We start from the raw sequence: 230,686 nt of genomic DNA on the forward strand, positions 1-230,686 counted from the left end.
ATTTCAAAGAACGACTATGATTTTTTAGTGGACACTAATGACAAAGACTAACAAACGAATAATTATGAGAGTAATTCAAAGAATTTGTAGCATATTGTTGCTGCTGGTTACATTTGGGGCTTCGGCATTGTATGCGCAGACGTACGATAAGTTGTGGAAGCAGGTGGAGCAGGCTCAAAAGAAAAGCCTGCCTCAAACAGTGATAAAACTGGCTGATGAAATCTATCGGAAAGGTCGGCAAGAGCAGAATGCTCCGCAAATGTTGAAAGCCTACATTTGTAGGGAGACTTATCAAGAGGGGCTGACTCCGGACAGCCTTTACTCCAGTCTGAAATATATGGAATCTTGGGCACAATCGGAGAGGAATCCGGTGAACAAGGCTATTCTACATTCTTTGTTGGCATATGAATATGCTGACTTGATGCGGAAGAATCGCCGTGTCTTGCTGTCACGTACTTTACTGACTGTTGACGAGGTTCCAGAAGATATCCGTGAGTGGAGTATCAGCCAGTTTGTGGATAAAATAGATAGGTGTAACCGTGCATCCTTGCAGGATTCCATCCGCTTGCTCAATACATCTGCAGAACAATATGTGCCTTTTGTGGTGTTGGAAGACGGTAGCCGGTTCTATGGGCACGATATGTACCATCTATTGGTAAGCCGTGCTGTTGATGCTTATCGGCAGCTGGATGGTTTCAGCGTGGATTCTTTGGTACAGACCCGTATCGAAAGGATTTATCTGGATATGATGAATGCTTATCGCCATCGTGCCGGTTCGGAAGATGCTATGTTGCTCTGTTCTCTTGATTATTGGAACTGGAAGTTGACCGGTGGTATCAGCCAGCAGCCTTATCCTACTTTCCGAATGCGTCAGGAAAAGGCTAATCGGGAATATCTTGAGGTTTTGGATAAATTGATAAAGGAATACGGTTCACGAGAGGTTTGTGCCGAGGTTTACATTCATAAAGCCAACCACCTGCGCCGTTTGGAACCGAAACGCGCTGATGAGGCTCTAAAAGTCTGTGAAGAAGGCTTGAAGCGCTATCCTGCGTATAAGCGTATCAATGAGTTGAAAAATATCCGTGAACAGATTTTACAGCCTGAACTCATTCTGACTATGAATGAAAGCGGTTATCCCGGCGATTCGGTGAATATGAGGCTGCATTATCGTAATGTCGAGGGCTTCACTCTCAACTTATATACCACTACTTTAAGTGAAGTACCTTGGATGGACCATGGTATAAATAAAGATACTTATAGAAAGTATGCCCGGAAGTTTTCTTCCACGCATTTTGGCTTAAAGCCGTTGCCAGGCAAGGATAAATTGCCTGAAGATGTCCCTTATCTTGCCTCGGACACTGTATTTAAGTTCATGATTCCTCGGGAAACGGGAGTCTATATTCTTCAAATAGTACCTGATACTGAAACGGCCCGTACAGATGATAAATTTCTGGTATCTACCCGCTTCAAGGTGCTGACATTGGATTTGGGTGACAACCGTATGGAAGTGGCTACATTGGATGCCCGTAGTGGACAGCCGATTGCTGGTGCCAAGGTGAGTTTCTACTCTTCTTATGATGAGAAGAATAGAAAAGCGATGGCAGAGGTACTGACTGATGCCGGGGGGAAAGCTGTATTACCCTGGCAGAGTGAAATCCGAAGTTATGTGGCGCGTAAAGGCAGAGACACAGCCATGATGCCGCAGAACGTTTATATGAATCATCCTTATTACGGTATTAAGGATACAGATTGGAGGCAGATGGCATTGCTGACAGACCGTTCGCTTTATCGTCCCGGGCAGACCGTTCATGTAAAAGGGATAGCTTACAAGCAGAATAGTGATAGCGCCCAGGTACTACAAGGAGTTGATTATGAGCTTGTCTTGTTGGATGCCAACCGCAAGGAACTTGCCACCAGGAAGGGGCGGACCAATGATTTCGGCTCTTTTGCTACGGAGTTTGTACTTCCGGCAGCTTGCCTGAATGGCATGTTCAGCATACGAACCAAAGAGCCTCAATCTACCGTCACTTTTAGGGTAGAGGAGTACAAGCGACCTACGTTCGAGATTGCCTTCACTCCGGTTTCGGAAGCTTATCGGCTGGGTGACAAGGTTGTGTTGAAAGGAAATGTCAAGGCCTTCAATGGCATGATGGTGCAGGATGTGCCATTGGCATATACGGTGACTCGCCGGAATCCGAGACCTGGTTATTGGAGCAATGCTGATAAACCATTATTGTCTGACACCATACAATTGGATACCAACGGGGATTTTTCCATACCCTTGACTTTGGAAGCTCCGGCTGTAGATACAGACGGGTATGGGAGTGTGTATACTTATCATGTGGAGGCGGTGGTGACGGATGAGGCCGGTGAAACGCAATCCGCTTCGTATAACTTGTTGGCAGGTCCTAAAGCTTATTCCTTTGATATTCGCTTGCCTCAATATGTTTGTAAGGAAGACAGTATGCTTTTCACTTTTGGAGTGAATAATGTAATGAATATTCCTCAGCACATTGAAGGTTCCTATTGCCTTTATCCATTTGCAGAACAAAATGGGGCAAGGAATATTGCAGGTTCTGAACCCTTGGATGATGTTGTATTGGAGGGTACCTTCACAGCCAATCGGCTCCAGGATTTTTCGGCTTGGAACAAGCTTCCTTCAGGTAACTATCGCTTGAAACTTTCTGTACGTGATAGTTTGGGACGTGAAGAGAATAATGGGGCATATGGCAGTGACAGTTTCATGCTCTTTTCAAAGAGTGACAAGCGTCCGGCTGCGTTTACAGATTTCTTTTATTATAAAGAAAATGAGGAATTTGATGTACAGTACCCTGCCGCTTTTCTTTTGGGGACTTCTTATCGGGATGCATATGTGCTGATGGATGTCTTTTGTGACAGAAAACGCATTGAAAGCCGTGTGTTGCAGTTGAATGATACTATTATTCGTATGGAATTCCCTTATAAGGAAGCATATGGCAAGGGAATCACCATTCTTTTCAGTTTTGTGAAAGCTGGCGAGATGTACAGTCATCAGGTTGAACTGAAGAAGCGGGAGCCGGAACGTGCTCTCGACATGAAATGGGAAGTGTTCCGTGACCGTTTGCGTCCCGGACAGGAAGAAGAGTGGAAGCTCGTCATAAAGACGCCTCAAGGTATGCCTGCTGCGGCTGAGATGTTGGCTACGATGTACGACGCTTCACTGGATAAGATTTATAAGAGTAACCAGATACTACGGGTTTTCTATCCGGATAATCTGTATGGGGCATTCCGTGGTGCGAGCCGTTATAATAGCAATTACTTCTCCGTTTATTTCCCGTTGAAGGCTTGGAGGGTTCCGGTGTGGTCGTTTGACTACTTCTGTTCTCCTTATATGGATGGAAGGATGCGGATAGTGATGGTAGAAGACAATGCGCTTTTGGAAGAAGTAAGTGTTGTGGGGTATGGGACTACCCGGAATAGCTCTTTGACCGGTAATCTTAGAATACGTGGTGCCAACCAGCCGATGCTTGCTTCCAAAGCAGAATCCGGGAATGCCGTTGAAGTGAAATATGTTCCTGCACAAGTAGCGGAAGACGCGGTGGAAGATGTTGTTTTTGAATCGGAAACGATACCGGTTGGCGAGACCTTGCAACCTATTGAGGGGCTTCGCACCAACTTTGCCGAAACAGCCTTTTTTTATCCTCAACTTCGTACAAACGAACAAGGGGAGCTTGCGTTTTCTTTTACGATGCCGCAGAGCTTGACTCGTTGGAATTTCCGTGGTTACTCACATACTAAGGATATGCTGACTGGGATATTGGATGCTTCCGTTGTAACTGCCAAGGAGTTTATGCTGACTCCGAATATGCCTCGGTTTGTCCGCGTTGGAGATAAAACACAGATAGCCGGAACAATAGCCAATCTGACGGGTAAAGCGGTGAAAGGAACAGCAGTATTCACACTGTTCGACCCTATGACGGAGAAAGTTATTGCTACTCAACGTCAGAAATTCTTGGTAGAAGCAGGAAGAAATACTGCTGTCAACTTCCATTTCGAAGTGTCCGACCGCTATGATTTGCTTGGTATTCGTATGGTTGCCGATGGAGGTACGTTTAGCGATGGCGAGCAGCATCTGTTGCCCGTATTAAGTAATAAGGAGTATATTACGGAAACGCTTGCTATGCCTATCCGTGGCGAGGAGACCCGTACGTTCTCATTAGACAGCCTTTTCAACCGTAATAGCCGTACAGCGACAGACCGTCGTCTGACTGTAGAATTTACCGGGAATCCGGCTTGGTATGCTGTACAAGCGTTGCCGGCATTGAGCCTGCCTGCCAATGATAATGCCATTTCTTGGGCTACAGCTTGGTATGCCAATAGTCTGGCAGGCTTCATTGCCAACAGCCAGCCCCGCATTAAGACTGTATTTGACAGTTGGAAGGCTGCCGGTGGCACGAAAGAAACCTTCCTCAGCCAGTTGGAGAAGAATCAGGATGTGAAGAATATCCTGCTCAGCGAGTCTCCGTGGGTACTGGAAGCTACTACTGAAGCCGAACAGCAGGCACGTATTGCCACGCTGTTTGATATCAACCAACTGAATAACCGCAATCTTTCCGCTTTTACCAAATTGAAAGAATTGCAGGGTGAAGACGGTGGATGGAGCTGGTATAAGGGAATGTCCGGTAGCCGCTATATAACTGGCTATATTACAGAATTACTTGTTCGTCTTCCTCTGCTGACGAAAAATGAACAGCCTGAAGAAGTTGCCGCCATGCGGCAGAAAGCTTTCGGCTATTTGAATCGGCAGGCTTTGGAAGAGTATCGCAATATCCGTAAAGCCGAAAAAAATGGCGCCAGAATTACTGCCAACTCCGAATCGGCAATGACATATCTGTATCTGATAGCCCTTAGCGGCGAACAAGTGCCGGCAGACAATCAAGCGGCTTACCGCTATTTCCTATCAAAAGTAGGTGCCAATCTTAAAGATGGAACCATGAGCAGCAAGGCGCAGTCTGCCATCATCCTGAAAGCAGTAGGGCGTACAGCCGAGGCGAATGAATTCATCGCTTCCCTCAAGGAACATCTGGTACAGACGGATGAACTGGGTGCATACTTTGCTTTCCAAGCAAATCCGTATAACTGGGGTATGCTGCCCATCCCTGCCCATGTGGAAGTAATGGAAGCCCTGCGTATGGCAGGTGGCAACGATGCTTTGGTGGAGGAAATGAAACTCTGGCTGCTGAAACAGAAGCAGACTACCAGTTGGAATTCTCCGGTTGCAACGGCTGATGCTGTTTATGCATTGCTTTGTCAAGGTACTAATCTGCTGGAAAGTCGGGGAGACGTACGTATCACGTTAGGTAACAAAGTTTTGGAAACATTGTCGCCTACAAAGACCATAATCCCGGGTTTGGGTTATGTCAAGGAAACCTTCGCTCAAGGAAGTCCGGAGCTGAAAGCTAAAACCGTCACCGTAGAGAAACGGGATGCAGGCATTGCCTGGGGAGCTGTTTATGCCCAGTATCTGTCACCCATATCTGATGTAAAGCAGCAGGGGGGGGAATTGAATGTAGAGAAGAAACTTTATGTAGAGCGTATATCGGCCGGTGGTAGCAAGTCCTTGCAACCGGTTACGGAAGGGACCGTATTATCCGTCGGTGATAAAATAGTGGCCCGTTTGACTATCCGCTTGGACCGTACTATGGATTTTGTTCAGTTGAAAGACCAGCGGGGTGCCTGCTTTGAACCTATAGGCTCGCTTTCCGGTTATCGTTGGAGTAACGGCCTTGGTTATTATGCAGAAGTGGAAGATGCCGCAACCAATTTCTTCTTCGACCATTTGGGCAAAGGCGTTTATGTCTTAGAGCACAGTTATCGCATAGCCCGTGGCGGAACATACGAAACGGGGCTGGCCACGATACAGTGTGCGTATGCTCCGGAGTATGCTTCGCATTCGGCGGGAGGGATAATTGTAATAAAGTAACAATAGAGTATGGAGCGGAGCGCAATTTGTACAAATTGCGCTCCGCTATTTTAGGTACTCTCGCTAAAAACACCTATTTTTGTCCGACTAATATTGAATGAGAGTGGCAGAATTAGGAAATCTTGATATTAAGAAAAATAGATGAAGCGGATATTGATAACTTTATATGTGCTTGCAAGTGTGGTATTGACTGCTGTAGCGCAAGCTCGTTTTACCTCGAATACAGAGATGTACAGTTTCGGCCAGATAGAATGGAAGCATCCCGTGACTGTGCAATATACCATCACCAATACGGGTGACCAGCCTTTAGTGCTTACAGAAGTGGAGCCGGATTGTGCCTGCTCCGTGGCCCAGTGGACAAAAACGCCTATTGCACCGGGGGCAAAAGGAACGGTGAATGTGACTTTTGATGCCAAGGCATTGGGACATTTCCAGAAATCCGTGGCTATTTACAGCAATGCGCAACCCAATCTGGTCTATTTGAAGTTCAATGGTGAAGTAGTACAGGAAATCAAGGACTTTACCAAGACGCATCCCTATCTTATCGGTCAGATACGTATTGACAAGAACAGCCTCGACTTTCCCGATATTCAGCATGGTGAGCAGCCGGTGATTCATATCGGCGTGGTCAATCTTTCCGACCGTCCTTATGAACCGGTACTGATGCATCTGCCTCCTTATTTGCAGACAAAAGTAGAGCCCAATGTCTTGCAAAAGGGAGAAAAAGGAGTGATTACACTTACATTGAATTCGGAAAGACTGACTGGCCTCGGACTGACTCAAACGTCGGTCTATCTTTCTCGCTTCTCCGGTGACAAGGTGGGCGATGAAAACGAGATTCCCGTTTCTGCCATTCTTTTACCGGATTTCTCCGGAATGACGGAAGTGGAGAAGGCAAATGCTCCTGCCATCAGCCTTTCTACCAAAGAAGTTGATATGAGTGCGATATTGGCAAAGAAGTCAAAAGCACGTCAGGATATTACCATTACCAATACCGGGCGTTCTCCTTTACAGATAAACAAGCTCCAGGTATTCCACCCGGCAGTGGGAGTTAACCTCAAGAAGAGTGTATTGCAACCCGGTGAAAGCACTCGCCTGCGGGTAACGGTAGTGAAGAAGAATATAGGCAAGAAGCGCCGTCATCTGCGTCTGCTGATGATTACCAATGACCCGATGCAGCCGAAAGTTGAAATCAACATTAAAGCAAAACAATAAGAAGTCGTAAAGTCCTTCATAACTCATAACTTATAACTCACAAATAGCCATGGAACATCCCGAAAATAATGAAGCATATAAAGGCTTGGTTGTCAATGCAGGCATTGAGCAACCTTCATCGGTCAATCCTTACTTGAAGAACCGTCCCAGGCGGAAGAAACGCGAGCTTTCCGTATCAGACTATGTGGAGGGTATAGTGAAAGGTGATGTTACGGTACTCAGCCAGGCTGTAACACTGGTGGAAAGTGTGAAACCGGAGCACCAGGCTGTGGCGCAGGAGGTGATAGAGAAGTGTTTGCCCTATTCGGGCAACTCCGTCCGTGTGGGTATCAGTGGTGTGCCCGGTGCCGGTAAAAGTACCTCTATTGATGTATTTGGCTTGCATGTACTGGAGGAACACGGCGGCAAGTTGGCCGTTCTTGCCATTGACCCGAGCAGCGAACGCAGCAAAGGCAGTATTCTCGGTGATAAGACGCGTATGGAGAAGCTCTCCGTTCATCCCAAGTCCTTTATACGTCCCAGTCCCTCTGCCGGTTCGCTGGGTGGCGTGGCACGCAAGACGCGTGAAACGATTGTGCTTTGTGAGGCTGCCGGTTTCGACAAGATATTTGTAGAGACGGTAGGGGTGGGGCAGAGTGAGACTGCCGTACATTCTATGGTAGACTTCTTCCTGCTGATACAGCTGGCGGGTACGGGCGATGAGTTGCAAGGCATCAAACGCGGCATCATGGAAATGGCCGATGGCATTATTATTAATAAGGCTGATGGCGACAATCTGGAGCGGGCCAGACTGGCAGCAACGCAGTTCCGTAATGCGCTGCACCTCTTCCCGGCTCCGGAGAGCGGTTGGACACCCCAAGTGCTGACTTATTCCGGTTTCTATAATCTTGGTGTAAAAGAAGTGTGGGATATGGTCTACAAATACATTGACTTTGTGAAAGATAACGGCTATTTTGAATACCGCCGCAATGAGCAAAGCAAATACTGGATGTACGAGACCATTAACGAACAGCTGCGCGACAGCTTTTACCACAATCCGCAGATTGAAGCGATGCTGACTGGTAAGGAAAACCAAGTGCTGCAAGGTAACTTGACTTCTTTTGTGGCTGCCAAGAACTTGCTGGACACCTATTTTGCAGAACTGAAGAAATAAGGGCATATCCCTTTCCCTATATCGATGACTAAGGAAAACAACATGGAAGTGGCGCGGCGGTTTACCCGCCGCCTTCATGAACTCCCTTCTGAGGAGCTGGAGCTCATTGCCGGTTTGTTTGTACGCCGTGAGGTGCACAAAGGAGAACTGTTGATTAGTGAGAAAGATATAGCCAGGGATATTGTTTTCGTAGAGAAAGGACTGCTTCGCCAGTTCTATTTCAAAGAAGGCCGGGACATTACAGAGAACTTTGCCTGCGACGGTGACGGCGCTATGTGTATCGTCAGCCTTTTCACCGGACGCCGTAATTGCCTTCAGCTGGAATCCTTGGAGGAAGGCGTCATCTGGAGCATTTCGTATGCAGGACTGGTCGAACTCTCTGAGCGTTATCTGCATATAGCCCGTCTGCTTCGCCATTTATTGGAGGGGTCTTTAATGCTTTCCCAATATAAAGCAGACTCTTGGCGTTTCGAAACCTCACGCGAGCGGTATGCGCGCTTCGTCAGGGATTATCCGGAGATAGCCCGGCGTGCCTCAGTCAACCACATAGCATCTTATCTGTTAATGACTCCCGAGTCCCTGAGCCGGGTACGTGCCGGAGTACTGTGACGGTGGAACGGCTGTTTTATACGGCTTTCCCTTCTTTCTCGAAATCCTTGCGTGACTTGCTTTGTGTCACGATGTACACTCCCAGGAATACCAAGGCTATGGCTATTCCCTTTTCCAAATTGAACACTCCCAATCCTAAGATGATGGCAACGGTTGAGGCCACGATGGGCTGCATGTAGTTGTACATGCTCACCACAGTGGGGCGCAACAGCCTCTGCGCACTCATTATGAAGATATAGGCAAGGAAGCTTCCTCCCACAACCACATATCCCGCTTGCAGCAGGGCGGCTGTAGATATTTCGCTCCACTGTATGGCAGCCACGTCGTGGTAAGAGAACGGGATGTAGCACATGGAGGCATAGACAAACATCCATTTGTTCAGGGTGATGGGAGAGTATTTTTGCGACAACCCCTTGAATACGGTCAGATAAATGGAGAAGCTGATTTGGGCGAGCAGGCAGAGAAGGTCTCCGATGAGGCTGCCATTGCCGGCACCGGTGGTCTGGCTGCTCATGATGAGTATGAATGCGCCCATAGCCCCTACAAAGATGCCCAGCACTTTCTTGTTGGTGACCGGCTCTTTCAGATAGATTGCAGCCACTATCATGGTGACGATGGGCAGCGTGGTTGTAACGATGGAGGCGTCTATGGGCGAAGTCATGGAGAGTCCGAAGATATAGACACCCTGATTGAATACCAGCGCGAAGAGTGCGGCGAAGAATATCTTCAGCATGTCCCGGTGGTCCACCTGCTCGCGTTTGCAGAACAAGGAGAGGAGCCAGAAGCAGGCGGCTGCGCCTACCATGCGGAATGTGGTTACTGACAACGCGGAAAACTCCGCTAAGGCCGACTTGCCGATAGGTGCCATCAGCCCCCATAAGATATTTGCGGTAAGGGCGAACAGATGCCCTTGAATGTTCTTGTCCATACTCTTTTGTTCTTTGCGGGTGCAAAAGAACAACTATTTTCTGAAAAGAGAAAATCTTTCATTATATGATTTTTCTGGTTCATGGGCGTAGAAATAAGAGATTATCGTGTATATTTGCTTCTAATTAAAAGCAAGAAACCATGGAAGTACAAGCCAATTACATCAAGCGTATCGAAATACACGGATTGTGGCATCGGTACGATATTGCCTGGGACCTGCGTCCTGACGTCAATATACTTTCCGGCATCAACGGAGTGGGGAAGACCACTATCCTGAACCGTTCGGTCAACTATCTGGAACAGACATCGGGTGAAGTGAAGAGTGACGAGAAGAACGGCGTACACGTCTACTTCGACAACCCCGCAGCCACCTTTATCCCCTATGATGTAATCCGCAGCTACGACCGCCCCCTTATCATGGGCGACTTTACGGCACGCATGGCCGATGCCAACGTGAAGTCGGAACTGGACTGGCAGCTCTATCTGCTCCAGCGCCGTTATCTGGACTACCAGGTGAACATCGGCAACAAGATGATAGAGCTGCTCAGCGGTGACGAAGAGCAGCGCAGCCTGGCTCCCTCCCTTTCCCTCCCCAAGCGGAAGTTCCAGGATATGATTGACGAGCTTTTCAGCTATACCCATAAGACGATAGACCGCAAAAGCAACGACATCGTTTTCTATCAGAACGGCGAGCGCCTGCTGCCCTACAAACTGTCTTCGGGCGAGAAGCAGATGCTGGTCATCCTGCTGACCGTGCTGGTGCGTGACGATGACCACTGCGTACTCTTCATGGACGAGCCGGAAGCCTCCCTGCACATCGAATGGCAGCAGAAGCTCATCGGCATGATACGCAGCCTGAATCCCAATGTGCAGCTTATCCTCACCACCCATTCGCCCGCCGTCATCATGGAAGGCTGGCTGGATGCCGTCACCGAAGTCAGCGAAATCTCCTCCCTAATCCCTAATCCTTAATCCCTACCCAAGTGTCCACTTCTTTAAAACATAACCTTACTTCCGCCTATCTGGATGCCGCCCGCAAGTTGTCTCCCAAGAGAGCACGCAGGCGCATAGTGGCGTATGTGGAGAGCTATGACGACATCGCTTTCTGGCGGACGCTGCTGTCCGAGTTCGAGAATGAGGAGCGTTATTTCCAGGTGATGCTTCCGTCTGCCACCTCCCTGGCAAAGGGCAAGAAGATGGTGCTGATGAATACGTTGAACACATCGGAGCTGGGCCGCAGCCTGATAGCTTGTGTAGACAGCGACTACGACTTCCTGCTGCAAGGTGCCACCAAGGTGTCGCATAAGATAAACAAGAATCCCTATATCTTCCAGACTTATGGCTATGCCATCGAGAACTTCCACTGCTTTGCCGACAGTCTGCATGAAGTCTGTGTGCAGGCCACGCTGAACGACCGGCATATCCTGGACTTCCCCGCTTTTCTGAAGCGTTATTCTCAGATTGCCTATCCGCTGTTTCTGTGGAATGTCTGGTTCTACCGCCAGCACGACACACACACTTTCCCGATGTACGACTTCAACGCCTGCGTGCGTTTGCAAGAGATAAACCTGCGTCATCCTTACCGTAGTCTGGACGAGATGCAAAAGACGGTGTCGGCAAAGCTGTCCGAACTGCAAGCCCGTTTCCCCCGCTACATCGACCGGGTGGAGCAGCTGGGCACGGAGTTGGAACGTTTGGGACTGACTCCGGACAATACCTATCTTTATATCCAAGGACACCATATCATGGATTGTGTAGTGCTGAAAATTCTTATCCCGGTATGTACGGTGCTGCGTCGTGAACGCGAGCAGGAGATAAAGCGCCTGGCAGAGCATAACGAACAGTTCCGCAACGAACTGACGGGGTATGAGAACAGTCAGGTCAATGTATCCGTGATGCTGAAAAAAAACAGCGGCTACAAGAACCTTTATCTTTATCAGTGGTTGAAAGAAGACATTATGGAGTTCCTCGAGCGGGAGGAACAGTCGCGTAGATAAGATTGCCGTTATGATAAACATACGATTATGGAGATATTGAAGAAGATAGACGACCTTTTAATCGGGTGGGGCATATCCCCTTCCCGGGCTGATATGCTCGACCAATTCATTGCCTTCGCACTGATACTTGCCGTTGCTTTCCTGGCGGATGCCCTATGCCGGAAAATCCTGCTGAAGGTAGTGGCACAACTGGTGAAGAAGACCAAGGCTACGTGGGACGACATCGTATTCGACCGTAAAGTGATGGTGCACCTCAGCCGCATGGTGGCTCCCGTTATCATCTATCTGTTTGTTCCATTGGCATTTGTCGAAGTCGGTTCATCGGCAATGGATTTTATCCGGCGTATCTGCCTTATTTACATCATCATTACTTTCCTGAGTTTCGTCAACTCGTTCCTGAAGGCTGTTTACAGTGTATACAGTGAGAAGGAGCAATTTCGTGACCGCCCTTTAAAGGGGATGTTGCAAACTATGCAAGTCATCCTATGGCTGGTGGGCGGCATTGTGGTCGTGGGCGAACTGATAGGCCGCGACCCGCTTTCGCTGCTTGCCGGATTGGGTGCTTCGGCAGCCATCCTGATGCTGGTATTCAAGGATTCCATTATGGGCTTTGTCTCCGGTGTGCAGCTTTCGGCCAACGACATGCTGAAGGTGGGCGACTGGATTGAGATGCCCAAGTACGGTGCCAACGGTACGGTGATAGAGGTAACGTTGAACACCGTAAAAGTGCGCAACTGGGACAATACCATTACCACCATCCCTCCTTACCTGCTTGTCAGCGACTCCTTCCAGAACTGGCGCGGCATGCGCGAGAGCGGTGGGCGGCGAGTGAAGCGCAGTATCAATATCGACATGACCAGCGTCCGTTTCTGCACCCCGGAGATGCTGGCAAAATATCGCAAGATACAGCTACTGAAAGATTATGTGGAGCAGACGGAGGAAGTGATTGAAAAGTACAATGTGGAAAACGGCATCGATAACTCCATCCTCGTCAACGGACGCCGCCAGACCAATCTGGGGGTGTTCCGGGCGTATCTGACGGCTTATTTGAAAAGTCTTCCCGACGTAAATCAGGAACTGACCTGCATGGTGCGCCAACTCCAGCCTACCGACCGCGGTATCCCGATAGAACTTTATTTCTTCTGTGCGCTGAAGGATTGGGTGCCCTATGAAGGGGTGCAGGCGGATGTGTTCGACCATGTGCTGGCAATCATCCCCGAATTCGATTTGCAGGTATTCCAGTCTCCGTCCGGCAGAGATTTCCAGCGGGTACTGCCTGCTGCTTCCGAAGAAAAAGGAGCTTGATTCCGACCATCAAAAAGGCCTATATCTATTGTATTTCTCATAGGGAGTCATTACCTTTGAACCCTATACTGAAAGGTCAGAACATCCCCATCTTTTCTCCCAAAACATCCCCATGTTTTGGGGTATTACATCCGGGTGTTTTGGGTGAAAACATCCCCATGTTTTGGGGCAATACATCCGGGTGTTTTAGGTATTCAGTCATATAGTGAAAGGTATTCGGTCACGGAGTCTTTACCGTAAGGTATAGGCTTTGTGTATGCAAGTTGTAGGTGTGCCTCGCGTCGGGCGGGAATATCTTTCGTTTTTTACGAACCTAATTATAAAGAAAGATTGGTATGTCAATGAATTATGTGGTCCGCAAGAAGGTGGACAAGAGTGGAGACAAGGAAGTGGTGCGCTACTACGCGGCGTCAAAAGTGCTTCAGCCGGAACCGGTGAGCAATGACGAACTGGCCAAGAGGCTGGCTTTTGTCAGCTCCCTGCAGGTGGGCGATGCCCAGTCCGTGCTGGTGCAACTGCCGGATATTATAGCGGACTATCTGGCCAGTGGACGCACGGTGAACATCAAGGGACTTGGAAACTTTTTTCCCTCCATCACCAGCGAACCGGTGGAACGGATAGAGGACTGTACGGCAGATAAAGTGCGCATTTCGCGTATCTGCTTCAGGGCGGCAGGCAGTTTCATGCAGCGCGTTTGCCGTCATCTGGACTTGTTCAGCTTTCAGGTTCAGGAATTGAAGAAGGAGCTGAAGAAGAAGTAAACGGTACTTTTAGTTTCTTTCTTGAAACAGCGCGTACCCCTTGAAGCCGGAAGGCATTCGAGGGGTACGCTGTTGAAGAAGTTGTGTGTTTCTTTATAGTCTTGTGAGTGCTTCTTTTTTTTTACTTCACCCAGTTTCCGTTCATCCAGCTGCATTCTTTCTTGATGTCCTCGAAAGAACTATAGCTCAGGTTGGCGTCCACCTTGTTGCTTGTCACGGCGATAAAGTCGGCATGGGTGTAGATGCCTTCTTTGCAGCTCAGCTCGGCGGTGAGGGTGATGTTGGTCAGCTTGGAAGTGCCGTTCTTCAGGGCGTTTTCGGTAAGGGCGGTTTCCACGGTCAGGGGTTGGCCTTTGCCGCAGACCTTGGCGTTGTCTATTTCCACTTCCGTGCCGGCACGCAGACGGATGCCTTGCTTGCTGCCGCCGTTGCCGACGAGGATGAGGTTCTTCAATACGGGGTGGGCAACGGGAGTGGCGGCGTTGTTGCTGCCGTTGTTGTCGCACTCCATCAGGCAGTCGCAGTCGTAGCCCAGTGTGGATTCGGCTTCTTGGTAAGCCACGAGGTTGGTGCCTTTGCCGTTCCAGCCTTCGGTCCAGTCGAAGGAGTCGTCGCTACAGCTTACGGCTACGAGGTTGCTCACGTTTACCGAGCCGCCGAAGAACTCAAAGCCGTCGTCGGAACCTTTGTAGGCTTGGCAGTGGTCCACGATGGTACCGTTGCCTACGCCGTAGAAAGAGATACCGTTGGCTTCGTGCTCTTCATCGAAGGCAAAGCCGGTGTATTCCAGACGAATGTATTGCAGCGTGCCCGAGTTGTCGGCATCATCGTTGCCGCCGTAAACGGCGCCGCCTATTTCAGAACTTCCCTTGCCGCCTTCGGCATTGGTGTGGGCGCGTCCGCAGATGTGTATGCCTCCCCATGCGCCCGGCTCTTCTTTTTCGCTGGTCATTACGATGGGTTTGTCCGGCGTGCCTATGGCGTTGATTTTACCGCCCTGCTTCACGAGGATGTAGTCTGCGATGTCATCGTAGACGGCGATAATCTTCACGCCTTCCTCTATGTGGAGCGTGGCACCTTCTTCTACGATGTATTCGCCGCTCAGCTTGTAGGTGTTTCCGGCAGCCAGGGTCACGTCGGAGGTGACGGTACCTTTCAGTATCGTACCGTTTTCGATTTCATTGCCGTTTCCGTTGCCGCCGTTGCCGCCATTGTCGTTGTTGTCGTCGCTGCTGCAAGCGGTGAGGATAGACATGCCGGCTACAAAGGCCAGAGAGTGGAATTTCCATTTCATTGCTTTCATAATTCAATTGTTTTAGTTGTTATATTCAATTCATCTGTCTGTCATTCAGATAGATTCTCTTAAATCTGCTTGTTTGTCAAAGAGTGTTCTCCGTTCCCTTCAGGGGAGGGAGGGGACTTTATAGGTTGTAGCTTATTCCCACCTCAAAGTTCGTCCCCTTGCGGTAGCGCTCCACTTCCATCTCCTGCCCCGTGGTGGGTACATCTTGCTCGAAGATGACATCGCGGTTCAGCAGGTCGTTCACTTGCAGCTTCAGGTTGAAGTGCTTGTTCAGGCTATATCCGGCGCTGAAGTTCAACGTGTGCAGCGTCTGTTGCCTGACATCGCCCAGACCCGACACGCCTACTGCATGGATGCGGCTGCCTTGCAGGTTGTAGAGCAGGGCGAGGTTGAGCTGCCTGTCTTCGCCGAAGCGTGGCGAGTAGGTGAGGTCGGCATTGGCAAGTATGGGCGATGCGCCTTGCAGCGAACGTTCCTTGTTGGTGTAGGCACCGCCTTGGGGCAGCTTCACGTTGGTGTACATGTAGCTGATGTTGGCACTCAGGCGCAGGTCTTTGACGAGCCGTTTGCGCATCTCCAGTTCCACACCGGCAGCCATGCCGTTGTCGGCATTCTTGAAGCTGTGCAGCGTGGCACCGCCTTGCAGGTCTTGGATGCGTTCGATGGGGCTGTCGAGGTATTTGAAGTAGCCGGTCACGGAGAGCATGTCGCCGTCCTTGCCGAAGCGTTCGTAACGCAGGTCGAAGTTATAGTTGTAGCCGTTCTGCAACTCTTCGTTACCGCGGATTTGTGCCGAACCGTAGGACTCTTGGTAGAGGAAGGGTGCCATCTCGATGAACGAGGGGCGGGTGACGGTGCGCGAGGCAGAGAAGCGGATGCTGTTGGTGGGGTTCACCGCATATTTCAGGTTCAGGGCGGGGAAGAGGTCGTTCTTGTCTGAATTGCGCCGACGGGAGTACCAGTCGCCGCCGTCGCTGGCGTAGCGCACCCATTGCTTGCTCATTTCGTAGCGCAGGCCGAGGTTCACCAAGAGAGCTTCGGTGGGATAGAAATCGGTCAGCAGGTAGGCGGAGTAGATTTCGTTTCCGGCACGGTAGCTGTCTTTGGGCTGCATCACACGCTGTACCACGATTTGTCCGTCGGCAATGTTCTGCTGGTTGAGGAAGCCGTCGGTGTTGTAGATGTCGGTGATGACGGGGTTCAGTTTGTTCAGGTTGTAGTAGAAGCGGGTAGCGCTATAGTCGCGGTTCTTGTCCTTGTAGTTGAAGCCGAGCTTGAGGTGGCTGGTGTCGTTCCACTTCCAGCGCATGGCGAGGTTGGCATTCCACTCTTCTTCGTCCAGGCTGCCAAAGTAGCGCATAGTCTCTTGGCGGTTCAGCTTGAAGAGCCTGAGGCTGCCGTCGTTGTCCTTGACGTACATCACTTGGCGGCGGTCGGGCTCTTCACTACCGGTCTTGCTGTACGAGCCTCCCCAGGTCAGTTGCCACCTGTCGCCCTCGCCGAAGTTATGGATTCCGTTCAGCTGGTGGTTTTGCAGGGTATATATGTGCATGATGTTGTTGCTGCCGGTCAGCTCGTGCCCTTCTGCGTCAGTCCCTTCGCGGCGCTGGTAGGTGTCGATGGCATTGCGGGCGTAGAAGAAAGTGTAGCCTATGCGGTCGCTTCGGCGCAGGGTGTAGCCCAGGTAGCCGAGGGCGGCGAGCTTCAGTTCCTGCGCAAAGCTGTCGTAGGAGAAGTCGTCCTGCACGGTGCCGGTGGCTTCGAATGTCTTGTAGAAGGCATCTTCCATGTTCTGGTAGCCGTTGCTGGCGCTGAAGGAGGCAAGCAGGCTGAGTGTCTGGTTGCCCATACCGAAGTTCTTGCCGAAACCGAGGTTTCCGCCCAGTTCGGGCAACGAACTCTTCTTGCTGGCGCTGAAGGAGGTATCGAAGATATTGCGGGTCTTCACGTATTTGTCAAACTCCATCAAGGGCATGTCGAGGGCGGCCGCGTCTACGCCGGGTGTCTTCAAGAGCGAGCCGCTGCAGTCCATCTGATAGCGGTCTTTGCCCAAAGTGTTGAACTTCCCGCCCATGTTGAGGCTCAGTTGGAAGAAATCTTCCGGTATGTTTTCTTTGGTGCTGATGTTGATATGCGCACCACTGTAGTCGGCAAAGGCGGCGGCATCATACACCTTGCTGACGGTGATGTTCTGTACGGTGGATGAAGGGAAGAGGTCGAGCGGCACCAGCTTGTTGTCCGGGTTGGGCGAGGCGATAGGCAGACCGTTCAGCGTGGTGGTGCTGTAGCGGTCGCCCAGTCCGCGGACGATAAGTTGTCCGGCGCTGGCGATGGAGATACCCGTTATTTTCTTTACTCCTTCTTCCACATTGCCGATGCCTTTGAGGGACATCTCTTTGGAACCGAGGTTCTCGATGGCGAGGGTCGCTTTTTGCCGTTCCATTTGCAAGGCACGTTCGCCTTCGAGGTTCTTCTTGGCGGTGACCTGCACTTCGCCCAGGGTTTGCGTGTCCGGCTCCATGTCGAAGTTCAGCACGGTTTCACCCTTTATCTCTACGGCGTTCATCGTCATGTCTTTGTAGCCGATGTAACGGACGGTGAGGGTATAGGTCCCGTTCTTCAGCTCCAGTGTATAGTTACCATCCAAATCGGCGACGGCGCCTTGTGCTGTTCCGCTTACTTGCACGGTGGCTCCCGTCAGCGGCTCTTTGGTTTGTCGGTCGGTGATTGTCCCTTTGACGGTTCCCGCCGTGGCAGCCATGACGGAAAGTGTGAGGAATAAAATAAGGAAGAAAATCTTTCCCAAGTCTAATTTCATGCTCATCTCTTTTCTTTGTACGTTTTTTAATCCGCTGCAAAGATGAGGCAATGACATTACACCGGTGATACATGGAGCATACGTTTCATTTTCAAATCTATTACGATTTGGTTACCGCACATTCTTCCGGATTGTTTGTTATCCTTATATATAGGCTGCTTGGGACGAAAAAGGTTTCTAATGGTTGCTTATTAGAGTTTTATGGCTATTTTTGTATCTCAAACCAATATTGATAAATATATGGCTGTTCATCGTGACGATAGTGAACGTTTCCGGCGCCTTTCCATTCTTGGCCGGATAGGTTGGTGGGAGGCTGATTTTTCTTCAAGGCAGTATCTCTGCTCCGAATATGTCTGTAAGTTGTTAGGCTTGGAAGGGGAATACCTGAGCTTTGAGGATTTCGGTAAAATGATACGCGAAGACTATCGGACGCGTATCAGCCGGGAGTTCCTTGCCATTCAGAATATGGAGGTCTATGAACAGACGTTTCCTATCTATTCTACTGAAGGAGTGGTCTGGGTCTACTCGCGCGTGGGGTATAAGGAGCATTTGCCGGATGGTACATTGAAGGCTTTCGGAGTGTTGCAGCGCGTAGAGATGCCGAAGGAGGAGGCTGCGAAGCAGGCTTTGCAAAGAGTGAACGATTTACTTTATCGGCAGACCTCAATATCCCATTCCCTATTCCGCTTCCTGAAAGACGAGGATATAAGTGCGGGCATTTACGACATACTGAAAGATATTCTTGATTTCTTTCGCGGCGGACGTGTCTATATATTCCAATATGATGAGAAGTGCCGGTACCAGAGCTGCACATACGAGGTGGTGGCTCCGGGAGTGGCTCCTGAGAAAGAAATGCTTCAAGGAGTTCAGGCTGACAGCCTGCCGTGGTGGACGTCACAGATTATGGCACAAAAGCCCGTTCTGCTGGAAACGCTGAGGCAACTGCCGGAGCACGCTTACGCCGAATATGAAATTCTGGCGAGACAGAATATAAAGTCCTTGATGGTAACTCCGCTGGTTGCCAATGACCAGGTGTGGGGATATATGGGCATTGATTTGGTGGACCGTACCCGAATGTGGACTAACGAGGATTACCAATGGTTTAGTTCGTTGGCAAATGTCATCAGCATTTGCATAGAGTTGCGCAAAACGAAGGATGAGGCTGTGCGCGAACGTACTTTCCTCAGCAACTTGTTCCGCTATATGCCTTTGGGGTATGTGCGGATGTCCATTGTCTGTGATGAAAAGGACAACCCCTACGGGTATTATGTGACAGATGCGAATTCTATCTTTGCCGATTTTCTGGGAAAACCTGCGTCGACGTTTATCGGCAAGACAGCCTCGTCCTTTTCAAGGGAGGCGGCCCCCAGACTGGAATATCTGCTTGAGATAGTGAACACCGGGACACATAAGGAAATGGACATGTGTTTTGAGCTTACCAACAAGCACTGCCACGTGGTGATATACTCTCCGGAAAAGAATGAAGTGGTGGCGTTATTCCTCGATACGACAGACTCGGTACAGACTCATCTGGCTTTGGACCATAGCGAAAAACTGTTCAAGAATATCTTTGCCAATATACCGGCCGGGGTGGAAATCTATGACAAAGACGGATTCCTGGTAGACATCAACAATAAGGATATGGAGATATTCGGGGTCCGTGACAAACAGGATGTCATTGGAGTGAACTTATTCGAGAACCCGAATGTGTCCGCCCAATTGGCAGAACGTATACAGACTGAGGATATGGTCGACTTTCGCCTGAATTATGCTTTCGACCGGACTGAAGGGTATTACTCCACTTCCAAACAGCCGAAGGATGTGATACATCTTTATACGAAAGTGAGCAAGGTGTATGACAGTAAAGGTAACTTTACCGGCTATGCCATGATTAACATCGACAATACGGAACGGATTGATGCCATGAGCCGTATCTGTGATTTCGAGAATTTCTTCCTGCTTATATCGGATTATGCGAAGGTAGGTTATGCCAAGCTGAACCTGCTCGACCGGAAAGGCTATGCCATCAAGCAATGGTATAAGAATATGGGAGAGGACGAGAATACCCAATTGGCGGATGTCGTGGGAATATACAGCAAGATGTACCCCAGTGACCGCAGGAGGATGCTTGATTTCTTCAGTAAGGCCCGTGTGGGCGAAGCCAAACATTTCCAGGGAGAGATGCGCATTGAGCGTCCGGGCGAAAAGGGAAAATGGAACTGGGTACGTACCAATGTGGTTGTCAATCTGTTTGAACCGGAGAACGGACAAATAGAGCTGATAGGCGTCAACTATGACATTACGGAATTGAAGGAGACGGAGGCTATGCTGATTGAAGCCAAGGAGAAGGCAGAAACCGCCGACCGTCTGAAGAGTGCCTTCCTTGCCAATATGAGCCATGAGATACGTACGCCCCTGAATGCGATTGTCGGTTTCTCCAGTCTGATGGGAGAGACCGGGGACATGGAGGAAAAAAGGCAGTATATGGCGATTATTGAAGAAAACAATGACCTGCTGTTGCAGCTGATTTCCGACATACTGGATTTGTCCAAGATAGAGGCCGGGACATTTGACTTTGTGGAAAAAGAGCTGGACGTGAACATGCTGTGTGAGGACATCGTGCGCTTCATGAAGATGAAGGCTAAACCGGGTGTGGAAGTTCTCTTCGACCGTCATCTGCCGGAATGCCGGATTGTCAGTGACCGTAACCGTTTGAATCAGGTCATAGCCAACTTTGTCAACAATGCCATCAAGTTCACCACTGCGGGAAGTATACGTGTAGGATATAATAAGGTGGATGAAACTCATTTGCGTTTTTATGTGGCCGATACGGGCCTTGGCATTGAGCCGGAAATGCAGGCTCAGATATTCGACCGTTTTATAAAGCTGAATACGTTTGTGCATGGCACCGGCCTGGGGCTTTCTATCAGCAAGAGCATTATAGAGCAGTTGGGTGGCACAATCGGTGTGGACAGTGAACCGGGGAAAGGCTCATGCTTTTGGTTTGTGCTGCCGATTGTATAGTATGGAAATGTGCTAAAATACACACTCACCACAAATTATGCAGATTAACACAAGTCAAAGCTCTTGATTATCAGAACTTCTAAAGATAATTTGTGCCAATCTGTGTAATTTGTGGTAAGTGATGATACCCTCCGGTTATAATCCGAATGAGAACTTATCGATGGATTGATATACCACACTTGCAATACTCAGTACCACAATACCCAGCGTGCAAATGGCCAGGCTGGCACGTGTATAGTTGTCACTGCGGAATGCTGCAATCGGCTCGTCGCTCTTGTTGATGTACATTGCCTTTACAATCTTCAGATAGTAATAAAGCGAGATGATTGTATTGATAAGGGCAATGAATACCAGCAGATGGAAGCCGCCTTCGAAAGCTGCCGCAAAGATGAAGAACTTCGAGAAGAAGCCCGCAAACGGCGGGATGCCTGCCAGAGAGAACAAGGCTAAGGTCATCAGGAAAGCGAGCTTTGGATTGGTATTGTACAGCCCGTTGTAGTCGTCGAGCGTGAATTTATGGGCACGCAGGGCTACAATCGTGATGACTGTAAATACGCTGAGGTTGGCAAACATGTAAATCAATACATAAAAGACCAATGAAGTCATACCTTGTGAAGTGCCGCTGATAATACCCAGCATGATATAACCTGCCTGCGAGATACTGGAAAAAGCCATCAATCGTTTCAAGTTCTGCTGACGCAAGGCGAAGAGATTGGCAAGCGTGATAGAGGCGATGATGATCCAGTAGAGCACTTCTTGCCATTGAGCTACCATCGGGGCGAATACCTTGATGAGGATAGTCATCAGCACGAAAGCGGCAGAGCCTTTGGAGATAACGCTTAAATAAGCGGTTACCGTACTTGGAGCGCCTTCGTAAACGTCTGCTGTCCAAAGATGGAAAGGCACCAGTGATATTTTGAATCCCATGCCGGAGAAGAAGAATACGAATGCCATAATCTGCAACGGGTCGCCGGTGAGGCGTGCCGGTATGTCGGCAAAGTAGAGAGTGCCTACCGTACCGTAAATTAAAGATAATCCGTATAGCAGCAATCCGCTGGAGAACAATGCCGTGAGAATATATTTGGCACCTGCCTCGGCAGAGTGGTGGCGGTATTTGTCGAAGGCAACCAGGGCTGCCATCGGGATGCTTGCCGTCTCCAGTCCGATGAAGAACATCAGGAAGTGTCCGGCGGAAATCATGAAGTACATACCCAGCAGGGTGGAAAGTGTCAGAATGTAGAACTCACCTTGTTTGATGGCAGTGTCTGGACGGCGCATCCATTCGTGCGCCATCAGGAATACAATCAGTGTACCTATACTGAGGATGGATTTCACGATGCTCTGTATCGGCTGATTGTGATACATGCCGCCGAAAGCATCTGCCACAGGACCGGGAACGATGGTGATAAGTGTGTGTATGGTCAGCAGAGCAACGGGCAGCATTGTGTTCAGCACCGGTTTGCCGTCATTCTTGTGTGCATCCGGACTCATGAAGAGGTCGGCGACAAAAAGGATGACGATGACCAATATCAGCGAAAGCTCTTCTTTGAGCAGGAGGAATTGAGAATAATCCATATCTATTTACGATTTTACGATTTACGATTTACGATTGAAATTACTCTTGGGATTTACGATTTTACGATTTACGATTGAGGTTACTCTTGGGATTTACAAGTCATTTATCAATCGTAAATCGTCAAATCGTAAATAAATCAGTTATTGGCAGCACGCTGTCTCCAATCATGCCGCTAATCCACCATGGTGCCATACCGAGGGCGGCAACGCATGCGATGAGGATGATGACCGCTGTACGTTCGTCCCAGGTTGCATCGCTCAAGGTGAGGTGATGCTTGTTAGTGCAGGTGCCATAGAGAATCTTTCCTACCAGTCGCAGGATATAGACTGCCGTAATCACGATGGAGCTGCATGCAATGACCGTCCACACGCGGTGGAACGTATCGGGATGCTGGAACGAACCGGTGAAGATGGTCATTTCGGCAATGAAACCGCTGAGTCCGGGCAGTCCCAGATTGGCAAGACCGGCGATTACATAGCAGACAGCCAGAAAAGGCATAATCTTCATCAGACCGGAGAGTTCGCGGACGTCACGCGTATGGGTACGTCCGTATATCATACCGATAAGGGCGAAGAACAAGGCTGTCATCAGTCCGTGAGAGAGCATCTGCAGAACGGCACCCGTGCAAGCTGTCTGGTTCATCATCAGGATGGCGAACAACACCAGGCCGCAATGGCTGACGGAAGAGTAGGCATTGATATACTTCAAGTCGGTTTGTACACAAGCGGAGAATGCACCGTATACCACGGAGATTCCGGTAAGAATCAGGAATATCCATCCCAGTTCTTGTGCAGCTTCGGGCATCAGGTACATGGCTATGCGGAAACATCCGTAACCTCCCAGTTTCATCAATACACCGGCATGGAGCATGGATACGGCAGTCGGTGCGGAGGCGTGACCGTCGGGGCTCCATGTGTGGAACGGGAACAGAGCGCCCAGCACACCGAAACCGAGGAAGGTGAGCGGGAACCAGATACGTTGCTGTTCGATGGGAATATTGTGCATCTGTGCTATTTCCAATAGGTTCATAGAGGTGGCTCCGGCACCGTAGTAGATACCCAGGATACCGATAAGCAGGAAGGCGGAGCCGCCCATCAGCATCAGTGTCAGCTTCATGGCAGAGTACTCCTTGCGTCCCGACCCCCATACACCGATAAGCAGGTACATGGGAATGAGGGCAACTTCGTAGAACATGAACATGGTGAACAGGTCTATCGAGATGAAGAACCCGAACACACCGATGGAGAGGAAGGTGAACCAAAGGAAATATTCTTTAGTCAGCGGTTGCAGCCTCCAGGAGGCGAATGTTCCGGTAAAGACAATGATGGCCGAAAGCAGCAGCATGGCTACCGAAATACCGTCTACTCCTACCGAATAGTGGATGTTGAGTGCAGGATACCAGACCATGTCGGCACGGAACAGCATTTCATCCGTGGCACCAGCGTGGCGTGCATTGAGGTACATCACGGTCAATGCTGCAGAAAGAACCAGCAGAGCCGATGCACCGGTCACCATCACCGCGCGTATTTGTGCGATGTTGCGGCTGAGCCAAAGACCCAGCAACATCAGCAAGGGGATGAGTACGAATAATGATAAAAAGTTCATCTTTATATTTACGATTTAACGATTTACGATTTACGATTGAAAAATCTCGGGTTATAGCAATAGTAGCAGTATCAGTGCCAGCGTGCCCAGCAGGAATACAAATGTATATTGCTGGATGCGTCCGCTCTGCAGACCGCGTATCTCGTCACTGGTAGCCTCGGCACTCCAGGCAAGGAAGTTGAAGAAGCCGTCCACTACATGGCGGTCCCACCAGGCGATGGGGCGGCAGATGCAGCCGAAGATGATGCGGTGGGTGATGAACTGGTAGACCTCGTCCAGATAGAAGCGGTGGTAAGCTGCTGTCCACAAGCCTTTGAAACGGTGTGCCAATGTATCGGCAACGGGCTGTCGGCTACCTGCATAGATGTAGGTGGCAATGGCTATGGAAACCACCGCTACGGCGATACTTGTACCTGCCACACTCCAGTCCAGATGGATGTTATATGCTTCACCGTTGGAACTGATGAAGTGTCCGAAAGGAATGAAACCGGCAACTATCGTAACCACAGCAAGGAGCATCAGGGGCAGGGTCATCGCCAGAGGACTCTCGTGGGGGTGAGGCACGTGGCTGTCGCCCCCATCACTTGCCGACTTTTGTCCCGGCTCTGAGCCGGCCCAAAAGATACCATAATAAAGACGGAACATATAGAATGCTGTCATACCTGCAATCACTGTCATAATCCATCCCATAGTGGGGCTGAACAGGAAGCATGCCGTCAGGATTTCATCTTTGGAGAAGAATCCGGAGAACGGCGGGATACCAGCAATGGCGAGACATGCGATGAGGAACGTGATATGCGTAATGGGCATATACTTCCGCAGTCCGCCCATGGCAGACATCTCGTTACTGTGTACGGCATGGATGATGCTACCCGCTCCGAGGAACAGCAATGCCTTGAACATGGCATGTGTGAACAAGTGGAACATGCCTGCCATGTAGCCCAGTCCCCCTTCGTGCGGGTCGGCTGATGTACATACACCCAGCGCCACCATCATGAAACCGATTTGGGAGATGGTGGAGAATGCCAGTACACGTTTGATATCACTCTGCACACATGCCACACTGGCGGCATAGAATGCCGTGAAAGCTCCTACGTATGCCACGATGTGCAGCACGCTGGGAGCATACTCTATGAACAACGGGAACATGCGTGCCACCAGATAGACCCCTGCAACCACCATCGTGGCGGCATGAATCAGTGCACTGACTGGCGTAGGACCTTCCATGGCATCGGGCAGCCAGATGTGCAACGGGAACATGGCACTCTTTCCGGCGCCACCGATGAACATCAGTCCCAAGGCAAGCGGAATCATGGCCGCACCGCCCTTTGCCAGCGCCATCTCATTGGGGCTGAAGGTGTATGTGCCGGCATAATATCCATAGACAAGGATACCTATAAGGAAACCTAGGTCAGCAAAACGGGTAACGATAAATGCTTTCTTCGAAGCAGCAATAGCTGCGGGTTTCGTATAGTAGAAACCAATCAGCAGATAGGAGGACACGCCCACCAACTCCCAGAAAAGATACATCTGGAAGATATTCGTAGCCACTACCAGTCCGAGCATGGACATGGTGAAGAGCGACAAGAAGGCGTAGTAGCGCTGGAAACCGCGTTCGCCCTTCATGTAACCGAAAGAGTATATGTGTACTAGCAGCGAAACGGTGCTGATGACTACGAGCATCATGACCGAAATCGGGTCAAGCAGAATGCCCATGTCGATACTGAGGCTTTCTGTGAAGGGCAGCCATTTGAAGTTATAGGGCATCAGCGTCTCGTACGTACCGTCAGCAAGGCGGGGAGCGCTGAAGTACATTCCTGCGGTGAGATAGGAAAGCACTGCGACCAGGCCCAGTACTGCAGTTCCGATAAGGCCGGCAATGCGGTGCGACATCCATTTACCTCCAAGTCCCAGGGCGAGGAAAGAGAGGAAAGGGAGCAGAAGGATTAATATTGTATATTCCATATATACTATGTTTATCAATTATTACTATTCAAGAAACATCGTTTGGCGATTTTGGCTCTTACCATTTCATCTCATCCAGTTTGTTCACCTGGATGCTGCGGATGTTACGGTAGATGTTAATCATGATGGCAATGGCTACAGCCGTTTCGGCCGCCGAGATGGCGATGGAGAATAAAGAGAAGAAATATCCTTCCAGTCCTCCGGGGAATAGGAAACGGTTGAACACCGCAAAGTTGATGTCCGTGGCATTCAGAATCAGCTCGATGCTGATAAGTATCGCCAGCGTGTTGCGGCGGGTAAAGAACCCATAGATGCCTGCGAAAAACATGATAGCCGAAACTATCAGATAATATTCCATGTGTATCATAATTCTTATCTTTTACGTGCTATTAATAATCCACCTACGATACATGCCAATAACAAGATGCTGACAGCTTCGAAGGGAAGCAGATAACCATACTTGTCACCGCTCAGCATGTGGTGACCGATGGTCTTGATGTTGACCTCCAAAGGTTCCACGTCGGTGGTGGCAATGAACTTATGCTTCAAAGTGATGAATACTACGATGATGGCACCGCCCACGGTGGCACCCAGTCCGGCAAGGAACCTGCTACGCTTTAACTTCTCGATGACATCGCCTTCGCCACTGGTAAGCAGTATGGAGAAGACGTAGAGCACTACGATACCGCCGGCATAGACCATAATCTGCACGGAACCGAGGAAGGTGTAACCCAGCAGAAAGTAGATGCCTGCCGTACCGAAAAGTACGAACAGCAGGTAGGTGGCCGAGCGCACCATGCGGTGGGTCGTTACCGTCAAGATGGAAAATACGGTGATAAAGGCCGCAAGGAAGTAGAATACTACTGTTTCAAGAGTTATTTCCATGTTGTTTAATTACAAGTTACTATTAACGAATTACTTTGTTGTCTCTTCTTTGGGAGCAGCGGGTTTCTTTTTTTCTTCTACATGGCTGCCCGGACGGTTCAGCGTCATGACCAGTTTCGTGCGGTCGAACACTGCATGCTCAAAATCCTGGTTGAACGTGATGGCATCGTGAGGGCAGGCATTCACACAGAGTTGGCAGAACATGCACGAACCGAGGTCGTATTCGTACTTAACCAATATCTTCTTTTTCTTGCCGTCTTCCGTTTCAACCATCTCGCCGGTCACCTTGATAGTGTCGTTGGGACAAGCCATCTGGCACAAACCGCAAGCTACACACCGATGTTCATTTTTATCATTATGGGGCATGGTCAGCGTGCCACGGAAACGGTCGGAGAGTTTCAATGTCGAGCGGTTTTCCGGATATTGTTCGGTAGTCTTTCGTCGGCAGAATACGGTCATGGTTGTCTTCATACCTGTCAGCAGAGAAGTGACGCCGTGTATGAGTCCGCCGATATAAGAGTTCTTTTCTTTCATTACTTTTGCCTTTATTAAAATTATCCGCAAGGAAATCTTGCTCCGGCGCTACGCCGGTTAGAAATGCAATTTAAATACTACAATTAATACCATCAAAATCAAGTTCACCATAGAGATGGGTACCAGGTACTTCCACTCCAGATTCAGAATCTGGTCAATACGCAGGCGGGGGAAGGTCCACTTTATCCACATCAGCAGGAAGACTACGAAGAAGGCCTTTCCGAAGAACCATACAAATCCCGGAATGTAATCCATCACTGCGTTGAAGCCGTCCAGGCCTACGATGTGTAGCGGCATCCAGCCTCCCAGGAAGATGGTGGCTGCCACGGAGGCTACGATAAACAGATTCAAATATTCTGCCAGATAGAAGAATCCGAAGCCCATACCGCTGTATTCCGTATGGTATCCGGCAGTCAACTCGCTTTCGGCTTCGGGCAAGTCGAAGGGACCGCGGTTGGTTTCCGCATTTCCGGCAATGAGGTAGATGATGAAGGCTATCAATGCAGGGATATGTCCCTTGAAGATGAACCAGCCGTCAGCTTGTCCTTCTACTATTTCGGAGAACTGCATGGTTCCCATCAACACTACCATTGTCAGTATGCTCAATCCGCAGGACAACTCGTAGCTGATAATCTGCGCACCGCTTCGCATGGCTCCAATCAGCGAGAATTTATTGTTGGAACTCCAGCCTGCCAGCAGGATACCCACTACGCCGATACTCGATGCAGCCAGCAGGAAGAACACTCCTACATTGAAGTCCAATACCTCCAATCCCTTGTTGATGGGCAGGCAGGCAAATGTCAGGAAAGAAGCGATGATTACCATGAACGGTGCCAGATTGTAGAGGAACCGGTCAGAGAATTTCAAATCAATGATTTCCTTTGTCAACATCTTGATGACGTCGCAGGGCACTTGGAGCAATCCCCATTTCCCCACGCGCATCGGACCGAGGCGGCATTGGAAGAAGGCGCATATTTTACGCTCCATGTAAATCAGGATGATGGCAAGCACGGCATACATCAAGATGATGCATACGCCAATCACCACGCATTCGAGGAATATTGCCAGACCTTCCGGCATCAGGGAAGTCAGCATCTGGTGTATCCAGTTGGTTACTATACTAAAGTCAAACACGTTGTTCATTTACTATTTACAATTTACTATTTACAATTTACGAGGCGCTTTTTGATTTACAATTCACAATGTACAATTTACAATTTGGCTGCGCTGTAATTCCGCATGGTAAATTGTAAATTGTCAAATCGTAAATCCTTTTATCTGTCAATATCTGGTACTACATAATCCAATGTTCCGCCAATGGCAATAAGGTCGGCGATTTTAGCTCCGCGGCAAATCGTATTTACGGTCGATACCAATGGCAAGCCCGTACTGCGGAAATGCAGGCGGTAAGGCATCTTGTCGCCATGGCTTTCGAGGAAGACGCCGAACTCACCGCGGCTACCTTCTACGGCTGCATAATAAGTGCCTTCCGGTACGCGGATAATAGGTTTCATCTTTTCCTGGTAGGCTCCTTCCGGGATGTTGTCTATCAGTTGCTCGATAATCTTCAGGCTCTCCAGAATTTCATCCATACGGATAAGGTAGCGTGCCCATGAATCGCCTTCGGTGCGGATGATTTCTTTAAAGTCCACCTTGTCATATACGGCATATGGCATACGCTTACGCACGTCGCAGGCCCATCCGCTGGCGCGTCCGGTGCCTCCGGTAGCTCCAAAGGCGATGGCATCTTCCCGTGAGAGTATACCCACACCTTTCAGACGTTGCTGGGCAATGATGTTCCCGGTGAATACGTCGTGATATTCGTGTAGGATACCGCGGAGGTAGGGGATAAACTCCTTCACTTTCTTTACGAAGCCGGGAGCAATGTCTGCCTGCACGCCACCGATGGTGTTGTAGTTCATGATGAGGCGTCCGCCGCAAGTTTCCTCAAAGATGTCGAGTATCTTTTCGCGGTCGCGGAAACCGTAGAAGAAGGCCGTTAATGCACCCAGGTCCATAGCAAGACAAGAATAGAACAGCAGGTGAGAGTCTATTCGCTGCAACTCGTCCATGATGGTACGTATGTACTGCACGCGTTCGCTTACTTCCACGCCCATTGCCTTCTCGATACACATGCACAAGGCATGGCGGTTCTGGTGTGCGCCCAGGTAGTCCAGACGGTCGGTTAGAGCCAAGGTCTGCGGATAGGTCAGGCTTTCGCACATCTTCTCGATACCCCGGTGGATGTAGCCGCAGTTGGCATCAATCTTGTCGATGATTTCACCCTCCAATGATACACGGAAGCGCATTACGCCGTGGGTGGCCGGATGTTGGGGACCGATGTTCACCACATATTCCTCATCACCGAAAAGTTGCATCTCCTTATTCTTGATGCTACCGTCGGGATTCAGCTCCAATTCCATGGTGGTGTCCACCGTTTCTTCGTTGTCCATACGCAACGGATTATCTTTTTCCGGCTCATTGTCTTTACGCATGGGATAGCCTACCCAGTCATTGCGCAGATAGAGTCGGCGCATATCCGGATGACCGATGAAAACGATGCCGTAAAAGTCGTAGACTTCGCGCTCGTTGAAATCCGCAGCTTTCCAGATATCGCTGACGGAAGGAAGTTCGGGATGTTCCCGGTTTAGAGTGGCGGTGCGTACCGCTATCCGTTCGCCGGTAACAGTAGATTCCAACAGATAGACTACACCGAGTCCGCGGGGGGTGTCCGGTGCGTCTTTCTCGTCGGGTATTCCCCAATCCATACCGCTGAGGCATTCCAGGAAGTCCATTTGTTTCTCTTTCCGCAGACGCAGCATTTCGTCGTGCAGGACTGAGGGCTCTATGTATTTTATTTCCATATTTTTAAGTACTGATTAGTGGTTCTCTTCTTTTCTGTTTACTCCACCGAAGTATTTCTCTATTTTCACTTTACGCTGCAATTGCATCATGCCGTAGTAGAATGCTTCCGGACGCGGAGGGCAACCGGGAATGTAGACATCCACCGGCAGAATCTTGTCCACACCGTTCACCACGTGATAGGATTTCTTGAACGGGCCTCCGCTGACGGCACAGCCGCCTACGGCTACTACATATTTCGGATCGGCCATCTGGTCGTAAAGACGTTTCAGAACGGGAGCCATCTTGTTGGTTATTGTTCCGCAAACCATAATCATGTCTGCCTGGCGCGGACTGGCACGGGCTACCTCGAACCCGAAGCGCGCCATATCGTAGCGGGCTGCGCCGAGGGCCATGAATTCGATACCGCAACAGCTGGTTGCAAACGTAAGAGGCCACAGTGAGTTGCTGCGTCCCCAGTTGACGAAATCGTCCAGTACGCCAAGGGCGACATTGGCGCCTCCGGCATTAAGTTCCCGAACCAGTTTCTCCAACGTTTCGTTGTCTGTAAACTCCTCATAAGGGATAGATTTAATTTTCGGTTTCTTTGTTACTTCCATTCCAAAGCTCCTTTCCTCCAGGCATAAGCAAGGCCCAGAATCAATATAATCAGGAAAAATAAAACACTGAAAAGTCCTGCCACGCCAAGTTCGCGGGTGATGACTGTCCAAGGGAACAGAAATACCGTTTCCACTTCGAACATCAGGAACAAGATGGCAAACAGATAGTAACCTACCCGGAATTGCATCCACGATTTACCGCGGGTAGGGATACCACACTCGTACGGCTCCATCTTCTGTGCATTGTACGAACGGGGTGCTATCGCATTGGAGAGCGCGATGACGATACCCACGAAAGCGATTGCCGTCAATAAGACGACCACTAACAAAGTAAAGTTCATAAACCTGATAAGATTTTAGATATATAATAATAGATACATCGCACCGGAGGACAAAACCTCTGATTTGTTGTCCGGCGAGGTCAGGGGCAAGCGTCTGCGCTTGCAGGCCTTCTAAATGATAATCTTTCTTAGCCCGAACACGTAATAATTCGCGTCGGGTACGGGATGAGGAGACAGATTCAACAAACGGTCGCATTCCGGTGCATAGGCATGCTGCTGCATCTTGTAGATGTACATGCGCAGGAGTACGCTTTTGTTGGTTGGTACTTGCGTATGGTCCACATGTTCTATGCAGAGGGAGTTTGGTGAAAACAAGTCGTAGAACTTCTGGACTGCTTGTTGGGTGGTAGGAGCTTGTGACAGCGTACAGCATTCTGCTTGTCGGGTGGCAGGAACGCACAAAATATCTGCAGCTCCGGTTGCACTGTCGTGCAATAGGGCTGCAAAGATTATGATTAAACAGTATTTAATGCATTGCTTCATACCACAATTCTCTCTTTCAAGGACGCAAAGATATAATAAGTATTGTTCAATTTGCTATCCCCGCATAACAAAAAATGATTATTTTTACACTTTTTATCCTAAATCAATTCCGTTTCCAGAAATCCGGTGTGAAAAGCAGCAGTACGGTAAATAACTCAAGACGACCCAGAAGCATTAAAAAGGATAACAGCCATTTAGCTGCATCGGGCAGGGCATTCCACGAATAGGCAGGTCCGGTTTCACCCAATCCGGGTCCCATATTACCGATACTGGAAATGACGCAGCCCATTGATTCTTCAGCCCCGACACCCATAGCCATCATGAGCAGTGTGCCGATGACTATAATGGAGATATAAATAAAACAAAAAGCCAGTACGGTGGAGACAATGGAGGGAGAGATTACCTGCTTGTTTATCCGTACCGGAAGTATGGCATTGGGGTGTAGGATGTGTTTGAACTCGTTTCGTGAGACTTTGGTAAGAATTACCATACGTATACACTTCAAGCCTCCGGTGGTACTGCCTGCACACGCTCCCATCAGCATGATGATGGTAAGCAGCCCCCACAAGACGGGTGTCCATTGCATATAGTCATCTGTCGCAAAACCGGTGGAGGTCTGGAGGGAGATTACCTGGAACAAGGATTTGCGGAAGGATTCTTCCATCCCCATGGGACTGGTATAGTAAAGCACGATGGCTATGACGGCAGTGAAGAGCACAACTGAACCGAAATAGAATTTCAGCTCGGCATTGCCGATGAACTTCTTGAATTTCCGGTTGACGAACAATAATAGCAAGGTGAAGTTGATGCCGGAGATAAACATGAAAATGGAGATGACATATTCTATATAAGGAGAATTGTAGTAGGCAACGCTGGCCTGCTTGGTGGAGAAGCCACCGGTACCGGTAGTGGCAAATGCATGGCAGATACTGTCGAACCAGTCCATACCTCCAAGCATCAGCAGACCGACAAGCAGAGCGGTTATGCCGGCATAGATACTCCAAATCCATTTGGCGGTGATACCGATACGGGGATGAACCTTGTCATGTGTAGGGCCGCTTGCCTCGGCGGCGAACACCTGCAGGCCACTGACTCCGAAGATGGGAAGCACTGCAATGGTGAACATGATGATTCCCAAGCCGCCAATCCACTGTGTCATACTGCGCCAGAACAGTATTCCATGAGGAAGTGACTCGATGTCGTCCAAGATGGTGGCACCCGTACTGCTGAAACCGGACATGGTTTCGAAGAATGCATTGGCAATGTCGGGTATGTATCCGCCTATATAGAAAGGCAGCATTCCGAAAAGAGAGAATGCCACCCAGGCAAAGCTGACCAGTACATATCCGTCACGGCGCGTCAGTTGTCGTTCACCTCCCTTGCCGAGAGCCGCCAGCAATAAGCCTACCCCTGCTGTGATGCCTCCTGCTTTCCAGAAGTCGAGCATATCGCTTTCTCTGTAGTAGAAGGACACGCCCGAACAGACCAGAAACATGACTGTTTCCAGCAATAGCAGAATACCGATAATCCGTATGATTGTCTTGAAGTTAATCATTTACCAACTACTCATTCTCAATTAGTTAAAGTATTTTTCGATTTTCTTAATCATCATGTTCAGGCAGAATACCACTACATGGTCACCCGGCTGTATCAGGGTGTTACCCATAACCACAACGCCTTCCCCCTGGCGGATAAGTCCGCCGATGGTGGCTCCTTTCGGGAGGCCGAGGTCTTTTACCGGATGTTTGGTAATCTTCGAGCCGGCCTTAACGGTAAATTCTGCTACATCGGCATTGGCAAAGGTCAGGCATTTCACGTTGCTGACGTCCGCATCCAGCATCATCTGGTAGATGTGGCTGGCAGCAATCATCTTTTTGTTGATGACGGTGCCGATGTCAAGGCTTTCGGCCATGCCTATGTAGTCGATGTTCTCCACTTCCGCTACGGTTTTGCTGACTCCCATGCGTTTGGCGGCAAGGCAGGCCAGAATATTGGTTTCCGAGTTGCCGGTCAAGGCTACGAAGGCTTCCGTGTTCTTCAGTCCCTCTTCCACAAGTAAGTCCATATCCCGCCCGTCGCCATTGATAATCATGGTGCGGTCGTCAAGCAACTCGGTCAGGCGGTTGCAGCGGTTCAGGTCGTTGTCCACGATTTTCACCTGCATGTAGTCCGGGACGTATTGGGCGGTGCGTACGGCAATCCGGCTTCCACCCATAATCATCACGTTGCGCACATCGGCATAATCTTCTTTGCCGGCTATCTTGCGGATGTAGGGGACGTATTTTCGTGTGGTGGTGAAGTATACGATGTCATGTAGCTTGATGGTATCGTCACCACGGGGAATCAGTGTTTCGCTTCCCCGTTTGATGGCTACCACGTGATAGGGCAGCTCCGGTCCGCCCAACTCATGGAGGGGGATGTTCAGTATCTCGGCTTTTTCGCGCATCTTGGTGCCTATCAGTATCAAGGCTCCTCCGCAGAACTCCCACCATTGGCGTACCCAGCTCATGCGGATGGAGGACACGATTTCCTTGGCGGCAAGCATTTCCGGGTAGATGAGTGAATCGACGCCCAGCTTCTGGAAAAATTCCTTGTTTTTGGGCAGCAGGTATTCGTAGTTGTCAATACGGGCTACGGTCTTCTGTGCTCCCAGATTGTTGGCAAGCATGCATGCGGTCATGTTCCGGCTTTCATCGGGGGTGACGGCTATGAACAGGTCGGCTTCTCCCACTCCCACTTCTTTCAAGCCTTTTATGGAGGTAGGGGAGGCTGTAGCCGTCATCAAGTCGAAGTTAGAGTTCAGTGTGCTCAACTTCTCTTCGTTGTCGTCCATCAGAATGATGTCCTGCTTCTCGCGGGACAGCAACTTGGCCAAGTGTGTGCCTACTGCGCCGGCACCTGCAATAATTATTTTCACTTTTAGTTCGCTGATAGTTGGTAATTAATAGTTGACCTATGGGGTAAATGCTCAAACTGTCAATTTTCAACTATCAATTATCAATTGATTATAGATTCCTTCTTCGTCCATTCCGCAAAGATGGTGCAACTCTTGTATGGTGCCGTGTTCTATGAAGGCATCGGGTACACCGATACGTCTGAAATGGGGAATATAGTCATTGTCCGCCATGAACTCCAGTATGGCACTGCCCATTCCTCCTTTTTTGACACCGTCTTCTATGGTGACGACATGCTGGAAGTTGAGTCCCACCTCGTGCAGCAGGGCTTCGTCGAGCGGCTTGAGAAAACGCAGGTCGTAGTGGGCTATGGAGATTCCTTTGTCCTTCTCCGCACGCTCTATGGCACGTGCGGCCACGTTGCCTATGGGACCGAGGGTGATGACTGCCAGGTCTTTGCCTTCTTTCAGTCTGCGCCCTTTGCCTACGGGGATTTCTTCCAGCGGACATTTCCAATCCAGCAATACGCCGCGTCCGCGGGGATAGCGGATGACGAACGGACCTTGGTCCGGCAACTGTGCCGTGTACATCAGGCGGCGCAATTCATGTTCGTCCATCGGTGAAGATATGGTCAGGTTGGGAATCGGACGGAAATAGGCCAGGTCGAAAACTCCGTGGTGTGTCGGTCCGTCTTCTCCTACCAGTCCGGCGCGGTCCAGGCAAAGTACGACGGGGAGGCGGAGCAGGGCGATGTCATGGATGACATTATCGTATGCCCGCTGCATGAAGGAGGAGTAGATGTTGCAGAAAGGCTGCATTCCTTCTTTAGCCATACCGCCCGAGAAAGTGGCTGCATGCCCTTCGGCAATACCCACATCGAAGGCACGGTCGGGCATGGTGTCCATCAGCTTGTTCATAGAGCAGCCGGTGGGCATGGCGGGGGTTACTCCGACGATTTTCGGATTTTCCTTTGCCAGTTCTACCAGCGTTTCCCCAAACACGTCCTGGAAAAGCGGAGGCAAATTGCTGGTATCCGCCTTGAGGCGTTCTCCGGTTTCCGGATCGAACTTGCCCGGTGCATGCCAGATATCGGGATTCTTCTCGGCAGGTTCGAATCCTTTTCCTTTCACAGTGTGCAGATGCAGTATTTTCGGTCCCTGCATATCTTTGATGTCCCGCAGGACACGGGCTATGTTTTTCACATCGTGTCCATTGATAGGGCCGAAGTAGCGGATGTTCATCCCTTCAAAGATATTCTGCTGCTGGGCGGCCATTGATTTCAGGCTGTTGGCGAAGCGAATCAGCGCTTTGCGGCGGTCCTCGTTCAAAAGTCCCATTTTGAACAGCAGTCTGGATGTCTTGAAGCGCAGCTGGTTATAGCGGTTGCTGGTAGTCAAGTTGAAAAGGTACTGCTTCATGCCGCCTACACTTCTGTCTATCGACATATCATTGTCGTTGAGAATGATAAGAAGGTTGTTAGGGGTAGACGAAGCGTTGTTCAGTCCTTCGAAAGCCAGGCCGCCGCTCATGCTTCCATCACCGATGACGGCGACCACATGGCGGTCTTTCTCGCCTTTTTCGGCAGCGGCAACAGCCATGCCAAGAGCGGCGGAGATTGAATTTGACGCATGTCCGCAGGTGAATGTGTCATAATCGCTTTCCTCTGGTGAGGGAAAAGGACGAACTCCCTTGAATTTACGGTTGGTGGAGAATGCTTCACGGCGTCCGGTCAGTATCTTGTGCCCGTACGCCTGATGGCCTACATCCCAGACTATGCGGTCGTACGGAGTATTGAATACGTAGTGCAAGGCAACGGTCAGCTCTACCGTGCCCAGGCTGGCAGCGAAATGTCCGGGGTTACACGAAACCTCCTTTATAATGTCTTGCCTCAATTCTTTACAGACTTCAGGAAGCTCTTCTACGCTGAGTTGGCGTAAATCCTCGGGAAATGTAATGGTGTTAAGCAAGTTATATGTTGTTGGTTCTGTTCTCATTTCTAATCTGAAGATTACAAAATGCAAAAATAGCAAAAGAAAACGGATGGCGGGAAGTTTTAGAAGGAAAAAAAGCCTCTTTTGTTCACTTCTGTTTTTACTTTCTCTTTGCATACGCCATATTTCTCGTTCAGCCTGCCTATGGTTAAGGGAAAAGATGCCTGATAGTAAATCGTTCCTCCATGGAGAAAATATTGTTCCATCCTGGGGGAAAAATCGTTCCACCATGGTGGAACGATTTTTTCTCCATATAGGAATAATTTAATTTTGGTAGGCAAAGATATTAGTCCTTTCAAAAATTGACTTGTACTCTCGTATGTGTGCATCTATGATAAGAGATGCTTTAAATTTAATGTTTATTGAAAAATACAACTTAATAAATTATTTATTGCAACTTTTTGAGGTTTTGGTTGTTATTTAATATAGTATTATGTATATTTGCGAAGTAGAATATGTCCTATTTATCAATATGTTATACAATTTTGAGTTGTATATAATGATATTCTTGGTTGTAATATGTGTCGGAATGGGGTGTAATCACGAATTGTTAAATGAATAAACAATGAATGATATGAAGAAAAAGCTCAACTTTGGAATTTTGGCTATTGTGGGCGTAGTGGTATTTTCCGCTTGCGGTTCTGATAGCGATTTGTTCGACCCGGAAAAGGCGGCGGCTAAGAAAGAGGCACAGTATGCATCGGCTTTCGTGCAGAAGTATGGAGAAATTGCAGTTGATCAGGATTGGGGATTTGGGGCAACACCGACAACGCGTGTTGCTAACACTAATAGCAATCAATGGAAAGATTTTACGGAAGTACCCGAGGGTATTACGGCTACAGAAAAAGAAGTGGTTACGGAATGGTTTAAAACACATCAGAATCCACAATCCATTGGTGTGGATTGGACCGACTTTTTTGTTCAACATGTAAGTGGCTCACACTCTAATATGGATTTTTTGGTTGCAGCATCAGATGAGCATATCAATAATTTTAATGCTACTGAGGGGGCTATAATGCTAATGCAGAATAGTGGAACGTCTTCTTTTGGCTATAGGGTTTCTTTGGATGGTAAAATGCACTATAATTATACTATACAATATATTGGGGGTGCTTATTATGTGGGATTTGACTTTGAAGCTACCGGACAGAACCCAAATCAACAAGTGGCTGCAGATGGGTATTATAGTGATTGGATTGTGAAAATCTCTCCGGCCGTATATACGAATGCGTACAGAATCATAGCAGAAGACCTTGGAGACAGTGATGATTTTGACTTCAACGATGTCGTGTTTGATGTAGCGACCAATGGGGGAGCAACTATCATTACCCTGCAGGCTGCGGGTGGTACTTTGCCTTTGTATATTGAGGTAGGCGGTGATAGCCGTGAAGTTCATGAACTCTTTGGTGTTTCTAATACTACAATGGTAAATACGGATGCTGGGGCAACTAAGGCTCCGGTGATGTACAGAGTTAACGGTACCGGTGCCGTAAATATCAAAGTGGAAGGCCAAAATGCTGAAGTATATACACTGAAAGCGGAGATAGGCAAAGCTCCGCAGAAGATACGTGTAGAGACAAGATATGAATGGACTGCTGAACGTCAGGATATTAATGATAAATATCCAGGTTTTGCAGATTGGGTGGCTGATCCTACGGCTAATTGGTATTAATAGAATATATAGTATTTTTATTTAAGGCAGATGATATAATGAAAGGTTATATCACCTGCCTTTTTATGTTTCGACCGTTATATATTGAAATTTACTATCTTTGTGGCGTAGCAAGCAGTTGGTACATCATTTTTTTTCGAGAAAGTGAATGGTTTATTTATTCCGAGCTTATGAATCTTTATACACCTGTAGAAGTAGTTTCCAGTATGCCCCTTCTTTCGCAAGAGAATAATCTGTTGCTGATGGGTTCTTGTTTTGCGTCCGAGATGGGGCAAAGGCTGGTGGATGCCAAGTTCCGTTGTGACGTCAATCCTTATGGTGTACTTTATAATCCGTTTTCCATTTCTGCGGCATTGCGTGAAATCATTGCGGGCAGATGCTACAATGAAAACGATATTTTCCTCTTTCATGAACTTTGGCATAGTGCCATGCATCATGGTAGTTTTTCCTCAGTCTCTGCAGAGGAAACATTGGCAGGCATTAACGGGCGTTTGAAAAGCGCCCATGAAAGGCTGGACCGGTTGGATTGTCTGCTGCTGACTTTCGGCTCTGCCTGGGTTTATGAAAATAAAAAGACGGGAACTGTAGTTGCCAACTGTCATAAGCAACCTGAGTCCTGCTTTACCCGCCGTATGCTTTCTGTCTGTGAAATAGTATCTGACTACACCTCTTTGCTTTCTGGCTTGCTGGCGCGGATTCCCCGGCTGAAAGTATTGTTCACCGTCAGCCCCATCCGCCACGTGCGTGACGGAATGCATGCCAACCAGCTCAGTAAAGCTACCCTGCTACTTGCCGTGAACCAGTTGCAAGCCACTTTCCCGGAACATGTTTTCTATTTTCCGGCTTATGAGCTGCTGCTCGACGAGCTTCGTGACTATCGCTTCTATGCAGAAGACATGGTGCATCCTTCCGAAACAGCCATTCGCTATGTCTGGGAACGGTTTACCCGGTCGTGCATCTCTGCCGATGCGTTACGGATTATGGAAGAAAGTGAAAATATCCGTAAGATGTTGTCACATAAGCCATTTTATCCCGCTTCAGAAGAGTATAAGCGTTTTTTAGGACAAATTGTGTTAAAAATAGACCAACTTAACGGAAAATACCCGTACTTAGATTTCCAAAAAGAGAGAGAAATATGTCGTATTCGATTGAAAGCATAACCGAAAGTATTGGCGCACGGCGTATGGGAAACGCGCCGGCTACCATAGACTGGCTGCTCACTGACAGCCGTTCCCTGAATTTTCCTGAGGAAACATTATTCTTTGCCTTGACCACCAAGAGGAATGACGGTGCGCGCTATATTGCAGATTTATATGCCCGTGGAGTACGTAATTTTGTGCTTAGCGAAGAAAGCTTTAGATTAATGGACAATGGACAATTGACAATTGACAATGCTATGCAGCGTGATGATGCGCAGTCAATTGTCAATTATCTCATTGTTCCCAACCCGCTGAAAGCCTTGCAAAAACTGGCGGAACAGCATCGGAACCGGTTCCAGATACCGGTCATCGGTATTACGGGAAGCAACGGTAAGACTGTTGTGAAGGAATGGCTGCACCAGTTGCTCAGTCCGGAACGTGCCATTATCCGTTCTCCCCGCAGTTATAACTCCCAGATTGGAGTGCCTTTGTCTGTGTGGCAGATGAACGAACAGTCCGAACTTGCTATTTTTGAAGCCGGTATTTCCGAGCCGGGGGAAATGCGTGCTTTGCAGAACATTATCAAGCCTACCATAGGTATTCTGACCAATATAGGAGGGGCTCACCAGGAAAATTTCTTCTCGTTGCAGGAGAAATGCATGGAGAAGCTGACGCTTTTCAAGAATTGTGATGTAGTGATTTATAATGGTGACGATGAGTTCGTCAGCAACTGTGTGGCGAAGTCCATGCTGTCTGCACGTGAGATTGCGTGGAGCCGGAAAGATATGGAACGTCCTCTATATATAAGTAAGGTGGAGAAACGGGATGACTGTACTGTCATTTCCTATCGCTATCTGGATATGGATAATACGTTTACTCTACCGTTCATAGATGATGCTTCCATCGAGAATTCGCTGAACTGCCTGGCCGCATGCCTCTATCTGATGCTTCCTGCCGAACAGATTACAGAACGTATGGCAAGGCTAGAACCCATCGCCATGCGGCTGGAAGTCAAGGAGGGAAAAAACAACTGTCTGTTGATTAACGACAGTTATAATTCTGACCTTGGCTCATTGGATATTGCACTCGATTTTCTTTACCGCCGTTCGCAAAGTAAGGGATTGAGGCGGACTTTGGTTCTTTCGGATATATTGGAGACCGGTCAGAACACGCCGACACTTTACCGACAAGTGGCACAGCTGGTAAACAGCCGTGGCATTGAACGCATCATAGGTGTAGGAAATGAAATATCTTCCTGCGCTGCACGCTTTAATATAGAGAAGACCTTTTATCCGGATACAGCGGCCTTGATACGTGCCATTCAGCGTGGGGAACTTCGCCTTGAAAACGAAATAATTCTGATTAAGGGTGCACGTAAGTTCGGTTTTGACTCCTTGACGGAAGTATTGGAGAAGAAGGTGCACGAAACCATTCTGGAGGTTAATCTTGGAGCGATGATTGCCAATCTGAACTATTATCGTGGCAAGCTGAAGCCGGAAACAAAGATGGTCTGCATGGTGAAAGCCTCCGCTTACGGTGCAGGTTCTTACGAGATAGCCAAGACCTTGCAGGAACATCATGTCGATTATCTTGCCGTGGCGGTTGCCGACGAAGGCTCCGAACTCCGTAAAGCGGGCATCACTGCGAACATCATTATCATGAATCCTGAGATGACTGCTTTCAAGACCATGTTCGATTACAAGCTGGAACCCGAAGTATATAGCTTCCATCTGCTGGACGCTTTGATTAAAGAAGCGGAAAAGGAAGGTATCACAAACTTCCCCATCCACATAAAGCTGGATACCGGTATGCACCGCCTGGGGTTTGCTCCGGAGGACATGCCCCGGCTGATAGAGCGGCTGAAGGGACAGAATGCCGTGATTGCCCGTTCCGTCTTCTCGCATTTGGTAGGGAGCGATTCGCAACAATTCGACAGTTTTACACGCCGGCAGATAGAAATGTTCGAGAAAGCGTCCATGGAATTGCAGGAGGCTTTTCCGCATAAGATACTTCGCCATATCTGCAATTCCGCAGGTATCGAGCGTTTCCCCGGGGCGCAATTCGATATGGTGCGCCTGGGTATCGGCCTCTATGGTGTCAATCCCATAGACAATTCCATTATGAATAATGTGAGCACGTTGAAGACTACCATCCTCCAGATACGTGATGTTCCCGAAGAGGATACGGTGGGGTATAGCCGGAAAGGGCATCTCACCCGTCCGTCGCGTATAGCGGCTCTTCCCATCGGTTACGCCGACGGCCTGAACCGCCATCTTGGAAATGGACATGCTTATTGTCTTGTAAACGGCCAACGGGCAGCCTATGTAGGGAATATCTGCATGGATGTCTGTATGATTGACGTGACGGACATTGATTGCAAGGAGGGTGACAGTGTGGAAATTTTTGGTGACCATCTGCCTATAACCGTTCTTTCCGATGTACTCGAAACTATTCCTTATGAGGTGTTGACAAGCGTTTCTACGCGGGTAAAACGTATTTATTATCAAGACTGAAGATAGGGGGCAGGGATTAGGGATTAGGGATTGCGATAAAATTAATCCTTAATCCTTAATCCCTAATCCTTAATTTTCCTATCTTTGCACTATAATTAATCAGATATAACTATGACAAACTTACTTTTATTAGGCTTTCTGCCCAGCGGTTCCGAATGGATAATTATTGCATTGGTCATCTTACTGTTGTTTGGTGGTAAGAAAATTCCCGAACTGATGCGTGGTTTGGGCAAAGGGGTGAAGAGCTTCAAGGATGGTGTGAATGAAGCCAAAGAAGAGATAAACAAGGCTCAGGAAGATTTGGATAAACCGGCTGAAAAGAAATAAAAGGAACAAGGGTATTTACTATTTGACGATTTACTATTTACTATTTGATACTCTGAGAAGTTCAGGAGTATGGGTAGGCTTGTTGCCTTTTCCACAGCGCAGCCCAAATAGTAAATAGTAAATTGTCAAATAGTAAATCCCCACAGCGCAGCCCAAATAGTAAATTGTCAAATAGTAAATCCCTTTATGTCAGAAAAAGAACTAACCTTTTGGGACCACTTGGACGAGTTGCGCCGAGTGTTGTTTCGTGTACTCGGTGTGTGGTTTGTATTGGCTATCGGTTATTTTATTGCCATGCCTTATCTGTTTGACAATGTGATATTGGCTCCTTGCCATAACGACTTCATTTTCTATGACTTGCTGCGCTGGATAGGGCAGAGACTGGACTTGCAGGATGAATTCTTTACCCAGGAGTTTCATGTGAAGCTCGTCAATATCAATCTTGCTGCACCGTTCTTTGTCCACATGTCTACCGCTTTCTGGATGTCGGTGGTAACGGCTGCTCCTTATATTTTCTATGAAATCTGGCGCTTTGTAAGCCCTGCACTCTATCCAAACGAGCGTAAAGGGGTGAGGAAAGCGCTGGGTATAGGTACGGTGATGTTTTTCATCGGTGTGTTGCTGGGGTATTTTATGGTCTATCCGCTGACATTGCGTTTCCTTTCCACTTATCAATTGAGCGCAGCCATCGAGAATCAAATTTCCCTGAACTCGTACATCGACAATTTCATGATGCTGGTGCTTTGCATGGGACTGGCATTCGAACTGCCGCTGGTGACATGGCTGCTTTCCCTGCTGGGACTGGTGCACAAGACCTTTTTGCGGAAATACCGCCGTCATGCTGTTGTCATCATTGTTATTGCCTCGGCCATCATTACTCCGACCGGTGACCCGTTTACCTTGACAGTAGTGGCGGTGCCGCTTTATCTGCTCTATGAGTTGAGTATCCTGATGATAAAGGATAAAAAGACTGATGATGAAGCGGAAGAAGTGGAGACAGAGGAATGATGGATTGTGAAGTAAAGGAATATTTTAGTATATTGCTGGAAGCCTGCCACGTTGAGGAAATCTCCTTGGACGTGGCCTATCGGCAATTGCGCGAGTTGCTGGAGCGTTTGTGCCGTACACAGATGCCCGACGGCAGCTTGCAGATGACGGACCTTTCTGCACGTATCAGTTTCGTGGCTTCGAAGGCCGGACTTTCCACCGTGGAACAGAACCGTCTGCATACCTTCCGGCTGACCTCCAATGCTATTCTGAACCGCCAGGCGGAACCGCAACGTGAACAGTTGTTGCGTGATGCCAAGACACTGGCATTCTTTGTCAAGCGCTTGACGGGGGAGGAGATACCTGCCGAACTTTATCGCCTGCTACCTCGTGCGGATGCCACCTATATAGTGGCACCGCCCGCCAAAGAACGGATAAAGCGCATGCGCGTCTGTTTTCAGTATGCCGATGATACTTATTTATATGTACTGCCCGTAGACACTGTAGCCGATGAGCCGTTGCGTGTCCGTTATAATGTACCTCAGATTAATGAAGAGTTTGCAGAAACCTGCCGGATTCTGTGGCGGCATGCCCAGGTCAATCTGCTGGATGTTACGGTGGACGAAGTCGGCATACTCACCCCTTCCTTTATTATACTTGAGCCCGATTACTTGATAGACATCAGTTCGCTTGCCGAATGCTTCAAGGATTACGGGCATCATCCTGCCAATTATATCCTGGCACGGCTCCAGTCGCCAGACAATACCCGTCCGTTACTGTTGGGTAATATTGCTAACCTCTTTCTGGACGAATGGATTCATGCCAAGGAGGCACCCGATTATTTGGCATGCATGAAGAAGGCCTTCCGTTCTTATCCCATCGAGCTGGCAGCATGTGCCGACCTGCGCGACCGGGAGAAGGAAGCCGAATTCTTTTCCGATTGCAAGCGCCATTTCGACAATATCCACCGGACGGTGACAGAAACATTCCGTGCATCCGGCTATGAACTCGATAGGACTGATGCCGTGCTGGAACCCTCTTACATCTGTGAAGCATTGGGTTTGCAAGGGCGTCTGGACTACATGCAGCGGGATATGACCTCGTTCATTGAAATGAAGTCCGGTAAGGCGGACGAGTATTCCATCCGTGGTAAGGTGGAGCCTAAAGAAAACAATAAGGTGCAGATGTTGCTCTATCAGGCTGTGTTGGAGTATTCTATGGGAATGGACCATCGACGTGTAAAGGCTTATCTGCTCTATACCCGTTATCCGTTGCTTTATCCGGCGCGTCCTTCGTGGGCAATGGTGCGCCGTGTGATGGATGTGCGTAACCGGATTGTAGCCAATGAATATGGCATCCAGTTACGGAATAGCCCACAGTATACGGCAGAGCGCCTGAAAGACATCCATCCGGATACCTTGAATGAGCGCGGTTTGGACAATACCTTGTGGAAACGCTTCCTTTGCCCCTCCATCGATGCCGTAGCGCAACGCATCCGTTCGCTTTCGTCGTTGGAACAAAGCTATTTTTATACGCTCTATAACTTTATAACCAAGGAACTCTATACCTCCAAATCTGGAGATGTGGATTATGAAGGACGTACCGGTGCTGCCGCCCTCTGGCTTTCCACACTGGCTGAGAAATGTGAGGCAGGTGAAATTCTGTACGATTTGGCTATTTGCGAGAATCATGCGGCAGATGCGCATAAACCGTATTTGTCACTCAGAACGAAGCAAATGGTTGCTTCCCGGCAGGAGCGGGTTCTGCCCAATTTCCGTCAGGGTGATGCGGTGGTTCTTTACGAACGGAATACGGATACCGACAACGTTACCAACAAGATGGTGTTTAAAGGTAATATAGAGCGCATATCCGATAACGAGGTCTGTATCCGTCTTCGTGCCACCCAGCAGAATGCGGGTGTATTGCCTGCTGCTAGCCTTTATGCCATAGAGCACGACTATATGGACACCTCCTTTCGTAGCATGTATCTGGGACTTTCCGCTTTCCTTTCTGCCACTCAAAGACGGCGTGATTTGTTGTTGGGGCAGCGCCCTCCCGAGTTCGATGCTTCTTTGGATACTGGTATTGCGACCGCTCCGGATGATTTTTCGCGGATTATTCTGAAAGCGCAGGCTGCTCGCGACTATTTCCTTTTAATCGGTCCGCCGGGTACTGGCAAGACCTCTCGCGCGCTGCGGGGCATGGTAGAAGCCTTTTACCGGGAGGGGAAACAGATTCTACTGCTTTCGTATACCAATCGTGCTGTAGATGAAATCAGTAAGGCGCTGGCTTCCATTGAGCCTGAAATAGACTTTATCCGTTTAGGCAGTGAGTTGTCTTGCGATGACTCATTCCGCCCGTATCTGATTGAGAATGTGTTGGAACCTTGTGCCACTCGGCGGCAGGTGCAGGAGCGCATTGCCCGTTGCCGTGTTTTTGTCGGTACGGTTGCCACGCTTTCTTCCAAGACCGAACTTTTCCGGTTGAAGACTTTTGATGTAGCGATTGTGGATGAGGCTACCCAAATTTTGGAACCACAACTGCTGGGGTTACTCTGTACCCGCAATCCCGCAGGCGCGGATGCCATCGGCAAATTTATTTTGATAGGTGACCATAAGCAGCTACCCGCAGTGGTCTTGCAGTCGTCCGAGCAGTCGGAAGTGTGTGACGAAGCTTTGCAGGCTATCGGATTGTATAATTTGAAAGATTCCCTTTTCGAACGCCTTTATAGGAATCTCTCCAAGGAAAGTGCCAATCGCCAGGCATCAACCTCTCATTCTTCATCTTTTATCCCTCATCCCTCCTACGACATGCTCTGCCGTCAGGGTCGTATGAATATCGAGGTAGCTTTGTTTCCTAACCGGGCTTTTTACGGTGGTCTGTTGGAACCGGTTGGTCTGCCGCACCAGCAGGGAGAGCTGACTCTTGCTCCTGAGCTGTGTGATTGTGAGTTTGCCGGCTTGCTGACTCGTCGTGTCGCTTTTCTGCCTGCCGCAGTCGAACCGCCGGCACAGTCGGCCAAGATGAACCATTCGGAGGCGCGGATTGTGGCACGGTTGGCAGCGGCTATCTATCGGCAATATGCAGCTGTTTCCGGTTTCAACCCGGCTGTCACTTTAGGTGTCATCACTCCTTATCGCAGTCAGATAGCCTTGATTAAGAAAGAGATTGCCGCTTTGGGTATTGCTCCTTTGGAGGATATATTGGTAGACACCGTGGAACGCTTCCAAGGTAGCGAACGGGATGTCATTATCTACTCTTTCTGTGTGAACCGGGCTTATCAGTTGAAGTTTCTGGCAAATATGACGGAGGAAAACGGTACTCGGATTGACCGGAAATTGAATGTAGCCCTTACTCGTGCCCGCAAGCAGATGTTTATGACAGGAGTGCCGCAACTATTGAAACTTAATCCTATTTATGCCGAGCTCTTGTCTGTAGTTTGCCATTCGTAACCGTCTTATTTAGTAAATCTTAAATATTTTCTGCTTCTTTATAGAGTTTATTAATAACGCTGTGTGAGATAAACCATTATCTTTGCATCACGTTTTTTTCATAGAGATTTAGATTTAAGGTTAGAAGAATTGTGGAAGTCGTGAGACTTCCCTTTTTTTCATCTTAAATTGTGTTCCATTTACAGTTTTTTGTTTTTGACTGTAATTGAACGAAGAAAAGCCATTTCGTGAGAAAAGGCTTTTTTTGTGCGGAGTTTGCAAGGCATGTAATGCAGTTTGCAAACTCCGCATGATTCTGAATATCTATATAGAGACTTCTGATTAGTCCACTATAATCGGTTTGTACTTCGGAACCAGTGCCTTCATGATGCACCAGCCTATCAGGTAGGACACTGCACATACACAGAAGATGATGAAATATCCGGCAGGCTTGCCCTGGAATCCAAGAAATACCATTTGTGTCTTGTCGGCATAGTCGAACAGCAAACCGGAACTCATGTTGATAAGGAATGAGCTGATACCGCCCGCCATACCTCCGATTCCCACAATGGTGGCAATGGTGCTCTTGGGAAACATATCACCTACCACAGAATAGATGTTGGCCGACCAGGACTGATGGGCAGCGCCTGCAATACCTATGATGATAATCGGGAACCAATAGGCTTGTTCGCCAAATACTTCCTTGTTGCCCAATGGCTGTGCAAACAATGCCAATAGCGGGAACAGTGCAAAGATGAACATGGCCTGCATGCGTGCGGCGTAGGGGTTCTTACCGGTTTTGTTGATAATGATGGTGGGCAATTTCCCGCCATAGACGGACAACATCGTGATGGCATAGAGCACAAAGATAAGCATCTGTGCCGTGGGAGTATCTGAGGAGAATCCGTAAACGTCCGAAATGTATGCGGGTGCCCAGAAGAGGAAGAACCACCATACACCGTCAGTCATGAATTTGCCGAAAAATACAGCCCAGGTTTGCGGATATTTGAAACATTGCAGGAAAGAAATGCTCTTTTCATCCTTGGTTGTCGGAGTAGTCGCCTTTTTATCCTCCTCATTGTCTTTGTCTTGTTCTATATATGCCAGCTCAGCTGCGTTTACGTGTGGATTTTCATCAGGTTTCTTGTACATGAATATCCACAGTCCCATCCAGATGAAACCCAATCCGCCGATAACGATAAAAGCCATTTCCCAGCCGTTGCCCACGCCCATGCGTTGGAAGTAGCGGGCCAGGGTAGGGATACACAATGGGGCTATCAGTGCTCCGATGGTAGAGCCGGCATTGAATATGGAAGTGGAGAAGGCACGGTCTTTCTTTGGAAAATATTCGGCAGTCACCTTGATGGCGGCAGGAAAGTTTCCTGCTTCACCGATGCCCAGTATGATACGGGCGGCAATGAAGTAGTAAACGCTGGTGATGGCTATGGTAGAGGCCAATGCACCGGTAGCGCTAATCATGTTGGCGGCATTTTCAATGCCGAGGGTCATTTCTGTGGCAAGTCCGCAGAGGGCGTGCATACAAGCGCCGATAGACCATACGGCAATGGCCCATAAATACCCTTTTTTCGTTCCCATCCAGTCGATGAAACGTCCGGCAAACAGATTGCCTAAGGCATAGACAATGGAAAAGATAGCTGTGATGTAGCCGTAGTGTGTATCGGTCCAGTGGAATTCGGGGGAGATGAAATCTTTCCAGGTCAATGAAAGAACCTGGCGGTCGAGGTAGTTGACGGTTGTCGCGAAGAATAGCATGGCGCAGATAATCCAACGGTAATTGGTCATCCGCCCTGCGGTGTTTTGAAATGTACTCATGATAATAGATTTATATTTTGATGCAAATGTAGGGGTTTGTGTGTTGTTCGAGGTGTAATATTGAGTAAAAAGGATGTAGAAAATGACAAAAATAGGCATGGATTATTTAAGTCCATGCCTATCGGACGTTGCAGAGCAACTTTATTTCATATCGATGTATTTGATTTCGTCTTTGTCGCTGTATTTCAGGTTTTCACCGCCCATACCCCAGATGAAAGTATAGTTGCTGGTTCCGGCAGCAGCGTGGATGGACCATTCGGGAGAAGTGATGGCTTGTTCGTTGTGCAGCCATATCAAACGTTCTTCCTGCGGTTCGCCCATCAGGTGACAGATAGCGTTGCCGGGTTTCAGGTTGAAGTAGTAGTAAGCTTCCATGCGGCGAGTGTGCGTGTGGGCAGGCATGGTATTCCATACAGAGCCGGGAGCCAGTTCCGTGAGTCCCATCTGCAACTGGTTGGTACCGCCGTCTTTCACTCTTTCCAGTACATCTTTCACAATCAGCTGGTTTACGATACGGTCGTTGCTGTCTTCCATTTTTCCATAATGGTCGGAGATGCCCAGTGCATATTTCTTGGGGTTGGCTTTCTGAAGCTTGGCATCGGTAGTAATCAGCTGAGTAACATAGGGCTTGTAGGCCGGAGCCGAGTTGATGTAGAACTTGGCGGGATTGGTAGCGTCGTTGCTCTTGAAGGTTACTTCCTTATTTCCGCAGCCTACGTAAAGGGCTTCCTTATACTTCATGGGGTATTCCTTACCGTCTACAGTAACCACTCCGTCACCGCCGGTATTGATGACACCCAGTTCGCGGCGTTCGAGGAAGTAAGTGATTTCCGGACCCAGTTCACGGAACACTTCCAACTTCAATGTCTTGTTCACCGGCATGGCGCCACCGTAAATCAATCGGTCGTAGAGGGTGTAGGTTACGTTGATTTCATCCGGAGCCATGACTTTGTCCATCATGAATCTGCTGCGTAGAAGTTCCGTGTCATAATGCTTCACGTCCTGCGGATGGCAGGCGGTCTGCACTTTGTAATTCACTTGGGCATTGGCTGCCATAGCAGCTGCTCCCATCATAAATGCAAGTACTAACTTTTTCATAATTTGTTACTATTTAATTTTTAATTTTTAATTTTTGATTGATTTTTGGTATTTGATAATAGCACGACGGTTCATAATCATCAGGAACAATGTGCATAATACAAGGATACCGGAGCCTATCCATTTCAACGAGTAGGTCAGGTGGAAAATGACCCAAGCAAAGGGGCTGGATGCAAAGTCCAGTGCGCCGCCTTCAAATCCGGCAGGGATATTCACGGCAGCATCTTGTGTCTTCTCGTATACATCGTGGGCTGCTTGTGTGAAATAGGGGGCGAGGTCTGTTACGAAATAAAGACCGATGGTCAGTACAACGAGTCCGATGATGAACGTCTTTACTACATTTCCTTTCGTGATGGGCAGTACCAGTGGGAAGAGGTAGAACATTCCGGCCAGCGATGCCAGAGGCAGGAACTGGTTACCCGGCAGGATGACAGCCAGCAGTATGGTTACGGGAATCAGCAGCAGGGAAACCACCAGCGTTGCAGGATGGCCGATAACCAATGCGGGGCTCATACCGATGTTCAGGCCGACAGCACCTTTGAACTTCTTGGCAATCAGCTCGCGGGTAGCATCAGAAATAGGCTTCAAGCCTTCGATGAACAAAGCGGTGATACGCGGAATCAGCTCCATTACGGCGCCCATCTTGATACCCAAACCTAATATATAAGGTATCTTGTCTACCAGTTCCTGACCGTTCTTGCAAGACAAAGCACCGATACCGCAACCGACCAGAATACCCAGGAACAGAGGCTCACCCAGCAAACCGAATTTCTTCTTCATGCCTTCCGCATCAATGTTCAATTTGTCAAAACCGGGGATTTTGTCCAATGCTTTATTGATGACTACGGCAAATGGAACGAAACCTGCGCAGAAAGGCTGGGGAATGGAGATACCCTCCATCTTGTCGTAGAACCCCTGGAATTTGTCGGCGGTATAATCGGCCATAATCAGGGTAATGATGTAGCAGATGATAGCGGCGAAGAAGCCCCACCAGATATTGTCGCTGGCAAAATAAACGACTGCGCCGATAAATGCGAAATGCCAGTAGTTCCAAAGGTCGATATTGACTGTACGGGTCGTTTTCGTTAATAACATCAGAAGATTTACTCCCAAACATACCGGAATGATGAATGCACCCACCGATGTGTTATAGGCTACAGCCGCAGCTGCAGGCCATCCCATGTCGAATACTTTCAACTGCAGGCCGTAGATTTCAACGACTTGGCTCAGAGCAGGACCGAGGCTGCTGGTCAACAACGCAGTGACAACTGACAGACCTACGAAACCGACACCTACCAGCAGACCACTCTTTAGCGCCTTACTGAATTTGATGCCGATGCATACTCCCAAAATTGTAAAGATTATAGGCATCATCACTGCTGCTCCTAAGCCGATGATATAGCCGAAAACTTGTTCCATTCTCTTGTGATTTAATTAGGTAATTGAGTTTGTTTTTGCAATAGTATGAATTAAAAACCGGGTCAAAAATAAGACCTTTTCTCAATTAATCAAACTTGAAAAGCATAATTATTAGTAAATGGAACGATTTTGGACGAAATTAGTCGTTATCGTGCACAAAATTGCTCGTTTTCGTACACGAAAACCAAATAACACATCTTCTACGTTGAAAAGTACATATCCGTTTGGAAAGAAAGTATTACTTTTGTTCTTGGAAATAAAACTGTTCTAATACAAAAAATGAATGATTGCACGAAGAAGAATTCGATTTGTAAATTTATTGTATTTGCATGTATGTCGATTAAGAGAGTCAGGGGAGGAAACAGATCCTCGTGTACGTGCTTTTTTCTCCAAATTCGGATGGAGTGAACTTTAATACTGTTCGCTGTGTTATTATAAGACATTGAAACAAACTGGACTATAATGATATATTTGATTTTTTTATTGGCAATAGGACTATTGGTCGGATGGAGCTTATGGAAAGCTCCATCCGATATTGATTTATGGGGAAAAGATTTAGAGGATTGATAGTTATATTGGCTATATTCTGAAAATTTACGGGCATATCTTGTGGTGGGAGATAAAGGAGTAATGCAGGTGTTGTTCTGACCATATAAACCCTGGATGATAGCTGTTGTCATCGCTTCCTGCTCCTTGTCACCTCGGGAGGGAGTGCCCTCTCAAAGAGCGGCGATAACGGCAATGTCCGCAGCATTGTCTACGATATGTGCCGGATGAAACTCTTCCAGTTCTGTGCGGGGACGGAATCCCCAGGTGACTCCGCAGGCAGTGACTCCGGCATTGGCGGCCGTCTGCATATCCACTCCGGAGTCTCCCACATATAGCACGTCTTCACGGGATATCCGGGTGATGTCCAGAATGTCATGCACCACTGTCGGGTCGGGCTTCACGTTGACCCCTTCCCGTTGTCCGAAGACGGCGGTAAAACGTATGTGGGGGAAATAGTGTGAAATCAGTTTCACGGTAGCCGATTGATATTTGTTGGAAGCCACTGCCAATATCATCCCTTTCTCCTGCAACTGTTCCAGCAGTTCGGGGATGCCGGGGTAAGGGCGGCTTTTATCAGCATTGTGCACGTCATAATAAGGCACAAACTCCTTGCGGACGCGCAGGACGTTTTCTTCGCTCTTTTCCCCTTTCGGGAGGGCGCGCTCGAACAGTTTGTTGATTCCGTTGCCAACCATGAAGTTATAGTCCGATTCCGGGTGAGTGGGATAGCCGAGCGCTTGCAGGGCATGGTTTGTACTTTGTGCCAAATCGGCTATTGTATTCAGTAAAGTTCCGTCCAGGTCAAATATAATCAACTTCTTCATTGCTTTCTCTATTTTTTAGTTTGCTGCAAATATAGGGCTTTTTGCGCTCATGTTCAAATGCTGTCTCGGGTTTCATCAGGTATTTGCAGAATAGGAAGCCCTGGGCTGATAATCAGTGCATTATTACTGCATTCCTGCTGCATGCGTTTTGCAGTAGTACTGCAGATGGAGTGCAGCGTTACTGCAAATATGTTTGCAGTGATACTGCAACTGCTTTGCAGCGTGACTGCAACAGTATTGCAGTGGCACTGCACAAGCGTTGCAGTAGTTTTGCAGTGGGTGATCGGTGTATTTTTTGCCGTTCTTCCCTTTTCTTTGCACACTTTCGGGCTTTTTATGCAAAAACTTCCTATCTTTGCAGCCGAATTTTACTAAAAATAGGTATGAGTTACAATTTGTTGAAAGGAAAAAGAGGCATTATTTTCGGTGCTCTGAATGAGCAGTCCATTGCCTGGAAAGTAGCAGAAAAAGCAGTAGAAGAAGGTGCAACCATCACTTTGTCGAATACGCCGGTTGCCGTACGTATGGGCGAAGTGTCCGCTCTTTCGGAGAAACTGAACTGCGAGGTGATTCCTGCAGATGCTACAAGTGTAGAAGATTTGGAAAATGTATTCAAACGCTCTATGGAAGTATTGGGTGGCCCGGTCGACTTCGTGCTGCACTCCATTGGTATGTCTCCCAATGTGCGTAAGAAACGTACATATGACGATTTGGATTACGATATGTTGGAAAAGACGCTGGACATCTCCGCTGTCTCTTTCCACAAGATGATACAAGCTGCCAAGAAGCTCAACGCCATTGCCGACTACGGCTCAATCCTGGCTCTGAGTTATGTGGCTGCGCAACGTACGTTCTACGGTTACAACGATATGGCAGATGCCAAGGCACTGCTGGAATCCATCGCCCGCAGCTTCGGTTACATCTACGGACGCGAACACCATGTACGTGTCAACACTATCTCCCAGTCTCCTACGATGACCACTGCCGGTTCCGGTGTGAAGGGTATGGACAAGCTGTTCGACTTTGCCAACCGCATGTCTCCGCTTGGTAATGCTTCTGCCGATGAATGTGCCGATTACTGTATCGTCATGTTCTCCGACCTCACTCGCAAGGTTACTATGCAGAACTTGTTCCACGATGGAGGTTTCTCCAGCGTAGGTATGAGTCTTCGCGCCATGGCTACCTATGAGAAGGGTTTGGATGAGTATAAGGACGAAAACGGAAATATCATCTACGGCTAATGGAAATCGCACTTTATCTTTTGCCTGTCACCTTGGGCGATACGCCTATTGAAACGGTGTTGCCTCCTTATAACAAGGAGATAATACTGGGAATCCGCCATTTCATCGTGGAGGATGTGCGTTCGGCACGCCGGTTTCTGAAGAAGGTGGACAAGGGAATAGATATTGATGCGCTGACATTCTATACGTTGAACAAGCATACGTCGCCCGAAGACATCTCCGGCTATCTGAAGCCGCTGGTGGAGGGGCAGCCGATGGGCGTAATCTCCGAAGCCGGTTGTCCGGCTGTGGCCGACCCGGGAGCGGACGTAGTGGCTATTGCACAACGGAAAAACTTAAGAGTGGTCCCCTTGGTGGGACCCTCTTCCATTATCCTCTCTGTCATGGGTTCCGGCTTCAACGGACAGAGCTTTGCCTTCCACGGTTATCTTCCCATTGAACCGGCAGAGCGTGCCAAAAAGCTGAAAATGCTGGAACAACGCGTCTATAATGAACATCAGACTCAGCTTTTCATTGAAACGCCTTATCGCAATAATAAGATGATAGAGGATATTCTTCATAACTGCCGTCCGCAGACCAAGCTCTGCATTGCGGCGAACATTACTTGTGAAGGGGAGTATATCAAAACCAAGACCGTGAGGGAGTGGCAGGGCAAGACTCCCGACCTTTCTAAGATTCCTTGTATTTTTCTCTTGTATAAATAATAGCTTCCAGGTGCTCGAATTCATATTCCAGGCAACTGCTGAAGAAGTTCCGTCCCAGGTTGTGTTCCATTTGCTGGAACGTCCATAGTTTTCCGCCCTTGAAATTCTTATTGCATAAGATGGAGTCATCGTCCAGGTCTAGCGTGAAGAGATAGACCAGGCGGTTGGTGGCTTCATTCTCAAAATGATACATGAAGTTGAAGTGCAAATGGTCTAATGGGGCGGTGGGAAGCGTTTGTCGTAAAATTCTGTGTGCGCCTTGTTCCAATGTTTCTCCATATATCAGGTAACCCTCCATCAGCAAGTCGATTTTATCTTTCTCGAAAACGTTGCATTTGGGGCGGGGGAGGAGAAACAGCATGCCGTGTGAGGCAACGGCAATCCGGATGACCGGATTGATATAGTCGTTTTTCCGGTTGATGGCTTCTGAGGCGATGGCTTTCCCCATGACATCTCCTTTGGTATTGACTATCGGTACGAAAACCGTGTGGTTCATCACTATATTGAAATAGAAAATGCCGAACTGATTGAACAGAATGCCTGATATAAAGACGAGGGGAGGCGCCACATAAAACAGAATGTGGCGGGTAGTGTCTCCCAAAGGGTAACTGACCAGAACCGCCAAGAAGATAATCAGAAAATGCAGCAGGCTTATGATAAGGATTACGCGTGAGGATACGATGGCGGCTTCTGCCCCTTGTGCAAAAAGCTGCTTGCAGCATTTCTGTGTCTGAGACATGTGGTAGTCCAGAAATTTTCTCCTATTGAGGTAGATGACGAATGGGGGAATGATGGCACTGATTTCCAGCGTGAACGGAAGCATGAAACGGGGACAGTAGTTTACGAGGAATAGGGTTGTTACCGATAACAGCAGTAACATTCCGGTAGTACAGTAAAGTATGATTTGCGGAACATGCGTTCCTCTATGCCTCACCGAATAGATGCTAAACAAGAGTCCTACACCTGCACCGATGTAGATGGACATGTCCTGCGTTATAAACTCGCATAATATGATGGATATTATAACGGGGATGAATCCCAGCGACATATTGAATCTTGATGATAAAATTCTTTGATGGCTCATTATCCGTATTATGATTTTGTCGTTTACATCATAACAACTGGGAAATTTAAATGTTTCCTATTTTACTTCTTTTTTGTATAAAATGGATCTGTTTTTCCGCATGATAAGAGGAGCGTACCAATGGAGCGCTTTCCACTTGCTGAAACCCTTTTTTCAATCCTTTCTCTCTGTAGAGTGCAAATTGTTCGGGAGTAATATATGCTGCTACCGGATAATGCTTGTGTGTGGGTTGAAGGTATTGGCCTATAGTCAGTATGTGGCAGTCCACCCGGCGGAGGTCGTCCATCAGTTCTTCCACTTCTTCCGGAGTCTCGCCCAATCCCACCATAATGCCGGACTTGGTGGTAGTATTGCTTTCTGCAATTTGCCGCAACACTTCCAGGCTTGTTTCATACTTGGCGGCACTGCGTACGAGGGGGCTGATGCGACGGACAGTCTCCATGTTGTGCGAAATGATTTCCGGTTGTGCATCGATGACTTGTGCCACGAGTTCCTTTCTTCCCTGGAAGTCGGGAATCAGCACTTCGACGGTGGTGTCAGGGTTGAGCCGCTTGATTTCCCGGATGGTACGTACCCAGTGCGACGCGCCTAAGTCGGGCAGGTCGTCACGGTCTACGGAGGTGACGACTGCATGGGAGAGTTTCATCAAGGCAATGGACTCTGCCACATGTGTAGGCTCATCGGCATCCAGTGGCAAGGGCTTCCCGCTTGCCGTGTTGCAGAACTTACAGCACCGGGTGCAGATATTTCCCCCAATCATGAAGGTTGCGGTGCCTTTCCCCCAACATTCCCCCATATTGGGGCAACGGCCGCTGCTACAGATGGTATGTAGGCAATGCGATTCGACAATGCGTTTGGTCTCGGTATAGCGCTCGTTGGCACCGATGCTTATTTTGAGCCACTCAGGCTTACGTACTCTTTCGGGCATTATTTCAATTCTTTGTTGAAGAAGTTGGTCAACCGCGTGTATAGGTGTAACCGGGTATTTCCTCCGTAGATACTGTGGTTGCGGTTGGTGTAAACCTGCATATCGAACTGTTTGCCGAGTTGTACCAGTTGTTCGGCATATTCGGCACAGTTCTGGAAGTGTACATTGTCGTCTGCCATGCCGTGTACCAGCAGCAGGTTGCCGTGAAGCTTGTCGGCACGGGTAAAGGTGGAACTGGCCTTATAGCCTTCGGCGTTTTCTTTCGGTGTGCGCATAAAGCGTTCGCCATAAACGGTGTCGTAGTAGTTCCAGTCGGTAACGGCAGCTACGGCTACTCCGGCCTTGAATACCGGTGTTCCTTCACTCATACTCATAATGGTCATGTATCCACCGTAACTCCATCCCCAGATTCCGATGCGGTTTTTGTCCACATAAGGCTGGTTGCCCATGTAGAGGGCGGTTTCCACCTGGTCTTTGGCTTCCTTGATACCCAGGTTCAGATAGGTGCATTTGGCGAATTCGGCACCCCGTCCTCCGGTGCCACGCCCGTCTACGCAAACCACGATATAGCCTTGTGATGCCATGTAGGTTTCCCAGCTTACACTGAACTTGTCAAGCACTTGCTGTGAACCGGGGCCGCTGTACTGGTACATCAGTACCGGGTATTTCTTGCCGGCAGAGAAGTCGGCAGGTTTCATCATCCAGCCATTCAATGTGGTTCCGTCGGAAGTCTGGAAAGTGAAGAATTCCTTCCGTGGCATGTCATAGCCGCTGATTTCCTGCTTCAATGCCGCATTGTCCATCAGGGTGGCAAGAGTCTTGCCGGTATTGTCGTTCAGCGTAATGACGGTCGGAGTGTCCAGATTGGAATAACGGTTCATATAGTACTTCATGTTCGCACTGAACTGCGCACTGTTTGTTCCGGCTTGTGACGATAGTCTGGTCTTTTTACCTTTCCGGTCAATCTTGTAGATGGCACTGCGCATGGGGCTTTCCTCGTTGCTGCTGAAGTAGAAGCTTCCTTCTTCGGGGTCATAACCCAGGAACTCCTGCACTTCATATTGTCCGGCTGTCACTTGTTTCAGCAGATTGCCGCCTATGCTATACCAGTACAGATGGTTGTATCCGCTCTTTTCGCTGACAAAACTGAAATTTTCCGGATAGAAGATGATGTTGTCGAATACATTCTCGCGGATATAGGTATCGCTTTCATCACGCAGAGCCAGTTTGGCTACCGTGCTGCGAGGGTCGGCAAAGTATAGGTCGAACCGGTTCTGATGGCGGTTCAGTGTCATGACGGCAAGTTTGTTGGGGTCTTGGGTAAAGCGGATGCGGGGAATATAGCCGTCTGCATCTACCGGCACGTTTATCTTGCGGGTCACTTTCGACTTGATGTCGAAGGTGTGTACGGACACTTTGGAATTTACTTCTCCCGTTTTAGGATATTTGTAAGTATACTCTCCCGGATACTTCTCGAAAGGGGTGAAGTGGGGGGCTTGTCCGGCAAAAAGAGGGAAAGAGTAGGAGGGAACATCTTTCTCGTCGAAGCGGATGAAAGCCAGCATCTGGCTGTCGGCACTGAATTCCAGCGCACGGTTGAAGGAGAACTCCTCTTCGTAAACCCAGTCGGGGATGCCGTTCAGCACCTCGTTCTGTTTCCCGTCTTCCGTCACCTGGCTTTCGCTGTTGCCGTAGAGCAGTTTTACAAGGAAGATGTTGTTGTCGCGTACAAAAGCCACCTGGTTGCCGTCCGGTGAAAATACGGGCACCTGCTGCGGGCCGCCGTCCGAAAGCTTTTCCACGATATTGTTGATTTTACCGTCCAGGTTGCGCTTCAGGCTGTAGATGTAATGCACAGCCGTATAGGAATGACGGTAGATGGGAGTTGTTTCGGTGGCAATGAGCAGCTTGCTGCCGTCCGGAGCAAAGCTGTAGCTGTCGAATGTCTTGAACGTGCATTCGCGTGCGGTAGCGGCATCAAACAGCACTTCCACGGGTTTTCCCGTTTTGAAGGAGTACTTGATGATTTGTGTCCTGTCCGCATTCATCTGCGAATAATGTTCCCCGTCTCCCGGGATGGGGATAACGCCGGAAATATTCTTCGGAGTGAACTTGCCCGATACGATTTCTTTCAAATCGAGCGCCTTGCCACTTTGGGCGAAACCTGCCAGCGTACAGAGGCAGAGGAGAAGTGCGATACTTATCTGTTTCATATCTATCTTTTATGCTTATCTGTTTCCCTATTTTTTCTGGGGAACAAATATACAACAAAGGGAAGATTTATCGAAGCAGTGGGCCGATTTTATTCTTTTTGAACAGAAAAAGCCCGTCCTGCTTCTTGGGGGCGAAGCAGGGACGGGCCTCCGTCACTCATAGATGATGATTGGATGAGATGATGATTGGAATATCTTTCGTTACAAGCACTTGACTTTTCTTTGATATTCTGCAATGGCTGCATCCAGTCGTTCGTGGGCGGTTGTGTCACCCGGAACGTTGTGCGACGGATGGATGTACAAGTGTACGCCACGGTCGGCAAGGATTTCGGCAACGGTAGTGATGGTCATCCATACCATGGTGACGAAACTCAATGTAGACAACGGACCTACCTTGTCGAAGTGGTTCTTCAAAGGTACGGAGGCGTCTACCAGGGGAACGCAGGAATCCACTACGATATCTGCCAACTGGAAGAGGTTCTTTCCGCTGGAGTGACGGCTGGCCTTGTCGCCCGTTTCGCTGGCCGAACCGTATACGATAACTTTCATGCCGCGCTTCTTGGCTTCCAATGCCATGTCTATATTGACGGCATTGATACCGGTATGTGAGAAAATCCACATACAGTCTTTGGAATCAAAATCATAGTTCTTCATGATTTCCTGGCCGTAGCCTTCTGCCCGTTCCAGGAAGAGGAACTGGTGAATACCCATCTGGCCGATAATCTGCGTGAAGAATGTCAGAGGCAATTCGCAAAGCGGGTGGAATCCTACAAAGCTGCCGATACGCGGATACATTTCTTCTACGGGAATTGTTGCGTGGCCGCAACCAAACGTGTGGACCCAACGACCGGCTTCGATGGAATCTGCCATAACAGTGGCTGCTTTTTTGATGTTTTCCAACTGGGTAGCCTCCAGTTTTTCCATAATGCCATGGGCATTCTTTAACCATTCGAGTGCTAACATAACTTTTTTTGTTTTTTAAGAAGTTAATAAATTTATTTGAGTGAGCGTTTATACAAAAGGAGCATGACGGCAAGTGAGGCAATCATCAGATAAGGATAAAGTCCGATGCCATTGGTGTATTGGGAAACCATTCCCATCAGGCCGTTCATTGCAGTCTGGCCAATGAGGGCTATGGCAAGCGCCACGCTGAATGCTGTTCCCGATAAGGACGGGTACCGGCTTCCAAGAATGCTGAGTATCACGGGATACGTGGCCGACAGCCCCATACCTACCAGCACCATGCCGACTGCCGCACGTGCAAAACCCGGCGAGAACATAAGGAAACAGAATCCTATGGCAGTGAGCGTAAGGCTGTAGGGCAGCACGGTTTCCGGTTTTATCTTCTTGAATATCGCAACTTGCATCATACGTGCTACGGTCAGTCCCGCTACCATGCAGGTCAGTGCAATCAATGCCTGATTGGCCGGAATATCCGTCATCTGCCCAAAGTAACTCGTGGACCAGTTGTTGCAGACACCCTCGATGCCGCTTTGGAAAAAAAGAATGAAGCTGAGTAGCAGTAAGCTGCTTTCTTTCAGCAGTCCCAATCCCTCTTTTACCGGGAAACCTTGCGCCTGCTTAGGGGCGGGGAAGCGTACGGGGATACAGAATATAATGCCCGCAAGCATCACTACGCCAATTCCCAGCAAGATGGTTTCGAATGAATAATGCCTGGAAAGGGAGCCCAGCAACATCGGTATGCCCAATGCGCCCAGTCCGTAGAACATGCCCAGAAAACTGAGGCGTGAGCCTTTTTCGGATTCTCCTGAGATGTCGGATACCAATGCATTGGTTTCTCCGTTGAGGATGCCTCCGCCCAGGCCGATGCCGACGATGGAAGCTTGCAGCAGTGGCACGCTTTCAAAGAAGGCAAGCCCTTCCATCCCCAGCAGTACGATGATGCAGCTGGGCACCAGCAGGGCTTTATGTCCGAACCGGTCTACGATGGGACCGAAAATCAGGGAACCGGCCAGCATGCCCAGAGGCAGGAAAGTGACCAGTGAGGTTGTCTGCAACCCGCTCAGATTCAGCTTGGCTATGAGGGATGGCAGCACTGCTCCCAATGTAATCATGGAGACTCCGAAGAAACACATCCCGATGCACGCTGCCGTGAATACGAGATTCTTGTGATAACTGTTACTCATACAAGTGATTTTTGATGGCAAGAAACGCTGCTCCTATCAGTCCGGCATTACCGGACAACTGAGAAGGTACAAATTCCACCTGCTTGATGCTGAGCGGTTGCGCCCATTTGCAGGCTTCCTTGTAAATGTCATCTATAAAGATACCGGCAGGGCCGAATACGCCTCCGCCCCAAATTATCTTCTGCGGGTTGAGCAGGCTGACCAGATTTGCGGAAGCCATGCCCCACATCTCGACGGCTTTGTGCAATACGGAGATTGCGATAGGGTCTTTTTCATTATAGGCACTGAACACATCATAGGCCGATATGCGGCAGATGGGTTTCTGGCGCAGTTTTCCTTTGTATGCCTTGTTGGCGCGTACGGCATCGCGTACCCGTGCCCCGATACCATTGCCGGAAGCGTAATATTCGAAACATCCGCATGCGTCATACTCTTCCCGGTAGGGAGGTTGCAGGGCCATCCAGCCGGTGGCGCCGATAATGTCGTTGGCTCCGTGCAACACGTGCCCGTCGATGATGATGCCGGCACCGATACCGGTTCCCACGGCAATGAATATGGCACTGTGACATTCTTTGGCGGCACCTTGCCACATCTCTCCATACATATAGCAGGTACGGTCGCTGTCGATGTATATCTCGATGCCCGGAGGCGTTACACTGCGCAGCTCCTCATAGAGGGGGTAGTTGTCCCAGCCCGGTATGTTGGGGGCCCATACCCGGTTGGTTTGGGAGTAAACGATACCGGGGATGCAGACACCTATTCCGTCGACGTGTATACGGCTTCTGCGTGCTACGGTAAGAAGTTTGGCGAGGATATCCGCGGCGAGCTTGCCCACTTCGTGTCCGGTTCTTCCTTTCAGGAGCCGTTTGCGGTTAAACATCATGCTTCCGTCCGGAAAGAAAATGGCGCTGGCTATTTTTGTGCCGCCTATGTCCAATGCGATTGTTGCCATGGTGTTATAGTATTTATAGGTTGATTCATTAAGGTTGTATGCAAAGCTATGAATTTATTTCATTCTTGAGGTGTATAAACTGAGGAAATTGTGTGTAAAAAGAGTGTCTAATCACTAAATTGTGTTTAATGTAATTGCGCTTGGATGTACTCTTTCTCAATTAATTAGTTATATATCAGTGGATGAAACATTTTTTAGTGCAGGTGGAAATTCTTTGTTTTATGTTCGTTAACAAATCGGGTGGAAAGTATTCTTGTTTTTGCAGGTTCATCCCACGGAAAAATCCTATATTTGCCACTTACATAAGGAATATGTATGGAAACCAAATCTACGCTCTATAATGAGTTCCCTCTTTTTCTGAAGCGATATTTTTCCTATAAGGTACAGAAAATATCGCTGAATGCCGGTTTTACGTGCCCCAACCGGGATGGAAACAAAGGAGTCGGCGGTTGCACCTATTGCAACAACCAGACCTTCAACCCCGATTATTGCCGTACGGAGAAATCCATTACCCGCCAGCTGGAAGAAGGCAAGCAGTTCTTTGCACACAAATATCCGGAGATGAAGTATCTCGCCTATTTCCAGGCCTATACCAATACGTATGGCGAACTGGAAGACCTGAAGCGGAAATACGAGGAAGCCTTGTCGGCAGACGGGGTGGTGGGCCTGGTCATCGGCACCCGTCCTGACTGTATGCCCGACAGCCTGCTGGACTATTTGGAGGAGATGAACCGGCATACATTCCTTTTAGTGGAGTACGGCATAGAGAGTGCCGACGACAAGACACTTTGCCGCATCAACCGCGGGCATACTTTCCATGCCGCCGCCGATACGGTGGAAAGAACCGCTTCACGCGGAATCCTGACCGGTGGGCATGTCATCCTCGGACTGCCGGGCGAGACGCACGAAAGTATCGTGGCACAAGCCGGCGTACTGTCCCGTCTGCCACTCACTACCTTGAAGATGCACCAGCTGCAACTGATAAAGGGCACCCGCATGGCTCTGGAGTACCGGCAGCATCCCGAAGATTTCCATCTGTTCGGTGTGGAGGAATATATAGACCTCGTGATAGACTATATCGAGCATCTGCGGCCGGACTTGGTACTGGAGCGTTTCGTCTCCCAGTCTCCCAAGGAACTGCTCATTGCACCCGACTGGGGACTAAAAAATTATGAATTTAATCACCGGGTTCAAAAAAGAATGAAAGAACTCGGTGCATATCAGGGAAAGAAGTATGAAATGTGAGAAAAAAGAATTATTTTTGCCGCAACTTTAAATGTGGAATCAATCTAAATAAAGATACAGTTATGAACCCAAAAACAGTGATAAAAGGAAAAATCCACTACGTGGGAGTGAATGACCGCAATAAGCATTTGTTTGAAGGCATGTGGCCGTTGCCGTACGGGGTTTCCTACAACTCTTACCTGATAGATGATGAGACGGTCGCTTTGGTCGATACGGTAGACATCTGCTATTTCGAGGTGTATCTGCGCAAGATAAAGAGCATTATCGGCGAGCGCCCCATCCAGTATCTCATCATCAACCATATGGAGCCGGACCATTCGGGCTCTATCCGCCTGATAAAGCAGCATTATCCCGACATCATCATCGTGGGCAACAAGCAGACCTTCGGCATGATAGAGGGCTTTTATGGCGTGACGGGCGAACAGTACATGGTGAAGGACGAGGATTTTCTGGCTTTGGGGCATCATAAGCTCCGCTTCTATATGACCCCGATGGTGCACTGGCCCGAGACGATGATGACTTTTGACGAAACGGAAGGAGTTCTTTTCGCCGGTGACGGTTTCGGCTGTTTCGGTACGTTGGACGGAGGGTTCCTGGATACGCGCATCAATCTGGACAGATACTGGGACGAGATGGTGCGTTACTATTCCAACATCGTGGGCAAGTACGGCTCTCCGGTGCAGAAGGCGCTTGCCAAGCTGGGCGGTCTGCCCATTTCCACCATCTGCTCCACGCACGGGCCGGTGTGGACGGAAAACATAGCCAAGGTTATCGGCATCTACGACAAGTTGAGCCGCTACGCCGCTGACGAAGGTGTGGTCATTGCCTATGGTTCCATGTACGGCAACACGGAGCAGATGGCGGAAGCCATTGCGGCGGAACTTTCTGCACAAGGCATCAAGAACATCGTGATGCACAATGTGAGCAAGAGCAATCCTTCTTATATCATTGCCGACATATTCAAGTATCGCGGACTTATCATCGGCAGCCCCACCTACAGCAACCAGATTTATCCTGAGATAGAATCCTTGCTCTCCAAGATTCTGGTACGCGAAGTGAAGGGACGCTATCTGGGATACTTCGGCTCCTTCTGCTGGGCGGGTGCCGCCGTGAAGCGCATGGGCGAGTTTGCCGAAAAGAGCAAGTTCGAGATTGTGGGCGACCCGGTAGAGATGAAGCAGGCCATGAAGGACATTACTTACGAACAATGCGAAAACCTGGCACGTGCCATGGCAGAGCGTTTGAAGAAGGATAGGAAGTAGTTGAAAATTAAGAATTAAAGAATTAAGAATTGAAGTTGAAAATTACCCCTAATTTATTAACCTAATAAAACAATCACAATGAGACTAATCATTCAACCGGATTATCAATCCGTATCAAAGTGGGCGGCACATTATGTGGCTGCCAAGATCAAGGCCGCTCATCCGACACCTGAAAAACCGTTTGTATTGGGATGCCCCACCGGTTCTTCTCCGTTGGGCATGTACAAGGAACTTATCGACCTGAACAAGAAAGGCATCGTGTCTTTTCAGAACGTAGTGACTTTCAATATGGACGAGTATGTAGGTTTGCCCAAGGAACATCCCGAAAGCTACTATTCCTTTATGTGGAACAACTTCTTCAGCCATATAGACATCAAGCCGGAGAACACCAATATCCTGAACGGCAACGCTGCCGACCTGGATGCCGAGTGTGCACGCTATGAAGAAAAAATCAAGTCCTACGGCGGCATCGACCTCTTCATGGGCGGTATCGGTCCCGACGGACATATCGCTTTCAACGAGCCGGGTTCTTCCCTTTCGTCACGCACCCGCCAGAAGACATTGACTACCGATACCATCATTGCCAACTCCCGTTTCTTTGACAACGACGTGAACAAGGTGCCCAAGACTGCCCTGACCGTCGGTGTCGGTACTGTGCTTAGCGCCCGCGAGGTAATGATTATCGTAAACGGACACAACAAGGCACGTGCCCTCTATCATGCAGTCGAGGGTCCCGTGATGCAGATGTGGACTATCAGCGCCTTGCAGATGCACGAAAAGGGTATCATCGTTTGTGACGATGCGGCCACCGAAGAATTGAAGGTGGGTACTTACCGCTACTTCAAGGATATTGAGGCAGAGCACCTGGATGCGGAAAGCTTGCTGAAATAAGCAAACTAATAAAAGTTTTGCAATTCCACCCTCACCACCCTCACCGCTTGTCTGCATCTGCTTGTTCATCGGTGTTTCAGGGGTGAGTGAGAGCAATTTAAAAGGGTGAGGGCAAATTTTGCCCTCACCCTTTTTGTTCTCCTGATTTTGGTTGACTGTTTTCAGGACAGGGCGTTATGTGATGAAAACGGGCTCTGCTCCGCTGTAAGGCTTTGGGTGCCAATGTTAAAGATACCAAATACTCACTGCAAAACCAGTGCATCGTTTTTGCAGTGCCGCTGCAACATAGATGCAGTTCCACTGCAACTGTTTTGCAGTGCTACTGCAACGCCTTTGCAGTGTTACTGCAAAAGATGTGCAGTAGGTTTGCAGTGAGGGCTTGTGATGAAAAAGCCATGGGCGTGCTTTCTTTTTTGCGGAATATGTGCTATCTTTGTCATACTTGTAATTTAAACAGTAGCAGCTATGGAATTGAGTGGCAGACGCTATCCGATAGGGATACAGAATTTTGAGCAACTGCGTACGCGGAATTGTGTGTATGTGGATAAGACGGAGCTGGTGTACAAATTGGTGAATACAGACCAAATTTATTTCTTCAGCCGCCCCCGTCGGTTTGGCAAAAGCTTGCTCGTGTCTACGCTGGAGGCCTATTTCCAGGGGAAAAAGGAACTTTTCGAAGGGCTGGCTATGGAACGTCTGGAGCAGGAATGGGAGGTTTGCCCGGTGCTGCACGTTGATTTCAGCTTGACGAAATATACTGAGCTGCGTGACTTGACGGGGCAATTGAATTTGTTTTTATCTCGTTGGGAAGAAATTTACGGAAAAAAGGAAGAGGAAGAGGGGGCGGCAGAGCGTCTGCAAGGCATCATCCTGCGTGCCTACGCCAAGACCGGAAAGCCGGTTGTAGTGCTGATTGACGAGTACGATGCTCCTCTGCTTGACAGTAATTCCGATGCCCTTTTGCAACAACAGCTTCGCAACGAGATGCGCAAGTTCTTCAGTCCTCTCAAGGGGCTGGGGCAATATCTCCGTTTTCTTTTTATCACGGGTATCAGCAAGTTCAGCCAGCTGAGCATCTTCAGCGAACTGAACAATTTGCAAAATATCAGTATGCGCGATGACTTCAGTGCCCTCTGCGGCATCACCGAGGAGGAACTGCTGACGCAGTTGAAACCCGATATTGAGCGGATGGCCGAGGCTAATGATGAGACTTACGAGGAGGCATGCTTGCATTTGAAGCGGCAATATGACGGTTATCATTTCAGTAAGGCTTGTGCGGATATTTACAACCCGTTCAGCCTGTTCAATGCTTTCAATTCCAAAGAATACAAGAACTATTGGTTCTCCACGGGCACGCCTACTTTCCTGATAGATATTCTGCGCCATGCAGACTTCGATGTGCGTGCGCTGGAAGGTGTTGAGGCTACCGATGAGCAGTTTGATGCGCCTACGGAACAGATAACGAGTCCCATCCCGGTGCTCTACCAGAGCGGTTATCTGACCATTAAGGGCTATGACCGTAATTTCCAAATCTATCGTTTGGCCTATCCCAACGGTGAGGTCCGTAAAGGGTTCATTGAATCCCTGCTTCCCTCTTACGTGCACTTGCCTGCCCAGAACAACACCTTCTACGTCGTCTCTTTCCTTCGCGACTTGATGAAGGGTGATGTGGAGAGCTGCCTGGAGCGTACCCGTTCCTTCTTTGCCTCCATTCCCAATGATTTGGAGAACAAGACCGAAAAGCATTATCAGACCATTTTCTATTTGCTGTTCCGGTTGATGGGACAATATGTGGAGTCGGAAGTGAAGAGTTCCGTAGGCCGTGCGGATGTGGTGGTGCAGTTGCAGGATGTCGTTTATGTCTTCGAGTTCAAATACGACGGTACCCCGGAAGAGGCGTTGGCTCAGATTGACAGCAAGCAGTATGCCATCCCTTACCGGGCGGACGGCAGGCGTGTGGTCAAGATTGGTGTGAATTTTGACAGTGCTACGCGGACGATTGGCGGGTGGAAAATAGCTAAAGCGGATTAGAAGAAGAAACTTTATTAATAAATTAGGGAAACATGAAATTAATTAGGTTAAACAGCTTTTTATATTTGTTCTGCATATTGAGTGTTTTTGCATCATGTGTGCAAAAACCAGATAGTAGTGTAGAAGATTGGAATCGTACTTTTATAAATACAAAGAAGCTTATTTCAGAGGCTTGTTTGGATAGAGAATTAATTTTGGGACGTCCTTTTTTAATCCAATATGTAGATTCATCTTTGCTTATTTATGATGATATTGGAGATTCTCTTTTTCTTTTGGTTGATTTGAAAGAAAACGATAGGGTTTATCGTTTTGGGCAAAAAGGTGAAGGAAATAATGAATTCTTGCAAGTTTTTGCTTTCTGTAATATGAAGTCCGATTCTATTCTTGGTGTTTATGATGCATATAAACATGAATTGCGTGAGATAAACTTAGATAAGGTTAAGCGTGGAGAAATGAATTTTCCAGTTGTTTTTAAAGATACTTTATCGAGTATTAAGCTATCCCCGACAAAATATGACGCATATCTTGGATTAGGATTCTATGAAAGTAACATGTTGAGTCTTACGGATAATTCTATTGGAAGTAAGTTCTTTTTTGAATATCCTTATAAAGATAGTCGCGAGAAAGCTATTTCAAATCGTTTGCGAGGGATGGCTTATCAAGGGACTTTGTGCTCTAATCGGTCATTGGACAAATTCTTGTATGCTGTGTGTAGTGCTCCTATCTTTATGCTGTTTTCTGTAAATAAAGATGGAATTGAGAAAACTTATGAATTGATAGGTGGATATCCCAATTATGTTACAGAAGAAACAGGTGAATATCGATCGGCTCCAATGAGTGCAGATAATAAAATGTCTTTTACCATGGCATATGCAACGGATAATTACATCTATCTGCTGTATTCCGGAAAGAATTTTAGAGATGCTGGTATGGATGCATTTAAAGCTAATGTCATTTATCAGTTATCTTGGAATGGAAAACCGATAAATAAGTTTGAAACTGATTATCCACTGACAAATTTTTGTGTTTCTGATAATGATGATGTCTTGTATGCTTTGGCTGATAAAGGTGAAGTGGAACTGGTACAGTATACTTTGAAATAGATTAAGTTATGTTTATGGTTGGCTCGCTCTATCCAAATACTGTTTCTTATCAGTTCTTGGTTTTTCTTAAGCATTTTACCTGCTGCGCAATGGTATCACGCCGTCCTTTATTAAGCAAACGGTAAGAAGATGATTAAGATGGGTGTCTCTTGTTAAAAAAATATCTAACTTTGAGGCGGATTAATATTTGAACACACACAACGTGGACGAGAAAAGAGGGAGACGGCAAATGCTATTGATATACGTTGCTATAGGGATTATTGCAGCAGTAATTACTGGTTGGTTTGTATATCAAAACCGGATGGAGTACTGGGAAACGCAGGCACGCAGTGCTTTTCGTGTAGCTTTAGGGAAGGAGTTGCAGAAAAGGAATGAAGTTGACGTGTATTTCAGTTCGTCAGGGAATATTAGGTTACCGGATGATTCCATTGACATTAAGAAGGAGCCGATAAAGGTGGAAATGGAAAGTGAATATGGTAAAAAGGACTTTTTTGTTCCTTATGAAAAGTACTTTCATAATGTGGAGCAATCTTCTAATTTGAGAGGGATGCACTCTTATATACTGCATATGTTCCCTTTGCAAGCTGATTCGTTGAATAGGATATGGTATCGCTTACTGGAAGAAATGAATTATTCTGGGAAAACGGTAGTACGTATATCTGTGGCTGATTGGGATGAACGTGAAACTTATACTTTTTCGGACGATTCACTTTATATGTTAAAACCGGATAGTCTTATGTCTTGTTATTTGGGCTATAGGTGCGAAATTGGTGTGACGGGATATTTGTATTATTCTTGGTTGAACATTTTTACTGCTAAGGATAAGATTCTTTTGTGCGCTCTTGTTCTTTGTTGCTTTCTGCTGTTTTTTCTGCAAGAATACATTGCTAAAGTCTATCGCCGTTTTTTTGTCAAAGAGGTGACGGTAGAAAAAACAGTTCCGATATTTGTGGAGAAAGAAATACCGATGATTGCAGTAGATAGGAGTGAGGCGCATGTTTATCGGTTGGAAGATGATTTGTTTTTTGATGCTGATTCCGGTGTGCTGTATAGAGTAGACAATAGGGTGAAGTTGACGGCAACCCTTGCAAGACTGCTGCAAGCCTTCTTGGATGCGGAAGATTATAGGTTGTCAGTCAATGGAATTATGGAACTATTGTGGCCGGACGGTTCAGTAACACCGGGTAATGTACATACTGTAATAACAAGATTACGAAAAGCCCTGTCCGAAGTCTCTGATTGGGGGATAGAAAATAAAAAATTTTGTTATCAACTAAAAAGTCCCATTTCATTGAAAAAATCCTTGAATGAATGATGGAATCTCTCATCTGACAAAGCCTAAAATAAGTGCTTGTCAGACGAACGGTTATCGCGTCCTGCCATGGCTGAATATGCAAAGAATGTGTATATTGGAATTGTGGATGCTGGTGCGGAACATTGTTTTGAAACCCTATTGCATGGTCAGGCTTCTTCGTTTGGCAATTATCCCATTCCGCAGGTGAAACAATATTTAGGGGGGGGAGAGAGGATATAATGCATCTCGTGGAGTATTTGTCTATTCTTGTTATGATTTCCCTTATTTAGCATTGTATCAGCAGGATGAGGATAAATTTTCATTAGTGTGGGAATGGCGAACAGATGGTGACGAATACGAGATTCGGAACAATGAGGTGATTTTTGACCGCAGGGTAAAAGGTGTCCGGGGACTCTGTATGAGTAAGGATTTTATTATTACATTGCAACGAGACCGTAGAAAAGATGATACGGATGAATCTACAGTGGGAAGGGATGCAAGCAAATGCCCTCATACTGTTTTCTTGTATGATTATGATGGAAATTTAGTGAAGATTGTTGATTTGGGTATTCCCGTAATGCGTATAGCTTCTGAAGAACAGAGTAATACGTTGTATGCCATAGGGGTGAATCCGGATTTTGTCTTGGTGAAATATGAATTATAAGATAATTAATTGACGGCTCATGGCGTGTAGGATATACTGATTACCAGTATCGATAACCGAACGGATTTTTAATAGGAATATTTTTTCATCGTGAGTATAGGTGAATAAAAGTAACTTTTGTATTCATTTTTTCTTTTTTCTTTTTTCTTTTATATTATTGTTTAACTTTGGCGCTATTAAGCGGATGCCTCTTCGAGTGCATGGGTAGAAATGAATAAGCAACAGAAAGGAAGGAGTTGATGAAACGCTATAAGAAGATTCTTATGATATGGATATGTGCCATTGTAGTGGTGGCAGTGTCTGTGATAGTAGCATTATATGATAATGCCAACCAGGGACAAGACGTGGCTAAGGAGGTTGCTGTAGAAACTCTGCGGAAGGTTGCGGAACGGGTCGTGAATCGGGAATTTGATGGGCTGGGGATGTTCTATGCATTTGGGTCTGATAGTGGTAAGAAGCATACCAAAAGGAAAGCGATATCAGAAAATGGTGAATTTGAAGTGATAATAGACTCATTGAAAGAGGCACAAGGACTATTTCCGTTGGATGTCGTAGGGTTTAAAGCCGATATGTTGAATTATTATGGAAAATTTCCATTGGAAGAGATTTGTCTTGAGTGGAAAGCTGAGATGAATGATCGGTATGGCGGAGCCATGTGTGCTCTTTTTCTGAAGGTTAATCCGATGGGAAAGGGCATTGTGCAAGAATCATTTACTGGAGATGAAACTATAATTGCTTCACAGAATGATTTAGGTACTTACTATTTGAACGGTATGTACACAATGAGGTTGACAGCTTATATGCTGCCTGATTTTTGGCACTGTGTGGATTGGGCAGACCATGTACTGCAGATACTATCCTGCATTTTGTGCATTCTGTTATTGGGACTGGCGATTTATGTAGGGGGTCAACAGTATAGAAAGAGAAAAACGGCTGATACGTTGACAAAGAGCACTTATCGGTTCGGGAAGTATATATTTGATTCCGTCAACCATACACTGACTTATGAAGGTGAAAAAGTATCTTGTACGCCACAAGCCGCGAAGTTATTACTTGGTTTTGCCAAGTCGTCCGAACTTTTCCTGACGAACGATGAAATAGCGGAAATTTGCGGTTGGCCATTGAGTGATTTGAATTTAGGCAGCCGCCGCAGAAAAGCAATAAGCTTATTGGGTAAACTCTTTGAGGCGGACGATTCCATTCAGATTCTTCTTCTGCCGGAAAGGAAGGGGTATCAAATTGTTATCTCCAAGTAGATGAAATGTTAACCCATATTGGTGTGTCGGGTGTGAACTTTTTTTCACGCCCCAACTTTGGGCGTTTTCCGAATAAAGACTTGCAAAAGCCAAAATAATCCTTTTATCTTTGCTTGTGTAACAAAAAACAAAAACACTATGAAAAGCAAGGTGAAGTTATTAGGAACTTTGGCAATTAGTGCCATTTCAGTTTTAAGCTATGTTCAAATTAGTCATTCGGAAAAGCTGGATGATTTACTATTGGAAAATATAGAGGCATTGGCTGCTGGTGAGAGTGGAAGTGACGGCCAATGTTTGGGGAGTGGTTCAATAGTTTGTCCTTTAACAAATCAAGGAGTAGCTCATGTGCAAATTTATTATAGCCTGCCTCATTAGCCTATCCGCACTATCCTTTTCCTCTTGTACGCAGAAAAAAGTAGCAACTTCTGTCGCTTACATGGATTTTCCGCAAACAATCGAGCTGAAGGCGAGGGTGCAGCCATTGGACACCGCTTTGTTCCGTTATCCGTTCCGCGTTCGGGTGCAGGGTGATAAGGCTGTGGTAATGGATTTGCATGGCACGGACTACTTTTGCCATGTTTTCCACTATCCGGGTTTCCGCTATTTGGCTTCGTTCGGCAAGCGGGGCGAGGCTCCCGAAGAGATGCTTTCTGCTGAAAATATCCGATGGCATGGTCAATCTCTGTGGGGACTTGATGCTGGTAAGTCCGTATTGACCAAGTATGATTTTACTTCGTCGGGTTGCTCAATCGTTCCTCAGAAAGTGATAAATATGGATGCTGACATGCTTCGCGTTTTAGACTTTGTGATGGTTGACGACTTTACCTTCATTGTTCCGGACGAATCTGGCAGCAGCCGCTTTTGCTGGGTAAACTATCAAGGGAAATTATTGCGCAGAACCGGTCAAATACCGTCAGCCAACGTGGAGGCTTTACAGAATGCCCGTCCTGCATTGGCTCAGGCATGGCGTAGCTTCATCGACTATAATCCCCGAAATGGAGTGCTGGCAGCAGTTACCCAGTTGGGCGAAGTACTTGAAGTCTTTAATTTGAAAGATAGTACGCATGTGGTACGCATCGGTCCGCACGGTGAACCGGAGTTTAAGATTTCCCAGGGTTATGGTATTCCTACGGGTATCATGGGATTTAGCGATGTCCAAGTGACAGACAGTGCTATCTATGCGGTTTTTCATGGGCGCTCTTTTAAGGAAATTGCGCAAAATGTACAGCAAGGTGTCTATTTGCCGGATGGAGGACGGTATATCTATGTTTTTAGTCTGACCGGCGAACCTCTCTGCAGGTATGTGTTAGATCATTATGTTTATGGCATATCGGTAGATGAACAAAAAGGAATAATCTTGGCAACGGATGTGAATAAAGATGATCCGATAATAGAGTATAGTATGAAATAAAGTAAACTATAATATGGATGGAGAGGAACGGACGGTTCACGTTTGGTTGGTGCATCTCGTACCGTCCGTTCCATAACCCACCAAGAAAGGAGGTCGAGGCAAAGATAGTAATTTGAATTGAAAACAGAGTGTGTTTTCTGCCATTTCGATAGGTATGGCAAGAAAAGAGTTCTCCAAGATTTTTATATCTTGATTCTGGTACGCAAGCATTATGCTTGTGGTAAATGATAAAAAAAGAATAATCTTATACTAATAAAACTGAAGAGTAGTATGAAGAAAATGATTAAGATAGCTTTTGTTGCAGCATTTGCAGCGATTGCAGGATATGGAGTTTATGCAAATCAGAAATCTGAAGTATTATCTGATTTGACATTGGCTAATGTGGAAGCATTGGCAGGTAGTGGTGAAACAACTATAGAATGTTGTTTGGCACTTTGGGGCACTTGTAAGGGGGATATTAAAGCCCCATATGTGTGTGCTTCAAGATGATTTGAGGTATGATGAATTAGTGTTATCTAATTTGTATTGTTGATTTTCGTTGTAGTCATCTATGACATTCTTGAATATAGATTAGATATACTTATGAGATAGGTAAGGAATCATTGTCATGTAATTAGGACGTACTTAATAAATGCTTTGATTCCTTATTTTAAAAATCATTGCAGATGTATTTAATGCTTTGAATGCAGCGTTTTTATTAGTGATTATTTTGATGTTGATTGTTTTACGTTAAGTGAAAATATTATGAAAATAAAATTTCTTTTATTATTGATTGTAATGTGCTCTTGTGAAAATAAGCCTCAAACATTCTTGGACTTGTTTTCAAATAGCATAAGTAAAGAAATGGTGGTTCAAGACTACGTTCCAACTGATTCATTAAGCATGCCAGAAGCTATATTGTCGGATGGTGATTATCTTGTGTTTTTAGAACCGGCGTTACCTCAACTGCTGACTTTTTATGATTGCGAAAAGAAAATATTTTCTCATGGATTGAATAAAGGGCAGGGACGAGATGAAGCCATAAGTGTTCAGACTATAGGTGTTGGCAAGAGTGCAGGAGAAGTGTATGCTTCGGATTTAGCAACTCAGTCTGTTTTTCTATTATCGCTTAATAATAAAATAAAGAAAGTAAGGAAAGATTCTATCAGTATCGATACTCGATTCTGTGAAGTTGCCTATGATAATGAATTGGCTTTCTTCTTATTGGTGGGCGATGAAAAACGTTTTCTGATGAAAGCAAACGGACAATATAGAAAAATTGGTGAAAACATCGTGATTCCTAATATCTCTCCGGAGATTGTTTCCCAAACATTGCAGGGCCCTTGTACTATTTCGAGTGAGAAAAAACGGATTGCTTGGTTTTCCGTCTACGGTGATGTTATGGAGATATATGATTACAGCGACTTAAACAATGTTGCTCTTGTAAAATCACATATTTGCACTCTTCCTGTGTTTAATAGTAGCGATGGATCATTGGGCTTTCAGACAAAGCTGAGTGTCTCATCGGTTACCTCGGACGATAATTATATATATGCTCTTTATAATGAGAGAAATTTGGAACAAGCCGCACAAAATAGAGCACAGGCTTTCTTCTCAAAGAAAGTTCTGTTATTTGATTGGAATGGTACTCCCCGTTTTATTGTTGAGCTGGATAGGCCGATAAAAAGTATAACGTATGATAAAAAGAGAAACATGGTATTGTGTTTAGGATTAAATAATGATTTGGAATATGCCGTTTTCGGCTTTTCTGTAGATGTGTAATTTTGCTCTTTTTGAAGTGATAGAATATGAATTTGAGAAAATGTGGTTAATGAAATAATTTGGTGATGAAGGATGGGTATTTATTTATAATATTGTCGATTATTGTATTGTTCTTTTTTGCTTGTACGAGAAGAAAAAATGATGATATGACACATTTAGTAAAAGAGTGGGAAAAAAAAGAAATTATTTTCCCAAATAATCTATATTTTACATTATATGGAAAGGATACTGTTCAATATCCGGCTCATTTGCAATATACAATTCTTAGCTATGTGGATTCGGCTGGATGTTTCAGTTGTAAATTGCAACTGCCTATGTGGAGGGAGTTTATACATCGGTTGGATTCAACTTATCCAGGAAAGGTTTCTGTATTACTGTTTTTACATTCAAAAAGTGAAATAGAATTATTGTATGCTTTAAAAAAGAATGGCTTTGACTATCCAGTTTGTATAGATGAAAATGATAAACTTAATCGCTTAAATCATTTTCCATCTGATATGGCTTTCCAAACTTTTTTGCTGGATAAGGATAATAAAGTGTTAGCGATGGGGAATCCAATTCTTAATCCTAAAATAAAAGAATTGTATCTGAAAATTATTCGTGGGAATGATATTGTATCAACTGCTGGAAAAGGCATTACCCAGACTAAAGTCCATATAGATGTCTCATTTTTGCGTTTAGGTAACTTTGATTGGCAGGAGGAACAAAAAGCAACTTTTATATTGAAGAATATCGGAGATAACCCATTGGTTATACAAGATGTTGCTACTTCTTGTGGTTGTACTACCGTAGCTTATTCAAAGGAACCGGCATTACCGGGTAAGGAAATAGATTTGGAAGTGGTTTATAAAGCTGAACATCCGGAGCACTTCGACAAGACGATAACGGTATATTGCAATACAGAAAATTCTCCGTTGGTTTTGAAGATTAGTGGGGATGCAAAATAACTGATTGATGGGATGAAGGAGCGGCTGCAATTGAAAAAATGGTTGAATGGAATAACAAACGTATTATTCTGTCTGTGCCTGCTTGTTGTGATACTGATAGTATTGCAGGTGTTTGTGGTGACCTCCTTCAAGATACCGTCGGACTCGATGGAACCGTCGTTGCTGGCGGGTGATTGTATTCTGGTGGATAAATGTTCGGGTGGAGCACGCCTATTCAATGTGCTTGATGCCGTGGAGAAAAAGGAGGTGAGGATGCACCGTATGTCCGGATGGAGAAATTTTCAGCGGAATGATGTACTAGTGTTCAATTTTCCTTATCCGGGCAGGTGGGACAGCATTGCGCTGGACGTGATGTTGTATTACGTGAAGCGCTGTATCGCCATGCCGGGGGATACGCTGGAGATAAGGAATACACATTATCGTGTGTCCGGATTTGATGGTATCGCAGGAAATGTGCAGGCGCAGGAGGAATTGGATGAATTGATATCTTCGGGAATGACGGAGGAGCGAGGCCTTGTTCTTAAGAGCTTTCCCGATGGTGGCTGTAATGGGTGGACTATCAGCGAGTTTGGGCCTCTTTATATACCGGCCAAAGGCAGCGTGGTAGGAATGAATCCGGAAACACGGTTGCTGTATCGGAACGTGATAGAGTGGGAACAGAAAAAGAAACTGACATTGCATGGAGATTCGGTTCTGCTGGGGGACAGTGTGATACACAATTACCGCTTCTGTGAGAACTATTATTTTGTTTCGGGTGACAAGATGGTGAATTCAAAAGATTCCCGCTACTGGGGATTACTGCCGGAACCATTTATAGTGGGAAGGGCATGGCTGGTATGGAAGTCCGTCAGCCCGAATACTGGAAAAATGAGATGGAAACGTATCTTTAAAAGAATAGACTAAGATGAAAGTTCTGTTTAAATTGCTCTGGATATTATTGATTGCCGGGATATTGGAGGCTTGCAATGCTTCCGGCAGATTGGAGTACGCACTGGAGTGTGCTGCAACCAACAAAGGCGAACTGGAAAAGGTACTGGAACATTATAAAGATGAGCCTGAAAAATATAAAGCCGCTTGTTTCTTGATAGAAAATATGCCTTATCACTATGCCCTTGAAGGTGAAGAACTGGATTCTTTGAAAACAGTGCTGGCTTCGGCAGATGCTTATGGGGTGATGCTGAAGGATACTGCCGTACCGGATTGGGATTATTATACCCCTTCCGGATTGCAGAGAAAAACGGATGTACTGAATATAAGGGCTGAATTCTTGATAAATAACATTGATTTGGCTTTTGATGGTTGGAAAAAGCGTCCGTGGAATGCTTCCCTTTCTTTTGCAGATTTCTGTGAATGGCTGCTTCCCTATCGTATCGGAAATGAGACTCCGGACAACTGGCGGCAGATATACCATGACCGTTATTCCTTTTTGCTGGACGAGGTTTATACGGGTATCGATGTAGTGGAGGCGATTAGCGTAGTTTGGGAGTATTTGCAGAAGGAAGACCCTTACCGGTTTACATGGGTCTTTAACTATCCGCATTTGGGAGGAGAGTACCTGCTGCATAATCGTATCGGCAAGTGTCAGGATGCTTGTGATTTTATGATTTATGTGATGCGGGCCATCGGCGTCCCGGTAGCCTATGATTTCTATACTTTCAATGCGGAAACACGGAAAGGGCATGTGTGGAATGTGGTGAGGGATGTAAGGGGTGTCTGCCTTCCTTTTACTTTCCCTTCCCGGAAGCCGGAACGGGGGAGTTTCTATATTGACAGTCGGTGCCCGAGCGTGGTTTACCGCCGGTGTTTTGGCAGACAATGGGACATGGATGGTGATTTTATGCGGAACCGGTCCGTACCGGCTGCTTTTAAGGATGTGTTTGCAAGAAAAGTGTCGGATAATTATTTTGATTCGAATCTGGAACTGCCGGTAGAAGGGATGGACGGGAATTATGTTTATGTGGGGTTGTTCAGTGCTTATGGGTGGCGGGGAATAGATTTTACTAAGGTAGAAAGTGGAAAAGCGCTTTTCAGGAATTTGGCTTCGAGGCAGGTTTATATATTGTTGGCATTCGCAAACGGGCAGTATCGCCCTATTGGAAATCCTTTTTATTTTGATGGCAAGGATATACATCCTTATGTTGCAGATACCTCCAAGTGCTATTCTGCTGAATTGTATCGGAAATACCCTCTTTCGGAACGTATCAGGAACTATATGGGAGGGATAAAAGACGGGCATTTTGAGGCGGCTTGTGATAAGGATTTTAAAAATGCGGAGTTGTTGTGTACTGTGAAAGATACGCCCGGTATCAATTATAATCACGTTATTCTTGAGAAACCGGTAAGGGGTCGCTATGCCCGTTTTTGTTCTTCGGCAGAGGGATATGCGGAAGTTGCCGAAATGCATTTTTATAAAGGAGAGGAAGAAATTGTCCCTATAGACAGTTGGGGAGATGCTCCGGCTACAGTGGGTACTTTTGCCCATCAGGTCTATGATAATGAGCCGTTGTCGTATTTCATTTCATCAAAACCCGGTGCAAGTGTAACGGTGGATTTTGGAAAGGTTGTTACTATAGACAATTTTATGTATATGCCCCGTAACGATGATAACTTTGTCAGGATAGGGGATTGTTATGAACTCTTCTATTGGGGAGAGGGCTGTTGGAACTCATTGGGGAAGAAAATGGCAGAAAAACCTTTTCTGCCATATGACGGGATACCATCGGGAGCTTTGCTCTATTTGCATGACAGTACCCGTGGAGAAGAAGAACTGATATTTCATATGGAAGATGGTAAGCAGGTATTTGTATCGGATTGTAAGGATTGATTGGATTGTCTTTCAGATTGGAATAGAAAAAAATGGAATAGTGATATGAAACATTGGTGTGTATGGGTATGGTTTACAGCAGGTCTGTTTATGGCTTGTTCTTCGGAAAATCAGTGGTTGGACACAGCTTTGAATCTTGCCGGTGATAACCGTGCGGAGTTGCAAAAGGTACTGGACCGTTACAAGGAAGAGGACGGTGACAAATATCGTGCTGCTTGTTTTCTGATAGAGAATATGCCTTTTCATGGTGCTTACGAGGGAAAGGCCTTGGAGAATTACAGGAAGTATTTCAGTGAATACGTTTCATTTCCTTATTCCAGGCATGTGCAAGAGTTGATTGATTCCTTGAAAAGAGCAGATGGAGAATTTTCTATAAATCAATTGACTTATAAGAGGGACATTATGACGGTGGATTCCGCTTTTTTGGTCAATCATATAGAATGGGCATTCAAAGTCTGGCGGGAGCAACCTTGGGGAAAGCATGTTGATTTTGATACTTTCTGCGAATATATATTGCCTTATAGAATAGGGGATGAGCCGCTTTCTCTCTGGCGCAAAGAAATTTATGAGTGCTATAGCCCGATTTTGGATGAATTCAGGAAGACAGATGAGGCTGATAATCCTAAGGTTGCCGCCCAGTTGTTGATGGATACGTTGCGGAAAGCGAACTACCGGAATACGGCTCTTTTTCCGGTGGGGCCTCATTTGGGACCGGATGTACTGAAATGGCATACGGGCAGTTGCCGAGAGTTTACGGATGCCATGATATATGTGTTGCGGGCATTGGGCATTCCGTGCGGAGTAGATAGGGTGATGGTATTAGGAGACAACAATGCCTCTCATTTCTGGAATTTTGTTTTGGATAAGGAAGGAAAGACATACATTGCAAATCTTCCTTATGAAGAAGTATGGAGCAAAGCGGAAGAATATAGCATTTCGAGGGGAAAAATGTACCGGGCAACCTATAGTATTGATAAGGAGGCGGTACGGAAACTGGGGAAATATTCCGATGTTTACCCGGCATTCCGACGTCCGTTCTTCCGCGATGTCACTGCACTTTATACCGGTAGCAGGAATTGGACTGTAGCTCTTCCGGATTCTTTGCTTTCCGGACAGTTTCGTGAGGGGGATATGGTGTATTTGTGCCTTGCCAACAGACTACAATGGCAACCTATAGGATATACTTTCTTTAAAAAGCGGGAGGCTCGTTTTGAGGATGTGGGAGGCGGGGCGGTCTTTACGCTGGCTGCCTGGAACGGAAAGGAATACGCTGCAGTATCTTCTCCTTTTCTTCTGGAGCGTGAAACCGGAAAGATACGGTTCATTGTTCCGGAAGCTGAAAAGCAGGAATTGGTCTTGTATAGGAAGTGCCATCTTACTTTGAGTGTTCTTTTCAATGACCGGATGATTGGGGGAGTAGTGGAAGGAAGCGACCGGGCAGACTTTGGGTGGAAGGATACTCTACTTTTGATAAAGGAGGCTCCGTATCGGCTATATACTGTGGCCCGGTTGAAGTCTGATAAACCGTATCGGTATATGCGCTATAAGGGTGCTGACGGATGTTTCTGTAATATCTCGGAACTGGCTTTTTATGAGAATACGGAAGATACCATACCTCTATATGGGGAAATCATAGGTACTCCGGGAAGTTTTGAAGACAATACACATGAATATTTGAACGCATTTGACGGTAATCCGGATACTTCATTTGATTATATACATCCGGATGGAGGATGGACCGGGATGGACTTTGGAAGTCCCCATCGTGTGGAGAAGGTGGTGTATACTCCTCGTAATGAGGTGAATTTTATTTATAAAGGTAATTTGTATGAATTGTTTTATTGGGGTGGAGGAAAATGGAATTCTGTCGGGCGGCAAATGGCTGTGTCAGATTCTATTGTCTATTCAGGGTTTCAAGGTGCTTTATTTTATCTGAAGAATCACACAGCCGGTAAAGATGAACGGATTTTTGAATATAAAGACGGGAAACAAATCTTTTGGTGAATTATAGAATACTATTGAATATTTGATAGATAGAATGAATAATGTACGTAATCTATTGACTGGAAGTTTGGTCTACATTGCTTGTATAGTTTTATTGTCTTTGGCATGTAACGTTTCTTCCGGACTTCCTGTAGCTGATGTTATAGGGCAATGGCTCTATTTCGATAAAAGTGCATTGGTAGTTGCAGGATGTCTGTTGATGGCTGGATTGATGATGGAAAAAAGGTATTTTCTTTTTATACCGGTTTCGTGGGTATTGGTAATGCTGGGGGGCATTGAGGCTGTTTGGGGATTGAGTCAGCTTTATGGTTATGCTGTGTCCAACCATTCCTTGTATGTATTGACAGGTTCTTTCTTCAATCCGGGGCCTTATTCCGGCTATTTGGCCATGATACTTCCGGTCTGTCTGTATCAATGGCTGACCAAGAGGGGGGAGATTCTCTGCTCTGACCGGAATGATGGAAGAAGATGGGAAAAGGTGATGGATAAGGCTGGAACTATGGTCACTGGTGGTGTGATGCTGCTTATCCTTTGTGTGCTTCCGGCAGGAATGAGCCGTTCGGCATGGTTGGCGGCAGGAGTTTCCTGTCTGTGTGTATATGCTTGGCATATGGATTGGACGGATAAGTTCAGATTATTATGGCAGCAGCAAAGGCAGCGTGTGGTGATGGTAGTGGTCGGTGGATTCTGTGTCTTGCTATTGGCGGGCTATTTACTGTTTGTCTTGAAACCCGATTCTGCACGTGGCCGTCTTTTCATGTGGAAGATAACTTGTCGTGCCATTGCAGAAAAGCCGTTGACCGGATATGGGATTCATAATTTCGCAGCAGCCTATGGAAATGCGCAGGAAACTTATTTTGCAGCAGGTGATTATGAACCGTGGGAGGAACGTGTGGCGGGAAGTCCGGAATATGCATTCAATGAATATCTGCAGGCTGCGGTCGAACTGGGCATTCCTTTGGCGGTATGTCTATTGGTTGTGGTCGTGCTGTGTTTGTATAGGGGAGTCCGTAAAGGACGTTATGGTATCTGTGGGGCTATTCTTTCTTTGATGATATTCTCTTTTTCCTCCTATCCGCTACAACTTCCGGTATTTATCGTTACATTTGGAGGATTGCTTGTGGCGTGCTTGTCCGGTGCCGACCGTTGGCAATGGTTGGGGCTGGCTGTATCAGTAGGCATCATTGGCGGTTTTCGCCTGAAGAATGACTTGCAAGTGGAGCAGGCCTGTCGGGAGTGGATGAATGCGCGGGTGCTGTATAATGCAGGTGCGTATCAATCGGCAGAGAAAGAGTACGGGCGCCTTTATCCTCTGTTGAGGGACCGGGCATCTTTCTTGTTCGAATATGGGCATGGATTGCACAAGCAGCAGCAGTTCAGTAAATCCAACCGTATTTTGAAAGAAGCTTTACAGCGTAGTTGTGACCCCATGATACTGAATGTGATAGGCAAGAACTATCAGCAGATGGGTGATTGCTTGTCAGCGGAAGACTGGTTTATCCGTTCCACCCATCGTTTGCCGGGACGTATTTATCCCTATTATCTGCTTGCGAAGCTTTATGCGGAACCAAGCTTCAGGCAACCGGACAAGTTTGAAAAAATGAAGTGGATGGTATTGACGAAAGAGCCGAAAGTGCATTCTACGGCAATACGACAGATGAGGGAGGAAATAAAAAAGATTCAGCTTATTTTTGTCCATATTAAAAAAGATGAATAAAAACGGAAAGTGTTAATAATGAGTGAACTAATTGCTAAAGTGCTATGAAAAAAGTGTCCACATGCAAATATCGGTTCGTTTTTTTGAAACGATTAATTTTATCAATTTATAATTGAGTATGAATATGAAGACACAGAACTATCGATACCTGCTATGCATGGCCGTTGCCCTGCTTGCCGCCTGCTCCGATGCCGGAAAGGGAAAAGAGTCCGAGGAAGGGGTGGCAACCGTCCTGCCAAGTGAAAGCAATGAAGTGACCGTGAAAGTCCTGAAGCGGGCGACCTTTGAGCATGAACTGGTGAGCAACGGAAAAGTAACCGCCGGTGCCATGGCGGATTTGCGTTTTGAGACCACCGGTGTAGTGGCACACATCTACGTGAAGAACGGTGACCCGGTGCGCAAAGGGCAGAAACTTGCCGAACTGGATAAGTTCCGCCTGAAGAACAAGACCGCGCAGGCCAAGGATGCCTTGGAAAAAGCGGAACTTGAGCTGCAGGATGTATTGATAGGGCAAGGCTATCCGGTGGGGGATGCCTCCAAAGTACCTGCTGACATCATGAAGCTGGCCCGCGTGAGGAGCGGTTACGACCAGAGCCTCGCCCAGTATGAGCTTGCCGCGTATGAAGAGGAACACGCCACGCTGGTTGCGCCTTTTGACGGGGTAGTGGCGAACCTGTTCTCCAAACCGTTCAACGAGGCAAGTACCTCGGAAGCCTTCTGCTCCATTATCGGCACTCAAGGTATGGAGGTGGACTTCACGGTGCTGGAAAGCGAACTGCCGTTGATAAAGAGTGGCGACAAGGTGATTGTTACCCCTTATTCGGATGCCGGTTCCAGACAGGAGGGGCGCATCACCCAAATCAATCCTCTGGTGGATGACAAGGGGATGGTTAAGGTGAAGGCTACCGTCAATGGCAAGGGACGGCTGTTCAGTGGGATGAACGTGAGGGTGAACGTGCACCGCTCTCTGGGCGGACAGCTTGTAATCCCGAAGAGTGCCGTGGTGTTGCGTTCGGGCAAGCAGGTGGTGTTTACCCTGAAAGACGGAAAGGCGCAGTGGAACTATGTGCAGACCGGTCTGGAGAATGCGGAAAGCTATAGTATGGCCGACGATGCCCTGAAAGAGGGCGATACGGTCATTGTGACGGGAAATGTGAATCTGGCACATGAAGCACCGGTGAAGGTGGTTGATAGATAATGAGTGATAAGTGGTAATTCAAAATTCATAGTTCAATTGATAAAGTTTTTGATACAGCGGCCTATTGCCGTACTGATGGCATTTACAGCATGCTTCATTGTCGGGCTGGTGACTTACTTCACCTTGCCGGTATCCTTGCTGCCCGATATTGCCATCCCGGAAATTACAGTGCAGGTGTCGGCGCAGAATACCTCGGCGCGTGAATTAGAGAATACGGTGGTGAAACCTCTGCGGCAGCAGCTCATCCAGGTGGCGAAACTGAAGGACATGGACAGCGAGACGCGCGATGGTGCAGGCATCATCCGCCTGGGCTTCGACTTCGGTACGAATACCGACCTTGCCTTCATAGAAGTGAACGAGAAGATTGACGCCGCCATGAACTATCTGCCCAAGGATGCCGAACGCCCGAAGGTGATAAAGGCAAGTGCGACGGACATTCCTGTCTTCTACCTCAATCTGACCCTAAAAAACGACAGTGCATACGGCAAGGTGGACGAACGCGCGTTTCTTGATTTGTGCGAGTTTGCCGAAAATGTCATAAAGCGTCGCATCGAGCAGTTGGCGGAAGTGGCAATGGTGGATGTCACGGGTTTGGTCGAACGCCAGTTACAGATTGTGCCCGACCCGGATAAGCTTGCTGTGTTGGGGTTCTCCATTGAAGACATAGAAAACGTGCTGGCGCAAAACAACGTGGAGCCGGGCAGCATGACCGTGCGCGACGGCTACTACGAATACAACATTAAGTTCTCCACCCTGCTGCGGACAGAGGAGGACGTGAAGGGCATCCTGCTGCGCAAGGAAGGACGTATCATCCGCTTGGGAGACTTCTGCCGGGTAGAGATTGTTCCTGCCAAGGAGAAAGGTGTCTCCATGAGCAATGGCAAGCGTGCCGTTACCCTTGCCGTCATCAAGCAGGTGGACGAGAATATGGAAGACATGAAGCTTGCCATCAACAGTACGATGGACTACTTCAAGAAAGTATATCCCGACATTGATTTTAGCATCAGCCGTAACCAGACGGAGTTGCTGGACTATACCATCTCCAATCTTCAGCAAAATTTGTCGTTGGGTTTCCTGTTCATCTGCATTGTGGCGGTACTCTTCTTGGGTGACATCAAATCACCGTTCATCATCGGATTGAGTATGGTGGTATCTATTGTCATCTGCTTCCTGTTCTTCTACTTGTTCAAGATGTCACTCAATATCATTTCTTTGTCGGGATTAATCCTGGCGTTGGGTATGATGATTGACAGTAGTATCATTGTGACGGAGAACATTTCGCAGTATCGCGAACGGGGCTATTCGTTGCGGCGGGCTTGCGTGACGGGAACGAGTGAGGTGATTACGCCCATGCTGAGTTCGTCGCTGACCACTATTGCCGTATTTGTGCCGCTGATATTCATGAGCGGCATTGCAGGGGCGTTGTTCTATGACCAGGCATTCTCTGTTACGGTGGGGCTGCTGGTTTCCTACTTCACGGGTATCATGCTGCTGCCGGTCCTCTATATGCTGGTCTACCGGACGGGGTTGCGCGGCAGGTCGTGGTTCTCCCGCATCCGCATCAACAATCCGTTGAAGGAACATACGCTGGACCGTTTTTATGATGCGGGCATCGACTGGGTATTTTCCCACAAGACGGTAAGTATCATATTCTGTGTGGTTTCTATTCCTCTTTGTGTCTTTCTGTTCTATTCCATAGCCAAGGAGCGTATGCCGCAGATAGACCAGAATGAACTGATAGTCCACGTGGAATGGAACGAAAATATACATGTGGACGAGAACCGGCATCGTGTGAATGTGCTGTTCGGACAGTTGTTGGACAAGACTGTGGAACAGACGGCTGCCATAGGCCAGCAGGACTATCTGCTGAACCGTGAGCAGGCTCTCTCTTCTTCGGAGGCAGAATTGTATTTCAAGACTTCCTCGCCTGACGGGATTGCTCCCTTGCAGAAGCAGGCGGGCGAGTGGCTGACACGGGAATATCCGTTGGCGACAGTCTCCTTTTCTCCACCCGAAACCGTGTTCGAGAAGCTTTTCGTGACCGGGGAGGCCGATGTGGTGGCAGAACTTTATGCCCGCAATAAGGAGAAGGCGCCGGCGGCGGAAGAATTGCGCGGACTGGAACAACAGTTTGCGGAGCTTACGGGGACAGCGCCCGTAGGCATCGCTTTCGAGAACCAGCTCGACATAAGCATCCTGCAGGAAAGGCTGTTGCTCTATGACGTTTCGTATGACGAGCTTTACCGTACGCTGCGGACGGCATTCAAGGAGAACAGCGTAGCTATGCTCCATTCCTACCAGCAATACCTGCCTATCAGCATTGTGGGCGAGGAGCGGACAGTGAACGAGGTGCTGCAGCAGACATTGATACAGACCCGTCCGGACAGTAAGGGCGAAGTGGAGCATATTCCGCTTCGGGAGCTGGTAAAGGTGCGTCCGGCCGAGGATTTGAAAACGATTACGGCAGGACGCAACGGTGAATATATACCGTTCCGTTTCTATGAAGTGGACGATGCTCCAGAGTTGATGGAAAAGGTGAAGCGGGAGGCAGATGCCACGGGTGACTGGGATACGGCCTTTTCCGGCAGTTTCTTCTCCAACCGCCAGATGCTGGACGAGCTGGTGGTGATTCTTTTCATCTCTATCCTGCTGATGTATTTCATTCTTGCCGCCCAGTTCGAAAGCTTCGTGCAGCCGCTCATCGTGCTGCTGGAAATTCCGATAGATGTGGCGTTTGCCCTGCTTCTGTTGTGGATATGCGGGCATACCCTGAACCTGATGTCTGCCATCGGACTGATTGTGACGTGCGGTATCATCATCAACGACTCCATCCTGAAGCTGGATGCCATTAATGAATTACGGAGGGCTGGTATGCCGTTGCTCGAGGCCATCCACGAGGCGGGGCGCAGAAGGCTCCGGCCCATCATCATGACATCGCTCACCACCATTTTCGCTATGGTTCCGCTGCTGTTCTCGTTCGACATGGGCTCGGAGCTGCAGAAGCCGCTTTCCATAGCGATGATTGGGGCTATGTCTGTAGGAACACTGGTCAGTCTGTTCATCATCCCGTTGATATATTGGTTTATTTATAGAAAAGAAAGAGCATGAAGAAATTAAGTCTTATACTTTTGTTCAGTCTGGGAGCCCTTTCCGCTTTTGCCCAACAGCGGATAACGCTCGATTTGCAGCAGACCATTGCCCTGGCGAATGACAGTTCGCTGGAAGCCTTCCGCACCAAGAACATGTATCTGGCCGGTTATTGGGAATACCGCACCTATAAGGCAAACCGCCTTCCCAGCCTGACGCTGAACATGACTCCGGCACAGTACAACCGCGATATCACCAAGCGTTACGACTCCGAACAGGACCTTGACATCTATCGCAGCCAGCAATCCTTCTATGCATACGGCAATCTTGCCGTCAGACAGAATTTCGACTTGACGGGCGGTACGTTCTATCTGGATACGGAGCTGGGCTATATGCGGAGCTTCGGTGGAAACAAGTATACCCAGTTCACCAGTGTTCCGGTTCGTTTGGGCTACTCGCAGAGTCTGGTCGGTTACAATCCTTTCCGTTGGGAACGCAGGATTGAGCCGCTGAAGTACGAAAAGGTGAAGAAGGAGTATATTTACAATGCAGAGCGAGTATCCGAGCAGGCCACTACCTATTTCTTTGCGCTTGCCATGGCACAGGCGGAATATGATTTGGCCAAGGACAATGCCGTCTCCACCGATACCCTCTACCGCATCGGCATGCAGCGCCTGAAGATAGCCGCCATCAGCCGTGCCGACCTGCTGACGCTGAAACTCGACGTGGTGAACGCCCGCAATACTTTGCAGAATGCCGCCAGTGCCTTGAAGCGCGCCATGTTTTCGTTGGCATCTTTCCTGAATATGGAGAAGAACACGGATATCAGGGTGTCGCTTCCGGGACGTCCGAGGGCGCTGACCATACCGGTTGATGAGGCTTTGCTGGCCGCTCAAGCCAACAATCCGGAATTTCTGGGGCTTCGTCAGGAAGTGCTGGAAGCCGAGCAGACAGTAGACAAGACGAAGAAGGAATCGCGCTTCAACGCCAGCATCAACGCCAGCGTCGGCTTCAACCAGGTGGCGGAGAAATTCGGTGAAGCATACAGGCATCCCATGCAGCAGGAGATGGTGTCGGTCAGTGTCTCCATTCCACTGGTGGACTGGGGCGTGAGGAAAGGCAAATACAACATGGCGAGGAACAATCTGAACGTGGTGAAGACTTCTGCCCGGCAGAGTGAAATCAGCATTGAGGAGGAGGTTATCATGACCGTCAGTGACTTCAACGTCCAGCAAGCCCTCGTCGCCAGTGCCGAAGAGGCCCTCGACCTTGCCATCCTGGCGTATAACGAAACCCGCCAGCGCTTCATTATCGGCAAGGCAGACATCAACAGCCTGACCCTCTCGCTGAACCGCCAGCAGGAAGCGCAACGCAATTACATCTCCGCCTTGCAGGACTACTGGCTGAATTATTACAAGATACGGAAACTGACGTTGCACGACTTTGCCAGCGGATTTTCGCTGTCGGAAAAATTTGATTATAATAACTGATGAAACGAGTTTCTTCCTTCACCGTCATAGTGGCGTTTGTCTGCCTTGCTTTGGTAGGGGTGGCGTTGATACCGCTGCTCCCCGTCAAGCTGAATCCGTCACGCAGCCTGCCCGGCTTCACGGTGGGTTTCAGCATGCCTGGCACTTCGTCGCGGGTGGTGGAGATGGAAGTGACCAGCAAGCTGGAATCCATGCTGGCGCGTATCCGCGGAGTGAAGCGGCTGAACTCCACCTCGGGCAACGGCTACGGCAACATTACTGTGGAGCTGGACAAGCATGCCGATGTCGAGGCAGTCCGCTTCGAAGCTTCCACCATCATCCGGCAGACGTGGCCCCAATTGCCCGAAGGTGTCAGCTATCCCACCATTCACATGAAAGTGCCCGACGAGAACGCCTCACGCCCTTTCATGTCCTTCACACTGAATGCCCCTTCCACTCCGATATTGATTCAGCAGTATGCCGAGGAGCATATCAAGCCGCGGCTGGCAAATATTCCGGGTATCTATAAGGTGGAACTCAGCGGTGCCACGCCCATGGAGTGGAGACTGGAATATGACAGTGAACAGTTGCGCTTGCTGGGTGTGACCCTATCGGACATCAGCGAGGCAGTACAGCGGCATTACCGGAAGGAATTTCTGGGTACGCACAATGTGGATACAGGTAACGGTAGCCGGGAATGGATACGCCTGGCACTGGTGCCGGAGAGCAACTCCCTTGGTTTTAATCCTGCTGCCATCACCGTGACGGCTACCGACGGGAAACTGCTCCGCTTGGACGAACTGGTGTCGGCTGTCCGTATGGAGGAGGAGCCGCAAAGCTATTACCGCATCAATGGGCTGAATTCCGTCTATCTATCCATTACTGCGGAAGAAACTGCCAACCAGTTGCAACTGAACCGTGCCGTGATGGACGAGATGGAAGCTGTTCGGCAGGTACTTCCTGTCGGATATGAAGTGCATACCAGCTATGATGCGACCGAGTACATACGGGAAGAACTGGACAAGATTTACTTCCGTACCGGTTTGACGGTACTCATCCTGCTTGTATTCGTATGGCTCATTACTCGTAAGTTGAAATATCTTTTTCTGATAGTTACCAGCCTGGCTGTAAATATAGCGGTGGCACTTATCTTCTACTACCTCTTCGGACTTGAGATGCAGCTTTATTCGCTAGCGGGTATCACTGTCTCGCTGAATCTGGTGATAGACAGCACCATTGTCATGACCGACCACATTCTGCATCGGCGTAATCTCAAGGCCTTCCTGTCGGTGTTGGCGGCAACCCTCACTACGATGGGTGCGCTTGTCATCATTTTCTTCCTTGACGAGAAGATACGGCTCAACCTGCAGGACTTTGCAGCGGTAGTGATCATCAATCTGGCTGTTTCCTTGATGGTGGCATTGTTTTTTGTTCCGTCGATGATTGAGAAGATAGGACTGGTGAGGCGGATTACGGGGAAGAAAAGGCGTCTTGTCTTGCCGGGGCTGACGCAAACATTCAAAACAAGGTTGGGACGGATTTTCAGCCGTTTCCCCGTTTATTTCTCCTGCTGCTACTCTGCTCTCATCCGTTTTCTGTGCCGTTGGCGCTGGGCTGTATGCCTGCTGTTGCTGTTGGGGTTCGGTCTGCCCGTTTTTCTGTTGCCCGACAAACTGGAAGGAGGGGGAAAATGGGAAGCTGCTTACAATAAGGTATTCGGTTCGAATACCTATAAGGAGTCGGTGAAACCCATTGTGGACAAGGCGCTGGGCGGCAGCTTGCGGCTTTTCATACAGAAGGTGTACGAAGGCAGTTACTTCACCCGTAATGAGGAGGTGGTGCTCTATGCCAACGCCAACCTTCCCAATGGCAGCACCCTCGAGCAGATGAACACTTTGATGAAACGTATGGAGACCTACCTCAGCCGGTTCAAGGAAATCAGGCAGTTTCATACTTCCATCTACAGCCCCCGGCGTGCCAGTATGCAGATTTATTTCAAGAAGGAAGCCCGGAACAGCGGTTTTCCCTATACACTGAAAGCCAATATGATAAGCAAGGCACTGGAACTGGGAGGCGGCAGCTGGGGCATCTACGGATTGCAGGACCAGGGGTTCAGTAATGACGTCCGCGAGAGTGCCGGCTCCTACCGCATCAGGATGTACGGCTACAACTACGACGAACTCTATGAGTGGGCGGAGAAGCTGAAGGCCAAGCTGCTGACGCACCGGCGTATCAAGGAAGTGCTCATCAATTCGGAGTTCTCCTGGTGGAAGGATGACTATCAGGAATTCTACTTCAACCTGAACAAGGAGCACATGGCGCAAGAGGGCATCGACGCGCAAGTGCTTTTCTCTGCGGTGCGCCCCATCTTCGGCAAGAATCTGGAGATTGGATCGGTAGCGGCCGAGCAGGGAACGGAGAAAATCAAGCTCTCTTCCCGCCAGTCTGCCGAATATGATATCTGGGCGATGCAGTTCTTTCCCTATGGAGTAGGAAACGGCAAGCATTACAAGCTTTCCGAACTGACTACTGTGGAAAAGGGACAGATGCCGCAGGAGATTGCCAAAGAAAACCAGCAGTACCGCCTCTGCCTGCAATACGAATATATCGGCTCCAATGAGATGGGCAACAAGATACAGAAACGTGACCTGGAGGAGTTCAACAAACTGTTGCCGATGGGTTATACAGCCGAGTCGGACAGCAACAGTTGGTCATGGGGCGAGAAGGACAACCGCCAATACCTGCTTCTGCTGGTGGTGATAGCCATCATCTTCTTTACGACCAGCGTTCTGTTCAACTCCCTGAAGCAGCCGCTTGCCATCATCTTTGTGATTCCGGTTTCTTATATCGGGGTATTTCTTACTTTCTATTGGTTCCGGCTGAACTTCGACCAGGGCGGTTTTGCCTCGTTCGTCCTGCTGTGCGGCATCACGGTGAATGCCAGCATCTATGTCCTGAACGAGTACAACAGCATCCGACGTCGTTTCCCCCGTCTTTCCGCTCTTCGTGCCTACGTCAAGGCGTGGAATGCGAAGGTCGTTCCTATTTTCCTCACGGTAGTTTCTACCATTCTGGGATTTATCCCTTTCATGATAGGTGAGGACAAGGAGGCTTTCTGGTTTCCATTGGCGGCGGGTACCATTGGCGGACTGGTGATGTCCGTCATCGGTATCTTCTTTTTCCTGCCGGTTTTTGTGCTGAAACAGCGTGATTTTCTTAGGAAATGATTACTTTTGCTCGATTTTGTTACCTGAATGGATACTTGAATTTTAAATATGGAAAGTGCGGAGTACTCTTTGGATGAGTTATTATGTCAGTCTCTTCTGTTGTTTCGTCAGTATCGGTTTTATGATGCTCCAGAATGTGGAGAAAAGGCATTCCGGATATTGGAGGAAGCCCATGTATGGATGGGGCGTACGCAAGAGTGTGTGGATATGGCGAAATGGGGGTGCGTGATAGAGTGTCTTGCGCAGAAATACTACATAGAAGATGATACGGATGCGATTCTGGAAGAAATTGATGCTGCCTTGGTTGCGCATTGGAAGAGGATAGAGAAAATCCATGCAGAAGTCACCACCGTTTATTTATGGCTGGGGTACTATTTCCTGCTACGTTTCAGAAACCGGGAATCCCGTTCCCATTCCCGTTGTAAACAGATAATGTCCAGCTTGTTGTGTGCTTTGGTCGAAATCTTCCGTAAGGTGGAGAAGGGGGGAGCCCCGACAGAAGTCTTGTCACATCTTTCGGTAGATGTTTGGGGAGAGACCGTCTGCTGGATGGAGCAGGTACATGATTCCCGTCTTTGCGAGAAGCAGTCGTCAGCTTTGCTGGCACAACTCTATAACCTGAAAAGTGTGGAGTTGGAAAAAGGTCTGGGAAAGCAGGATGCTTTGCTCCAGCAGATTCTGGAGTTTTATTGCTTTTAAGGGAAAATTATCTCTGCTTAGTTTTATCATTTCTGCTTCCACACTTCCACCTACTTCCTGCATCCCTTTATTCATCGGCATTACAAGTGCTGTGGAAGCAACTCAAAAAGGTGGAAGCAACTTTTGCTTCCACAGCGGAAATACGCCGGAAAGTAAGTTAATATCTTGTTTGTTAGTGTATTAATAGAATGTACAGCATTTTGCAAATATCTTGTTTACACGATATGCGTTTCGTGTAAACACGGTATTAACTTCGTAAAAGACCGTTTACCGATAGACTGCAGCTGGGCTCATAATAGGAATAAGATAGGTGCACAGTATGGGGAAACTATGAGTATAATAGGTGTTCAACGGGCATGAGGCACCTTGTTGACGGTCGTTAGTCGAGTGGTTGACGGCCGTTGGCAGAGCGCATCACGGCCGATAGGCGCTGATAACTCCGTACAGAAAATGGAAAGGAAGCCTATGTAAGGGGAAACAAGCTCTGAGCTATTTGTTTTGTTTGTCACATTTATCTTGTTTTTGTACATTGTTGAAGCGTTTTTTTGTATCTTTGAAGGGAGAGGCCGTAAAAAAGCTTATTCTCATCCAAAGTTTAATTATATATACATGGATTATGAAGCGATGTATAGTGCTGTTCATAACATTCTGCTGTGCAGTTGTTTCTAATGCGCAGACAAATGGCATTGTGACTGATGGGGAAAAAGGATTGCCGTTGGCTGGTGTGAATATTTATCTCCAAAAGGATTCTGTGTATACGCAATGATAATCTGGTAAAGAACATGTTCATATGAAAAAACTGTTATATCTTGGGCTTTTGTCCGTTTGTGTACTGTTGGTTCTTGCGTAGAGAAGAACGTATCCAATGTTTTTGATAAGGTAGAGAGGTATATGGATGTATATCCTGACAGTGCATTGCTGCTGTTGGAGCAAATTCCTCATCCGGAGGAGCTTCGTGGGAAGCAGCGGGCGGACTATGCATTGCTGCTGACGCAAGCACGTGATAAAAACTATCTGGATAGTTTGCAGTCGGATTCGTTGATAAAAATTGCGGTAGATTATTATAAGGATGATGGTGTAAAAGCAGGAAAGGCATTGTTTTATTATGGTAAAGTGGCAGCTTTGCAAGATAATGATACATTGGCTATACAAGCTTATTTGAGCGCTTTGGCTAAATTGGAGAAAACAGAAGAGTATAAGATGATGGCTTTGGTGCACCAATATGTAGGTAGGCTGAATGATGACTCGGAAATGTATGATATGGCACTTGACAACTATCGAAAATCTATTTTTTATAATAAAAAAGTCGGTGATACCTTGAAAATAGTGTATAGCTATCGTAATATCGCCTGGATTTATGAGGTTCGGAAAGAGTATGTTAATGCTGCACGATATGCGAAGATGGGAATGTCTTTGTTAAAGCAGGATAGTTTGTCTCCGGTATATTCTTCTTTGGCGCACTTTTTGGGCGAACAAGAAAAACGACAAGGAAATTATGTGAAAGCAGTTGAATTTTTTCATTCAGCCTTAAAGAATGAGCAAGTTTCTACTCTTATTCCTTATTATAATTTGTCATTGGGAGATGCCTATTTGCAGTTAGGGCAATTGGAAAGGGCAGAAATGTATGTGAGGAATGCTTTGTCTTCGGAAGATTGCTATACACAATCCGGTGCTTATCATTATCTTTATTTGTTGGAAAAGAAACGTGCTGAGTATGCTAAGGCTCTGCTTTATAAAGAAAAGTCTGATTCGTTGCAAAAAATAGCACAGGAGATGAATTTGCAGCACAAAATCTTTGAAATACAGCAAAAAAATGAGGCAGATAAATTGGTGGTGGAGAATAAATTGCTTATGCAAGAAAAGCAGATTCAGCTATATTTTTGGCTGCTACTGTCTTTATCCTTTATAGTTGTGGGATTTGTAGCATATCAGGAAATAAAAAAACAATATAGAAAGAGTTATAGAAAACGCCTTAAAAGGTTTATGGAGAAGGAGCTCAAAACTTATCAAGAGAATGAAAAGATAATAGAACGGTATATTTGTCAAATAGAGGAATTGAAGAAATGTAATCAGCAAGCACAAAAGGGAATGTTGTCTGAGGTACTTGTTAAGGAACAAATAGGAATCCTGGCCCAGAAGATACAGGTTTTGAAAAATGAGAATAAAGAAATACGTGAACATTCTCAGCAAGGTGCTTTGTTTCTTTTAGGACAGCTGAAAGAAGGAAATTTGAATGTGAAAAAATTGAGTGAAGAGGAATGGCTGAACATCTTTGGCTATATAGATTTATTGTCTGGCAATTTTGTGACTAACTTGCGACAGAAGTATAAATTGAACGAGCATAACCTTATGTTGGCTGTGTTGATAAAGTTGGGATTTTCTACAGCAGAGTTGGTCGCAGCTTTTGTTTGTGAGGAAAATTCTATTTTTAAAAAGAAACAACGTTTGAAGGAAAAGCTCCATTTAGGAAAACAAGATGATTTGAATGCGTTCTTTAAAACAAATCCGTTGTATTTGTCCATCCAGAAAAACAAACTATAGTATTTATTTAGTTGATTATTATATGATTAATTGAATTAGATTTTGTCCATGAGTGTTTTGTGTAATACACTGTATTTTGCGCTATTTTTATGCCGTAAAATCAAACATGGGTACTATGAAAATGAAAAACTTTTTTTGTCTTTTAAGTCTATATGGCTTCTTGTCGATGAATACCATAGCTGCCGTTTTTAATATTCTAGTTGTTAATACAGAAATAGTGTTGTCTGTTAATGATAGGCCTTTTACAAAGCCTCAAGGAGCAGGTCAAGAACCTCGTTCTATACCAATGGATGTTCCTTTCTCTGCATTCTTAAATGATGACTATTCCATTGACTTGGAGTTCTATCAATCTATAGGTGAAATTGAAATTGTAATTTCTCAGAATGGGGATGTTGTTTACTCTTCTACTGAGAATATTGACTTTCCAATATTGAGAAAAGTACAATTACAGAAAGGCTTAGTTGGTGATTTTTTACTTGAGATAAAAGGTTTGGATGGAGCTTATGCATTCGGTAGATTTACTATTCATTAATAATGGCTATATAGCACTATGAAACAAATCTCATTTTGCATCACTTGTATGAATCGGCTTAAACATTTACAAGAAACTTTGGAGAAGAATATTCTTGATAATTTCTTAGTAGATGAGGTAGAGTTTGTTGTGCTGGATTATAATTCGCAAGATGGATTAGAAGAATGGATTGCTCAATCTATGATGAAATATATTGAGATGGGTATTCTTGTCTATTATAGGACTACTGAACCGGTTCATTATTTGCGGAGTCATAGCCGAAATATGGTATTTAGGTTGGCAGAAGGGAAAATCGTATGCAATTTGGATGCTGATAACTATTTGGGGGAGGGCTTTGCTGAGTTTATGCTGAAGGAGTTTCAAGAGAAGAAGAAAATATTTTATACTAGTAATCTTTGTGTACGTGATGTATTTGGAAGAGTTTGTCTGGAAAAAGAAGCATTTATGGCAGTCAAAGGATATAATGAACTTCTGGTGGGATATGGTGTAGAGGATGCTGACTTATTTAAGCGTTTGACTTGTATTGGACATAGGAGACATGTTTTTATTCAAGAAAGTTTTTATGGAGCTTTGACGCACGAAGATAATGAACGAGTTGTTGAGGAACCACTATTAAAAAAGCTGTATGCTCTTTATTTAGATTATATAGATCCTTATTCTACGCGTATATTAATGTTGTATAAAGAGCACTTTTGGGGAATGGGAGCGTTACAAAATAATGTTGCAATGAATTGTAATCGAAATAACATTGAATGTGACAGAATAGAACAATGTATGAGCGATAAATATCGTTTTGTTGTGAAAGAAGAGTGGAAAGAGGGTGAGTGGTGTAATGTGGATGGCGGAATTTTATTAAATGGAAAGTATTTATTTGTAGATAATCAGAAAGGGCTATGCTATCGTGATAGGTATTTTTATAAGGTGACTGATGTTGATCTTATAGTTACTGTTGTATTATTAATAACGGAAGCTTTAAATTACTCTAAAGTAAAAAGAACTTTGGATAATAATGAATGCATTAATTCTCAGGGTTTTGGATGTGGAACCGTATTTAGAAATTTTGATTATGCTAATCGAATAATTTTGAAATAACATGGATTTGCATTATGTTTTGCGAGAAAATAAGGCGTGGAGTTGTGTCTCTATTTTCTATTCTAGAAAAGATTGGACTACTTTATTGTTGGAGATAGTTTCATTTTATCAGTATAATGAAAAAATATTTAACTGTTTTCAAGTAAATTTTTCAGAAAAACGTGGAGAGCATATTAGGATAACATTTTCATCAGATGTCGAAAATATGAAGATGATACAAATGAGAATGAATGTCAAATTTCTTTCTTTTTTGGAAAATAGACCTTCTTGTTTCCCAAAAGAATTTCCTTTCGGAAAAGAAATTTGGAGTTATTATCCCAATAATACTTTGGTTTGGAATCAATATGAAATAAGGTATCCAATTACTGACTTGATGCAAGATGAGCAGATTAAAGCATGTCTTTTATCTTTTTTTAGTTCTGAGTATGAAAAGGAAAAATGTTTGATGGAAAAAAGAGCATTTGAATTGTTGGTGCATATACAACAGAATGTGGCTGATGCTCCGAGTGGGATGGGGCTTGCTAAATGGGGGTGCTTGGTAGAGTGCTTAGTGCAAAATTCTTTAATTGAAGCAGATTTGGATGATTTATTAGCAGAAACAGATGAATTCTTGATTTCTTTATGGGAAGAAACTAATCATCCTTTTTCCATGTATGAGATTCTTTTATGGGTAGCAGACTATTTTTTATACCGACTTTGGAATAAATGTTCAAAGTGCCATGATCGGTCTTTACATATGGTAGAGCAGATAGTGCTTTGTTTTGAACAACTTTTTTATAGAAGGGAAAATTTTGAAAGCATTGATCCAATATTTCTATTTTCTATAGATTTTTGGTATGATTTAAAATGGTGGCTAATGCATATTGATAATGTGTTTGTGGCTGGAAAAGCAAAAAAAGTATTAGAAAAAATTTCGTCTATTCCTGAATTGGAAATATTGCAATGTTATGATTTTCCTAATAATGAAATACGCTGGTTATTACGTAACTATTATTTGGATAAATACTGTTGTAAATTTTGCTGAATGGAGATATTGTTTGGTTTTCAATTTTATAGCAAGTGTAACTATTTATATTGGATATACTATATGAATACTGATTACTTATTGTTTAACTAAAAAAATGTATTATGAAAGTTTTAAAAAAAATCAAATTGAATCAATTGAGTAAAGTTGAGTTAGAAAAACGTGAAATGGATGCTTTAAAAGGTGGCAATGATTGCGGTGATTGCACATGTTCATGCTATGGCGGTTGGTCTGCTTATAGTGCGGCTCCTATTGCTTCACATATTAATACGGCGACGGCTTATGTGCCATTAGCTGGGCGATAACGTCTTCTATAATTAATTTGTTTAGTACCAATGTAATGATAAAGAATCTCTTTTTATAATTAAGATAAGAGATTCTTTATCTTATGAAAAATTCTGAATAGCAAGAGTATAGAAACGTTAATACTTGATAGTAATTATGCGACAATCTATTATATATACATCAGAAAATAAGAACTGCTATCTTTATAATGATAAGCATAGATTCTCGATGATTGTACATCCAGCTTTGAAGCAAATTTGTGAAACAGAAAAATGTGATTATGTGGATTCTTACTATGTGAGAAAGTATATGTATTTGAAAAAACACGATTTTTTTTCAAATATGGATTACATAGATATTAATACAGAAATAAGTGAAGCTAAAGTTAAAGAAGCTCTTAGCCATACTCCACAAATTTTATTCGAAGTCACAGAATCTTGTAATTTAAATTGTGTTTATTGTGCATTAGGGAGTGTGTATGAATGGGGAAAAAATAGGAAGGGTAAAAAGTTGGATATTAATTCTGCACTTAGTTTGTTGAGATATATTTGGGGACTTAAATTGTCCAATAAGGATACCGAGTTGGTTATTAGTTTTTATGGTGGGGAGCCTTTATTAAATATAAAATTCATAAAGACTATTGTTGACTTTGTTTGTAATCTAAATCATGCAGGAGTCGTAAATGTAAGCTATAGTATGACGACAAATGCTGTCTTGTTAGACAAATATATAGATTATCTAGTTGCAAATAGATTCCATATATTAGTAAGCTTAGATGGTAATGAAGAAAATAATAGCTATCGCATTTATCAGAAAAATGGTCGTAATTCTTTTCGGAAAATAGTTGAGAATTTGGATTTTGTAAAAGAAAAATTTCCTAATTTTTTCGAAACCAATGTTGATTTTAATGCAGTTTTGCATAATAGAAATTCAGTAAAAAGTATTTATGAATTTTTTCATGGACGTTATCATAAAATTCCACGGGTTTCAGAAATGAATAGAGGGGGAATTGTAGAGGAAAAAAATGATTTATTTCAAAAGATGTTTCGTGATATACGAGATAGTGAAAAAGAATATTATAAAGAGAAGGATAATTTGTTACTTCATGAAGATTTGTTACCTTTTCATGAATTGTCTAATTTTTTGAAATATTTTTCTATAAATTCGTATGTCTCTGATATATTATCTACTTTGTGCGTAGAAAATAAGTATTTTCCAGCAAGTACGTGTTTTCCTTTTTCTAAAAAAATATTTCTTACTACTCATGGTCAACTAATGCCATGCGAAAGAATAGACTATAAATATTCTTTGGGAGAAGTTGATGAGGGCGTATTCTTGAATGTATCCCAAATAGTACAGCAATATAATGCTTATTATAAATGCTTGGAAAAATATTGTCGGCACTGCTATCTTTATAGATTCTGTGGATTATGTATGTTCCATTTAGAAAATTTGAAAAAAGAAGGAACTGAAAAAATGGTATGTCATTATTTTCATAATCAAAAAAATTTTCAGTTTAAATTGTCTCGAATATTTTCTTTTTTAGAGAAACATCCGAATGATTTTTTTAAAATATTAGAAGATATAATAATTGTATCATAATAATGGAAACTTCTATAATAGGTTGGTGGTTTACAATAGAGCCATATGTGTATATTGGATTAACAAGCGAATGTGTGCTATTGTATAATACTCTTGACGGGGAGTATATTGAATCTAATAAAGTGGAGATTATACAATTGCTTAAAAAGTTACTTGAAAGAAATAATCAAGGTGTTGTTTATTTAACAAATGAAGATATCCAAAATAGGATTGTTGAAAGTTTTGTTGATGAGGTACGTGAAAAATATATGGGGGATATAATAGATATTGCATTATCAAATGAAAAACCTGTTCAAATATTACCCCTTTTCAATTTTTTGGATAATGAAAAACTGGAAGTTTATAAAAGGCACAATTTTTCTGTTAGTAGAAATCTATTGGAGAATTTGTTTGAAATAACTATTCATGTTAATAATGAAACTGACATATGTGCTTTTTTGAATTTTTTGAAGTCTGTTCCCTCAAAAATAATTTTTAATATTTATGGAAAACTAAATGATGTTGTGAATAATGAAAGGTTATTGTCTTTCTTGGATAATAGTTCTTCTCTTAAAAAAGTCTATTGTTTATATACGGAGATTCCTTGTTCGCAAACATTTTTTATGAATAATTTTTTGTATTGTGTTTTAGTCAATTTCCCTATTGACATAAGATTGTGGGAGGATGTTTTGATAACGTTAAGGGAACAAAATTTGTCATATAAGTATATATTTAATGTTGCTTCTTTGAATGATTGTCAGGATGCTGAGCAACTTATAGAACGGTTCCGGATAAAAGAATATCAAATAAAGCCTATATATGATGGTACTAATATGGCTTTCTTTAAAGAATATGTTTTTCTTTCTAAAAAGGATATTCTATCTATGCCAATATCAATAAAAAATATCTTTGCTAACCAAGCGATTAATACTTATGATTTTGGTAAGATAAATATAATGTCGAATGGTGATGTGTTTGCAAACATGAATTTCTTGCCAATAGGGAATATATATAAAGATAGTGTATATGATATAGTTTGTAAGGAACTTAATGAAGGAGAGTCATGGTTTCGAGTTCGTGATAAAGAGCCTTGTAATAGATGTGTTTTTCAATGGCTATGTCCTTCTCCATCTGATTATGAAATAGCTATAGGTCTTACGAATCTTTGTCATGTTATGTAAAAGAAGCCGGTAGAAAGTGGAAACATATTTATTTTATACTAATATGAAAAGAAGAGTTGAAGCATTGACTATTGTCTTGGCAATATGTCTTATAACTATTTTTGTTAGATGTCAGTCGAATGAAACTCCTATTCAGCAACTTGTGGTTGCCTTGAATGGGGATTCTATTGAGATGGTTTTTGTGAAAGGAGGTACATTTATGATGGGATGTACAGATGAGCAGGGATGTGATTGTGAGGATAACGAGAAACCTGCACGTAAGGAGTCGGTATCTGATTTTTATATAGGAAAATATGAAGTTACTCAAAGGCTGTGGAGGGCGGTTATGGATACTGATTCCATTTTGCCGTTTAATGGGGGATGCGAAGATTGCCCGATGGAAAATGTAAGCTGGAAAAATGCGCAGAAGTTTATCGGTAGATTAAATGCTATGACCGGTAAAACATTCCGCCTTCCGACTGAGATCGAGTGGGAATATGCGGCACGTGGTGGGCGTAGAAGCAAGCACTATAAATATAGTGGCAGTAATAAGGTAGACGAGGTCGCTTGGTATATAGGGAATTCCTCTGGTGGACAATATGGAGAAGCTGGAGTCCCCCGTCCGGTAGGCTTGAAGAAAAGCAATGAATTGGGACTGTATGATATGAGTGGCAATGTTTGGGAGTGGTGCGGTGATTTGTACACTAAAGAATACAAGCAAGGTGGTAAGTCTGTCTATCCGGGATGGCCTTTTGAGGGCACCTATCTTTTCTTTCGCCGGATATTGCGAGGTGGAAGTTGGGGAGGAACAGCAAAGAGGTGTCGGGTGTCGTACATTGATTACGACATTGAGAATTATAGTGACGAGTATGGAGGCTTCCGCCTTGTGATGGAGTTGAATTTTAGTAAATAATGTAATTAAAAATGCGTAAGTTATGAAAAGAATAAATGTAGTTGTAGTATTGTTCTTAATGCTGGGATGGAGTGGATGTAGAGAAAATAGCGGGACTGTAGATATAGTAACAGTAGATATTTCCCAAAATTATCCGAAAAAGGAACTGGTGCTTCAGGATTTTATGGATGTGGAATACATTCCGTTGGAAACGAATGATGAATTCATTACGCAGGGTGATGTGATGGCTATTGACAATAAATATATTGTAGTGAGAAGTTACGAAAAGAGTGTAATTTATTGGAAATGAGCGTAGGTTAATTGCTCTTGATAGTAATAGGTTACGATTTAGTTAGTTATCTACTGCATTATCTTTCTGCGCATTGCGTAACCTTCAAAGAACTCTTCCTATGCAAAAGTAGCTATTTAATTCGAGATTTTGATATAAACTCCCGTTTTTTATCCCCTCATTCATAAGATTTTTCCGTAAAAGCGGTTTTGTTTGTCGGAACACCATTGCCAAAAACGAGTTTTGAACAATCGTGTGCCGACTACCGCATAGCCGGAGAAAAGGGCATTGCCTCACGCCTAAACGATGTTTAGACTGATGACGCAATGCCCCTTTCTTTTGCGTCTATGCCAAGAGGTGCTTTTACGGGCTACCAGATGATTTTTCTTTTTTTGCTGTCCCTTTTGCCGGAAGCGGAAAGTGAATGCAGAGTGTGTCAGCCTGCCTCATGAATGAAACAGGCGGTCACACACAGCCGGACAAACCGGGAAGAATGATTGTTGCCGCCCGGCTGGACAAGTTCCGTCGGAACGGAAACAATCATACTTCCTTTGTCGTGGTTTGCCCTTTTCACGCTTCCGGTGATGTCTTTTTCTTTCAGACGGTTTCCTCTTTTTACGGATTTTCCCCTAAAGTTTTTTCTACCTAATCTGCCTCTGTTTTCGTTTACCTCCATTTTGCGCCTTTCAGTAAGCCGCATCAGTCAGTCATTTTCGTTCTGGGCGCAAAGGTAATTCCGGGATTGGACGGGAAAGCAAGGTCAAGCCTCCTGTTTTCTGCGGAAATCTCCAGCCCTTCGGGTAGTATTTCCCCGAAAAACCTTGCATTCCCTAATCCCTACCTTTTCAAGCACCCGAAACGAAAACGACCGATGCGACAGAAAGACGCATAAAAAAAATGTCGGATAAACGAGAGGCAGATAAGATAGTTTGAAACTCAACTCCCTCAGCTCTTGAATCCGCATAAAAAACAAAAAAATTAAAAACAGCGAAGATATGACAGCAACGGCAAATTTCAGACAAGTGGCGCAATACATCGGGTTGGCGATATGCGGCTTGATGATGCGCACCGCCTTCGGGGTGTTCGGCATCCTTTGGGGCATCATCAGAGAGATTGTAAACGGAGTGTTCCGAGTGGCGATAGGTGTAATCGTGGCTATCCTTTCCACCATTGCCTACTTCGGCTTCATCCTTTGGTCATTAACTCTTTAACCCTTACCGACATGACAAAGAGAAACAGCAAGACGGTAGCGCAGCAGTGCAGATATTACGAGGTGGACAACATCTTCGTGTATATGGTGGAAACGTACATCAACGGCAATTTTGAAACGTTCCGAAGATTGTACCACGAACTAAACAAAGACGCACGGAGGGACTTCATGGACTTCCTTCTCAGCGAGGTAGAGCCGACCTATTGGAGAGAGATACTTAAACAGACAATCTAAAAACGACAGCGATATGAAAGGAACAGACCATTTCAAAAGAACGATACAAATGTATCTGGAACAGCGGGCGGAGGAAGATACGCTCTTTGCGAAGAAGTACCGCAACCCTGCCAAGAACATAGACGAGTGCGTGACCCACATTCTGAACCATGTGCAGAAAAGTGGTTGCAACGGCTTCACGGACGGAGAGATATTCGGGCAAGCCATCCACTACTATGAGGAAAACGAGATAGAGGTGGGCAAACCTATGAACTGCCAAGTGGTGGTGAACCATGTTGTGGAACTCACGGAAGAGGAAAAGGCGGAGGCACGTCAGAATGCAGTCCGCAGATACCAAGAGGAGGAACTCCGCAAGTTGCAGAACCGCAACAGACCGTCAGCGAGAAAAGAAAACCACCCCCAACCCTCATTATTTGATTTAGGCTTATGAAACCGAAGACCAAGATACAGAAAGAGGTGGCAAGACTTTCAGCCAACCTCCGCCCCATATCAACGACACAAATTGAATGGGCATACCGCCACTGCGTTGAACATATCGGCTACCGCACCAAGAAAGGGAACATTACCTGCTCCGACTGCGGTCACGAGTGGCACAGTGACAGTGGACTATGCGACACCCTTGAAGGTTGCACCTGTTCCCAATGCCATGCCAAACTCAAAGTGCAGGACACACGCAAACGTATCTACAAGGAAACGCAATATTTCAGCGTGATAACCATCTGCAAAGGCTATCAGGTAATCCGTGTGGCGCAGGTCAGATGCGAAAGCAGGAAAGGCGAGCCGATGCAATTCTACTGCCACGAGGTTGTGCAGCGTTGGATTTCACCCGACGGTAAGGTTACAGACATGGCGTTGCTCCGTGGCTTCACATTCTATTACTGCGATGTATGGGCATTGTGCAGCGCGATGGAGATAAGACCGCACAACAGCCTATACGATGATGTTGTGGCAAGAAGCTGTGCATATCCCAAAATGAGGGTATTACCTCAACTCAGACGTAACGGCTTCAAGGGCGATTTCCACGGCATTTCCCCCGTGCGTCTTTTCAAAGCCTTGCTTTCTGACCCAAGAATTGAAACCCTTATGAAAGGCGGTGAGATTGAGGTTATGAAACACTTTATTTTCAATGCCCGTACTGCCGATGAATGCTGGGCATCATATCTGATTGCCAAGCGTCACAAGTATCTGATAGACAACTTCTCCATGTGGTGCGACTATTTGCGTATGCTCAACAAACTCGGTCAAGACCTCCGCAACCCGAAGAACATCTGCCCCGAAGATTTCATGGCGGCACACGACAACGCAACCCGAAAGATTGAAACCATACACGAGAAGGAACGAGCAGAGCAACGCCGCCGCTGGGAGATTGAAAGGCGTGAGCGTGAGCAACAGCGGCAACTGCAAAGGGAAAAAGATGCGGAGGATTTCATCGCCAACAAATCCAAATTCTTCGGATTGGTAATCACGGACGAGGAAATAATCATCAAGGTGCTTGAAAGCATAGACGAGTATTACAGCGAGGGCAAGGCACAGAACATCTGCGTGTTCGGCAGTGAATACTACAAGAAAGCCGACACCCTCATACTCTCGGCAAGGATTGGCGGTGAGATAATTGAAACCGTAGAGGTGGATTTGCGGACACTCAAGGTGGTGCAGTGCCACGGCAAGTACAACCAAGACACCGAATACCACGAACGCATCATAGACCTTGTGAACAAGAACGCCAACCTTATCCGTGAGCGGATGAAAGCGGCATAGCATAAACCCTAAAACAACATTGATATGGAAGTAAGAATCGAAAGCATGATTTGTGTGTGGGATGATGCAATTCCCACGATGTTCATTGAATTTGTAAATCTCCTCACTCTCACAACGAGTGAGGAGGGATTGAGAAGGAGTGTGAAGGAGTTTGCCGAGAAGCACGAACTTGACAAGTTTTTCCTTTACGGCTTCGGCTCACACCATTTCTACCTGCATCAACGCTACACGAGCAACCCCGAAATGGTGATGAAGGACAGAGTTCTGTCAGTACATTTTTAATCATCTAAAAAGCAACATTATGGCAACACGAATGACCATCAACGGAGTAAGCACCTGTACGGAAGCAGGTACGGAGAAATATGAGCGTTTCCAATCGGGTATCGGCAGACGCAAGCGGACACTTGTGCAGTACGACTACCGCCATACGGACGGAGAACTGTTCGCTTGTGTCAAACCCACATTGGACGAGTGCCGAACCGCAAGGAACAAGTGGCTGAACGCAAAGCAGGGAAAGGAGGGCAACCGATGAACACGACCTATCAAACGCTGATAGTCAAATTCAGCGAACCTATCACGGCATTGGACGGTATCTTTGACGAAGCCCAAGCGTGGGGAACGAACACCCTCAAAGGGTGGATAGATGATTACGAAAGCACACGTTTCACCGCCACCGACAGCCATACGGCAGTCATCACGAGCGAGTATAATATGGAGTGTGTGAAAGAGTGGCTGCAACGACAGACACCCATTGCCGAGATGCGAGAATTTTGAACAAGTTGGCGGTGTCCGCACCGCCAACACTTAAAACCCTAAAACAACGGATATGATAGCACAGACGATATTACAGCAGATAGGCGGAAGACGCTTCACCGCCATGACGGGAAGCCGTGACTTCATAGATATGGGCAACGGCTTACGGATGAGCCTTGCAAGGAACAAGACAAGTGCCAACCGCCTTGACATCATCTATGATGCAGGGGCAGACCTCTACAATATGCGTTTCTACCGCAGGACATTCAGCAAAAAGACATTCGAGAGCAGAACAAAGGACATTGCCATACACGAGGGCATCTATTTTGATATGTTGGAGGAAATGTTCACGATGGTGACGGGACTTTACACACGCTTTTGAGTGGAGGGGCGGCGAGAGCCGCCCTACTTTCTTTCAGTGAGCATGATGGCGGACAAAGAAAGTAGCAAAGAAACCTTTGTTTCAATCGCTTGTTAGCGATATATAAAATATTATGAGTATCTTTGTAAAAGTATTGATACTCATAATCATAGTAATATTATGTGTGAATTAACAATAAGTCAAAAGCACATCATAACAGAACGAAATAATAGTAAAGGTGAATATCAGCCGGCGTTTATGCAGATTCGTATTCACAATTCTTTTGATGGAAACATCGATGAACTTGATGTCCCAACATTAGGAACTCTTGTTCATGAATACATCCACTTTCTTCAAAATGTATCAACTCCGTGGGGACTATATGATAGTATGGTTCGATATAATATAATGGCGGAAACATATGCTTTTGTAGAAAATGCTACATCTACTATCACTCTCCCATTAAATATTGATTATTCTCAAGGATTGAAGAATAAAATGGATATTGTAGAATGTGGAACAGGATATTGCCCACTTTCAGATACACGGAGAAATAATTTTAAAATAGATGTAAGTGAACGGATTTGCATCCATAGAAACTATAAAAAGGTAAATAATAGAAATTTACCAATAATAACATTAGATATCAGTTTTACGGATGGTTCAAAACAAACCATTGTTTTGGGTGCTAACATTATTAAGGAGAGTATGGCAGCATTGTATCAAATGCTCATAGATGAAACTGCAACTCATGAAGAATTTGACCTCCCATATAATTTAATTAAGATTATTGCAGAACAACATTTTTCTGCAATAGCATCTGATAATATAAAACTGATAACTATTTGCTATATATCTTTGTTTAGCCTTTCTCCTGCTGAAGTTCTAATAGATAACTTAGCATACGCGAATGAAAATCCGGATTTATCTGCAATAGAATTGTTTGAACGGTTCGTCAATGAAGATAAAATATACATCAAGGGAAAAGCAATGTCAGTTTGTGACTTTTTTGATACTCTTATAGACACATTCAAACAAGTCTTTTTTAAAAGTGTCCGAGTCGGAATCGATTATATTGGCGAAGTTTTGGAACGAATTCGTCCTGCCAAAGGATTTGTTCCTATCTTAACTTTGATTACTGATTACCAACCCTTATCTAAGGAACGAATTAAAACGTTAATAGATTTTTTAGGAATGCCTTATAGCTATACAGACAGTGGCGATTTTAATCCACACCTTCATCCTCAATAGATTCCGAAAAATTATCTGATGATATGTTGGCACTAATAGGGCACAATGCATTATTTTCATATTTAACGAGATTGCACAAATATGGTTATGTATGCCCATTGCATTCGTTTTGTGAAAAAGAAAAGTATGATAAAGATGAATGTTATGATGAACCTTGGAATGGGAAAATGTGCCCTATGACGATTATGGGAGATGTGATACATATTAAAGAGAAAGAAGTAAAAATTCAATTTTAACAAACCGGAAAACCTCCGATGAAGTTGTGGTTTCATCGGAGGTTCTTTTGTCTATTTACATTTATGGGATATACAACAGCGCAAACTCCGCTTTTCTCCGTTTGAGCAGCATGGCGTGGCGTTTACCCTTGTAGTTGCAGAAGGCGATATACTCACGGTAAATGTTCCTGTCGCCAGCTTCCAATTTCTTGATTAAGGTACTTTTGGGGAGTGTCTTGCTGCCTAACAGCTTCGCCGGTCCCACATTGTAAGCTAACGTGCCAAGCAAAGTCGAATCAACTCCGAATTTACGGAACATGGCGACAAATTTGCGCAGGTCTTTCCGCAAAAGTTCATCCGCGTCCCATTTTGTCATGGTTCGTGCTGAATACTTCTCGTTTGGCAAAAGTTTGTGACCCCAACCCACGTATGGATGGTGTTTTTCTGAGTGCCAGCCCTCAAAATAGCGACAGCATAAAAAAGCCCGTTCCATAAGTGGCAGACGGTAGATTGCCGCCTGCCCGTCCGTTTCCTCTTGGCGGCTGGTCCGTGCAGATACGGAACAGACCGCCAGAAGCGAACAGAGCATTATCATGAATACACGCATCATTTCAACAAGGGGCTGAAGTTGCCGATGGGAACGATGGTCAAACCGTCATCCTTTACATTCCGGTTGTTGAAGTCAAATTCCAACTCGAAGGAGTTGCCGAAGTTGTCCTCCACCACCACGATGAAGTTGTGTGCTTCTTCACCCTCCGCCGTGTAGTACAGACGGAACTTCCCGTTCTCCAGCAGGTAGCGGTCGTTGGGCAGGAAGGTGATGCCGTTGTCCATTTTCAACTTTCCTTCTCCCTCAAACTGAAAATAGCGGATAGTGTAAAGCGTGTTAGCGAAGTCGCCCTTCTTTTTCAGCTCACAGCGGATTTCCACCGTCTGCCCCTTTGTCACCTTGTTCGGCACGGGCATGACCTCCACCGTGAAGGGATAGGACTGTTGAATGTCCATGTCGTCGTCGCACGATACGAGGGTGAATGACACGGCGGCTATCAGGCATAACGCCACCGCCTTGAAGATGGATGTTCTCTTGTTTCTGTTGTTCAGTATGTTCATTGTTCTTCGATTTTTAGATGGTTGTTTTTTAATTTTTCGTTGTCAGTTGCAGGTACTTGTTCAAGTCCTTGCAACCGTCATAGAGGGAGGAACGGTCGGTGACACGCTCCCCGTATCGCCCCACAAGTGCGGCAAGCGTCCGCCGTCCGGCTTCGTCACGGTCAAGGAAACAGTCGATGCGCCCGTAGCCGTCCAGCAATCCCGCCGCCTTCTCCACGTTGGCGACGGAGTTCAGCACAAGGCAGTCAGCGTTACCGGTTACGCCAAGCGTCACCGCAGAAAGGAAGTCCATGAAGCCCTCGAACACGAGGCATTCGTCAGCCGGAATTTCTTTAGCCATTACCAAAGACATATCTTTTGGCGGGATGCAACCCTTGAAATATCGGCTTCTGACTTCATAGCCACCTGCCATGTTCGGGAAGCCGACGGCAAAATACCGTTTCCCACGAACGCCGTAGTTAAGACGGCAACAGTGACGGGATGCGATGGCGTAAGGGATGCCCCGTTCTGCCAGATACTCCGTCAGCGGTGAACGAAACAACGGAACTGCCTCCACATCCTCAAAGACGGGTTCAATCGGCTTCGGGAGATAGGCGGGTTTTTCCCATCCGGTCACCGTCATGTTGGCGGCTTCCGCTATGAACTTCGCCTGCGTCCTAAAGTCATCGCTTTGCAGAAACTCCCCGGCAAGCGTGAAGATGTCGCCGCCCTTGCCCAAACCGAAGTCGTACCAGAGCTGTTTCGCCACGTTCACACGGAAAGAGGGTGTGCGCTCGCCCCTGTACGGGGCAAGATACCACAGCTCGTTACCGCTCCTTCTAACAGGCTCATGCCCCAGCCGTGCGAGAAAATCCGCAAGCGGCATCCTTCTGACAGCATCTATTTCCGTCCTTTCCATGCCCGTGTCAGTTGATGATGAACTTGATACCGACCCCGAACTGCGTGTGAAACTTCCGCGTGTCGCCACCCCAAAGGCAACGCTCCCGCAGATTGGCAAGCAGGGCTATACGGTCTGCCACGTAGCATTCCACATCGAGCGTCAGCGCGCCGCCGTAGATGAAGGCGTCCCGGTCGTGCAGCGTGGAGCCGTCATGCAGCATTTTCTTCCCCCAATTCACAGACTCATATCCGGCGAGAGCCGAAGCCCCAGCATAGACGAACACGATTTTTCGGGCGTCCGACAGTATCTTGAAGTAATATCCGCCATCCGCCGTGAACTGCGCCACGGGTATCTTGGTGTCCTTATAGGGGTTGTTCTTCAGGAGGTATTCGCCACCGAACACCCACTTGTTCCCCTTCTTCGTGTAAGTGGAGAGTGCCGCCCCGAAACTGTACCCGCCATCCTTGCCGCCGGGATTAAAGCCATCCGCCATATCCGCCCTCACCTCGATACCCTGCATTTTCGGCAGGCATCGCTGGGCGTGCGCCTGCCCCGTGAAAAGGGCAAGCGACGCGATGATTATTGCGATGTACTTTCTCATGGTCAGCGTACTTGAAGTTCGTTGATGGTACCCGCGCGTACCAAATCCTCGTTCTCAATCACGAAGGACTGGTGACGGCCGCCGTTCTTCTCGTTCAGTTCCACCACAAGGCATTTGTCGTCGGGGATGGTGAACTTAGCCATCGTGAAGACCGTGCGTTCACTTTTCTTGCCCGGCACGAGGGTGGCGTAGTTCTGCGCTCGGAGCGGCAGGATGATCTGCTCCTGCATGGCGGTACGCTTCGCCACCTTCTTGTCCACGATTTTCCATGTGATATAGTCCACATCGAAAGGCACGTTGCTCTGGTTCTTTATCTCCGTGTGGAAATAGAGCAATCCGTTATGCGTGTAGATGCCTTTGAGAAGATACTGGATGCCGAAACGCTTGCAGCCGATATGCTTCACCTCCCGTTTGTTCTGTTTGTGGATGGACTTCATGATAAGGCGCACCAGCATCGGGCTTTCGCTGCCCAGCTCTTTCAGATAGATTTCCTGCGCGTTGTTCGGGCGGTTCACCGTGCTGCCGTCATGGATGAAGTCGCACATCTCCACGTTGAGCAACAGCGGTTCGGCGGCGTACTTCACGTTGAAGGTGTAGAAACTGCCGTCTTCCGTGATGACGGACATATTCGTTTCGTTGGGAAAATTTCTCACGGTAGCCTTCACGCGGATGACGTTCTCCGCTCCGTCGGCTTTCCCGGCAATCAGGTCGGGCGAGCCTAAATCGACATAGCGCACCTCCGCCGGAAAGATGACGTGGACAGTCTTGTCGTAGGTCACTTCCAGACCGTGCGGCGGTATCATGCGGTCGAAGGTCAGCTTGCGTGACAGCCCGTGATACAGGTCGCCGTCCGCCTCCTTCTGCGGATAGACCTCCTTTGTCAAGGTCGGCTGTTCATTACTTCCGTTGGTTGTTTCAACGGTTACATTCTCCTGCGCGTGGGCAGATGCGATGCCCATAGCGAGGGCAAACATGATGATTACTTTTCTCATTACTTTTGGATTTTTAGTGGTAAATGTTTTTTTGATTGATTATTGTTTTCAGTCCTTTTCCTGATAGAGCATAACCCTGTACCCGGCTTTCAGATGCACCTTTACGGTTCGCATTTTCTTGGCTATGTACTGGCTTGTGCCTTGTATCAGCCCCTTGCCCAAGTCGGAGGCGAGCTGCGCCCCGGCATTGGTGGAGATGTTGATGCTGCTACCCAACGAACCTCCCATGTTGGCGGCGACCTCCCTGACGGCGTTCATCTCCATCGAGTTCGGGATGAAGATGCCGGGCTGTCCGTCCGTGTCATAGACCGCAAGCTCCACGGGGATAATCGTACCGTCATATTCCAGCGAGGTAATCTCGATGTCGAGCCGTTCCCCCTGTATCTTGCCCGTGCCGACCACCACCGCATTGCGGGGGATTGTCCTGCCCGCCACCGCCATAGGCTCCAGCAGGCGAAGCCTTACTGTCTGCCCATCCGTCACGCTCTGCGCCCCATGCACACACGCCGGTATGGTGTTCCGGTCCGATACCTCTGTAGTGCCGACAGCCGTGTTGAACCCCCGGTTGCGTTCCTGCGAGAAGGTGGCGACAAACTCCGCGTTGCTCATGGGCTGTGCAAGGAAGGAAACGATTTGGCGGGTCACTTGCCTTACGGGTGTCGCCGTGTTCTTCTTTCCCTTCTGCACGGTGGAAGGCTCTGCCGCCTGTTCCGGCTTTCCTCCGTTCTGACCGCCCATGTACTTTGCCGCCAGCTCATAGGACTTCTCCATAAGTGCCACCTGTTCGTCCATAGATGAAGTCCTGCCTTTTTCGCTTTCCAGTTCCGATTCCAGCGAGGCGATGCGCTCCAACAGCTCATCCATCTCGGCATTGTCGTTCTTCGGCTGTTCGTAGAAGTTGCCGAGGGTGGCGTTCAGGTCACGGTAGGCGGCAGCGGAGGATTGGATAGTCTGCGGTGCGGCAGGCTGTGCCTTTTCCTCCTTGCCGCCCGGATTGGCGAGGTCGAAGTTCGTTCCGTCCTCCGTTCCCGCTATCTCGCGGTCGAACATGTCGCTCAACTGCCCGATGGTACGGTTGCGGCTCTCCTGACGCTCTTCCATCTCCCCATGCTCGTAGGCTTTCAACTTGTCGCCGATAATCTGCTTGTTCGCCTTGTCAGCGTCGGGCATTTCGGTGTTGTATCCGTCCGTTCCCGGCGGTTGTTCCTTGCCGGAGGACGGGGCGAATATCAGCCACATCGCCCCAATGAAGACCAGCACCATAGCGGGCAACACGATCATCTTCTGCCGTTTCAGCCGCTGAGCCTCTGTCAGCGGTTCGCGCCCCTTTTTCGGCTTTCCCGTGTCGGGAGCGGCTTTGTTCTCTTTCGTCGGTTCATTCTTCGTCTGTTCCATATGAATAAGGTGTTAAGTGATTGTCTGTTTCCACCGGGGTCGGCAGTTCCACCCGTCCGGCGTGTCCCGTTTCCATGCGTGAGCCGTCGTTTCTGCCGATGTCATAGACGGCTCTGCCGAAGGTATAGAGGGCAAGCACCGCGAAGGCGGCGAGCATCCCCAGCATGATGCGGCGGCGTGTTTCCGGCGGCAAACCGTCCAAATACCCTTTGAGCCTTGCCACCAGCCGTTTCCGTTTGTCGTGGAGCTTCCAGTATGCGCCCCACATTGTTTTTCTGATACTTTTTACTTTCCGTTTCATAATCCGTTACCGTTTGATTGTCTGTAAATCCTTGTTCTCGATGATGGTGAAGCCCTCGATGGTGAAGCCATTGGGGTTGTCGTCCGACCGCGATGCGTTCAGCAGGCGGCAGGTAGTCACGAGGCTGCGCTCGGTGACGTTGCTCTGCCGGATGATTTTCTGCGTGGCGTAAGTCACGGCACGGTAGGGATAGGCGTTGAAGTCACACACCACGCTGTCCACCTTCAACACTTGGTTGATGTTCCCGGCGATGATGCGGTTGTAGTACCCCTTCTCGGCGAAGTCCGAATAATAGTGGTACACGCTCTTGTCTGCCAGCAGCAAGGCACGTTTTACGTTGTGTTCAATCGCGCTTTTTTCAGGTGACAGCGTGAAGAAAAGCTCGTGGAAGCGGCGCACATGCTCCCGTGCCTCCGCTGGACGGTTCTGCGACAGATCCTGCGACAGCGCAAGCATCAGCGATTTGCCGTTGTCCAACACATAGATTTTCTCCCGTTGCTTCTCCGCGAAACGGTAGGAGTTCCACACGCTCCACACCGTCACCACGGCGCACAGCGAGAGGAAGACGATACCGAACAGGCGTATCTGCCTGAACGATGATTCGATGTTTTTAAGTGACTTAAATTCCATTGTTGTTTATTCGTTTTTAATTGTCAGTTGATTATTTCAGCAGTTTCCCGGCACGTCCGACCACGTTTCCTGCGGCTGCACCCGCCACGCTGCCCGCCATGCTTCCGGCTCGTCCCGCCATCTGGTTCACGTTGCGACCGTAACCGCCCATGCCTCCGGCTTGGATAATCCAGCCGGCAACGGTGGGAATGGTGAAGTAGCCGATGATGCCGATGCAGAGGAACACGATATACACCCCGTCGCTCGAATCCAGCGAGAAGTTCGGGTCTGCCTGCATCCGCTCGATGTCGCTTTGCAGCATCAGCACCTGTATCTTCGCCAGTATGGTGCTGAACATGTCCGACACCGGAAGCCACAGATAGACCTGTATGTAGCGGCATATCCACTGCGTGAGCGTGCTTTGGAAACCGTCCCATACCGACAGGGCGAAGGCTATCGGACCGAGTATCGCCAGCACCACGAGAAAGAAGGTGCGGACGGTGTCTATCACGAGGGCGGCGGCTTGGAACAGCAGTTCCAGTATCTCGCGGAAGAAGTCGCGGATGCTCTTCTTCATATTGTACATTCCCCGGTCGATATACATTCCCGCCATCGTCACCATGTCGGAGGGCGACCAGCCGAGTTCCTCCAGTTGCTTGTCAAATTCCTCGTTGGACACGAGGTAGGCGGTTTCGGGGTTGCGCACCATCGCCTCGTATTCCAGCTTGTCCTTCTGCTCCCTGTATCGGTTCATGTCCAGCGTTTCCGCCTCCAGCATCTTTGCCGTGCCCTGTACAACGGGTGAGAGGATGCTGTTTATCGTGCCCAGCACCACAGTCGGGAAGAACATGATGCACAGACCGATGGCAAAAGGACGGAGCATCGGGAATACGTCTATCGGTTCGGCTCTCGCCAGCGACTGCCATACCCGGTAGGCGACGTAGAACAGCGCACCCAGCCCGGCGATGCCTTTCGCCACACCCGCCATGTCCCCACATAGCGGCATCATCTGCTCATAAAGTGAGCGTAAAATCTGATGAAGGTTATCGAACTCCATAGGCTTACCAGTATCTTTCGTTCATGTTCCCGTACAGCCCCATGATGCGGTCGAGGTCGTTCTTTTTCTTTGCACGCAGATAACTCACGGAGATGTTCTTGTTGGTGTAATAGCTCACAAGGTTGCGGTAACGCTTCATTTTGGAGTAGCAGCGTTCCACCACGTCCATGCGCTCCTTGTCGGTCATGGAGAGCGTGGTGATGTTCACCACATTCTTCAGTTCCGTCAACACTTCGTTGCTCTCTTCCAGCAGTTTCGTGTAACCGAAAGCGATTGCCGACAGCTCTTCTGGTCTGAAATTTCCATCACGGAGCATCCTTTGGAAACTGTTTACATAAATGTCGGTGATGTCGCCTACCATCAGGATGGTCTGCTGCACCTTGCGGGCGTCCTTGACGAGATTGTTCACCGATTTGAGGGGTAGGCTAAGCATCCAACGCCCTGCCGTATTACTACGGTGGGTTTTCGGAAGCTCGCCCCCAAACCGGACGTACACGTCTCCGCGTATCCGGCTTTCTACTAATAATATCAATCTATCCATTGTTACTGAGTTTTTTGTAGCACTTACCACATATGGCAATAGTCTTTCGTTTGCGAGCCATCATTTGTTTTTCGCAGGTAGTTTTCCCTTGAAGATTTTTTAATTTTCTCACATGGTGCATCACTAACTTATCGACTGCTCCACATAATTCACATTTTTCCGCTTTCAGCCTATCTATAAGACTTGTGTTTGTAGGATGATATGTGAATTTGGGCAAGTTGTCTAAATCCTTAATGTTCATTGGATTTTTCTTTTTGAACCCACCATGATAAAAGGTCAAGTCTTTGGTAGTACCGTTCTTTAAATAGTATCTAACTGAAAAAAGTCCATTCTTGGTGTACTTTTTTCGGATTTGCGACATCGTTGTCCGATATTTCTGCGCAAATGTTTTGTACATACTATATTTCATGATATACCCAAGTTTTGACAGACTACTACAATTATTAGCCAAACAATAGTAATTGTAAATGCCCTTTATTTCCTTGTTGTACCTGTCAAGTATCTCAAAGTCATTGTTGTTTGAAAGTTTGGGACGGGATTTTGCTTTCCAATACTCCTTGCCGTTGTGTATCTTTATTTCTAAAACACGATATTCGAGCAACTTTTTCTTAAACGTATCCTTTCCAAGTGCCAATTGTATCCTCTTATTGAAGACACGTCTTAGTACTCCGTATTTGCTTCTTTTGGTGTCATTGGATTTCCTTACAAAAATCTCATATCCGAGAAATTTTGCAGCGTTTTCAGCATGGGTGATAAGTGTTTTCTCATCGGACAGTGTAAGAGCCAACTTTTCATAGAGGAAGTTCTTTATGTCCTCTTTGATGATGATAGCATCTTGTTTACTGCCAATAATTCCAATTAGAAAATCATCCGCATATCTCACATATTTGAGTTTTCTGTAGTTCATATCCATTTCGTCACCATCAGAATACTGCAAACCTTCTTTTTGATAAGCCTTATATTGTCTTATCAATTCTGACCTTTCACTTTTGTCTTTTACCACTTTCAACTTTTTCAGAATACGGTGTCGTTTGCCTTCAAGTGATACTACCTGTTTAGTTCTTTTCCGTTCTTTCCCCTTATCAAATTTTTCAGTGTATTCCTTCATGAATTTATCCAATTTATCAAGGTATATGTTTGCCAAGATAGGGCTGACAATTCCGCCTTGCGGTGTTCCGCTGTAGGAGTTATGAAAGTTCCAGTCTTCGATATATCCTGCATTCAGAAATTTTCTAATCAAGCGAATAAATCTTTCGTCAGCGATACGTTCTTTCAGAATACCTATCAGTATCTCATGATTGATATTGTCGAAAAATCCCTTAATATCACCTTCTACGAACCATTTCACGCCCGAAAATGTCTTCTGAATATCAGACAAGGCAGTGTGGCAGCTTCTTAGAGGTCGGAAGCCATGTGACGTTTTTTCAAACTGTCTTTCATAGATGGCTTCCAATATCATTCTGACCACTTCCTGCAATAATTTATCATTAAAAGCTGGTACACCTAATGGACGCATTTTCCCATTTTTCTTTGGGATATACATCCGTTTTGAAGGTTGGGGCTGATAACTCTCATCTTTCAACGATGTTATCAGTTGTTCAATTCGGTTCAGGCTCATTTGGTCAATGGTTTTCCCATCTGCACCTGCTGTCATATTGCCCGGTTTCGCATATATGCGTTGGTAGGCAACGTAATACATTTCCTCATTGAAAAAGATACGGTACAAGCGTTCAAACTTGTAATTCAAATTTTCACTGTGTTCCGTTAGACTGTTTAATACATACTCTGGACTTCTCATAATGTCTCTCACATTTTCCGTTATTTGCATTAAAATTATTAGCTGCTTCCCTTCGCCATGTACAGGGCTTTCCCCTGCTCAGACTACTACGGAAGCTCCGTTGCCTTGTCGGATTTTCATAGGTCTGTACCTAATAGCCTTGCGGCGTTCCGATTTAGGCAATCCCCGTTTACGATATAATAACATGGCTATGATAGATTGTCGGATATGACTTCCGCCCGTTACCGCTTACTGCGGTTGTGCCGTAATTTGTTCCTGCCTCTACTACACGACGCTCGCAACAGAGGTATTACGGTATAGCGAGTTAAGTTATCTTTCACTATAAAACATACTGGGTTCACTTGGACTATCATTCAATCAGTTTGGATTTTATCCTCGTATCTATCTGTTTCATCTCACCATTCAGTTGCAATTTGATAACTAATTGACTTATGGCTTTCCAGCGTGCTATACTCCCTGCCGTCCTTTCGTGGGCAGATAAGCTGGTGATGATAGGTAAATATTGGAACACTTACCTAATAGCTTGCCAATGCTACATTTATTATATCGCCTATACGGGCGCACCATCGTAATACTTTTTGCCCTGCTGATAGATTTTCACCGTTTCCTGAAAGTTGCTCACCATGTTCGTGGCAGTCTTGGAGGTATGGATGATGTTTTTGGAGGCATTGATGATACCCTGCGCCAGATTGCCCGGATCGCTTACGACCCACTGTGCGCTTGCCCTGCCTGCGAAAAGCAGGCACAGGCAGATAATCATTGTTATTCTTGTTCTCATGTTACTTTGGATTTTAGTGGTTGTTATTCTTCTGTCGGGTGTCCCGGCTGCGGTTTCACCCGCACATAGTCGCCGCCCGGCGAGAAGGTCAGCACGTCCGTGGCCTCGTTGTAGGACACGTCGATGCGGAAGCCGGTGTTCATGAACAGGTTGCCGTTTTCCTCCTGCAAGAGATAGGTTTCCGGTTTCAGCTTGCGGCGCAGACCGCTCCGGCGGAACACCGTCACCTTGTAGGCTTCGCCCTCCTTGTAGATAAGCACATCGGGCTTCCCCTCCACGCTCTCCCAGTTCCCGCACAGCATATCACGGAGGTTGTCGGCCACGTCGCAGGATTGCAGCATCATGACCGCCAATCCGATCAGACACTTGCTGACTTGCAGCATTTTCACTGTCTGTAAATTCATACGCATTTTTCTTTTTTCGTTGATAAATTCATTTTTAATTGTTGGTTGTTTCCTTGTTTCTCCGCTTCTCGGCAAGTTGCCGGATGGCGGCTTCGATGTCGCCGCCCAACTTCTCCGCCAGATGGTAAACCTCCACTTTCTCCGTTTCCTCGGTGGTGTACGCCAGATACTCTTCTGCACTGACCTCGGTGGCATAGACCGCCGATTGTGTGCCACCCAAGCCTATCCACACCTCTTTGTAGAGCCGTGAAGGGTTGTTCGCCATGTTGATGGAGAGTATCTGCGACTTCTCCTTTTCCGTCAGTCCGAGCAACGCCTGTATCTGGTCGAACTTGTTCATATATTTCCTTTGGTCAAGCAGGATTTTACAATCCGAGTTGTTGATGATGCTCTCTTTGACCACCGGAGAACTGATGATGTCGTCCACCTCCTGCGTCACCACGATTGCCTCGCCGTAATATTTTCTGACTGTCTTGTACATATAGCGCAGATATTCAGCCATGTTCGCTGAAGAGAGAGCCTTCCAAGCCTCTTCCACAATAAGCTGTTTCCGTACCCCTTTCAGTCGCCGCATCTTGTTGATGAAGGCTTCCATGATGATGATGGTCACGACGGGGAACAGTTCGCGGTTTTCCTTAATCGAATCTATCTCGAAGACAATGAACCGCTTGCCGAGCAGGTCGATGTTCTCCGTGGAGTTGAGCAGGAAGTCGTAGCGTCCGCCCCGGTAATACTGCCGCATGGTGGTGAGCATGTTGTCGATGTTGAAGTCGGACTTCTCCACCTTGATGTCACGCTGTGCCAGTTCCTTGCGGTAGTCGTCACGCATATACTCGTAGAAGGTGTTGAACGACGGCACGATGCTACGGTCGGATTGGATGCGCTCAATATAGGCACTCACGGCACTGCCCAGCTCGCCGCTCTCCGTCTTTGTCACCTTGTCGTCCTCCGACTTCCAGAGCGTCAGCAGCAGGGTCTTGATGCTGTCCTTCTTCTCCACGTCGAAGATGTAATCGTCGGTGTAGAACGGGTTGAAGCTGATGGGCTTATCTTCCGTGTAGGTGAAATACACACCGTCCGCTCCGCCTGTCTTGCGTCGGATCATGCCGCACAAGCCCTGATAGGAGTTTCCCGTGTCCACCAATACCACATGTGCGCCTTGCTCATAATATTGGCGCACGAGGTGGTTCATGAAGAAAGACTTGCCGCTGCCCGAAGGACCCAGCACGAACTTGTTGCGGTTGGTCGTGATACCCCGCTTCATCGGAAGGTCGCTGATGTCGAGGTGCAGCGGTTTCCCCGTGAGCCTGTCCACCATCTTGATGCCGAAGGGCGAGAGCGAGCTGCGGTAGTTGGTTTCCTCTGTGAACAGGCACACCGCCTGTTCGATGAAGGTGTGGAAACTCTCTTCCGCCGGGAAGTCCGCCGCATTGCCGGGTATCGCCGCCCAGTAGAGTGTCGGGCAGTCGATGGTGTTGTGGCGCGGCACGCATTCCATGCTTGCCAACTGGCTGCCCACGTCGTTCTTGATATGCTTCAGTTCCTCCGCATCGTCGCTCCACGCCATGACGTTGAAGTGTGCCCGTACCGAGGTCAGTCCGTAGGAATGGGCTTCGTTCAGGTATTGGTCTATCCACTCGCGGTTGATGCTGTTGCTCCTTGAATAGCGAGATAGCGACTGCATGTTACGGGCGGACTTCTCGAACTTCTGCAAGGTTTCCTCACTGTTGTCTATCAGCACATACTGGTTGTAGATATGGTTGCAGGAGAGCAGAAGCCCCACCGGGGAGGCGAATGACAGTCGGCAGTCACTCCGGTCGGTGGAGAGCTTCTCGTAACGGGTGTCGGTAGCCACCTTGCCCGGCAGGTCTTCCGCGTCGGAGAGGGTGTGCAGACACAGGCGGTTGTCGCCGATGCGCATCTCCCTTGCCGAAAGCTCGATGTCCTGCAAGGTGGTGTCACCTTCTGGCATGAGCGAGAAGTAGCGTTCAATAAGTCCCGCCTTACCCTCCGTCCCCACGATCTCGTCGGTGGAGAAGCGGCGCAGCCTGACAAGCCCGCTGTCGTTCATGATACGCTCGAACTGTTCGCAGGTTTCCAAGAACTTGGTCGTGGTTTCCCTGTCCAGCTCCATCGGGATGATATGTCCCCGGCACAGCGTGCTGAAATTGCTCTGCATCCGGTTACGCTCCTTTGTTGTCTTGGTCAGGTAGAGGTAGCAGGTGTGTTTCAGGTACGGACGCTCGTTGAAGTGACGCTCGAAAGAGCGGCTTAAAAAGCTCATGTCGTCCTTCTGAAGCTCCGGTTTGTAGCGTTCCTTGATGAACCAGTCCTGTTTGTGTACGACGGAGTAGTCCGGCAGCACCTTGATAGCCTTGCACCAGCAACTGTGTATCGCCTCGTACTCCGCACCCGTCACGGTGTAAAGTTCCGGTAGTTCCACCTCGAAAGCCACCGTGATGTCGGCGTCCTTTGAGATGATGCAGCCATGCTCCACCGCTAAAAGTGGGAACCTGTTTTCCAGTGTTGTCATTTTCGATGTATTCCTCATTGTCTTTCTTCCTTTCGTTGTCGTTTGAACAGACGGGTTATCCGCCGCCGGTTGATAAGGTATCGGGGATGGCTCCGTGCCGCTCCTAATTTCATCAGCCCGTGTTCGCCGTACCGGGCGTTCAGCGCGAAGGTCTGCCATACAAGGAGGGAGGACGATGCCGCGCCGAAGCCGATACATATCCACTGGTCGATACCGACCATGTAGAGGATGACGAACAGGACGAAGAGAGCCAGCAGACCTCCGCAGAAGATGAAGAGGTACTGTGCCTTCAAGCCCTTGAACTCTACCGGACGGCCGATACCCTTGTTGATTGGGTATTCAGCCATACATTATTTATTAAAGGAAGAATGAGCGCAGGATGGTGGCGGCAACAATCAGGAAGATGCACGCGCCGAACCACGAGGCGGCTGTCTTGCTGGTGTCGGGGTCGCCCGATGAAAACTTGCCGTACACTTTTACGCCCCCGATAAGCCCGACGACTGCACCGATGGCGTATATCAGTTTAGTTCCGGGGTCGAAATAAGAACTCACCATAGAGGTGGCTTCGTTGATGCCCGCGATGCCGTTTCCCTGCGCGAAAGCGGAGGCGGTTGCGGCGATGACAAGTGCCGCGGAGAGGATTGCTTTTCTGTTTTTCAAGATGTTCTTGTTCATAAACTGTTCTTGTTTTTTGCCGTCAAAAGGGTGGATGGTCCTTTGTCGGGCGGTTGATACTTTGTTTCTTTACTTTGGTTTTAGTGGATGCCCGTTTGTTTCCACGGACGTGGGCGTGTCCGTTGCGGATGGGGATGCGCCTTGCGTTTCCTCGCCGCGTGGGTTGATGTCATTCTTTCATGTTCATTTCTTTTATTGTTGTCATACATAGTTGCGAATGTCGAACTCCTCGATGTTGTCCGGCACGACGAACTCCTTTTCAGATTTCTTCAGCCGAATCTCGATAAGCCCCTTGATGCGGATGCCTATCTCCGAAGAGCCTTCCATCATTTTCTCGTACAACTCCGTGCCCTCCATGTCGGTGAACACCTTCGCCGCCTTTTCACGTTCCGCCTGTGTCGCGTCCGGGTTTTTGGCGGTCTTGCAGGCGTCGTCAATCTCGTCAAAGCTGCTGCCCGAAGCCCGTGGCGTGTCCGAGGCGTCCTCTTCCGGTTCGTCGTCCCCGTATCCCAGTTCCTCCGGCGGTATGCTCGTGAAGGTCTCATCGAGTTTTTCCTCCGGGACTTGTGCCGGGCGGGATGCGTTTCCCGTTTTTCCGTCGTCAAAAGTAGCCTCTTCCTCCGACAGCTCAATGCCTTTTTCCGAAGTGGCGGCTTCTTGCGTCGGTATGGCAGCGGTTGTCCGGGTGGATGCCATCCTGAAACGGCTCTCGCCGATGATGTCCGCCTTTTCCGCAGGGACTTCCTCGTGTGCCGCTATGCGTTTAGCCTCATTCCCGTCCAGTGACCGCCATAATCCGGCAATGCCCTTGAAGAAGCGGACAATCCGCGTGTCCATGATGCGCTCGTAAAGGAGCAGGAACAGGAACCAGAGGTTGCAGCCGACCGATACCGCCAGCAGAATGTCTGTCATGCTAATTGTGTAATTCATATCCTTCCGTTTTGGTTAGAATACTGAATTGTAATTTCGGGCATAAAGGCTCTTTATCGCATCCTCGCACTGGTTGAAATGGTACGTCAGCACATGGTCGATATAGGCGGACAGCGTAAGCCGGTCATGCCCGATTACACGGGTGATGCGCATGATACGCTCGTGGTACTCCGGGCGCACATACGCCATTTTCCCCTCACGTGCCTTTACTTCCGGGTCGCGGATGAACAGACGTTCATAGTCCTTCTCGCAGCATTTGTCGGTTACCGGGACAGGCGACAGTATTTCCACACTCGCCTGCACTTGGGCAAACATACCTCCGCAGTCTTGCTGTGGTCTTTTTTCATTCGGTGTCATTTCTTTTTCCATTTTCAAATCAGATCTTCACGTTGTTTCTTGTACAGTTCGTTGATTCTCTCCTTGTGCTGTTCCAGATGCTGGCGCAGCACGGTATCCACATATCCGCCTACTGAGATTTCCCCTCCGGCGATGTCGTTCACGATTCTGAGGATCTTGCCGTGGACGTCACGGCTGATATAGACACATTGGCGGGTCTTTATCTCGTTGCGGCGCAGGAACAGCTCGTTGTAGTCCTCGTCCTGCCTTTTCCGGCGTCCACTTTCCCTCTGCGCTTTTTCCCGTGTTACGGGTTGCACAGGAGATGGTTCCGGTGCGGCGGTGTCCTCTTCGGTCGGTGCAGCTGCGGGTACTTCCTGTGCGGGGCGCAGTGTCCCGTCCTGTGTGCGCCGCCCGATGGAGGCTAACAGCAGTTCCTCGTCGATGCCTTCCGTGTTCACTTTCCTGCTGCCCATGCTCACTGCGGTCTGATGATGTCGCTTATCTCTTCGGAAAACTCCCGGATGCCACTCCCTTTCAGCAGTGCCGTGTCCATCGGGAAGATGGTGGAGCGGAAAACGCTCTTGCGCTCTTCCGAAAGGTCACGGCGGAACTTCTTGCTGTCGGGCAAGCGGGTGGAAAGTACCGGAAAGCCCATTTCGGCTATCACTTCCTCGTAGATGCCGTACAAGTCGTTCCTCTCCCTGCCGTCCACCATCGTCCAGAACAGATGCAGCCCCTTTGTTTTCGCCTGTCCGGTAGTCATCAGCCTGTCGCGGAACATCGTGACGAATTTCAGGGTACTCTCCACGACAAAGCGGTCGGCACTCAGCGGAGTGAAGATGTAGTCCATCTGCGAGAGCGTCTTTATCACGCCGTTACTACGGAGCGTGCCGGGCATGTCGAAGAACACCACGTCGGGTTTCATGTCCTCAGTGGCAATCATCCTCTCGGCATCGTCGAGGGCGTTCACCGCATTGCTCTTGACGATGGTGTAGGCGTTCTTTTTGATCCGGCGGAAATGGTCGCAAGCGAGAGCCTTGAAGTAGGTGCTGCTGTCGATAAGCCCCATTTCGTGTTCGCGCAGCCCGTGGATGCTGTGCTGCGGGTCGTCGCAGTCCACGACGGCGACATTGTAGCCTTTCACGTTGTGCAGGTAGCTGGCGGCAAGTGCCGTGACAGTGGATTTGCCGATGCCACCTTTCTGTGTTGCGAATGCAACGAAGATTTCCTTACTCATAGTTCCATTTATTTTAATTGTTGAAGATTTCTTTTTCTATTTATATGCGGATTTGGTTGCTACATTATCCGCTTCAGTGAACAGACACACGGGCGGGTCATCGCGTATCCGGTTCTGTGGTGAAGCGGTGCGGCGAACAAGTGATGAATGACGACACTGCGTCATGAAGTCATTGAATCCGTACTTCACCGGATTGTCGGATAACCGGGGTTCCGACGGTTCGGGTATCCGCTTCGGCAAGTGTCCGAAGAAGCGGTTTTCCGGGTATTTGAATGTTCCGTTTCTCATATCTTCAAATCGTTGGTTCCTTGAATCATGCTGCAAATAAACAAGTATATTTTGGAACTTGTATCACTTCCCAAGCAATTGGCAGCACGTTGCGCCGGTTGGCAGTCATTGACCGGGTCAAGCGTCTGTCCGATACCGCTTTAAGGACGTAACTTTGCCCCCGGACAGCAGGGTTCGCCGATGGTGGCACAGCCGGAGTCCTGAAAGGTATCTTCCCATCCGTCCCCTGACGGATTTTTATGTTCACCTGAACATAGCAAGGTATGTTTTCAGCCGCTCAAAATATTTTGAGCATCCCGGAAAACGCCTTGCCCTTGCAGGGGGCGGGCTTTCCCTCCGAAGTCGGGAAGCCTTTCAAAACTGCGGTGCTGTAATCCGAAGCGGCGGCTTATGCCGTCAATCCGCTAAATCCAAAGTAATATGAAAGAGAAAAGGAAAAGCAAATCAGGGAGAAATCCCAAACTTGATCCGGCGGTGTACCGTTACACCGTCCGTTTCAATGAGGAGGAACACAACCGTTTCCTCGCCATGTTCGGAAAATCGGGTGTCTATGCACGGTCGGTTTTCCTCAAGGCGCACTTCTTCGGACAGCCGTTCAAGGTGCTTAAGGTGGACAAGACGCTGGTGGACTATTACACCAAACTGTCGGATTTTCATGCACAGTTCCGTGCCGTGGGTACGAATTACAACCAAGTCGTGAAGGAACTGAGGCTGCATTTTTCAGAGAAAAAGGCGATGGCGTTGCTCTACAAATTAGAGCAACACACCGTCGAACTCGTGAAACTGAGCCGCCGGATTGTGGAACTTTCAAGGGAAATGGAGGCGAAATGGTCGCAAAAATCAGTGTAGGAAACTCGTTGTACGGCGCGATTGCCTATAACGGGGAGAAGATTAACGAGGCGCAGGGGCGGTTGCTTACGACCAACCGCATCTACAATGACGGTTCGGGAAAGGTGGACATCAACAAGGCGATGGAGGGTTTTCTCACCTTCATGCCGCCACAGATGAAGGTGGAGAAGCCGGTGGTGCATATTTCGCTCAACCCGCATCCGGAGGATGCGTTGACCGATGCGGAATTGCAGGATATAGCCCGCGAGTATCTGGAAAAACTCGGTTTCGGCAACCAGCCTTATCTTGTTTTCAAGCACGAGGACATCGACCGCCACCACCTGCACATCGTGACGGTTCGGGTGGACGAGAACGGGAAATGTATCAGCGACAAGAACAACTACTATCGTAGCAAACAAATCACCCGTGAGCTGGAGAAGAAATACGGGCTGCACGATGTGGAGCGCAGGAACCGCCGTCTTGACACGCCGCTAAGCAAGGTGGACGCATCGGCAGGCGATGTGAAGAAACAGGTAGGCAACACCGTGAAAGCTCTGAACGGGCAGTACCGTTTCCAGACGATGGGCGAATACCGTGCGCTCCTTTCCATCTATAACCTGACGGTGGAGGAAGCGAGGGGTAACGTGCGCGGACGGGAATATCACGGGCTGGTCTATTCCGTCACGGACGGCAGGGGCAACAAGGTGGGCAACCCGTTCAAGTCCTCGCTCTTCGGGAAGTCCGCAGGCTATGAAGCCATGCAGAAGAAGTTTGTACGTTCCAGATCGGAGATTAAGGACAGGAAACTGGCAGACATGACGAAACGTACCGTTCTTTCCGTGCTGCAAGGCACTTATGACAAGGATAGGTTTGTTTCCCAACTTAAAGAGAAGGGCATCGACACCGTACTGCGCTACACGGAGGAAGGGCGCATCTACGGGGCTACCTTCATCGACCACCGCACGGGGAGTGTGCTGAACGGTTCGCGCATGGGCAAGGAGCTTTCGGCGAATGCCTTGCAGGAACACTTCACCCTGCCATACGCCGGACAACCGCCGATACCGTTATCCATCCCTATGGATGCTGCGGACAAGGCACACGGACAGACCGCATACGACCGTGAAGACGTATCGGGCGGAATGGGCTTGCTCACTCCCGAAGGTCCGGCGGTAGATGCCGAGGAAGAGGCTTTCATCCGGGCGATGAAGCGCAAAAAGAAGAAAAAGCGCAAGGGCTTGGGTTTGTAATCGGAGTATCAACAATTAAAAAATCAATGTATGTCACAACAAGAAGACGATTTGAGGGCATTGGCGAAAATCATGGATTTTCTGCGTGCCGTGAGTATCATTTTAGTGGTCATGAACGTGTACTGGTTCTGCTACGAAGCCATCCGGCTATGGGGCGTGAACATCGGTGTGGTGGACAAAATCCTTCTGAACTTCGACCGCACGGCGGGGCTGTTCCATTCCATTCTGTACACGAAACTGTTTGCCGTCCTGCTGCTTGCCCTGTCCTGTCTGGGTACGAAAGGGGTCAAGGGCGAGAAAATCACTTGGGGAAGAATATGGACGGCACTCGCCGCCGGATTCGTGCTGTTTTTCCTCAACTGGTGGATACTGGCTCTGCCGCTGCCGGTTGAAGCGGTGACGGGCTTGTATATCCTTACCATCGGCACGGGCTATGTCTGTCTTTTGATGGGCGGGCTGTGGATGAGCCGCCTGTTGAAACACAATCTGATGGAGGATGTTTTCAACAACGAGAATGAGAGTTTCATGCAGGAAACGAGGCTCATCGAAAGCGAGTATTCGGTCAATCTGCCCACACGCTTCTATTACAAAAAGCGTTGGAACAATGGCTGGATCAATGTGGTGAATCCCTTCCGTGCGTCCATCGTGTTGGGTACGCCGGGCAGCGGCAAGTCATACGCCGTGGTAAACAATTTTATCAAGCAACAGATTGAAAAGGGCTTCTCGATGTATGTATATGACTTCAAATTCAGTGACTTGTCCACCATAGCCTACAACCATTTGCTGAACCACCCGGAGGGCTACAAGGTGAAGCCGAAATTCTATGTGATCAATTTCGACGACCCGCGACGCTCACACCGTTGCAATCCCATACACCCGGATTTCATGGAGGATATTACGGACGCTTACGAGAGTGCCTACACGATAATGCTTAACCTCAATAAAACTTGGGTGTGACCTGTAAAGTCGCGTAATTGATTGTTAAACAGTGATATTAGTTGCATGATTTAACCCGCTGTTCCGTCAGCGGTAGCCTACTATAAGGTGCATCTCCAGTGATGGGTTGTGCCAAGCTTATAGGACAAAGTACACTCTCCGAAAGGACAAGACTGAACCGTGAGGGAACGTCAAGGGCGGTTAGTATCATACTGCCGAGTGGCGAGGCTGGATAGCATGGTTAACATAAGTGAACTGTCTTTAGCCATCGTGAGGTTTGAAGGAGCGGAAGATACTTTAGCTCTCACCAAAAGGTAAGCAGTCGGATAACCCCTGCCCATGTTGGGGTTACACGGACATGGCACTGCCGGTGGACTTGACAGAACCTAAACTATCCTTTTGTCAATTACGTGGAACAGGGCAAGCCTGTATCTCTCTCGTAACAACGCGAGTAAGCGAACCGCAAGGCAAGCCGAAAGGGGTGCAGGTATGAGATAACGGAGAAAGCGAACGCCTCCCTGTAATGGGGAGGATACGGATTGAATCGACATCACGGGCTGATTGTGGATAACATCATCCGACACGAAAGTGGGCAGACTTCCGTATATGGTAACTCTTTACAAGATAACTTTTAGAACTTTCAAAAGGAGGAAAGCAAATGAACGAAACTAAGACATCGTGTGCGCCTGCTGACAACAGGAATCTGACTTGGGACGGTATGAACTGGTCCAAGTGCGAAGCCTATGTCCGAAAGCTTCAAGCGCGTATTGTAAAGGCTCAGAAAGAAGGCAGACATAACAAGGTGAAAGCCTTGCAATGGATGCTCACTCACTCTTTTTACGCCAAGGCATTGGCTGTAAAGAGGGTTACTTCCAACAAAGGGAAGAAAACGTCTGGAGTAGATAAACAGCTTTGGGACTCTCCCAAGCGCAAGTACAAAGCAATCAGTGAACTGAAACGCCGTGGCTACAATCCGCAGCCACTCCGTAGGGTTCACATCAAGAAAAAGAACGGTAAACTCCGACCGTTGGGAATACCGACCATGAAAGACAGGGCGATGCAGGCTTTATATCTCATGGCATTGGAACCGATAGCCGAAACGACAGGCGACCGTTTCTCCTACGGCTTCCGAAAGAAGCGCAGGACAATGGACGCAATCCGTCAGATTGATACGGTTTTAAACCGCCAACATTCTCCCGAATGGATTTTGGAGGGAGATATAAAAGGCTGTTTCGACCACATCAGCCACGACTGGCTCATTGAGAATATCCCTATGGATAAGACAATACTCAGAAAATGGTTGAAATGTGGAGCTGTGTTCAACGGAAAACTATTCCCGACAGAAGAGGGTACGCCACAAGGAGGTATCATATCACCGACACTTGCAAACATGGTACTTGACGGGCTTCAGCCGCTCTTGGCTAAAAGATTCAAAAGACTATGGCGTAACAACAAGACATTCCATTACAAGGTAAATCTTATTCGCTATGCTGACGACTTTATAATCACAGGCCGAGATAAGGAACTATTGGAAAACGAAGTCAAACCAATAGTGATAGAATTTCTCAAAGAAAGAGGTCTTACCTTATCCGAAGAGAAAACTACTATTACGAACATATATGACGGATTTGATTTCTTGGGTTTCAATGTAAGGAAGTTCGGCAAAAAGCTATACACATCTCCGTCCAAAGACGCACAGAAACGCTTTAGGGCAAAAATCAGTGACATAGTCAAAGGACATAAGATGTGTAAGCAGGAATCGCTGATACGAATGCTCAATCCTGTAATCACAGGATGGGGTAACTATTACCGATATGGTGCATCGACCGATGCTTTTCATGGTTGCGACTACCACATTTATAATCTCACGAAGAAATGGGCCTTACGTCGTCACCCTAAGAAACGCAAGTCTTGGGTCGCAGACAGGTATTGGCATGAAATTCGGGGACGCAAATGGACGTTTGCGTGGAAATATGAAACGAAAAGTATGAAAGTGAACTACCTGACCCTTAAAAGATTGTCGGATATACATTATACTCCGTACAAGCAAGTCAAGGGAGAGGCAAATCCTTTTGACCCGGAATACGATGATTATTTCTCTCAGCGTAAGGAGCAACAAATGCTGGAATCTCTCAAAGGACGTAAGTCTCTCTTATATTTATGGAACAAGCAGAACCGGATTTGTCCGTTATGTGGCAAGGAAATAGACTGTACAAAAGCATGGAACGTCAACGAAATATCTGTTGGTGGTTCGATTGTACGGCAACTTGTCCACAACAACTGCTACAAGCGAAATAAACGAAAATGTTGAAAGTATGAGCCGATTTCTAACAACAAATAGAAATATTGAGTTGCTTGAGCCGTATGAGGGGAAACTCTCACGTACGGTTCTTAGGGGAGAAGGGGGCAGCAATGCCCTTGACTTACCCGATGTGCAAAAGCAGGGCGACTTCTTCGTGGAGTCACCTATCATTTTGTTTGCCAGCATTATCTGGTATCTCAAAATCTATCAGAACGGGAAGTATTGCACGTTTCCCCATGCCATCGAGTTTTTGAACCGCCGCTACGAGGATATTTTCCCGATACTGACCTCTTACCCGGAGCTGGAAAACTACCTTTCCCCGTTCATGGATGCTTGGCTCGGAGGGGCTGCGGAGCAGCTCATGGGGCAGATAGCGTCGGCGAAAATCCCGCTTTCGAGGATGATTTCCCCGCAGCTCTATTGGGTGATGTCGGACAGCGAGTTTACGCTGGACATCAACAATCCCGAAGAGCCGAAAATCCTATGCGTGGGCAACAATCCCGACCGTCAGAACATCTACGGGGCGGCTCTCGGATTGTATAACTCCCGTATCGTGAAACTCATCAACAAGAAGGGAATGCTGAAGTCATCGGTCATCATCGACGAGCTGCCCACGATATACTTCAAGGGGTTGGACAACCTTATAGCCACCGCCCGAAGCAACAAGGTTGCCGTGTGTCTGGGATTTCAGGATTTCAGCCAGCTGGTGCGCGACTACGGTGATAAGGAGGCGAAAGTGGTGATGAATACGGTCGGTAACATTTTCTCCGGGCAGGTGGTAGGTGAAACGGCAAAGACACTATCGGAACGGTTCGGTAAGGTGTTGCAGAAACGGCAGTCTATCTCCATCAACCGGCAGGATGTTTCCACCTCCATCAACACGCAGATGGATGCGCTCATTCCGCCGAGCAAGATTTCCGGTCTGACGCAGGGAATGTTTGTCGGTTCGGTGTCCGACAACTTCAACGAACGTATCGAACAGAAAATTTTTCACTGCGAGATTGTGGTGGATGCCGAGAAGGTGAAGCGGGAGGAACGTGCCTACAAGAAAATTCCGGTCATTACCGATTTCACGGACGAGGACGGCAACGACCGCATGAAAGAAACGGTGCAGGCGAACTACCGGCGTATCAAGGAAGAGGTGAAGCAGATTGTGCAGGAGGAACTGGAGCGCATCGCGGGCGATGATAACCTGAAATATCTGTTGCAGCAGAAGTAAATAAAAAAATGAAGAAAGGCTTACCATAAACCTTTCTTCATTTTTTTAGAACTTAAGCATTATCCATACTTACTAAGATTCCGTTTTCCAAAATTTTTTGCAATGGAATTTTCTTTAAGATTTCTTGATAAGTGCTATAGAAGTCATTATCAAGTCCTATATAAACAATATTGTCATGTAATTCTTCTATAACACTAATATGTGAATGCAATTTGCACTTTTTATCAGAACAATCTGATACGATACTTTTAATTCGTTCCAACTTATTTAATAAATCATCATATTGAGATAACCCTTTTGTAGTTGGTTGTATTTGATAATTAGTTTTCTTTGCCGGTTGTATATTATGTTCAGGATCTAATAATACTATGTGAAATATAGAAGAATCCCGATCAAAATAACCTACAATACGCCCCGTACTTTTTGTTATCGAAAATTGCATTATTGGAAAATCTGTCTCATTGTCCAATATTTCTTTTGGTAGCCAATCTAAATCTTTTCGTTGAATAGGAATGTTTTTAGCACTCCAATCTATTGGATGACATCTTAATGCAATACTACCTCTATTTTCTTCTAATACTTCTTGCGGTGTCATAGTACCCAAAGCACCTAATCTTTCAAGAAGCCCAATATGCCATCCCTTAGAACACTCTCCAATCTGAAAATTAGGTATCTGCTTAAAGTAAGAGAAGGAAAAAGTTATCTTCCTTCTCTTTAACTCATTTTCTTGTTCTTTGGTAACTAATGATTTGTTTCCGTATTTAGGAGAATCTGAATTAAGATTTAATAGTTTCCCATTTTTTCCCATAATACTCAATCATTAGTTCTGGAGTAATAACCTTGTCACAACGCTCATTTACATTTAAATCTCCACGTGTTTCAATCCAAGGCATCTCATTGTGGGACAATCGTTCTAATTCAGCACCGCTATATTTAAGATAATTCTCCAATATAAAGTCAATGAATTCAGCGTCTTCTGATGATAAACTCACATTGTGATTCATGCAATCATCAATATTGATTTCTGAATAGAGATATTTTGTAGAATTAAATCGATTGTAGATTTCTCGATTTACCGGACCATGAATCCATGCTTCAAACTCGCCGTCAAACATAGGTTTTTTATTGATACCATAAGACCATGCTTGAACATAATACAATAACTTCTGCAACTTTAAATTTATTAAAGACGCAAATCTATCTTCCGATTTTACTCGTAAGATAATGTAGTCTGTTATATCGTGTATTGAGTTCATCTGAATTATGACTATATCAATTTCAATGCAAAGTTAATATCTTTTTCTAATATAACAAAATAATGAATTGAATTGATGTGATTTATTCTAATGAATTTGTTTTTTATCTCCTCATACGATCCAACTCATCATCGCGCAGCATCCTCTCGTTCAATTTCTCCTGCATTCTGTCAAGGAAGTAGGTGCGGCTTTCGTTCTTCCGGCGTTTGATATCGGTGTAGAAACGGTAGCAGTCCTTCGACTCAACCCCGAATATCTTGTAAAGGAGCGGGGCAAGCTGTTTGAGCGGCATGTTGCCGTTGTTGATGCAGCCCATCTCGTCGATGCCGTAGATAAGTTCCACGAGGTCGATGGCATTGCCCGTCCATTGCAGGAGGCTGGTGGCGGTTTCTGTTGTGTTGTTGGCGGATATCAGTGGCGGCACTTGGGGCGTGGCAAGGAATTTCTGCATCTTCCTCACGAAAGACAGGGCCTTGCTGACATAGGCGGCAATCTCTCTCTTTTCTTCTGACAGGTTGCGCACGGGATGGTGCTGCAACTCGATTTCGATGTAGGCAAGCGCGATGACGGTAAGGTTCGCGTCCATGCTACCGTTACACAGTTCGATCACTTGGGTGGCAAAAGCCGTGTATGCCGTTTCCATATTGCAGTCACCGGCTTCGTTTATCAGGCGGAAAAAGTCGGTTTCCGCCAGCAAGAAATAATTCATGGTTCTGTCAATTTTGAAAATTACACTTTGTTTTCTGCGTGCGCACATGAATATAATTGGCAAAAAACGCGGCAGAAAATAAAAAATCCAACACTCAATTTTACAAAGTACTGGATTTCAGAGGTATAAAATTCAATATTTTTTCACAAGGACAAATTATCTCCGACTTAAATTGTTTGTAATCAGAACATTTATTCTATTCCTGAAAATAGAAATGTATGCTTGCCGCACATTTTGGCTATCTTGCTTTTTTATCAAGGATATAGATAATGCGACATACACCGTTGGAATAGCTTTTCAAGGAGGAAAGCGTCCAGTGTTGCTCTGGCAGAGCCGACTTAAAAAAATGTCGTCCGCTTCCGGATATGAAAGGAACGGTGTATAGTATGATTTCATCCACAGCGTGCATACGCAGTAGTCCGTTTATATAATCTGCCGTATCCAGTGTGGCTTCCGCGAGGTAACGGATGTTTGTGCCGTCTTTTCTCCATTCGTGCAGCATTGAAATGGAATAGTCCGGTGTCACACGGTAAAGGGCTTTCTTCCTGATTTCATCAAGACCGCAACGGTCAAGGCACAAATCCTGATGTGCTTTATCATATAACTCTGAAGAAAGACATCCGTCCATCGTCAGTACGGCGAGAATCTGAACTTTACCCATAATCGTTTCCTTTCGTTAGGCAAGGGTAAAAAAGTAGCGTGCAATTCACACTACCTTCAAGCGATGGCTCTGGTAAAGCCTTTACGGAGAGTACGTGAATGCACGCTATGCGTAAGCATAGCATAAGCATCACGCAATCGTCTCCGTAGTTCCAATTTACCAGATTTTCGCTTGAAACGCCTTGCGGTCTTATCCTATATGTTGGCGGCGAAAAGCTCCTGCCAATCGCCGTTTTTCTCAAATGTTATGCAAAGATAGCCAAATTCAGTGAATTACGGGCTATGATTGCTTGAATTTATATTTAAGTCCATACTCTTCAAGTTTGCTGTATAGTGTTGTCCTGCCTATGCCGAGCAGTTCTGCGGCGACACTCCGGTTGCCGTTTGCCTGTTTCAACGCACGCAATATCCGCTCCTTATCCTCCGCGTCATTGCGCAAGGCGAAGCTGACAGTAGAGGTCGGTTTCGTCACGGCAAGTTCCAGATGCTCTTTCATGACAACACCTTCCTGCGCCTGCAATACAGCACCCATAACTTTCTGCCGAAGTTCCCGCACGTTGCCCGGCCATGCGTGTGTCAGCAACGCTTTACGTGCTTCGGAACTGAACCCGCTCACGCTACACTCCAGCTCTCTGTTTGCCATATCACGGAAGAACTCTGCCAGCGGCATGATGTCTTCCTGACAGTCACGCAACGGAGGAACGGTTATCCCGAAGTCGTGCAGGCGGTACAGAAGATCCTGCCGAAAACGCTTTTCATTCACCGCTACTTCCAAATCTTCATTGGTAGCAGCGATGATGCGGACATTGAAATTCCGGTCTGCCTTGTCTCCGACCGGGCGATACCGCCTCTCCTGTATGGCGCGGAGCAACATCTGTTGGGTTTCCAACGCGAGGTTTCCTACCTCGTCCAGAAAAAGCGTGCCGCCTTCCGCCTCATGGAAATATCCTTTCTTGGCATTGTCCGCACCTGTAAACGCTCCCTTGACGTGTCCGAAGAAAGCCGACGGTGCAAGCTCTTTGGAGAGTGAACCGCAGTCCACCGCCACAAATGGCTTGCCTGCACGTTTGCTCTTGTCATGCAACAGATGGGCAATATGCTCCTTACCCGTGCCGTTCTCACCAAATATCATCACGCTCATGTCGGTGGCGGCTACCAGCCTTATCCGGTGCATGATTTTCTGAAAAGCGGAACCTTCACGGGCGAATACAGGCATACGGCGTTGTCCTGCCTGACGTTCTTTCAGTATGGAACGGATCAGGGGGACAAGTTTATCCTCCACAAGCTGTTTGGGAATATAGTCTATCGAGCCGAGTTTCATGCTTTCCACGGCGGTATTAACTTCGGCGTAGTCGGTCATAATGATGAAGGGCTGCATCTTTCCCTCCTTTCGCATCCAGCACAAAAGGTCTATGCCACTGCCGTCAGGCAGACGCAGGTCGGCAACCACGATATCATTATCTGTTGCCTGTTGCAGATGTTTCTTCGCGGTTGAGAGGTGGTAAGCCTTCATATTGCGGTAGCCCTCCCGTGACAGCATATTGCAGACATATTCGCAATACACGATGTTGTCTTCCACCACAATTATTTTTGTCTTATCCATCTTCGTATTTTCTCCTTTCCTCTTCTGCCAACCGTATTATTTCCACTCCCTTATCCAGCACAGCAGTCACGGCATGGCTTAACGCTTCACCATCCGGGAGAGCATCGCCACGAAGCAATCCGTAAAGTACATTCAGCGGTTGGTCGGCACGGAGCACCTCCCACGAACTGCGCAGGTGGTGGATCAGGGAATCCAGCTTTTGCAGGTCTTTTTCTTTTGCTGCATCCCGTACCGCCTGCATTTCCTTTTCTGTTTCAGTTATCAACTTTTCCAGCATGACGGCTTCATTGCCATAGGACAATAAGGCGGAAAAGTCCGGTTTCCCGTCCGGTGTCGCTTTTATGGCACACCTGTCGGAAACCTCCATCAGTTCCGATATGGAGAACGGCTTGAACAGGCATCCGGCAAAGCCTTTTGCCAATAGTTCCCCTTTGTTACAACTGCCCGAAGCGGTTGCCACAACCACCGGGATTGTTGGTGAATTGCCCACGTTGGACGAACGCAACAGTTCCAGCAATTCGAAACCGTTTATACCAGGCATATTCAAGTCTGTCAGCAACAGGCTGTATTCTTTCTGGCGTATCATTTCCATCAGTGCCGCAGCATCGGTGCAAGTGTCGCAGTGTATTCCTTCTTGGGAATACATCTCTTTCAGCATTAGAAGTAATACCTCATCATTGTCAATGGCGACAACATCATGGAATTTATTGTTATGATAAACAGGTGTATTGCTTGTATATCCAAGCTGTTCTTCAGCTTCCTGCATAGAAATTTCAACTGTGAAACGACTGCCTTTCCCTTTCTTGCTGTCCAAACGGATTGTTCCGCCAAGCATCGACACAATATTACGCATTATGGCAAGCCCAAGCCCGAAACCCTCCTTTGCAGCGGCATTTGATAGACGTTCAAACGCACCGAACGCTTGTTTCTGTTCCTCTTCTGTCATGCCTGTACCTGTATCTTCAATGACCAGTGTCAGAACTCCATTATCATATTCAGTAATCAAAGAAACACCGCCTTCTTCTGTGAACTTGACAGCGTTTGACAGCAGGTTATTCCCGATTTGTATTATTCGCTCTTTGTCGGTCAATACAATGGCATCGTGTCCAGTCTTCACGGACAAGGACAACCCTTTGTTCACGGCAACAGGCATGAACTCCGTTTCAAGTGTGTGCGTGATTGCAGAAATCCGGCAGGGTGACAGACGGGGCTGTTCCTTGCCGTTGTCCAGGCGGAAGAAGTCAAGCAAAGTGTTGAGCATATCCCGCATACGGTCGGAGGATTGCAGTATATTTTGGATATATTGCCCATTATTACCGCTATTGCATTCTTTCCGCAAAAGTTCGGTATAGCCGGTTATTGCCGTCAGTGGTGTACGCAACTCATGGGTAATAGTATATACCGCTTTCTTTCGGGAGGTTATGAGTATCTCATTTTGTTGCACGGACTGTTCCAATTGCTCGATCAAATCCGTTGTCTTGCGTTTGTATCGTTTAATGTTCTTTGCATCACGGTGTATGATGATATAGGAAATGACCAACAGCAAAAGAACAAATCCCATCAAGCCGCCTATCTGCATAAATGATTTTTTACGCATGGCTGTTATCTCGCTTTCTCTATTTTGTAAATCAGATTGCACCTTCTTTTCGATTTGGCAAATCAATCCTTGCAGTTGTCTGTTAAGTTCTGCATTACGGGCAGCAAGACTATCGGCTTGTTCTGACAATCGACGGCTCTGCGCATTCTGTTCGTTGACCATGTTTCTATTGGATGAACGGAGCGTAGTCGTTGTTGTCGTTGGCTTCGTTCCCTCTTTTTTGCCGAAGATGCTCAAGAAACCTTTTCGTTTTGGCTTTTTGGACTGTTCCTGCACACTTTTCTGCACAATAACCGGAATTTGATTGGCTATCTTCTTGTTAATAGATTGTTGTTCATCCATTAACCGGACTATCTGGAACATCTGTCGTTCCTTATCCTCTAAAAGACTGCGCACACTATCGATGCGCTCTGCTGGATAGGTGGCCTTGAAACGGCAAAGCATACTGTCCATTGCCATACGCCGTGCATGGTAATGCTCGATATCTTTATCGTTCCATTCCAGTATTGTTTCACCCAATAGAGAAAATTTTATCATTTGAATATTGATATTGTTTATTTCTTTTCGGAGCTCGTCTATTTTTTTATTGCCAAGTTCTAATGCTTCTATCTCCTGCCATTCATAGAGGCTATTATATGCCATACATCCGATAAGAATGGAGATAAGTATATATCCCAACTGTATTGCCTTATAGAAATTTCCTGACCGCTCCATTATTTTGATGACATTGATTTTTGGAACATGAATAAAAGTTTATCTTTTTCGTTCATGCGGATATTATCAGAATAACCGCCTTTTGTTATTTGATACCCGCATGGCTTAACCATAAAAATGCCTAAGCCCTTAGTGTATGAACTTACTTCTGATGCATAGTTTTTACTTGTATTTAATGGAACTTTCCCTTTAATATGACACCACTCATTATTGCAACTGATGTCTTCAATCTCAGACATCATTTTTTGCAAATCTGTAATAGCTTTGGAACTTGCCGCTTGGGGTATCTGCAACTCAAAATAGAGCATCGGTTCGAGAATGTCCACACCTGACTGTTGCAAGGCCAGCCTGAAGACATAAGGGGTCAGCTGTCTGAAATCAGCAGGTGTACTTACCGGGCTATAATACTCGGCTTGAGTAAAAGTTACTTTCAGATCAGTCACTTCCCATCCATGTAACCCGGATTGGCAAGACATACGAATCCCTTCAAAAACGGCATTTTGAAAAGAATGGTTCAGATAACCATAGGAGATGTCACTTTCGATTTGCAACCCTGTCCCTAACGGTAAGGGTTCAAGAGTCAGCCCTATTGTGGCCCAATAAGGGTTGGGCGGCACTTCGATCTGAATAATCTTATTGACCTTTTTTACAGGTCGTTCTTTGTATATAGTCTTGATCTCATCAAAATGGACCTTTACGGAAAATCGTTCTTCCAGCAATGTCTGTATGATTTCCTTTTGGGTTAAACCATATAACGAGATTTCCAATTCATCACTATATGAGTTTATGGAAAAGGACAAAGACGGGTCTTCAATCCACAATGTATTCAGAGCGGATATCACCTTGCTTCTCTCTTCGGGCCTGTCTGGCCGGACGGAGGATTTGAGAGCGGGATGCTGATGCGATAATCCTTGAATCAAACAAGGTTCAGCACCTAAATAATTTCCGATTCGAAAATCATCCATATCCTCTACAATCGCGATATCATTGGCGCCCACTTCATCAACATTTATCTCTCTGCCCTGATTGATAGTTTTTAGATTTTTAATCTTGATGAATTTTTCCGAATCGTTGATTCTTACAACGTCTCGAAGTCTCAGACTTCCGTCAATTATTTTTAGAAAACTTCTTTTATGTCCTTTGGGGTCATGCTCTATCTTATAAAGATAAGATGAAAGTCTGTTTGAGACCGATGCCGGAGGAAGTATAAAAGAAGTGATGGCGTCCAACAACTCATTGATACCGATATTGAACATTGCTGATCCATGTAGCACCGGATAGACTTTGGCTTTTGCCACAAGAGCGATTATCGTATTCCAATAATCAGCCGGTGAAATTTCGCTATCCGCCAAATATCGTTCTAATATATTGTCGTCATGGTTGCATACAAATTCTTTGTATTCTTCCTTTATATATGTTTGGGAGCAAACCGGATAAACCGATCCATCGACAACATTTTGCATAAACAGGACATCTTGAGACAGATTTGCTTTTATATCCAGATACAAACGCTCCAAATTCACACCGGCTCGGTCAATCTTATTGATAAATATAATTGTCGGGATTTGCAGCTTCTGTAAAGTATTGAACAGCAACTTTGTCTGCGCTTGTATGCCTTCCTTTGCGGATAAGATGAGGACTGCTCCATCAAGCATTTTGAATGTCCGCTCCACTTCCGCAATAAAATCCATGTGTCCCGGAGTGTCAATGATATTGCATTTCACACCATTCCAGATAATAGATGTCGTAGAAGCCCGAACAGTAATTCCTCTACGTTTCTCTATATCCATAGAGTCCGTTATGGTGTCACCATTATCCACACAGCCGCACTTTTCCGTTGCTCCACTGGCAAACAGCAGATTCTCGGTTACGGAAGTTTTTCCTGCATCAATGTGAGCAAGAATTCCTAAATTTATAATATTCATTTGGATTAAGCAATAATATACTACAATAGATGCATTGTCGAAACGCACCTTTTAATACCTCCTCGTAGCATATGAGAACTACAGGATTCCTAACTCGTATTAATATGTATATTATTACTGCCGCATAACGATTACAAAATTACACAAAAAAATATATCTAACAAAAGTAGGAGGATTTTTTAACTTTTTACCATAGACATTTTATTAGGGAAACGTAGGTTCAACTGGTAAGTACAAATAAGTAGAAATGTTTGAACAACACTGTTTTAGGAAGTTGAAAAATCAAGTTTCTCTCTCGGTATAGCGTTTATTTTGGCCAATATCTTCTTTAGTTTGGCATTTGAGTATTTCCCATTCGTGTTCTATTTAGCTCCTTATTATGAGTATGTAGCAAGTTGCTTATCAAATTCAGCCTCTTTGAGGGTCAAATATGGTTTTGCAAATGGTGACTGACAAGACATAAACAAGGTCAGCAGGATTTTTTACATAAATGGACATGAATGTATATAACCTAAAATAAGAATAAATTTTAATAAGGGCTGCCCAAAAAGAAAAAAATGCAGTTGCCATCCTACAGATACTTGCAGAAAGGATAAAATTTACTTTTAGACCTTTTGGGATAGCCCTTATTAATACTTCAGATAAAATTCCTAAGGTTATATTTTCAATCCTTTGAACCGGGTTTCCTCCTTGGCATACAGTCCCGGACGCCCGATTATGACATGGTTGGCAACGATACTATCCGCCGGACTGCGTATCTGCGGCGGTGCATTTTCGGGATATTGCGCCTGCCTGTTCCTCACATCTTCCGCTTCCGGCTTGACCTGTTGCCCTTCTTTCTCCTTTTCGGCGACTTCGGGCGTGGGCGGCGCAAGTTCCAGCTGTATTTTTCGGTCAAGGGCGGCAAGTTCGGATTTCAGCTGCTTCAGCTCGTCCTCCTTCTTCCACACCTTGCCCGCTATCTCCTGCAACTGCGGTATCTCCCTCTCCAGCACCTCGTTCTTCGCCTTGTACTGGTCGATAATGGAGGGTATCCTCTCCATCGCGTTCAGGAAGTTTCGGGCGGCAGCCATCGGATCAGCCATTGCCAGATGTCCGTTGTTATAGGTGTACTTGTAGTTCCCCTCTACCACGAAGCGGTTGTCGGTAAACTCCAATCCCTCTTTGAGTATCCTCTCGCTCACCACCTTTATCGGAAAACCGTACAGTTCTCCGACCTGTGTGTAAAGCCCGCCCGTAGTGGCGTTTTTCGCTATCTCCTGCAAACGCTTTCCGATAACCTTCTCATCGGCGGAATCCACACCGTCCACCTTTATTATATTAAGGCGGTTGCCCTCCCTGTCGGTCTGCGCCACCGAAAGGAAGCGGTTCCAGTCCTCCGTCATGGCATCTATGAAAGCCGTGTTGTTACGCAACTCGCCCGTCTTCGACTCTAACTTGAACTCCGAATCACGCTTGCCCTTGTTAAACGACTTGCGTTCCCCTTCGAGCGAGGCGATGCGCTTTTCAAGTTTCGCCTTGTCCAGCAGGTCGGTGTTGCCGGATAGCAACGCCATATATTCCGAAAAGTTCATGCCCGATTTCTCGTCCACTGCCCCCTCGTCGATGGTACGCGCCCCCATAGCACCGCTTTTGAGCTGGCTGATGAAAGTCTGCTTGCAGTGCAGGAGGTTGAACTTGTAGCTGTCCAGTGACTTCTCCACCGCGTAGATGATTACGTCCACGTTGTTCCCGGCGAAATGCTTGGCAATTTCGTTTCCGGCTCTAACTCCGCGTCCGTCACGCTGTTGCAGGTCGGACGGTCGCCACGGCGTATCGAGATGATGAATTGCCACACACCTTTTCTGTGCGTTCACACCCGTTCCGAGCATGGAGGTGGAGCCGAACAGAACACGCACCGTTCCGGCATTCATGGCGTCTATCACCGCCTTCCGAGCCTTGTCGGTCTTGCACTCCTGAATGAAGCGCACCTCGCTTGGCGGTATGCCGTAATCCTCCGTCAGCTTGCGCTTGATTTCCGAATAGACGTTCCACCCGTCGCCCGGCTGATATGTCCCCAAGTCCGAGAAAACGAACTGCGTGCCTTTCTGCGCGTCGTATTTTTGGTAATACTCCGCGATCATCTTGGCACAGTGGCTCGCCTTGTTATCGGGGTGGTCTTCATAATGCGGGTCTATCATGCGCATGTCGAGTGCCATCTTGCGGGCGTAGTCGGTGGCGATAAGCATCTTCGCCTTTTCCTCCGTTTCCGAAAGCGGCAGCCTGCCCAGAAGTGTGGCATCGCCAGTCTTGGCGAACTGCATCAGCTTCTGTATGAAGTCCTCCTGCTCCGGCGTGGGCGGTATGTGGTGCAGTATCTCATTCTTGTTGGGACGATCTACGCCCACGTCCTCTGCCGTGCGGTAGTCCGTGATTTCATTATAGAAGGCGGCAAGTTCCGGCACCTTGATGAAGTAGCGGAAACGCTCCTTTTGAACCACGTTGTTCGTCACGTTAAATTCAAAATCCGTCGTCTTCTTGGCGAATATCGCCGCCCAAGCGTCGAAACATCGGATGTCCTGCCGTTCCAGCTCCTTCGGACGCAAATACTTGAACAGCAGATACAACTCCGTCAGCGAGTTGCTGATGGTAGTACCCGAAAGGAAGGTCGCTCCCAAGTCTCTGCCCGTGCGCTCCTGTATGGTGCGTATGGCAAAGAGCATGTTCAGTGCCTTCTGGCTTCCCTCGCTGTTGCCCAGTCCCGCCACACGGTCATGGCGCGTGTTGAACGTCAGATTTTTGAACTGGTGGCTCTCATCTATGAAGATGTGGTCGATGCCCATCTGCTTGAAATCCACCACGTCGTCCGTGCGTGACTTTATGGCATGTTCCACCTTCTCCAGCTTCGCTTCAAGGTTGTGTTTGCGCTTCTCCAGACCTTTCAGCATAGCCCGCGACACGTTCTTTCCCTGCTGCCGCAGCACTTCGAGGTTTTCCTCCACCGTGTCAAGCTCCGCTTGCAGGATGCGCTGCTGCAACTCCGGCGACTGCGGTATCTTGCCGAACTGGTCGTGCGACATGATGACACAATCGTAGTCGTTGTTCTTTATATTATTGAAGAAGCGCACACGGTTGGCGGTCGAAAAGTCCTTCTCCGAAGCGTACAGAATACGTGCGTTGGGATATGCCGCCTGATAGGTGGCGGCAATCTCCGCAACGTTGGCTTTCAGCCCGATAATCATCGGCTTATGTGCCAATTTCAGACGCTTCATCTCATGCGCGGCGATGCACATTATCAGCGTCTTGCCGGTTCCCACCTCGTGGTCGCAAATTCCGCCGCCGTTCTGTTTCAGCATCCAGACGCAATCCATCTGCGAGGGATAGACGCTCTTGATACCCCGGCTTGCCAAGCCTTTCAGATTGAGGTCGGGGAAGGTCTGGTGCGAGCCGTCATACTTCGGGCGCACGAAACAGTTGAACTTGCGGTTATACATTGTCGTCAGCCGTTCCTTGAACTGCGGCGACTGTTCTTCGAGCCATTCGGAGAAACCGTTGCGGATTTCATCAATCTTGGCGTTGGCGAGCTGTATGCCCTCGCTGTCGCGCACCTTGATGTCGTTGCCATGCTCGTCCTTGCCGATGGACTTCATCATGTCGGGGCAGGTGTTGTGCAGGGCGTGTTTCAAGAGGTGCATACCGTCATAGTTCCGGTAATACCCCTTTACCAGAAACTCGTCCGTGATTTTCATGGTGCGGTAGCCGCACGCAACCGAAAACTCGTCCATGCTTGCGGAATAGGCGATTTTCACCTCCGTGTCGAACAGCCGGCTCATGTAGGCGGCATAGACACCCGTCGGAATCCAGCGTTCCCCGAAATTGAAGTCCAGATCCTCGAAGGCGATACGCGGCGGTTCGGCATCTTTCAGAGCCTCCAACGCCTGTTTCACTTCCGGCATACGCTCACTTTCGGGGTTTTCGCCCATCCAAGCCTCTATGCGTTCCGCCTTCTCTATCACGTTCCCGGCTATGAAGCGGTCTTTGATTTCGTAACCGGTCACGAGCGGATTGTAATAGATGCGTCCTTGCAGGGCTGTGAGCAACTCCTCCGCCGTGCTGTCGGTTATCTCCCGCATATAGTCGAGATTGACCGTGCCATATTTGTTGAGCGACGCGGACAGGGCTTCTTCGGGAGAGCCTACGTTGGCATGGCTCTCCACGGAGAAGGAAACGGGATGCTCGAAGATGTCCGCCTTGACGAACTTTCCGTTCTCCACCCGTTCCAGCGAAAGGATGTCACGCCCGCCCGCGTCCATCATCACTAACTTCACGTTCTGCTTGGCGTTGAGGTTGCCGTAGCGCATGACAAACTCATCGTAACAGGTATTCAGATGCTCTCGCCACGGAACATTTGCCTCGCGCCGGAGCGATTCATAACGGTACAGACGCTCGTAGGCGTCACGCAGCGACACATACAACAACGCCTTTTCCTTCTGGTATCCTTTCAGGTCGAGCGGCTGGAATGTAGCCCCGTATGGCGTGATGTCCTTCAGATAGCCGATGTTATGACGCCCCCGGTCAGCCACCAGCGAGCCTTCGCGCAGGTGCATCTCCGGCGTGCGATGGTAGGCACGCGGCGTAAGGTCCGCGACTTCCTCCTTCGGCTTTTCCGGTTCGATGTCGGGAAAAAGGGAAGTAGCCACCGTTTCCGGTGGAGCATCGGTAACAGCAGGTGCGGCGACTGCTTCCGGCTGTGTTTCCTCCTGCCGGGGTTGTTCACGTGGTACTTCCGGCGTGATCGTCGCAACCGTTCTGTTTTCATGTTTTTCATTATGCTGCCTTGCCAGCTCCCGAAGTTCCTTCCTGCGCTCCGGCGTGAGTTCCATCATCATCTCGTAGAAGCCGTTGATGGGAGGATTGGTTTCCCAGTCCAGCTTTGCATAGATGTCGTCCGGGTCGGCAGGCTTGGCGGTGTTCTCCGCTTTCACCTCCTTATTCTCCATAGCGGGTTTTGCAGTTGGAGCTGTCGGTGTAACCGTGACTTTCGGTTTGGGCGGAGTGGACTTTGCCGTAACTGCCTTTTTCACCGTCTTTTTCTTTTTGGAGGTTTTCGGTTGGCTGACCTCTTCCGTCATCCCCCAGAGGTCGAGCAAGGAGAGCTGCACCCCGTCAGAATATTTCGGACGTGGCTCTATCTCCGGTTTTTCCTCAACGGGTTGCGGTTTTTCCGTCGGAGTTTCCACCGTCTGCGCCGAAGATACCGTTTCCAATTTTATAGCAGGACGCTCCGCCTCCTTTTGAACGGTAACCTTTTCTTCCGTTCCCGACTGCCAGATTGTTCCCGAATACAGACGCATGGCGAGCCTGTAATGGAAATCCTCGTTGAGCATCCGGCGCAAGTCCCCGGCGATACCTGCGGTCTTGCCCTCGTGCAGATAAACCATAGCGGGCTTCCCGTAGGGGTCAGTGTCAAGTTTCGACGTCGTATGCACGATGCGTTCCGGGTGGTGGATGAAATAGGCGTTGTCGGTCAGGTCGGTTTTCGTGTCCGTCTGTATCACGGTCATCAGCCGCTCGTCCTGCGACATTTCCTTCTTGCTGAGGTTCTTTTGCAGGACAATCAGGTCGCTGCCCACCTCCGTCCCCGCGTTGTCCGTGAACAGGTTGTTGGGCAGGCGTATCGCGGATACCAGATTGGCCTGACTGAACAGCTCGTTACGCACGGAGGTCTTGGTGCTATTCAATACCCCTTGCGAGGTGATGAACGCCACGATACCGCCGTCACGCACGGCATCCAGTCCTTTGAGAAAGAAATAGTTGTGGATGGTTTTCTGGGCGGAGCGTCTGCCGAAAGAGTCGCTCCGCTGAAACTCCGCGTCGAACACGGCAATGTCACCGAACGGAATGTTGGACACCGCCAAGTCGAAATAATTGTTGAACGGTCTTTCGATTTTCTCAAAACCGCAGGTGCGCATTTTCTGGTCGGGATAGAGATGCCTCAAGATTGTACCCGTGAGCAGATCCTTCTCGAAAGCCATCACATCCGCATTGGGGCTGTGCCGTAGCATGGAATCCACGAACACGCCGACACCTGCCGACGGTTCGAGCATACGGGCGGGGCGGACGCTGTAATCTGCCAGCACGTCCGCGATGGTGTCGGTTATCTCTTTGGGGGTGTAGAAAGCGGTCAGCACGGACGCTTTCAGCGAATCCACAAACCGCTTGTACTCTGTTTCGTCCTTGCTGTTCTCACGGATAAGCCTGTGCAGCTCCACCGTCGGGGCGAACAGTTCGAGGTCGGATTTCGCCCACCGGACGGCATCCGTCAGTTCCTTTGCAGGGTTGAGGATACATTTCAGACCGCCGAAACCGCAGTACCTTTGAAGTATGGCACGCTCTTCGGTTGTCGCTGTCCTGTTTTCCCTGTCAAGGATGAATGCCGTCCGTATCGCCTCGATGTTGTCCCGCAGTTTCTGTTTGCGGTTAAACGCCATATTCGTCTAAGTAAAGGACGGTTGCTCCCGTCAGCTCCGTGTAGAGCAGGTCGTAATCGGAAGACAGGGCGAAATTGTCATCCGAGAGGTCATAGACGGAGAACACGTTGCCGACAAGCGGCAGCAGTTTCAGGACAAAGGCTTCACGCTTCTCTTCCGGCACTTCATCGGCAAACTCGTTTTCCACGACTTCGCGGAGGATGGCGTAACGGGAATAATGCAGCCCGCGCAGCAGCGTGTCCATCGCCAGTTCCTGCGCACCATCGGCGGGATAGCCTTCAAGCCGTGCCCTCTCATACGTTTCGGCGGCACGGTCGGCCCGTTCCCGTATGAAAGCGGTGTCGTCAGCCTGTTCAAACTTGTTCGTGCGGAGATAGTCCAGCAGGTACAGACCGTAATAGGAAAAGTCGGTCTGACCCTCGTTTTTCTTCTTGTTGTTCATTACTTTGGATTTAGCGGATTGATAATTAACGGGATAATCGGTTGGAAAAAGGAAGAAAAAGGCACTCGGTATCCCTCCGAGTGCCACCACTAAATCCAAAGTATGAGTGTAATCCGGTATCGAAGAACAATTCATTACTCTGAACAAGTGGCAAAGTTAATACTATTTCTTCCGTCCTGAAAATTTCTTGCCCTTTTTAGCCTCCGGGAACACAAAAGTCGTGTTATATTCCCCGTCAAAGGCGACAACAGCATCGAAACTCTTGCCCTGTTTGCTCTTGAACCCTTTGAGCAGCTTGGTATGCCCTTCGGTGAGCAGGTCTTTGATTTCATCGTCGGACAGGGTGCGTCCCGCTTTCAGCCGGAACACGGGCAGTCCGCACTCCGTGTTGTCGCAGCGTACCACCTTGCCGTAGAACCGCATCCTGCCCGTGCCACACTTGGGACACGCGCAGCCGGAGTCACGGCTGCCGAAGAGCTTGTCGCACGAGAGCAGTTCGGAGGTTATCTCACGTGTGTACGCCTCTATCTCCTTGCGGAAGGTGTCGGCGGACAGTTCCCCGCGCTCGATACGCGCCAGCTCCTTTTCCCATTCGCCCGTCATGGCAACATCGGCGATGCGCATCGTCTTGACGACGGAATTGAGGGCAAGTCCTTTTTCGGTGGGAACAAGCGACTTCTTGCAGCGTTCCATGTAACCGCGCTTGAAAAGCGTTTCGATGATGGAGGCGCGTGTGGCGGGAGTACCGATGCCACAGTCCTTCATCGCCTGCCGCAGTGCGTCGTCCTCAATTTCCTTGCCCGCCGTTTCCATTGCCGAGAGCAGGGTGGCTTCGGTATGCAGCGGCTTGGGTTTGGTCTTTCCTTCGGTAATGGACGAGCCTTTCGGTGTCAGCGTGTCGCCTTCCTGCCAGCCGGGGATGGTAATTTCCTCTTTTTCCTCGCCATAGACGGCACGCCATCCGGTTTGCTTCACGACGCTGCCTTTTACGGTAAACTCCACTCCGGCACATTCCGCCGTGACAGTGGTCACATCCTTGACGCATTTCTCAGAGAATGCCTCGACCATGCGCCCGGCAATCATCTGATAGATGGTATTGTCCTCTTTGGAGAGGAAGAGCGGTTTCTCACCCGTGACGAGCAGGGCATGGTGGTCTGTCACCTTGCCGTCGTCCACGCTGCGGCGTGTCGGGGCGGCTTTTGCCCGCACCTTGTCTTTCCATTCGGGCTGTGTGCCGATGAAAGCGAGCAGTTTGGGAATTTCGGCAAACACGTCTTCGGGGATGTAGCGGCTTCCCGTTCTCGGATAGGTTATCAACTTCTTTTCGTAGAGTTTCTGCGCGATTTCAAGCGTCTGTTCCGCCGTGAAGCCGTGCTTGGCGTTGGCTTCTTTCTGGAGCGTGGTCAGGTCGTAGAGCAAGGGAGTTTCCTCCGTCTTCTCCTTGCGCTCGGCTTTCGTGACAGTGGCGCAACCTGCCGCCTTTACCTTATTATATAGTTCCATCGCCGGTTCTTTCTCTTTCCATTTCTCGGAGGATGAGAATTTCACGACTTCGCCGTCGCAACCGTCCGTTGCGATATGGAGCAGCCAGAATGCTTCGGACGTAAAGCGGCGGTTCTCCCAGTAGCGTTCACATACCATAGCCAACGTTGGTGTCTGCACCCGCCCCACGGAATACGTGCCGTGTCCGGCGGCGATGGATAACGCCTGTGTGCCGTTGATGCCCACGAGCCAGTCGGATTCGCTCCGCGCTTTGGCGGCGAGGTAGAGGTTGTCGTATTTGCTGCCGTCTTCGAGTTTCCGCAGTCCCTCACGGATAGCTTTGTCGGTGAGAGAGCTGATCCACAGGCGCACGAAAGGAGTGGTGCAACCCGTATAGTGGTAGAGGTAGCGGAAGATAAGCTCTCCCTCGCGTCCGGCATCGGTCGCCACGATGATATGTTCGCTTGTGTCGAACAGTCTTTTGATGACTTTTATCTGCGACACCACGCCGCTGTCGGGCTTGTAACCTTTCTCCGTCCTGACCTGACGGGGGACGAGCGTGAATGTGTCGGGAATAATCGGGAGGTTGTCACGGACAAATCCGCGCACGCCGTAGCCGTCGGGCATGGCAAGCTGAACGAGGTGTCCGAATGCCCATGTCACGGCATAGCCGCCTCCCTCGAAATATCCTTCCTCTCTCTTTGTCGCGCCCACGATGCGGGCGATTTCACGTGCCACGGAGGGCTTTTCTGCAATGATTGTCTTCATGTTTTCTTGCTTTTTTGTTGATACTTTGGATTTTATTTTGGATTCAGTGGCGGACACGGGATTACATTTTCATGCCTTTGTTGTTCTTCTTTTTCGGCTTCTCCTGCTGCTGTTGCTGGCGGTCGTCCTTCGGGGCGGTCTGACCTTTCTGCAAAGGCTCTTTCAGGTTCTTTGTCGCCTCGTTGGTTTTGCCCTCGTTGTTCACCGCCACCTGTGTGCGGCTCTCGTTGGACGGGGCGACCTGCTGGGCGTTGTCGGGGTTCGTTTCGTAGCGGTACGGGCGGCCCTTCTCCGGGTTGAACTTGATATACATCGTGGCATGGAAGCCCTGCTTGTCGGTCACGTTCTCCAGTTTCACGGCTTTACCCGCCACGTAGTCGGCTTTCTGCTTGTCGGTGAAGTTCACGCCGCTCCATTTGCTGATGGGGCGGATGCTGCCGTCCTCGTTCATCCACGTGTTGCGGCGTTGCTCCTTCTTGGTCTGTGCGGCATTTTCCCCGCCTTGCGCCTGACTTTTCGAGGTGTCACCTTTGGCTTCCTGCGTCTGTGCGGTACGGGGCGACCTTCCGGTTCCCGGCACGAACTCCACGCCGCGCTGCTCCACGTTCACTTGAAGGGTGGTGACGAACTTCCTGCCGTCGTTGCGCTCGATGAGCTTGTCGCGCACGGGCAGTCCGGCGCGGAGCATGTCCTGCTCCTGTTTGGTGATTTCCGTCTTGCCGATGCGCTCCGGGATGCGCACCTTGTTTGCCGGAATGTCCGTGATTTCATTCGTCTTGCGGTCGATGCTGATGTAGGAGGGGATGATTTCGCCCGTTTCCCTGTCCTCAATGTCCACGACCCTGCCGAGGTTGCCCGTTTCGCGCAGGTTCTTCCGGTCATCGTCGGAGAATTTGTGTTCCTTGTACTCATCTAACTTCTGCTCCTTGCGGATGAAGTGCGGCACGAGGCTGACATTTCCCTCACCGTCCTTCTTGAAGGAGAGGCGGGCGTCCAGCTCGAATGATTCGCCGCCGAAGGTGGGCTTGACCTTTACCAAGTCGGACTTGCCGTAGTGGAGCATCTTCGTAAGGTCTCCGGACTTTTCAAGGTCGTCACGCTTCACGCCCCATCTGTCCTCCAGCTCCTGCCAGTTGATTTTGCTCTCGTTGATGGGTTGGTAGCCCTGTCTGCCCTGCGTCTGTTGCGGGCTTTCCTGCTGTTCTTTCTGTTGTTCCATGTTTTCCTGTTTTTGAGGTTCTTGTTTCTCTGTCTTTTGTGCCGCCATCTCTTCCTGCACCTGCTGTTGATAAGGGAAGGTGTCGATTTTGTGCGGTGCAAGGATTTGTTTGTTCTGGTACGGATGCTGAAGCAGGTCTTTCATCACGCCAAGCATGGAATCCACTTGGTCTGCCGCGATGCGGTAGAAACCGAAGCGGCTGGGTTCCTTGCACTGCCGGAAGAAGTTCTTGAAGAAGTTGTCCAGCACGTCGCCGTGTCGGTCGAATTGCAGGAAACTCTGCGCGTTCTCAGCTTTCGCAGGGGTACGCTTGGGTGTGCCGTCTGCATTCAGCCCGGCTACCACGCTGATCTCGCCCGTCTTCTCATCACGGACTACCAGCACGTCCTTTTCGTCTTTTTTCTTTGCCATTTGAAAAATGTTTTAATGGGTTATTTATGAAAGAAATTATGGATACGAGCCTTGTAGAAGGCTATATCTTCTTTTTTGAAGTCCTTGATATGGTTGGAAAGGAATGTCAGCACATCCTCCTCGCTGTAATAGGTTTTCTTGCCCAGTGTCTTGTAGGGCAATGCGCCGACACTGCGGTAGCGTTGCAGTGTGCGCTTGCTTATCTGGAGCAGCATGCACAAATCCTGATTGTCGAAAAGGCGGATGCTTTCCGTGATAGTAGGCTGTTTCCCCTCAGCCTTCATCGCCAGCAGCAGTTCGTCCTGACGGTCGAGCCGTTCCATCAGCTTCTGCATCCAGCCCTCGAAGTTGTTTCGTGTGAGCAGTTCCATGACCTATGTCCTCCTTCCTTTTGGTTTGCCGCCAGTGCGCAGCGTGTGGTTGCGTTTCAATTCCTGCGGTGTCGCCGCGTCCTCGTTGACGGCACACGCTTCAAGCAGGCGGTCTATTTCCGACTGCCGGTAGCGGCATTTACCGCGAAGCACGACATAACCGATGCGTTGCTCGCTGCGCATACGCTGGAGGGTGCGGGTACTCACGTTAAGCAGGTGCGCCGCCTCGCGTGTGGTGAGCAACCTGTCGGGCGATGCCGCTTTCTTGTCGCCGGAGGCGGCACGGACGTGTGCCGCAATCTCCGCTATCTGTTCCGTCAATGACCGGAAGGCGGAACTTTCCATCGTTATCACTTTCATATTCAGTCCTTTCTTTTTGTTTCTGCAGCAAAAATCGGCAATAAACAAAAGGGGCTTTAACAACTCACTACGTGACTCACGTAAGATTTTTACGGAAGATGGCTCCGTAACCCGGTCAAACGGCGCAACAGGCAGCCTTTCAGCGGAAAACGGCACGTGTTCAGGACCGTACCGTTACCTTTGCGGGCAAACCGATAATTGCATGAATATGGAAATAGTATCTATCGAGAAAAAGACTTTCGAGATGATGGTGGCGGCATTCGGCGCACTCTCGGAGAAGGTCGCCGCCCTGAGGCGCAAAAGCGACACGAGGCGCATGGAAAGATGGCTCACGGGCGAGGAAGTCTGTAGGCAGTTGAGAATAAGTTCGCGCACGTTGCAGACGCTGCGCGACAGGCGGCTTATCGGCTACTCGCAGATAAACCGCAGGTTTTATTACAAGCCGGAGGAGGTGAAGCGGCTGATACCGCTTATCGGCACGCTCTATCCGCACGGCAGATGATTTGATTTATTCACCCACTGAATCCGAAGTTATGATGAACGAGAACAACGATGTTTTTACGATGGAAGACGAGCCGATAGCCTCTGTGGTGCAGGATATGCGCAAAGGCTCGAAATGGCTGTCCGCCTTTCTGGAAAGTTACCGTCCTCTGCTGGACGGGGAACGTTACCTGACGGACGGCGAGGTGGCGGAACTGCTCCGCGTAAGCCGACGCACATTGCAGGAATACCGCAACAACCGCGTGTTGCCCTTCATACTTTTGGGAGGGAAGGTGCTTTACCCGGAAACGGGGCTGCGTGAAGTGCTGGAAGCAAATTACCGCAAGCCGCTGGAGTGAGCGCGGTTGGCAAGAAAAAAGGAAACGGGCGACACTTTTTGTGGTGCTGCCCGTTTCCTTGTCTTATGTGGTATGCGCAATCAGCAGTACCCGGCTTTTCCGTTCTGTATGAACATCACGTATGCCTGCCGTTTCTCTTTGGCGAGAGCTTTTCCCACCAGCCATGTGCGGAACAGGTGGGTGTTGTAGGTGTTCAGCCGGAAGGCGACGGGGATGATGATTTCAAGCGCGTACACATCTGCGTACAGTCCGTTTTCAAGTTGCATGTAGCGGCACACCTCGTAGTCGTTAAGCACGTCCGACTTGCGGATGGCTTTGATGGCGGCGTTCACTGCCGGGACGGTCGTATGGAACAGTCCGGCGATTTCGGTGGCGGTCATCCACACGTCGTTACCGGTTACGCTGACCGCCTTGTCCTCTATGATGATTATGTCACGTTTCATGGCTTCTCTTTTTTAGATGGTGCAACCTGCAAATTCCTCAACACTGTTCAACCTTGCGGCAAGGTTCTTCATGTCCTGATTGAGTTTTTCTTTGGTTATCTTCGCGTAAATCTGCGTCGTCTTTATGCTCTTGTGTCCGAGCATGGAGCTGACGGTTTCGATAGGTACGCCATTAGAGAGAAATACCGTCGTGGCTGCCGTGTGGCGGCTCTGATGCCACGTGATATGCTTGGTGATGCCGCAACGCTTGGCGACGGCACGGATACCGGCAAGGCACGTGTTATAATGCGGGACGGGGAATATCTTGCCGTTCTCGCACAGCCCACGGTATTTGCCGATTATGCGGTTGGCGATGTCAAGCAGGCGGATGTTGGACACCACGCCCGTTTTCTGGCGGTTGATGTTTATCCACTCGTGTTCGTCGAAGTAGGTGCGGATATTCTCTTCCGTGAGGTTGCGCATATCCGAGAACGACAACCCGGTGAAAGCGCAGAACAGGTAGAGGTCACGGTACAGTTCCTGTTTGGCGTTTTTCAGTTTCCCGTCCATCAGCAGGCGTATTTCCTCTTTGGTCAGAAAACTGCGTGTTGTTTCCTCCTTCTTGATTTCATACTCGCGGAACGGGTCGCGTGTCAGCCACTCGTTGTTGATGGCGATGAACACCATCGTCCGTAGCGGGCAGACGTACAGCCACACGGTATTGGTGCAGCAGTGTTTGTCCGTGCGCAGGAACATCTCGAAGTCGGAGATGAAAGCGGGGGTAAGCTCTTTCAGTGCGATGTCCTTCACATGGTAGCGGATGTCGAGGAACTCTTGCAGGTGCTTGTAAACGATACGGTACTTTTCCAGTGTACCTTTTGCTTTCATGCCTGCTTCCACCTGTTTCTCATAGTCCTCATTGTGACGACGGTACACCTGCATCAGCGTGTGGTAGCGGTGTTCCAGTCCGAGAAAAGCGTTCTTCACCTTCTCAGCCGTGACGAAGTTGTCACGTTCCATGATTTCCTGATAGTGCCTATTGATGCGCACCCGCATCTTGTCAAGCATACGGTTCGTTTCGAGTGCCGCCGCGCTTCTGCCTGTGACACGTCCACCTTTGGTGTCCCACAGTTTCGGATCGACTGTCAGCTTGCAGCTGAACTGCGTCTGGCTGCCGTCCACCGTGATGCGTCCCATGACGGGTACTGTCCCGTCCTTTTTCACTACCTGACGCTTGAGGTAATAGATTACTGAAAATGTACTCTTCATCGTCCTTAATTTTTTGGTTTCAAAATTAGTTGGTGAAGAGTCCGGTGTCGGTACGCAAAACGGGGAGGAACGGAGCAATCTTTTTCCGTAACCGAAATTTTTGCGTGAGTTATCGGTAACTCACTATTCCTTAACGTATTGTTTCGCTATCCGTACCCGTTTGTCGCATTTTCGGGCATGGTTACGAACAAGTAACGTTGCGGCGTCAGGATTTGGCTTCGGCAGGGATTGTAATGGCTTCACGAATTATCGCCACTTCAACTAAAACCCTTGTAACTCAATTCTATCACTATAACTTTCCGCATTTCACTTTTTTGTAGTAACTTTGTGAAGCAAAACTGGAATAATGATGGTGACATCTTCCTTTTTGACAGAAAAACTGGTAAGGGAGTGAGGAAGTGGAATCGTCGGGGGCAGGGCGCTGAGGAGTATACTTTTATTAATGGCATAGTATTAGATGAAGGTAAGAATGAGTTGTATGTCAACAGTACTCCTTCAAAAAAGATACTTGTTTACGATTTGTTTGGCAATTTCAAACGTAGTTTAAACTATGTACAAGGTGCTGAATTTATGGATGTGTTCAATTATGATGAGAATAGTTTGATTTGCTATGATATGTCTGTATATTACAATGAGGGAAAGTTGAAAGAAAAGCCGTTTTATCATATGATAATATCAAAGAAAGACGGAAGCGTGGTGAAAGGGATTCCAGTTCCATTTGATATTGTCAAAGCACCTTTTGTACAAAAAGGGGACGGTATTGCAGTAGCTTCTGTACGTCCGATAATACCGTATAAAGGTGATTGGTTGCTTGTGGAAACATCTACTGATACGGTGTACAACTATGTATCGAAGGAAAATAAATTATGTCCGTTTTTGGTGAAAACTCCTTCCGAGAATCCTGAAATTCTTCTTACCATAGGGGCGGTTACAGAACGTTATTATTTTATGCAAACGATACAAAAGGTATTCGATTTTGACAAAAGAAGTGGATTCCCTACTATCGGTGTGGTGTATGACAAGCTAGAAAATGCAGTATTCGATGCTATTGTGCGTAATGGTGACTTTGCTAAACTGCAAGGTGTAGATTTGGTATCCCATCCGATGAATAATGATGAAATAGCTGCTTTCCAGACCTTGGCAGCCAATCAATTGGTGGAAACTTATGAAAATAATGAGCTGAAAGGGAGAGCTAAAGAAATTGCTGCAGGATTGAATGAGGAGTCAAATCCCGTTGTCTTATTATATAAATATAAGAGTGTTGACTGAATTTTCATAATTGGTAAGAGCGGTTCATTAAAGATATGAAGCAGATATTCCCATATTATCGTCAGCTTGATGCTATGGATTGTGGACCTACTTGCCTACGTATGATAGCCAAATATTACGGAAAGAGTTATTCTTTGCAGACTTTGCGTGCCCGTTCTTTTATTTCTCGCAATGGTGTTTCCATGTTAGGCATCAGCGATGCTGCTGAGTCTATTGGTTTCAGAACGTCCGGAGTTCGTGTCTCTTTTGAACAATTGGCGGAAGATGTTCCTCTGCCTTGCATTTTGCATTGGAATCAGAGTCATTTTGTGGTTTGCTATGATGTTAAGAAAAAGAAAGGGCAATACACGTTTAGGATAGCAGACCCTGCAACTCAGTTGGTTACGTATAATGAACTGGAATTGAAGCGATGCTGGTTAGCTACCAAATCGGACGGAGAAGAGAAGGGGACTGCGCTTGCACTGGAACCCACTCCTGACTTTTATAATGGTGAGGGAGAACCGGAACTGAAAGAAAGAGGGTTGCGTTTTTTCTTCCGTTATCTGACTCCCTATAGGAAAGAGTTGTTTCAGCTGATATTGGGCATGTTGGTGGTGAGCTTACTTCAGCTTATCCTACCTTTTCTTACGCAAGCCTTGGTGGATGTGGGTATCAGTGACGGAAATTTGAGCTTTATTACCTTAGTGCTGGTTGCGCAGATTATAATCTCGGTATCACAACTATCGGTAGAGTTTATCCGTAGCTGGATATTGTTGCATGTGAATACGCGTATATCCATCTCCCTTATTTCGGACTTTTTGGCAAAGTTGATGAAGTTGCCGCTTCATTTTTTTGATACGAAGATGGTGGGAGACATTATACAGCGCATTGGTGACCATGACCGTATAAAGAATTTTCTGACAGGTTCTTCTATTAGTACGCTCTTTTCCTTTGTCAGTTTTTTCATCTTTGCTATTGTACTTGCTTACTACAATTTGGTGGTATTGGGAATCTTTCTTTTAGGTAACAGCTTGTATATTGCCTGGATACTTGCTTTTATGAAATATCGCCGTGAATTGGATATCCGTCGGTTTGCACAAGCAGCCGGAGAGCAGAGTAACCTTGTGCAGATGGTGACCGCTATGCAGGAAATAAAGTTGAATAACTGCGAGACACAGAAGCGCTGGCAGTGGGAGCGTATTCAGGTGAAACTGTTTAAAATCAGCGTAAAAGGGTTGGCTTTGGGGCAAGTACAACAAGTAGGTTCTGTATTTTTCAATCAGACCACGAATATTATAATCTCGTTTATTGCGGCAAAGGCGGTGGTGGAAGGGGAGATGACACTGGGTATGATGATGTCTCTGACTTATATCATCGGTCAGCTCAGTGCGCCGGTCTCTTCTTTTATAGGATTTGCGCAGCAGTTTCAGGACGCCAAGATAAGTCTGGAACGGCTGAATGAGGTACATGGGAAACCGGATGAGGAGCAGGATATTGCTTCCAAATTGTCCGTTTTGCCTGAGAGACGGGATATAAAGATGGAAAATGTGTGCTTCAGTTACGATGGAGCGGATAGAGACTATGTGCTGGATAATGTCTCTTTAGTGATTCCCGAACATAAAGTGACAGCTATTGTAGGTGCGAGCGGGAGTGGAAAGACTACTCTGGTGAAACTGATGCTTGGTTTCTATTCGCCCAATAAGGGGGCTGTGAAGGTGGGTGATGCTTCGTTAGAGAACATAAATCCCCACTTGTGGCGTGCCAAGACGGGAGCCGTGATGCAGGACGGCTTTATCTTTTCGGAAACCATTGCGCAGAATATTGCTGTGGGAGAGGAGCAGATTGATGTGGAGCGGCTGCGCCATGCCGTGGCGGTAGCCAATATCCGTGATTTCATAGACTCGCTTCCATTGGGGTATAACACCAAAATCGGTATGGAGGGAAACGGTATCAGTCAGGGGCAGAAACAACGTTTGCTGATAGCGCGTGCCGTGTATAAAAATCCGGAATTTCTTTTCTTCGACGAAGCCACCAATGCCTTGGATGCGAATAATGAAAAGGAGATTATGGAACATCTGCATGAATTCTATAAAGGGAAAACCGTAGTGGTAGTGGCGCATAGGCTCAGTACGGTGAAGGATGCCGACAAGATTGTGGTGCTGGATAGGGGATGCATTGCGGAAGAAGGTACCCATCGGGAACTGACGGAGCGGAAAGGAATGTATTATCGGCTGGTTAAGAATCAGCTGGAATTGGGTAGCTAATGAATGGAGGAAGAGAAGATATATAAGGATATAGAACTTCGCAGTGAAGAAGTGCAGGAGGTGATGAACCACATTTCTCCTTGGGTGGTGAGGTGTGGGATTACTGTCTTGGCAGTGATTCTGTTGATGGTACTGGTTGGTTGTTGGATATTCAGGTATCCGGACACCTTGGCGGCAGAGGTGACTCTGGCCACGGAGGAACCTCCCGCCTTTGTGCTGTCACATGCTACTGGGAAACTCGATACGCTTTATGTGAAGAACGGGAGTTCGGTGGAGGCAGATACGGATTTGGGTGTGATTGGTAATGCGGCATGTTCTGAAGATGTACGTCTCCTTAAGAAATGGATGAAGGCATGGGAAACGCAGGATTATGATTGGCAGAAAGGAGTGGAGCTTTTTATCGGCAGGCGCTGGCAGTTGGGGGAACTGCAATCGGCTTTTGCAGCTTTCATTACTTCACTTACAGAATATGCACGTTTTATGGAGTTGGACTATTACGCTCGGAAACTTCGTTTTCAGGAAAAACAACTGGGTGGACAACGCTCCTATCTTCGGTTGGCAGAGCGGGAATATGAGTTGATTGATAAGGATATAAAGCTTGCCGAGAGTATGTATATCCGTGATTCTATTTTATATGTGCGCAAGGCGATGATTGCTGCGGAATTTGAGGAGTCTGGAAGCAGATATTTGCAAAGTTTGCGTTCTAAAGAAGAGGTACGTATGAGTTTGCTTCAGGCAGAAATGCAGTTGGTGCAACATGAGGAGAATATGTTGGATATACGTAAGCAAGCATACGATGAGGAACAGAGTCGTCGGACTGATTTAAAGAATGCCATAGGGCAGTTAGCCGCGCAATTGAGTGCATGGGAGCACTCTTATTTATTGAAAAGTCCGGTCAGGGGGAAGGTTACTTTTATGACGGTTTGGAGTCGTAACCAGAATGTGAAAGCCGGTGAGACGGTTTTCACGATTCAGCCATCCGACAGTTCAAGGGTGTTAGGTAAGGCTCTACTTCCTTTGCAGGGTTCGGGTAAGGTACATGTGGGACAGCGGGTGCATATACGTCTGAATAATTATCCCGACCAGGAGTTTGGCTATGTAAAAGGGCAGGTTGCAAGTATCTCTCCTGCTCCAACGGAAGAGGGAATGTATATAGTAGAAATAACTTTGCCTGACGGCATGCAGACCAACTACGGCAAACAGCTACCTGTTTCGCGTGAGTTGAAAGGTACGGCAGACATTATCCTTGCTGACAAGAATGTACTGGAAAGGTTGTTGGCTCCGTTGAGGAAAGTGGTGGAATATGAAAAATGAAAAATAGTTCTATGTAAATTTCGTAATTCATTTGTTTTTAGTATGTTTGTGCTATTCGTATATATAGTATGAAATACTAAGGAAGAGAATGTTCTTAATGAAAGTATGAAAAGAAGAGTTAAAGCATTGACTGTTGTTTTGGCAATATGTCTTATAACTGTTTTTATTCGATGTCAGTCGGATGAAACTCCTATTCAGCAACTTATAGTTGTTGTGAATGGGGATTCTATTGAGATGGTTTTTGTGAAAGGAGGTACATTTATGATGGGATGTACAGATGAGCAGGGATGTGACTGTGAGGATAACGAGAAACCAGCACGTAAGGAGTCGGTATCTGATTTTTACATAGGAAAATATGAAGTTACTCAAAGGCTGTGGAGGGCGGTTATGGATACTGATTCCATTTTGCCGTTTAATGGGGGATGCGAAGATTGCCCGATGGAAAATGTAAGCTGGAAAAATGCGCAGGAGTTTATCGGTAGATTAAATGCTATGACCGGTAAAACATTTCGTCTTCCGACTGAGGCCGAATGGGAATACGCAGCGCGTGGTGGACACAAAAGTAAGCACTATAAATACAGTGGCAGCAATCAGGTAAGTGAGGTGGCTTGGCATGTTGGGAATTCCTCTGGCGGACAATATGGAGAAGCTGGAACTACCCGTCCGGTAGGTCTGAAAAAAAGCAATGAATTGGGATTGTATGATATGAGTGGCAATGTTTGGGAGTGGTGTGGTGATTTGTACACTAAAGAATACAAGCAAGGTGGTAAGTCTATCCATCCGGGATGGCCTTTTGAGGGTACTTATCTTTTTTTCCGCCGAATATTGCGAGGTGGAAGTTGGGGAGGAACAGCAAAGGGGTGTCGGGTGTCGTACATTGATTACGACATTGAGAATTATAGTGACGAGTATGGAGGTTTTCGCCTTGTGATGGAGCCGGAATCGATTAAATAATGTAATTAATGATGATAAGTGATATTTTACTACTTTCAGAGTAATGAATAGAAATGGTATGAGATATATGTGGAAATTCTTTTTATTATTGATGTTGGTTGTAACTTCGTGTTCCGAAAAGCAGATTGATGGCAATGTAATTAATGTTGCGGAAGCAATGAGTAGATTGTCAGAAGGACAATCTGTACAAAATTTGTTTTCCAGCATAAGTTATATTCCTTTGGAGACTAATGAGCAGGCTATTATAGGAAAATATCCGGAGTGCATAATTATGGATAGTGCGATATTGGTATCTTCTGTCCATCAGAATCTGAAGCTTTTTGACCGTACTAACGGGAAGTATATTCGGGATATTGGACACGTAGGTACTGATCCGGAAGGATATGCAAAGGATTCATGGGGGAAAGTGAGCTTTTGGGCTGATACGGTTCGGAGAACCGTTTATCTATTGGGATGGAATAATGATTTCCTACTATATGGATTTGATGGGAAATATAAGGATAGAATTCGATTGCAAGATACAGTCAATTGTATTCTGTCCCAAAATTACTATTTGATGGATGCGGACAGAATTTGGGGACATAATAAAATGAAACTCTCTCCGGAGACGCCATCAGTCTTTTATATGGATAGAAATACGATGTCATTGACCGGTATTGCTACATGGAATTCAGCCCTGCTTCCCATGGATGAGGTTTTGTCGGTTTCAAATTTGTTGGGGGGCAATGTTGCTTATGGAGGTGACTTGGCAATGGCAGAATTTGTTGGTGACCGGAAATATTATACGGCAATCAATAGCCCTTCGTTATGGAAATCTAAGGATGCCATCCGAGTGAAACAAGCTTTTAATGATACTATCTATACTATTTCAGAGCAGGGACTTACTCCATATCTGGTTTTTGAACTGGGTGAGTGGCACTGGAATGAGCAGCAGCAATTGGATGTAGAAGGATGTGATAAAAAAATAGCCATAGACTATATTCTGGAGAATGCAGAGTACATCTATTTCCATTTTCATACAAGCTTATATTTAGAAGAAAGTCAGTCATATTGTGGATTTTACCATAAGGAAAAGAAAACTGTTGTTTGCCAAAAGGGTGATAGCTTATTTGATAAAATGAATAATCAGCATATCCAAATCAGGGGAGTCACTTCGGATGGACATTTTTTTGCTTTGTTACAACCGGATGAACTCAGTGATGATAATCAACGGAGAATGGGAGTAGAAGAGGAAGGTAACCCTATTATGGTCATGCTTTATTAAGTACTTATTCCGTCGTCTTCCCCCTTGCATCCAAATACCCTCTTTTAAACATATCCACGAACAGAAAGAATAGTGACAAGAGCAGTGGCCCGAAGATGACACCCATGAATCCGAAAAGGGACAAGCCGATTACAACTCCGAAGACAGTGATAAGCGGATGAATGTCTGCCATTTTCTTCTGGATGATGAAGCGTATCAGGTTGTCGAGCTGTGAAATGACTGCACCGCCATAGATGGCCAGGCCGATAGCTTGAACCCAGTTGCCTATCAATGCCATGTAGACAGCTATCGGAAACCATACCAGCGCTGTTCCTACCATTGGGATGATGCTGGCGAAGCAGGTCAGGAAACCGGCGAACAAGATGTTGGGAGCACCGAAAATCCAGTAGCCTATCATGGCTACTCCTCCTTGTATGACGGCGAGTAAGGGGATGCCGATGGCATTGGAGCGGACAATCATGTTGATTTCGTGGATGACGTTTTGTGTATTGTCATCGTTGAACGGCAGTAGGTCGTTGACGTACTGTTCCATCTTTTTGCCCCCTATCAGCATGAAGTAGAGTACAAAGACCAGTACGAAGATGTTGACGGCAAAACTGCTGATACCTCCCATGATGGCTTGCCCGATGCGGGGAAGAATTGAAATGACGTATGCCACCGTGTCTTTCCCCAAGATATAGTAGCCGGTTTTGGCTTTAATGATGTTGGCCGCTTCTTCGAAAGGAGCTATAATGGCTTGCGGGTCCAGATTGATGTTTTGAAGATTGACCACAGCCAGCCATACCACCAGCCCAAGTGGAACCAGAAAGCAGAGAATTGCCTCTGCCGTAATGAGGGTGGCAGCTATGCTGCGCTTCATTTTCCGCTTGTCGGAAAGATACATCATCTGCTTTCTTACCAGGATATAGATAGTCAAGGCTCCCAGCAGACCGCCCATGAATGGGGCTATTTGTCTGAAAAGAATGATTCCCAGCCCGATAATGATAGCTATCAATGAATATTTCCAGTATTGTTCTTTTGTGCTCATAAAGTTCCTGTATTTCTTAGTAAAGAAACATAAAAGAAGTTGAAAAGGTTTGGAAATTGTGGCCGGAATTCAATATTTATCCTTCGTCCAGCCAGCCTAACCCCTGGCGTATGATTTCCGGCTCCCCATTGGTGCAATCCACTACGGTAGAGCCTTCCGTACCGCCGATACCGCCGTCTATTACCAAATCGACAATATCACCGAATTTCTCGTCAATCAGTTCCGGGTCTGTGCAGTATTCAATGTCCTCATTGTCATCATGCGGCAATGTAGTTGTCATGATGGGAGCATCCAGCAGGCGGGCTATTTCCTGAATGATGGAATTGTCCGGCATACGGATGCCGACCTCCTTACGGTTACGGAATATCTTGGGCAGGCGGGTGGTGCCGTTCAGAATGAAGGTGAAAGCTCCGGGCAGATTACGCTTCATCAACTTGAAGGTGCTGTTGTCCACTTTGGCGTATTCGCTAACCTTGCTCAAGTCGTAGCAGATGATGGAAAGATTGTTCTTCTTGGGGTCGATGTCCTTGAGGCGGCAGATGCGCTCGATGGCGCGCTCCTTCAGTCCGTGGCAGCCGATGGCATACATGGTGTCGGTAGGGTAGATAAGGATACCTCCGTCATTCAGTAGGTCGATCACCTGCTGCAGGTCGGCGGGATTGTTATTTTTTTCATAAAGTTTCAGAAGCATGGCGGAAATGGATTTGAGTTTTATATTACATGCAAAAATAGATAATAATCGGCTTATAAACAAGCGATTCACCTTTTTAGCATCTCTTTCTCCAGTTTCTTTATCTTCTTCCAGGCCTCTTTGAATTTGGGACAGAGGGTGACGGCTTTCTCATAGTTTTTCATGGCTGCCTCCTTCATGTCATGCTTCAGGCATTCGTCACCCATAAGGATGTATTCGCGGGCATACTTTACAAGGGCTTTCTCTTTCTCCAATGCTGCTTGTTTCAGTGCACGGTTTTCCTCTTTCAGACGGTTGATGATGTTCAGCTTCCGGCGGATGAGGCGCTGCACGTTGGGCTTCTCGATGTCGTAGCGGGAATGGATGGCTTTGAAAAACTCATCCAGGAAAGTGCCGAAATCCCCTTTGTCGAAGGCTTTGGCGGCGGCAACGTATTGAACGTCTGCCTGTGCTTGCTTCAAGGCACGGTCGATGGCGGTGCGGTTGTTGAAGCGTTCGGAGAAACTGACAATCTCCGGACGCACGAATACATCGGCACGGCTGATGGGCTTTTTCAGCTGGATGCCTTCCAGCGAGGTGCAGCGGCTGAGGGCTACGTATGCCTGCCCACCGGCAAACACGCCGCCGGTAAAGTCGATGACTACCCGGCTGAAGGTCAGCCCTTGGCTCTTGTGGACGGTGATGGCCCATGCCAGGCGCACGGGATATTGTGTAAAGGTACCCAGCTCTTCCTCTTCAATCTGTTTCTTTTCTTCGTTGTATTTGTAGCGGATGTTTCGCCACGACTCTCGTTTGACGTCACATTCCTTGCCGTCGTCGGTGATGACGTAGAGGGTCTCTTCAATAGGGTCGAAGCCGCTGATGACGCCGATGGTGCCGTTCACCCAGCGGCGGTCGAAGTCATTCTTGATGAAGATGATTTGTGCGCCCGGTTTCAGTACCAGTTCCTGCGAGGTGGGGAGGCTGCTTTCGGGAAAGTCTCCCATGATTTCGCCGTAGAAGGTGACCGGGTCACCGGGAAGTTCCGCCAGTTTCTTGTCGTTGATGTAGTCCACATTATCACGGCGGGTGGCGAGGGTGATGTACATGTCGGCTTCCGATTGCTCTATTTGGGTGCCATAGCGGGTGTTGAGCAGCTGAAGTTCGGTAGAGCCGACGGTATTGTTGCGGATGTGGTCCAGCACATGGATGAACTTGCTGTCTGTTTGACGGTATACTTTCTGCAGTTCGATGGAGACAAGGTCTATCTGGCCGAATACCCTGGCAGAGAAGAAATAAGGGGTAGGGTAGAATCGGTTCAGTATCTCCCGTTCATCTCCTTTGACGACGGGTTCCAACTGGAACACATCGCCCACCAATAGTATCTGTTTGCCGCCGAAGGGTTCGCGCAGGTTGCGGGAATAGACGCGCAGGATGCGGTCTACGGCGTCGATGATGTCGGCGCGTACCATGGAAATCTCGTCGATGATGACCAGTTCCAGTTCTTCTAGTAGTTTGCGGTGGGGTTTGGTGTATTTGAAAAATTCGTGGATGCGTCCTCGTTGCAGACTGAAGTTCGGGTCATCGGGCAGCAGGGGGTAGAAGGGCAGTTTGAAGAAGCTGTGCAGGGTACTGCCTCCGGCATTGATGGCGGCTATGCCGGTCGGTGCAAGCACCACGTGCTTTTTCTTTGTATTCGCGCAGATGTACTTCAGGAAGGTCGATTTGCCCGTACCTGCTTTGCCCGTCAGGAATACGGACTGACGGGTATACTGGATGAGGTTCAAGGCGTCTTGAAACTCTTTGTTTTGGGTATCGGGAACGAAGCTCAAAAGATTTCAGATTTATGATGGATTCCCGACTATGCCGAAATATTTCAGGGCGTTGGCGATACCGTCTTCATCAACAGAAGTGGTTGTGTAGTTACTGGCAGCTTTCACGTCGTCATTGGCATTGCCCATGGCTACACCGATACCGGCATGGCGCAACATGCTGATGTCATTTCCTCCGTCGCCGAAGGCCATGGTTTCTTCCAGCTTGATGCCGAAGTGGCGGATAATCTGGTCGATACCGTTCTGCTTGGTGTTTCCTTTGGCTGTCACGTCTACGAAGGCGGGATGCCAGCGGCCCATCTCGCAGTGGGGGACGGCGGGCAGGATGATTGCTTCTTCCTCGGCGTTGATAAAGGGAGTCAGCTGGAAGAAGGCTTTGTCGGCATGGCTGTCGGTATAGGGCTTTGCTTCGATGGAGTCCACTTTGAGTTGGCGGTGGAAGATTTCCTCCACTACTTCGCCGGGCTGGTTCACGCAGATGTCGTGCTCTCCCACCAGGATGCATGGGATGTTACGTTCGTGGCAGAAAGCTGTCAAGGCATCCACTTCCGCTGTCGGTATGGGGCTTTTGTAGATAACGGTGTCTTCTACAAAGCAATAGGCGCCGTTCATCGTGATGTAGCCGTCTATCAGATTCCGTTCCTGCAAGGCGGACAAGTTGTTGATGATGACGCGCGGACGTCCGGTAGAAATGAAGATATGTATGCCTTTGGCCTTGGCGGCAGTCAACGCTTCAATAGTGGAAACAGGAATTTCGTGGGTCTTGAAGCTGACCAAGGTTCCGTCGATGTCAAAAAACAGAGCTTTTATCATAAGGGGTTCTTTTATCTTGTGCGCGAAATTACTTAAAAAAGCGAAGATATTTCGTACTTTTGCGCACAAATAAATGATAAATAACAAATGAAGAAACATTCTTTGAAAGATTGGATGATAGCGGTGCGTCCGTGGTCATTCCCCGCCTCTTCGATGCCGGTGGTGGTGACGTTGGCATATCTGTATTGGATGCAGCAGGACATAAACTGGGTGAACGGCATCTGGGCATTGCTGAACATCATTGTGTTTCACGCTGCCGGGAATACCTGGAGTGATTATTTTGACTATAAGCATAAGGTCGATGCAAGGGATACCTTTGGCGCCAAGACACTGACTGATGGGATGTTTACCCCGCGCGAGATATACCGCTTGTCGATGGCATTGCTGGCAGTTGCCCTTGTTGCGGGTGTCGGCCTGCTGTGGCGTACGGGGTTGCCGTTGCTGTACATCGGTATAGGCGGTGCAGCTTGCTCGTTGCTTTATCCACCGCTCAAGTATCGTGCGTTGGGCGATGTCGTCATCTTTTTGGCGTATGCCTTGCTGCCGACGTTGGGCACCTGCTATGTGGCTACGGGAGTAGTTGACTGGAATGTCTTGTGGATAGCTCTGCCGGTGGGACTGATTACGGTGGCCATTCTGCATGCCAATAATACACGGGATATGCGTACCGATGCCCGTGCAGAGATTCAGACACTGGCCATGAAGCTGGGAGGAAAGGCGTCGATGTACGTTTATTGTGCCGAAGTCCTTTTTCCTTTTGGCTGGATAGCCGGCTTGATAGCTGCGGGAACTCTTCCTTTATGGACCCTGCTGGTGATGCCGGCACTGGTTCCTGCCATAGGCAATGTACGGGTGGTGTCCCGTTTTCCCGGAAAGGGAGGAAGTGCCATAGCCGGTCTGGATGAGATGACTGCAAAACTCCAGTTGTTGTTCAGTCTGCTGTTCACGTTGTCGTTCGTTGTAGCCGGTCTGCTGTCATGAAGAAGCTGATTTTTACCATTCTGCTGGCTGCCGTGCTGTGGACGGTCATGTTTTCGCCTTGGACGGCTCCTTTCGTGAATTTCTGGTGGATGATGACCGGTTCTGCGCTCACACTGTCCGTGTTTGCCACCTTGTTCAATCCCGGCTGGTGGCGGGAGGTGAAGTGGAGCTTGCCGAATGTCTTGCTGGGACTTGGCATTGCTGTTGCTTTGTGGGGCGTTTTCTGGTTGGGAGACAAGGTGTCATCTTGGATGTTCGATTTTGCCCGTCCGCAGGTGGACTCCATTTATGGGATGAAAGAGGGAGAGTCTCCTTGGCTGCTGGCAGCATTGCTGCTGTTGCTGATAGGGCCGGCGGAAGAGATTTTCTGGCGCGGCTATGTGCAACGCACGCTTTCCAAACGCTGGAATCCGAATGCGGGTTTTGTGGTGGCTACTTTGATTTATGCACTGGTGCATGCCGGTTCCTGCAACTTCATGCTGGTCATGGCGGCTCTGGTGGTGGGGGCGGCATGGGGGGCGCTTTACCGTTTCTTTCCGAACCGCTTTGCCGCTATTATCTTGTCTCATGCAGTGTGGGATGTGGCGGTATTTATATTTTTCCCGATATGATTATTGTTTACAAAAATAAGGTGGCAGTAATGGATTGTATACTGAGCCCTATTCAGTCGTATACTGAACCTATTTCAGTATACGACTGAATAGGGCTCAGTATACGACAGAAATAGGATGTATTTATACATGTTGATAATCAGATAGTTGTAAATTCTCTTTCGGGCGGTATAAAAACAAGACAAATTGATGCGTTGAATTAGTGAAACTACAATAAAAAGACAAGCAAATGACTTACAATTTTGATGAAGTAATAGAGCGCCGTGGTACCGACTCCGTGAAATGGGACGGTGTGAAGAGTGTATGGGGACGCGATGACCTCCTCCCCATGTGGGTGGCGGATATGGATTTCCGCACGCCCCCGTTTGTGATGGAAGCCTTGCGGAAGCGTCTTGAACATGAAGTGCTGGGCTATACGTCTGCGTGTGAGGAATGGTATACTTCCATTTGTAGCTGGCTCAGTCGTCGCCACGGTTGGGACGTCACTCGCGAGATGCTGACTTTTGTACCCGGCATTGTCCGCGGTCAAGCCTTCGCATTGCAATGCTTCACCAATCCCGGCGACCGGGTAATGGTGATGACTCCCGTTTATCATCCCTTCTTCCTGGTGACGCAACGCATGAAGCGCGAAGTGGTTTACTCTCCGCTCGACCTGAAAGACGGACAGTATCAGATTGACTTTGAGCGTTTCCGTAAGGATATACAAGGATGCAAAGTATTGATTCTCTGCAATCCCCATAACCCGGGCGGGCGTGTATGGACGGTGGACGAATTACGCCGGATTGCTGATATTTGTACGGAAAGCCATACGTTTGTCATCTCCGATGAAATTCATGCCGACTTGACTCTGCCACCTTACAAACACCATCCTTTTGCTACTGTTTCGGGGGCTGCCGCGCAGAATTCCCTCACCTTCATGGCACCCAGCAAAACATTCAATATGCCGGGATTGGGAAGTTCGTACGCCATTATCCTCAATGAGGACATCCGCCACCGTTTTCAGGAGTTCATGGAAGCGGGCGAGTTCAGCGAAGGGCACATGTTGGCCTATATCGGTGCGGCTGCTGCCTATATGCATGGTGAGGAATGGTTGGAACAGCTGCTGGACTATATAAAGGGCAATATCGATTTCACGGAGAACTACCTGCGCGAGCATATTCCGGGCATCGGCATGATACGTCCGCAGGCTTCTTACCTGATTTATCTGGACTGCCGGGGATTGGGGCTGACTCAGGAGGAACTGGTGAGACTATTTGTGGACAAGGCACACCTGGCACTGAATGACGGCACCATGTTCGGTGAACCGGGTAAGGGATTTATGCGGCTGAATATCGGCTGCCCGCGTTCGGTGTTGGAGCAGGCGCTGAAGCAACTGGAAACTGCGGTTGCAGACAAATGATAGAAAAAACTATATCTCCTATATTATGAATAGATTACCTTTCCTTGGACTATTGTTTGCGTTGCTGTGCCTTGTTGCCTGCCGGCAGATGAATGAGGCACATCTGTTACATCTGGCAGAAAAGCAGGTGAATATGAATGTGGACAGCGTGTATGCCTTGCTGGTACAGATAGAGAGGCCATCGCAACTTTCGGATGAGGAGAGGCTGTTGTATGGATGGCTGAATGCTTATGTGCACTATAAACGGCACAACTCGATGGCGGAAGATTCCTTGATATTGCCTGCTTCCGATTATTACGTCTTCCGCAACGACACGGCGAAGAATCTGTTTTCCTATCAGTTGAAAGCCTGGTACTGGTATTGGCTGAAAGAGCACGAACGGTGTATAGCTGCCATTGACAGCGGCGTAGCTTTGGCCAAGGCGCTGCAGGACACGGGAAGAATGGCTGATATGCTGATTGATAAGGCATACTGGTATGTGTATGTCTGGAAAGATTATGAGAAAGCGATAGAAACTTTCCGTACCGCCATAGCTTTGGACGCAAGAGCCGGAAGCTTCTTCTCTATGGGAATTGCCATGGGGCTGAACAAGAATGATTCTGCATCCTATTACATGGAGCGCAGCATAGAACTGGCAGTGGAGGCAGGAGATACCAGTAAGATAGTGCATTATTTGCGTAACTATGCCCAGATGCAGGCTTACTCTTTTGATGAACCTTCCGGTGCAATAGCTACTATTCGTCGTATGGAGCAGTATGTCATCGACCCGGTGCAGTTGCGTATGGGAGATCTGGTGAAAGTGGAAGTGTTCTTGAAAGAAGGGCTGCTTGATTCGGCGGAATACTATTTGAATAAGGAGAGGAAACGTGGCGAGGGCCGGAACCGGTTTCTGACGGAAGAGAATATGGTGGCGGTATATAGGGCATTGATAGATTATACACGTCACCGTACGTTTGATGTGCTGGACGTGGCGCGCTATAATGATTCTGTAGCCAATGCTCTTACTGCGTTGCAGAGTACTGTCCGGCGTAAGGACGAGTCGAAGGAGACGCTTTCGCAAGCCAACTTGATTCTGACGGTGGAACGGAAGCAGGCACAGTTGAATTTGTTGCTGGCACTGTTGGTACTGGTGCTTGCAGGTGGCGGTGTGTCCCTTTATGTCCGTAACCGGCGTAACCGGTTGGTTGAAGCGGAAGAACGGGCGGAAACACTGACCCGGCTGTTGGAAGATGCGACCAAGAACCAGTCGAAGGAGGAAGACGGACAGTTTTTCCGGAAAATACTGTTGCAGCAATTAGGCATGATACGGCTGGTGGCTAAACAACCTACCTCGCAGAATCAGGAGCTGCTTCGCCGCATTTCGGGTATTACCAGCCATGAACTGCCGGTAGAGAGTTTGCTGGTATGGGAGGACTTGTACCCTATCATAGACCGGATGTATGATAACTTCTACACAAAGATGGACAGCCGTTTTGGAGATGTGCTCATTGACAAAGAAAAGCAGCTTTGCTGCCTGCTCTGTGCGGACTTCTCGACGAAGGAGATTAGTGTGGTGACACAACAAAGCATTCCTACCATTTACCAGCGAAAGACGAATATCCGCAAGAAACTGGGGATGGGGGAGAAGGAAGGCATTGTAGAGTTTATAGGCAGCATATAGACCGGAAAAGGCATAATATAGACTTTTGTAAAATTAAAGTGTTGATATGTAGTGATTTGTAGTCTTGGGGTATAGACTTTTTATTCCCCGATATAGACCGTTTGAGGCATGTTTTACCCCTATCTTTGTTTCAGCGAAATACAAAGAGTAAAACATTGAAATCAAACGCATAATGAAAGAAAATCTACTGAACAACGTTAGAAAAAGAGTGATGGTATGGATGGCCTTGGCAAGTATGGCCACTTTCCTTTCCGCCCAGACTTACCGGCTTTCCGGTTGTGTGCAGGACGAGAACCGCCAACCGGTAGAGGTGGCGAATGTGCTGCTGAAGCAGGCAAAAGACAGTACCTATATTACCGGTATGCTGACCGACACACAAGGTTGTTTTTCCTTTGACCAGCCACTGGGAGAATACTTGTTGCATATTACCCTTATCGGCAGCGAAGACCTCTACGTTCCCGTTGTGCTGCAAGGAAACAAAAACGTTGGCGAATTGACATTGAAATCTTCTTCCGCCTTGCTGGACGAAGTGACCGTTACGGCCGCGCGTCCCGTTATCAAGCGTCTGGTGGATAGGGTAGTGTTCGATGCACATAATACCATAGCCTCTGCCGGAGGCAGTGCACTCGACCTTCTGCGTGAAGTGCCCGGTCTGCAGGTTGGACAAAACAGTATTGGTATTATAGGTAAAGGGGGTATCAAGGTTTATATCAACGACCGTGAGACGAAGCTGTCGGGAGATGAACTGATAGATTACCTCCGTTCCTATGACGCCTCCCAGATACTGAAGGTGGAGGTGATTACCACGCCTCCGTCCAAGTACGATGCCGCCGGAAATGCAGGCATCATCAATATCCGCTTGAAGTCACGTCCCAAAGATTACGTGGGTGGTACGGCTTCCGCTTCCTACAGCGCTGGTGAAAAGGACAATTACGGATATGGCGGGGTAAGCCTGAATCTCAGCAAGGGGCGCGTGTCATCCTTCCTCAACGGGGGTACTACGCAGGGCAACTATGAGACGTGTGAGAAGAATTACCGCTATTTTCCGCAGAACACCTGGAACAGCCGTGCCGACTACACCAATTACATGAATAGCTTCTACCTTCAGGGAGGTGTGGACGTATCGTTGGAACGGGACTGGACTGTAGGTATGCAGGCCATCTATAATCACAGTGCTCCCAAACCGGGCAACGCCCTTTCATGGACGGAAGTTTACGATGCCTCTACCGCCGTATTGGATTCTTTGCTGTACTCCAACAGTGACAAGGATACCGGTTCCGACCGCCTCAATCTGAATTTTCATACCGATAAGGTCTGGGATGACAAAGGCAAGAAAATGACTTGGGATGTGGATTACCTGCGTGACAACCGGGACGAAAATATGGGCTTTCTCTCGAAAACCCTCCTGCCTGACGGTACGGAGATTCCGGGCACAAACTTCGATTACAACTATCTGCAACATCGCAAGGTAGATGTAGTCTCCTCCGCTCTTGATTTCATCCTTCCTTTTGAAAAGTACAAGATAACGGCAGGTGCCAAGGTCTCCTTTACCAACACTCGCAACGGTATCAATTACGATACGTCGGACCCTACGCTGGTGCAGGATGATTATTTCCGTTACAAGGAGCAAATCTATGCCTTATATGCTGATTATAGCCGTGAATATTCCGAACGTTTTTCCATGCAGTTGGGCTTGCGTATGGAGCACACCCGCACTACCGGTATTTCCGAAGCGAAGGATACGGAGGACAAGCACGACTATACGCGCTTATTCCCTACTGTCTATCTGCTTTATTCGCCTACTGACGGGCATGCGCTGAACTTCAGTTTCTCCAACCGCATCTCCCGTCCGTCACAGAATATGGTCAATCCTTTTCCGTTCTATCAGAACAAGTACACTTACGCTTGTGGTCGTGAAGACTTGAAACCTAGTTATACTTACAATGTCGAGCTGGGATATACGTTGAAGAATAACTTCAATGTTTCTGCCTATTATTCTTATTCGGACGATGTATTCTTCCAGGTTGTGGACTTGGATGCCGAAACGAATGTGACCTCTTTCCTTTGGGAGAATTTCATGCAGACGCATGCTTTCGGGCTTAACAATTCGTACACTTTCCGTACCAAATGGCTGCAAGCTTACGCCCAGCATGGAGTGAGCTATCGCCGGACTACCTCCAGCGCTGCCACCACCTCTCCCGAGGAGAAAGGATGGGCTTATGACGCCAGTCTGCGCAACACTTTCTTCTTCAATGAAAAGAAGACTCTTCTGGCCACGTTGTCCGGTTCCTATTCTTCCCGTCAGTATCAGGGCATCTATCTGATGAGCCCCACTTACAGCGTCAGTGCAGGTATGCTTTACCGGTTGTTGGACAATAAGCTCAGCCTCAGCCTGAATGTCAACAATTTGTTTGTCAGCCATTCCAAATTAGAAACCATGTCCAACGGGCTGAAGATAATTGCAGATAACCAGTTCTCCTTTACCAGTTTCCGTATTGGTGTATCCTATACTTTCGGTGGTGATATACGTAGTAAGGGTCAGCGGAACAGTAACGAGGATATTCAGAGGAGGCTATAACGCGGAAAGGGTGCTACTCGGTTTCCCCCTTTTGTTGCTAAGTGAGAGATTGTCGAACTTTCATTGTGGAGCGTTATTGTATAGGCTTTCTAATGTATATGAAGGGTCATTGGAGAAATACCCTTTGGTCATGACATCTATCACATCCTTTCCATTGTTGACATAAGTTCCTGTGGCGTGATTCATCAGCCCGGAACATTCCCGTCCGGCGCCGGCATTGCCGTTGTCCCAATAGAATACGGCCATGCCATTGGTGCGTGCAGCTTTGCATACATATTCCAGGTAGTATTTGCGGAATGCTTCAGAACGGTTGTTGTTGCGGTGTACGCACCCCATTTCTCCAATGTATACGGGAATCCCTTTTTCTACGTAAGCGGTTCTTAATGCTACAAAGATTTTCTCAAGATGCTCTTCGTCTCCCCAGTTCTCTTTTTTGCTGGGGGTGCCGGTGTGTCCCCACTCTGTAAATTTATCTTCCAATGCGAAGGTGGCAGGGTCGTAGTAGTGTACTGATATTAACAGACGGTCTTGTGCCGGGTCTGTCGGGAGCTGCAGGTGTTTTATAGTAAGATTAGGGCTTGTGCAATAGCCGCTGATACCCAAGTAGCGGGTTGCATTGTTGCCGCCGGTGGCACGGACGGCATCTACAAAAACTTGTTGCCATTCGTTGAGTATGGCATATTGTTTGCCTCCGTCGGTGGTATTGGTGCCAGAGCCCCATCTTCCGTCATGAATTTCATTGAGGCCTTCAAAAATGAGGAACTCGCCTTTGTTCTCGAAACGTTGGGCTATTTGTGTCCACATGGATTTGAGTTGCTCTTTGATAGCGGTATTCATGTCCTTGTTTTGTGCTGCTCCTACGATGTCAAGCCAGCGATGCTCGTCAAAACCGTCTTCGTGGATGTGGCGGTGTCCGTCATGATGGATGTTGATAATGGCTTTCAGTCCGGCTTTTTCAGCATATTCCACTACTTCTGCCACGCGGTTCATCCAGTCCGTGTCGATGTGATAGTGTGGGGCCTCGCCTACTTTTCCCAACCAGGTAACGGGGATGCGGACTGATGTAAATCCGGCTTGTTTTACTTTCAAGAGTGTTTCTTGTGTAACTTTGCCGTTGCCCCATGAGGTTTCGTCGGCTATTTCGTTTACATGGGCATCAAGCTGGTTACCCAGATTCCATCCGAGCCCCAACTCCTTTGCCACTTTTACAGCAGGGAGATTCTCGTCTATGGCAGGTTTGCTCTCTTGTTCATTATTTGCAGCCTGGGTGATGATGATGATGGTTTCTTTTTCACCGGCCGTGATAGTTATGCCGGCTTCACGGGCATTCCCTTTATTGGCTTTTGCTGTAAATGTAAATGACGTAAGGCTATCGGAAGAAGTATTTGATTTCAGTGTTATCCACCCGGCATCGGATTGGGCTGTTGCGATGGGATAGGATGAAACACGGATGGTTATTTCGCCACCGGCAGCTGCGAGATTCTGAGGGGATACACTTTTCACGGTGAGATAGGGCAACTCCTCTATGGAGGAATTGGAGCTGGAACAGGACAAAATGTTTATGGACAATAGTATTGCCATTACATTCTTCAAGCAGATGAATTTTGTGCTCATAAAATCAGTTTTATAGGTTTATGGCGACAAAGGTAGTGGCAATGGGGTTATGTATAGTTTGAAATCCTGCATATAGAGGTTTGAAATCCTACAAATCAGCCTATATTCATTCTTTGCCCGGTGTATCGGCTGGGTTGGACACCGAAATATTTCTTGAATAAGGTGCTGAAATATTTGGAGTTTACAAATCCCGTTTGTATGGAAACATCGGTCACCGGTATTCCTTGTTGCAGTAGGGCGGCAGCTTGCTCAAGGCGGATAATACGGATGAAGTCTTGCGGGGTATGCCCGGTAAGAGCTTTCAGCCGTTCGTGGAAGAGAGTCCGGCACATAGCCATGTGCCGGCAGAGCCGGTCAATGTCGAATTCAAAATCGCTTATGTTATCTTTCACGATTTGGGTTGCTTTTTCCACAAAGGCACTGTCCGCATTATTGGGCACGGCAGATTGTACAGGCATTTCCTTGATGGTCTTGTCTGTTGAAAGGGTATGTTGCAGAGCAATTTGCGTATAGTATTGCCGCAGGCGTCTGCGATTCTCTATTTGTGCCTGAATTTTGGCTTTCAGTATATCTATGTCGAAAGGTTTGGCTATGTAGTCATCGGCTCCTTTCTGCAATCCTTCTATGATGGATGTCCTGAAGGTCTTGGCGGTAAGTAGTATGACCGGTATACCTGAAGTGGCAGGAGTGCTTTTTATACGGTGGCACATTTCGTCACCCGGCATACCGGGCATCATTATATCAGATAACACTAAACTGGGATATTGCGTTTCCATATATTCCAGCGCTTCTTGCGCATTGGATTTGTCTATGACCCGGTAAACCGGTTCAAATATACGGCGCATATAGAGGCGGAGTTCATCATTGTCTTCTACAATGAGCAATGTATCCTTGTCCGAGTCACAAAGTGTGGTGTTTTCGGTGGTAGTGAAATCTTTCGTGATTGGAGTGGTAGTGGGCACGGCAGAGGCTGTGACTGCAGCCTTGTTGAGTATGAGCATGAACTCCGAACCTTGGTTTACGATGGAGTTGACTTTGATGTCCCCTTTCAGTAAAGTGGCAAACCGCTTGGCTTGTAATAGTCCCAAGCCGATGCCCGGAGTGCCGGAACTGATGGCATTGCTGGCACGGAAAAAACTTGTAAACAGTTTCTTTTGTTCTTTGGGGGAGATGCCGATACCTGTATCGCTGACGATAATCTGTACTTTGTCAGCTTCGGCTTTCACGTCGATGCTGATTTTCCCTCCAGCAGGAGTGTATTTAAGAGCGTTGGATAGAAGGTTGGTAAGTATCCGGTCCAGTAATTTACTGTCGGCCCACACCCCCAACTGGCAGTTAATGCTGCTTGCCTGCAATGTTTTCTGTTGCTGCTGGCAGAGCGGTTGAAAGATAGTGAAGAGGTTGTCGATATTCTGTTTTAGTGGCACAGCCTCCATTTTGGGGTTCATACTGGAATGGTCTATTCGTTCAAAATCAAGTAGCTGTGATAATATGTCCAGTAGCTTGTTGAGATTGGAATGTGCCAGCCCTATAGACCGGATGGCGTCTGCATGAAGTGTGGAATCCTGACGCAATTCGTCCAAAGGAGCTTTGACAAGCGTAAGTGGGGTACGGATGTCGTGGGCTATGCTTACGAAGAAGGCAATCTTTTCGTTCATATAGTGGCGCACCAACTGTTGCTGTTTGCTTTTGATAATCACTCCTATAATACCGCATAGGGTTATGGTATATAATAGCCAAGCCCACCAAGTGTTCCACCATGGCTGGCAGATGGTGATGCTTGTTGTCCGGTTGCTTAATATAAGCCCGCTGTTGAGGCTGTATGACCGTATGCAAAGTTGGTATTTGCCTGGTGATACATTCGTGTAGCGCAGTTGCTCATTGTTTTCCAACTTGTTCCAGTCACGGTCAAACCCTTCAAGCATGTATTCGTATGCAATGTCTTCCTGATAACGGAAACTTACTGATTCAAATCCTATTGTGAATGAATTGTGTCGGTATGATAAAGTGATGGTGCTATCTGCCAGCATTTGCATGAGCTCTGGACGCATGTCTGTGGATTCTCTGCTGTCTATATTGTCTATCCGGAAGTTGGTGAGCTGTAAAGACGGGGCCTGATAGGAAGTGAGTGAAATGTGGGGTTTGAAAATCAGTACTCCGGTGGTGCTTCCCAGTGCTACACGTCCATCTGCCAATAGGATAGCGGCGGAACGGTTGTAGAATCTCGACATCACATGCTCAAAGTTTTGGTTGTATATCTGCATGGACGGCTGTGGGGGAAGGCAGGCCAGTCCGTGGTCGGTAGTTATCCATAACATCTTGCTGTGGTCGATGAGCAAGGCACTTACACGATTGGAGGGCAGACGTTGCTCGGTAGAGAAAGCCCTTTTTTCAAGAGTTTGCAGATTGCACAAATAAAGGCCTCCGCCATCACTTCCCAGCCATGCTTGTTCATCGTCTATAAATGCTATGGATTGAATGAAAGCATTGAAATCCTCCCCTTTGTTGTCGGTGCTCTTAAATATATGTGCCTGTTTCCCAGTTTGTTTGTTTATCAGTACCAGCCCGTCCACTGTGCCTACAGCAATGGTATGTGCATCCTTTTGTGCTATGCAACGTGCTTTAATTACGTTGTACGATTTCCACTGCCGGGTAGGGTGCTCCAGTTGCAACAACTGGTTGTCCATTGTCCCTATCCATAAATCTCTGTCTGTATCAAACTGTACTGTAGAGAGGTAGTCGGAAGGCAAACTGCTGTTGGTGCTTAAGTAATGATGTAAAATTTCTCCCTGGCTGTTGAGAAGAAAGACTCCATTGCCATAAGTGCCTGCAGCGATGATATCCTGGGAATCGATGGAGATACTTAATACCACATTGCCTGGAAGTATCTGCCTGCATCGGTTATTTGGGGGATTGTATATGCTGATACCATTATCGGTGGCAATCCACAATTCACCGTTGCTTTGTTCGCAGAATGCATTTACATTGTCATCGGCTAAGGATGGTTCTTCTCCTTTGCGATGTCTCAGTAAAGTTGTACTGGTTTCCTCGGGCATCATGAGAAATGCCCCGCCGGTATAAGTCCCTATCCATATATTGTCTTCGCAATCTCGGCATAGGGAATACACTCCCATGGCAGTAAGCATCCGGTTGGTGCGCGTGAAGAGTGGCTCCGCTTCGCCGCTGGATAAGTTGTAGGTGTACACTCCATCTCCATCAAAACCCAATAAAACGGTGGACGGTGTCATTTCTATCATGGAACGGATAGGAGTGTGAGGGAGAGAACCGTTTTTGACAGGCTGCTCTTGCCATGAACTGAGACTGATACTTTTCACTCCACAGTTGAAAGTACCTATTAATAATATCTCCTTGTTTGGAAGTGGTAGGAGACTTTGTACATAGGTGTCCGGGCAGAGTTTTTGTAATAAATTCCTATCCTTGGAATAGATACGTAAGTCACATGTGGTACCTATGGCCATACTTTGAGGTAATTCTGTGATATAGGTCACATGGCAGTCGGAATCAATAAGTTGGGGCGTTTCACCTAATAGACAACAGTAGAGACCGCTATTGAGCCCTATCCACAACTGTTCCTGAGAGTCAATAAAAAGGTAATGGAGAACCAGGCCCATATAAATATGTTCGGCTAAATCAAGGTAGAGCTCAAATTGATCGGTAAGCAGGTTATATCTGTAAATCCGTCCTACGTTATTATAAGCATAAAGTGAATTGTTGGGGCTTATGGTTAACATGGTAGTACTTCCTGAGGCATCGGAAAACCTTTGGTTGGTCCCTAATTTATAGCTTTTCATCGAGCGCCCGTTGAAACGGTTGATTCCATCAAGTGTGCCCATCCATATAGCTCCTGACTTGTCTGTTGCGATGGAAAAGACCCGTAGGCTGTTCAACCCCTCTTCTGTACCAAATTGTAGGCTGGAAAAACGCTGGATATGCTTGTCTGCATGGGCTGTGATTGAGAACAGCATGAAGAAAAGCAAGACCAGAGTCTGTAGAGTTTGTTTAGTGCAGATATACATTTGCTATGCAATGTTGGTTAACGAGTACAAAAGTACATTAACTCTGTGAATGTTCAAAACAATAATCCAATAAGTTCGAATTGTTGAAAGTATTTGTATTGAAAATCAGTGCCTTGTGATAAAATGCAAGAATTCAAACCTGATATGTGGGGATTCAAACCTGATGAATGGATACTTTAATGAACTTTGCGGCCTAACCGAGAATCTGGTTTACAAATTTTATTATTAATATTATGAAAGTAAAGAAATGTAAAAACACGTTACTCTGCGGCACACTTACTCTCTGTTTGTGGGGAGGTTTTTCGCAAGTGAGGGCTGCTTCATTTGAAAATTTTGCAATAGAACAGCAAAGCAACAAAGTAACAGGTATTGTGAATGATGAGTTTGGTCCGGTGATAGGAGCCTCTGTTGTTGAAAAAGGAACCAGCAATGGTGTAGTTACTGACCTGGATGGTAAATTCAGTCTGAATGTTAAACCTGGAGCAACATTAATCATCAGTTTTGTAGGATACAAACAGCAAGAAGTAAAGGCTGGTAATGCTCCATTGAACATTGTACTTGAAGAAGACAGCAAGATGCTGAGTGAAGTGGTCGTAACTGCTTTAGGTATTAAGCGCGAGCGTAAGGCTCTGGGATATGGTGTGGCTGAAGTGCAGGGTGAAGCGTTGACCAAGGCCAAAGAAACGAATGTCATCAATTCAATGGCGGGCCGTGTTCCAGGTTTGGTAGTGACCCAGACTGCAGGTGGAGCTTCCGGTTCTTCCCGTGTGATATTACGTGGTAGTACAGAGATGACTGGTAATAATCAGCCTTTGTATGTGATAGACGGTGTACCTTTGGATAATACCAATTTTGGTAGTGCCGGTACTTACGGCGGTTTTGACCTTGGTGACGGTATTTCCAGTGTCAATCCTGATGACATTGAAAGCATGTCGGTGCTGAAAGGACCTGCTGCCTCGGCTCTTTATGGTAGTCGTGCCAGCCACGGTGTGATTCTTATCACGACCAAAAAGGCCAATAAGGATAAGGTTAGCGTGGAATACAACGGAACGCTGACTTTTGATACTCAGTTGGCTAAATGGGATGATGTTCAGCAGGTCTACGGTATGGGTGCCAACGGAACTTATCCCATTAACGCGGTGTCTAATACGAACATGAGCTGGGGTGCCAAAGCTGACGGTACCAATATGCTTAAGTATTTTGATGGTGTGGAACGTCCTTACCTGATAGTTCCTGACAATACTTCCCAGTTCTTCCGCACAGGCTTTACTGCAACTAACAGTGCTATCATCGGGGTGAATAATGGCAAGACCGGTATTCGTTTCACCTATACTGATATGCGCAATAAGGATATTGTGCCAAAGACTCACATGAGCAGGGACATCTTCAATTTGCGCGCCAATACCAGTGCCGGGAAGTTTGACTTGGATTTCAGTGTTAACTATACCCGTGAAGATGTGAAAAATCGTCCTGCATTGGGAGACAGCAAATCGAATATTGGAAAGAATTTAATGACTTTGGCCACCACTTATGACCAGGCATGGCTCAAGTCTTATCAGGATGCCAGTGGTGAATATGCCAACTGGAATGGTATGGACCCTTATAATGTGAATCCTTATTGGGATGTTTACAAGAACTCAAACAGCTCTAAGAAAGACCAATTCCGTTTCAATGGTAAGGTTGTCTGGAACATCACTCAACACCTGAAGGTACAAGGAACAGCAGGAGCTGAGCTTAATTGGTTTACTTTTGAAGACTACAAGGCTCCTACCACGCCGGGATATGAATCCGGTTACTTGCAGAATAATAATTTCCGTAATCGCATGTATAACTTCGAGCTTCTGGCCCTCTATAATAACTCTTGGGGGAATTTCGACTTTAATGCGACATTGGGAGGTAACTTGTACAAAGTGAATAACCAGACTATAGTCACTACTGCCAAGGACATGAAGATTCGCGATGTGGTGGCTTTGATGAGCTTCAATGAAGTAAGTGTAGAGCCTTACAGTTATCGTAAGCAGATTAACTCTATTTATGGTGCCGTTAACTTGGGTTGGAAGCACATGCTTTACTTTGATGCAACCCTTCGTGGCGACCAGTCTTCCACATTACCCATCAGTAATAACATGTATATCTATCCTTCTTTCTCCGGTAGCTTTGTATTCTCCGAGTTGCTGAAGTTGGGTGACAAACTTCCTTATGGTAAAGTGCGTATGTCATGGGCGCAAGTTGGTAGTGATACCGATCCATATCAGCTCGGATTGGTGTATACCAAGTCTAAGTTTGCTTATCCCGGTTATACTATTGGTTATATCAGTAACGGTACTATCCCCAATAAGGATTTGAAACCTACCAAGACCAATTCATTCGAAATGGGTCTGGAACTGAAATTCTTGAAGAACCGTATCGGCTTGGACTTCACTTATTACAGCCAGCTTAGCAAGAATCAGATTATGGGTATGGCCAGCTCCTCGACTTCCGGCTACGGCTATCGTTTGATTAATGCGGGTGAAATTGAGAATAAAGGTGTGGAAATAGCTTTGAACACTCGTCCGATTCAAACGAAAGACTTCTCTTGGGATTTGAATTTCAACTTCTCGAAGAATAGTAATAAGGTGAAGAAACTGGTGGACGACATGGATATGTTTGAACTGGAAAAGGCTACATGGCTTGACGTACAAGTGGCTGCCAAGGTAGGTGAGAATTTCGGCTCTATCGTAGGTCCCGACTTCCAGCGTAACGAAAATGGTGATATTCTTATCGATCCCTCAACCGGATTGCCTATGTACGACAAGAGCAACCATGTGCTGGGAAATGCATCTTGGGACTGGACCGGCGGTGTTTATACCAACTTCTCCTACAAGAATATTTCACTTTCTGCCGTGTTTGATGTGAAGGTAGGTGCTGACCTTTATTCTATGTCAGCTCGGGCCGCGCATGAAACAGGCAAGAGCATGGCCACTTTGGAAGGCCGCGAAGCATGGTATAAGTCCGAAGAGGCTCGTCAGGCAGCAGGCTATGCCAAGGATTCTCCTGACTGGATACCGACCGGTGGTTTCATTGCTCCGGGTGTGATTGACAATGGTGACGGCACCTATCGTGAAAACGACATTATAATTAATCCAGAAAAGTACTGGATGAATGTTTGCCGCAATGCGCCTTCTATGTTCATCTATGATAACTCTTATGTAAAGTGCCGCGAAATCACGCTGAGCTACACCTTACCTAAAACCTGGTTGAAGAATGTAATAGACGGACTGACAGTATCGTTTGTAGCCCGTAATCCGTTCATTGTCTGGAAAAATATTCCAAACATTGACCCGGACTCCAACTACAACAATACCACCGGTATGGGTATGGAGTATGGTTCACTGCCTTCACGCAAGAGCTACGGCTTCAATATTAATGTAAAATTCTAAGAGACCCCATACAATTTATCCAATACATTATTAAAAAAGATATATACAATGAGACACTATAAATCATATATCACAATGGCGTTGGCAGCATGTACTTTGTCTTTTGCTTCTTGCAGCGATGAGTACATGGAGAACATGAATACCGATCCCTCAAAGGCTGCAACCATTGACCCCAACGCACAGCTCACGACTGCCCAACTCCATACTTATGGTGACCTGGAGGTGAGTGAAACTTACCGTAGCTACATTTATGCCTTTAATCAGCAACTGATGGGCTGCTGGAATACTACGAATTATGGTGGCCGCCATACACTTGACCTTAACGAGATGGGGCATATCTGGCAGAACTACTATTTGAAAAATATCAAGGACCTTACCGATGCGCAGGCACGCACTACGGATGATGACGAGAAGGTGAACATCAATGCGGCTGTCCGCATCTATCGTGTCTATCTCATGTCTCATCTTACTGATATTTATGGTGATGTACCTTACTTTGAAGCGGGAAAAGGCTTTATTGATGGTAAGTTCACGCCTAGATATGACACGCAAGAAGAGATATACAATGACTTTTTTGCGGAACTCGACGCTGCCGTAACAGCTTTTGATGGTACCAAGGACCGCATCACCGGAGATGTCATTTATAACGGTGATATAAACAAATGGAAGAAGTTTGCCAATTCACTCCGCCTGCGTTATGCTATGCGTATCTCGGATGCCAACCCACAGAAGGCCCAGGAAGAGTTTGAAAAAGCTTTGGCTGCAGATGGTGGTATCATTGTCTCTGGTGCTGATGACGCACTGATTCCTTATTTGGATATTGCTTTTGACTTTGGTGGCGAAAGCTATTCCGACTATCGTCGCAACGCTTTGTCACAACGTCTGTATGGTAACGACCCTCGCAATAACCCCAGTTTTATCTGCTCTACTTTTTATAATCAGCTGTTCAATACTGGTGACCCTCGTTTCCTTGCTATCATACGGTTCTACTTTGACCAGATAATGAGCACAACCAGTACCGAAGGCCGCATTGATATCACTGAAGAGGTATTGGCTAAAAATATGGCGCATCCGCGCGATCCAGGTGCATTCTTCTATGAACCTTGGCCCGAAGCGTACGAGAGCGACCTTATAAAAGAATTGCAGGAAAGCAATCCTGCCATTGAAAAGATTTCCATGGATACAGAAACGGAACCCAAGTTGGCAAGTAACTTTCTTGAGGGCGAAAACCCGGGAGTGGTTATAACCTCGGCCGAAGTGGACTTCCTGCTGGCAGAAGCTGCTCTGAAAGGATGGAATGTGGCTGGCTCCGTAGAAGAGCATTATAGAAAAGGTGTACGTGCGGCTATGGACTTCTTGACGGACAATTACGGATGTGATAAAATAACTGATGAAGAGTTCGACAACTATATGGTCAATAACATCATTGGTTACACGGTAGAGCAGAAAAAGGCATCTATCAATACGCAGGCATGGATTCTGCATTTCACCAATCCGTTGGAGTGTTGGGCTAATTTGCGCCGTTCCAACTACCCACAGCTAAAGTCTCCTGCAGAGTATGGCTTCAGCCAGGTTCTTACTGGGGGGGCAGCTATCCCGGTCCGTCTGTGCTATCCTGTGCTGGAATCTTCATACAATAAGAAAAACTATGAGGAAGCGCTGGAGCGTATGGGAGGTAATAATAGCTGGAATACCCCTGTGTGGTGGGATAAAAATAATGTTCAATAATTTCTGTTCAACATCAAATTAACTATCAATATGAAAAAGATATATGTTATGCTGTTTGCCATATTGGCATTCAACGCCTTCTTGACAAGCTGCAGCGACGAAGAGCCGTTCTCTACGGCTACGCCCAATGATGAGCCTCGTATACTCGACCCTACCTTTCCGGACCGGGTCAATGGAAATCTGGCCACATTTGCCAATTTCAGTCGTGACGGCAAATTTTCGATGAAACTCACGGTGACTCCCGCGGACTATACTACCGTAACCTGGTTTGTGGATGGAGAAGAAGTGGCTACCGGTACTGAAATAGAAAAGGAATTTATGGCAGGAACTTATCACCTTAAAATAACAGCTACCACCACTGTTGGGAAATCCACTTACCGTGAGGGGCTTATCCAGGTAAATCCTTTAGCGGATGACCCCAGTGCCACTGAAGTGGCATTCGAACGTATTGTGGCTCCCGGTAATAAAGCTTGTCTTTACGGCGATAACCTGGATAAAGTGGAAAGCATTCTTATTGGTGGGATGGCTGCCACGGATATTACTTATGTGGAGTCGGAAGATGGCAATTATGTGGAATATACTGTGCCTGCCGGCTTGTCGGAGGGAGACTACCGGGCTATTTTTATCGATGCCGAAGGAAATGAATATGGCGCCAATAAAGTGAAAGTGACTAAAGGGGCTATGATTACAATGGGAGCCAACCGTGCTACCGTTGGTACGGCATGGATAATGACCGGTATTAATCTTGATGCTGTTGCCTCGGTTGCGGTAGCTGATGTGGAGGTAGTGGAATTTGCAGAGCAAACTACCACTTCTCTCACGCTGATTTGCCCGGAACTGGCAGAAGGGGAATATACAGTGACTGGTAAGACCAAGACTGGTGAGAGTATACAGTTCTATGCCAATGGTGAAGTTACTACAGAACAGAAAGTTACTATCTCTTCTGAGAAAGCCCTATGGGAAGGCCATCATTATGTGTCTTGGGACAAAGCGGACGGTGATCCGAACAAATCGTTCAACCTAATTCCTCAAGAAGTGATGACTGCCCTTAAGCCGGGAACTATTTTGCGGGTGTATTATTCGATAGAGCCTACAGCAGAATATCATCAGATGCAACTTGCTACCGGTTGGTGGACAGGGCTGATGGATAAGATAGAATTCAGTGAAGATGGTGTTTACGAACTGATTATCACCCAAGAGGTTATTGACAAGATAAATGCTGAGGCCGGATTCCTTTGTGTGGGACACGGTTACTATGTTGACTTGGTAACAGTTCAATAATTTCTAATAAAGAGTGAAAAAATGCATACTTACATTTTACGATTTTTTCTGCTGTTTGCTGCATCTGCCACAAATCTTAGTGCACAGATACCCATATATCAAAATCCTGATATGCCTATCGAAGTGCGCGTTGAGGATGCGTTAAGCCGTATGACACTTGAAGAAAAGGTGGCACTTTGCCATGCGCAGAGCAAGTTCTCATCGGCAGGGGTGCCCCGTTTGGGTATTCCAGAGTTGTGGATGAGTGATGGACCTCATGGAGTTCGCCATGAGTTTGAATGGAATACTTGGAATTATGCGGGTTGGACCAACGACTCTATTACGGCTTTTCCTGCTCTTACGGCTCTTGCCGCCACTTGGAATCCGGATATGGCTGCACGCTATGGCAAGGCTATTGGCGAGGAGGCACGTTATCGTAAGAAAGACGTATTGTTAGGTCCCGGTGTCAATATCTACCGTACTCCCCTTAATGGGCGTAACTTTGAGTATATGGGTGAAGACCCTTATCTTGCCGGTGTGATGGCGGTTCCTTATGTCAAGGAATTGCAAAAGAACGGTGTTGCTGCTTGTGTGAAGCATTTTGCATTGAACAACCAGGAGCTGTGGCGTGGTACCGTTGACGTTGAAGTGAGTGACCGTGCTCTTTACGAAATCTATTTGCCTGCTTTCAAGCAGGCAATAGTGGAAGGGGGGGCATGGAGCGTCATGGGAGCTTATAACAAGTATCGTGGCCAGCATTGTTGCCATAATGCCCGTCTGCTCAATGATATTCTACGTGATGAATGGGGTTTTGACGGTTGTGTCATTACGGATTGGGGAGGAGCTCACGACACCAAAGAGGCTGCTCTTAATGGTCTTGACATTGAAATGGGGTCTTATACCAACGGTTTGACTTCGGATAATAGCTTGGGGTATAATCTCTATTATTTGGCAGACCCCTATCTGGAGATGTTGAAGAAGGGGGAATTGCCGATGGCGTCAGTGGATGCGAAAGCGAGAAATATACTGCGTCTGATTTTCCGGACTTCATTGAATCAGAATAAGCCGTATGGCTCACTCTGTACCAAAGAACATTATGATGTGGCTAAAGTAATAGGTGACGAGTCCATCGTACTGTTGCGGAACAATGGCATTCTTCCATTACAAGCTGATAAGTATAATCGGATATTGGTGGTTGGTGACAATGCTGTCCGTAGACTTACGGATGGTGGCGGTTCGTCGGAATTGAAACCAAAAGATATGATTTCTCCACTTGATGCACTGCGTGCCCTATATGGTGATAAGATAGAATACACCCAGGGTTATGCATGTGGCCGTCCCTTTTTTGGATATGAGGAGGAAATGCAACAGACGGTGATAGACTCTTTGCGTGTTGAGGCTGTGGCAAAGGCACGGCAGGCAGATGTTGTTATCTATGTGGGAGGTTTGAATAAAAATGCTTTTCAGGATTGTGAATCTACTGACCGTAAGTCGTATAATTTACCTTTTTCTCAAAATGAATTGATAGAAGAGCTTGTTGCTGTCAATCCAAATCTTGTGATAGCCAATATCAGTGGCAATGCTTATGCTATGCCGTGGTTGAAGAAAGTGCCTGCAATCCTGCATATTTCTTATTTGGGGACCATGGGAGGAGCGTCGATTGCAGATGTTATCAGTGGTAAAGTGAATCCATCGGGTAAACTGCCTTATTCTTTCCCGGTGAAGTTAAGCGATTGTTCGGCGCACTCTTTTGGTGAAGGGGCTTATCCGGGTATCGATACTGGCAAGGAAGATGTGTCTTTGACGGATTATCAGCGCAATGTCGGTGTCAACCCTAAAGAAGAGTATAAAGATGATATTTTAGTAGGTTATCGTTGGCACGATACAAAGAAGATTCCGGCTCTTTTTAGTTTTGGCCATGGATTGAGTTATACTTCTTTCAAATACGGCAAGTCTCGGCTGTCATCGAAGACGATGGATGAAAAAGGAAGTATCAAGGTGACAGTACCCTTGACTAATACGGGTACGAGGATTGGTAAAGAAGTGGTACAACTTTATCTTGGAGATCCGGTGTGTAGCGTTATCCGTCCATTGAAAGAGTTGAAGCATTTTACAAAAGTAGAGGTCGAACCTGATGAAACTGTTCAAGTGGAATTTGTTATCACTCCTGATGATTTGAAGTTTTTTGATGAGGCAAGCCATCGATGGGTAGCTGAATCGGGAGTGTTCAATGTGTATGTCGGGACTTCATCTGCAGATATTCGTTGCATGCACTCCTTTAAATATATATGTGATTGACGTAATAATTCAATGGCAATTAAACATATATGTGAAGAAAACGTACTGCCTTTTAGGCAGTACGTTGCATAATGAATCATTCTTTTGAAGCTTGAAATTTAATCAATATCCATTATCTTTGTATATTTGGATAGATAATTGCTAATATAAAACCATGATGAAACAGAAACTTCTTTGCCTTTTGCCATTCTTCCTATTGTCGGGATGTGGACAGGCTACTTACAAGAATGCATCTCTGCCGGCAGAAGAGCGTGCCGGACTTTTGCTGAAGGAACTGACGCTCGAAGAGAAGGTGTCCTTGATGATGGACAGCTCCAAACCAGTGGAACGTCTGGGCATCAAGCCCTATAACTGGTGGAATGAAGCGTTGCATGGAGTGGCGCGTGCCGGGCTGGCCACAGTGTTTCCCCAACCGATTGGTATGGCGGCATCCTTCTCGCCGGAGACTGTATACGAGGTATTTACTGCTGTTTCTGATGAGGCCCGTGCCAAGAATGCCTACTATACATCCCAGGAAAGCCATGAACGCTATCAAGGATTGACGATGTGGACGCCTACAGTGAATATCTATCGCGACCCCCGCTGGGGAAGGGGTATAGAGACTTATGGGGAAGACCCTTATCTGACCAGCCGTATGGGTGTGATGGTTGTAAAAGGTTTGCAGGGTACGAACGATGGAAAATATGACAAGCTGCATGCTTGTGCCAAGCACTTTGCCGTACACTCCGGTCCGGAATGGAACCGCCATGAGTTTAATGCGGAAAATATCAAGCCCCGTGATTTGTATGAAACTTATCTTCCTCCTTTCGAAGCTTTGGTGAAAGAAGGAAAAGTGAAGGAGGTGATGTGTGCCTACAACCGTTTTGAGGGCGATCCTTGTTGCGGTAGCGACCGCCTGCTGATGCAGATTTTGCGCGATGAGTGGGGATTTGACGGTATTGTCCTTTCGGACTGTGGAGCTATTGCCGATTTTTACAGAGATTATGGTCATAAGACGCATCCTGATGCAGAGTCCGCTTCGGCGGCTGCGGTGCTGAGTGGGACTGACTTGGAATGCGGTTCGAGTTACGAGGCCCTGGTAGAAGCGGTGAAGCAGGGAAAGATTGATGAAAAGGCAGTGGATGTAGCAGTCAAGCGCCTTTTGACGGCTCGCTTTGCCTTGGGTGAAATGGACGAGCCGGAGAAGGTGTCCTGGACCGGCATTCCTTTTTCTGTGGTGGCTTCTGCCGGACACGACTCTCTGGCGCTCGACATGGCTCGCAAGTCAATGACACTGCTTATGAACAAGGATAATACCTTGCCGTTGAAGCGTGGAGGGCTGACTGTAGCCGTGATGGGTCCGAACGCCAATGATTCTGTGATGCAGTGGGGAAATTATAACGGTATGCCTCCGCACACAGTCACCATTCTGGACGGAATTAGAAAAGCCTTGGGGACTGATGACCGGCTTATTTATGAACAAGGCTGCGGATGGGTGGAGAGAGCTCAGATACAGAGCGTCTTCAACCGTTGCAAGACTGCCGACGGGAAACCCGGATTCAGTGCACGCTACTGGAATAACGTGACTCGTGACGGTGAGCCAGTCACTACTGCCCAAGTGACCACTCCTTTCCATTTCTGTACATCCGGTGCCACGGTTTTTGCTCCGGGTGTGAACCTTACCGACTTCTCGGCTACCTACAACAGCGTATTCACTCCCGACCAGTCGGGAGAGGTGGTCTTTGACATCTATGCTTATGGCTCAGGGAGATTGCGGATAAATGGGGAGGAAGTGAGAGGATTCTCCAATCAGCACGGTGGGCAGAAGAGTGCTTATACTTTGCAGGTACAAGCAGGAAAAACGTATGACGTTGAATTGGATTTTGAATATTTCCGTAGCGATGCACAGCTGAACTTTGACCTTGGATTTAAGAATGAAGTGGATGTGAGGAAATCTGTGGAGCGTGTAAAGGATGCTGATGTCGTGGTCTTTGTGGGAGGAGTCTCTCCGAACCTCGAAGGCGAGGAGATGGGTGTTGAGCTTCCCGGATTCAGAGGAGGCGACCGTACTGATATAGAGTTGCCTGCTGTCCAGCGGGAACTGATTGCCGCTTTGCACCGTGCCGGTAAAAAGGTGGTGTTGGTGAACTGTTCAGGTTCTCCTATCGGCTTGGAGCCGGAAGCCGGGAGGTGTGGAGCTATCTTGCAGGCATGGTACCCCGGTCAGGCAGGTGGTACGGCTGTAGCCGAAGTCTTGTTCGGTGATTACAATCCGGCAGGACGCTTGCCGGTAACCTTCTACCGTAATGTGTCACAGCTTCCTGATTTTGAGGATTATAATATGACCGGCCGGACTTACCGTTACATGACCCAGGAACCGCTTTTCCCCTTCGGTCATGGATTGAGCTATACCTCTTTCAGCTATGGTGCTGTGGTGCTTGGTTCGGATAATATAAAGTCCGGTGAGAAATTGAGATTGAGTGTCCCCGTAACCAATACCGGCAAATGTGACGGTGAAGAGGTTGTGCAGGTCTATTTGAAGAAAAACGATGATGTAGAAGGACCGAGCAAGGCATTGCGTGCTTTCAAGCGGGTACATATCCCGGCAGGAAAGACGGTCGATGTAGAGTTTGATTTGGGTGATAAAGAGTTGGTGTGGTGGAATCCGCAAAGCAATACCATGTGCGTTTCCGAAGGCAGTTATGAACTGATGGTGGGCGGTAGCTCGCAAACTGCTGATTTGCTGCGCCGGTCTTTTGTCATTCAGCCTTGATACATCACTGACAGAGTCAAAAAAAGTTTTCCGCTTGAGGGTGAGTTATGACCCTCAAGCGGAATTTTTATATACTGGGAATACATGTTCTTAATAATCCTTAATACTATATGTTAACTCCCTTGTTTCTTTGTACTTCTCTAATTTTAATTGATATATTTGTGATATCATTATGATATCAATTAAATTTATAGAATATGGAAACAAAAGAGTGTGGTTTCAGTGGTTTCAAGATGAATGGCTTTCTGGCCTTGTTCCTTCATTTGGTAGTGCTTACGGCGGTGATAATCTTTGGATTTCTCATTTCTGTGCCTACCTTGATCCTTTCGGTGTGTTTGTGTTTGGTATGGTTCATTCTGTTTGCCGGCTATATGGAGCTGGAGCCGAACGAGGCGCGTGCCATGGTGTTCTTTGGCAAATATAAAGGGACGTTCAAGGAGACCGGCTTTTTCTGGGTAAACCCTTTTCTTAATAAGAAGAAGCTTTCGCTTCGTGCACGCAATCTGGATGTGGAGCCGATAAAGGTGAATGATAAGATTGGCAATCCCATACTTATAGGATTGGTATTGGTGTGGAAGTTGAAAGATACTTATAAAGCCATGTTTGAGATTGACTCGCAGACGATGGCTGCATCCACTCCCACAGCAGGCAATGCCAACCAGGTGAGCCTTGGTAATGCGGTGGCCAACCGTATGAATGCGTTCGAGAACTTTGTGAAGATACAGAGTGATGCCGCCCTTCGTCAAGTTGCCGGTCAGTATGCCTATGATGATAATGAGGCTGATACGGAGGAACTGACGCTTCGCTCCGGTGGCGAGGAAATCAATGAGCAGTTGGAACAGAAGTTGAACGAGCGTCTGGCCATGGCGGGTATGGAAGTGGTGGAAGCCCGCATCAACTATCTGGCGTATGCACCCGAAATTGCTGCTGTGATGCTGCGTCGCCAGCAAGCATCCGCCATCATTACGGCACGCGAGAAGATTGTGGAAGGGGCAGTCTCTATGGTAAAAATGGCGCTCCATAAACTTTCTGAAGAAGAAATTGTTGAACTGGACGAAGACAAGAAAGCGGCAATGGTCAGCAATCTGTTGGTTGTGCTTTGTGCGGATGAGGCTGCACAACCGGTAGTCAATACGGGAACGTTGAACCATTGATAAAGGATACGGATGAAAGAGATGGGGGTTATAGGACGATGGGCTCTTATACTGCTCTTGCTGGGCAATGTATATGGGGGCTTTGCACAAGATGCGAATACTGCGCGCGCGCAGCACATTTATGAATTGTTTGTGGCAGGGCAAGGTGACAGTATCCATGCGGCATTGAACCGGGAGTTGCAGAAGAAACTAGCTCCGGCACTCTTCAATGATTCTTTCCGGCAAGCAGAGAAAATGTTTGGTAAATCCATATCAAAAGGAGAATGGAAGACCGATTCTGCCCAGGGAATTACTATCTATTATTCCGATGTGGAATTTGAACGTTATAATCTCCGTTTTCTGGTGGCTTTTGATGCTGACGGGGCACTGAATACAATCCGGCTGGTCCCTGCACCTGCTGTTAGCACTGCCCAACCGGTAGCCTATGATAAGACAAAAATGGATGAAAGGGATATTACGCTGGGAGCCGACGGCTACAAGCTTCCCGGAACGTTGACTTTGCCCAAGTGGGCAGTCGGTCCGGATGCATGCAGGGTTCCTTGTGTTATTTTGGTACATGGTTCCGGTCCTCACGACCGTGACGAGACGATAGGTCCCAACAAGCCTTTCCGTGACCTTGCCTGGGGATTGGCGAAACGCGGCATTGCTGTCGTCCGCTATGAAAAACGGACAAAGGCATATGGTGCGGCTTGCGTTCCTGCCGGTCGCGAACTCGATTATGATACTGAGGCCGTGGACGATGCCGTTGCCATAGTGGAGCAGGTAAGGGCTTTGCCCGAGCTGGCTCCTGACAGTGTGTATGTGTTGGGGCACAGCCTGGGAGGTACATTGGCTCCCCGTATTGCCGGGCGTTCGAAAGGTTTGGCAGGTATCATTATCCTTGCCGGACTGGCAAGATCGCTTGAAGATGCTCTTGAGGAACAGTTTTATTATACCTCTTCTTTGACGGATTCTTCAGTCAATGTAAAGGTTCAACTTGATGAGCTGAAACAACAGTTGGCTAATGTCAAAAAGCTTGGTACGGAAGAGTTTGATGAAACGATTTCCTTGCCATTGGGGCAGCCCCGCTCATATTGGCTGTTTGCCAATGCTTACAAACCGGTGGAAGTTGCCGCTAAACTAAAGCTGCCTATATTTGTTCTTCAAGGGGAGAGAGATTATCAGGTGACTATGGAAGACTTCGGTTTATGGCGTTCCGGTTTGTTGCGCTGCAAGAATGCATATTTCAAATCTTATCCGAAATTGAATCACTTGTTGCAGGAAGGCAGCGGCAAGGCGACTCCGTTTGAGTATAGCCATGCTTCGCCCGTCCCAGCATATGTTATGGATGACATTGCCTCCTTCGTGCGGGGCAAGCAGAATACTCTTTGATTGGTACTTGGTTATATCAAAGTAACTTCAATCGTAAATCGTAAATTGTTAAATAGTAAATAAATAGTGGCTAAAAAAGAAACTTCAACCAAAAGCTTTGTCCTCCGTGTGGATGCTGCAACGATGGATGCCATTGAAAAATGGGCAGCCGACGAGTTCCGTAGTACCAATGGACAGCTTCAGTGGATTATCGCTGAAGCATTGCGGAAGAGTGGGCGGATGAAGAAGTCCAAGAATCCTCCTCCGTCTGAAGAGAAAGCAGAGGAGGATTCGTAATAACAGATTCTAAATCGCAGATAGTATGATTAATCTTGGTCCTTATTCCGGCAAGAATTGCCCTAATGTCCGTTTTCAACCCACTGTGATTGACCGTATTCTGGAAGGTACGGCCCTGCTTATCGTGCTCGTTACGTGGATTAGCATTTACTGGCTGTATACCCAAAGAGAAGGTGCCCTGCTGCCCGCCGTCTGGGTGATGGGTGGCTGTTCCATTTTCTGTTTCCTTTTGATGGGGGGATTGGCGTATCTTCCCGTCCGTTTCATCAATTTCCCTATTCGGGTCACCGAGCGCAATGCGGCTGTTCAATATTTGTTTGCCATACGCCTTACCCGGGTGATGAACATCATTCTGTTATTAGTGCTTTTGGGCAGTGTTTGGGGCTTGTATTATGCATTCGGCAAACTCCTGCTCCTTGTCTCGTTTGTTTTGTTGGGGGTGGCATTTATAGGATACTATATACTGGCGTTTAAATATAAGTAGCCTTACAGTCTGTTTAATAGTCCTTTTTACCACTTACCCTCCTTTCTCATCTTTATTTGTTGTTATAAATCTGCCATTACCTACTAATGGTTACTCTTTCTCTTCTTTTCGTAATTTTTAGGTATTGTTCTCCTTTTTAACTACCTCTACCTTTGCCCCAATAAAATTTAAGATAAAAGATGAGAAAATTAACAGGCTTATTCGTTTTATGTTTTCTGCTTTCTGCCAATGCTTTGCAGGCTGCTGAACCTGAAAAAGTTACTTCTGCAGCAGAGAGTACGGAAATTTCAACGGACAAAGAGAAAAAGGAAAAAGTAGCGAATGATGGCGACAACTACAAGAAATTCCGTTTCGGTGGATACGGAGAAATGGTTGCAAGTTTTAAGGATTATGGTATTAACCGTTTCTATGGTGCGCCTGAAGGCAATCCAGACAAACATAGGAATACAATTTCTATACCCCGTTTCGTGTTGGCTCTGGATTACAAGTTCAATTCCAAATGGATACTCGGTGCTGAAATCGAGTTTGAATCCGGTGGTACGGGTACTGCTTATGAACTTGAGAATATGGAAAACGGTGAGTATGAAACGGAGGTGGAAAAGGGTGGCGAAGTGGCTATCGAGCAATTCCACATTACCCGTTTAATTGTTCCACAATTCAACATACGTGCCGGTCACGTCATTGTCCCGGTAGGATTGACCAACGCCCATCATGAACCAATCAATTTCTTTGGAACTTATCGGCCGGAAGGAGAGACAACCATCCTTCCTTCTACGTGGCATGAAAACGGACTCGAGTTTTTTGGTTCTTTTGGAAAAGGATATGCCAGCTTTGATTATCAAGCCATGATAGTGGCCGGTCTGAATGCCAATGGTTTTGACCGTAACACCTGGATAGCAAGTGGCAAACAAGGCATCTTTGAAGAAGACAACTTTACTTCACCGGGCTATGTGGCTCGTCTGGACTACAAGGGGGTTCCGGGGTTGCGTATAGGCGCTTCGTTTTATTACTGCGCTGATGCCGGTTCCAATTCTGACAAAGCGGATACTTATTCGTCTACCGGTAAGATTCCGGTAAGAATCTACACGGCAGATGCCCAATACCGTAATAAATATGTGATTGCCCGTGCCAATATGGTATACGGAAATTTGGGCAATTCAGCGAAGCTTAGTGAGGCAAATACCAAATTGTCGAATAAATCTCCTTACAGCCGTATAACCCCCATTGCAAAGAATGTAGTCAGTTATGCAGCCGAGGCCGGTTTGAATATCAGCGCTTTCTTCAAAGGAAACAAGAAAGTTCCGGTTATCTACCCCTTTGCACGTTATGAATATTACAATCCGCAAGAAAAGGGAGAGGCTAGCCAGATAATGGAGAAACGTTGTCAAGTAAGCATGTGGACTGCTGGATTGAATTGGTATGCCTTGCCTAATCTGGTGGTAAAGGCTGATTACACCACCCGCCAAATCGGAACAAACAAGGTTTTTGGAACTGGCAAGTATAATAGTGAAAATGAGTTTTCGATCGGTATTGCCTATATCGGTTGGTTTGTCAAGAAGTAGATGAATAGTAATCAATTAATTTTATACAGATGAAGAAAAATTTCTTTTATGCGACAGCTTTGGTATTAGGGCTGGCATTTACGGCTACTGCTTGTAGCGATGATGATGACAACAGTACAGTTAATCCTGCTGACATTGAGTATAATTCGGAGAATGCGGCAAGTTGGCACAACTACATGAGAAATGTGGCGGCTTTGTTGAAGACAGATGCCACCAATCTTTATGATTCTTGGAATACGAGTTATAAGGGTGGGGCAAGTTTTGCAACTTCCTTCAAAGCTCATAATGGTGCCTATAACTTTTCAAGTGCCTGGAACTGTATAGAGCAGGTTATCGACGGTTGTGTTGAAATCTCCAATGAGGTAGGTGAGACGAAGATTGGTGATCCATATAATAAATATATGGCAAACAATGTTACAGAGGCCCTCTATGCTGTTGAGTCATGGTATAGCTGGCATTCCCGTGATGATTATACCAATAATATTTACTCAATCCGCAATGCCTATTACGGCTCTTTGGACGGTAAGGTGAGCGACAAGTCTATTTCAAAATTGGTGGCTGGAGCCAATGCGGAGTTGGATACGAAAGTGTCGGCAGCTATCACTACGGCAGCATCGGCTATTCAGGCTATTCCCCAACCTTTCCGTAATAATATCAACAGTCAGGAAACGGTAGCTGCTATCAAGGCTTGTGAAGAACTGGAAAGTGCATTGGATAAGGAGTTGAAACCTTATATCAGGGACAATAGCACCATTAACAGCAATGAAGCACTTGACCCGATTGTTGAAAATTATGTCAATGTTGTGGTTTTGCCTACCTATAAGGATTTGAAGGAGAAGAATAGTACGCTGTATGACGCTGTGGTGGCTCTTGCCAACAATCCCTCTAACAGTGCTTTTGAGACGGCATGCAATGCTTGGATAACAGCCCGTGAACCTTGGGAGGAAAGTGAGGCGTTCCTATTTGGGCCGGTGGATGAGCTGGGGCTTGACCCGAATATGGATAGTTGGCCTTTGGACCAGAACGCCATTGTCCAGATTCTGAATTCCCAGAAATGGGGCGATTTGGAATGGAGCGAGGGTGATGATGATGCAAAAGTTGAATCTGCCCAAAATGTACGCGGATTCCATACTTTAGAATTCCTGCTTTTCAAGGATGGCAAGCCTCGTACAGTTAAATAAGAATTATTTATAAACAATACTCAAGAAGTAAAGGGGGGGATTTGGAGAATCCTGCCTTTACTTCTTTGGCATGTTTGGATATGCCATTATTAAAAAGTAGATAAAGATGATGAATCATTTAATGAGATATTCATGTCTTCTCCTTTGTTTGTCGGCAGGTTTGACTGCTTGTGATGATGATGGGATTGACGTGTTGGATATAGAGATTCCTGAAGGATACGCTCTGTCTGCCGGAACGTCCACAATCTTCATGAATTCATCCAAGGCCTATGATTCACCGGCAGATTGGGTGTCGGGTGTTTACAACAGTCGCTTTAATGATGGTGACGGGCTTTACGATGATGTGCGTACGAGTAGCAATGGCATGGGAGGGGGGCTTGGCCCGGTCTATGCGGGGTATTCTTGTGGCAGTTGTCATCGTAATGCCGGCCGTACCAAACCGACGCTGTGGAGTGAAGGCGGATCGGGTAGTTACGGGTTTTCCTCGATGCTGGTTTATATAAGCCGCAAGAATGGTGCGTTTTTTCAGGATTATGGCCGTGTTCTCCATGACCAGGCCATTTATGGAGTGAAACCGGAGGGAAAGCTTTCTGTGGAGTATACTTATGAGACTTTTACCTTTCCCGACGGAGAGAAGTATGAACTTTGCAGACCGGCTTATTCCATATCCGAATGGTATGCTGACAGTATAAAGCCTGAAGATATGTTCTGTACGGTGCGTATCCCGTTGAGACATGTCGGTATGGGGCAAATGATGGCTTTGGAACCTACGGAGATTGAAGCGCTTGCTGCAAAAAGTAATTATCCGGAGTATGGTATAAGTGGCCGTTGCAATTACATTACCGAACGTGGTGTGAGAAGCTTGGGGCTGTCGGGAAATAAGGCTCAACATGCGGATTTGACTGTTGAACTTGGTTTTTCAAGTGATATGGGTGTTACCAATAGCCGCTATCCGGAAGAGATATGCGAGGGGCAGGCCCAGGTGAATCAAGGCAGCATGATGGGGCTTTCTTATGCCCAGTTGGATGTTTCTACAGAAGATATGGAAGATGTTGACTTGTATATGCAGAGTCTTGGTGTTCCTGCACGGCGTAATGTGAATGACCCGCAGGTGATAAGGGGAGAACAGAATTTCTATAAAGCCAAGTGCCATCTTTGCCATGTCACCACGTTGCATACCAAGCCTCGGGGCTCCGTGCTGTTGAACGGTACCCGTTTGCCATGGTTGGGAAGTCAGACAATTCACCCCTATTCGGATTTTTTGCTGCATGATATGGGCTCCGAAATTATGGGAGTCGGTCTGAATGATAACTATGTAAGTGGGTTGGCGCGTGGCAATGAATGGCGCACTACTCCGCTTTGGGGTATCGGGCTTCAGGAAAAGGTAAACGGACATACCTACTTCTTGCACGATGGCCGTGCCCGCAATCTTGTTGAAGCCATAATGTGGCATGGGGGAGAGGGAGAAGCATCGAAAAATCTCTTTAAGAACATGAGCAAGGATGACCGTGATGCCCTGATTGCATTTTTAAATTCACTTTAGAACTAATAAGCTTTATATAAAAAGTAATTATGAAGAAATTTTTATATGTCGCCATGCTGGCTGTTTTGCCTTTGACCGCTATGGCGCAACATGAGGAAGATACGGAGAATGGTGTAGTGTCATTGGCCGGAAGAGAAGGTTTTACCATTGAAACAAAGAAAGGTGACTTTGTTTTCAAGCCTTATCTGTTGGTACAAACGAGTGCTAATTTCAATTGGTATGATGATGAAGGCTTGGATAAGGCTTATAACCAAGATAATATTGCCAATTCGGGTTTTTCCATTCCTTATGCCGTACTTGGCTTTACTGGCAAGGCTTTTGGAAAAGTAGCTTTCAATCTGTCCATCAATGCTGCTGCAAGTGGAGGAGCGCTGTTACAGCAGGCGTGGTTTGATGTACAGCTGAAAAAACAATTTGCGATTCGTGTCGGAAAGTTCAAGACTCCATTCTCGCATGCCTATCTGACAACTCTTGGCGAAACACTGCTTCCCCAGTTGCCGGTTTCTCTGACGTCTTCTGTAATTTTGCCTTATTCGTTGAATGCCGTGACGCCTAATATCGGTACGGGATTTGACCTGGGTGTTGAAATTCACGGTCTGGTGGCAGATAAGTTCGGTTATGAAGTCGGCTTGTTCAATGGAACCGGAGCTTCCGTGAATACAGCTTCAAAGACGATGAGTGATGACTGGCATATCCCTTCATTGCTGTATGCCGGACGTCTGACTTATATGCCCAAGGGGGTGATGCCTTCCACACAAGGTAATCCTAACCGTTTGAACGAGGATAAGATATTATTCGGTCTTTCGGGTTCTATCAATGTGGAGAGTGAAAATGAGAGTACCAATGATACCCGTGTGGGGTTGGAATTTGCCATGTTGAAGAACAAGCTCTATCTGGCGGCTGAAGCTTATTATATGAATGTAGGTTTCACCAAACGGCAAAAGATAAATGAATCGTATAGCTTTTTAGGCGGTTATGTGCAAGGTGGTTACTTTGTCGCTCCCCGCCTACAGCTTGCCGCACGCTACGATATCTTCAATCGTAACGGTACGGATGACGACGGTTTCCTGAATATGCCTGCTGTAGGTATGAATTACTTTTTCAGAGGATGCAACTTGAAATTGCAGGCAATGTATCAGTATGTAGCCCGTTGGGGACACGACACGCAGCTCGACCGTGATAATGATAATTTAGGTCTGGCCACTCACTCTGCCACGGTGATGCTTCAATATACATTCTAAATGAAGTCAGGAAAGGATTCGTCTATGAAAAAATACATTCTTTTCTTTTTTCTGCCCGTGCTTCTTATAGGTCTGCATGCATGCGATGAGGGGAGAATTTATGAGAATGCCGTAGTGGCCACGGGTGAAGGACGCACAGTGAAGATGACAGGCCGGATTAGTGGTGTGGATAAGTGGTCGGGCGACTATAGTGTGGTAGTGGCAGGATTTGATGATGAAAGCGATTATGCCATTGTTTCAAAGGTTGTTCCGGTATCCGAATCGGATAATGATGAAATCCAGTTGACAATGTCCGGCATAACGGATGAGGTGACAACTGTCGAGCTATGTGTAATCAATAAGTTGAGAAAGCGCATTGTCAGTTTGGTGGCAATGGAATGTACTGAAATCGCTGATACTATACTTATGGATGCAGGAACAGTTGATGCAAGTATGTACAATGCCATTCAACAAAAAATATTCAATGCCACTTGTACGGCTTGCCATGGTCTTAGCGCCACTCCGGGTGGTGGCTTGAATCTGCTGGAAGGACATAGCCATGCTGATCTGGTCAACCGGGCTTCAACGACGGTGGACGGTAAAATGAGGGTTATGCCCGGCAATGCGTCAGAAAGTGTCTTGCATCTCATATTGGGTACGGACATCAGCTCGGATTGGCGTATAGACCATTCTCAGATGATAACCTCATCTGATATGCAGTCTTTGATTGGCAACTGGATTGACGATGGTGCACAGCCGTAATAATGATGGGCCTTACTGGTAATACCGGTACTTTTTTGAACAACAACGACTAATTGATATTTAATATGAAAAATAAACAACAACAAACTAATCAATTGGAGAATACCTTAACCGAAATCTTTAAATATGAGGTAGAAGCGGGTGTTTCGGAATATCATGTAATGATTCATGCCACCAGACCGGAAGCGACTTATGAAGAACAGCTGAATGCGGTGGTCGACACTTACTGCCAACTGCGTGAAAGTGAACTACAAGGTGCTGTTGCCATCTTTAAACGCTACTTTCTAAGTGACGCCGCCAATCAAGCAGATATGCTACTGGCGCTTTCGGCAGAATGTTCGGATTGTGCACTCTCCGTGGTAGAGCAGCCGCCGTTGAACGGTACAAAGATTGCACTGTGGGTCTATCTGCAGAAAGGTGTGGAAACACAGGTGCTTCATAACGGATTGTTCGAAGTGAGACATGGCGCCTACCGTCACCTTTGGGGAGGCGGCTCTTTCAATCGTGCTGCCAATTCGGAATACCAGACCCGTCTGCTGTTGAATGACTATGTGATGCAGCTGATGGAACAGGGCTGTAAGCTGGCTGATAATTGCATACGTACCTGGTTCTTTGTACAGAACGTGGATGTGAATTATGCCGGAGTGGTGAAGGCGCGTAATGAGGTGTTTGTTACCCAGGACTTGACGGAGAAGACTCATTATATTTCCAGTACCGGTATCGGTGGCCGTCATGCCGACCCAAAAGTGACGGTTCAGATGGATACTTATGCTGTAGATGGTTTGAAATCTGAACAAATTCACTACCTTTACGCACCGACACATCTGAATCCCACATACGAATACGGTGTGAGTTTCGAGCGAGGTACGTATGTGGATTATGGCGACCGTCGCCAGGTGTTTATTTCGGGTACTGCGAGCATCAATAATAAAGGTGAGGTGGTATGTCCCGGAGACATTCGCAAGCAGACGGAACGTATGTGGGAGAATGTGGAGGCTTTGTTGAAAGAGGCTGGCTGTACGTTTGATGATTTAGGACAGATGATTGTTTATCTGCGGGATGTTGCAGACTATACCGTGGTCAAAGGAATGTATGACGAGCGTTTTCCGGATACTCCGAGAGTGTTTGTATATGCTCCCGTATGTCGTCCGGGTTGGCTGATAGAGATGGAATGTATGGGAGTCAAGTCTTTAGAAAACAAGGAGTTTGCTCCATATTGATTTTTTACTTTTAATTGATAGCTCTTAATTGAAAAAGTTTCTCATAGCTGTTTATGGTTGTTTGCTGCTCTTACTTGCTGCAACTACGTTTGTAGAGCAGACATACAGTACGGATTTTGTAGAAAAGCATGTTTATCATACGATTTGGTTCTGTTGTTTGTGGGGAGCCCTTGCTGCGATGACTGTTGTTGTGCTTGTAAGACAGCGGTTGTGGCGGCGTCTCCCGACGTTGTTGTTGCATGGCTCCTTCCTCGTGATTTTGGCGGGAGCCATGACTACGTTTCTTTGTGGCCGAAAAGGATATGTGCATCTTACTGTCGGCAGTGAGGTGAACTGCTTTTTGGAACAAGACGGCAGGCAGGTTGTAGAGTTACCGTTCACCTTACGTCTGGACAGTTTCCGGATTGAGTACTATCCGGGTACGGATGCTCCTGCAGATTATATCAGCTATATTCACGGTGAGACGCCCGTCTCCATGAACCGTATTCTTTCACGGCAGGGGTTCCGCTTTTATCAGTCTTCCTTTGATGAGGATATGCAGGGGAGCTGGCTGACAGTGAATTATGACCCGTGGGGGATAGGGATTACCTATAGTGGATACCTCTTGTTAGGTGTCTCCATGCTCTGGATGCTGGTCAGCCGGGGTGGAGAGTTCCGCAGGCTGCTGAGGCATCCGTTGTTGAAGAAGGGAGGAATGTTTGTTCTATTGTTGCTGTGTCTGGGAAGTGGGGTACATGCGCAGAAGAGAAGCCTTCCGGCACTGGCACGCAAGCAGGCGGATAGTCTCGCCCGTAAGCAGGTGATTTATAATGACCGTGTGGTTCCTTTCAATACCCTTGCGCGCGATTTTGTACTGAAACTGACGGGAAAACCGTCTTATGGAGGCATGACGCCGGAGCAGGTGATTGGTGGATGGCTTCTGCGTCCGGAAGTTTGGCAGAATGAGCCGATGATTTATATCAAAAACGAGGCACTCCGTCGCCTGCTTCATTTGGAGACACCCTATGCATGTCTGGCTGATTTGTTCGACGGTGAGAAGTATCGCTTGCAGAAGTTCTGGAAGGGGAAGCAAGACCATCATCAGAAAATGACTTCTCTGGAAAAGGCCATTGTAGAGGCGGATGAAAAGGTGGGACTGATTTTGATGCTCCAAAATGGTACATTGATTCGTTCTTTGCCGGAAGACGGGAGTGTGGAGCCTGTTTCCGATACTAAAATACAAGCCGAATTGCTGTATAACCGTATTCCTTTCAGCAAATTGCTGTTCATGTTCAACCTTACGGTGGGGATGCTGGCTTTCTTCCGTCTGCTGTATCGCGGCCTGCGTCGTTCGTCGGCATTGTCAGACTCTTCCGGTAGGATTGTAGCGCTCTCTTTCTCTTCGCGTTTGGCAGATACTTTTTTCCCGTTTTCTCTTTATGCGGCGTTTCTCTTTCAGCTCTTCGGGTATGGCCTGAGGTGGTACATCGGTGGGCGAATACCGTTGGGCAACGGATACGAAACGATGCAGTTCATGGCATTGTGTGCGCTGTTCCTGGCTTGTCTGTTTCGGCGGCGCTTCCCGTTTATGGTGCCTTTCGGCTTTTTGCTGTCCGGTTTTGCCTTGCTAGTGTCTTATTTGGGACAGATGAATCCCCAAATCACTCCCTTGATGCCCGTGCTTGTTTCTCCATGGCTCAGTACGCATGTGTCGTTGATAATGATGTCTTATGCTTTGTTTGCCTTTATGATGCTGAACGGCATACTGGCATTGTGTCTTCGCCGTTCAGCCCGGATGTTGATGCTGCTCAGCCGATTGCTGCTTTATCCCGCCGTTTTCTTTTTGGGAGCCGGTATTTTTCTGGGTGCGGTTTGGGCCAATGCTTCTTGGGGGCGATATTGGGCTTGGGACCCGAAGGAAGTATGGGCGCTGATTACCTTTATGGTTTATGGAGCGGCGTTCCATGCGCGCAGCCTACGCATTTTCCGCAGGCCGTTATTCTTCCACATCTATATGATTGTCGCCTTTCTGACAGTCCTGATGACCTATTTTGGGGTGAACTACATCCTTGGAGGAATGCATAGCTATGCCAATGCTTGATTTGCGGGTGGTTCTACCTATTTATAATGACTGACTTGTTTTATTATACCTAATTTAAGTGATTGCGTACTGTCTGCCGATGCCTTATCTTTGCAACATCAGATTTGAATGAATTAGTTAGTCATAATTACGTAACCACTTTTATGAAGATAAAAGGATCCCCGCTTCCCGATGTGATATCGTGAAGCGGGGATTTGTGTATGGCGTGACGGATACTGTGGGTAAGGTTGGATAAGGATACTTGTGGGGCATAAAGAGTCATAGGATGGGGAGGGATGACATAGGGGATGAGCTTTGTCTTCAGGCACAAGATAAACCTTAATCAATAGGCAGAGGGCTTTTCCCGTATGGAGGAGCATACTTTTGCAAGGGATTCATCCGGTTTTTCCCTATAGGCCGCAGCGGGTAGGGAAACGGTTGCCGGAAGAATCTTATAGAGAGTCCTTGATGTCGCTCAATTCTACCAGCTTGTTGACAATAGCGTAGATGGTGAGCCCTGCCGGAGAATGTATCTGCAGTTTGCGTGCAATGTTACGGCGATGGGTAATGACAGTATGGATGGAGAGGTAGAGTTTGTCGGCGATGGCTTTGTTGGTCATGCCCTTCACAACGCAGGTGATGATTTCCTTTTCGCGCTGGCTCAGGGTTTCTTGTTCGCTGTCTTTTTCTTCTTCCTCCTCGGTGTGTAGCAAGTGGTTGATTTTGGAGGCGATGACATCTACGTCATCGCACATGGCGAAGTTCTCGTCATATTCCTTCAATATGTTGTTGTCGATGACGGAGCATACCATAGCAATGTACTTGATACCGGATTTTCCGTGTTCTGCCTTGAAGGCGGGCAGGTCGAACCAGCCACCGAAAGTGGGGTTGATGATGATAATGTCTGCCGGATGCATGTGAATGTAGTTTTGCAGCGATTCCGGAGAAGAAACTTCAATAGGGTGTGCATTCAAGTTGGGAATACGCTTCAAAACAGCCGTCAGACCACTCCGGATGATGACCGAAGTTTCTGCAATGACAATCTTCAAAGAAGTATTATTGTTCATTTTTCAGTTTCCTTTCTATTTGCGCTACGGCGGGAACAAACATATAATCTTCTACCTGGCAGTGGGTGGCAAGGTCTTGTTCGCAGTTGAATATATCGAACAAGACCGCATTCAGGAGATTGTTGTTCTCCTTTTCCGGGTAGTATTTGATGATGATGTTCTTCAGCTCTTTCAGTTTGGTATCTATCTGATTATGTTTGCTGGCAAAAGTGGCGATGTTGTATTCGTCCGATAGGTTGCCTTGGAGTAATTGCTCTACATAGGTGAATACGGCCTGGTTTTCATATTCCATGTGGCGGCGTACTTCCTTGGCATATTCATCGAAGAACTTCAGGATGAGGTAGGCTACATCGTTTGTACTGGAACAATCGATGGCTTCGATGAGTTTGCGGCGGATGGCCGGCAGGTTGAAGTCGAGGAAATATGTGTGGGCACGCTTCAGATAATCCATAAGGGCGGGAATGGAAAAATCACTTTCATTGCCGCTGTAAGAGTATTGTTCTTCGCTGATAAAGTTGGCTACGGCGAGGAATGTAGGGCAATCGACGCCTTGTGCTTCGCAGACGTCCTTCACGCTCTTGTCTCCGAATCCTAATGACAGTCCGAAGCGGCTCATCACCATTAATAAGGAGTAATTGTCACAGATGAGGTCGCTCATCTTGTCCGTGGAGCGGTACTTATGTTGCTCATTCATTGTATGTTATTGTTTTTAATTCTCTGATTCGTGCGCAAAGTAACGGCTTTTATCCGAGAACTGCAATCACTATTAGTAGGTATTTTGCTTGTCGGGAGACGGTTGGAGACTGGTGTTTGCCGAATAAACTAAAAGCTTTAGTTTTATTTAACGAGAGAAATTAGTTTTTGAACTAAATAATTTAGTTATTTGCGGAAAACAAAGAATGTTATGAAAGGATTGACTGCAAAAGAAGAAGAAATCATGGGCTTTTTCTGGGAAAAGGGACCCTTGTTTGTGAAGGAAATGCTGGCATTCTATGAAGAGCCGAAACCACATTTCAATACTTTGTCCACCATTGTGAGAGGATTGGAGGATAAGGGATTCCTGAGCCATCATACGTACGGCAACACGTATCAGTATTATGCGGTGGTCAGCGAGGAGGATTTTCGCAAGCGGACACTGAAGAACGTTATCAGCAAATATTTCAATAATTCCTATCTCAGCGCAGTGTCGTCTCTGGTGAAGGAAGAGGATATATCCCTGGAAGAACTGAAGCAGTTGATACAAGACGTGGAAAAGGGAAGGGACTGAGATTGTTGAGACTCTAATAACTCTGGCTTATGAAAAACATCGGATTGGTTTGTTTGCTGCTGGTAAGTATTTGCTGCGGATTGCAGGCAAAGAAAATCGTAAAGGTACCCTATTTCATGGCATGCAATACGCGTAGCATTGAAGTGGAGCAAGTGACGCTTGGAAAAGATACGACCTGGCTGGCGGTGAGGCTTTATGGCATGCAGGGCGATAGGGTCAGGATTGATTCGACAGCTGTGTTGCGGGCATCCGGAAAGGATTACGGATATTTGGGAAATACCGGTTTTGCCAGGGATGAATGGACGCATATTCCCGCTTCCGGTGAAATGACTGCTGTTTTGAAGTTTAGTCCGCTTCCGATGGATACTGAGAGCTTTGATTTTGTAGAGACACCGGACAGTGATGAAGGATGGGTAATTTATGGTATACAGCTCAACGGAGAGAAACCTCGGGTGGATATTCCCGAACGTTTGCGGAATAAGAAACCGGATGAGGTTTTGCCATTGCCCGGACCGGAATTGAATATGGGAAAGACTGTCATAAAGGGGCGGATATTGGGGTATAAACCAGAGTATGGAGTGACGTTACGCTACTATGACTCGCCTTGGTTCTTCATGTATTTCACCGGTAAGGACTTGAAGATAGCGGAGGATGGCACGTTCCGTTATGAGACAGAGGTGCTGTTGCCGAGCGGTGTTACGCTGTGGATATCCCGTTCGAAAATAGAATTGTTTCTCGTTCCGGGTGGAGAACTGGATGTCACAATCAATCTGCCTGAAATATTCTATTCGCAAAGCCGTCTTTTAAGCCGGAAAAGGGATGGTGTAACGGACAACTGTGTTTGGTTTGAAGGAGACTATGCCGGTCTGAATACCGAGTTGCTGCGGTTCGGTGAAATGAAAAGCTTATCGGGAGCTGATGATTTTTATGCAGATATTTGTGGGATGACTCCGCAGGCATATAAAAAGTATCTGTTCAGGCATTATGAAGATATGCAAAAGAAACTTGTAAAAAACAAGGATATGAGCCAGGCTTGCCGTACTTATATCCGGGCAAATCTGGATATGAATCTGTTCAGCCTTATCTATAATTACAAGAGTAACCTTAGTTATGCCCCGATGCTTTCGGGCAGGAAGGGGGTGAAAAGGGCGGACATGACGGTGGACAGTATCTCATACTTCAAGGAAATACTGCAACTGGATATTCTGCATACTCCCGAACAGAAATATTACAATTATTATACGGACTTTGTGAAGACCGCTACCGGAAATTTCCGGGATAAGTTTGTGCAAGACCCTCTTTGGCCGGACATGCTTCTTGCCGGGCGTGCTTCCCGTAATCTGAGCAAGTACATGCCTTTGACTGAGGAAGAGCGTCGGACGGTGGACAGCATCGCTTCTCCCGACCTCAGGCAATTGTTCCTGATGAGAAACGGGAGGATTGAAGCCGAACTGAAATCAGAGCTGGAAGCTACTAAGGGAAAGACCGGATATAAGATTGTTGAGGTGGAAAAGGAGGTAGCGGCAGACAGTTTGTTGCAGGTCATTACTCGTCCTTATCGTGGCAAGATGGTACTGGTGGATATGTGGAACACCTGGTGTGGTCCTTGTATGCGGGCCATGAAAAGCCTGAAACCGTTGAAAGAGGAGCTGAAAGAGGTGGTTTATCTATATATTGTCGACGAAACATCTCCTGAAGGAAAATGGAAAGTAATGATACCGGATATACCCGGTATTCACTGTCGCATTAGCAATGAGCAAAGTACGGCATTGGCAAAGCTGTACGAATATCCGGGTATCCCGACCTATTTCGTCGTGAACCGTGAAGGAGATATTTCCTACAAAGCAACCGGATTTCCCGGAGTGGAGATGCTACGGAATGAACTGACCAAGTAACTGTAAATAGTAAATCGTAAATCCTTAAATAGTAAATAACTCCATGGGTCTGTTTTTTGTTTATATACTCAAATCTTCTGTTTGCCTGGCGATATTCTATCTGTTTTATCGCTTGTTGCTGGCACGCGAGACGTTTCATCGTTTCAACCGTTTTTCATTGTTGGGCATTTTGCTGTTGTCCTGCCTATTGCCTTTGGTAGAGGTAAGTGTGAAGCAGGAGACGGAAGTGCACCAGACGATGCTGACATTGGAACAGTTGCTGATGATGGCGGATGCAGTGAATGCCACTGAGGCCGGAGCAAGTGCTGAAACGGCAACAGTCACCTGGATACAAGTGGCGCTGCTTGTCTATCTGGCAGGAATCGTTTTCTTTGCCTTCCGCAACGTATGTTCGTTGGTACGGTTACTGATGTTGCTGAAATCGGGTAAAAAAGAGGATATCGGCAGCTACTTACCGAGCAGAAAGGAACGTGTCACTCTGATTGTGCACAATCGTGACATAGCTCCGTTCAGTTGGATGGGATATATTGTCATTTCACGGAAAGACTTGGAGGAGAACGGACGGGAAATCCTTATCCATGAGCTTGCTCATATCCATAACCGCCATTCCTGGGACTTGCTGGTGGCCGATGTCTGCATTTTCTTCCAGTGGTTCAATCCAGCATCATGGCTACTGAAGCAGGAGCTGCAGAATATCCATGAGTTTGAAGCGGATGAAACGGTAATAAAGGAAGGTGTGGACGCAAAACAGTATCAACTATTATTAATTAAAAAAGCTGTCGGCACAAGGCTCTACTCTATGGCCAACAGCTTTAATCACAGTAAACTTAAAAAACGTATCACTATGATGTTAAAAGAAAAATCAAGTCCGTGGGCACGTTTGAAGTATCTTTATGTACTTCCGGTAGCTGCTATTGCAGTAACAGCTTTTGCCCGTCCCGAAGTCTCCAATAAAGTGGAGGAGATTTCAAGCGTCAAAGTTAACGATTTGGCTGCAATTGTAGAAACAAAAATGACGGAAAGTGTAGGAGACACAATGAAACCTGCTGATGTGAAGTATGTACCGACGGAAGTCCGCAAGCAGTTGAAGGGGACTCCGGTCTTTGAAGTGGTAGAGGAGATGCCGGAATTTCCTGGAGGTGGAATGAGTGCTCTTATGAGTTATCTGAAAGACAATATGCGCTATCCGGCATCTGCCAAAGAGAAAGGTACGCAAGGGCGTGTGACTGTCCAATTTGTGGTGGATAAAGATGGAAGTATCAAGGAACCGAAACTTCTCCGTTCTGTAGATAAGGATATGGATGCTGAAGCGTTGCGTTTGATAAGTAATATGCCGAAGTGGAAACCAGGGAGACAGAAGGGGCAGCCGGTGGCGGTGAAATATACGGTTCCGGTGATGTTCAGTTTGGATGATGACAAACTTGAGAAAACTTCTTCTGCCAATGGTATTACAGTTGAAGGATATGCAGGTAATGGGAAAGAACCACTGTATATTGTGGATGGAAAAGAGGTGACGCCATCTGTCATGAGTGCATTGGATCCTAATAAGATAGAGCGTGTAACGGTTTTGAAAGATAAATCTGCCACGGAATTATATGGAGAAAAGGGAAAGAATGGTGTTCTTTTGATAACCCTGAAACAAGGAACTCCAGGTATAGTTATCCGTCGGGATAAAGAGGTGACAGAGAACGCTAAAGTACAGCATAACGGTAGTCTTGATTTAACGAAGACTATTTATATTGATGGAGAAAAGGTTGATTTGGGTACTAAAACTATCGATGATTTAATACCTGCGGAGAATATTGAGAGCATTGAGGTGAAGAAAGAGGCAGGTGGAAAAGGTGAGATTTACATTGCTACTAAAAAAACTAAAGCTGTAGAAAAGACTTCCGTTCAAGGTAATATGAAAGTGGAAGGCAAAGTGGTGGATGAGCAGGGCGAGCCTATTATTGGTGCGGCTGTTCTGATAGAAGGTACCACTACGGGAAGCGTTACCGATGTCAATGGTAATTTTGTCCTTTCTGTACCTTCTAAGGATGCTGTATTGGTTGCTTCGTATATAGGCATGGCTACCGGCAAAGTGAAGGCACGACCCAAGCTTACGATTACACTAAAAAATGAATAGTCTCTAACAACTATGATAAAGAAAATTCTCTCTTTGTTTCTAATTCTGATAGCTGTGGGGGCAGGGCTTTGCTCTGCCCAGACAGCCGGTAAGAAATATTATTTGGTGGACGGGCTTTTCTTCGAAGGCATGCCGCCTTGTGTGAGTTCGGACAATGTGGCAACCTTCATTACACATGAGGACGGCGTGGGACACGAGGTTACGGAACTCCGTTTGCGCAAAGGCTTTGCGCTGCCTGAGGATGTAAGAAAATACGCCACTCCTGCCGGAGAGGTCCTTGGTGCGGAAGCCTTCTTGATGAGTTACCGCGGAGGGATGGGGAAGAAATGGCCGATAAGCGGTGCCGTGCAGACTTTGAAGAAGGAAGAATGGATAGGGAAGGCTTTCCCGGATTTTAAAGTGAAAGATACGGAAGGGAAGGAGTGGAGCAATACCGATGTGACGGGACGTCCTATGGTCCTGAACTTCTGGTATACCGGCTGTGGTCCTTGTATCCGTGAAATGCCGGAGCTGAACAAATGGATGGAAGTCTATCCTGATGTAACCTATCTTGCTACGACTTTTGACAGTGCTGCACAAATAAAGAAAATTGTAGAGAGCCGTCCTTTTCTCTTTACCCAGATAGCCGATGACTTGTTTTTCTTCGAGACCTTTCATGTGAGTGGTATGCCGGTCACTATACTGGTGGATAAGAAAGGCATTATCCGCCATATAGAACAAGGTACTGGAACTGCGAAACTTCGGTATATGCAGGATAAGTTGCAGAAACTTGTCAGCGAATAATTCTTTCTTGATGAATAGGGGATAAGGATTTCAGAGGATTTCTTTTGCTCTTTCACAGATTATCATACCTTTGCGAATATAAATCTAAGGAAGGGGAAGGTTATGATAAAACATCTTTTTTTAATATTGGGACTGCTTGCTGCGCTCACTCTTGCCGAGCCGGTTCTGGCTTGTACATCTGCCGTCGTTTCCGGAAAGGTTACTCTTGACGGCCGTTCGTTGCTATGGAAAAACCGTGATACAGACTATCTGCGAAATCATGTAGCTTATGTGAAAGGTGAGAAGTATGACTTCATTGCCGATGTGAATAGTGACAACTTCCCTGATTTGAAGGAGGCATGGGTCGGTACCAATTCCGCCGGCTTTGCCTTGATGAACACCCAATCCTACAATCTGGTGGAAGTGAAGGACGGGGAAGAACGGGGTGCCGCCAACGGGAGGATTATCTACCGTGCTTTGGAGGTTTGTGCCACGGTGGAGGACTTCTGCCATTTTCTTGATACCATCACCAAGCCCAGCCTGATAGAAGCCAATTTTGGCGTGATTGATGCCAAAGGCGGTGCCGCCATGTTTGAGGTGGATTACTATAAATATACGATGTATGATGCCAATGATCCGAAGGATGCTCCTTACGGTTACATTGCCCGTACGAACTTTTCTTTTGCCGGTGAGGTGAACCGGGGAGCGGGTTATGTACGCTATATGGAGGCAGACCGGGTATTGATGAAGGCTTCTGCAACGGGTGGGGTGACACCTCAGGGTATCTTCAATGACCTTTCACGTTCGTTCCGCAATTGCATGCTCGATATTGATTTGAGGAGCGGGAAGTTTAATCGCCCGCAAGGTTCCGGTTGGTTTGTCGACCAGGATTTTATTCCCCGTAACAGCACTTCTTGTTCCATTGTGGTGCAGGGCGTAAAACCGGGTGAGAAGGCGGAACTTACTACGATGTGGACAATGCTGGGATATCCTCCTACGGGCATTGCCGTGCCACTTTGGGTGAAGGATGCGGATAAATTTCTGCCTTCGATGGTATGTTGGGACAAGGCGTGTGCTGCCGCTCCGCTCAGTGATTGGTCACTCCGGCTTTCCAATAATGTCTTCTGTTACAATCAGGGGATGGGAACCAATCGTTATCTGAATTGGGAAAAACTGTACAATATGGAGAATAACGGCTATATGCAACAGCTTGTTCCGGTGGAGGCGGAGGTGTTTCGCCGTACATGCCCATTGTTGGACAGTTGGAGACAGCAAGGAAGCATTGATTCTCAAGAAATGCAGAAGCTTTATCAAGATGTGGAAGCACTTGTCCGAAAGGCTTATACGCCTTTGATGGAGCAATGACAGTATTCCAGTATTTCCCTTTCCTGCTCCGGGTGGAACCAGCGGATTTCCTCGTCCCGTTTGAACCAGGTCATTTGCTTACGGGAATAGATGCGTGAGTTCTGCTTTATCTTCTCAATGGCAAAGGGTAATGTCCATTCGCCGTCCAGGTACTTGAATATTTCTTTGTAGCCTACTGTATTCAGGGAATTTAGACTTTTATGCGGATAGACCATGCGCGCTTCTTCCACCAAACCCTCTTCCACCATTTGGTCCACCCGGCAGTTGATGCGTTCATAAAGCTCTTCCCGGTCACGCGTTAATCCTATTTTGATAATACGGAAGGGGCGTTCTTTCTTTTGTTGGGTGCGGAAGGAAGTGTAGGTCTTGCCCGTCATATAGCAGATTTCCAAAGCATGGACTACGCGTTTTGGGTTTTTCAAATCTACTATTTTGTAATATTCCGGGTCCAACAGCTTAAGTTCCGCACAAAGTCTTTCCAGACCTTCTGTTTCGTATTTGTGCAGCATGAGCTGGCGTGTATCGGCATCTACGGTCGGAATGTCGTCAATGCCTTTACAGACTGCATCTACATACATCATTGAGCCTCCGGTCAGCAGTGTGGTGTTATGCTTTGTAAACAAGTCTTCCAGCAGCTTCATCACTTCCGCTTCGTATTGGGCGGCACTGTAATAGTCTGTCAGCTTTAGGGTACCGACGAAGTGATGCTGTACCCGTTGCAGCTGCTCCGGTGTAGGGGCAGCCGTGCCTATCTTTAAATCTGCATAGAGTTGTCTCGAATCGGCCGAGACGATACAAGTATGGAAATGTTCTGCCAATCGGAGGCTTAATTCTGTTTTGCCTACTCCGGTGGGGCCGATAAGTACGATTAGGGTGTGCATGCGGGTATAAAATTCAGGCGCGAACCATAACAATCCGCGCCTTTCTGAAGGGGAATAATGTCTGTTTAATATTTTTCTTCTTCGAAGGAGTTCCCGGCTTCGTCCAAACCGCCGAAACCCTCTTTGTCGAAATCTTCCATATCGAAGTCTTGGTCGCCGTAAAAGTTTTCGTCCAAATCCAGGGAACCGCCGGCAGCTGCCATTTCTTCAAAGTCAACGGTCTGCTTGGGAGCTTCACCCGCTTTCTTGGTGCATTTGGCGCCTTTCATTTCTTTTCCGGTAATGATTTCAGAAAGCTCGATGAAGAAGCAGCGTTCAGTCATATAATCGAATACATAGAGAAGTTTCTGCTTCTCGTCTTCAACCAGTTCGCTCAGCTGGGTCTCTTTCATCACCCAACTGTCCATTTCCGGATTGTCGTCCATTTCTTCCAGCGTAATTTCTTTCTCTTTTTCCCAGTCATCATCGCAAATGAAGAAAGAAGTCATCTGGTCGTTGGTGTAGCCTGCCGACTTTAGAATCGCTTCATGGAAGTCATAAAAGGTAGCTTCCGGGTCTATCTGTATTTCTCTGACAAAATCGTCCACCTCATCAGAGATGATTGTAAATCTGTAGATCATGATGATTTATAATTTATGATTTCTGACTTCTGATTTTGTGTAAATCATACGTTTTTCATTTTCCTGCGGGGATAATGCCGCGGGCTGATTCACGTATAAAGTTTACGATATAGCTTATTTCCGGTGTCATTTCCATTTCATCCTCGATTTTCTTCAAGGCATCCGTATTGTTCAGACCGCCTTGATAGATAATACGATAGGCATCATGGATTTTCTCGATGGTCTCGTTGGAGAAGCCACGGCGGCGTAACCCTACCACATTGATTCCCGCATAGCAGATAGGCTCGCGTCCGGCAATGATGTACGGCGGGATGTCCTTGCTGAAACGGCAGCCGCCCTGTATCATACCATAACCGCCCACATGGCAGAATTGGTGCATCAGTACATTGGCGCTGATGATGGAATAATCGTCGATGACAATTTCACCCGCCATTTTTGTAGAGTTGCCAATGATACAGCCGTTGCCTATCAGGGCATCGTGCGCCACGTGCACACTTTCCATTAGGAGATTGTTATTGCCGACGATGGTTCTGCCTTTGGCAGCTGTACCGCGGTTGACAGTTACGTTTTCACGTATGATATTGTTGTCTCCGATTTCAGCAGTGCTTTCCTCCCCTCTGAACTTTAAATCCTGGGGAATGGCACCGATAACGGCTCCCGGGAAAATGGTGTTTCCATTACCGATGCGTGCACCGTACAGAATGTTGGCGTTTGCCATAATCTTGTTGTTATCACCGATTACCACATTCTTGTCAATGAAAACAAAAGGAGCAATCTCTACGTTTTCCCCGATTTTAGCTTCGGGATGAATATACGCTAAGGGACTTATCATATTATTTACGATTTAGCTATTTACGATTTACGATTGAGAATACTTGCGATTTACTGTATATACGATTTTATCCGAATGTGATAATTCTCACGAGTAATTTGAATCGTAAATCGTAAATAGTCTAATCGTAAATTTTATTATTTGTTCTTAACTATTTGTGCCATAAACTCTGCTTCGCAGACCACCTTTTCGCCTACGAACACATAACCTTTCATGGTGGAGATGCCGCGGCGTATGGGGGCCATCAGCTCTACACGGAAGATGAGCGTGTCTCCCGGTACCACTTTCTGGCGGAATTTCACACCGTCAATCTTCATGAAGTAGGTGGAGTAACGTTCCGGTTCGTCCACTGAATTCAGTACAAGCAAACCTCCCGTCTGTGCCATTGCCTCTATCTGCAACACACCGGGCATTACGGGTTCCTGCGGGAAGTGTCCCTGAAAGAAAGGTTCGTTGGAAGTTACGTTCTTGACACCTACAATGTAGTTGGCACCTATTTCTATGACTTTGTCCACCAATTGCATCGGGTAACGGTGAGGCAGAAGTTCGCGGATGCGGTTTACATCCATAATCGGTTCGCGGTTGCAGTCGTAGGTAGGGGCTTGTATTTCGTGCAAACGGATTTCCTTGCGCATCTGGCGGGCGAACTTATTGTTGATAGTGTGTCCCGGGCGGGTAGCGATGATACGGCCCTTGATGGGCTTGCCTATCAAGGCCAGGTCACCGATGACATCAAGTAACTTGTGGCGGGCGCATTCATTGGGCCACACCAAAGGTTTGTGGTTGATATATCCCAATTGTTTGGCGTCCATATGAGGAACACCCATCACGTCGGCCAGCTTGTCATAGTTCTCCTGGGACATTTCGCGTTCGTAAATAACAATCGCATTGTCAAGGTCGCCGCCCTTGATAAGACCGGCTTGCAGCAACGGCTCAATTTCGCGTACAAACACGAAAGTACGGCTTGCGGCGATTTCATCCTTGAACTTCGTCATGTCCTCCAGCGTTGCAAACTGGTTGGGGAGGATGTTGGAATCGTATGATACCAATACATTCAAGCTGAAGTTCTCGTCCGGCAACACGATGATGGAAGAGCCGGTTGTTTCGTCACGGAATTCAATTTTGGACTTGATGATATAGAAATCTTTTACGGCATTTTGTTCTACAGTGCCTACGCGCTCTATTTCGTTGACATAATATTGGGCGCTTCCGTCCAGAATGGGAAATTCCGGTCCGTTTACCTGTATCAAGCAGTTATCGATACCCAATGCATAGAGGGCTGCCATACCATGCTCCACTGTGCTCACCTTTACTCCGTTTTTGGAGATTACAGTTCCACGGGTAGTTTCGGATACGTTGTCTGCAACGGCATCGAAGGTAGGCTGTCCTTCCAAGTCGATACGTTGGATTTTGTATCCATGGTTATCCGGAGCAGGATTGAAAGTAACGGTTAGGTCAAGTCCCGTATGAAGACCTTTTCCACTAAGCGAAAAGCTATCTTTTAGAGTCTTTTGTTTTAACATTGGTTACTTATTTAATAGTTGTTTAAGTTCATTCAATTCTTTGCGGAGCTGGCGCAGTTCCACTTGCATTTCCGGCAAACTTCTTTGTGCGATGGATGCCTTGAAATATTGTTTCAGCTCCATAGGAGGGGTACCGATAAGCTGGCTACCGTCCTTTATGCTACTGGGAACACCAGACTGTGCGCCAAGGTTCACTTTGTTGCCAATATGAATATGACCTGCAATGCCTACCTGCCCGCCGAACATGCACCATTCTCCTATCTTGGTAGAACCTGCTACACCTACTTGCGCCGCCATTACGGTGTGGGAGCCTATTTCATCATTGTGTGCCACCTGAATCAAATTATCCAGTTTCACACCGCTATGTACGATGGTGGCTCCCATAGTAGCACGGTCCACACACGTGTTGGCACCGATTTCCACATGGTCTTCCAGGATAGTGATACCTATTTGCGGTATTTTTTCATAGCCCTCGGAAGTGGGGGCGAAGCCGAAACCGTCTGCACCGATAACGCAACCGGAGTGCAGGATGCAGTGGTTTCCTACCCGGCAATCGTGGTAGATGGTGGAGTTAGCGTAAATAATACAGTCATTGCCCACTTTGGCACCGCTGCCAATCGTGACGTGCGGATGAATGACCGTATTGTCTCCCACCTCTGCGTATTCGCCAATGCAGGCAAAAGGCGCAATGTAAACATCCTTGCCAATTTTAGCTGTCTCGGCAACAAAGGCCAGAGAGTCAATTCCCACCCGCTTTGGCTTGCTTTGCTCATAAAGATTTAGCAATTTAGCAAGACTTTCATACGCATTGTCCACTTTAATCAGGGTGGCTTTCACTTCTTGTTCCGGAACAAAGTCCTTGTTTACCAGAACAATGCTTGATTGGGTTTCGTATATGTAGGGGGTATATTTGGGGTTGGATAGAAAGGAGATGGCTCCCGGTATTCCCTCTTCGATTTTCGCAAAGGTGTGAACGGTAGCATTCTCGTCTCCAACAATTTCTCCTTGGATAAATGTTGCAATTTGTTTAGCAGAGAACTCCATGTCTTATTCTTGTTAGATGGTTTCAAAACGCAAATAACGGACTTTTTTTTTATATTTCCTTGTCCTGAGGTGAATATTTTATACTTATCTATGCAAACGTTGGTAGCATAAGTAGTACTTTTTTACTTTCTTGGACAGAAGAGAGATATTGAGCATATCCGATGCTTCGGCAATATTCTTGATGCTGCCGTCGTTGTAGAGGATGTCAATACTGTCATCTGCCTCGTCGTACATATTCTTCTCGATGCTGGGGGTAGAGATGAAATATCTCGCTTCGGAGAGAGGGATGTTCAGTTGTTCACTGATTTGCAAAGTTAGTTCTTTTTTCCGTTCCTCACTAATAGGTTCGGTAGAAATCTCGACTTTGAAGATGTTTCGGTTAATCATGCCGGCGCTCAAGGTGGACAAAACCTTGTCCGAATGGCGGCTCCATACCTTGAGGGCAGTCCAGATGTCATTATCGTCCAACTGAATGAAATTCTCCAAACATTCGGGATTGTTGTAGAATGCCTCCCGGCTGATGTCGTTGTATAGAAAGAATTTCAAGGCGGGTGAGGCAAAGAGGTCTATGCCGCGGCTTGCCAGTTCCTTGGCGCGGAGCAGGGTGCTAATCAGCATTTTCTCGTAGGCAACGGAGGTTTTGTGCAGATAGACTTGCCAGTACATCAGGCGGCGGGCAGTGAGGAAGTTCTCAATAGAATAGATGCCTTTGGACTCTACTACCAGGTGGTCATCCTTTACATCCAGCATCTTGATAATGCGGGCGGAGCCAATGTTGCCTTCGGTCACTCCGGTATAGAAGCTGTCGCGGCGCAGGTAGTCCAGGCGGTCCATATCCAGTTGCCCGCTTACCAGTTGGTGCAGGAAGCGCTTGGGGTATTCATCCTTGAAAATTTGAATGGCGAGTGTCAACTGTCCGTTCATTTCCTTGTTGATACGTTCCATCAGCATCAAGGAGATGTCTTCGTGGGAGACGCCCTGCACGATGGTATTTTCCAGTACGTGGGAGAAGGGGCCGTGGCCGATGTCGTGCATCAGGATAGCGGCTTCCACAGCTTCGGCTTCGCTGTCGAAGATAAAGTTTCCTTTGGTGGCAAGTTGCTGGATGGCCTCACTCATCAGGTAGAAGGCTCCCAAAGAGTGTTGGAACCGTGTATGCTGCGCACCGGGATATACGACAGAGGACAACCCCAGTTGCTTGATACGGTTTAGACGTTGCAAAAGGGGATGTCGTACAACATCGTACAACAACCCCTTTGGTATGTTGATGAACCCGAAGACAGGGTCGTTGATAATCTTTCTTTCGAACATTAAGCGTTAGTCGTTAATCACTTTTTTCAACTCTTCCGCCATCTGTGCCTGCACTTCTTGGGCTGCTTTTCGGCTGGCGGCGGCGAAGTTCTCTGTCTTGTCCACGTAGATGATGCCACGGCTGGAGTTGACAATCAGGCCGCAAGTCTTGTTCATGCCATACTTGCAGACTTCTTCCAGGGAGCCGCCTTGTGCGCCTACGCCGGGAACCAATAGGAAGTGTTCGGGAACAATCTTGCGGATATCTTCGAAGGCGCGGCCTTGTGTGGCGCCTACTACGTACATCATCTGTTCGTCACTGGCCCACTCCTGGGATTTGCGGAGCACTTTTTCGAAGAGGCGTTCGCCGTTGGTGTCTTCCGTCAGCTGGAAGTCGTGTGAGCCTTTGTTGCTGGTCAACGCAAGCAGGATTACCCATTTGCCTTCGTACGTAAGGAACGGGGTCACACTGTCTTCGCCCATGTAGGGAGCTACGGTTACGGAATCTATATCCAGCTCTTCGAAGAAGGTACGGGCATACATGGCAGAGGTGTTCCCGATGTCACCGCGTTTGGCGTCGGCGATGATGAATTGGTCGGGATAGTTCTGCTTGATGTAGTTTACGGTTTTCTCGAAAGCTATCCAGCCTTTCACGCCCATGCTCTCATAAAATGCCAGATTGGGCTTGTAGGCGATGCAGAGGTCGGCAGTAGCGTCGATGATGGCTTTGTTGAAAGCGAATATAGGGTCTTCCTCTTTCAGAAGATGCTCGGGTATTTTCTTGATGTCGGTGTCAAGACCTACGCAAAGGAATGACTTCTTGCGCTTGATGTTCTCGAATAATTGCTGTTTGTTCATATTATTTTTTAGTTACGGGTTACTTATCACTGCCTTACAGTTCGCTCTCTTTCAGTCTTTCTGCATTTTCCGCCACAATCAGGTGGTCGATGCAGTCTTGGATGTCTCCGTCCATGAAGGCGGCGAGATTGTAGATGGTGTAGTTGATGCGGTGGTCCGTGATGCGTCCTTGCGGATAGTTGTAGGTGCGTATCTTGGCGGAGCGGTCGCCAGTACTGACCATCGTCTTACGCTTGGAGGCGATGTCGTCGATGTACTTCTGGTGTTCCTTGTCGTAGATGAAGGTACGCAAGCGCGAGAGGGCGCGTTCCTTGTTCTTGGGCTGGTCGCGCGTCTCGGTACATTCGATGAGGATTTCTTCGACTATGCCTGTGTTGGGATTCTTCCAGTTGTAGCGCAGGCGCACGCCGGATTCCACCTTGTTCACGTTCTGACCGCCGGCACCACCGCTTCGGAAGGTGTCCCACTTGATTTCACCTTCGTTGATAACTACGTCGAACTCTTCGGCTTCGGGAAGCACGGCTACGCTGGCAGCTGAGGTGTGTACCCGTCCTTGCGTTTCTGTGGCCGGTACGCGCTGCACGCGGTGCACGCCCGATTCATATTTCAGTGTGCCGTATACATTGTCGCCCGTCACGGAGCAGACAATTTCCTTGAAACCGCCGGCTGCACCTTCGTTGGCACTGGATATCTCCATTCTCCATCCCTTGGATTCGCAGTACTTGGTGTACATGCGGAAGAGGTCGCCGGCAAAGATTGCCGCTTCGTCACCACCCGTGCCGCCACGAATTTCGAGGATGGCATTACGGCCATCCTGCGGGTCGGCGGGGACGAGCAGCAGCTTTATCTGCTCTTCCAGTTCCGGTTGGCGGGCTTGGCAGGCATCCAGCTCTTCGCGTGCCATTTCCCGCATCTCCTGGTCTGTTTCGTTGGCGATAATTTCTTTGGCTTCTTCTATGCCGCCCAGTACTTGCATGTACTCTTTGCGGGCATTCATCAGGTCGCCCAGTTCTTTATATTCTTTGGTGAGCTTGACGTAACGCTTCTGGTCCGCAATCACTGCCGGGTCTGTAATCAAGGTCGACACTTCTTCGAAGCGGGCGACAAGCCCTTCCAGCTTTTCGAGTATGGTATTGTTGTCTGCCATATATTTAATACTTGAACTCTCCGAATTCGCTCTTGATAATCAGTTCTTTCTTGTCGCTTTCTTCCACGCGGCCTACAATCTGTGCATCGATGTTGAAACTCTTCGAAATAGCAATCACCTCTTCTGCATGTTCGGGAGAGAGGTACACTTCCAGGCGATGCCCCATATTGAACACCTTGTACATTTCGCTCCAGTCCGTATCGCTCTGCTCCTTGATGGTCTTGAACAACGGTGGAACGGGGAAGAGATTGTCTTTGATGACACGGCAGTTGTCTCCCACAAAGTGCAGTACCTTGGTTTGTGCGCCGCCCGAGCAGTGTACCATACCGTGGATTTGGGGACGGAGCGCATCGAGCAGTTTCTTAACTACCGGTGCGTAGGTGCGGGTGGGGGAAAGTACCAGCTTTCCTGCATCCAGCGGACTGTCTTCGACACTGTCTGTCAGTTTTAGCTTGCCACTGTATACCAGTTCTTCGGGTACAGCCTTGTCATAGCTTTCAGGGTATTTCTCTGCCAGGTATTTGGAGAATACATCGTGGCGTGCGCTGGTCAGTCCGTTACTGCCCATACCGCCATTGTATTCTTTCTCATAAGTAGCCTTTCCGTAAGATGCCAGACCTACAATCACATCGCCCGGACGGATATTGGCATTGTCTATAACATCTGAGCGCTTCATGCGGCAGGTCACTGTCGAGTCTACGATAATGGTACGTACAAGGTCGCCCACATCGGCTGTTTCGCCACCGGTGGCATAAACGCCTACTCCCATTTCGCGGAGTTCGGCAAGCAGTTCATCCGTACCGTTGATGATGGCTGAGATTACTTCGCCGGGGATGAGCAGTTTATTACGTCCGATGGTAGAGGATACCAGAATGTTGTCTACCGCACCCACACAAAGCAGGTCGTCGATGTTCATAATCAGTGCATCTTGTGCAATGCCTTTCCACACACCCAGGTCGCCGGTTTCCTTCCAGTACATATAGGCAAGACTGGACTTGGTGCCTGCTCCATCGGCATGCATAATGTTGCAATACTCCGGGTCACCGCCCAAAATGTCGGGGATAATTTTGCAGAAAGCCTGCGGGAAAATACCTTTGTCGATATTCTTGATGGCGTTGTGCACATCTTCCTTTGATGCGCTGACGCCTCGCATCATGTATCGTTGATTACTCATGAGATAATAGGTTTGTTCAATTGAATGTGCAAAGATACATCTAATCTTCTACAACACAAAGCGAGGCACAAAGTTTCTCGCCTTTGTGCCTCGCTATAGAGTTGTGTATTTATCAGAATTGTACCTGGGGAGCTTGTTCCGCTCCTTCTGCCGCTTCGAAATAAGCTCGTTTCTCAAAACCGAAGAGACCGGCAAGGATATTCTTGGGGAAACGGCGAATGGCTGTATTGAAGTTCTTGGCTGCATTGTTGAAGTTGGTACGTGCTACGTTGATACGGTTTTCCGTACCTTCCAGCTGTGCCTGCAGTTCCAGGAAATTCTGATTTGCTTTCAAGTCCGGATAGTTTTCTGTGATGGCAAGCAATTTACCGAGGGCGGAAGTCACCGCACCTTGTGCTTTCTGATATTCAGCCAGCTTTTCCGGAGTAAGGTCTGCCGCATCCACTTTGATTTGAGTGGCTTTGCTGCGGGCTTCTACTACACCTTCCAGTGTTTCCTTCTCGTGCGTGGCATATCCTTTCACGGTATTCACCAAGTTCGGAATCAGGTCGGCACGGCGTTGGTATTGGGTTTCTACGTTCGACCATTGTCCGCTGACATTTTCGTCCATGGTTACGAGTCCGTTATAGCCGGTTACACCCCAAATGGCGAGAAGAGCTATAACAACGATAATGATAATGGTTGATTTCTTCATACTTTTCATTTTTAGGCCTCACCTCCGATTCCTCTCCGATAGAGAGAGGGGAGGAGGGGAAGGCAGTTATTAATCATTTAATTATATTCTATGTAAACGTTTTATTTTCTTCCAGTATCCTCGAAGGTGTGTCAAAACGGTTGATGGCACACAGATGACACATCCTCGGCGTTAGAACCGGGAACCGGCTCCACCGCCACCTCCCATACCGCCTCCGAAGCTACCACCGCTGAAGCCTCCTCCGCCACTTCCGCCGAAGAGACCTCCACCACCGAAGATGACCGGACCACCTCCGCCTCCTCCCCGGTAATTTTCATCGTATGACTGCTGGCGGCGCACTACTTTATGTCCGCAATTGCGGCAGGTGTAGGTCACATCTTCCGTTTTCACTCCATTGCGGCGTGAGATGAGTATGCTGCTGCTACGTTGCAATTTATGTTGTCCGCAGTTGGGGCATTTGTTGGCAGCGCGTTGGGCAAGGATGCCTATAATAGATGCCACTGCGAGGAAACCGATAAGCCCCAGTAGGATACCTCCTACGGAGAGGTCATCCTCCTCTTCCGTGTCATTCACCATAGTGCCGTCAAGACGTGAACAGACTGCCTTTACACCCGCTACCATTCCAGCATCCCAATTACCGTCTTTCAGATAGGGAATCATGTATTTGGTCTGTATACGTTTGCAGATGGCATCAGGAAGGTCCCCTTCTAAACCGTATCCCGTATAAAACTGGATGCAGCGTTGGTCGGTTACCAGCAGAATGACCAAACCGTTGTTTTTTTCTTTTTTCCCTACTCCCCATTCATTGAGCAGCTGGTGTGAGAAATCAAAACAGTCTTCTTGTCCGATGGACGGGACAACGGCAACTACCGTTTCAATGCCAGTTTGCTGCTCCAATGCATAGAGCATACGGTCTATATTGTCACATGCCTCCGTGGATAGGATTCCGGCTGGGTTGCACACATAGCGTGTCTTGTCCTGAAGGTGTACTTTAGGAATATTCTTAGTGGTGTAGACTTCTTGTGCCTGCAAGGATAAGAGCAGGCATAAGAAGAATGTTATGGAAATAAATCGTCTCATACTACCAATATTTGTTGCGGCGAAGATAGGTAAAATCACATCAATGTATGTATTTTCCTACGAATTTCTTTACATGTTCGGTGTATTCCTGCGGATAATCCTTGTAAGACATAGCATGCGTGGCACCGGGCACAATCCATAATTCTTTGGGTTCGGGCTTGGCTTCGTAGAGGGGATAGACCATCCACGTCGGCACAAAGGTGTCGGCATCGCCGTGGATGAAGAGCATCGGCAAAGTACATTTCTTTACTTGCTCCAAAGCAGAGGCTTCCAGGAAGTCCCATCCGTACTCTTGCCGGCAGAGCCAGTTTGCTGTATGCAGAAGAGGGAAGGCGGGCAGGTTGAACTGTGCTTTCAGTTCTCCGCGAAACTCGTCCCATACGCTTGTGTAGCCGCAGTCTTCTACGAAACACTTGATGAAAGGCTGTTGGTATTGACCATGCTCCACTTCGCCGGATACCATCATGGTGGTGGCGGCTCCCATGGAGATACCGTGCACTACCATCTCTGTGCTGCGGGATGCTACGCTGTCTGTATGGCGGCGCCCGAAGAGTTCGTCGGCGGTTTCGGTCCATTGCAGTACGTCAAGCCGGTCTTTCCAGCCCATCTGTGCATGGTTTCCCTCGCTCATCCCGTGCCCGTAGAGGTCGGGCAGCAAGATGTTGAAGTCCATCTCCTTGTTGTACAGATAGCCTATCATCAGCATGCGCACGGCATTATCTGTATATCCGTGTACGATGACTGCTGTTTTTGGGGTGGGGTGGGTGGCGGCAACGTAGAGTGCGTGTAGCGTCTCTCCATGGTCGTTCTCAATGTAGAAGTCCTTCAATGCTCCTACGGTCACCAAACTGTCTACCCACGGTTGCAGTTCGGGATATTGCTCGAACATGAAGTTGTAGGATTCGGCAATGTTGCGACTGCGTGTGATAAGGCCTTCGGGTTTCAGAGCATGCCCCAGCATATAGTACCCTCCGCACAGTACTACGGTGCAGAGGGCAGCCAGACCGAGAATCGAATATTTTATGGTTTTCTTCATTATTTATTCCAAATTTCCCATGCAGCAAAGGCTTGCAGCAGTAACATTTCCAGACCGTTCTTAGTGACGGCTCCTTGTGCCTGGCCTTTCTTCATGAAAAGGGTTTCGTTTGGATTATATAACAAATCATAGAGCAAATGGTTGGGAGTCAGTAGTTCGTAAGGAATATTGGGACAGAAATCCACTTTGGGATACATGCCTACTGGGGTACAGTTGACAATCACTGTGTACTCTTGCATGATTTCCGGTGTCAGTTCTTCGTATGTGAGGTATTTATCCTCTTTCTTGGCGCGTGATACGAAGGTACTTTTTATACCCAGGTTCTCCAGCCCGCGATATACGGCTTTCGATGCACCGCCGGTACCCAAAATCAGGGCTTTCTTGTGTTGTGGTTGCAAAAGTGGTTCTATGGATTGTGTAAATCCTATGATGTCGGAGTTGTAGCCAACCAGTTTCACTTTGCCTTTGGAAAGGCGGATAATCTTAATGACATTGACGGCGCCTATCTTGGCTGTGTCTTTGTCCAGTTCGTCCAGGTAGGGGATGACTTGCTCCTTGTAAGGGATAGTCACATTCAGTCCACAGAGGTTGGGATTTTCCTCGATAACTTCCATGAAATCCTCGATACGTGGAATTTCGAAATTTACATATTCTGCATCAATATTTTCTGCCTTGAATTTCTCATTGAAATATCCGATAGAAAAGGAATGTTTCAACGGGTAACCTATTAAACCGTATTTCTGCATAATATTTTAGTTATTGATTGAACTATATTCGTTTGTTTATGGAGTACATTATTGGTCGGAAGTAGTTGAGGAGGTGATTACCGGTTCTTTGATGATAACAAAACCTCCGAATTGCAATCCGTTATCTTTTCCGTTCAAACAGAACTTTCTGTCGAATACGGGTTTATTTTTTGATTTCCAGATCAGTTTGCTAGAGAAGGTGATGACGTCTTGAGTACCATCGTTCCAGTCTATTATCACTTTTTCGTTATCGAATGTATCGTCGCCATTGAATTCTCCAAAAGTGAGAAAGTATTTGCCAGTTTCAAATTTCATTGTTTGCAGACCGTTGAAGTGTGCAAGGTAAGCTTTGGTTTGGCTTATTGGAACGTCCTTTTCATATATTTTTCCATTATAGATTGCCTTGATCCCTTGCTTGGCAATGTTGCCGGGAGTTTCAGGATTCAACAAATCATTACCTTGAGCATCTTGTACTGCGATATGCAGTTCGATAGGAGCAAAATCCCATATCATATCATCACTTCCCGAATCATCGCAAGCTGTGAAACCGGCAACGCAAAGGAGGGAAATAAATAATAAATAGAGGGTGTGTGTAGCTTTCATAAGGTCTCTTTTTTATATAAGTTTCTTCTTTTTATTTAGTTGCCACATAAAGTGTACATATCCCGAAAGTCAGCCGCTTGAAGTGCACTTCGCTGAAGCCTGCCTTGCGGATTACCTCCTGCATCACTTCTCCCTGCGGGAAGGCGCGAATACTTTCCGGTAGATAGGTGTAGGCGCTGTTGTCTTTCGAAATACATTTACCGAGCAGGGGGATGACAACTTTGGAGTAGATGGTGAACAACTGTTTCATCGGGAAGCGGTCTGGTGTGGAGAGCTCCAGTATGACGAGATGTCCGCCGGTCTTTAGTACGCGGCACATCTCGGACAGTCCCTTGTCCAGCCCTTCGAAGTTGCGGATGCCGAACGCTACGGTCACGGCGTCGAAGCTTTCGTCGGCAAACGAGAGGGAGGTGCAGTCCTCCCGGACAAATGAAATCTTGTCCGAGAGGTGCGCCTGCTTTACTTTTTCACGTCCCACGTTCATCATGCCTTCCGAGATGTCGGTGCCAATCAGGCTATCGGGTTGCAATTCGCGGCATGCAAGGATGGCGAAATCGCCCGTGCCGGTAGCTACGTCCATAATACGCCGGGGGCGGAAAGGACGTAGGTACTTGATTGCTTTCCTACGCCAGCTGCGGTCGATGCCCATGGATAGGGTGTGATTCAGCTTGTCGTAGGCAGGAGCGATGTTGTCGAACATTTCTTCCACTTGTTCGCTCTTCTTGCCGTCATTACCGTAGGGCTTGATGTGTTCTTGGGGATAGTCCATTTACTTTAAATATTCGGTTACATTCTTTTCAATGCGTTCGGCGATGTTGCCGGTATCTTCTTTTACGAACTTCTCGCCGGTGATGTGTTCGTACAGTTCGATGTAACGTTCGCTGATTGAAGTAACGATTTCGTCGGTCATTTCCGGTACCTGCTGTCCTTCCTTGCCTTGGAAACCGTTGTCCATCAGCCATTCGCGTACAAACTCCTTGGAGAGTTGCTTTTGCGGTTCGCCGTTGGCAAAACGTTCTTCGTAGCCTTCGGAGTAGAAGTAGCGGCTGGAGTCGGGCGTATGGATTTCGTCCATCAGGTAAATCTTGCCGTCGTGCTTGCCGAATTCGTATTTGGTGTCTACCAGAATCAATCCGCGTTCCGCTGCAATCTCGGTACCGCGTTTGAAGAGGGCCATGGTGTATTGCTCCAATACGGCATATTCTTCGGGTGTGGCAAGACCTTGTGCCAGGATTTCTTCTTTGGAGATGTCGGCATCGTGTTCGCCAATCTCGGCTTTAGTGGTCGGGGTGATGATGGGTTCAGGGAATTTCTGGTTTTCCTTCATCCCTTCGGGCAACTTCACGCCGCAGATTTCACGTACACCGCTCTTGTAGGCACGCCATGCGCTGCCACAGAGGTAACCGCGTACAATCATTTCTACGGGGAATCCTTCACACATCACACCTACCGTCACCATCGGATCGGGTGTAGCCATTTTCCAGTTGGGGCAGATGTCGGTTGTGGCATCCAGGAATTTTGCTGCAATCTGGTTCAACATTTGTCCTTTGAAGGGAATACCTTTCGGCAATACTACGTCAAAGGCTGAGATGCGGTCGGTAGCTACCATGACCAACTTTTCACCATTGATGTTGTACACATCACGAACTTTTCCGTGGTACACGCTTTTCTGTCCGGGAAAGTTAAATTCAGTTGCTGTTAATGCTTTCATCTTTGTAATATTTACGATTTTGAGAATTTACTGTTTCTGTTCAATCTTACTATCGGCTTGTTCGGCTTTGCGTCGTTCACGCTCCGCTTTCGCTTCCTTGTCGAACTTCTCGTAGGCCTCCACAATCTGAGTTACCAACTTATGGCGTACGATGTCTTTCTTGTTCAGCTCCACGAAACTGATGCCTTTTACGCCTTTCAGAATCTTCAGTGCCTGCACCAGACCGGAAGTCTGGGAGGAAGGCAAGTCAATCTGCGTCATGTCTCCCGTGACAATCATCTTGGTGTTCATTCCCATGCGGGTGAGGAACATTTTGATTTGCTGGGTGGTGGTGTTCTGCGCTTCATCCAGAATGACGACGGCATCGTTCAGTGTGCGTCCGCGCATAAAGGCGAGGGGGGCAATCTGGATGATGTTCAGCTCCATATACTCTTTCAGCTTGGCGGCAGGTATCATGTCCTGCAGGGCGTCATAGAGTGGTTGCAGATACGGGTCTATCTTGTCCTTCATGTCGCCGGGCAGGAAACCGAGCTTTTCTCCGGCTTCTACGGCAGGGCGGCTGAGGATGATTTTCTTTATCTCCTTATTCTTTAGTGCCCGCACGGCAAGCGCGATGGCTGTATAGGTCTTTCCTGAACCGGCGGGACCGATGGCAAACAGCATGTCATTCTTGGCAAATGCCTCTACCAGCTTCAGCTGGTTCTCGCTGCGCGGGATAATCGGCTTTCCGGTTACGCTGAATACAATGACATTGCCCGATTTTTCCGCTTGCGGGGCATTGCCTTTGATGATGTCTATAATGACCTCTTCTTTCAAAGAGTTGTATTCGGCACAGTATTTCTCCAGCTTGGTGATGTTCTCCTCGAATGCACACATTTCCTCCTCATCACCCAATACTTTGATGACATTGCCGCGGGCAACGATGCGAAGCTTGGGATACAAGGCCTTTATCAGCTGCATGTTGGCGTTGTTTACGCCATAAAATATTACCGGGTCAATATCTTCAAGAACAATCAGTTTTTCTATCATTGATATGTTTTAAAGTTCAATTCGTTCTTTTAGTGAAACGTTCTGCAAATGTAGTGAAACGTTTGGATACTTAAACAGTTCCATTGGGTATTTTTTTTGCAGTGGCTTCGGGTAGATTGTCGGTAATTGTTGCACGACGATGCCGTTTCCTTTTTTTGAGCATCCGATACGTTGTCGGTTCAGCGTCTGTTCCTTCATGTTGAAGATAATATTGGGGTCGAAGTGTTGCCCGTTGACGCGTGTCTCGAAGTGCAGATGCTCAGTAGAGGCGCGTCCGGTGCGTCCGGTCAGTGCGATGGGCTGTCCGGCTTTGACTGTGTCGCCACAATGTACAAGGTTTTTGAAGTTGTGGCTGTATATCGTTTCCAGTCCGAAGTCATGGCGTACGACGACGACATTGCCGTAGGCGCTATAAGGCTTGGACATCCGTACTACGCCGTTGAAGGCACTCCGTATGGTGTCTTTGGCGTAGGTCTTGATGTCTATGCCACTGTGGCGTCCCCGCCCCCGTCCGTAAGGGGAGATGACTTTTCCTCCAGGCAGGGGAAAGGAGTATTCCGTGTCCGGAATGTCCTCCAAAGGTAGCTCTATCAGTTCTCTTTGCGAAAACAGTCCCGGAGTGGCAACGCGGATATGGTTGGTTTCCATGGTGGAAAAGACCGTTTTCTTCCCTTGTGCCGTGGCACCAAGGGCTATGAGCAGGAGAGGGACAAGAATACGGATTCTCATTTATTCAAAATATTGTATAGTCCCACTGGTAGAGGAAGCATATTTCTCCAACAGTTCCAATATCATTTCGGCTGCTTCTTTCAGACCTTCCTGCCCGTTGTAGCCGTTGACAATGGCAAGGATATGGCGGGTTTCAAGTTTCATCTTGGTGCGTTCGTGGTCGCTGGTCGGGGTACCGATACCGCCTATACGGTCGCGGTAGACGGGCAGCCCTTCTATGTTCAGCATGCCGCGGCCTATACCCTCGAACAATTCCTCGGCACGTCCTATGCCCAGCTCAAGGTCGGTCCCTTGTATCTCGTCGGCATCAAATCCGCCGATAGAGTGGCCCGTACATAGGGAGACAAGGTTGATAAGGTCTACCAACGTATCTATCTGATAGAGTTCCAATCCGCGCAGCAGTCGCCGTCTCAGTGCTTCGGCCGAGGGACGGTAGCGGCTGGGGTCCTTGCCGCAACGTTTGTAGGCTTCGCGGGTGGCGGCAATGACGGGTTGGTACTTGATGCTGTCCGTGGTTTCACAGGCTCTTAGCTCTTGGGTGAAAGTTGCGATTTCCTGCCACAACCCTTCGCAATATGGGGTATTTGTCACTTCGGCAAATACGGCTGCACCGCGGAATTCGGGGCAATTCTGCTTGATTTCTTTAGAAAGTGTGATATGATACATTAATGCAATCCGTTTGAATGGGTTAACATGATTCCCGACAATATCCTTCCGGATTTGATACCCATCCGGCGTGCCGAGAAAAACTCTTCATATTGGGTAAAAGTACATATATTGGCTGTCTCCACTTGTGCGGAAGGTACTCCGAAGTCCAGTAGTTGCAGTCGGTTGGCAGCCCATAGGTCGATATGGTATTTGTGGGTGGCGGGTTTCCATTCGGAGATGTAATCCATCTGGAAACCGTTCTTGCGGAATGCTTCATAGACTTCGTCGCCTACCTCGAAGGCGGAAAGGGAGATGCCGGGGCCGATGCAGGCTATCACTTCTTTGCCCTCTGTGCCATAGCGGGCACGCATCTTGTCGAGTGTGTGGCCGAGGATGTAATTCACAGTGCCGCGCCATCCGGCATGAACAGCGGCTATCACGGCATTCTTCCGGTCGTAGAGCAGGATGGGAATGCAGTCTGCCGTAGAGATGCAGATGCAGCAGCCCGGTTCACGGGTTATCAGTGCATCAATGCCCTGCAACATGGAGTGGCGTTCTTCTGCTGTTGCATGCAGATAAGTTCCGTCAATGACAAGTGCCTTTGTCCCGTGGGTCTGAAACGGGATGACCAGTTCTTGGGGGCGTTGGGGCAGGGAAGAACATACTATTTCCTGGTTGCGGCGTACAGCTTCGGCTTCGTCTCCCGTGTAAGGTGTACAGTTGAGGGAGGCATAGTTACCTTGGCTGCATCCACCGTGGCGGGTGGTTACAAAACAAGAAATGCCGGGATATGAGGCAAGCAGCTCATATCCCAACATTTTCCTATCTTCTGTAAGAGGAATCATTTTTTATCTTCCTCCCAATCTTCTTCGTATTCAAAGTCCTCGAGGTCCTCTATGTCCTCGTCGTCGTTGACGTATTCATAGCTGAGGTCCTCGTCCTCACCCTCTTCTTTCAATTCTTCCTGCAGGTGGCTGAGGTCTTTGGCGCGATGGGCAATGCTGTCCACTTTGCCTTCTATCTTATTACTTTCCTTGTTCAGCTCTTCCCAAAGGATGTCTTTCAGCGTAGAGATGCCCATGCCGGAGACAGCAGAGATGAATATATGCGGAATCCCTTCGGGCAGTGTCGGCTCTATCTCGTCCATCAGTTCCTGGTCGAGCATGTCGCATTTGGTGACGGCAAGCACTCTCTGTTTGTCCAGCATTTCGGGGTTGAAAGTGCGAAGCTCGTTCAACAGGATTTCGTATTCCTTACGGATGTCGTCACTGTCGGCAGGCACCATGAACAGCAACAATGAGTTGCGCTCGATGTGGCGCAGGAAACGCAATCCTAAGCCTTTGCCGGCACTGGCTCCTTCGATGATGCCGGGAATGTCCGCCATCACAAACGATTTGCTGTCGCGATAGGACACGATGCCCAGATTGGGTTCCAGCGTTGTAAACGGATAATTGGCGATTTTGGGCTTCGCCGCAGAAACGGATGCCAGTAAAGTGGATTTTCCTGCATTGGGGAAACCTACCAGACCGACGTCTGCCAGCAGCTTCAGTTCCATGATTACCGTCAACTCCTGCATCGGTTCGCCCGGTTGTGCAAAGCGGGGAGCCTGGCGTGTGGCGGTTTTGAAGTGCCAGTTGCCCAGACCTCCGCGTCCGCCTTTCAGCAAGATGACTTCTTGTTCGTGCTCAGTGACGTCGCAGATATATTCACCCGTTTCGGCGTTGTACACCACTGTGCCGCAGGGCACTTCAATCACCTTGTCCGCTCCGTCTTTTCCGAAACTGCGGTTTTTGGAACCGGATTCTCCGTGACCTGCCAGGATGTGGCGATCGTACTTCAGATGGAGTAGCGTCCAGTAGTTGCGGTTACCCCGCAAGATGACATGGCCTCCTCGTCCTCCGTCACCTCCGTCGGGGCCTCCGTTGGGTATGTATTTCTCACGCCGCATATGCGTAGAACCTCGTCCGCCCTTTCCGGAGCGGCAATATATTTTTACGTAGTCAACAAAATTCGATTCAGCCATATTCTGTTTTATTGTTATTTCACTGCGTCAATAGCCTTGCAAACATCGGCAAAGATTTCTTCCAATACGCCGAAGCCCTGGATGTGTTGGTATTTGCCGTCCTGCTTGTACCAGTCAATCAGCGGAGCTGTCTGTGAGTGGTAAACCACTAGACGCTTCTTGATTGTCTCTTCATTGTCGTCTGCACGTCCTGATTCTTGTCCGCGCTTGATGAGGCGCTTCATCAGTTCTTCTTCGGGCACGTCGAGGTCGAGCATCACGCTGACTTCCTGTCCGCGTTCGGCGAGCATCTTCTTTAATGCTTCAGCCTGGGCGATTGTTCTGGGGAAGCCGTCGAAAATCACGCCTTTGCTATCCTTGAAGCTGTCGAATACGCTTGCCAGAATATCAATCATCAACTCATCGGGAATCAACTGGCCCTGGTCGATATAACCTTTAGCAGTCTTGCCCAGTTCTGTACCGTTTTTCATTTCAGCACGGAGCACGTCTCCGGTAGAGATGTGGTTGATGCCATACTTTTCTACAATCTTTTCACTTTGTGTTCCCTTACCTGAACCGGGAGCACCAAAAATTACAATGTTCAACATTTGCTTAGTTATTATTTAATGATTTACTATATTATGTCTGTATCAGTCTACTACAGTATAAATGTCGGGATAGTTGCGCCCGAAGCCGTCATAATCCAACCCGTAGCCCACGATGAAGTCGTTCGGAATATTCATGGCCACATATTCTATGTTTAAATCAACTTTCAGCTTATCAGGTTTCACCAGTAGGGAGGCAATATGAATCTCCCTGGGACCGCGAGTGCCGAGGGTGTCCAGTAAGCGTTGCATGGTGAGTCCCGTATCTACTATGTCCTCTACAATGACCACTGTACGGTCTGTGAGGTCTTCATTGATGCCTATTACTTCCTTAATTACCCCGGTAGAGGATACTCCTTGATAAGATGCCAATTTGACAAACGAAATTTCGCAGGGAATCGTGATTCGTTTCAGCAAATCGGCGGTAAACATGAACGAACCGTTCAGTACGCTGAGGAATAGAGGATTCTTTCCTGCCAGGTCGCGGTTGATTTCGTTCGCTACACGGGTTACTTCTTTCAGTATGTCCTGCTCCTTGATGGAGACTGTGAACATCTTGTCTTTTATTTGTATGGTATCCATAGATGGGATGTTTTTAGAAAGTTGCCGCAAAAATACGATTTTTATTCCACTCCATGCATCATCTTCTGTAATTTCTTTGAAAGCAGGAAGAGGATAAGCGATGCCGTGGCAGACATGACGACGAACACCATGAAGAAATCGTACATCGTCTCAATGCGATA

At 47.3% G+C, this 230,686-nt stretch carries 194 protein-coding genes and 2 pseudogenes (1 of these 196 cut by a window edge); 99 read left to right on the forward strand and 97 right to left on the reverse strand.

Annotated elements, in window-relative coordinates:
• The first annotated feature begins 64 nt into the window (after positions 1-64).
• The 4 genes from DW096_RS08760 to DW096_RS08775 all read left to right on the forward strand — a co-directional run bounded on the left by DW096_RS08760 (position 65) and on the right by DW096_RS08775 (position 8,939).
• The gene (locus tag DW096_RS08760) at positions 65-5,962 is read left to right on the forward strand and encodes an alpha-2-macroglobulin family protein (protein WP_117963619.1); all 5,898 of its coding nucleotides are present in this window, start codon (positions 65-67) and stop codon (positions 5,960-5,962) included.
• Between the two features lie 141 nt (positions 5,963-6,103).
• The gene (locus DW096_RS08765) at positions 6,104-7,177 is read left to right on the forward strand and encodes a DUF1573 domain-containing protein (RefSeq protein ID WP_005824010.1); all 1,074 of its coding nucleotides are present in this window, start codon (positions 6,104-6,106) and stop codon (positions 7,175-7,177) included.
• Positions 7,178-7,226: 49 nt separating this feature from the next.
• Positions 7,227-8,330, forward strand: coding sequence for a methylmalonyl Co-A mutase-associated GTPase MeaB (gene meaB, locus DW096_RS08770; protein WP_117963618.1), 1,104 nt, complete (start codon positions 7,227-7,229; stop codon positions 8,328-8,330).
• 24 nt (positions 8,331-8,354) lie between these two features.
• Complete coding sequence (locus DW096_RS08775) at positions 8,355-8,939, forward strand: Crp/Fnr family transcriptional regulator (protein WP_005824006.1); 585 nt, start codon at positions 8,355-8,357, stop codon at positions 8,937-8,939.
• Between the two features lie 16 nt (positions 8,940-8,955).
• Here the strand turns inward: DW096_RS08775 and DW096_RS08780 are convergent, their stop codons facing one another.
• Positions 8,956-9,867 (reverse strand): DMT family transporter, encoded by a 912-nt coding sequence (locus tag DW096_RS08780; RefSeq protein WP_005835197.1) that lies wholly within the window; start codon positions 9,865-9,867, stop codon positions 8,956-8,958.
• Positions 9,868-10,007: 140 nt separating this feature from the next.
• Between DW096_RS08780 and DW096_RS08785 the strand changes: the two genes are divergently transcribed.
• From DW096_RS08785 to DW096_RS08805, 4 genes are all read left to right on the forward strand, one after another.
• A complete protein-coding gene (locus tag DW096_RS08785; protein ID WP_005823999.1) occupies positions 10,008-10,838 on the forward strand; it encodes an AAA family ATPase in 831 nt (276 codons plus the stop codon).
• 11 nt (positions 10,839-10,849) lie between these two features.
• Positions 10,850-11,863: a DUF4435 domain-containing protein gene (locus DW096_RS08790; protein ID WP_005823997.1), complete on the forward strand. Its 1,014-nt coding sequence runs from the start codon at positions 10,850-10,852 to the stop codon at positions 11,861-11,863.
• Between the two features lie 27 nt (positions 11,864-11,890).
• Complete coding sequence (locus DW096_RS08795) at positions 11,891-13,168, forward strand: mechanosensitive ion channel family protein (protein ID WP_009037162.1); 1,278 nt, start codon at positions 11,891-11,893, stop codon at positions 13,166-13,168.
• 335 nt (positions 13,169-13,503) lie between these two features.
• Entirely contained in the window at positions 13,504-13,929 is a 426-nt protein-coding gene (locus tag DW096_RS08805; RefSeq protein ID WP_005835201.1) for a hypothetical protein, read from the forward strand.
• Between the two features lie 121 nt (positions 13,930-14,050).
• Here DW096_RS08805 and DW096_RS08810 read toward each other — a convergent pair whose 3' ends face one another.
• Positions 14,051-15,232 (reverse strand): hypothetical protein, encoded by a 1,182-nt coding sequence (locus DW096_RS08810; protein WP_118931106.1) that lies wholly within the window; start codon positions 15,230-15,232, stop codon positions 14,051-14,053.
• A 118-nt stretch (positions 15,233-15,350) separates the two neighbouring features.
• A complete protein-coding gene (locus DW096_RS08815) occupies positions 15,351-18,056 on the reverse strand; it encodes a TonB-dependent receptor (RefSeq protein WP_117963616.1) in 2,706 nt (901 codons plus the stop codon).
• A 234-nt stretch (positions 18,057-18,290) separates the two neighbouring features.
• Between DW096_RS08815 and DW096_RS08820 the strand changes: the two genes are divergently transcribed.
• Positions 18,291-21,074 (forward strand): ATP-binding protein, encoded by a 2,784-nt coding sequence (locus DW096_RS08820; protein ID WP_009037159.1) that lies wholly within the window; start codon positions 18,291-18,293, stop codon positions 21,072-21,074.
• 135 nt (positions 21,075-21,209) lie between these two features.
• Here DW096_RS08820 and DW096_RS08825 read toward each other — a convergent pair whose 3' ends face one another.
• From DW096_RS08825 to dxs, 14 genes are all read right to left on the reverse strand, one after another.
• Positions 21,210-22,649: an NADH-quinone oxidoreductase subunit N gene (locus tag DW096_RS08825; RefSeq protein ID WP_005823978.1), complete on the reverse strand. Its 1,440-nt coding sequence runs from the start codon at positions 22,647-22,649 to the stop codon at positions 21,210-21,212.
• A 121-nt stretch (positions 22,650-22,770) separates the two neighbouring features.
• A complete protein-coding gene (locus tag DW096_RS08830) occupies positions 22,771-24,255 on the reverse strand; it encodes a NuoM family protein (protein ID WP_005823976.1) in 1,485 nt (494 codons plus the stop codon).
• A 51-nt stretch (positions 24,256-24,306) separates the two neighbouring features.
• Positions 24,307-26,220, reverse strand: coding sequence for an NADH-quinone oxidoreductase subunit L (gene nuoL / locus DW096_RS08835; protein WP_117963615.1), 1,914 nt, complete (start codon positions 26,218-26,220; stop codon positions 24,307-24,309).
• A gap of 58 nt (positions 26,221-26,278) precedes the next feature.
• Positions 26,279-26,587, reverse strand: coding sequence for an NADH-quinone oxidoreductase subunit NuoK (gene nuoK, locus DW096_RS08840; protein WP_005823972.1), 309 nt, complete (start codon positions 26,585-26,587; stop codon positions 26,279-26,281).
• A gap of 5 nt (positions 26,588-26,592) precedes the next feature.
• Positions 26,593-27,105 (reverse strand): NADH-quinone oxidoreductase subunit J, encoded by a 513-nt coding sequence (locus tag DW096_RS08845; protein ID WP_005823970.1) that lies wholly within the window; start codon positions 27,103-27,105, stop codon positions 26,593-26,595.
• A gap of 30 nt (positions 27,106-27,135) precedes the next feature.
• Positions 27,136-27,639, reverse strand: coding sequence for a 4Fe-4S binding protein (locus tag DW096_RS08850; protein ID WP_118931105.1), 504 nt, complete (start codon positions 27,637-27,639; stop codon positions 27,136-27,138).
• Positions 27,640-27,696: 57 nt separating this feature from the next.
• The gene (nuoH, locus tag DW096_RS08855) at positions 27,697-28,773 is read right to left on the reverse strand and encodes an NADH-quinone oxidoreductase subunit NuoH (RefSeq protein ID WP_009037156.1); all 1,077 of its coding nucleotides are present in this window, start codon (positions 28,771-28,773) and stop codon (positions 27,697-27,699) included.
• A 140-nt stretch (positions 28,774-28,913) separates the two neighbouring features.
• Entirely contained in the window at positions 28,914-30,503 is a 1,590-nt protein-coding gene (locus DW096_RS08860; protein WP_008665629.1) for an NADH-quinone oxidoreductase subunit D, read from the reverse strand.
• A gap of 15 nt (positions 30,504-30,518) precedes the next feature.
• Positions 30,519-31,100, reverse strand: coding sequence for an NADH-quinone oxidoreductase subunit B (locus DW096_RS08865; protein WP_005823959.1), 582 nt, complete (start codon positions 31,098-31,100; stop codon positions 30,519-30,521).
• On the reverse strand, positions 31,091-31,441 hold the full coding sequence (locus DW096_RS08870) for an NADH-quinone oxidoreductase subunit A (RefSeq protein WP_117963614.1): 351 nt from the start codon (positions 31,439-31,441) through the stop codon (positions 31,091-31,093). The genes DW096_RS08865 and DW096_RS08870 overlap by 10 nt, the downstream gene beginning before the upstream one ends.
• Positions 31,442-31,552: 111 nt before the next feature.
• Positions 31,553-31,924 carry a hypothetical protein gene (locus DW096_RS08875; RefSeq protein WP_005823953.1) on the reverse strand — a complete coding sequence of 124 codons (372 nt, stop codon included), beginning with the start codon at positions 31,922-31,924 and terminating at the stop codon, positions 31,553-31,555.
• 103 nt (positions 31,925-32,027) lie between these two features.
• Positions 32,028-33,479, reverse strand: coding sequence for a TrkH family potassium uptake protein (locus DW096_RS08880; RefSeq protein WP_005835219.1), 1,452 nt, complete (start codon positions 33,477-33,479; stop codon positions 32,028-32,030).
• Positions 33,480-33,500: 21 nt separating this feature from the next.
• Positions 33,501-34,841: a Trk system potassium transporter TrkA gene (gene trkA, locus DW096_RS08885; protein ID WP_005835221.1), complete on the reverse strand. Its 1,341-nt coding sequence runs from the start codon at positions 34,839-34,841 to the stop codon at positions 33,501-33,503.
• Between the two features lie 66 nt (positions 34,842-34,907).
• Complete coding sequence (gene dxs / locus DW096_RS08890) at positions 34,908-36,812, reverse strand: 1-deoxy-D-xylulose-5-phosphate synthase (RefSeq protein ID WP_117877857.1); 1,905 nt, start codon at positions 36,810-36,812, stop codon at positions 34,908-34,910.
• Positions 36,813-37,383: 571 nt separating this feature from the next.
• On the opposite strand from dxs, the gene DW096_RS08900 reads away from it, so the two are divergent.
• From DW096_RS08900 to DW096_RS08925, 6 genes are all read left to right on the forward strand, one after another.
• A complete protein-coding gene (locus DW096_RS08900; RefSeq protein ID WP_117713637.1) occupies positions 37,384-38,481 on the forward strand; it encodes a hypothetical protein in 1,098 nt (365 codons plus the stop codon).
• 170 nt (positions 38,482-38,651) lie between these two features.
• Complete coding sequence (locus DW096_RS08905; protein WP_035450165.1) at positions 38,652-39,641, forward strand: GSCFA domain-containing protein; 990 nt, start codon at positions 38,652-38,654, stop codon at positions 39,639-39,641.
• Entirely contained in the window at positions 39,617-42,133 is a 2,517-nt protein-coding gene (locus tag DW096_RS08910; protein ID WP_005835226.1) for a bifunctional UDP-N-acetylmuramoyl-tripeptide:D-alanyl-D-alanine ligase/alanine racemase, read from the forward strand. Before DW096_RS08905 ends, DW096_RS08910 begins: the two co-directional genes overlap by 25 nt.
• Before the next feature lie 111 nt (positions 42,134-42,244).
• Positions 42,245-42,460: a twin-arginine translocase TatA/TatE family subunit gene (locus DW096_RS08915; protein WP_005823939.1), complete on the forward strand. Its 216-nt coding sequence runs from the start codon at positions 42,245-42,247 to the stop codon at positions 42,458-42,460.
• Positions 42,461-42,646: 186 nt separating this feature from the next.
• Complete coding sequence (gene tatC / locus DW096_RS08920) at positions 42,647-43,468, forward strand: twin-arginine translocase subunit TatC (RefSeq protein ID WP_005835227.1); 822 nt, start codon at positions 42,647-42,649, stop codon at positions 43,466-43,468.
• Positions 43,468-46,899, forward strand: a complete 3,432-nt coding sequence (locus DW096_RS08925) for a DEAD/DEAH box helicase (protein WP_165859493.1) — start codon at positions 43,468-43,470, stop codon at positions 46,897-46,899. The genes tatC and DW096_RS08925 overlap by 1 nt, the downstream gene beginning before the upstream one ends.
• A 321-nt stretch (positions 46,900-47,220) precedes the next feature.
• Here DW096_RS08925 and DW096_RS08930 read toward each other — a convergent pair whose 3' ends face one another.
• The 4 genes from DW096_RS08930 to DW096_RS08945 all read right to left on the reverse strand — a co-directional run bounded on the left by DW096_RS08930 (position 47,221) and on the right by DW096_RS08945 (position 52,601).
• Positions 47,221-48,711 (reverse strand): MFS transporter, encoded by a 1,491-nt coding sequence (locus DW096_RS08930; RefSeq protein WP_034523103.1) that lies wholly within the window; start codon positions 48,709-48,711, stop codon positions 47,221-47,223.
• Positions 48,712-48,852: 141 nt separating this feature from the next.
• The gene (gene kduI / locus DW096_RS08935; protein ID WP_005823932.1) at positions 48,853-49,809 is read right to left on the reverse strand and encodes a 5-dehydro-4-deoxy-D-glucuronate isomerase; all 957 of its coding nucleotides are present in this window, start codon (positions 49,807-49,809) and stop codon (positions 48,853-48,855) included.
• 27 nt (positions 49,810-49,836) lie between these two features.
• Complete coding sequence (locus tag DW096_RS08940; protein WP_005823931.1) at positions 49,837-51,228, reverse strand: PTS galactitol transporter subunit IIC; 1,392 nt, start codon at positions 51,226-51,228, stop codon at positions 49,837-49,839.
• Between the two features lie 719 nt (positions 51,229-51,947).
• Positions 51,948-52,601 carry an HAD family hydrolase gene (locus DW096_RS08945; RefSeq protein WP_117963611.1) on the reverse strand — a complete coding sequence of 218 codons (654 nt, stop codon included), beginning with the start codon at positions 52,599-52,601 and terminating at the stop codon, positions 51,948-51,950.
• A gap of 141 nt (positions 52,602-52,742) precedes the next feature.
• On the opposite strand from DW096_RS08945, the gene DW096_RS19560 reads away from it, so the two are divergent.
• Genes DW096_RS19560 through DW096_RS08960 form a run of 3 tightly spaced genes read left to right on the forward strand, consistent with a single transcriptional unit; the run spans position 52,743 to position 54,546 of the window.
• Positions 52,743-52,976 carry a hypothetical protein gene (locus DW096_RS19560; protein WP_035458082.1) on the forward strand — a complete coding sequence of 78 codons (234 nt, stop codon included), beginning with the start codon at positions 52,743-52,745 and terminating at the stop codon, positions 52,974-52,976.
• An 8-nt stretch (positions 52,977-52,984) separates the two neighbouring features.
• Complete coding sequence (locus DW096_RS08955) at positions 52,985-53,842, forward strand: enoyl-ACP reductase (RefSeq protein WP_025835705.1); 858 nt, start codon at positions 52,985-52,987, stop codon at positions 53,840-53,842.
• On the forward strand, positions 53,842-54,546 hold the full coding sequence (locus DW096_RS08960) for an SAM-dependent methyltransferase (RefSeq protein WP_117963610.1): 705 nt from the start codon (positions 53,842-53,844) through the stop codon (positions 54,544-54,546). Before DW096_RS08955 ends, DW096_RS08960 begins: the two co-directional genes overlap by 1 nt.
• Here DW096_RS08960 and DW096_RS08965 read toward each other — a convergent pair.
• The 6 genes from DW096_RS08965 to DW096_RS08990 all read right to left on the reverse strand — a co-directional run bounded on the left by DW096_RS08965 (position 54,512) and on the right by DW096_RS08990 (position 61,870).
• On the reverse strand, positions 54,512-55,630 hold the full coding sequence (locus DW096_RS08965; RefSeq protein WP_008665606.1) for a hypothetical protein: 1,119 nt from the start codon (positions 55,628-55,630) through the stop codon (positions 54,512-54,514). The two genes, DW096_RS08960 and DW096_RS08965, sit on opposite strands and share 35 nt — an antisense overlap.
• 46 nt (positions 55,631-55,676) lie before the next feature.
• On the reverse strand, positions 55,677-56,558 hold the full coding sequence (gene lipA, locus DW096_RS08970; protein ID WP_005823900.1) for a lipoyl synthase: 882 nt from the start codon (positions 56,556-56,558) through the stop codon (positions 55,677-55,679).
• Positions 56,558-58,771 (reverse strand): DPP IV N-terminal domain-containing protein, encoded by a 2,214-nt coding sequence (locus DW096_RS08975; RefSeq protein ID WP_005823898.1) that lies wholly within the window; start codon positions 58,769-58,771, stop codon positions 56,558-56,560. Before DW096_RS08975 ends, lipA begins: the two co-directional genes overlap by 1 nt.
• Positions 58,772-58,972: 201 nt before the next feature.
• Entirely contained in the window at positions 58,973-59,734 is a 762-nt protein-coding gene (locus DW096_RS08980; RefSeq protein WP_005823892.1) for a sugar isomerase domain-containing protein, read from the reverse strand.
• A gap of 32 nt (positions 59,735-59,766) precedes the next feature.
• Entirely contained in the window at positions 59,767-60,918 is a 1,152-nt protein-coding gene (locus DW096_RS08985) for a sugar MFS transporter (protein ID WP_016274106.1), read from the reverse strand.
• Entirely contained in the window at positions 60,911-61,870 is a 960-nt protein-coding gene (locus DW096_RS08990; RefSeq protein WP_005823887.1) for an ROK family protein, read from the reverse strand. The genes DW096_RS08985 and DW096_RS08990 overlap by 8 nt, the downstream gene beginning before the upstream one ends.
• A 315-nt stretch (positions 61,871-62,185) precedes the next feature.
• Between DW096_RS08990 and DW096_RS08995 the strand changes: the two genes are divergently transcribed.
• From DW096_RS08995 to DW096_RS09160, 33 genes are all read left to right on the forward strand, one after another.
• A complete protein-coding gene (locus DW096_RS08995; RefSeq protein ID WP_118931104.1) occupies positions 62,186-63,115 on the forward strand; it encodes a TIGR01212 family radical SAM protein in 930 nt (309 codons plus the stop codon).
• 62 nt (positions 63,116-63,177) lie between these two features.
• A complete protein-coding gene (locus DW096_RS09000) occupies positions 63,178-64,377 on the forward strand; it encodes an FprA family A-type flavoprotein (RefSeq protein WP_005835258.1) in 1,200 nt (399 codons plus the stop codon).
• Between the two features lie 78 nt (positions 64,378-64,455).
• Positions 64,456-65,268 (forward strand): glucosamine-6-phosphate deaminase, encoded by an 813-nt coding sequence (gene nagB / locus DW096_RS09005; protein WP_005823882.1) that lies wholly within the window; start codon positions 64,456-64,458, stop codon positions 65,266-65,268.
• 465 nt (positions 65,269-65,733) lie between these two features.
• Positions 65,734-67,299, forward strand: coding sequence for an ATP-binding protein (locus DW096_RS09010; protein ID WP_008665600.1), 1,566 nt, complete (start codon positions 65,734-65,736; stop codon positions 67,297-67,299).
• Between the two features lie 32 nt (positions 67,300-67,331).
• A complete protein-coding gene (locus DW096_RS09015; protein WP_022402346.1) occupies positions 67,332-68,402 on the forward strand; it encodes a BF3164 family lipoprotein in 1,071 nt (356 codons plus the stop codon).
• Between the two features lie 202 nt (positions 68,403-68,604).
• Positions 68,605-69,717 carry a helix-turn-helix domain-containing protein gene (locus DW096_RS09020; RefSeq protein WP_227212813.1) on the forward strand — a complete coding sequence of 371 codons (1,113 nt, stop codon included), beginning with the start codon at positions 68,605-68,607 and terminating at the stop codon, positions 69,715-69,717.
• A gap of 66 nt (positions 69,718-69,783) precedes the next feature.
• Positions 69,784-69,936, forward strand: coding sequence for a hypothetical protein (locus tag DW096_RS19280; RefSeq protein WP_155519660.1), 153 nt, complete (start codon positions 69,784-69,786; stop codon positions 69,934-69,936).
• Between the two features lie 85 nt (positions 69,937-70,021).
• Positions 70,022-70,360 carry a hypothetical protein gene (locus DW096_RS09030; RefSeq protein ID WP_022402349.1) on the forward strand — a complete coding sequence of 113 codons (339 nt, stop codon included), beginning with the start codon at positions 70,022-70,024 and terminating at the stop codon, positions 70,358-70,360.
• Positions 70,361-70,599: 239 nt separating this feature from the next.
• The gene (locus DW096_RS09035; RefSeq protein WP_022402350.1) at positions 70,600-71,616 is read left to right on the forward strand and encodes a response regulator transcription factor; all 1,017 of its coding nucleotides are present in this window, start codon (positions 70,600-70,602) and stop codon (positions 71,614-71,616) included.
• Positions 71,617-71,754: 138 nt separating this feature from the next.
• Positions 71,755-71,991: an NVEALA domain-containing protein gene (locus DW096_RS09040; RefSeq protein WP_022402351.1), complete on the forward strand. Its 237-nt coding sequence runs from the start codon at positions 71,755-71,757 to the stop codon at positions 71,989-71,991.
• Positions 71,960-73,027 carry a BF3164 family lipoprotein gene (locus tag DW096_RS09045; protein WP_022402352.1) on the forward strand — a complete coding sequence of 356 codons (1,068 nt, stop codon included), beginning with the start codon at positions 71,960-71,962 and terminating at the stop codon, positions 73,025-73,027. Before DW096_RS09040 ends, DW096_RS09045 begins: the two co-directional genes overlap by 32 nt.
• A gap of 270 nt (positions 73,028-73,297) precedes the next feature.
• Positions 73,298-73,516, forward strand: a complete 219-nt coding sequence (locus DW096_RS09050) for an NVEALA domain-containing protein (protein WP_022402353.1) — start codon at positions 73,298-73,300, stop codon at positions 73,514-73,516.
• Between the two features lie 255 nt (positions 73,517-73,771).
• Complete coding sequence (locus DW096_RS09055) at positions 73,772-74,788, forward strand: BF3164 family lipoprotein (protein ID WP_057088518.1); 1,017 nt, start codon at positions 73,772-73,774, stop codon at positions 74,786-74,788.
• 146 nt (positions 74,789-74,934) lie between these two features.
• A complete protein-coding gene (locus DW096_RS09060; RefSeq protein ID WP_317196812.1) occupies positions 74,935-75,735 on the forward strand; it encodes a DUF1573 domain-containing protein in 801 nt (266 codons plus the stop codon).
• A 12-nt stretch (positions 75,736-75,747) separates the two neighbouring features.
• Positions 75,748-76,638 carry a signal peptidase I gene (gene lepB, locus DW096_RS09065; protein ID WP_118931102.1) on the forward strand — a complete coding sequence of 297 codons (891 nt, stop codon included), beginning with the start codon at positions 75,748-75,750 and terminating at the stop codon, positions 76,636-76,638.
• A gap of 1 nt (position 76,639) precedes the next feature.
• Positions 76,640-78,559: a hypothetical protein gene (locus DW096_RS09070; protein ID WP_118931101.1), complete on the forward strand. Its 1,920-nt coding sequence runs from the start codon at positions 76,640-76,642 to the stop codon at positions 78,557-78,559.
• A gap of 45 nt (positions 78,560-78,604) precedes the next feature.
• Positions 78,605-80,563: a transglutaminase domain-containing protein gene (locus DW096_RS09075; RefSeq protein WP_034528843.1), complete on the forward strand. Its 1,959-nt coding sequence runs from the start codon at positions 78,605-78,607 to the stop codon at positions 80,561-80,563.
• Positions 80,564-80,597: 34 nt separating this feature from the next.
• A complete protein-coding gene (locus DW096_RS09080) occupies positions 80,598-82,280 on the forward strand; it encodes an O-antigen ligase family protein (RefSeq protein WP_005823866.1) in 1,683 nt (560 codons plus the stop codon).
• A 124-nt stretch (positions 82,281-82,404) separates the two neighbouring features.
• Positions 82,405-83,478, forward strand: a complete 1,074-nt coding sequence (locus DW096_RS09085; RefSeq protein ID WP_034525355.1) for an efflux RND transporter periplasmic adaptor subunit — start codon at positions 82,405-82,407, stop codon at positions 83,476-83,478.
• 36 nt (positions 83,479-83,514) lie between these two features.
• The gene (locus DW096_RS09090; protein WP_118931107.1) at positions 83,515-86,586 is read left to right on the forward strand and encodes an efflux RND transporter permease subunit; all 3,072 of its coding nucleotides are present in this window, start codon (positions 83,515-83,517) and stop codon (positions 86,584-86,586) included.
• Entirely contained in the window at positions 86,583-88,055 is a 1,473-nt protein-coding gene (locus DW096_RS09095) for a TolC family protein (protein ID WP_005823863.1), read from the forward strand. Before DW096_RS09090 ends, DW096_RS09095 begins: the two co-directional genes overlap by 4 nt.
• Positions 88,055-91,261 carry an efflux RND transporter permease subunit gene (locus DW096_RS09100; RefSeq protein WP_117749155.1) on the forward strand — a complete coding sequence of 1,069 codons (3,207 nt, stop codon included), beginning with the start codon at positions 88,055-88,057 and terminating at the stop codon, positions 91,259-91,261. The genes DW096_RS09095 and DW096_RS09100 overlap by 1 nt, the downstream gene beginning before the upstream one ends.
• Before the next feature lie 48 nt (positions 91,262-91,309).
• Positions 91,310-91,960 (forward strand): hypothetical protein, encoded by a 651-nt coding sequence (locus DW096_RS09105; protein WP_008665573.1) that lies wholly within the window; start codon positions 91,310-91,312, stop codon positions 91,958-91,960.
• Between the two features lie 616 nt (positions 91,961-92,576).
• Entirely contained in the window at positions 92,577-92,726 is a 150-nt protein-coding gene (locus DW096_RS19285) for a hypothetical protein (RefSeq protein WP_153880803.1), read from the forward strand.
• 125 nt (positions 92,727-92,851) lie between these two features.
• Complete coding sequence (locus tag DW096_RS09120; RefSeq protein WP_227212815.1) at positions 92,852-94,501, forward strand: hypothetical protein; 1,650 nt, start codon at positions 92,852-92,854, stop codon at positions 94,499-94,501.
• A 115-nt stretch (positions 94,502-94,616) separates the two neighbouring features.
• On the forward strand, positions 94,617-95,033 hold the full coding sequence (locus DW096_RS09125; protein ID WP_227212818.1) for a DUF3244 domain-containing protein: 417 nt from the start codon (positions 94,617-94,619) through the stop codon (positions 95,031-95,033).
• Between the two features lie 18 nt (positions 95,034-95,051).
• Positions 95,052-96,125 carry a glycosyltransferase family 2 protein gene (locus DW096_RS09130; RefSeq protein WP_057097216.1) on the forward strand — a complete coding sequence of 358 codons (1,074 nt, stop codon included), beginning with the start codon at positions 95,052-95,054 and terminating at the stop codon, positions 96,123-96,125.
• 1 nt (position 96,126) lies between these two features.
• Positions 96,127-97,149, forward strand: a complete 1,023-nt coding sequence (locus DW096_RS09135; protein ID WP_057097215.1) for a hypothetical protein — start codon at positions 96,127-96,129, stop codon at positions 97,147-97,149.
• Positions 97,150-97,253: 104 nt separating this feature from the next.
• Positions 97,254-97,454, forward strand: a complete 201-nt coding sequence (locus DW096_RS09140) for a TIGR04149 family rSAM-modified RiPP (RefSeq protein WP_057097214.1) — start codon at positions 97,254-97,256, stop codon at positions 97,452-97,454.
• Positions 97,455-97,662: 208 nt separating this feature from the next.
• On the forward strand, positions 97,663-99,036 hold the full coding sequence (locus DW096_RS09145) for a radical SAM peptide maturase (RefSeq protein WP_158589296.1): 1,374 nt from the start codon (positions 97,663-97,665) through the stop codon (positions 99,034-99,036).
• A gap of 2 nt (positions 99,037-99,038) precedes the next feature.
• Positions 99,039-100,196: a TIGR04150 pseudo-rSAM protein gene (locus DW096_RS09150; protein WP_070100533.1), complete on the forward strand. Its 1,158-nt coding sequence runs from the start codon at positions 99,039-99,041 to the stop codon at positions 100,194-100,196.
• A 43-nt stretch (positions 100,197-100,239) separates the two neighbouring features.
• Positions 100,240-101,088 (forward strand): formylglycine-generating enzyme family protein, encoded by an 849-nt coding sequence (locus tag DW096_RS09155; protein ID WP_057097211.1) that lies wholly within the window; start codon positions 100,240-100,242, stop codon positions 101,086-101,088.
• A gap of 22 nt (positions 101,089-101,110) precedes the next feature.
• Positions 101,111-101,377, forward strand: coding sequence for a 6-bladed beta-propeller (locus DW096_RS09160; RefSeq protein WP_118931098.1), 267 nt, complete (start codon positions 101,111-101,113; stop codon positions 101,375-101,377).
• 84 nt (positions 101,378-101,461) lie between these two features.
• Here the strand turns inward: DW096_RS09160 and DW096_RS19720 are convergent, their stop codons facing one another.
• Positions 101,462-101,683, reverse strand: coding sequence for a hypothetical protein (locus DW096_RS19720; protein ID WP_009037599.1), 222 nt, complete (start codon positions 101,681-101,683; stop codon positions 101,462-101,464).
• 109 nt (positions 101,684-101,792) lie between these two features.
• On the reverse strand, positions 101,793-102,056 hold the full coding sequence (locus DW096_RS19410) for a hypothetical protein (RefSeq protein ID WP_025813562.1): 264 nt from the start codon (positions 102,054-102,056) through the stop codon (positions 101,793-101,795).
• A 295-nt stretch (positions 102,057-102,351) separates the two neighbouring features.
• Between DW096_RS19410 and DW096_RS09180 the strand changes: the two genes are divergently transcribed.
• The 10 genes from DW096_RS09180 to DW096_RS09225 all read left to right on the forward strand — a co-directional run bounded on the left by DW096_RS09180 (position 102,352) and on the right by DW096_RS09225 (position 107,159).
• Positions 102,352-102,567, forward strand: a complete 216-nt coding sequence (locus DW096_RS09180; RefSeq protein WP_004348429.1) for a hypothetical protein — start codon at positions 102,352-102,354, stop codon at positions 102,565-102,567.
• A gap of 11 nt (positions 102,568-102,578) precedes the next feature.
• On the forward strand, positions 102,579-102,800 hold the full coding sequence (locus DW096_RS09185) for a hypothetical protein (protein WP_004348431.1): 222 nt from the start codon (positions 102,579-102,581) through the stop codon (positions 102,798-102,800).
• 13 nt (positions 102,801-102,813) lie between these two features.
• Positions 102,814-103,230, forward strand: a complete 417-nt coding sequence (locus DW096_RS09190; RefSeq protein WP_007487599.1) for a PcfK-like family protein — start codon at positions 102,814-102,816, stop codon at positions 103,228-103,230.
• On the forward strand, positions 103,227-104,558 hold the full coding sequence (locus DW096_RS09195) for a PcfJ domain-containing protein (RefSeq protein ID WP_007487601.1): 1,332 nt from the start codon (positions 103,227-103,229) through the stop codon (positions 104,556-104,558). The genes DW096_RS09190 and DW096_RS09195 overlap by 4 nt, the downstream gene beginning before the upstream one ends.
• A 24-nt stretch (positions 104,559-104,582) precedes the next feature.
• Positions 104,583-104,840, forward strand: a complete 258-nt coding sequence (locus DW096_RS09200) for a hypothetical protein (RefSeq protein ID WP_007487603.1) — start codon at positions 104,583-104,585, stop codon at positions 104,838-104,840.
• Positions 104,841-104,859: 19 nt separating this feature from the next.
• A complete protein-coding gene (locus DW096_RS09205) occupies positions 104,860-105,090 on the forward strand; it encodes a DUF3873 domain-containing protein (protein ID WP_007487606.1) in 231 nt (76 codons plus the stop codon).
• The gene (locus DW096_RS09210) at positions 105,030-105,332 is read left to right on the forward strand and encodes a hypothetical protein (protein ID WP_009037596.1); all 303 of its coding nucleotides are present in this window, start codon (positions 105,030-105,032) and stop codon (positions 105,330-105,332) included. The genes DW096_RS09205 and DW096_RS09210 overlap by 61 nt, the downstream gene beginning before the upstream one ends.
• A gap of 52 nt (positions 105,333-105,384) precedes the next feature.
• Positions 105,385-105,693, forward strand: a complete 309-nt coding sequence (locus DW096_RS09215; protein ID WP_004348438.1) for a hypothetical protein — start codon at positions 105,385-105,387, stop codon at positions 105,691-105,693.
• A 159-nt stretch (positions 105,694-105,852) separates the two neighbouring features.
• A complete protein-coding gene (locus DW096_RS09220) occupies positions 105,853-106,923 on the forward strand; it encodes a hypothetical protein (protein WP_004348439.1) in 1,071 nt (356 codons plus the stop codon).
• Between the two features lie 23 nt (positions 106,924-106,946).
• Positions 106,947-107,159 carry a hypothetical protein gene (locus tag DW096_RS09225; RefSeq protein ID WP_007487609.1) on the forward strand — a complete coding sequence of 71 codons (213 nt, stop codon included), beginning with the start codon at positions 106,947-106,949 and terminating at the stop codon, positions 107,157-107,159.
• A gap of 61 nt (positions 107,160-107,220) precedes the next feature.
• Here the strand turns inward: DW096_RS09225 and DW096_RS09230 are convergent, their stop codons facing one another.
• From DW096_RS09230 to DW096_RS09330, 21 genes and pseudogenes are all read right to left on the reverse strand, one after another.
• Complete coding sequence (locus DW096_RS09230; RefSeq protein WP_004348440.1) at positions 107,221-107,748, reverse strand: lysozyme; 528 nt, start codon at positions 107,746-107,748, stop codon at positions 107,221-107,223.
• Positions 107,745-108,248: a DUF3872 domain-containing protein gene (locus tag DW096_RS09235; protein ID WP_004348441.1), complete on the reverse strand. Its 504-nt coding sequence runs from the start codon at positions 108,246-108,248 to the stop codon at positions 107,745-107,747. The genes DW096_RS09230 and DW096_RS09235 overlap by 4 nt, the downstream gene beginning before the upstream one ends.
• 28 nt (positions 108,249-108,276) lie before the next feature.
• Positions 108,277-109,146: a toprim domain-containing protein gene (locus DW096_RS09240; RefSeq protein WP_004348442.1), complete on the reverse strand. Its 870-nt coding sequence runs from the start codon at positions 109,144-109,146 to the stop codon at positions 108,277-108,279.
• A gap of 7 nt (positions 109,147-109,153) precedes the next feature.
• Positions 109,154-109,729 (reverse strand): conjugal transfer protein TraO, encoded by a 576-nt coding sequence (locus tag DW096_RS09245; RefSeq protein ID WP_004348443.1) that lies wholly within the window; start codon positions 109,727-109,729, stop codon positions 109,154-109,156.
• A 2-nt stretch (positions 109,730-109,731) separates the two neighbouring features.
• Complete coding sequence (traN, locus tag DW096_RS09250; protein ID WP_004348444.1) at positions 109,732-110,721, reverse strand: conjugative transposon protein TraN; 990 nt, start codon at positions 110,719-110,721, stop codon at positions 109,732-109,734.
• Positions 110,722-110,769: 48 nt separating this feature from the next.
• On the reverse strand, positions 110,770-112,116 hold the full coding sequence (traM, locus tag DW096_RS09255) for a conjugative transposon protein TraM (protein ID WP_004348445.1): 1,347 nt from the start codon (positions 112,114-112,116) through the stop codon (positions 110,770-110,772).
• Positions 112,097-112,384: a TraL conjugative transposon family protein gene (locus DW096_RS09260; RefSeq protein WP_004348446.1), complete on the reverse strand. Its 288-nt coding sequence runs from the start codon at positions 112,382-112,384 to the stop codon at positions 112,097-112,099. Before DW096_RS09260 ends, traM begins: the two co-directional genes overlap by 20 nt.
• A gap of 39 nt (positions 112,385-112,423) precedes the next feature.
• Positions 112,424-113,047 (reverse strand): conjugative transposon protein TraK, encoded by a 624-nt coding sequence (gene traK, locus DW096_RS09265; RefSeq protein WP_004348447.1) that lies wholly within the window; start codon positions 113,045-113,047, stop codon positions 112,424-112,426.
• Positions 113,048-113,078: 31 nt separating this feature from the next.
• Positions 113,079-114,083 (reverse strand): conjugative transposon protein TraJ, encoded by a 1,005-nt coding sequence (gene traJ / locus DW096_RS09270; RefSeq protein ID WP_002560977.1) that lies wholly within the window; start codon positions 114,081-114,083, stop codon positions 113,079-113,081.
• Positions 114,084-114,087: 4 nt separating this feature from the next.
• The gene (locus tag DW096_RS09275) at positions 114,088-114,624 is read right to left on the reverse strand and encodes a conjugal transfer protein TraI (RefSeq protein WP_120028733.1); all 537 of its coding nucleotides are present in this window, start codon (positions 114,622-114,624) and stop codon (positions 114,088-114,090) included.
• Positions 114,617-116,422: a reverse transcriptase/maturase family protein gene (locus DW096_RS09280; protein WP_101542997.1), complete on the reverse strand. Its 1,806-nt coding sequence runs from the start codon at positions 116,420-116,422 to the stop codon at positions 114,617-114,619. Before DW096_RS09280 ends, DW096_RS09275 begins: the two co-directional genes overlap by 8 nt.
• Before the next feature lie 565 nt (positions 116,423-116,987).
• Positions 116,988-117,182, reverse strand: a pseudogene (locus DW096_RS09285) (DUF4141 domain-containing protein); the annotation flags it as partial.
• 41 nt (positions 117,183-117,223) lie between these two features.
• Positions 117,224-117,604, reverse strand: a complete 381-nt coding sequence (locus tag DW096_RS09290) for a DUF3876 domain-containing protein (protein WP_004348448.1) — start codon at positions 117,602-117,604, stop codon at positions 117,224-117,226.
• Between the two features lie 34 nt (positions 117,605-117,638).
• Complete coding sequence (locus tag DW096_RS09295) at positions 117,639-120,155, reverse strand: TraG family conjugative transposon ATPase (RefSeq protein ID WP_007487620.1); 2,517 nt, start codon at positions 120,153-120,155, stop codon at positions 117,639-117,641.
• Positions 120,152-120,484 (reverse strand): DUF4133 domain-containing protein, encoded by a 333-nt coding sequence (locus DW096_RS09300; protein ID WP_004291514.1) that lies wholly within the window; start codon positions 120,482-120,484, stop codon positions 120,152-120,154. The genes DW096_RS09295 and DW096_RS09300 overlap by 4 nt, the downstream gene beginning before the upstream one ends.
• A 10-nt stretch (positions 120,485-120,494) precedes the next feature.
• Positions 120,495-120,812, reverse strand: a complete 318-nt coding sequence (locus DW096_RS09305) for a DUF4134 domain-containing protein (RefSeq protein WP_002560983.1) — start codon at positions 120,810-120,812, stop codon at positions 120,495-120,497.
• A 201-nt stretch (positions 120,813-121,013) separates the two neighbouring features.
• Positions 121,014-121,742 carry a hypothetical protein gene (locus tag DW096_RS09310; protein WP_007487622.1) on the reverse strand — a complete coding sequence of 243 codons (729 nt, stop codon included), beginning with the start codon at positions 121,740-121,742 and terminating at the stop codon, positions 121,014-121,016.
• A gap of 15 nt (positions 121,743-121,757) precedes the next feature.
• Complete coding sequence (locus DW096_RS09315) at positions 121,758-122,111, reverse strand: DUF3408 domain-containing protein (RefSeq protein ID WP_004348451.1); 354 nt, start codon at positions 122,109-122,111, stop codon at positions 121,758-121,760.
• Between the two features lie 2 nt (positions 122,112-122,113).
• Positions 122,114-122,554 (reverse strand): DUF3408 domain-containing protein, encoded by a 441-nt coding sequence (locus DW096_RS09320; RefSeq protein ID WP_004291503.1) that lies wholly within the window; start codon positions 122,552-122,554, stop codon positions 122,114-122,116.
• Between the two features lie 2 nt (positions 122,555-122,556).
• On the reverse strand, positions 122,557-123,318 hold the full coding sequence (locus tag DW096_RS09325; RefSeq protein ID WP_004348452.1) for a ParA family protein: 762 nt from the start codon (positions 123,316-123,318) through the stop codon (positions 122,557-122,559).
• 36 nt (positions 123,319-123,354) lie between these two features.
• Positions 123,355-123,606: a hypothetical protein gene (locus DW096_RS09330; RefSeq protein WP_009037593.1), complete on the reverse strand. Its 252-nt coding sequence runs from the start codon at positions 123,604-123,606 to the stop codon at positions 123,355-123,357.
• A 420-nt stretch (positions 123,607-124,026) separates the two neighbouring features.
• Between DW096_RS09330 and mobA the strand changes: the two genes are divergently transcribed.
• From mobA to DW096_RS09365, 5 genes and pseudogenes are all read left to right on the forward strand, one after another.
• Positions 124,027-124,455 carry a conjugal transfer protein MobA gene (gene mobA, locus DW096_RS09340; protein ID WP_004291488.1) on the forward strand — a complete coding sequence of 143 codons (429 nt, stop codon included), beginning with the start codon at positions 124,027-124,029 and terminating at the stop codon, positions 124,453-124,455.
• Positions 124,434-125,681, forward strand: coding sequence for a conjugal transfer protein MobB (gene mobB / locus DW096_RS09345; protein ID WP_038557346.1), 1,248 nt, complete (start codon positions 124,434-124,436; stop codon positions 125,679-125,681). Before mobA ends, mobB begins: the two co-directional genes overlap by 22 nt.
• Before the next feature lie 30 nt (positions 125,682-125,711).
• A pseudogene (locus DW096_RS09350) lies at positions 125,712-126,635 on the forward strand (YWFCY domain-containing protein); the annotation flags it as partial.
• Between the two features lie 640 nt (positions 126,636-127,275).
• Positions 127,276-128,928 carry a group II intron reverse transcriptase/maturase gene (gene ltrA, locus DW096_RS09360; RefSeq protein WP_005647985.1) on the forward strand — a complete coding sequence of 551 codons (1,653 nt, stop codon included), beginning with the start codon at positions 127,276-127,278 and terminating at the stop codon, positions 128,926-128,928.
• 4 nt (positions 128,929-128,932) lie between these two features.
• On the forward strand, positions 128,933-130,138 hold the full coding sequence (locus DW096_RS09365) for a TraM recognition domain-containing protein (protein ID WP_081589820.1): 1,206 nt from the start codon (positions 128,933-128,935) through the stop codon (positions 130,136-130,138).
• 52 nt (positions 130,139-130,190) lie between these two features.
• Here the strand turns inward: DW096_RS09365 and DW096_RS09370 are convergent, their stop codons facing one another.
• The 13 genes from DW096_RS09370 to DW096_RS09430 all read right to left on the reverse strand — a co-directional run bounded on the left by DW096_RS09370 (position 130,191) and on the right by DW096_RS09430 (position 150,125).
• Positions 130,191-130,946 carry a hypothetical protein gene (locus DW096_RS09370; RefSeq protein ID WP_004293874.1) on the reverse strand — a complete coding sequence of 252 codons (756 nt, stop codon included), beginning with the start codon at positions 130,944-130,946 and terminating at the stop codon, positions 130,191-130,193.
• Positions 130,915-131,394 (reverse strand): Panacea domain-containing protein, encoded by a 480-nt coding sequence (locus DW096_RS09375; protein WP_004293873.1) that lies wholly within the window; start codon positions 131,392-131,394, stop codon positions 130,915-130,917. Before DW096_RS09375 ends, DW096_RS09370 begins: the two co-directional genes overlap by 32 nt.
• Positions 131,395-131,497: 103 nt before the next feature.
• Positions 131,498-132,103 (reverse strand): RteC domain-containing protein, encoded by a 606-nt coding sequence (locus DW096_RS09380; RefSeq protein ID WP_004293872.1) that lies wholly within the window; start codon positions 132,101-132,103, stop codon positions 131,498-131,500.
• 238 nt (positions 132,104-132,341) lie between these two features.
• Complete coding sequence (locus DW096_RS09385; protein ID WP_004293871.1) at positions 132,342-132,764, reverse strand: dihydrofolate reductase family protein; 423 nt, start codon at positions 132,762-132,764, stop codon at positions 132,342-132,344.
• 279 nt (positions 132,765-133,043) lie between these two features.
• The gene (locus tag DW096_RS09390; RefSeq protein ID WP_004293870.1) at positions 133,044-134,366 is read right to left on the reverse strand and encodes a sigma-54 dependent transcriptional regulator; all 1,323 of its coding nucleotides are present in this window, start codon (positions 134,364-134,366) and stop codon (positions 133,044-133,046) included.
• Positions 134,359-136,677: an ATP-binding protein gene (locus DW096_RS09395; RefSeq protein WP_004348456.1), complete on the reverse strand. Its 2,319-nt coding sequence runs from the start codon at positions 136,675-136,677 to the stop codon at positions 134,359-134,361. The genes DW096_RS09390 and DW096_RS09395 overlap by 8 nt, the downstream gene beginning before the upstream one ends.
• Positions 136,677-138,602 carry a tetracycline resistance ribosomal protection protein Tet(Q) gene (tet(Q), locus tag DW096_RS09400; RefSeq protein ID WP_118931252.1) on the reverse strand — a complete coding sequence of 642 codons (1,926 nt, stop codon included), beginning with the start codon at positions 138,600-138,602 and terminating at the stop codon, positions 136,677-136,679. The genes DW096_RS09395 and tet(Q) overlap by 1 nt, the downstream gene beginning before the upstream one ends.
• A gap of 656 nt (positions 138,603-139,258) precedes the next feature.
• Complete coding sequence (locus tag DW096_RS09405) at positions 139,259-145,072, reverse strand: N-6 DNA methylase (RefSeq protein WP_007482790.1); 5,814 nt, start codon at positions 145,070-145,072, stop codon at positions 139,259-139,261.
• Positions 145,062-145,649, reverse strand: a complete 588-nt coding sequence (locus DW096_RS09410) for a DUF1896 domain-containing protein (RefSeq protein WP_004291461.1) — start codon at positions 145,647-145,649, stop codon at positions 145,062-145,064. Before DW096_RS09410 ends, DW096_RS09405 begins: the two co-directional genes overlap by 11 nt.
• 27 nt (positions 145,650-145,676) lie before the next feature.
• Positions 145,677-147,764, reverse strand: coding sequence for a type IA DNA topoisomerase (locus tag DW096_RS09415; protein ID WP_005790822.1), 2,088 nt, complete (start codon positions 147,762-147,764; stop codon positions 145,677-145,679).
• Between the two features lie 61 nt (positions 147,765-147,825).
• Positions 147,826-149,394 carry a DUF3945 domain-containing protein gene (locus DW096_RS09420; RefSeq protein WP_009037591.1) on the reverse strand — a complete coding sequence of 523 codons (1,569 nt, stop codon included), beginning with the start codon at positions 149,392-149,394 and terminating at the stop codon, positions 147,826-147,828.
• A 20-nt stretch (positions 149,395-149,414) separates the two neighbouring features.
• Positions 149,415-149,765, reverse strand: a complete 351-nt coding sequence (locus DW096_RS09425; RefSeq protein ID WP_004291454.1) for a helix-turn-helix domain-containing protein — start codon at positions 149,763-149,765, stop codon at positions 149,415-149,417.
• Positions 149,766-149,768: 3 nt separating this feature from the next.
• Positions 149,769-150,125, reverse strand: coding sequence for a helix-turn-helix domain-containing protein (locus tag DW096_RS09430; RefSeq protein WP_002561004.1), 357 nt, complete (start codon positions 150,123-150,125; stop codon positions 149,769-149,771).
• Between the two features lie 202 nt (positions 150,126-150,327).
• Between DW096_RS09430 and DW096_RS09440 the strand changes: the two genes are divergently transcribed.
• Positions 150,328-150,627 (forward strand): helix-turn-helix domain-containing protein, encoded by a 300-nt coding sequence (locus DW096_RS09440; protein WP_004348475.1) that lies wholly within the window; start codon positions 150,328-150,330, stop codon positions 150,625-150,627.
• A 31-nt stretch (positions 150,628-150,658) separates the two neighbouring features.
• Entirely contained in the window at positions 150,659-150,964 is a 306-nt protein-coding gene (locus DW096_RS09445; RefSeq protein ID WP_004348476.1) for a helix-turn-helix domain-containing protein, read from the forward strand.
• A gap of 80 nt (positions 150,965-151,044) precedes the next feature.
• Here DW096_RS09445 and DW096_RS09450 read toward each other — a convergent pair whose 3' ends face one another.
• Positions 151,045-151,407, reverse strand: a complete 363-nt coding sequence (locus DW096_RS09450) for a hypothetical protein (RefSeq protein WP_004348477.1) — start codon at positions 151,405-151,407, stop codon at positions 151,045-151,047.
• A 12-nt stretch (positions 151,408-151,419) separates the two neighbouring features.
• Complete coding sequence (locus DW096_RS09455) at positions 151,420-152,655, reverse strand: site-specific integrase (protein ID WP_004348478.1); 1,236 nt, start codon at positions 152,653-152,655, stop codon at positions 151,420-151,422.
• A gap of 327 nt (positions 152,656-152,982) precedes the next feature.
• Between DW096_RS09455 and DW096_RS09465 the strand changes: the two genes are divergently transcribed.
• From DW096_RS09465 to DW096_RS09485, 5 genes are all read left to right on the forward strand, one after another.
• Positions 152,983-153,924 (forward strand): 6-bladed beta-propeller, encoded by a 942-nt coding sequence (locus DW096_RS09465; RefSeq protein ID WP_233555715.1) that lies wholly within the window; start codon positions 152,983-152,985, stop codon positions 153,922-153,924.
• Between the two features lie 35 nt (positions 153,925-153,959).
• Positions 153,960-156,167, forward strand: coding sequence for a peptidase domain-containing ABC transporter (locus tag DW096_RS09470; protein ID WP_118931251.1), 2,208 nt, complete (start codon positions 153,960-153,962; stop codon positions 156,165-156,167).
• A gap of 3 nt (positions 156,168-156,170) precedes the next feature.
• The gene (locus DW096_RS09475) at positions 156,171-157,481 is read left to right on the forward strand and encodes an HlyD family secretion protein (RefSeq protein WP_005835293.1); all 1,311 of its coding nucleotides are present in this window, start codon (positions 156,171-156,173) and stop codon (positions 157,479-157,481) included.
• 105 nt (positions 157,482-157,586) lie between these two features.
• Positions 157,587-158,435 (forward strand): formylglycine-generating enzyme family protein, encoded by an 849-nt coding sequence (locus DW096_RS09480; RefSeq protein WP_009037124.1) that lies wholly within the window; start codon positions 157,587-157,589, stop codon positions 158,433-158,435.
• A gap of 58 nt (positions 158,436-158,493) precedes the next feature.
• Positions 158,494-159,699 (forward strand): 6-bladed beta-propeller, encoded by a 1,206-nt coding sequence (locus DW096_RS09485; protein WP_005835295.1) that lies wholly within the window; start codon positions 158,494-158,496, stop codon positions 159,697-159,699.
• A gap of 4 nt (positions 159,700-159,703) precedes the next feature.
• On the opposite strand, the gene DW096_RS09490 is transcribed toward DW096_RS09485, so the two are convergent.
• The 4 genes from DW096_RS09490 to DW096_RS09505 form a co-directional block, all read right to left on the reverse strand.
• The gene (locus tag DW096_RS09490) at positions 159,704-160,726 is read right to left on the reverse strand and encodes an AI-2E family transporter (RefSeq protein WP_005823830.1); all 1,023 of its coding nucleotides are present in this window, start codon (positions 160,724-160,726) and stop codon (positions 159,704-159,706) included.
• A gap of 76 nt (positions 160,727-160,802) precedes the next feature.
• A complete protein-coding gene (locus DW096_RS09495) occupies positions 160,803-161,417 on the reverse strand; it encodes an L-threonylcarbamoyladenylate synthase (RefSeq protein ID WP_009037122.1) in 615 nt (204 codons plus the stop codon).
• Between the two features lie 68 nt (positions 161,418-161,485).
• Positions 161,486-163,228, reverse strand: a complete 1,743-nt coding sequence (locus DW096_RS09500) for an ATP-dependent RecD-like DNA helicase (protein WP_009037121.1) — start codon at positions 163,226-163,228, stop codon at positions 161,486-161,488.
• 12 nt (positions 163,229-163,240) lie between these two features.
• Positions 163,241-164,041 (reverse strand): Cof-type HAD-IIB family hydrolase, encoded by an 801-nt coding sequence (locus tag DW096_RS09505; RefSeq protein ID WP_009037120.1) that lies wholly within the window; start codon positions 164,039-164,041, stop codon positions 163,241-163,243.
• An 87-nt stretch (positions 164,042-164,128) separates the two neighbouring features.
• Between DW096_RS09505 and DW096_RS09510 the strand changes: the two genes are divergently transcribed.
• The 5 genes from DW096_RS09510 to DW096_RS09530 all read left to right on the forward strand — a co-directional run bounded on the left by DW096_RS09510 (position 164,129) and on the right by DW096_RS09530 (position 171,270).
• Positions 164,129-165,022: a prenyltransferase gene (locus DW096_RS09510; RefSeq protein ID WP_120028735.1), complete on the forward strand. Its 894-nt coding sequence runs from the start codon at positions 164,129-164,131 to the stop codon at positions 165,020-165,022.
• Positions 165,019-165,633, forward strand: a complete 615-nt coding sequence (locus DW096_RS09515; RefSeq protein WP_009037118.1) for a CPBP family intramembrane glutamic endopeptidase — start codon at positions 165,019-165,021, stop codon at positions 165,631-165,633. Before DW096_RS09510 ends, DW096_RS09515 begins: the two co-directional genes overlap by 4 nt.
• A gap of 229 nt (positions 165,634-165,862) precedes the next feature.
• On the forward strand, positions 165,863-167,032 hold the full coding sequence (locus DW096_RS09520; protein WP_005835307.1) for a MalY/PatB family protein: 1,170 nt from the start codon (positions 165,863-165,865) through the stop codon (positions 167,030-167,032).
• A gap of 25 nt (positions 167,033-167,057) precedes the next feature.
• On the forward strand, positions 167,058-168,692 hold the full coding sequence (locus DW096_RS09525; RefSeq protein WP_120028736.1) for a hypothetical protein: 1,635 nt from the start codon (positions 167,058-167,060) through the stop codon (positions 168,690-168,692).
• Positions 168,693-168,864: 172 nt separating this feature from the next.
• Positions 168,865-171,270, forward strand: coding sequence for a TonB-dependent receptor domain-containing protein (locus tag DW096_RS09530; RefSeq protein WP_120028737.1), 2,406 nt, complete (start codon positions 168,865-168,867; stop codon positions 171,268-171,270).
• A gap of 60 nt (positions 171,271-171,330) precedes the next feature.
• On the opposite strand, the gene DW096_RS09535 is transcribed toward DW096_RS09530, so the two are convergent.
• Together DW096_RS09535 and DW096_RS09540 are read right to left on the reverse strand one after the other, a co-directional pair.
• Positions 171,331-172,884, reverse strand: coding sequence for a cellulase family glycosylhydrolase (locus tag DW096_RS09535; protein ID WP_118930978.1), 1,554 nt, complete (start codon positions 172,882-172,884; stop codon positions 171,331-171,333).
• A 95-nt stretch (positions 172,885-172,979) separates the two neighbouring features.
• Positions 172,980-176,921, reverse strand: a complete 3,942-nt coding sequence (locus DW096_RS09540; protein ID WP_098032540.1) for an ATP-binding protein — start codon at positions 176,919-176,921, stop codon at positions 172,980-172,982.
• Between the two features lie 233 nt (positions 176,922-177,154).
• Here DW096_RS09540 and DW096_RS09545 point away from each other — a divergent pair, with 233 nt between their 5' ends.
• From DW096_RS09545 to ccsA, 16 genes are all read left to right on the forward strand, one after another.
• Positions 177,155-180,340, forward strand: coding sequence for a SusC/RagA family TonB-linked outer membrane protein (locus DW096_RS09545; RefSeq protein ID WP_117866235.1), 3,186 nt, complete (start codon positions 177,155-177,157; stop codon positions 180,338-180,340).
• Between the two features lie 48 nt (positions 180,341-180,388).
• Positions 180,389-182,068 (forward strand): SusD/RagB family nutrient-binding outer membrane lipoprotein, encoded by a 1,680-nt coding sequence (locus DW096_RS09550; RefSeq protein ID WP_117866236.1) that lies wholly within the window; start codon positions 180,389-180,391, stop codon positions 182,066-182,068.
• Between the two features lie 30 nt (positions 182,069-182,098).
• Complete coding sequence (locus DW096_RS09555; protein WP_117866237.1) at positions 182,099-183,349, forward strand: hypothetical protein; 1,251 nt, start codon at positions 182,099-182,101, stop codon at positions 183,347-183,349.
• A gap of 21 nt (positions 183,350-183,370) precedes the next feature.
• The gene (locus DW096_RS09560) at positions 183,371-185,626 is read left to right on the forward strand and encodes a glycoside hydrolase family 3 C-terminal domain-containing protein (RefSeq protein WP_117962645.1); all 2,256 of its coding nucleotides are present in this window, start codon (positions 183,371-183,373) and stop codon (positions 185,624-185,626) included.
• Between the two features lie 157 nt (positions 185,627-185,783).
• Positions 185,784-188,378: a xylan 1,4-beta-xylosidase gene (gene xyl3A, locus DW096_RS09565; protein WP_117962699.1), complete on the forward strand. Its 2,595-nt coding sequence runs from the start codon at positions 185,784-185,786 to the stop codon at positions 188,376-188,378.
• A 197-nt stretch (positions 188,379-188,575) separates the two neighbouring features.
• Complete coding sequence (locus DW096_RS09570) at positions 188,576-189,532, forward strand: SPFH domain-containing protein (RefSeq protein WP_005835316.1); 957 nt, start codon at positions 188,576-188,578, stop codon at positions 189,530-189,532.
• Positions 189,533-189,544: 12 nt separating this feature from the next.
• Complete coding sequence (locus tag DW096_RS09575) at positions 189,545-190,903, forward strand: alpha/beta fold hydrolase (protein ID WP_117962647.1); 1,359 nt, start codon at positions 189,545-189,547, stop codon at positions 190,901-190,903.
• A gap of 66 nt (positions 190,904-190,969) precedes the next feature.
• Complete coding sequence (locus DW096_RS09580) at positions 190,970-191,179, forward strand: hypothetical protein (protein ID WP_005835322.1); 210 nt, start codon at positions 190,970-190,972, stop codon at positions 191,177-191,179.
• Positions 191,180-191,204: 25 nt separating this feature from the next.
• On the forward strand, positions 191,205-191,663 hold the full coding sequence (locus DW096_RS09585) for a hypothetical protein (protein WP_009037112.1): 459 nt from the start codon (positions 191,205-191,207) through the stop codon (positions 191,661-191,663).
• Between the two features lie 179 nt (positions 191,664-191,842).
• Entirely contained in the window at positions 191,843-193,225 is a 1,383-nt protein-coding gene (locus DW096_RS09590) for a hypothetical protein (protein ID WP_117962649.1), read from the forward strand.
• Positions 193,226-193,254: 29 nt separating this feature from the next.
• The gene (locus tag DW096_RS09595; protein WP_117962651.1) at positions 193,255-194,406 is read left to right on the forward strand and encodes an imelysin family protein; all 1,152 of its coding nucleotides are present in this window, start codon (positions 193,255-193,257) and stop codon (positions 194,404-194,406) included.
• Between the two features lie 109 nt (positions 194,407-194,515).
• Positions 194,516-195,949, forward strand: coding sequence for a di-heme oxidoredictase family protein (locus tag DW096_RS09600; RefSeq protein ID WP_034523352.1), 1,434 nt, complete (start codon positions 194,516-194,518; stop codon positions 195,947-195,949).
• Between the two features lie 29 nt (positions 195,950-195,978).
• A complete protein-coding gene (locus tag DW096_RS09605) occupies positions 195,979-197,190 on the forward strand; it encodes a porin (protein WP_005823796.1) in 1,212 nt (403 codons plus the stop codon).
• Positions 197,191-197,214: 24 nt separating this feature from the next.
• The gene (locus DW096_RS09610) at positions 197,215-197,931 is read left to right on the forward strand and encodes a hypothetical protein (protein ID WP_118930993.1); all 717 of its coding nucleotides are present in this window, start codon (positions 197,215-197,217) and stop codon (positions 197,929-197,931) included.
• A gap of 65 nt (positions 197,932-197,996) precedes the next feature.
• Complete coding sequence (locus tag DW096_RS09615; protein ID WP_005835334.1) at positions 197,997-199,151, forward strand: Rid family hydrolase; 1,155 nt, start codon at positions 197,997-197,999, stop codon at positions 199,149-199,151.
• Positions 199,152-199,179: 28 nt separating this feature from the next.
• Positions 199,180-201,231, forward strand: coding sequence for a cytochrome c biogenesis protein CcsA (ccsA, locus tag DW096_RS09620; protein ID WP_120028738.1), 2,052 nt, complete (start codon positions 199,180-199,182; stop codon positions 201,229-201,231).
• Positions 201,232-201,662: 431 nt separating this feature from the next.
• On the opposite strand, the gene DW096_RS09625 is transcribed toward ccsA, so the two are convergent.
• The gene (locus DW096_RS09625; protein WP_005823789.1) at positions 201,663-202,277 is read right to left on the reverse strand and encodes a response regulator transcription factor; all 615 of its coding nucleotides are present in this window, start codon (positions 202,275-202,277) and stop codon (positions 201,663-201,665) included.
• Positions 202,267-202,971, reverse strand: a complete 705-nt coding sequence (locus DW096_RS09630) for a hemerythrin domain-containing protein (protein ID WP_008665531.1) — start codon at positions 202,969-202,971, stop codon at positions 202,267-202,269. The genes DW096_RS09625 and DW096_RS09630 overlap by 11 nt, the downstream gene beginning before the upstream one ends.
• A 210-nt stretch (positions 202,972-203,181) precedes the next feature.
• Here DW096_RS09630 and DW096_RS09635 point away from each other — a divergent pair, with 210 nt between their 5' ends.
• The 5 genes from DW096_RS09635 to DW096_RS09655 all read left to right on the forward strand — a co-directional run bounded on the left by DW096_RS09635 (position 203,182) and on the right by DW096_RS09655 (position 209,691).
• Positions 203,182-203,544 (forward strand): BlaI/MecI/CopY family transcriptional regulator, encoded by a 363-nt coding sequence (locus tag DW096_RS09635; protein ID WP_005823785.1) that lies wholly within the window; start codon positions 203,182-203,184, stop codon positions 203,542-203,544.
• A gap of 29 nt (positions 203,545-203,573) precedes the next feature.
• Entirely contained in the window at positions 203,574-205,439 is a 1,866-nt protein-coding gene (locus DW096_RS09640; RefSeq protein WP_120028739.1) for a TlpA disulfide reductase family protein, read from the forward strand.
• A gap of 43 nt (positions 205,440-205,482) precedes the next feature.
• Positions 205,483-207,564: a M56 family metallopeptidase gene (locus DW096_RS09645; RefSeq protein WP_057282007.1), complete on the forward strand. Its 2,082-nt coding sequence runs from the start codon at positions 205,483-205,485 to the stop codon at positions 207,562-207,564.
• 12 nt (positions 207,565-207,576) lie between these two features.
• Positions 207,577-208,347, forward strand: a complete 771-nt coding sequence (locus tag DW096_RS09650) for a TlpA disulfide reductase family protein (protein WP_057282008.1) — start codon at positions 207,577-207,579, stop codon at positions 208,345-208,347.
• Positions 208,348-208,449: 102 nt separating this feature from the next.
• A complete protein-coding gene (locus DW096_RS09655) occupies positions 208,450-209,691 on the forward strand; it encodes a hypothetical protein (RefSeq protein ID WP_057282009.1) in 1,242 nt (413 codons plus the stop codon).
• Here DW096_RS09655 and miaA read toward each other — a convergent pair.
• The 24 genes from miaA to DW096_RS09775 all read right to left on the reverse strand — a co-directional run.
• Entirely contained in the window at positions 209,667-210,572 is a 906-nt protein-coding gene (gene miaA, locus DW096_RS09660) for a tRNA (adenosine(37)-N6)-dimethylallyltransferase MiaA (protein WP_057282049.1), read from the reverse strand. The two genes, DW096_RS09655 and miaA, sit on opposite strands and share 25 nt — an antisense overlap.
• Positions 210,573-210,637: 65 nt before the next feature.
• Positions 210,638-211,192 (reverse strand): hypothetical protein, encoded by a 555-nt coding sequence (locus tag DW096_RS09665; RefSeq protein ID WP_057282010.1) that lies wholly within the window; start codon positions 211,190-211,192, stop codon positions 210,638-210,640.
• 55 nt (positions 211,193-211,247) lie between these two features.
• Complete coding sequence (lpxA, locus tag DW096_RS09670) at positions 211,248-212,024, reverse strand: acyl-ACP--UDP-N-acetylglucosamine O-acyltransferase (RefSeq protein ID WP_009037103.1); 777 nt, start codon at positions 212,022-212,024, stop codon at positions 211,248-211,250.
• A 137-nt stretch (positions 212,025-212,161) separates the two neighbouring features.
• Entirely contained in the window at positions 212,162-213,547 is a 1,386-nt protein-coding gene (locus DW096_RS09675) for a bifunctional UDP-3-O-[3-hydroxymyristoyl] N-acetylglucosamine deacetylase/3-hydroxyacyl-ACP dehydratase (protein ID WP_005823709.1), read from the reverse strand.
• A gap of 3 nt (positions 213,548-213,550) precedes the next feature.
• Positions 213,551-214,591, reverse strand: a complete 1,041-nt coding sequence (gene lpxD, locus DW096_RS09680) for a UDP-3-O-(3-hydroxymyristoyl)glucosamine N-acyltransferase (protein ID WP_005823705.1) — start codon at positions 214,589-214,591, stop codon at positions 213,551-213,553.
• Positions 214,592-214,675: 84 nt separating this feature from the next.
• Positions 214,676-215,902 (reverse strand): HD domain-containing protein, encoded by a 1,227-nt coding sequence (locus DW096_RS09685; protein WP_005835351.1) that lies wholly within the window; start codon positions 215,900-215,902, stop codon positions 214,676-214,678.
• A 6-nt stretch (positions 215,903-215,908) separates the two neighbouring features.
• Complete coding sequence (gene pyrF / locus DW096_RS09690; protein WP_005835353.1) at positions 215,909-216,739, reverse strand: orotidine-5'-phosphate decarboxylase; 831 nt, start codon at positions 216,737-216,739, stop codon at positions 215,909-215,911.
• A 34-nt stretch (positions 216,740-216,773) separates the two neighbouring features.
• Positions 216,774-217,886, reverse strand: coding sequence for a peptide chain release factor 1 (prfA, locus tag DW096_RS09695; RefSeq protein WP_118930981.1), 1,113 nt, complete (start codon positions 217,884-217,886; stop codon positions 216,774-216,776).
• A gap of 4 nt (positions 217,887-217,890) precedes the next feature.
• Positions 217,891-219,060 carry an AIR synthase-related protein gene (locus DW096_RS09700; RefSeq protein ID WP_005835357.1) on the reverse strand — a complete coding sequence of 390 codons (1,170 nt, stop codon included), beginning with the start codon at positions 219,058-219,060 and terminating at the stop codon, positions 217,891-217,893.
• A gap of 112 nt (positions 219,061-219,172) precedes the next feature.
• Positions 219,173-219,754, reverse strand: a complete 582-nt coding sequence (locus tag DW096_RS09705) for a LemA family protein (RefSeq protein WP_005835359.1) — start codon at positions 219,752-219,754, stop codon at positions 219,173-219,175.
• A gap of 171 nt (positions 219,755-219,925) precedes the next feature.
• Positions 219,926-220,834, reverse strand: coding sequence for a YgcG family protein (locus DW096_RS09710; RefSeq protein ID WP_005823693.1), 909 nt, complete (start codon positions 220,832-220,834; stop codon positions 219,926-219,928).
• Between the two features lie 40 nt (positions 220,835-220,874).
• A complete protein-coding gene (locus DW096_RS09715) occupies positions 220,875-221,870 on the reverse strand; it encodes an alpha/beta hydrolase (RefSeq protein ID WP_005823691.1) in 996 nt (331 codons plus the stop codon).
• Positions 221,870-222,616 carry a shikimate dehydrogenase gene (locus DW096_RS09720; protein WP_117588964.1) on the reverse strand — a complete coding sequence of 249 codons (747 nt, stop codon included), beginning with the start codon at positions 222,614-222,616 and terminating at the stop codon, positions 221,870-221,872. Before DW096_RS09720 ends, DW096_RS09715 begins: the two co-directional genes overlap by 1 nt.
• Before the next feature lie 48 nt (positions 222,617-222,664).
• Positions 222,665-223,219 (reverse strand): hypothetical protein, encoded by a 555-nt coding sequence (locus DW096_RS09725; protein WP_016272588.1) that lies wholly within the window; start codon positions 223,217-223,219, stop codon positions 222,665-222,667.
• A 31-nt stretch (positions 223,220-223,250) separates the two neighbouring features.
• The gene (gene ubiE, locus DW096_RS09730) at positions 223,251-223,988 is read right to left on the reverse strand and encodes a bifunctional demethylmenaquinone methyltransferase/2-methoxy-6-polyprenyl-1,4-benzoquinol methylase UbiE (RefSeq protein WP_118274354.1); all 738 of its coding nucleotides are present in this window, start codon (positions 223,986-223,988) and stop codon (positions 223,251-223,253) included.
• A complete protein-coding gene (locus DW096_RS09735) occupies positions 223,989-224,930 on the reverse strand; it encodes a phosphoribosylaminoimidazolesuccinocarboxamide synthase (RefSeq protein ID WP_009037102.1) in 942 nt (313 codons plus the stop codon).
• 27 nt (positions 224,931-224,957) lie between these two features.
• A complete protein-coding gene (locus tag DW096_RS09740) occupies positions 224,958-225,959 on the reverse strand; it encodes a PhoH family protein (RefSeq protein ID WP_005823681.1) in 1,002 nt (333 codons plus the stop codon).
• A gap of 9 nt (positions 225,960-225,968) precedes the next feature.
• A complete protein-coding gene (locus DW096_RS09745; protein WP_005823679.1) occupies positions 225,969-226,688 on the reverse strand; it encodes a M23 family metallopeptidase in 720 nt (239 codons plus the stop codon).
• A complete protein-coding gene (locus DW096_RS09750; RefSeq protein WP_118930982.1) occupies positions 226,689-227,354 on the reverse strand; it encodes a B3/4 domain-containing protein in 666 nt (221 codons plus the stop codon).
• A complete protein-coding gene (pgeF, locus tag DW096_RS09755; protein ID WP_009037100.1) occupies positions 227,354-228,181 on the reverse strand; it encodes a peptidoglycan editing factor PgeF in 828 nt (275 codons plus the stop codon). Before pgeF ends, DW096_RS09750 begins: the two co-directional genes overlap by 1 nt.
• On the reverse strand, positions 228,178-229,359 hold the full coding sequence (gene obgE, locus DW096_RS09760) for a GTPase ObgE (RefSeq protein ID WP_005823673.1): 1,182 nt from the start codon (positions 229,357-229,359) through the stop codon (positions 228,178-228,180). The genes pgeF and obgE overlap by 4 nt, the downstream gene beginning before the upstream one ends.
• Before the next feature lie 14 nt (positions 229,360-229,373).
• Complete coding sequence (locus DW096_RS09765) at positions 229,374-229,946, reverse strand: adenylate kinase (RefSeq protein ID WP_005823672.1); 573 nt, start codon at positions 229,944-229,946, stop codon at positions 229,374-229,376.
• Between the two features lie 42 nt (positions 229,947-229,988).
• Positions 229,989-230,525 (reverse strand): hypoxanthine phosphoribosyltransferase, encoded by a 537-nt coding sequence (gene hpt, locus DW096_RS09770; RefSeq protein ID WP_005823670.1) that lies wholly within the window; start codon positions 230,523-230,525, stop codon positions 229,989-229,991.
• 41 nt (positions 230,526-230,566) lie between these two features.
• Positions 230,567-230,686, reverse strand: the end of a protein-coding gene (locus tag DW096_RS09775) for a peptide MFS transporter (protein WP_117958569.1). It continues 1,419 nt past the right edge of the window; 120 of the gene's 1,539 nt are visible here — the last part of the coding sequence; its start codon lies beyond the right edge, outside the window; the stop codon is at positions 230,567-230,569.

The sequence above is a fragment of the Bacteroides sp. AM07-18 genome (assembly GCF_003602695.1).
GTDB lineage: Bacteria > Bacteroidota > Bacteroidia > Bacteroidales > Bacteroidaceae > Bacteroides > Bacteroides uniformis.

What these genes read in the sequence shown, in the direction of transcription:
- DW096_RS08760 (WP_117963619.1), top strand. Translation starts at nt 65, where the DNA reads ATGAGAGTAATTCAAAGAATTTGTAGCATATTGTTGCTGCTGGTTACA.
- DW096_RS08765 (WP_005824010.1), top strand. Translation starts at nt 6,104, where the DNA reads ATGAAGCGGATATTGATAACTTTATATGTGCTTGCAAGTGTGGTATTG.
- meaB (WP_117963618.1), top strand. Translation starts at nt 7,227, where the DNA reads ATGGAACATCCCGAAAATAATGAAGCATATAAAGGCTTGGTTGTCAAT.
- DW096_RS08775 (WP_005824006.1), top strand. Translation starts at nt 8,355, where the DNA reads ATGACTAAGGAAAACAACATGGAAGTGGCGCGGCGGTTTACCCGCCGC.
- DW096_RS08780 (WP_005835197.1), bottom strand. Translation starts at nt 9,867, where the DNA reads ATGGACAAGAACATTCAAGGGCATCTGTTCGCCCTTACCGCAAATATC.
- DW096_RS08785 (WP_005823999.1), top strand. Translation starts at nt 10,008, where the DNA reads ATGGAAGTACAAGCCAATTACATCAAGCGTATCGAAATACACGGATTG.
- DW096_RS08795 (WP_009037162.1), top strand. Translation starts at nt 11,891, where the DNA reads ATGGAGATATTGAAGAAGATAGACGACCTTTTAATCGGGTGGGGCATA.
- DW096_RS08805 (WP_005835201.1), top strand. Translation starts at nt 13,504, where the DNA reads ATGTCAATGAATTATGTGGTCCGCAAGAAGGTGGACAAGAGTGGAGAC.
- DW096_RS08810 (WP_118931106.1), bottom strand. Translation starts at nt 15,232, where the DNA reads ATGAAAGCAATGAAATGGAAATTCCACTCTCTGGCCTTTGTAGCCGGC.
- DW096_RS08815 (WP_117963616.1), bottom strand. Translation starts at nt 18,056, where the DNA reads ATGAGCATGAAATTAGACTTGGGAAAGATTTTCTTCCTTATTTTATTC.
- DW096_RS08820 (WP_009037159.1), top strand. Translation starts at nt 18,291, where the DNA reads ATGGCTGTTCATCGTGACGATAGTGAACGTTTCCGGCGCCTTTCCATT.
- DW096_RS08825 (WP_005823978.1), bottom strand. Translation starts at nt 22,649, where the DNA reads ATGGATTATTCTCAATTCCTCCTGCTCAAAGAAGAGCTTTCGCTGATA.
- DW096_RS08830 (WP_005823976.1), bottom strand. Translation starts at nt 24,255, where the DNA reads ATGAACTTTTTATCATTATTCGTACTCATCCCCTTGCTGATGTTGCTG.
- nuoL (WP_117963615.1), bottom strand. Translation starts at nt 26,220, where the DNA reads ATGGAATATACAATATTAATCCTTCTGCTCCCTTTCCTCTCTTTCCTC.
- nuoK (WP_005823972.1), bottom strand. Translation starts at nt 26,587, where the DNA reads ATGATACACATGGAATATTATCTGATAGTTTCGGCTATCATGTTTTTC.
- DW096_RS08845 (WP_005823970.1), bottom strand. Translation starts at nt 27,105, where the DNA reads ATGGAAATAACTCTTGAAACAGTAGTATTCTACTTCCTTGCGGCCTTT.
- DW096_RS08850 (WP_118931105.1), bottom strand. Translation starts at nt 27,639, where the DNA reads ATGAAAGAAAAGAACTCTTATATCGGCGGACTCATACACGGCGTCACT.
- DW096_RS08860 (WP_008665629.1), bottom strand. Translation starts at nt 30,503, where the DNA reads ATGGAAATAAAATACATAGAGCCCTCAGTCCTGCACGACGAAATGCTG.
- DW096_RS08865 (WP_005823959.1), bottom strand. Translation starts at nt 31,100, where the DNA reads ATGGAAGTAACAAAGAAACCGAAAATTAAATCTATCCCTTATGAGGAG.
- DW096_RS08870 (WP_117963614.1), bottom strand. Translation starts at nt 31,441, where the DNA reads ATGAACTTTACTTTGTTAGTGGTCGTCTTATTGACGGCAATCGCTTTC.
- DW096_RS08875 (WP_005823953.1), bottom strand. Translation starts at nt 31,924, where the DNA reads ATGAAGCAATGCATTAAATACTGTTTAATCATAATCTTTGCAGCCCTA.
- DW096_RS08880 (WP_005835219.1), bottom strand. Translation starts at nt 33,479, where the DNA reads ATGATTAACTTCAAGACAATCATACGGATTATCGGTATTCTGCTATTG.
- dxs (WP_117877857.1), bottom strand. Translation starts at nt 36,812, where the DNA reads ATGAGAACAGAACCAACAACATATAACTTGCTTAACACCATTACATTT.
- DW096_RS08900 (WP_117713637.1), top strand. Translation starts at nt 37,384, where the DNA reads ATGAAGAAAAAGCTCAACTTTGGAATTTTGGCTATTGTGGGCGTAGTG.
- DW096_RS08905 (WP_035450165.1), top strand. Translation starts at nt 38,652, where the DNA reads ATGAATCTTTATACACCTGTAGAAGTAGTTTCCAGTATGCCCCTTCTT.
- DW096_RS08910 (WP_005835226.1), top strand. Translation starts at nt 39,617, where the DNA reads ATGTCGTATTCGATTGAAAGCATAACCGAAAGTATTGGCGCACGGCGT.
- DW096_RS08915 (WP_005823939.1), top strand. Translation starts at nt 42,245, where the DNA reads ATGACAAACTTACTTTTATTAGGCTTTCTGCCCAGCGGTTCCGAATGG.
- tatC (WP_005835227.1), top strand. Translation starts at nt 42,647, where the DNA reads ATGTCAGAAAAAGAACTAACCTTTTGGGACCACTTGGACGAGTTGCGC.
- DW096_RS08925 (WP_165859493.1), top strand. Translation starts at nt 43,468, where the DNA reads ATGGATTGTGAAGTAAAGGAATATTTTAGTATATTGCTGGAAGCCTGC.
- DW096_RS08930 (WP_034523103.1), bottom strand. Translation starts at nt 48,711, where the DNA reads ATGAGTACATTTCAAAACACCGCAGGGCGGATGACCAATTACCGTTGG.
- kduI (WP_005823932.1), bottom strand. Translation starts at nt 49,809, where the DNA reads ATGAAAAAGTTAGTACTTGCATTTATGATGGGAGCAGCTGCTATGGCA.
- DW096_RS08940 (WP_005823931.1), bottom strand. Translation starts at nt 51,228, where the DNA reads ATGGAACAAGTTTTCGGCTATATCATCGGCTTAGGAGCAGCAGTGATG.
- DW096_RS08945 (WP_117963611.1), bottom strand. Translation starts at nt 52,601, where the DNA reads ATGAAGAAGTTGATTATATTTGACCTGGACGGAACTTTACTGAATACA.
- DW096_RS19560 (WP_035458082.1), top strand. Translation starts at nt 52,743, where the DNA reads ATGCGTTTTGCAGTAGTACTGCAGATGGAGTGCAGCGTTACTGCAAAT.
- DW096_RS08955 (WP_025835705.1), top strand. Translation starts at nt 52,985, where the DNA reads ATGAGTTACAATTTGTTGAAAGGAAAAAGAGGCATTATTTTCGGTGCT.
- DW096_RS08960 (WP_117963610.1), top strand. Translation starts at nt 53,842, where the DNA reads ATGGAAATCGCACTTTATCTTTTGCCTGTCACCTTGGGCGATACGCCT.
- DW096_RS08965 (WP_008665606.1), bottom strand. Translation starts at nt 55,630, where the DNA reads ATGAGCCATCAAAGAATTTTATCATCAAGATTCAATATGTCGCTGGGA.
- lipA (WP_005823900.1), bottom strand. Translation starts at nt 56,558, where the DNA reads ATGCCCGAAAGAGTACGTAAGCCTGAGTGGCTCAAAATAAGCATCGGT.
- DW096_RS08975 (WP_005823898.1), bottom strand. Translation starts at nt 58,771, where the DNA reads ATGAAACAGATAAGTATCGCACTTCTCCTCTGCCTCTGTACGCTGGCA.
- DW096_RS08980 (WP_005823892.1), bottom strand. Translation starts at nt 59,734, where the DNA reads ATGTTAGCACTCGAATGGTTAAAGAATGCCCATGGCATTATGGAAAAA.
- DW096_RS08985 (WP_016274106.1), bottom strand. Translation starts at nt 60,918, where the DNA reads ATGAGTAACAGTTATCACAAGAATCTCGTATTCACGGCAGCGTGCATC.
- DW096_RS08990 (WP_005823887.1), bottom strand. Translation starts at nt 61,870, where the DNA reads ATGGCAACAATCGCATTGGACATAGGCGGCACAAAAATAGCCAGCGCC.
- DW096_RS08995 (WP_118931104.1), top strand. Translation starts at nt 62,186, where the DNA reads ATGGAAACCAAATCTACGCTCTATAATGAGTTCCCTCTTTTTCTGAAG.
- DW096_RS09000 (WP_005835258.1), top strand. Translation starts at nt 63,178, where the DNA reads ATGAACCCAAAAACAGTGATAAAAGGAAAAATCCACTACGTGGGAGTG.
- nagB (WP_005823882.1), top strand. Translation starts at nt 64,456, where the DNA reads ATGAGACTAATCATTCAACCGGATTATCAATCCGTATCAAAGTGGGCG.
- DW096_RS09010 (WP_008665600.1), top strand. Translation starts at nt 65,734, where the DNA reads ATGGAATTGAGTGGCAGACGCTATCCGATAGGGATACAGAATTTTGAG.
- DW096_RS09015 (WP_022402346.1), top strand. Translation starts at nt 67,332, where the DNA reads ATGAAATTAATTAGGTTAAACAGCTTTTTATATTTGTTCTGCATATTG.
- DW096_RS19280 (WP_155519660.1), top strand. Translation starts at nt 69,784, where the DNA reads ATGGCTGAATATGCAAAGAATGTGTATATTGGAATTGTGGATGCTGGT.
- DW096_RS09035 (WP_022402350.1), top strand. Translation starts at nt 70,600, where the DNA reads ATGAAACGCTATAAGAAGATTCTTATGATATGGATATGTGCCATTGTA.
- DW096_RS09040 (WP_022402351.1), top strand. Translation starts at nt 71,755, where the DNA reads ATGAAAAGCAAGGTGAAGTTATTAGGAACTTTGGCAATTAGTGCCATT.
- DW096_RS09045 (WP_022402352.1), top strand. Translation starts at nt 71,960, where the DNA reads ATGTGCAAATTTATTATAGCCTGCCTCATTAGCCTATCCGCACTATCC.
- DW096_RS09050 (WP_022402353.1), top strand. Translation starts at nt 73,298, where the DNA reads ATGAAGAAAATGATTAAGATAGCTTTTGTTGCAGCATTTGCAGCGATT.
- DW096_RS09055 (WP_057088518.1), top strand. Translation starts at nt 73,772, where the DNA reads ATGAAAATAAAATTTCTTTTATTATTGATTGTAATGTGCTCTTGTGAA.
- DW096_RS09060 (WP_317196812.1), top strand. Translation starts at nt 74,935, where the DNA reads ATGACACATTTAGTAAAAGAGTGGGAAAAAAAAGAAATTATTTTCCCA.
- lepB (WP_118931102.1), top strand. Translation starts at nt 75,748, where the DNA reads ATGAAGGAGCGGCTGCAATTGAAAAAATGGTTGAATGGAATAACAAAC.
- DW096_RS09070 (WP_118931101.1), top strand. Translation starts at nt 76,640, where the DNA reads ATGAAAGTTCTGTTTAAATTGCTCTGGATATTATTGATTGCCGGGATA.
- DW096_RS09075 (WP_034528843.1), top strand. Translation starts at nt 78,605, where the DNA reads ATGAAACATTGGTGTGTATGGGTATGGTTTACAGCAGGTCTGTTTATG.
- DW096_RS09080 (WP_005823866.1), top strand. Translation starts at nt 80,598, where the DNA reads ATGAATAATGTACGTAATCTATTGACTGGAAGTTTGGTCTACATTGCT.
- DW096_RS09085 (WP_034525355.1), top strand. Translation starts at nt 82,405, where the DNA reads ATGAAGACACAGAACTATCGATACCTGCTATGCATGGCCGTTGCCCTG.
- DW096_RS09095 (WP_005823863.1), top strand. Translation starts at nt 86,583, where the DNA reads ATGAAGAAATTAAGTCTTATACTTTTGTTCAGTCTGGGAGCCCTTTCC.
- DW096_RS09100 (WP_117749155.1), top strand. Translation starts at nt 88,055, where the DNA reads ATGAAACGAGTTTCTTCCTTCACCGTCATAGTGGCGTTTGTCTGCCTT.
- DW096_RS09105 (WP_008665573.1), top strand. Translation starts at nt 91,310, where the DNA reads ATGGAAAGTGCGGAGTACTCTTTGGATGAGTTATTATGTCAGTCTCTT.
- DW096_RS19285 (WP_153880803.1), top strand. Translation starts at nt 92,577, where the DNA reads ATGAAGCGATGTATAGTGCTGTTCATAACATTCTGCTGTGCAGTTGTT.
- DW096_RS09120 (WP_227212815.1), top strand. Translation starts at nt 92,852, where the DNA reads ATGGATGTATATCCTGACAGTGCATTGCTGCTGTTGGAGCAAATTCCT.
- DW096_RS09125 (WP_227212818.1), top strand. Translation starts at nt 94,617, where the DNA reads ATGAAAATGAAAAACTTTTTTTGTCTTTTAAGTCTATATGGCTTCTTG.
- DW096_RS09130 (WP_057097216.1), top strand. Translation starts at nt 95,052, where the DNA reads ATGAAACAAATCTCATTTTGCATCACTTGTATGAATCGGCTTAAACAT.
- DW096_RS09135 (WP_057097215.1), top strand. Translation starts at nt 96,127, where the DNA reads ATGGATTTGCATTATGTTTTGCGAGAAAATAAGGCGTGGAGTTGTGTC.
- DW096_RS09140 (WP_057097214.1), top strand. Translation starts at nt 97,254, where the DNA reads ATGAAAGTTTTAAAAAAAATCAAATTGAATCAATTGAGTAAAGTTGAG.
- DW096_RS09145 (WP_158589296.1), top strand. Translation starts at nt 97,663, where the DNA reads ATGATTGTACATCCAGCTTTGAAGCAAATTTGTGAAACAGAAAAATGT.
- DW096_RS09150 (WP_070100533.1), top strand. Translation starts at nt 99,039, where the DNA reads ATGGAAACTTCTATAATAGGTTGGTGGTTTACAATAGAGCCATATGTG.
- DW096_RS09155 (WP_057097211.1), top strand. Translation starts at nt 100,240, where the DNA reads ATGAAAAGAAGAGTTGAAGCATTGACTATTGTCTTGGCAATATGTCTT.
- DW096_RS09160 (WP_118931098.1), top strand. Translation starts at nt 101,111, where the DNA reads ATGAAAAGAATAAATGTAGTTGTAGTATTGTTCTTAATGCTGGGATGG.
- DW096_RS19410 (WP_025813562.1), bottom strand. Translation starts at nt 102,056, where the DNA reads ATGCGGCTTACTGAAAGGCGCAAAATGGAGGTAAACGAAAACAGAGGC.
- DW096_RS09180 (WP_004348429.1), top strand. Translation starts at nt 102,352, where the DNA reads ATGACAGCAACGGCAAATTTCAGACAAGTGGCGCAATACATCGGGTTG.
- DW096_RS09185 (WP_004348431.1), top strand. Translation starts at nt 102,579, where the DNA reads ATGACAAAGAGAAACAGCAAGACGGTAGCGCAGCAGTGCAGATATTAC.
- DW096_RS09190 (WP_007487599.1), top strand. Translation starts at nt 102,814, where the DNA reads ATGAAAGGAACAGACCATTTCAAAAGAACGATACAAATGTATCTGGAA.
- DW096_RS09195 (WP_007487601.1), top strand. Translation starts at nt 103,227, where the DNA reads ATGAAACCGAAGACCAAGATACAGAAAGAGGTGGCAAGACTTTCAGCC.
- DW096_RS09200 (WP_007487603.1), top strand. Translation starts at nt 104,583, where the DNA reads ATGGAAGTAAGAATCGAAAGCATGATTTGTGTGTGGGATGATGCAATT.
- DW096_RS09205 (WP_007487606.1), top strand. Translation starts at nt 104,860, where the DNA reads ATGGCAACACGAATGACCATCAACGGAGTAAGCACCTGTACGGAAGCA.
- DW096_RS09215 (WP_004348438.1), top strand. Translation starts at nt 105,385, where the DNA reads ATGATAGCACAGACGATATTACAGCAGATAGGCGGAAGACGCTTCACC.
- DW096_RS09220 (WP_004348439.1), top strand. Translation starts at nt 105,853, where the DNA reads ATGTGTGAATTAACAATAAGTCAAAAGCACATCATAACAGAACGAAAT.
- DW096_RS09225 (WP_007487609.1), top strand. Translation starts at nt 106,947, where the DNA reads ATGTTGGCACTAATAGGGCACAATGCATTATTTTCATATTTAACGAGA.
- DW096_RS09230 (WP_004348440.1), bottom strand. Translation starts at nt 107,748, where the DNA reads ATGATGCGTGTATTCATGATAATGCTCTGTTCGCTTCTGGCGGTCTGT.
- DW096_RS09235 (WP_004348441.1), bottom strand. Translation starts at nt 108,248, where the DNA reads ATGAACATACTGAACAACAGAAACAAGAGAACATCCATCTTCAAGGCG.
- DW096_RS09240 (WP_004348442.1), bottom strand. Translation starts at nt 109,146, where the DNA reads ATGGAAAGGACGGAAATAGATGCTGTCAGAAGGATGCCGCTTGCGGAT.
- DW096_RS09245 (WP_004348443.1), bottom strand. Translation starts at nt 109,729, where the DNA reads ATGAGAAAGTACATCGCAATAATCATCGCGTCGCTTGCCCTTTTCACG.
- traN (WP_004348444.1), bottom strand. Translation starts at nt 110,721, where the DNA reads ATGAGAAAAGTAATCATCATGTTTGCCCTCGCTATGGGCATCGCATCT.
- traM (WP_004348445.1), bottom strand. Translation starts at nt 112,116, where the DNA reads ATGGAACAGACGAAGAATGAACCGACGAAAGAGAACAAAGCCGCTCCC.
- DW096_RS09260 (WP_004348446.1), bottom strand. Translation starts at nt 112,384, where the DNA reads ATGTGGGGCGCATACTGGAAGCTCCACGACAAACGGAAACGGCTGGTG.
- traK (WP_004348447.1), bottom strand. Translation starts at nt 113,047, where the DNA reads ATGGAATTTAAGTCACTTAAAAACATCGAATCATCGTTCAGGCAGATA.
- traJ (WP_002560977.1), bottom strand. Translation starts at nt 114,083, where the DNA reads ATGGAGTTCGATAACCTTCATCAGATTTTACGCTCACTTTATGAGCAG.
- DW096_RS09275 (WP_120028733.1), bottom strand. Translation starts at nt 114,624, where the DNA reads ATGGATAGATTGATATTATTAGTAGAAAGCCGGATACGCGGAGACGTG.
- DW096_RS09280 (WP_101542997.1), bottom strand. Translation starts at nt 116,422, where the DNA reads ATGAGAAGTCCAGAGTATGTATTAAACAGTCTAACGGAACACAGTGAA.
- DW096_RS09290 (WP_004348448.1), bottom strand. Translation starts at nt 117,604, where the DNA reads ATGAATTTACAGACAGTGAAAATGCTGCAAGTCAGCAAGTGTCTGATC.
- DW096_RS09295 (WP_007487620.1), bottom strand. Translation starts at nt 120,155, where the DNA reads ATGAGGAATACATCGAAAATGACAACACTGGAAAACAGGTTCCCACTT.
- DW096_RS09300 (WP_004291514.1), bottom strand. Translation starts at nt 120,484, where the DNA reads ATGGCTGAATACCCAATCAACAAGGGTATCGGCCGTCCGGTAGAGTTC.
- DW096_RS09305 (WP_002560983.1), bottom strand. Translation starts at nt 120,812, where the DNA reads ATGAACAAGAACATCTTGAAAAACAGAAAAGCAATCCTCTCCGCGGCA.
- DW096_RS09310 (WP_007487622.1), bottom strand. Translation starts at nt 121,742, where the DNA reads ATGAATTACACAATTAGCATGACAGACATTCTGCTGGCGGTATCGGTC.
- DW096_RS09315 (WP_004348451.1), bottom strand. Translation starts at nt 122,111, where the DNA reads ATGGAAAAAGAAATGACACCGAATGAAAAAAGACCACAGCAAGACTGC.
- DW096_RS09320 (WP_004291503.1), bottom strand. Translation starts at nt 122,554, where the DNA reads ATGGGCAGCAGGAAAGTGAACACGGAAGGCATCGACGAGGAACTGCTG.
- DW096_RS09325 (WP_004348452.1), bottom strand. Translation starts at nt 123,318, where the DNA reads ATGAGTAAGGAAATCTTCGTTGCATTCGCAACACAGAAAGGTGGCATC.
- DW096_RS09330 (WP_009037593.1), bottom strand. Translation starts at nt 123,606, where the DNA reads ATGAGAAACGGAACATTCAAATACCCGGAAAACCGCTTCTTCGGACAC.
- mobA (WP_004291488.1), top strand. Translation starts at nt 124,027, where the DNA reads ATGAAAGAGAAAAGGAAAAGCAAATCAGGGAGAAATCCCAAACTTGAT.
- mobB (WP_038557346.1), top strand. Translation starts at nt 124,434, where the DNA reads ATGGTCGCAAAAATCAGTGTAGGAAACTCGTTGTACGGCGCGATTGCC.
- ltrA (WP_005647985.1), top strand. Translation starts at nt 127,276, where the DNA reads ATGAACGAAACTAAGACATCGTGTGCGCCTGCTGACAACAGGAATCTG.
- DW096_RS09365 (WP_081589820.1), top strand. Translation starts at nt 128,933, where the DNA reads ATGAGCCGATTTCTAACAACAAATAGAAATATTGAGTTGCTTGAGCCG.
- DW096_RS09370 (WP_004293874.1), bottom strand. Translation starts at nt 130,946, where the DNA reads ATGGGAAAAAATGGGAAACTATTAAATCTTAATTCAGATTCTCCTAAA.
- DW096_RS09375 (WP_004293873.1), bottom strand. Translation starts at nt 131,394, where the DNA reads ATGAACTCAATACACGATATAACAGACTACATTATCTTACGAGTAAAA.
- DW096_RS09380 (WP_004293872.1), bottom strand. Translation starts at nt 132,103, where the DNA reads ATGAATTATTTCTTGCTGGCGGAAACCGACTTTTTCCGCCTGATAAAC.
- DW096_RS09385 (WP_004293871.1), bottom strand. Translation starts at nt 132,764, where the DNA reads ATGGGTAAAGTTCAGATTCTCGCCGTACTGACGATGGACGGATGTCTT.
- DW096_RS09390 (WP_004293870.1), bottom strand. Translation starts at nt 134,366, where the DNA reads ATGGATAAGACAAAAATAATTGTGGTGGAAGACAACATCGTGTATTGC.
- DW096_RS09395 (WP_004348456.1), bottom strand. Translation starts at nt 136,677, where the DNA reads ATGGAGCGGTCAGGAAATTTCTATAAGGCAATACAGTTGGGATATATA.
- DW096_RS09405 (WP_007482790.1), bottom strand. Translation starts at nt 145,072, where the DNA reads ATGGCGTTTAACCGCAAACAGAAACTGCGGGACAACATCGAGGCGATA.
- DW096_RS09410 (WP_004291461.1), bottom strand. Translation starts at nt 145,649, where the DNA reads ATGAATTGTTCTTCGATACCGGATTACACTCATACTTTGGATTTAGTG.
- DW096_RS09415 (WP_005790822.1), bottom strand. Translation starts at nt 147,764, where the DNA reads ATGAAGACAATCATTGCAGAAAAGCCCTCCGTGGCACGTGAAATCGCC.
- DW096_RS09420 (WP_009037591.1), bottom strand. Translation starts at nt 149,394, where the DNA reads ATGGCAAAGAAAAAAGACGAAAAGGACGTGCTGGTAGTCCGTGATGAG.
- DW096_RS09425 (WP_004291454.1), bottom strand. Translation starts at nt 149,765, where the DNA reads ATGGAACTGCTCACACGAAACAACTTCGAGGGCTGGATGCAGAAGCTG.
- DW096_RS09430 (WP_002561004.1), bottom strand. Translation starts at nt 150,125, where the DNA reads ATGAAAGTGATAACGATGGAAAGTTCCGCCTTCCGGTCATTGACGGAA.
- DW096_RS09440 (WP_004348475.1), top strand. Translation starts at nt 150,328, where the DNA reads ATGAATATGGAAATAGTATCTATCGAGAAAAAGACTTTCGAGATGATG.
- DW096_RS09445 (WP_004348476.1), top strand. Translation starts at nt 150,659, where the DNA reads ATGATGAACGAGAACAACGATGTTTTTACGATGGAAGACGAGCCGATA.
- DW096_RS09450 (WP_004348477.1), bottom strand. Translation starts at nt 151,407, where the DNA reads ATGAAACGTGACATAATCATCATAGAGGACAAGGCGGTCAGCGTAACC.
- DW096_RS09455 (WP_004348478.1), bottom strand. Translation starts at nt 152,655, where the DNA reads ATGAAGAGTACATTTTCAGTAATCTATTACCTCAAGCGTCAGGTAGTG.
- DW096_RS09470 (WP_118931251.1), top strand. Translation starts at nt 153,960, where the DNA reads ATGAAGCAGATATTCCCATATTATCGTCAGCTTGATGCTATGGATTGT.
- DW096_RS09475 (WP_005835293.1), top strand. Translation starts at nt 156,171, where the DNA reads ATGGAGGAAGAGAAGATATATAAGGATATAGAACTTCGCAGTGAAGAA.
- DW096_RS09480 (WP_009037124.1), top strand. Translation starts at nt 157,587, where the DNA reads ATGAAAAGAAGAGTTAAAGCATTGACTGTTGTTTTGGCAATATGTCTT.
- DW096_RS09485 (WP_005835295.1), top strand. Translation starts at nt 158,494, where the DNA reads ATGAGATATATGTGGAAATTCTTTTTATTATTGATGTTGGTTGTAACT.
- DW096_RS09490 (WP_005823830.1), bottom strand. Translation starts at nt 160,726, where the DNA reads ATGAGCACAAAAGAACAATACTGGAAATATTCATTGATAGCTATCATT.
- DW096_RS09495 (WP_009037122.1), bottom strand. Translation starts at nt 161,417, where the DNA reads ATGCTTCTGAAACTTTATGAAAAAAATAACAATCCCGCCGACCTGCAG.
- DW096_RS09505 (WP_009037120.1), bottom strand. Translation starts at nt 164,041, where the DNA reads ATGATAAAAGCTCTGTTTTTTGACATCGACGGAACCTTGGTCAGCTTC.
- DW096_RS09510 (WP_120028735.1), top strand. Translation starts at nt 164,129, where the DNA reads ATGAAGAAACATTCTTTGAAAGATTGGATGATAGCGGTGCGTCCGTGG.
- DW096_RS09515 (WP_009037118.1), top strand. Translation starts at nt 165,019, where the DNA reads ATGAAGAAGCTGATTTTTACCATTCTGCTGGCTGCCGTGCTGTGGACG.
- DW096_RS09520 (WP_005835307.1), top strand. Translation starts at nt 165,863, where the DNA reads ATGACTTACAATTTTGATGAAGTAATAGAGCGCCGTGGTACCGACTCC.
- DW096_RS09525 (WP_120028736.1), top strand. Translation starts at nt 167,058, where the DNA reads ATGAATAGATTACCTTTCCTTGGACTATTGTTTGCGTTGCTGTGCCTT.
- DW096_RS09530 (WP_120028737.1), top strand. Translation starts at nt 168,865, where the DNA reads ATGAAAGAAAATCTACTGAACAACGTTAGAAAAAGAGTGATGGTATGG.
- DW096_RS09535 (WP_118930978.1), bottom strand. Translation starts at nt 172,884, where the DNA reads ATGAGCACAAAATTCATCTGCTTGAAGAATGTAATGGCAATACTATTG.
- DW096_RS09540 (WP_098032540.1), bottom strand. Translation starts at nt 176,921, where the DNA reads ATGTATATCTGCACTAAACAAACTCTACAGACTCTGGTCTTGCTTTTC.
- DW096_RS09545 (WP_117866235.1), top strand. Translation starts at nt 177,155, where the DNA reads ATGAAAGTAAAGAAATGTAAAAACACGTTACTCTGCGGCACACTTACT.
- DW096_RS09550 (WP_117866236.1), top strand. Translation starts at nt 180,389, where the DNA reads ATGAGACACTATAAATCATATATCACAATGGCGTTGGCAGCATGTACT.
- DW096_RS09555 (WP_117866237.1), top strand. Translation starts at nt 182,099, where the DNA reads ATGAAAAAGATATATGTTATGCTGTTTGCCATATTGGCATTCAACGCC.
- DW096_RS09560 (WP_117962645.1), top strand. Translation starts at nt 183,371, where the DNA reads ATGCATACTTACATTTTACGATTTTTTCTGCTGTTTGCTGCATCTGCC.
- xyl3A (WP_117962699.1), top strand. Translation starts at nt 185,784, where the DNA reads ATGAAACAGAAACTTCTTTGCCTTTTGCCATTCTTCCTATTGTCGGGA.
- DW096_RS09570 (WP_005835316.1), top strand. Translation starts at nt 188,576, where the DNA reads ATGGAAACAAAAGAGTGTGGTTTCAGTGGTTTCAAGATGAATGGCTTT.
- DW096_RS09575 (WP_117962647.1), top strand. Translation starts at nt 189,545, where the DNA reads ATGAAAGAGATGGGGGTTATAGGACGATGGGCTCTTATACTGCTCTTG.
- DW096_RS09585 (WP_009037112.1), top strand. Translation starts at nt 191,205, where the DNA reads ATGATTAATCTTGGTCCTTATTCCGGCAAGAATTGCCCTAATGTCCGT.
- DW096_RS09590 (WP_117962649.1), top strand. Translation starts at nt 191,843, where the DNA reads ATGAGAAAATTAACAGGCTTATTCGTTTTATGTTTTCTGCTTTCTGCC.
- DW096_RS09595 (WP_117962651.1), top strand. Translation starts at nt 193,255, where the DNA reads ATGAAGAAAAATTTCTTTTATGCGACAGCTTTGGTATTAGGGCTGGCA.
- DW096_RS09600 (WP_034523352.1), top strand. Translation starts at nt 194,516, where the DNA reads ATGAATCATTTAATGAGATATTCATGTCTTCTCCTTTGTTTGTCGGCA.
- DW096_RS09605 (WP_005823796.1), top strand. Translation starts at nt 195,979, where the DNA reads ATGAAGAAATTTTTATATGTCGCCATGCTGGCTGTTTTGCCTTTGACC.
- DW096_RS09610 (WP_118930993.1), top strand. Translation starts at nt 197,215, where the DNA reads ATGAAAAAATACATTCTTTTCTTTTTTCTGCCCGTGCTTCTTATAGGT.
- DW096_RS09615 (WP_005835334.1), top strand. Translation starts at nt 197,997, where the DNA reads ATGAAAAATAAACAACAACAAACTAATCAATTGGAGAATACCTTAACC.
- DW096_RS09625 (WP_005823789.1), bottom strand. Translation starts at nt 202,277, where the DNA reads ATGAACAATAATACTTCTTTGAAGATTGTCATTGCAGAAACTTCGGTC.
- DW096_RS09630 (WP_008665531.1), bottom strand. Translation starts at nt 202,971, where the DNA reads ATGAATGAGCAACATAAGTACCGCTCCACGGACAAGATGAGCGACCTC.
- DW096_RS09635 (WP_005823785.1), top strand. Translation starts at nt 203,182, where the DNA reads ATGAAAGGATTGACTGCAAAAGAAGAAGAAATCATGGGCTTTTTCTGG.
- DW096_RS09640 (WP_120028739.1), top strand. Translation starts at nt 203,574, where the DNA reads ATGAAAAACATCGGATTGGTTTGTTTGCTGCTGGTAAGTATTTGCTGC.
- DW096_RS09645 (WP_057282007.1), top strand. Translation starts at nt 205,483, where the DNA reads ATGGGTCTGTTTTTTGTTTATATACTCAAATCTTCTGTTTGCCTGGCG.
- DW096_RS09650 (WP_057282008.1), top strand. Translation starts at nt 207,577, where the DNA reads ATGATAAAGAAAATTCTCTCTTTGTTTCTAATTCTGATAGCTGTGGGG.
- DW096_RS09655 (WP_057282009.1), top strand. Translation starts at nt 208,450, where the DNA reads ATGATAAAACATCTTTTTTTAATATTGGGACTGCTTGCTGCGCTCACT.
- miaA (WP_057282049.1), bottom strand. Translation starts at nt 210,572, where the DNA reads ATGCACACCCTAATCGTACTTATCGGCCCCACCGGAGTAGGCAAAACA.
- DW096_RS09665 (WP_057282010.1), bottom strand. Translation starts at nt 211,192, where the DNA reads ATGATCTACAGATTTACAATCATCTCTGATGAGGTGGACGATTTTGTC.
- lpxA (WP_009037103.1), bottom strand. Translation starts at nt 212,024, where the DNA reads ATGATAAGTCCCTTAGCGTATATTCATCCCGAAGCTAAAATCGGGGAA.
- DW096_RS09675 (WP_005823709.1), bottom strand. Translation starts at nt 213,547, where the DNA reads ATGTTAAAACAAAAGACTCTAAAAGATAGCTTTTCGCTTAGTGGAAAA.
- lpxD (WP_005823705.1), bottom strand. Translation starts at nt 214,591, where the DNA reads ATGGAGTTCTCTGCTAAACAAATTGCAACATTTATCCAAGGAGAAATT.
- DW096_RS09685 (WP_005835351.1), bottom strand. Translation starts at nt 215,902, where the DNA reads ATGTTCGAAAGAAAGATTATCAACGACCCTGTCTTCGGGTTCATCAAC.
- pyrF (WP_005835353.1), bottom strand. Translation starts at nt 216,739, where the DNA reads ATGAACAAACAGCAATTATTCGAGAACATCAAGCGCAAGAAGTCATTC.
- prfA (WP_118930981.1), bottom strand. Translation starts at nt 217,886, where the DNA reads ATGGCAGACAACAATACCATACTCGAAAAGCTGGAAGGGCTTGTCGCC.
- DW096_RS09700 (WP_005835357.1), bottom strand. Translation starts at nt 219,060, where the DNA reads ATGAGTAATCAACGATACATGATGCGAGGCGTCAGCGCATCAAAGGAA.
- DW096_RS09705 (WP_005835359.1), bottom strand. Translation starts at nt 219,754, where the DNA reads ATGAAGAAATCAACCATTATCATTATCGTTGTTATAGCTCTTCTCGCC.
- DW096_RS09710 (WP_005823693.1), bottom strand. Translation starts at nt 220,834, where the DNA reads ATGAGACGATTTATTTCCATAACATTCTTCTTATGCCTGCTCTTATCC.
- DW096_RS09715 (WP_005823691.1), bottom strand. Translation starts at nt 221,870, where the DNA reads ATGAAGAAAACCATAAAATATTCGATTCTCGGTCTGGCTGCCCTCTGC.
- DW096_RS09720 (WP_117588964.1), bottom strand. Translation starts at nt 222,616, where the DNA reads ATGCAGAAATACGGTTTAATAGGTTACCCGTTGAAACATTCCTTTTCT.
- DW096_RS09725 (WP_016272588.1), bottom strand. Translation starts at nt 223,219, where the DNA reads ATGAAAGCTACACACACCCTCTATTTATTATTTATTTCCCTCCTTTGC.
- ubiE (WP_118274354.1), bottom strand. Translation starts at nt 223,988, where the DNA reads ATGGACTATCCCCAAGAACACATCAAGCCCTACGGTAATGACGGCAAG.
- DW096_RS09735 (WP_009037102.1), bottom strand. Translation starts at nt 224,930, where the DNA reads ATGAAAGCATTAACAGCAACTGAATTTAACTTTCCCGGACAGAAAAGC.
- DW096_RS09740 (WP_005823681.1), bottom strand. Translation starts at nt 225,959, where the DNA reads ATGATAGAAAAACTGATTGTTCTTGAAGATATTGACCCGGTAATATTT.
- DW096_RS09745 (WP_005823679.1), bottom strand. Translation starts at nt 226,688, where the DNA reads ATGAGAATCCGTATTCTTGTCCCTCTCCTGCTCATAGCCCTTGGTGCC.
- DW096_RS09750 (WP_118930982.1), bottom strand. Translation starts at nt 227,354, where the DNA reads ATGTATCATATCACACTTTCTAAAGAAATCAAGCAGAATTGCCCCGAA.
- pgeF (WP_009037100.1), bottom strand. Translation starts at nt 228,181, where the DNA reads ATGATTCCTCTTACAGAAGATAGGAAAATGTTGGGATATGAGCTGCTT.
- obgE (WP_005823673.1), bottom strand. Translation starts at nt 229,359, where the DNA reads ATGGCTGAATCGAATTTTGTTGACTACGTAAAAATATATTGCCGCTCC.
- DW096_RS09765 (WP_005823672.1), bottom strand. Translation starts at nt 229,946, where the DNA reads ATGTTGAACATTGTAATTTTTGGTGCTCCCGGTTCAGGTAAGGGAACA.
- hpt (WP_005823670.1), bottom strand. Translation starts at nt 230,525, where the DNA reads ATGGATACCATACAAATAAAAGACAAGATGTTCACAGTCTCCATCAAG.